This window comes from Borreliella valaisiana VS116 (assembly GCF_000170955.2).
GTDB classification, from domain to species: domain Bacteria; phylum Spirochaetota; class Spirochaetia; order Borreliales; family Borreliaceae; genus Borreliella; species Borreliella valaisiana.
This window is the reverse complement of record NZ_ABCY02000001.1, coordinates 288,189-518,874: the sequence shown is the minus strand read 5'-3', so window position 1 is coordinate 518,874 and position 230,686 is coordinate 288,189. Positions and strand designations below refer to the sequence as shown.

The following is a 230,686-nucleotide window of genomic DNA, read 5'->3' as shown; positions in this document are numbered from 1 at the left end:
ACTTGACTTATTTTATTTTCATAATCCTCATAAATATTTTTAAGATTCAACTCAAGTTGAGATCTAAATTTATCAAAAACATTATCAACCTGCTCCTCATACTTTCCCATCTCTATTCGTATTAACTCTTCAAGTGAATTAATCCTTGAATAAACATTGTCCTTGAAAGAAGAACTCATAGAAGAAATTTCATCGTCCACCAAAATTAATTTACCCTCAAGTTTATCTTGAATTTCCTTAGAACGATCATCAACGTATGTAAAAATATCCTTAAATTTATTTTGCAATTCTTCATTAAGTCTATTTAAAATAAAATCTTCTTTCTCATTAATTTTATTTTTTACACTTTCCATAATAAGTTCTATAGAATCTTCTATTAATTTATATTTATTTTCATAAAAACTAAAAGAACTTTCTATCTCTTTGTTATATTTGCTAATATTAAATTCAACTTTTTCAAGAAAATTGTTAAATTCTAAATCTAATTTCTCGTTTCCCTTAACTAAAATATCCTTTTTTCTCTCTTCAATATTTGTCAAATCTTTTGAATAAAAATCAATCTCTTTATTCAAATTATCCATTTTTAAAACAAGATCCTTAATATTAATATCAAACTTTTCCCAACTAGCAATTTTAATAGATTCGAGATTTTCTTTATTGGTCTTGTCAAATTTTTCTAACACTGAATTCAAATTTGATTCAACCGAATCAATCTGAGTATTAAATCCTTTTAAAGTTTTTGAAAGTTTATCTACTATTTTCCCATCAACTTGCAATCTTTGTATATTCTCTTGAACTTTAAAGGTCATTTCATCAAGATCCTTAAGCATAGAATCATGATAAGCTATCTTTTTTTCAACCTCTGCAAAATCATTGCTTTTGTTTTTAATCTTTTGCTGAACTTCGTCAATCTTTTTTATTATTTCTATACTAGATCTTTGATAAGCTTCCATATCAACAGCAAGATCATTAATTTCTTTTGTTTTATCTTCAATAAAATCTTCAAGATTAACCTTTGCAAGATCAATGAACTTTTTAATTTTATCTAACGCTCTAGAACGTTTATCATATTGCCTATAGACAAACAAAACTATTGAAACCACGAAAAGGTTAACTAAAATAGTTGCAAAATCTATCATAAAATATTTTACCCATATTCTATATATTCAAACGTATATATTCTCTTAAGTCTTTATAATTATAAAAAATAAAATCAATAATCCTTTTGGAATTTATATTCTTTTTTGAAAAAAAAGCTGCTTTCATTGAAACATTTTTAGCACCCAAAATGTCATATTCATAAGAATTCCCTACATACAAAATATTATTACTACTTAAATTCAAATCCTCAATAATTTTTAAAAAAGGTGTTCTATGTGGTTTTAGATATCCAGTATCTTCTGAAGAATAAAGAATATCCCAAAAACTGTCTTGAATTCCCAATAAATTTTTGACACGACCTAAAATAGGAAAGTCCGACATTACACCCAATTTTATTCCCTTAAATTTAAGCCAATAAATTAAATCTTGAACCCCAGGATATGGTTTTAGCTTCTTAAACTTATCACTAAAATTTTGACTGTAATATATTTTATTTAATAAAAAAGCACAACGTTTCTCATCAAGATTTAAATGCTCAGAAAGCATTTTAACCTGAAGAGAAAATAATTCATCCCTATTTGAAGGCGAAAATTGATTGTTTTGTAAAACTCGTATTTTTTTTCTAACCTGTTTAAAAGCTAAAAAAAACTTGACATTAGTAAAAAATTCAAAAAACATTAATTTATTTCTATCCACCTCGGGATACAAGGTGCCATCTAAATCAAATATTACAGCTTTAATCATGATGCTTGATTATTTGCCTTTATAGGTATAGGTACTATCGATAAATTTTCAGGAACCTTAACTCTAACTAAATGAATATAAGATTTTGGATATCTTTTTTGAAGAGACTTAATTGAAGTCTCGGCATTAACCTCATTAACAGAAACTCTAAAAACCCTGTTTTCATCAAGAAATGGAAGAAACGAAACAACATGTTTATGAAGCACCATATTTGATAAATTGCCAACACCCGTGCTAATAGATCCAAAATAAATATATCCAGGCTCATCTAAGGCCAAACTATATAATAAAAACTCTAAATTTTCAATTTTATAGCCACGATTGTCAATATAATCAAAAAACTTAATATTATTAACATCATTTTCTTTAACTTTAGATAAATTTAAATCCACATCAATATTATTTATCCTATAGGCAATATTACGAATCCAATCAAGACCAAAAAAGGGATCCTTATTAAATTCATGACTTTTAGTAAAAACACTACCTCTAACACCAATATGTTTAAGCTTAAGATCATCAATTTTTAAAAGTCGTCCCGTCATTGATTTATAAATCGAATCTGCTACCCATTTAACAAATCCCGAACAATTAAACCCAACAGCATCTTTTTGCAATAACCCAGTTTTTATATGTACCATTTTGCCATGCTCATCCATTGCGCCATCAACAACCTCGGCAATAGGAAAAGATGCAAGAGCCTTTCTTAAACTAATTACCATATTAGAAATATTTTTATAAATATCAAAATATTCAGGAATAAAATACCTAAAATCAATAACCTTAGAAATATAATTTATTATATTTCTAAGAGAAATTACTGCAATGTCTTCAATCTTAAAAGGCAATCTAACGTCTTTATAAATTAAAGTATTTACTAAATAAAAATCAGCACTAGAAGAAAATTTTGCAGACTTTATTCTAATAAATGTATCGCCTCTGTTTATAAAAAATATTTTTATCTGCTCAATACCGTTTTTGCCCACTTTAATTACATAAGACCCTGGAAAAATATAGTCCACATTCTTTTTTTTATTAAAAAAAGAATAGTAAACATACCCAGAAGAAACTGCACTTGAAACTTCAATGTAATAATTTTCTGTAATAAAATGCTTTATTGGACTTATTTTTTTTTGCACATAGCTTGAATTAAAATATTTTGAATACTTAGCCCTTATATCAAAATCATAAAAAAAACTCTCAAGCGCAAAAAGATTTAGACTCTTCATTATTAAGAACAAAAATATATATTTCACTTTAAATCTCTTATTTTCTCCCTCAATTCTACTAAAATTGGAATGTTTTTATATCCAATTTTACGCAAATTATTTACTAAATAATTATAGTAAGAATTTGGGAAATTCTTTACTTTATTTGCAAAAAGAATAAACTTGACAGGATTAACACTAACCTGTGTAATGTATTTTATTTTATGAGAAATATTTAAATGATAATCTTTGATCCACAAATTTAACATTCTATTTAAATCTGGGGTACTGGTTTTAAATTCAAGCTGATCTTTTAACTTCAAAGCTTCTTTAAAAAGAGAATTCAGGCCTATCTTTTTATGAACAGAAATTCTAAATATAGGAGCAAAATTTAAAATAGGAAAAAAAAATTTCACACGACTCTTTAAGGCTTCAAAATAACCTTTAGATTCTCCCACAAGATCCCACTTACTAAACACAATAATAATTCCTTTCCCCTTTTTAGCAACATAGTGGGCAATCTTTTTATCCTGAGAAGTCAATTCTTCTTTAACATCAATCAATAAAAAAACAATATCCACCATGTCGATTACTTTTAATGCCCGATTAACAGAATAATATTCAACAATTTCATTTACTCTTGCCCTTCGCCTTATCCCAGCTGTATCAATAATCTCAAAAACTTTCCCATTACTAGTGAACTTAGTTTTAATAAAATCTCTAGTAGTACCGGGTTGATCTGAAACAATTGAAATTTCATTTCCAGATAAATAATTAATAAGAGTAGATTTACCTGAATTGGGTTTACCTATAATCCCAACCTTAATATCAACTTCATCCTCAACATTAGTCTTACCAACTTCTAACTTTAAAAAATCTCTAAGCTTGGTAATACCTCGGCAATGAACTGCACTAACCAGAAAATAGCGCTTGAACCCCAAATTATGAAATTCATGAGCTAAAATTTCCTTATCTTTAGTATCTACTTTGTTTAAAACCAAAATTACCTTACTACTATATTTCCTAAGTTTTTCAATAATTTGATAATCTTCAGGTAAAATTTCATTAACATCTAAAACCAATAAAATTAAATTAACTTTTTCTAAAGAGCTTAAAACCTTTTGCACAACAATTTTGCTAATCTCATCTCTTAAGATAGTAAACCCACCAGTATCAATTAATTTAAAACTAAAAGATCCAACCTTGCAAACCTCTTCAACTAAATCTCTAGTAACACCGTAAGTACTCTCAGTAATACTTCTTTTTGTATCTAAAATTCGATTAAATAAAGCAGATTTCCCAACATTTGGTCTACCAACAATAAGAACCTTTTTATAACTAAGCAAAGAAAAAACACCTCTTTATTTATTCCGATATTTCCATTATAATATCAAATATTAATATTTATGCCAATTGCACATGAGTGTTTATATTGAAAAGAAAAAAAAGTTCAAACTCAAACAAATCAGATATGCTTTTAATTTTGATTGCTATTATTTTAACAATAATTAGTGCACTATTAATAGTCAAAAATTCGCTTATTATGCATATTTTTAAGGAAAAAAATAATGAGAACGATTTATTTGAATCAAGCCAAACACAAGGCAATAAGTTAATTGAAGCTAAAAAAACCACCAATAAAAATACAAATATAAAAATACTCAAAAATGAAAGTTTTTTAATCCAACCACCAGAAATAAAAAAACTTGAAGAAGAACTCAAGCAAAACCAAAGAAATAACAACCTTAAAAACAAAAAATTTATTAAACTTTATTTTATAAAAGTCACCCCAGAAGGATATTTTTTAAGACAAACTATAAAAAGAGCTATTTATTACGATAAAAATATTCTTGAAGAAACACTAAAATCTTTAATTAAAGGGCCAAATGAATATGAGCTGAAAAATAATTTTTTAAGCTTAATCCCTATAAAAACTAAACTGTTAAACTTAACCCTAAGCGAAGGAATTGCCAAAATAAACTTATCTAAAGAATTTTATGAAAATAGTTTTGGAATTGAAGGAATAATTAATCAAATCGCTCAAATAATTTTAACATGTCTTGAAATTAAAGGCATTACTGGAATAATTTTAACAATAGAAAATAATCCGATAATACTTGAAGAATTAAACTTAAATTTCTCAGGAATATTAAATAAAAAAACTTTGGACAAATATTAAAATTCAATATTTCGAAGCAATTGCATAGAATTTGCAATATTGAAAACACTTGATCTAGCAACTAAAAACATAAATTCTTGATTACCTTTTTTACCTTTGGTTTTTAACTTCAATATATTTTTAACTTGTAATTTATTTTTATAAAACTTTTCAATTACATTTTGCAAAATTATCTTCAAATACTTTTCATTCACAATACCATTAAAATTTTCTATATCCAAATTTAAGCTCTTAAACTCAAACTGGGGCTTGATCAAAACTATAATAAAATTATCAGAAAGTTTGTCTATTAAATTTACACATATACTTATTGATGATCTGAAAGAAACATCAACAACAGCAAAATTAGGCACAATTTTAAATTCTGTAACATCAAAAATATTAGTTCTCTCTAAAACTTTAACTCTTGGATCAATTCTTAATTTATAAGAAAGTTGATTAATGCCCACATCAATTGAATAAACAAAATTGGCACCACACTGTAGCAGACAATCAGTAAAACCACCAGTTGAAGAACCAACATCAACACAAATTTTATTTTTAACTTCGATCTCAAAATCCTTTAGAGCTTCTAAAAGCTTGTAACCTCCCCTTGATACAAATATTTGACAAGTATTCTCAACCAAATCTATCTTACTTGTTTTGTTTATTAACATTTTAGGATTTTTTTCTTTATGAGAATTTACATATACATTGCCAGTTAAAATCAAAACCATTAATTCTTTTCGTGTTTTTTCTGGATACCTTTTACAAAGTATATTTAATAAATTATTTTTGAATTCTTTCAATTTTTAAAGCACGACCTGTCTTTAAATTAGAAGTAATAATAACTCCTTGTAAAATTGTGTCATCTTCGACAACCTCAGCTCTTAAAGGAGTATATTCAAGCAAGCCTTTAAGAGAAATATAGGGATTAAATCCTATTACAGAATTTAATCCCCCTGTCATTCCAACATCACTAATATAAGCTGTACCTTTTGATAATATTCTTTCATCTTTAGTCATAATATGAGTATGAGTGCCAACCACGCCTGTTACAAAACCATTTAAAAAATATCCAAAACTTTCTTTTTCATAATTACTCTCAGCATGAAAATCTACAAAAATGGTTTTAACCTTATTACTTAACATATTAACCAATTTTTTTGCATTATCAAAAGGATTCTTAACAATAAAATTCATATTTAAAACCCCTTGAACATTAATCACAGCAACTTTTTCATCTTTAATAGTTAAAAAACAATAACCATGCCCATCTAACAAATCTGAAAAATTATTTGGCCTTAAAATATACATTTGCTTATTTAGGTAGTCATTTATCTTGTAATTAGAATACACATGATTACCAGTAGTAATAACATTAACACCCGATCTAAAAAGATTATTTGCTATTTCTGGAGTTATTCCAAAGCCATTTGAAGAATTTTCTCCATTAGCAATTACCAAATCTATTCTATATTTGTTTTTAATATTTTTAAGATTAAAAAAAACTTTTTTTAATCCACTCTCGCCTATTATATCCCCAATTATCAAAGTCTTAATAGTGCTATCTTGCATATTCAATAACTCTGGTTTCTCGAATAATTGTAACTTTAATTTTTCCAGGATATCTCATTTCAGTTTCTATTTTTTTAGCAATATCTCTTGCAAGTAAAATTGATTTTTCATCATTAACCAAGGCATTGTCAACAATAATTCTAACTTCACGACCAGCTTGAATCGCATAACATTTTTGAACACCTTCAAAACTATAAGCAATGTCTTCAAGTCTCTTAAGTCTATTTATATAGTTATTTAAACTTTCTCGCCTTGCTCCAGGACGAGATGCCGAGATGGCATCTGCTATTTGAACAACAATAGCCTCAAGACTCTCAGGTTTCACTTCATTATGATGCGCAGCAATAGCATTAACAACAATTTCGCTCTCTCCACAACTTTGAGCAAGCTCAGCACCAGTAATGGCATGTCCCTCGCTATTATCAGAAATACTTTCCATCCCTTTACCAATATCATGCAAAAGACATGCTCTTTTTACAACAATAGGATCTAATTTCATCTCTTTAGCTAAAATTTCCCCTATTATAGCCGTTTCTTTAGAATGACTTAAAACATTTTGTCCATAACTACTTCTAAAATAAAGCCTTCCTAGACCCCTAATAAGTCTTTTATCAAGCCCATGTATATTAAGATCAAAAACTACTTTCTCGCCTTCTTCTTGAATAATGTTATTTATTTCATTGGTAACATTATAGACAACTTCTTCAATCCTAGCGGGATGAATTCTACCATCTGTAACAAGTCTTTCTAAAGTTCTTTTAGCAAGCTCTTTTCTTATTGGATCAAAGCAGGATATAACAACAGCTTCAGGAGTATCATCAATAATGATATCGGCTCCTATTAAAGTCTCAAGAGCTCTAATATTGCGCCCCTCTTTACCTATAATCCTACCTTTCATCTCATCATTAGGCAATTCAACAGAAGCTACTGTAAATTCCGAGCTTACCTCTGTAACAATACGCTGCATAGTAGATACTAAAATATCTTTTGCGACTTTATCTGCTAATAACTGAGCTTCCTGTTCGCTTTTATTAATAATAATTTGAGCATCTCTTTTAGATTCATGCTCAACCTTTTCAATTACAATTTTTCTTGCATCTTCTCTTGTCAGACCAGAAATATTTTCTAATCTTTTAACAAGATCGGCCTCTTTTTCTCTTATTAATTTTTCTTTTTGTTCAAATTCTTTAATTTTAAAATCAACTCTAGACTGCTGTTTATCAAGAGCAGATATTCTCTTATCTAAGGTTTCTTCTCTTTGTAATAATCTTTTTTCTAGATTAACAATCTCATTTTTACGATCTCTTATATCCCTATCTTGCTGGTTTTTTTCTTTAAGCATTTGAGATTTTGCATTAGCAATAATTTGCCTTCTTTCATTTTCTATCTCTAATTGTGATTCTACCCTTACTTTTGTCAGATTTTTTTCTAAATCTAATAAAGACAATCTACCTAAAAAAACTCTTACTAAAAATCCTAATATAAAGCCAGCAAAAATAGAAGAAAAAATAATATATATCATATCATTTAACTCCTATGCTGTTTAAAAGCAATTTAACTTTAATCTTTAAAACAGTGTGCTAAAATTATTAATTATTCAACTTTTAAAGGCTTTTCAACTAATTCTAGGATAGCCATTTCAGCCGCATCTCCATATCTTTTCCCTAATTTAATTATCCTAGTATACCCACCACTCCTTTGTCTAAAAACAGGAGAAATTTTGGTAAACAGCTTATTCAAAATATACTTATCATGTATAAATTTTGACAATTCTCGCCTATTATGCACAGTATCAACTTTTGCCTTTGTAATTAATTTTTCAGCAAATTTTTTAACTTCAAACAATTTTGCCTTAGTAGAAGAAATTTTTTCATGTTTTAAAAAAGAAATTACCATGTTTTTTAAAAGCGCTCTCCTATGACTAGATTTCCTACTTAACCTATTAAAACCCAATTTTGTTTTCATGAAACAACCTAAACTCTCCTTTTATTCAGATATTTTAACATTCTTATTCAACACAGATAAAGCATCTTCTTTAGACATTCCTAAAAACAATCGATAAGAACCAAGTTTTTCGATTATCTCTTCTAAACTTTTTTTTCCAAAATTTCTTGCCTTAGAAAGCTCTTCCGCATTTTTACTAATAAGTTCCCCTAAAGTTCTAACATTTTCTTTGGCTAAACAATTTAAAGATCTGACTGACAAATCCAATTTTTCAATACTCATATCAAGCAAGTTATAACTTTCTGATTTTGATTTTTCAAAAGATATATTAACATTGTCTTCAAAATCTACAAGAGGGAACAAAAACTCTCTTACTATTGATGCAGCCTTTTTTATAGCATCTTTAGCAGAAATAACACCTGTAGTCCAAATTTCCATTACAAGCTTGTCATAATCTGACCTTTGACCAACCCTAGTATCTTCTACAGAATATGAAACTTTCTCTATAGGCGAAAATATAGAATCTAAAGCAATAACATTAACTTCTTCTAAATACTTGGAATTTTGCTCAGAAGAAACATAGCCCCTACCATAATTAATTTGAAATTCAAAATCTAAATTCGCATCATGTGACAAATTAGCTATAACTAAATCTTTATTAAAAACTTCAACCCCATCTCTTTCAAAATGAGAAGCTTTCAAAACACTAGTATCCTTGCCACTAATACTAAAGCTTATTGTCTTTCTTTGCTCTCCTTCTCCAAGTTTCAAATGGATATTTTTAATATTAGCAATGACCTCAAGAGTATCTTCAGAAACTCCAGGAATCAAATCAAATTCACTTGAAACAATCTTTGACGAAGAATCTTTATTGTTAGACTGAACTCTCATAGCAGTAATCGCATACCCTTCAATAGAAGAAAGTAATACACGCCTTAAAGTATTACCTATAGTAACCCCAAAACCTCTTTCAAAAGGATATATCGTAAATTTACCATAAGACCCATCATCTTGGCTTTTCAAAAACTCAATTTTTTCAGGTATAGTGAAATCTTTCAAAAATTTTTCCACAGGCATTCATAACTCCTTCTAGCTAAACTCGTCTGGTTTTTTTCGGTCTGCATCCATTATGAGGAATAGGGGTAATATCTGAAATTGATTTTACAGTCATTCCAGTCGAACCAATAGCTCTTATTGCAGATTCTCTACCAATACCTGGCCCTTTTATATACACATGAACATAATTAATTCCAAAATCTCTCACTTTATTTAAAGCAGATTCTGCTGTTATTTGGGCAGCATATGGAGTAGACTTTTTTGCTCCTTTAAAACCCATTCCACCAGCACTTGCCCAAGCTAAAGCATTTCCCTTTATGTCAGATACAGTAACTATGGTATTATTAAAAGTAGCTTGTATGTAAACGTTTCCTTCTCCGATATTTCTTTTAATTTTTTTTTTACTATTAGTTGATAATTTTGCGCTCAACTTGCCCTCCAAATCTTAAAAACTATTTTATTTGCTAGCTATTTTCTTATTAGCTACAGTCTTTCTTTTTCCTTTTCTAGTTCTTGCATTCGTTTTAGTTCTCTGTCCCCTCAAAGGCAATCCTTTTCTATGTCTAACACCCCTATAACATGCTATATCCATAAGTCTTTTAATAGACATAGCAACCTCACTTCTAAGTTTTCCTTCTACAACATAATCACTCTCAATTACCTTCCTAAGTCGATTAACCTCATCATTATCTAAATCTTTAGCAATTTTACTTGGAGAAATATTTGATCTATTACAAACTTCCAAAGCCCTTGTTCTACCTATACCATAAATAGAAGTAAGCGCTATTTTTAATTGTTTATTATTTGGTAAATCTATTCCCGATATTCTAGCCATCTTATTTCCTCTAATTTTTACTTTTGTCTTTGTTTGTGCTTTAAATTATCACAAATAATTCTTAATACACCTTTTCTTTTAATGACTTTACATTTTTCACAAATTGGCTTTACACTTGCCCTAACTTTCATAGTCAAACACTCCTAAATTTTTTGCAAAAATGCATAATTCTTTTTATTTCTATGAGAAAATCCCTGGGTTTTCAAATAAGCATCAATATGAATTAACGTATCAAGTGCAACTCCTACCATAATAAGCAAAGAAGACCCTCCCATTATCTTAGAAACATCATACGGAAATCTAAAAATATTTTGCACTAAAAATGGAATAATTGCAATAATTGACAAAAAAATAGATCCCGAAAATAAAGTTTTATTCATAATTTCATCTAAATATTTTTCCATCTCATCAGACTTTATCCCAGGAATAGTTCCTCCATTCTTACGAATATTATTACTTATATCTTTAGGGCTTAACTGAATTTTAGAATAAAAATACGTAAATCCGATTATCAAAATTACATTCAAAAAAGTATAATAAAACCCGTTAGGCCTTAAATAAGATAAAACTTGTCTGGCTATAGAAGAAGTTTCTGCGAAACCACTTAAAATTTGTAATGGCAAAGTAATTAAAACAGAAGCAAAAATAACGGGTAAAACACCTGATGGATTTAGCTTGATTGGCAAATAGGAGCTAACCGTACTATTAGAATTTGCCCTAGCATAATGAATAGCAATTCGCATTTGAGCCTTATATTCATATATAATTAAGATAACAACTACAATAAATATGCTTATAACAAGTATCACAAAAACAGGATTAACATTTTGAGAAGGATCCTGCATACTTTGAAATAAGTTAAACAAAGCTGCTTGCAGTCTAACCACTATGCCGGAAAAAATTATCAAAGATGTTCCATTGCCCACACCTCTTTGATTAATCTGCTCTCCAAACCACAAAAGAATAAATGTTCCCGTAGTAACTGTTAAAATAGCAATAAATATATATCTATAAAAGGGAATGGTAACGGCACCCGGAATACCCTTAGCATAAAGACTTGTTGCATATCCTTGAACTACAGCTGCAACTATTGTTAAATATTTTGTATATTTTTTAGTCTTTTGTCTCCCGCCATCACCTTCTTGCATTTTTTTCAAAGAAGGAAAAGAATAAACAAGGAGCTGGACAATAATGGATGCTGAAATATAAGGCCCTATACTAAGCATAAAGATAGAAAAATTACTAAAAGCTCCGCCTGAAAAAAAATCAAAATAATTCGCAATTGAAAAATCTGATTGCGACTTGAAATAACTTTTAAGCGCTACAGAATCTATTCCTGGTATCGGCAAGTACGAACCAACTCTAAAAAGAAAAAGAATAAATAAAGTAAACAAGAACTTATTTCTTAAATCCTTAACAGTAAATAAATTTAAAAACAATTCTTTCATTTTTGTTCCACTTTAAACTAATTTAATAGTACCACCAATTTTCATCACAAGGCTTTCGGCCGATTTAGAAATTTTAGAAACCTCTAAGGAAACTTTTTTTGTAAGATTGCCATTAAACAAAATTTTAATTTTTTTATTTTTTTTTCTTATAAGTTTATTCTCAAGCAAAGTATCATAGTTGACCACTTGTCCATCCTTAAATTTTTTATCTATATCTCCAAGATTAACAATTGTATATTCCAATTTATAATCATTATTAGAGAAACCTTTCCTTGGCAATCTTCTATAAAGAGGGGTCTGACCACCTTCAAATCCAAGTCTTGGCGAAGTATTTCTTGCTTTTTGACCCTTTTGACCTCTCCCAGAAGTTTTACCAAGTCCTGAGCCCGGACCTCTGCCAACAATTTTACGTCGCTTGCTAGCTCCTTTAGGCTTTAATAAGTTAAACATTGCTTACCTCTCTTAATAAAATCATATTAATAGTCTCATTAAGCATGCCTTTAATAGATTCATTTAAAAAATGTACTTTTTTATCGCCTATTTTATTTAAACCTAATGCCTTTAAAACTTTGACCTTTTTATTTAATTTTCCAATAAGACTTCTTACAAGAAAAACTTGCACATTAATATTGTTTTTAGAAATAATTTCCCTATTCTTTTCCATTCTTCTAATAAAACATTTATTTTTAGCTCTAGACCTTGAAGCGTTAAACCTAGCTTTTTTTAGTTGTATTCTTAATTTCCTTTTAATCATATATTAACCCCATAAAGTTTTAAAAGTTTTTCCCCGCATCTCTGCCACTTTTTCAGCATTTAAAACTAAATCAAATGCCTTAAAAGTTGCCTTTACTACATTCATAGAATTATTAGAACCAAGAGATTTACTTAAAATATCATGCACTCCTAAAGCCTCCATTACAGCACGAACAGGGCCTCCCGCAATAACACCAGTACCATGAGTAGCTGGCTTGATCAAAACTTTAGCTTTTTTAAAACAACCAATAACCTCATGTGGTAATGTTCCTTTTCGAATAGGAACAAATCTTAAATTTTTTCTCGCACTTGTTAAACTTTTTTTTATTGCATCGCTAGCATCATTAGCTTTGCCAAAACCCCAACCAACATGTCCTTCCCCATCTCCAACAACCATGAAAGCAGCAAAAGAGAATCTTCTTCCACCCTTAACAACTTTAGTAACTCTGTTGAGTGATATTAATTTTTCTATCTGCTTCCTCTGAACCTGAACATCTACCATAAATACACTCCCTTAAATATTAATACCAAACTCCCTCAAAGAAGTTGCAAAACTTGCAATAAGTCCGTGATATTTATAACCATTTCTGTCAAAAATAAGATTATTTATATTTTTTTCCTTAAGCCTTTTAGCAAGAATTTCTCCAAGTTTTTTCACATCATCAATATTTTTGCTTAAATTAAGACCTTTTTCAATAGTAGAAATACTTGCAACAGTATGCCCCTTACTATCATCTATAACTTGTGCATAAAAATACCTATTAGATTTAAATACGGTAATTCGTGGCCTGTTAATTACCCCACGCCCTATTTTGCTCTTTATTCTTTTTTTACGCCTAAGTTTTCTCTGTTCTGATTCTTTTATTTTTTTCATAACTATTAACCCAAAATTTATTTTTTTACACCAGATTTTCCAACTTTTCTTCTAATAACTTCATTATCATACTTAATGCCCTTTCCTTTATATGGCTCTGGCTTTTTTAAACTTCTAATTTCAGCAGCAACCTGACCAACCTTAAACTTATCTATTCCTTCAACAGAAATTTTAGTATTACCGTCAAGCTTTACACTAATACCATCTGGAATGACATATTCAAACTGAGTTGAATAACCAAGGCTTAAAAAAAGGCTATTGCCTTGTTGCTCTGCCCTATATCCTATGCCATTTATAGTAAGAGACTTAGAAAATCCTTCAGTTACTCCTTTTACCATATTAAAAATCAAACTTCTATAAAGACCGTGGTAAGCTTTTGCTTTTTTATCATTAAAAACTCGATCAACAATAACACTACCATTCTCGACTTTAACTTTAATACTGTCTTTTATATCTTGAACTAATCTTCCCCTAATACCTTCAACTATTACCAAATTATCTTTAACATCAATCTTAACAGTATCTGGAATTTTTATTGGAAGTCTTCCAATACGTGACATATATCCCCCTATTAAATTACCAAACTGAGCAAATCAACTCACCACCGATTTTTTTATCTTTAGCTTCCTTACCGGTAATAACACCTTGAGAAGAAGATATAATTAATATTCCATATCCATTCTTTATTCTTGGCATATTTTTATATGAAGAATAAATTTTTCTACCGGGAGTGGAAATGGCATCTATTTTATTTATAACAGGATTCCTTTTGTTATCATACTTTAACAAAACCCTAATAAAAGCAATTCCTTCTTTTTCTAAAAAACTAAAATCCTTAATATAACCCTCTTCTTTAAGAATGTTTAATATTGATTTATTCATATTAGACATCTTTAAGTCTACAGACCCATGCTTAACTCTACTTGCATTTCTCAATTTAGTTAGCATGTCCCCTACTGAATGAGTAATCGCCATAAACTCCCCTTACCAACTTGCTTTTGAAACGCCAGGAATTAATCCTTCAGACGCATACTTTCTAAAACATATTCGACACATACAAAAATCTCTTAAATATCCTCTTGGACGACCACATAACTTACATCTATTATTCTGCCTTGTTTTATACTTAGGCTTTCTTAAAGCCCTAATAATCATTGATTTTTTAGCCATATACCTTATAAATCCCTTTAATTACTAAACGGCATTCCAAATTTCAAAAGCAAAGCTTTGCTTTCTTTATCATTTGAAGCTGTTGTCACAATTGTAATATTCAAACCAGATATTCTCTCTATTTTATCATAGTCTATCTCAGAAAATATTATTTGCTCCGTTATCCCAAAAGAATAATTTCCATTACCATCAAAAGCATCACCATTAATTCCCCTAAAATCCTTAACCCTTGGCAATGCTAAATGAATAAGCTTATATAAAAATTCATACATTACATTGCCCCTAAGTGTAACTTTAGCGCCTATTTCTTGCCCTTCTCTAATTTTAAACCCGGCTATTGCTTTTTTTGCTTTTGTTTTTACAGCTTTCTGACCAGTGATCTGAGCAAGCTCTAAAACCACAGAATCCAATAACTTCTTATTCCTAACAGCCTCACCAACACCTACAGAAATTACTATTTTTTCAAGCTTGGGAACTTGCATTATAGATTTATATTCAAATTCCTTAATAAGCTCTTTTATAACATTGTCTTTATAATATTTCTTCAATTCAGGAACATAATTCATAAACTCTATATCCTCTGTCCATTTTTTTTAAGATATCTTATTTTTTCATTATTTTCAAATCTAATACCTAATCTTGAAGAAGTTCCTTTGATATATATCATCACATTTGAAATATCTATAGCGGCCTCCTTATCTATTATTTTACCTTTTTCTTGAGGCGTCCTAGCTTTAATGACTTTCTTAACCATATTACAAGATTCAACAATAACTTTATTTTTTTTTCTATTTATACTAGCAATCTTACCTATTCTTCCCTTATCTTTTCCAGAAAGAATTTTTACGCTATCACCTATCTTCAACTTTGTCTTCACAAAACCCCCTTTTGCTATATCACCTCTGAAGCTAATGATACTACCTTCATAAAATTAGCATCTCTAAGTTCTCTTGCAACAGGCCCAAATACCCTTTTGCCTCTAGGGCTTAAATTAGCATCAAGTATCACACAAGCATTATCATCAAACCTAACATAAGTTCCGTTCTTACGTCTTACTTCTTTAGAAGTTCTGACAATTACAGCTTTATGCACATCTCCTTTTTTAACAGAAGAATTAGGAATTGCTTGTTTTACTACAATAGTTATTATATCTCCAATTTTGGCATAACGTCTTTTACTACCACCAAGCACTTTAATACATTGGGCTACCTTACCACCAGTATTATCAGCAATTGTTAAATAAGTTTGCATCTGAATCATAATCAATCTCCTATAGAAAAATCAAAACTATCTTAATTTTTCTAAAACCTCAACAAGAGCCCATCTTTTATCTTTACTAATAGGTCGAACCTCAATAATTTTTACCTTATCGCCAACCTTTGAAACTTCTTTGTCATCATGTGCTTTTACTTTCTTAGTAACCTTTAAATACTTATGATAGATTGGATGCATCTTTCTTTGAATAATTTCTACTACTATAGTCTTAGACATCTTGTCACTAACAACTTTACCAATTAATTCTTTTTTATTTTCTCTTGCCATATATATTTCTAAACCTTTCTAATACCTAATTCATATTCACAAATCATTGTATTAAGCCTTGCAATATCACGCCTAATCTCTCTTTTTTTTAAAGGATTTTCAACATGACCAACAACAGATTTAAATCTTAAATCTAAATATTCTTTCTTTAGTTCCAGCCTTTTGGCTTTCATGTCCTCAAGAGTAAAATTCTTAAAATTTTTCAACATAATTACCTCAAATCTCGCCTTACAACAAACATAGTTTTTACTGGAAGCTTAGAACTTGCAAGTGACATAGCCTCTTGAGCAAGTTCCTCCACAACTCCAGCCATTTCAAACATAACAGTGCCAAGCTTAACAGGAGCATTCCAATGATCAACACCCCCTTTGCCCTTACCCATCCTAGTTTCAGCTGGTTTTTTAGTATAAGGAATATCAGGAAATATTCTTATCCACACTCTTCCGCCTCTTTTTATTTTACGAGTCATTGCAATACGAGCAGCTTCAATTTGGCGAGCAGTAACAAAATTTGTCTCCAAAGAAACAAGTCCATATTCACCAAAAGAAATTTTATTACCCTTTTGAGCCTCTCCAGACAATCTTCCTCTCTGCTTTTTTCTATATTTAACCTTTTTTGGACTTAACATCTAATCATCCTCCAATATTCTGATCGTTAGAATCGACTCTTTCTTTAGAAAAAGGCGAACTAAGTTTATTTAAAAGACTTGCTTCGTCTTTAGACAATCCATCTTTTTTATTTAAACCCCTAGTTTGCTTTTCATTAGGCTTCTCTCTATTATTCAAAATTTTATCAAAATTTTTAACAGTCTCGCCTCTTTCCCTAAAAGGCTTTTTATTTATTACCTGACCAGCATCAGAATTGGTTTGTCTACCCAAAACTTCACCTTTAAATAACCAAACTTTAACTCCAATAATGCCATAAGTAGTTCGAGCCTCAGAAAATCCGTAATCTATATCAGCTCTAAGAGTATGTAAAGGAACCCGACCTTCCTTAACTTCAAAGCTTCTTGCAATCTCAGCCCCACCAAGTCTACCAGCAATCTTAATTTTTAGCCCTTGAGCGCCCTTTAACATAGAAGTAGAAAGAGCTGATTTTAGAACTTTCCTATAAGACACTCTATTTTCTACTTGTTTTGCAATCCCATTAGCAATAATTTGAGCATCAAGCTCTGGTCTTTTAACCTCTTTGATCTTAATACTAATCTTTTTAGAAATTTTTTTAGTTAACAATTGACCAATCTTTTCAAGATTAGAACCTTTAAGTCCTATCACAGAACCGGGCCTTGGAGTAACAATTACTACTGTTACTTTTTGAGGATTATTTCTAATTATTTCTATATCAGAAATATCAAACTTAATCCCTTTGAGAAACTTCATAATTTCTAATCTTATTAAAAAGTCTTCATGAAGAATTGTAGAATACAATTTTTTATCAAAATACCACTTTGATTTCCAATCCTTATTAATTTTTACCCTTAAGCTATATGGATGTACTTTTTGACCCATGCTTTATCCTTTAATATCCTTTTTTTCATCAACCTCAACAAAAATATGACAATTTCTATTAACAAGCCTATCAGCCCTGCCTCTAGCTCTAGGCCAAATCTTTTTACGACGACGTCCATCATCAACCATGACTATTTTAATAAATATCATGTCTTCGGAAAGATTTTTGTTGTGATACATTGCATTTGATGCTGCTGATTTAACAACTTTTTCTAAAAGCTTAGCTCCTTTATTAGGCATAGAACAAAGCACTGCAATAGCGTTAACATAAGATTTCCCTCGTATATTGTCGGCTATTGGCCTAACTTTTTTTGGAGAAGAGGGTAAATTTTTGCCCTTTGCTGTATATCTTCTATTTATCAACATAACTACTTTACTTCCTTCCCTTTTTGTCTGACTTAGCATGTCCTCTAAAAATCCTTGTAGGTGAAAACTCGCCAAGCTTATGCCCCACAAGATCCTCAGTAATATAAATAGGTATAAAAGTCTTTCCATTGTAAACAGATATAGTAAGACTTACCATTTCAGGAATTATTGTTGAAGATCTGGAATAGGTTTTAATAACAACTCTCTTCTCACTTCCAAAAGATGATAAAACTTTTTGATAAAGACTCTTTTCTATAAAGGGTCCCTTTTTAATAGATCTTGCCACTACACTTCTCCTACTTATTTCTTCTTTTAATAATAAATTTATCTGAATATCTCTTTTTCTTGCGAGTCTTATAGCCTTTAGTAGGCTGTCCCCAAGGAGACACGGGATGACGACCTCCAGAAGTTTTTCCTTCACCACCACCATGCGGATGGTCAACAGGATTCATAGCAACACCTCTAACCTTAGGTCTTCTACCAAGCCACCTACTTTTACCAGCTTTCCCTATAGAAACATTGACATAATCTTCATTTCCAATCTCACCAATTGTTGCAATGCATTTTTTAAAAATTAACCTCATTTCACCAGATGATAATTTTACAGTGACATAATTTCCGTCAGAAACAAGTATCATAGCATACCCACCAGCACTTCTTACAAGCTGCCCACCTTTTCCTACATTAAGCTCAATATTGTGAATGGTTCTCCCAATAGGAATGTTTTCAAGGGGTAAAGCATTACCAATTTTAATTGGGGCATTCGGACCACTTTCCAAAATATCTCCAACCTTAATGCCTTTTGGAGAAATAATATACCTTTTTTCTCCGTCTTTATAAACAAGCAAAGCTATATTAGCACTTCTATTTGGATCATATTCAACAGAAGCAACTCGAGCAGGAATGCTAAATTTATCTCTTCTATTAAAATCAATCAACCTATACTTTCTCTTATGCCCACCACCTCTTCTTCTAATAGTAATTCTACCAGAAGAATCTCTGCCTGATTTAAATTTTTTACCTTTTGTTAAAGATTTCAAAGGATCATTACCTTTGCTCAAATCATCAAAAGATAAAGTCGTCTTATAGCGCAAAGAAGAAGTTTTTGGCTTATAAGTCTTAATACCCATATTTATTTTTCTCCAAAACCACTAAAAAATATCTATTTTATCTTCTTTTTTGAGATAAACATATGCCTTCTTCCATGAAGAAGTTTTTCCCTTACCTATAGGGTATCCTTTTCGAGACACCACAATCTTAGCTCTACTTTTAATATTAAGCAAATTACATGATACTGGAGTAACATTAAAAAGTTCTTTTATTGCTGCACCAACCTCTTTTTTATTTGCTCTTTTATTAACCTTAAAAACATAAACATTAATACTTTCTCTTTGAGTATTGGTTTTTTCAGTAAGCATAGGTGAAATTATTATATCATAAGCTTTCATACTTATCCTCAACATCTTTTTTATTTAACGTAAAACTCATTGAGTTTGTTAACAGCAGATTCTAGGGCTATTAGATTTTTTGCATAAAACAAATCAACAACTCTAAGCTTATCAAAAGACAAAACCTTTAAATCTCTTATATTTTTACCAGCTCTTTTGATCATCTGATCATCATTGCCCAAAAGAATAACCACCTTACCATTTAAACTTGCAAAATTCTTTATTATTAAAGCAAGATCTTTTGTTTTTCCCGATTCAATATTAAAATTCTCAATAACTTTAAAATTATTTTCATCAGCAGCACGTAAACTTAATACAGACTTAAATGCAAGCCTTTTTACTTTTTTGGGTAGTCTATAGCTATAATCTCTAGGTTTTGGCCCCAATGCTATACCTCCGCCAATCCAAATTGGATTTCGCTTTGTACCTACTCTAGCTCTACCAGTTCCTTTTTGCTTCCAAGGCTTTTTAGAACTGCCCTTAACCTCTGATCTGGTTTTAGTTGAAGATGTTCCAACCCTAAGATTAGACAGCTCATTTTTTATAGCATTATAAATAGACCCATGACTAATTTCTATATTAAAAACTCTATCATCTAAGTTTATAGTTCTAATCTCTTTACCATCTTTAGAAAAAACTTTTCTTTCCATACTAAATACCTACTTTTTAGATTTCTTAACAACAACAAAAGAACCCTTAGCACCAGGTACAGCTCCTTTTACTAGAATGGCTCTCCTTTCCTCATCAATTAAAACAACTTCAAGATTTTGAATAGTTTGTTGATTTCCACCCATTCTACCAGCCATTTTGGTCCCTTTAAATGTTCTTGCGGGAGTAGTAGCTTGTCCTGTTCCACCAAGATGTCTATGGAATTTTGATCCATGAGAAGATGGCCCACCACTAAAATTATGCCTTTTCATAGCCCCTTGAAAACCTTTACCTTTAGTAGTGCCTGTAACATCTACATACTTAACTGATTTAAAAACATCAACCTTAATCTCATCACCAGCATCATATCCATCAAGCCCCTTAAGCTCTATTACATATTTTTTAGGCTCAATATCTTTTAAACTTTTATATTGACCTTTTATAGGCTTTGAAACTTTAGAACCTTTAAGATCAACAGAACCTGCTATAAGGGCGCTATAACCATCTCTATCAACTGTTTTCTTCCCTATAATATAATTGGGCTGAAACTCTATAACAGTAACAGGAACCACAATACCATTTTTCTGAAATACCTGAGTCATGCCAACTTTTTTTCCAATCAATCCCAACATTAAAACACCTCAAATTCATATACTTAAAATATCATTTACTGTTTAATATCTACCTCAACACCTGCTGGAAGCTCTAATTTCATTAAAGAGTCCATTAAAGCAGAAGTGGGTTCTAAGATATCAATAAGCCTTTTATGAGTTCTCATCTCAAATTGCTCTCTTGACTTTTTATTGACATGAGGAGAACGTAAAACAGTATATTTTTTTATTTTTGTCGGCAAAGGGATTGGGCCCTTAATCTGGGCCTTAGCCTTCTGAACAGCTTTAACAATAGATTCTGCACTTTGATCTAATATTTTAACATCAAAACTAAATAATCTTACGCGTATCTTATCTTTAGCAATCAATTTATTCTCCTAAACTTTAGAGAGTATTAAATTAAATATAATATAAATATATCTCTAAAGCCTTAAACTATTCCAATATCTCAAGAATTCTTCCTGAGGCAACAGTTCTCCCACCTTCTCTAACAGCAAATTCTACATTTTTATCCATAGCTATTGAAGAGATCAGCTCAACAACAATATCAACATTGTCCCCAGGCATAACCATTTCTTTGCCTTCTAAAGCAACAACACCAGTAACATCTGTTGTTCTAAAAAAGAATTGTGGTCTATACCCTGGGAAAAATGGCTTGTGCCTACCGCCTTCTTCTTTAGTTAAACAATAAATTGAAGCTTTAAACTTTTTGTGTGGAGTAATTGTACCTGGAGCTGACAAAACTTGCCCTCTCTCAATATCCTTTTTATCAACTCCTCTCAAAAGAAGACCAACATTATCCCCTGCTTGACCTTGTTCAAGAATTTTTTGGAACATTTCAACACCAGTAACAGTAGTTTTTCTAGTTTCTTTAATACCAACTATTTCAACTTCTTGGCCAACCTTAATAACACCCCTTTCAATACGCCCAGTAGCAACAGTACCTCTTCCTGAAATAGAAAATACATCTTCAACAGCAAGCAAAAATGGTTTGTCAATATCTCTTTCTGGAAGATCAAAATAATTATCCATAGATTCAAGAAGTTCTTTAACACATTTTGTAGATTCAGGATCTTCTGGATTTGACATAGCCCCAAAAGCCGAACCCTTGATTATTGGAGTATCAGATGAAAAGCCGTATTTTTCAACAAGCTCTAAAACTTCAACTTCAACAAGTTCAACAAGCTCAGGATCTGCCAAGTCTAATTTATTCAAAAAAACTATTATTTTCTTTATTCCCATTCTTTGGGCAAGAAGCAAATGCTCTTTTGTTTGGGGCTCAGCACCACTATCAGCAGCAACTAAAAGTATCGCTGCATCCATTTGAGCTGCTCCTGTAATCATATTTTTTATATAATCAGCATGGCCTGGACAATCTACATGAGCATAATGTCTATTAGCTGTTTCGTACTCAATATGCCTAGCATTAATTGTTATTCCCCTTGCTTTCTCTTCGGGTGCATTATCAATATCTTCATACTTTAATGCTTTTGCATCTTTATTTAATTTTGAACAATAAATACTAATAGCCGCTGTTAATGTTGTTTTACCATGATCAACATGCCCTATTGTTCCAACATTCATGTGCGGTTTTGTTCTTTGAAAAACCTCTTTTGCCATGATTAACCTCCTAAATTTCACATTCTAAATAGCTACTTACGTTTAATCTCTTTAAAAAATTTTAACAAATTTACTCTTATTAAAATAAGAAAATAGCTACAAACAATCAAAAAAAAATAAAAAAATCAATTTTTAGAAATTGACCCGCACTGCGTGTTTTTCTAAAAAATTTTAATAGCTTTAAAATTCTACACATTTTATAAAATATAGTCAATATGATTTAACTTTTAAACTCAATTAATCTCAAAACAATGGTAAATAATTTTTGAAATCTAGTAACCATTTAAAATTAATCAAAAATCTTTATTTTATAAAAAGATTAACACTAACCCAATAAAAAAATATAATGAAAATAATGGAAACTAAAAAATTTAAGCTTAAATTATTACCAATATTTACAATTCCTAGCATTTCAATTGTTTTTATGTCTTGCATGAAAACAAGTACAATAAAATCAAAAGAACATGCACAAGAAATTACCTATCTTATTAGCACTATAAAAACTAATAAAAAAGTAGAAATAGTAAACTACAAATCCGACAGCAAAAACAATCTAATAATTACTCTAAAAAACAAAAGTAGCGACAATATAAATGCAAATTCATTGGCAATTTTTAAAGAAGGCAGCAAAACGGGTGAATTAATTAGGGAAAAGCTTAATGGACTTGAGACAAAAACTTTTCATTTAAAAACTAAAATCAATACTAAAAGAAAAAACATACTATATATTTTTGAAAAACAATAACAAATAGTAACAATTTAAAACCAAAATTATTAACATTAATTTAACTTGAAGTAAGCTTTATTACAAATAAACTACTGCACTCAAAAATAGATTACAAAGAATCTAAAATCTATTTTAAAGACCAAAAATATTAAATTTACTTAAAATAAATCAACTATTTCCTTTAGTAAAATATAAATAAATCTCAATTACTATTGTATTTTTTAATTAAAACAGACTTGGTCCAATAACGAGTACAAGTAAAAACAACTAAAATTATAATTGCTAAATAATTTGAAATTATAAAAGCATAACCTAAAGAATCTTCAATTATACCAAAATATTGAAAAATAAAAACTACTGGAATACGAATAAGCCACAACCTAATAAAAACAATAATCATTGCAATTTTTGTCCTACCAGACCCTATAAGTCCTCCAAAAAATACTTGTTGTAGTCCATATCCAAAAGTACCAATAGTTGTTAACAATAAATAATTATTAGCATAATTTAAAACTTCTAAATCATTTGTAAACAACTTCAATATAAACTGTTTATTGGTAATAACAATCGAATTTATTATTAATAAAATTGCTAAAGAAATAAAAAATCCTTTTTTCAAAACTTCGCCCACCCTATTGATTTTCTTAGCACCAAGATTCTGACCAACAATTGAAATAATTCCAGTACCAATTCCCATAGCAGGAAGAAATAAAAAAGAAATAATGGTATTTGTAAGTCCATACGCCGCTAAAAATTTTGGACTAATCTCAATAACAATATAATTAAAAATAAAAAAAGACAACGAAACCATTATTTGCCCAAAAGTTGAAGGCAATCCCAAATTAACAATTTCTTTAATAGATCTTATATCTGGCGCTAAATCTTTCGGATAAATTTTTAATCCACGATTTAGCCTGTAAGTCAAAAATAAATAAAAAACAACTGTCAACAATTTTGAAAATAAAGTAGCCCAAGCAGCCCCAACAATGCCCATATTAAAACTAAATATTAAAATTGGATCAAGAATAAAATTAACAACATTGGCAAATAAAACTATTATCATTGAAAGGATAGTTTCTCCTTGAGCATTTAAAATATATGTAATTGAAATACTTAAAAACATAATAGGTATTCCAAAAATTGTCACATAAAAATAAACTCTTGAAAGTTCTTTAAGCTCGCCTTTTACACCCAATAAATCTAAAAGATGCTCAATAAAAAAAAGAGCACAAATAGTAACAAATAAGGATAAAACAAAGTTTAAAACAATAAGTTGCCCTGCATATCTTGAAAAACGAGAAAAATTTCCTTCTCCTATACACTTTGAAATCAAAGAAATGCTTCCTGTAGCCATACCCATAGCAATAGCCATAATAAAAAAATTTACAGGACCAGCAAGTGAAAGCGCTGACAAAGGCATAGCTCCAAGCTTACCAACATAAAACATATCAGTAAGATCATAAAAAGCTTGAATAATATTGGTTACAACAATAGGAAAACTTATTAAAAAAAGAACCTTGTATAAATTGCCATTTAATATCAATTCCCTAGTCTTACTCTTATCTGTAGACATAAAATTTTATCCTTATCTAAAATATTTTTTTATAAAAAATTTAAACTCAAATTTATCCATCAATAATAAAAAAGTATTTGATTTTTAATTTCAAAAATTAAAAATCAATATATAATCTCACAACAATTAGAGCTAGCATGTTATACATTAAATTGGTCAAGATGCAAATAAAATCTATTAACCTGCTACTCCAAAAATTCATATCCAAAAACAGAAAAATTAAAATCTGATATAAAAAATTTAACAATACTGATGTTAATCATAAATAATCAATAATTTAAAAAATTAAACCATTCTAACGAATTAAAGCAGGGCAATAAACACTTATTTAAAAGAATACTTAATATTATAAAGGCAAAAATTCAAAATCAAAAATACCTCTGCAAATTTTCTCAACCTTTCAATATTATTTTTTATATCAAAATCTTTAAACTATAAAATAGAAAAAATTAAATAACATTAGATAAAAAATTCCAAAACCCTAATAATACTTAAAATTACAGCTGAACTAAATACAATAACAAAAAATGCCAACAATAAAAATTAATTTATATTAAATTAATTTTTAATTCAACCTATCAACACCTTATCTTTATTCTCTATTCTTTTTTAAAAAGATTTTTCATAAACCGCATATAAGATAATAAAGTCCAATACTAAGTTATTGACTTTCAACTTTCTTGATTTTTGCCCCCAAATTAATTAATTTGCTAACTACATCTTCGTATCCTCTTTCAATTTGATAAACATTTTGAATCTCGCTGCTACCTTCTGCAACAAAAGCAGCAATAAGAAGAGCCATTCCTGCCCGCACATCTGGAGAAGATAAAACATTGCCTTTAAGAGGAGATTTACCCGTAACCACTACTCGGTGTGGATCACAAAGTACAATTCTAGCCCCCATTTTTATCAATTTGTCTACAAAAAACATTCTAGATTCAAACATCTTCTCAAAAACAAGAACTGTGCCTTCTACTTGAGTTGCTGTGACTATAATAATGCTCATAAGGTCTGTTGGAAAGGCTGGCCAAGGACCATCATCAATTTTTGGAATGTGTCCGCCAAAATCTAGCTTAACTTTTAATTCTTGTTTATCTCTTACATATAAATTTTCTCTATCATATTCAAAATTAATACCAAGTCTTGAATATATATGCCTAATTAATCTAAAATGCTGGGGATCTGCTTTTTTAATTTCTAACTCGCCCCCTGTTAATGCAGCAAGACTAATCAAAGAACCAACTTGCATAAAATCGGCTCCTATTCTAAATATTGTTCCACTTAATTTTTTTACACCCTTTATTTCTAAAACATTTGAACCAATCCCCAAAATATTAGCACCCATTGAATTAAGCATATTACATAAATCTTGCACGTGTGGTTCGCAAGCAGCATTCATAATGATGGTATTTCCTTCAGCAAGAACTGAGGCCATAATAATATTTTCTGTGGCTGTAACAGAAGCTTCATCTAAAAACATTTCAGCTCCAACAAGCTTATTGGCCTTTAAAACAATTCTTCCATCTTTTTTGCTTAGCTCAGCACCCAGTTTGCAAAGGCCGTAAAAATGAGTATCAAGACGCCTTTTCCCAATCACATCTCCTCCTGGAAGCGCCATATCTATTTTGCCAAATCTTGAAACAAAAGGTCCTAATAAAAGTATTGAAGCCCTAATTAAATCCGTTAGAGAAGAATCAATTTCTGTTTTTACAATATTTAAAACTTTTATTTTTAAAGTATTACCCTCTCTTACAATATCTGCTCCTACATCACTTAAAATATCTAAAACAACTCTCACATCATTAATATTGGGAATATTTTCTAAAATAACATCCTCATCGGTAAGCAAAGAAGCTAAAATACAAGGTAAAGCAGAATTTTTATTACCACTGGCTGTAATTTGACCACCTATCTTAAAACCGCCTTCTACAATATAACTATGCATAACCCATCCTCCTATAATAATATACATAAGAAAACTAATAAAATTAAATAACACAGATAAGATCAATCAAATTTAAATAATACCTAAAAAATTGAATATTAAATAATATCCACATCTTTTAAAATTGATTTATAATCTATATATTCTCTAACAGTTTCTACAGAAAAAGAATGCCCATTCTCATCAATATCGATTAAAACACCGTTAAAACCAATACCTTCCCAAGATTCATCAAATCTTTGATTTAAAAATCCTTTCAAAAATTTATCCGCCTCTAAATTAGGAACATATCCAATAACGCTATCCAAACTGCCCACTCTGCCCAAATCAGTTATAATAGCTGTGTTATCTAAAATTCTCAAATCAGCTGTTAAAATTCTTTTCCCAATCCCAAGACAAGCACTAACTCTTGATTTTAAATAAAAAAACAAAGCATTAACTTCAGCCGTAGTATTTGAATCAAAAAGAACAATAATATTGTCTGTTTGCACTTTGATTCTTTCATAAAAAGAATCAAAACTATAGAAAGGATGATTAAATTTATACTTAGTTATTCCTGTTTGACCTACAATCCTCATTACAGCCAATTTTTTACCATTAATATTATAAATAAAATAAGAATATCCTTTTAATTTTGCGGGACAATTTAAAGGTTTTAAAATAAAATTATACTTATCAAGATCACCAGATAAATCAGGCCTTGCAAAAGCATTTTCTCCTAAGGTTAACACATCAACACCATACTTTTTTAATAAAAAGGCATGCTTCTTGCCAAGACCTCTTAACCCTGTAGTAAAATTATTACCAGATATTACAAAATCAATCCTTTTTTCAACTCTAAAGGATGCTAAAAAAGACTTTATTGCAATAATCCCAGCTTTACCAACAACCTCTCCAGCAATTAAAACCCTTAAAGACACAAAGCTTCTCTTTTTATTGATCTAGTTTAAATAACTTAATAAGTAGACTTCTTACAATAAAAATTGACACAAAATACCCAACCACAACAGCAAAAACAATCATCATTAAAATCAATATAAATTGCAAATAAGGCTTTACGATAATACCAAATTTAACAATTAAAAGAAACTCTAAAAAGAAAACTAAAAACATTATAGATAAGTTCATTAACACGCATAAAATAAAACCAAAAATTTTCATGTATTAAGTGCTTTTTTTTTTATAAAAAAATCATAAACCAAAAATAAAATCATTCCTATAACAACATAACTATCTGCAAAATTAAAAGTAGGCCATCTATCAAGACCAAAAATTCCAAAAAATTTAAAATCTAAAAAATCTACAACTCCAGAAGGTCTAAACAATCTATCAATAATATTCCCCACTCCCCCTGAAAAAATTAATAAAAATGAGGTTCTGGCAATACAATTTTTTTCCCTAACAGAAAGAGAAAAAACAAATATTAAAATGAAAATAGGCATTGCAAGAAAAAAAATTTTTTTCAAACTATAATGGATATTAGAACCCATAGAAAATAAAATGCCTGTGTTTCTTACATGTATTATCCTAAAAAAATTATCAAAAAAGGAAAAATATATTGAACCCAATTTGACATACTTTACAACCAAATACTTAGTAAGTTGATCAAAAAAAATTAAACTAATAATAAATACAAAAATATTGAAATATCGTTTATTTTTAGTGCTCATACAAAAATCCTTATAAATTAGTATTTTTACAAATAAATTCAACCTCTAAATCTTCTTGAATTTTAAAATCTTGCATTAATTTAATTAAACCAAAAGTTTCAGTAAAATAATGACCCGCAAAAATTAAGCTCACTCCACATTCTTCTGCTAAAGAATATATTTGATGAGAAGTATCTCCGGTTATAAACAAATCTATACCATGACATAAAGCTTCTTCAAAAAAAGAGTACCCAGAACCACTAACAATTGCAACCTTATTCACCGATTCTTTAAACTTCTTCGAAAAAAGAATGTGTTTATTTTCCTTTTTAATTTTTTCCAAAATTTCAGAAAAGCTAAAAGAAGAATCAGCAATAACTCCTAGATTAAACCCCCCATAATTTGCAAAAGCAAAAGGATTTTTTAATCCTAAAAAATCTGCAAACACTTTGCTATGTGAATAAATAGAATGAGCATCCATAGGCAAGTGCACCGAATAAAGAGCTAAATTATTTTCAATCAAAAATTTCATCTTATCATACATATTAGAAACAATACGCTCTTTTTTTGACCAAAAAATACCATGATGCGTAATTAAAAAATCATTTCCTTTTGCTTCTTTTAAAACTGAATAGCTAGCATCAACAGCAAAGGCAACTTTGCTAACCTTGGCATCAAGACTTCCTACTTGAAGACCGTTTAAATTTTTATCAACATGCTCATACTTCTTTATATCAAAAATTGAATTAAGCTTAAAAGACAAATCTCTTACATTCAAATCAAATTCTCCAAATCAAAGCATAACTTTGACCTTCCCTTAATCTTCTATAAGAATAAAGATTTTCCAAACAATACGTACAAATTTTTGAATTATAAATATTTAAATTAAAACTAGAAAGCAAGCTCAAATTAAAACTAGCATTATCAAAGTATATTTTACCATCTCTTTTCACAAAAGCAGTATCTAATAAATCTTTACTAAATTTATTACTTACTTCTTTCAAGAAAATTTCAGAAACTTCATAACAACAAGATCTATTATAAGGTCCAAAAACAATTTTTAAATCTTCAAAAGTTGATCCCATTTTTTCAAACATAAACAACATTTTTAAAATAATCAAGTTAAAGCTTCCTTTATATCCACTGTGAATAATTCCTATAAATTTTTTTACTGAATCATAAAAGTATATTGGAAGACAATCTGCAAAGTATGCAACAAGAGCTACATCTAAAGAACTAGATATTAGACCATCTCCTTCTTGAAAATTTATAAAATCATCTTCAACTTTATAAATAATATCTGTATGTAATTGCTTTAAATATTTTATTTTCTTTGACTTGGGAACAAAATTTAAATTATCATTACTAAGTTCTCTTAAATTTAGACTAAAAGGTTTTTTGGTATAAATCATTTTAACATCATCAGCTACTCTAAATTCATAATAAAGTTCATGATCTATTGTTTTCATAATCTAAATTCTTCTCCCAAATAAAGCTTCTTGGCCTTTTCACTGCTTATTATATAATTAACATCACCCTCATCAAGCACTTGCCCCTGATAAACAATATAAGCTCTATCGATTATATCAAAAGCATCTCTTACATTATGATCAGTAATAAGAACACCAATGTTTCTTTCTTTTAAAATTTTTATTATATTCTTTATATCCCCAATCGCAATAGGATCAATACCAGCAAAAGGTTCATCTAAGAGCAAAAAATAGGGATTTACAGCCAAAGCCCTTGCTATCTCTGCACGCCTTCTCTCTCCCCCAGAAAGAGTATAAGCTTTTTGGTTTTGTATTCTTTTTATCTCAAATTCTTTAAGTAAATTCACAAGTTCTATTTTTCGCTCAGCCTTAGATAAATCCTCTCTTCTCTCTAAAGCAACCATAATATTCTCTTCAACTGTAAGTTCTCTAAAAATTGAAGCATCTTGAGGAAGATACACAATTCCTATCCGAGCACGTTCATACATATTAAGAGATGAGATGTTGTAATCATTTATTAAAACTTTGCCCGCATTAGGCCTAATAAAACCTACAATAGTATAAAATGTTGTTGTTTTTCCGGCTCCATTTGGACCAAGAAGCCCCACAACTTCGCCCTTATGAATATCGATCGTGATACCATTAATAGCAAATTTTTCACCATACTTTTTAACAATATTATCTGCTTTTAAAACAACATTATTAACAGAATTAAGATCAAGATTTTCCTTGATCTCTTTTATTTTATTTTTTTTCTTCAGAAACATCATTTTCAACTTGAGTAAACTCTCCCTCAACACTTCCCTCAAGTTTATACCTATTAGTTTTTGTATTAAAAATTATTCTTGAAGCAGAATAATAGTTATCTTTCTGGTAAATTACTGGAACCCCTTCAAGAATCATTTCTTTTTCTTCTTTATTATAAGTCCCATTCTCAGCTCTTGCAAAAGTATCATCCTTATATATTTTAACAGAATATTGCATAATATAAACATTAGCTTTATTACTGCCTTCAACTCTTTCTGCTTTAATAACCATATTATTTTCTAAGTCTTCAAGCTCAACTCCTTTTTGAAGATAAAAATTATCTAATTTTCTATTAAAAAACAAAAACTGAGCTTTAACATGCATCTTATTCTTATAATCTTCATAAAAAACATTACCTCGAGCCTCAAGATAAGAACCATTTTCTCCATAAATTTCAATTTCATCTGCTCTAAGTTTAAAATCTGACGAAATAACCTCTGAATTTCCTTTTAAAACAATTTTTTTATAAAAAGAAGACACTACCCCTTGTGCAAAATCTGACTTAAAGGTAAAACTAGTATTTTTTTCTTCGCCTCCTTTAAGCTTTTCAGATTCAGATTCTATTTGCACTGCTTGAATATTGTTAACAAAAATAATAAAAATCCATATTAAAATTAAATCCTTCAATTCATGATCCCTTCAACCCCAGAATCAAAATAAAAAATATTGCTCTTTATAAAATAAGAAAATCCTTTTCCTTTTATTTTGCTATCATTAAATCTAATTAATACTAGCTCATTTGGAGGAGATTGCAATTTTTTGTCTTTATTCTTCCATAAAAGCCTATTTGAATTAAGCAAATAGTAATTATTTTTATCCTCTATTTTAAATTCTACGGAATCTCTCATATCCAAATCCTTTGTAATATAAGAACCTTCCAAATTATTAAACTTACCTGAAATTTCATTATCTAGCGAATGATATAAAAACCTACCATTCTCTGCCTTATAAATTTTATAGTCATTAAAATAACTAAAACTTAAAGACTCTAAAACAGCTTGCTCTTTATTGTATACAACATCATAATACTTGATTCCTAATATTTGTATTGAAGGAAATTTTTTAGCCACATCAGACCTATTAGAATATTCATCATAATCGAAAGTACAAGCAAAAAACAAAAATAACGAATAAAGCTTAAGTATTCTCATAAACATTTTTTACAAGACTAAAAATTTCTTATTTTAATTAAAAATATATTAAACATAACATTAAAAACCTTATCAAACAAAATTTATTTACATAATCAATTATAATGTAAAGCATGAAAGCAAAATAAAAACACCACTCTTAAAAACAGTCTTTCGTATAAAAATTCTCCTAAAAATGTAAAAAATTCAACAAAAGTACAAAAATTGTTCTTATTTTAGATTGGAATTAAATTGGCAATTTAAAATTTATACCTTTAAAGAAATCAATTTATAAAAATTAACAATAATAATGTTCACATTCATCATCTCTTTTATAGTTTAAAATTTCACTATCTTTAAACCAAATTGGTATTTCACGAATCGCATCGACCTCATTTGCAGATGCATGAATCACATTATAAATTGAAAAACCTTTTTCATTTGAATATCTAAAACTGTGATGAGAAAAATCTCCTCGTATTGTTCCAGGAATAGCTAATTTTGGCTCAGTAGCACCACAAAGCTTTCTAACAACCTCAATGCTTTCAACTCCTTCAACAACAAATGCAAAAACGGGTGAATTTGAAATAAATTCAATTAAAGACTTCCAAACTGCCTCACTATGCCTAAAAGCAATATCATCATACAAATAATGTTTTTTTGCTAAACTCTCATCAACAATAAGCATTTTAGCAGCTACCATTTTTAAACCTACCTTTTCAAATCTTGCAACTACATCACCAATCAAACCCCTCCTAACTCCATCTGGTTTAATAATACATAAAGTTTTTTGCAATAACATTGACATAAAATCCTCCTAGGTTTAGGACATGCATTTAAAAATAATTAAATAAATAAAAATACTTACTCAATACCTAAATCATATCTAATTAATTAAATTTATACGGAATACTATAGATTATAAAGCGCTTAACATTATATTAAAAAATCAAAATATAACTTTTACAAAATTAACAACTACATTCCAAAAGGAAGAACCCCCATAGTTTTTAATTTTATTTCTTCTTTAACCTTTGAAACAGCATCATTTAAAGCAGATTTAACCATTTGCTCAAAAGCATCATTGTCTAAATCATCAAAAAATTCCTTATTAATTGAAACTTTTTTAACATTAAATTCGCCATCCATCTCAATAGTAACAATATCGCTACCCGCTTTACCACAAACAGTAATTTTAGACATTTCCTTTTTAATATTATCAATATTATTCTTAACACTAGACATATTTTTCAAAAAATCTAACGGATTTACTGCCATATTTTTATCCCTCCAAAACTTCACTTGCTCCAAAAATATTTTTTACAGTTTCTAATTTTTCAAAATCCTTTTCAAGGTTTTTAAAATTTTTCTGAAACACAATACTTAAATTGGGAAATTCTTTATAAAATTCAGATCTTATCTCACTTTTATAATTTTGAAGTTCATTATATTCAAATTCACTAAAAACCTTGTAATAAAGAACATTGTCATCAATAACAACTTCTCCTGAATGAACTAAAGTTTGAATATATCTTGAAACAATATAAATAAATTTATCTCTTATATCAATAAAATCATTTGTTTTGCTTGAATCATCATCCTCAATGAAAATCTCATCAATCTCATCAATGCTATCAGTCTTTAAAAGATTTTTATCAATTTTTGTTGACAAATTTTCATCACAACTAGATTCCTCTTTTTCTAAAGATTTTATTTCAGAAAATCCATATTCTAAGCTAGGCTTTTCTGAAATAAAAGTTACACCGTCTTTACTATTCTTATTTACTAAAACATCAAAATTGTTTGAATTTAAAGCTATATTTTCTAACAAATTGTCCTCAAGATTTTGAATTTGTTTTATTAAAATATGATTTGGAATATAGTTTTTAAGTCTTAAAATTTTAATAAAATTAATTTCAAGCTCATACCTTGGATTAACTGAAAATTGCAAATCCCTGTAGGTTTCAAGCAAAACAACAATAATTCTCTCAAGATAATTTAAATCAAACTCAATTAATTTCTTTCTCAAATCCTCAGACTTAATTCCAATAAACTCAAAATTTTTAATACCTATCTTTAAAAATAATGCCTCTCTAAAAAATTCGATTGAATCTAGCAAAAATTGCTCATAAGACACCCCAGCCAAAAAAATAGAATCAAGAACACAAATTAACTCTTTTACATCCTCACTAAGAATGCTAATTGACAATTTCTCCAAAAATTCATCATTAGTTAAGCCCATCTTAGATCTTATTTGATCTAATTTAATGTCAGAATTAGTAAAAGAAACGACCTGATCAAAAAGAGTATAAGCATCTCTTACACTACCACTACTTTTATATGCAATCCATTTTAAAGCCTCATCTTCATATTTAATATGATCCTCAAAACAAACCTTCTTAAGCATATTATAAATCTTTTCTAACGATAAAAGTTTAAAACTAAAATGCTGACATCTGCTTTTTATTGTCTCTGGAAGCTTATGTGACTCTGTAGTAGCAAAAATAAAAACAATATAATTTGGGGGCTCTTCAATTGTTTTTAAAAGAGCATTAAAAGCAGAATTGGAAAGCATATGAACTTCATCAATAATATATATTCTATATTTGGAAATTGCAGGAGGAAACATTATCTCTTCTTTAATTTGTCTAATATCTTGAACCGAAGTATTTGAAGCACCATCAATTTCAACAACATCAAGACTGCTATCATTCTCAATAGATTTACAATTATTACACTCTCCACAAGGCATAACTGTCGGACCATTCTTACAATTTAAACATCTAGCAAAAGCCCTAGCTGATGAAGTTTTACCAACACCTCTTGGCCCTGAAAAGATATAAGCATTTGCTATTTTGTTTTTTTCTATAGAATGCTTTAAAGTCTCAACAACAAAATCTTGCCCTTCAAGAGAGTTGAAATCTCTGGGGCGTTTCTTAAGAGCAGTGCCTCTTGAAGACGCCATTAACTTTTTACCTCCCAATATTTTAATAAGCAAAATGCTATAAACATATACTATATAACATATTTATACTTCAGAACTATTACTTTAAAAGAATTACCAAAGAATTTTATAAAGCATAAAAAACATCTAAAAAAGAAAAGCTTCCTAAGAAAATATAACAAGATTGAAAGTTTCAAAAAGATAAATCCATATCTTAACATAAAGCAAAGCATCACATTTTGGCTCAAAATAAAACCTAAGACTTACGTACTCACCAAAAAAATCGCTTACCGCTGCTACCTTCCAGTCCTGACGGGATTCAGCAACATTTAGTAGTACGGGTCCTAGGAACCGGAGAGAATGGGATTCGAACCCATGATACATTTTACTGTATACACGCTTTCCAAGCGTGCGCCTTAAGCCACTCGGCCATCTCTCCAAACTAACAAATTTTTCGTGTCCAAGAGGACTTGAACCTCCGACCTTAAGAATCGCAATCTAACGCTCTATCCAACTGAGCTATGGACACAAACAATTAATTTTTATTGTAATAAAAATTACTATTTATTACAATAAAAACATTCAATAGAAAATGGAGAAGTTGTGAAAACTAAAATAATAATTTTTCTTTTAATATTATCTATTTTATCATGCTCTAGATCAATCTCTAAGAAAGTTAATTCTGAATTCACAATTAAAACTAAAAATATTAAAGAAAAAGAAATACTAAAAAACAATAATATTCTCAATATAGATGCAAAAATTCCTTTTATGGAAAATACAAACTTTGAATTTGAAAATTTTATAAAAAAATGGAAAAAAGATATCGAAAATAAAATATCAAAAACCGAAAATTCAAAAAATGAATATTTTTATTTTTCCAGCTTTACAGTATTTAAAAATGAAAATATTGGCATTACATCTATCCTATATAAAGAATCCTTCAAAGAAAAAGAATCAAACTCTTTTTTAAAATATTACTCCTTAAACTTAAAAGGAAACAAAAAAATAGAAATTTCAGAAATAATATCAAAAGATCAGCTAGACTCTCTAATAAACGTATTAAAAGAACAGTTAAAACATAAGATTAAAGATTTTAACGTAGAAGATAAACTCAACCCAAATGAATTGGAAAAAAAATTCACAGCAATCTTTCCAAGATATAAATATTACTTTAAAAATAACCAAATTATAATTTTTTACAATCCATTCTTAATTGATTGTAATGACTGCGACAAAATCGAATTTCAATTCCCTATACATGAAAACACAGAAAATGAACACCAACACAAGAAACATTTACACTCTTAATTTTAATGCTTAAAATTAAACACAACAATTACGGAGAGGGTGAGATTCGAACTCACGGTAGGCTTACACCTACAACGGTTTTCAAGACCGTAGCATTAAACCACTCTGCCACCTCTCCAGAGATAAAACAAATTTTAATAAATAAAGTACGCACTGTCAAGATTTAAATAATTACGGAGAGAATGGGATTCGAACCCATGGTCCCCTTTTAAAAGGACAACTTCTTAGCAGGAAGCCCCATTCGGCCACTCTGGCATCTCTCCTACAACATTAATACATATTATCTTAGAGATATTATTATTGTCAACTAAATAAACTGCAAATATTAATAATTCATTCTAAACTCTTTATAAGCTTCTATTAAATTTTGAAAATCCCCAATAGAAATGTCAACTTCAGAATAAATACATTCTTCATTTAAGACCTCTTGAACCATTTTTTCCTCATTATTGCTAAATTTTAATTCAATGCACTCGTCTTTAATTCTCCAAATATATGTATTTACCCTTATATTGTGATCAAAAATAAAAATAGGGTCTCTCAAATTTAAAGAATTGTCAATAAAAAATAAATACTCCAAATACCGATTTACTCTTAAAGATAGTGCAAATTCTTCAAGCAGATTTTCAATTAACATATCCTCGCTAGACTCAAGTAATTTTAAAAATTTTAAATAAGGCTCTGGATTAAGCTCACAAAGTTTTTTCATGTAAAAATAGGCATCCTCAAGATCACGATTTCTAAGAAAGAATAAGGTTGCATACAAATATATCAAATCTAAATTAGAATAATCATTAACCATTCTCTCAATAGACTTTTTAGGAGAAAATTTTAAAAGCTCAATTGTTGCAATATGCATATTATAAATTGTATAAATATTTGAAAAATTCAAAATGGCTTTAACATAAGATGCTGTAGCTTGAGTCATGTTGCCTATTTTATGGAAAATAGTTGCTCTATTGTGCCAAATATACTTAGAATAATAAGAATCTGTTAAAAATTTTTCAGAAAGCCTAATAGCCCTGCTTATTTCTCCAATAGAATAAAAATAATACATTAAATAATTAACAACAAGAGCAAGATTGGCATCAAAAAAAATTTCTTCTACTTTCAAAAAGCTTACTATTTCAAGAGATTTGATATTTTTTAAAATCCAAATATTAAGCTTAACAAGAGAATTGTTTTGTTCCAAATCTCTAGCCTCAAAAAATAATTTCAAAGCCTCATCTTTGTTGCCCAACATTTCAAATAAGACAGCACTATTGTTTAAAGCTTGTATAAAATCAGGTTTTTGCTCTTTAGCTTTCAAAAAACAACTTAACGCAAGTTCATATTCTTTTAAATTAAAATAAAAAACACCCAAATTATAATTTTCAAAAGGACTTAGATCATCTTTATTTTTTTCAACTTTACCATAATCTATAAGCTTAACTAAAAAATTATATTCACTCAAAATAACAGGATAAGTATTTAACACATATGAAAGAGCCTTATAATCCTTTTTTTTAAAATAAATAAGCGCTTTAAGCGAAAGAGAATCAAAATTCTCATCAAAAATATCCAAATTGTCAAGAGAACTTTTAAAGTCACCATTTTTATAAAAATTTAAAGCTTTTTCAAAACTAAAATTATTCATATTTTTTAAAAATCTCCATAGGTCTTACAGAAATTTCCTTTGAAAAAGAAGTTTTATTAACACTCTTATCTAAATTGTAAGCAGCAATACTAATATAATAAAGCCTTCCATCTTCTAGTCCTGTAATCTTAAAAGAAGTTTGATTTCCAACATCAATAGGAGAAGTTAAAACACCGCCGGTTTTTCCATGATAATTACCAGAGGCAACACCAATATAAATATAATACCCTTCAACACTACTATTAATAACAGGAATCCACTCAATAAAAACTTCTCTAGAGCCCGGAATAACTTTTGTTATCACAGGGGGAAATGGAGCTGCTTCAGGAACATAAGTAATCGACATACTATAAAGAGAAGGACTGCTAACAGAATCCCCACTAGGATAAAATTCAACTTTTATTTGAATATATTTTGATATCTTTGAATCTGGAAAATCTTTTTTGGGATCAAAATGAATCCACGCTCCAGTTAAATTTTTCTTAATATTTCCATAGCTATCTGTATCATAAAATACTTTATTATCTAATCTGTAATAATAAACAATCTCTGTATCCTTAGGAACATTAGAATCAACATCAAAGGATAATACTTGAGAATAATATTTAGAAAGCTTAATAGGCTCTGTAATAATATATCCCATATTCTTTGAAAAAAAAGCATTACTAACCTCTTCAAAACTTTTATGTATTTCCAAATTCTCAACCGCACCAGTAAAATAAGTTCCCAAGGTAAAATCAATAAAATTGCCAATACTTAATAAATATCCTGATCCTTCCTTCTTGTCATTTGTTATATATTCTATTGCCTGAGGTTTAGAATCTATTAAATACTCAAGTATGCCATCCCTTTGCCTATATCTTAAAGTATGTAAATGCCATTTCTTTGGAATAAAATCATCATTGCTTTTCATTCTAATTTTAATAGGATTTTTATTGTCTTTTAAAAAGACATTGTTTAAAACCCAAACAAAATTACCCTCATCACTTTCTAATCTAATAGACTGATCTACCCATAAATTATTAATATTTTTATAGCCATCCCAACTAAAAATAATTTCTCCTGTAACAGAAGTTGTTCGATATACCCAAAACTTAATAGTAAAATCAGAAACAGTATTACCTGAAGAAAAGAAAGCTTTCTTTGTCAATGGCTTAAACTTAACAGGATTTTGATTTGAATAAAAAATTAAAGAACCGTTAGAGACATTACGAAATTCATTTGAAACTCTCAAACTTTCTGAACTAACTAAATAGTTTGAAGATGTGTCTTTTAATTTGTTATCCCTTCCAATTTCTAAGCGTAAATCAATATTATTTAAATCCAAAACAGTTTTATATCTATCCAAATAAATACCAAGCAAACCCCTCATATCCCTTTCAAAAGTAATATTGCTAGAATCTTGAATAAATTTAAAATTTTTTTTTGAATCAAGTATTAACTTCAATTCTTGAGATAAAAGAATAGAAAAGCACAAAAAAAATAGCAAGAGCATTAAAATTAATCTCATTTTTGACCTTTTATTTGTTATTATTCATATTTTTAAATACCTCAGAACATAAAACAAACTGTCTTTATGATACAATATTATATCACAAGATGATTTCTAAAATCTAAAAACCGTCTGACATTATGAAAGAGAACCTCGCAAGTTTATTCGAAAAAGTAACACAATTACCAACTACAAGCGGTTGCTATAAAATGTTAAATGAAAACAAAAAAATACTCTATATTGGAAAAGCAAAAAATCTAAGATCAAGAATTAAAAGTTATTTTTTAGAAAAAAATAGTCACAAAATTAAAATACTAATGAAAAATGTAAAATCAATAGAAGTTATTACAACAAACAGCGAATACGAAGCATTGCTTTTAGAATGCAATCTAATCAAAACTCATAAGCCTGATTACAATGTAAAATTAAAAGACGGAAAAGGTTATCCCATGGTAAGAATAACCCATGAAAAATATCCAAGAATTTTCAAAACTAGAAAAATAATTAATGACCAAAGCGAATATTTTGGACCATTTACTAATGTAAAAAAATTAGACCAAGTTCTAGATTTTATTAACAAAACATTTAAAATTAGAAAATGTAAAAAAAAATCCAATGTTCCTTGTTTATATTACCACATGGGACAGTGCCTTGGGGTATGCTACAAAGAAAACCTTGAAAAAGAATATCAAAAAGAATTAGATAAAGCAAAATCCATACTAAGCGGAAATACATCCGAAATATTAAGCCAAATTGACATTAAATTAAAACTTGCCATACAAAAAGAAGATTTTGAAACCGCTATTAAATTGAGAGAAACTAAAAGTTCCTTAATAGAAATTAATCAAGTCCAAATCGTTACAAAAACCAATAATTTAAACATAGACTATGTACATGTTCATCCAGGAGAAAATATAAATACAATAATAGTGTTAAAATACAGAAATGGAAAATTAGTTGAAAGAGACGCAAACTTTGATGAGAGTATATGTAAACAAAATGAATTGATTTTACAATTTTTAACTCAATATTACACATCTATTAATATGGTAGTACCAGACAAAATTCATATTTTTCTCAAAGATATCGACACTAAAAATGTTGAAAAACTAATAAATGAAATTAAAAATACAAAAACAGAAATTATTTACAAAGAAACAGAAGAAATTTTAAAAATAATGGAAATGGCTATATCTAATGCTGAATTATCCTTAAGAGAATATGAAAATAAAAGCAACAAAGCACTTGAGAGTTTGAAAATTTTTCTAGAAATGGACAAACTTCCCAAAATAATTGAAGGATTTGACATTGCTCATCTTAAAGGTCAAGAAACAGTAGCTTCTATGGTTACTTTTAAAATGGGAATTCCTTTTAAAGAAAACTACAAGCTTTACAAGCTAAACTCGCTATTAAAAGGAGAAATTGACGACTTTAAGGCAATAAAGGAAGTAATCTCAAGAAGATATTCAGAAATAATCAATAAAAACTTAGAACTACCAAATTTAATTTTAATTGACGGAGGAAAAGGACAATTAAATGCTGCTTTTTCTATCTTAAAAGGACTAAAAATAGAAAATAAAGTTAAAGTCTGCTCATTGGCAAAAAAACACGAAACAATATTCTTAATAACCAACAAAAAAGGAATAAATCTACCTCAAGGACATCCTGCTCTTAGAATACTACAAAATGTAAGAGATGAAGCACACAGAAAAGCTAACGGATTTAACAAAAAAAGAAGGGAAAACATAACTCTATTGTACACAAAAATACATGGAATTGGAGAAAAAACAGCACAAAAAATATTAAAATCAATTGGAACCTATAAAGATATACTACCTTTAAGTGAAAATGAAATTTCAGAAAAAATAAAAGTAAATATTCAACTTGCAAAAAGAATAAAAGAATTTGCAATAAAAATTCATAATCACGGTAAATAAATTTTAAATTCAATTTAAATTTTACATAACCTATATAAATTAACGATAAAATTACAAAATTTTAAAATAGATTATTATTTATTAATATTTTTTAAAATTAAAACACTATTTGAAATTCCAGGCGATAAAACTAAAAAAAGATCATTAATAAGCTTGTTTCTAACTTGTATATTTAAAACATCTCCCAAAAGCTCTATTTTATAGCCTTCAGAAGAACTCTTGACTACCCTAAAAAAATGAACAATCTCGGTGTAATCAAAATTATTTAACTCTTCAACAACTTCATTTATTAAATTATCAAATATTTTTTTACGCTCTTTTTTTTCTAAATTTTTAATCTTTGAAGATTTTCCTTCAATTTTATTTAATTTAACCAAAAATTTTTCGATCCCGTTTTGAAAGTTAACATTTTTAATAATAACTTCAAATTCAAAGCCATTAGAAATATTTTTTTTACTTATTATTTCATATCTTAGATTATTAAAAAACAAAGGATAAAAAATAAAATCATCTTTTGCCTGAAATTTTAACCCATAAATTTTTGCTCTCAGATCATCATCGTTTGGAATATTCAAATAACCAAAAAATATTTCGGGACTGTTTTGAAAATTTTTAATAGAATCAAGAAACTTTATTAAAACAATTTCTGCCAATCTAGATTCAGATTTACAAGATAAAAAACAAAACAATATAATCCAACTTAATTTTTGCTTCATACATTAAAAATTAAATTTTGGCTCTGTAGAACAATGCATTAAAAAATTATTATTAAGCTTTAAGATTGAAAATATTAAAAAATATGACAAATTTTGATGAATATTTTTAGAATAAATCCTCAAGTATAAATCAAACCTATATAAAATTTTCAAAATAATTTTTATTTCTGCAATAGAATAATTTTTAACCCCTACTCTATAAATTTTATTTAATGAAAAAAAAATTTTATTTTTATTCAATGCACTCTGCAAACTTCCACATGTCTTATAATCTATTTGCACCTTTAATAATCTTTTAAATTGCCAAATAAGACTCATTAAGATACTAAGCAAATCTTCTCCCTGGTCCAAAATAGACTTAATCTTTATCAAAGAATGAGCCATATCCTTTTTTAAAATTGAATTAAATAAAGAAAAAGTATTTTCAAATCTAACAAAACTAATCCAAGAAGTTATATCTTCCTCATCAATGGTGTTGTTCTTAGCAAAAAGCGCAAAAGAATCTATATAAAATTTCAAAATTTTAGTATCTGAATTTAGCATTAAAAGCATTAGATTTATTGCAGAATCTGTAATTTTAATATTAAGACTAAAAAAATTTCTTTTTACAAATGTAAATTTATCATCATCAGAAATCTCATAAAAAACTTTTTTTATAAACTTAAGCTTATTCTTAAAATCAATATTACATGTATTACTGCTAGAAACAAAAATAATAGTTTTATTGTTAGACTTTAAAATTGCATTATATACTAGTTCTAAATCTTTTCCTGCTTTTAAAAGTTCAGCCTCATAGACAATAAAAATTTCCTTTTTTGAAAAAAAAGAATTGGAAAACAACTTCTCAGCAAATTCTACAACCGAGAGTTCTGACAAAAAAATTTTAGTAACTGAAACTTCTGATTTAAAAGCATCCATCTTGATTAATAGTTCTTTTAAATAAGCTTCTTTTAAACCTTGCTCACTACCCAACAATAAATAAACCACTTGCATCAAAGTAAATTATAATCCAAGTGCCAAATATATTATACTTAAGCTAGGAGGAGAATATGAAAGTTGCAATATTTACAGATACGTATATCCCAGAAAAAAATGGAGTGGCAACCTCAATAAAGCAAATTAAAGAAGGATTTGAAAAAAATGGCTATGAAGTTTACATATTTTGTCCAAAATCTAAGAAATCTTTAAACGAAAAAAATGTTTACAGATGTTCATCCATTCAAATAAATAAAAAACTTGATGCTGTAATAGCTTTTCCCAATAAAAGAAAAATATCTAAAATAATACAAAGCTATAAACCAGACATCATTCATACTCACTCCGAGTTTTCTATGGGAAAAATTGGAAAACAAATTGCATTAAAACAAAACATACCAATAGTTCACACAAGCCATACAATGTGGGATCATTATTTGCATTACTTAGGAATTTTTAAACATTTTGTTAAACCAGACAAAATGATACGAAAACATTATAATAAAATAAAATATTTTATTTATCCATCAAGCAAAGCAAAAGAGAGATATTTCCACCTTTCAAATAATGCTAACTATAAAATAATTCCAAATGGGGTTGATAGAAAGCTTTTCATAAAAACTCTAAGCAAAGAAAAAAAAGATGAAATTTTGAAAAAGCATAATATAAAGCAAACAGACAAAATAATCATATTTGTTGGGAGAATAAATAAAGAAAAAAACATAAATTCATTAGTAATGCATTTAAAAGACCTTTTAATACAAAATAAAAATTATAAGCTTATTATTATTGGCAAAGGAAGCGAAGAAAAGGAAATAAAAAATTTTAGCATCAAACATGGACTTGAAAAACAAATATTGCTAATAGGAACAATTCCTTGGGAAGAAATATGCTACTACTACAAAATTTCTGATATTTTTGCCAGTCTGTCAAAAAGCGAGGTATATCCAATGACAGTAATAGAAGCACTAACTGCTGGAATACCTGCTATTTTAATAAATGATTATATATATAAAGACGTAATAAAAGAAGGAATAAACGGCTTTTTAATAAAAAAGTGTGAAAATTTATCTCAGTACATAGACAAAGTAATAAAAGATGATGAAACACTAAAAACATTTAAACAAAATGCAAAAAAATACTCTACTAAATTTTCAAGTCATTTTTTTACAAAAAAAATTGAAAATTATTACTCAGAAATTATTGCAAGAAAAAATCATTAATATAGCTTTTCAAAAGGTATAAAATACATTGGAAACTTAATTTTCATATCCAATAAAACATTTTTAATAGCTTCACCAATAAAATATTGAAAATCCCAAAAAATCTCTGTATTAACAAAAAATCGAACTTGCACAACTATATAACAAGGAGTATATTTTTTGACAATAAGAGTAGGAGAACAAATCTCAACATTAAATTTTTTATTATTAAAAATCACTAAATCCTCTATTTTATCTTTTAATAAACCAATATTTGTATCATGGGGAACTTGAAAAGAAAAAACAACTCTTCTTCTAGGATTTGCCGAAAAATTAACAACGGAATTGGATGTAAGCTTACTGTTTGGAATTTTAATAATTTCTTCGTCAAATGTTTTAAGTGTGGTAAAAAAAATTTGGATATTCTCAACCAAACCCTCAACATCTTCACATTTAATGTGATCTCCACACTTAAAAAATTTAGAATTTAAAACAATAATTCCGCTAACAAAATTAGATAAAATACCCTGAGCAGCAAGCCCAATAGCAATACCTAATGATCCAAATACAGCAATAATAGATGTTATAGGTACTCCAAGATATGGCAATATTATTAAAACAATAACAAAATCTGTTAATATTTTGAAAAAAGATTTTAAAAAGTTAAAAACTGTAGCTTCTAGTTTCTCCTCCAATCTAGACTTTTCCAAAGTCTTAAATAAGATTTTACCCATTTTCTTAACTATTAACTTTAAAAAATACCACAGCGCTATAGCAATCGAAACTTTTAGACCATAACCTAATACACCCTCAATAATATGATTAAAATAATCTTGAAATATAAAAAACTCCTTAAACAAACTAAACTTTCCTTCTAAGCTTCACATAAATTAATTGAATTATAGCACAAAAAACAAGCAAACCTTTCCAACAAAAACTCTAGTAAAAACAAACAACATGTCAATGTTTTAAAGCCACAATAAAGCACGTTTTCATCACGCTTTTCAACAATAAAATGCACATTACAAAAAATATTTGTGGTAGAATGTTTACCAAAGGTTTTTACTAAATTTGATAAAACAAATGAATAAAAAGAAACAAAAAAGTTTATATGAAATCTTAGACTTGTTTTTACTTGTCTTTAAAACAACAACACTTACAATTGGCGGAGGATTAATAATTATATCTGAGCTTAAAAAAATATTTGTTAAAAAAAGAAAAATAATATCTGAGAGCGACTTTAATAAAATACTAGCAACATCAAATGTTATTCCTGGAGTTACAGCGATTAATTTTGTATTCCTAATAGGAAGAAAATTTGGGGGTTTCCCATGTGCACTTTTACTCGTTATTGCCGGTATTTTACCTTCCATGATTGCAATAATACTGGTTTTCCTTTACCTAAAATTAGTACCAAACAACATACATGTTGAAAAATTTCTTGAAGGTGCAAAAATCTCTTCAATTATTATAATGCTAACGGTTGTTTTAAAATTTTCAAAAAAAATGTTGAATAATTCTTTAATAAAATGGACAATATGTTTTCTTGTAATTTTTGCAATTTTTAAATTAAAAATAAGAATATCATATATACTGCTAATTTTCTTTTTAATATACACATTAAAATATATAACAATAAAAAAAATATTAACTAAGTAGAAAAAGGATATCGGTTGATTTTAATAAATTTATTCATTACATTTTTAAAAATCGGATTATTAAATTTCGGAGGCGGCAATGGAATTGCAGCTATAATAAACAATGAAATAATTAATAATAAACAGTGGATAACAAAAGAAGAATTTGTAAATATGATTACAATATCAAGAATAACCCCAGGACCTATTGCCACAAACATAGCAACATACGTTGGAATGAAAACTGCAGGAATATTAGGAGCAATAATTGCCACTGTAGCATTAATAACAGCTCCAATAATAATAATGATAATAATCCTCCTAATTCTCCACAAAATCAATTTTTTAAATTATTGCCTAGAAAATCTAACACCTATTATTGTTGCACTATGGATAATTACAATAATCATTTTGCTTGAAAACACATATTTAAAGATAGAAAACGACAAAACAGAGTTTTTAAAAACCTTAACTATTATAGGAATTAATTTTTTTATTTTATTTTTTTATAATAAAATAAGCCCAGCATTAATAATTATACTTAGCGGATTTTTTTATACATTAATATAAATATGATTAAACAAAAACTAAAATTATCTCAAAATTTAAACTCAATTCAAATACAAACAATGAAAATATTGAGCCTTAATAAAAAAGAATTGACACAGCTTATATTAGAAGAAAGTGAAAATAACGAATGCCTAGAAATAGACTCAAATAAAATATTTTTTGAAACATTGAAAACATATATATTTAAAAAAAAATTTTATAAAGAAGATGGTTTTATAAAAAATCAACACGACATAGCTCTTGAAAAAACACAAACAAATATTTCTTTAAAAGAGCACCTTTTGCTACAATTAAGAATTCAAAGAATAAATGAAGATGAACTTAAAATAGGTGAGATATTAATAAACAATCTAAACAACAAAGGTTTTCATATAATAAACCCTTACGATCTTTTTAAAAAGGAAGAAAAAGAAAAAGTAAAAAAAATAATTGAACTTATTCAGAAATTTGATCCAATTGGAATTTGTGTTCCCAATATAATAGAATCTTTAATTTTGCAAGCAAAGCATCATAAATTAGAAAGTAATATTATTAAAATTCTTGAAAAAGCAGAACTTCTTGAAAAAACTCAAGAAAAGTTAAAAGAAGAACTTAAAATAAGAAGTAAAGAATTTAACAAGGCTTTAGAAATTATCAGACAAAAACTTAACCCCAACCCAACACTAGAATTTAAAGATCCAGACGACACTAATTTCTATGTTGACCCAGATATATTAATAATAAACCACAATAACAAATTTGAAATTAAAATTAAAGAAGTTAATATCTTTAAAAAAGAGCTTAAAAGGACAGCTGCAAATCTCAAAAAACAAAAAAAAGCAAAATGGTTAATCGAATCATTAAGATATAGAGACGAAATACTTGCAAAAATAGGAATAGCTATATATACACTGCAAAAAGAATTTCTAAAAAGGGGTTTTAAAAGCTTAAGGCCAATGAACTTAAGTATTTTGTCAGAAAAAATCAATGTATCAAAATCAACAATATCAAGAGCAATAAAAAATAAATATTTAAAATGTGAATGGGGTACAGTATTAATCAAAGATCTCTTTAGCTCTGTTGGTGGAGCAAGAACAAATGAATTTTCAAAATTAAGCATTAAAATAACAGTAAAAAAGCTGTTAGAAGTAAATGAAAAGATGTCAGATAAAGCAATTTCTGCTATACTGGAATCCAAAGGAATCTCTATTTCTAGAAGAACAGTAAACAAGTATAGAAATGAATTAAAATCTGAAAAAGGAAGAATATATTATGGAACCTAAAATTCAAGCAGTTAATTTTAACTTAAATGAGAATGAAAAAGTCTTTATTCTCAAAAAACTAGAAAAATTTGATACTCATATCAAAAAACATGTAGAAAATTTAAAAATTACAATCAAAAAAGAACGTGAACTTTTTGAATTCGACGCACATGCTCATTTTAATTGGGGAAAAATAATACACATAAGAGAAGATGGTAAAATACTTCTCAACCTTATTGAGAGCTCAATAGAAAAACTTTACAAAACAGCAATTAAAGAAAAAGAGAAAAAAAACAATAAACAAGATAAATAAAAAATGCAAGAAGTAGAAATTGAAATAATAAATAAAGATGGAATACATTCAAGATCAGCAAACATGCTTGCTAAATTTGCAAATAAACACTCTTCGTGCAATATAAAAATAACAACAAAAGATGGCAGAAAAGCTGACACAAAATCCAAAATCGAAATTATCATATTGGGAATAATATACAAAGAAAAAGTAAAAATAACAGTCGCAGGGAAAAAAGAAAAAATGGCAATTAAAAATTTGTTAAGCTTACTAAAATATAATTTTTCAAAAGAGCTTGAAAAATGAATAAAAAAATTTTTTACATAACAGTATTGCTGTACTTACCTAATCTTCTATTTTCATACTCAACAAATTATGACATTGAGGTAAATATGTCATCTTTTGTCATGAGTCTGGCAATCATTGTAATCTCATCTATTTCGTTAGGTAATCTAGTAACTAAAATAGGGATTCCAAAAGTAATAGGACAAATAACAGCAGGAATAATTCTAAGCCCGAATGCCTTTGGAAAAATTAAAATACCTTTATTATTCCCATTAGGGATAACTCCAATTGGAGAAAATTATTTAATAAATGAAAAAATATTTGCAATCTCTACCATAGCTTCAATAATACTACTTTTCACAGCAGGACTTGAAACTGACTTAAAATTGTTTATCAAATTTTTGCCACGCGGAGGAATTATTGGAATAACAGAAGTTGTTGGCACCTTTACAAGTTTTGTACTAATGGCCAGCATAATTTTTAATGTTCCTCTAATAAGTCCAACCTCACTTTTTATTGGAATAATTGGAACTCCAACATCAGCAGGAATTGCAGCAAGCATACTCTCGGCAAAGAAAAAAATGAGTACTTCAGAAGGAGTGACAATAATCTCAACTTCAATTATTGATGATGTACTTTCAATGCTCATGCTTACAAGTGTAATAACTATATCAAGATCTATATCAGATCTTGATATAGCAAGCTCAATCAAAACCATAATTCAAAATATACTAATTTGGCTATGCTTAACTTTCTCTTTAATATATATATCAGAAACACTTTCAAGACTGCTGAAAAAATTAAACAGTGTCACCTTAGCAACTGTAATAACACTCTCTCTAACCTTTACTATTGCAAGTATTTTTCAAAATCTAGGAATGTCTTTTGTAGTTGGTGCTTACGTATTTGGGCTTGCCATGTCAAAAACAGACATTGTATATGTAATTCAAGATAAACTAACAATCTTTGAAAGATTTTTTATCCCAATCTTTTTCACATCAATTGGACTTATGTCAGACATTAATGAAATACTCTCAAAAGAAGTTCTTATTCTAGGATCAGCAATTAGCGCAATAGCAATAATTACTAAAAGTACATTTTGCTTTATTCCAGCACTCTTTTTGGGATTTAACAAACTTGGAGCCTTAAAAATTGCAACCGGAATGGTCCCAAGAGGAGAAGTTTCACTTATTATGGCAAATGTAGCATTATCTTCAGGATTTATTAGCCAAAAAATATTTGGAATTATAATAATAATGGTATTTTTGCCAACAATCATTGCAACACCCATAATAAACTTTTTATTCAAAATAAACAAAAGCGGGCTTAAAAAAGAGCTTACAATAGATCAAAATACACATATCTGTGTATCATTTGAATATGACAACTTAGCCAAAATTCTTATATGGGACTTGAAAAATGAATTAAGAAAAGAAGGTTTTTTCACACAACAAATTAAAAATGATTCTTCACAATATATTAATGCAAGAAAAAACAATATATCTTTCTCAATAAAGCGCGAAGGTAGCAAAATTACATTTGAATGCCCAAACAATCATTTAATTATAATACAAGATCTTTTTAGAGAAACAATCTTAAACCTAGAAAAAATAACCAAAGAAGTTGAAACGGTCTCTTTAAGAGCAAAAAAACTAGATTACTCAATAAATTATGATAAAATCCTTAGCAATATCAAACTAAATAAAAGGTTAAAAAAGGAAAACATTATTCTAGAATTAAAAGCAAGCAATAAAGCTGATGTGCTAAGAGAACTTTTAAGCGTAATAAACATTGAAATTGATAAAGAAAGAATATTTCAAGATTTAATGGAAAGAGAAAAATTAATTACTACTGCACTAAAAGAAGGCTTTGCTATTCCCCATTTAAAAACAAATTTAATCTCAAAAATACATATTGCAATAGGAATAAGCCATGAGGGGATCGACTTTAATGCTCTTGACAAGAATTTAAGCCATGTTTTTATATTAATATTGTGCCCAGCAAAAGATTATGTTAGCTACCCCAGAATTTTAGCATCTGTAGTGGGAAAAGTTGATCTGTACAAAAAAGAAATTTTAAATGCAAAAACAGACAAAGAAATTTATAATATAATAGTGAGTTGAATTATGTTTAAAGTTATCAAATGCAATGAATTGAATGAAAAATTGATAAACAAAAAAGTTGAAATAAATGCTTGGGTAAAAAAAATTAGACACCACGGAAAATTTACCTTTCTAAACATAAGAGACAGATATGAAAAAGCTCAAGTTCTGATAACCAAAGAACACCTTTTAAAAATCGCAGAAAAAATAAAACTTGAATATTGCATTAAAATTCAAGGAATATTGATCAAAAGACCTTCCAACATGATAAACACAAATATGAAAACGGGACATTTTGAAATATTGGCAAAAAACATTGAAATTATCTCAAAGTGTAATGAATTGCCGTTTATGATAGAAGATGACAATAATGCAAGTGAAAACTCAAAACTTGAATATAGATACTTGGATTTAAGAAGAGATTCATTAAAAAATAAGATTATTTTAAGATGTCATGCTACTCATCTTATTAGGAATTTTTTAGTAAAAAGAAAATTTTTAGAACTAGAAACTCCCACTTTTGTAAAATCAACACCAGAAGGCGCAAGAGACTTTGTAATACCATCAAGGATCCATAAAGGATCTTTTTATGCCTTACCCCAATCTCCACAACTTTACAAACAGCTTATAATGATAGCGGGATTTGATAAATACTTTCAAATAGCCCGTTGCTATAGAGACGAAGATTCAAGAGGAGATAGACAACCAGAGTTCACACAACTCGATCTTGAAATGAGCTTTGTCAAAAAAGAAAATATTTTTAAATTAATAGAAAATATGCTTTTTTCAATATTTAAAAATTGCCTTAACATTAACTTACCTAAAAAATTCAAAAAAATAACATACAAAAAGGCAATGAACAAATATGGAAGCGATAAGCCAGATACTAGATTTGAACTTGAATTACAAGATATAAGTCGTAATCTTAAAAATTCAGAATTCAATGAATTCAAAGATACTCTAAAAAACAAAGGATCAATTAAAATTTTAATAGTAAAAGATAAGGCTGATAAATTTTCAAGAGCAAAAATAAACAATTTAGAAGAAATTGCAAAGCTTTACAAAACACGGGGACTTTATTTTACAAAAATTGAAAACAATAAATTTTCTGGAGGAATTGCAAAATTTTTAAAAACAGAAGAACAGCAATTAATAAAAACCTATTCTTTAGAAAATAATGACATAATTTTCTTTACAGCTAATAACAAATGGGAAACTGCTTGCAAAGCAATGGGGCAAATTAGAATAAAAATTGCAAACGATCTTGGATTAATAGATGAAAATAAATTTGAATTTCTATGGGTCTATGACTTTCCACTATTTGAATATGACGAAAATACAAAAACCTATACACCAGCTCACCACATGTTCTCGCTCCCCAAAAAGCGATATATTACCAATTTAGAAAAAAATCCAAACAAAGCCATAGGAGAAATTTACGATCTTGTTTTAAATGGCATAGAACTTGGTTCAGGCTCAATTAGAATACATAATAAAAAACTTCAACAAAGAATTTTTAACATAATAGGATTTCAAAAAGAAAAATCGGAAGATAGATTTGGATTTTTTCTAAAAGCATTAGAATATGGAGCTCCTAATCATGGTGGAATTGCAATTGGTATTGATAGACTAATAATGCTAATGACAAAATCAATTTCAATAAAAGATGTAATACTATTCCCCAAGAATTCTTTTGCAGCAAGCCCTCTTGATAACTCTCCCTCTAAAATCTCAAATGAACAACTCAAAGAACTGGGAATCAATATTGCTGCTGATGACGCTTAAATTAATAATATGGCTTATACAATACACAATTAAAATTATAAAAATAAGCTATCTATATTCCTTAGAATTTTCCAATAGCCCGCTATTCTTTCAAGAAATTAAATCTCAAAACTCAAGTTTAATTTTTCACAAAACAATAAACACTATAAAAAGCACATAAAATAAAGCCAAAATAATATGCTTTTTAAATTTAAAAACAATCTTAATGGATTCCCTTTTAAATTAGAACAGCTCCATAAACACAATATTTAACAATAATTTTAAAAATCAATTAATATTTGGCTCAAGTTCTTTAAAAAAAATCAAAAATAACAAAAAAGATGACTAAAATATTCAATAATTTTTAATTCAATATATAAAATTAACAAAATAATAAAAAAGCCGCTCAAAAAGCAGCTTGCAAATAAAAATTAGTGAATTTCTATTTAATTCCTATTAATATTATTAAGATTTTTGCATGCAATCTTCACACGGTCTTTCATGGAAATTTCGGCTTCTCTTAACCAAACTCTTGGATCATAAAATTTCTTATTTGGAATATCAGCGTCCTTACCATCTCCTAATTGACTTTGCAAACGATTTTCATTTTTTTTGTAATAATTCAAAACACCCTCCCAGGCAGCCCACTGTGTATCCGTATCAATATTCATCTTTACAACCCCATAAGAAAGTGCCTCATTAATCTCATCAATTGTAGATCCAGACCCCCCATGAAAAACATAAGAAACTGGTTTAGCAATATTTGTTCCTGTTTTTGCTATGACATAATCTTGACCATCCCTTAACACTCTTGGAGTAAGCTTAACATTACCCGGTTTATATACTCCATGAACATTTCCAAAAGCTGCTGCAATCTGAAAATTTGGACTAATCTTTAAAAGTTCTGAATACCCATAATAAATATCCTCAGGGGTAGAAAATAATTCATGCAAAGCTCTATCCGAATTGTCAACTCCATCCTCTTCACCACCTGTAATCCCAAGCTCTATTTCTAAAAACATTTCAATTTTTGCCATTCTTTCTAAGAATTTTTTAGAAATTTCAATATTTTCTTTAATAGGTTCTTCTGACAAATCTAACATGTGTGAAGAAAATAGTGGCTTTTTGTGCTGACTATAGTATTTCTCACCATACTCCAAAAGTCCTTCAACCCAAGGAAGCAAATTTTTAGCACAATGATCTGTATGAAGAACAACAGGAACACCATAATGCTCTGCCATCAAATGCACATGCATAGCACCAGAAATAGCTCCAGCTATTGAAACTCCTTGGGGTTTTTCCATCTTCAACCCTTTTCCACAAATAAAAGCAGAACCACTATTAGAAAATTGTATCATAATGGGAGAATTGATTTCTTTTGCTGCCTCCAAAACTGCATTAATAGAATTTGTTCCTATACAATTAATAGAAGGGATAGCAAATCCTTCCTTTTTACATATTTCATATAAAGAATGTAGTTCTTTTCCATAAACTACACCTGGTTTAATTTTGTCTAAAACACCCATTTACAGGCTCCTTTCTATTTATTTTTTCTTTTATCAAATGCCTATAATAAATTATACACCTAAGAAATAGAATTGAATTTAAATAAATAAATAATTAATTATTGAAACAAAAGCAAGCATAAAATTTATTTAAAACCTATCATTCTGCATAAAAAGTTTAAAATCAAACATTCTTAGTAGACTCTTTATACCACTCCGAAAATTCTTTTATTCCCTCTTTAATAGAAATTTTGGCCTCATACCCAACATCATTTTTAAGCTTTAAAATATCACAACAACTTTCCACAACATCTGCTTTTTGCATAGGCATATAATTTTTTAAGGCCTTTTTATCAAAATTTGACTCAAGCTCCCTAATAAAATCTAACAATTTAGTTGCATGTCCAGTTCCTATATTATATATCCTGTAAGGAAAAGAAGATGTTGACGAATTTGGATTTTTAACATCAAAATTACAATCACTCTTAGCCGGATTTTTTAACACTTTGTAAACACCATTTGCAATATCACTAACATATGTAAAATCTCTAGCCATATTACCATTGTTAAAAATATTAATGGACTTGCCATTTTTAATTCCATCTGCAAATAAATATAAAGCCATATCGGGTCTTCCATAGGTTCCGTAAACTGTAAAAAATCTAAGTCCTGTTGTAGGAATATTAAAAGAAGCACTATAAGCATGAGCTATCATTTCATTAGATTTTTTACTAGCTGCATATAAATTTAAAGGATGATCCGTAATAGAATCTTCACTAGACGGAATATTCTCATTTATACCATAAACTGATGACGTAGAAGCATAAACAAAATGTTTTATATTTTCTTTATAAACTCTGCATACGTCTAAAACATTAAAAAACCCAACAATATTTATTGAAACATAGCTATCAGGATTTTCAAGACTATCTCTAATACCCGCTTGAGCAGCCAAATGACAAACATGTGTAAACTTATGCTCTTTAAAAAGTTCGAGTAGTTTATCTTTATTTAGTATATCAAAATAAACAAAAGATAAATTATTATATTTTTCACTCTTAATAATATTATGAGTTTTGATATCTTTATAACAAAAACCTAAAGCCTCTAACCTTTCATGCTTAAATTTGAGCTCATAATAATCATTTAATATGTCCACACCCAAAACTTCATGGCCTTTTTCCACAAGCTTCTTAGCTACATGAAATCCAATAAACCCTGCAATTCCAGTTAAAAAAATCTTCATATTCTAATTCCTCTTTAAAATTCAATACAAACTAACACAATCAATCTATTTTTTAAAACCAAAATCTCTTTTTTGATAACTGCGAGAATTACTGCTACTAAACCTATTGTTTCTGACATAAGACACTCTTATTCTTTTTATATTTCCATCACCCTCGCTTTCAGTTTTTATATCACTATAGCGATTTAAAGTTGTATGAATAATTCTTCTTTCAAAAGGATTCATTGATGGCAACAAAATAGAACGTCTGGTTCTTTTGACTTTATGAAAAGAATTTATTGCTAAATTAATAAATCTAGATTTAAATCGTTCTCTATAATCTCCAATATCCAGTATAACCCTATTAAAAGCACCAGTTTCACCAATAAGCTTAGAAGCATAAACATTTGTCAAAAGCTGTAGAGAATCTAAATTTTTACCTTCTCGTCCAATTAAAATATTTGGACTATCTGTCTCAATAGAGATCTTAATGTGCCCTCCTTCTTTGGACTCTATTGTCAAATTTACAGAATATCCCATTTTAACTAGCATTTCTTTTACAAATTCTAAAATTTTATCACAAATTTCATCCCCAATTTTAATTTCAAAGCCGCCTTTTTTAACTTCTTTTACATGAGGAGAAACCCTTATTTTAATCATTTCTTTCTTAAATAAAAATCCAACCCTTTCTTTATCTAAAATTTCTACATCAAACTCACCTTCTTTTAATTCCAGATCTCTCATTGCTTTCTTTATTGCTTCTTGTTCGGTTTTTCCGTAAAATTCATAGCTCATATTATTCCCCCTTTAAGACAAATGTATCCTTATATAGTATTGTTGCAAAATAGTAAAAATATTTGTTGTAATCCAATATACCAAAAGCCCTGATGGCATATTGTAAAGTATGAAAAAAAACATAATAGGCATTCCAAAATATAAAAACTTCTGCTGCGCCCCAAGATTTTTTAAATCAATATTAGAACTGACAATTGTAGACCCCAATTGAGTAAACATCATAATAAACGGCAAAATTCTAATATCAGTCCAAGAAACAAAATAAAGCTTATATCCAAAATGATATACACTGTCACCAATAGATAAATCATCAATCCATCCTGGAATAAAACTAGCTCCTCTTAATAAAAATAAATTATTTACAAGTGAATAAAGAGCAAAAAATATGGGAAGCTGCAAAATTACAGGAAAACACCCCCCAAGAGGATTAACTCCTTCTTCTTTATAAAGCCTTCCCATCTCTTCATTCAGCTTTTTGGGATCATGCTTAAACTTTACTTGAAGTTCTTTCATTTTAGGTTGAAGCTTAGAAAGCTCCGCAGTAGCTCTAAACCCCTTAAATGTCAAAGGGAAGATAAGTATTCTAACAACAATTGTCAAAAAAATAATTGAAAGCCCCCAATTAGGTATAACGTCATAAAAAACTTGCATTACCATTTGCATAGGAACTTGAATTAAATGCCATAAACTCTTTTCTACTGACATGCCAAAAGCAATATCAGACAAACCAAAGGTATTGTCACCATTCTTATCAAAAATGTCTAGATATCTATTGTCTTTAGGCCCAGCGTAAATAAAAAACTCATCACTAATATTTTTTTTATTTCCAACATTGTTGACAATAAACGACTTGAGGATTTCTTTTTCTTTTCTAAACTCAACTTCCATATTTTCTTTAAAAATCAATACCTCAAAATATTTAGTACTAGAACCAATCCATCTAGGATTATTAATTTTTAGACCGTCTTTACCATATTTAAGCTTATTGTCATAATAAATTATTTGAGATAAATAATTATTATATTGCAGCTTGGCTTTATCGCTCAACCTTTCAATCTCAGAACTAAAAATAATTTTATAAGAATCAATATCAAATAAGTTATAATCCTCAAGATCATTTACAGTAACTTTAAACTTCATTAGATATTCATTCTTTTTAGAGAATATATATCTCTTTATATATTCATAAGTTTTACCGTTATTCTTAAAATAAGCTTTAAATTCATGATTAAAATCATCTATTTTTTTATACAAAAACAAATCTTCTACTAAATAGTCGAAACTAACATCGAAAAAAGTTTCATTTTTATAATCAACATTAATCAAATCTGTAGGATCTTTTTCCAAATTCAAATGATTTTTAAGCTTTAATGAAACCAAATTTCCTCTAAATGTAGAAAAAGTAGCAACATATATCCCTGTTTCTACAACAATATCTTGAGACTTATCAATCAAATTAATGTTATTACTTTTACTTAAAAACATCTCGTCATCATCAAAACTTTTGTTTAAATCAAACTGCACTTCCTTATCAGAAGGCTTAAGATTTAACATTCTAGGGAAAAAAATATCATTAATAAGCATAAAAAGACCTATTAAAAATAAAGACAAATAAACCGTTCTTAAAATTCTTTTACTTTGATTCACTTATGCCCCTCACACCATTAAAACTAAACTTTTCATAAGAGATTCAATACCAAAATAAGTAAAATTCGGCCTGTTATAAGAAACTACAAAAATAATATCTACAGCTTTACCTTCTGATAATTCCAATCTTTTCCTAAAAGCTTCTTTAAAAAGCCTTCTAACACGATTCCTTTTGACAGACCCCCTAAAACCTTTAGAAAAGGTAACAAGAAGCCTAGAATAAATCAAATCATTTGATTTACAAAACATTTTAAGATTAAGATTGCTAAATCTAATCAGATTGCCTTCTTTAAAAATTTTTTGAATTTCTATTTTTGATTTTAGACTAATATTTCTTTTTTTCATCAGAAACAGTTAATTTTATTCTTCCTTTTGCTCTTCGTCTTGCAAGAATAAGTCTTCCACCTTTAGTCTTCATTCTAGCCCTAAATCCAAATTTTCTATTTCTTTTAACACGACTAGGCTGATAAGTTCTTTTCAAAACGCTCCTCCATTAAAAACAATTTCCCGCTACTAAGCTACAAATTGAACACTACCATGGTATAGCATATAAATGCGATTGTCAATAATAATTACTTTACTAAAACCTTTATATCTATTATTTTAATCCCTGTTAATTCTTTTATTGAGTGTATTATCTTTGACTTGTTGATTGATATGCTATACAAAATACTTGAATTACTTACCTCAATAAAAAGAACTTGTTCACTTTTAAAATCTAAAAATTTAACGTCGTCTGATAATGTCTCAAAAATCTGATTCCATTTATTAGCAATCAATAATTTTGAACTTATTTTTTTATTGGCAAACAAATTAGATTCTAAATAATCCTTAAGAACATTCCCTATTTTTTTAAAAGCAGAATCATTCATAGTAATTTTTTATACCTCAACGCAAAAAACAATATTGAATAGACTTTAGAAAAGCTTATTTTAGTATTCAAAAATCACATTAATAATTCACTTTAACCCAAAGACATCGGCATTATCAAGTGAGTAAAATCAAAATTTTCAGGTTCACTCAATTTTAATACATTTCCTGAATTAAATTGTATTTCTATCTTTGAAGTTTCAAAAACACTAATAGCTTCAACAAAATATGAAATATTAATAGCCATAATTTCATCTGACCCATCATACACATAGTTCGGATTTTTAATAAAAAATTCACCTTTTCTCCCAGTAATTAAATCTTCTCCAAGAAGTTTTAATTGAAGCTCAGAGAAAGTTAAAACTAACTTTCTTGACTTGTCAACATATAAATTAACTCTTGCAAGCCTATCTTTTAAAATGCTTAACGAAACCAAAGATTTATTTTTTTGTTCTTTAGGTATAATGCTTTTATAATCAGGATAATTGCCAATAATCAAACTACAAGCTATTTTATAATTATCAAATTCAACATAAAATTTTTTATCCGAAGATTTTATTTTAACTACACCTTCTCCTGACATAAGATGTTTTAAAAAATTAAATATTTTTACAGGAACTATAAAATTAACAGCTTCTTCAATTATGACTTCTGTTTTACAAATAGACATTCTGTGTCCATTAGTAGAAACAAGCAATAATTTAGAATCTTCATCTTTTGTAAAATACACACCATTTAATACATTCTTGGATTCATCAAAATGCGCTGAAAAAGCTATTCGGCTTATTACTTTTTTAAGAGATTTTTGTTTTACTTCGATTTCAAAAGTGTAATCCTCATTAATCATATCATAATTGTAATTCTCTATTTCTTCATATGAAAAAGTAGGTTCTTTCAAGTGGTCTAAGTATTCTTCTTCTTTTTCGTCTTTTAATTCTCCCATAATTTCCAATTTACTGTTATCCTCATTAAAAACTATTTTAATTTTCTTATATAAACTAAATGCTTTTACTGCATCATAAAAATTTGAGGCATTAATTAATACCTTAAAATCTGTCTCTGAAATAATTGGAATTGTACTTTCAAAAAATATATTTCTGTCTGTTGATTTAATTATGAGATTAGATTTTTTCACTTCAATTAACAATGCACTCCAAATATCATTCATATTTCTGTTCAAGATTATTCCCTTTGCTTTTTCTATCTCACTTGTAATTTGATTTGTTTCGCAAATAAAAAATGTGTTATTTAGCATGAAGCCTCCTTTTATATTTTATTACATTTTATCTTTATAAGTTTTTATTTTTGTTTTTTATAGATATATATAGTAGTAATAGTAGTAAGCCCCTGTTTAATTGTTTAATTGCACTTAATGTTTTGTAACATAAAGAATTATCTTGTTAAATTATAGGTTAGTTTTTTGTTGTATTTTTGATAATTACTTGTTTTAATTGTTTAAAAGAATTTTGAATTTTTCAATTAGGTTTAATTTTTTTTTATTTTGTTCATAAGTTCTGTGATTAAATTGTTAATTTCTTTGTCATTATTTCTGTCTCTATCTATTTTATTTATTGAATAAAGCACTGTTGAATGGGTTTTTCCCCCAATAATTTTCCCAATTTCAACTGTTGATAGCTCTGTAAAATTCCTCAAAAGGTACGCATAAATATGTCTAGCTTTTGTTATCTCTGGTTTTTTACTATGTCCCTCAATGTCTTTATGTGCAATTTTTAGCTCTCTTAAGAGTATTTTTTTTATATTTTCAATATTGATTTTATTGTTTGGTTCATTGGTTGTTTCTTTTTCGTAAATTATTATTTCTTTGATTATTTTTTCAACAATATCAATGTCAATTTCTATATTGTCCAAATCTATATATGCTTTTAGTTTTGTTACAGCAGCTTCAAGGTCTCTTACATTTGTTGTAACTTTTTGGGCAACCAAATTTAGTATATTTTTAGGGACCTTTATGCCATCCTCTTCTGCTTTTTTTTCAATAATGGCTACTCTGAGTTCAAAATTGGGTTTTGATATATCAACATTTAGTCCTCTTGTAAATCTGTTTTTTAGTCTATCTGTAAAATTTGTAAGTTCAGAAGGGGGTCGGTCACATGTGAATACTAATTGTTTATTATCTTCATAAAGGGCATTAAATGTGTGGAAAAGCTCTTCTTGTATGCCTTCTTTTTTTTGTAAGTCGTGAATATCGTCTATAAGTAGCATGTCTAAGTATCTATATTTTTTTTTAAATTTTTTTGTTTCATGTGTCTTTATGCTTTCTACAAATTCATTTAAAAAATTTTCAGCAGTAACGTATAATATTTTAAGATTATTATGTAATTCTTCTGTTTTGTTTCCTATGCTTTGAAGCAAATGTGTTTTTCCAAGTCCAACTCCGCCATAAATTAAACACGGATTGTATTTTTTTCCAGGATTTTTTGAGATTGACAAGCTGGCGTTGTATGCAAGCTTATTATTTGGTCCTATGATAAAATTTTCAAATGTATATCTTTTTTTAAGAAAGGGATTTTTAAAATTTGTAGACCCTTCTTCTTTTTTGATATACATTTTTATATGATCTTTGATGCTTTGAATTGGTTCTTTAGAGGAGGGCGTATTTCCTTTGAGCTTGTCGAAATTTGGAAAAATTCCGTTAAAAGTTGTTTTTTCGCTTTCTTGTTTGCTTGAATAGGGTTTAGGTGGTTGATCTGTAAATACAATGACTGTGTTATTATAACCATTTTTTGTAAGGATTTCTTTAATTTTTTTTGTAAATCTTTTTTCTATTTGATTTTTGTGAAATAAATTTGGAGTAGATATTTGAATATTGTCACCTATTGATTCTAAAAAGCACAAATTTTCAAACCAAACATAAAACTCTTCTTCCGAGAGTTCTTTTTTTATTTCTGTTAAAATCAAGCTCCATATATTTTTTGATTTTTCCATTTTTTGTCCTTGTTGGTTTTAGTACTATACTTTTAACATTATATAGTATAATGTTAAACTAGAATTCTATCTAAATTGTTTGTGAGTTTTAAAAAATTTTTGCTACTTTGTATGTAGTAGGTATTATTTTTTTAAATGTAGAATTTATCTATGTCTAGATTTTGATTAAATGAATGGAAGGTTTATGAATTATGTTGCTAGTAACATTCAGGTCTTAAAAGGGCTTGAAGCTGTTAGGAAAAGGCCTGGCATGTATATAGGCTCTGTTTCTGTTAATGGATTGCACCATTTGGTTTATGAGGTGGTTGATAATAGTATTGATGAGGCTTTAGCTGGATTTTGTGATAAAATAGACGTTGTTATCAATTTAGATAATACTATAACTGTAATTGATAATGGGAGGGGAATTCCTACTGATATTCATGAAGAAGAGGGAATTAGTGCTCTTGAACTTGTTTTAACTAAACTACATTCTGGTGGCAAGTTTAATAAAGGCACTTATAAAGTTTCTGGAGGATTGCATGGTGTCGGAATTTCGGTTGTAAATGCCTTGTCTTCGTTTTTAGAGGTCTATATTAATAGAGATGGAAAAATTTTTAGGCAAACTTTTTCAAAGGGTATCCCAACTTCTAAAGTAGAAATTGTAGGAGAATCTTCTATTACGGGAACCAAGGTTAATTTTTTAGCAGATTCTGAAATTTTTGAAACTTTAGATTATAATTTTGATGTTCTTGAAAAAAGGCTTAAAGAGCTTGCTTTTTTAAACGATAAAATATGTATTTCAATTGAAGATAAAAGATTTGGTAGAGAAAAATCTTCAAAATTTTATTTTGAAGGTGGAATAAAATCTTTTGTAGATTATTTAACTAATGACAGTAAAGCTTTCCAGTCAGAATCTTATTATATCGATGGTTTTCTTGATGATGTTATTGTTAATGTAGGGCTTAAATGGACTGAGAGCTATTCTGACAATATTCTTTCTTTTGTTAATAATATTAATACAAGAGAGGGGGGGACCCATGTTATGGGCTTTAGAAGTGGGCTTACTAAGGCTATGAATGAAGCTTTTAAAAATTCAAAAATAAGTAAAAAAGATATTCCAAATCTTACAGGAGATGATTTTAAAGAGGGACTTACAGCTGTTATTTCTGTTAAAGTTCCAGAACCTCAATTTGAAGGTCAAACAAAGAGTAAACTTGGTAATTCTGAGATAAAAAAAATAGTTGAGATTATTGTATATGATCATTTGTTGAAAATTATTAATTTAAATCCTTTAGAGATAGACAATATTCTTGGAAAAGCAATAAAAGCTGCTCGTGCTCGTGAGGCTGCAAGAAAAGCAAGAGAATCAGAAAGAAAAAAAAATGCATTTGAAAGCTTAGCATTGCCTGGGAAATTGGCCGATTGTGCTTCTAAAAATCCCCTGGAAAGAGAGATCTATATTGTAGAAGGCGATTCTGCTGGGGGGAGTGCTAAAATGGGTAGAAATAGATTTTTTCAGGCCATTTTGCCATTATGGGGTAAAATGCTTAATGTTGAGAAAACAAGAGAAGATAAGGTAATTACCAATGATAAGCTTATTCCTATAATTGCATCTCTTGGTGCGGGAGTTGGCAAAACTTTTGATATTAAAAAACTTCGTTATCACAAGGTCATTATTATGGCAGATGCTGATGTTGATGGATCTCATATTAGAACTTTGCTTTTAGCTTTTTTCTTTAGATATATGAGAGATTTAATTGAAAATGGCTATGTATATATAGCGATGCCTCCTCTTTATAAAATAAATTATGACAATCGTATTTATTATTTTTATGAAGAAAAAGAAAAAGAAAAATTCTTAGATTCTATTGAAACCAAGAATCGTAATAGTATTTCCCTTCAAAGATATAAAGGGCTTGGGGAGATGAATCCAACGCAGCTTTGGGAAACGACTATGGATCCTGCTAGAAGAAAAATGAGGTTGATGAATATAGATGATGCTGTTGAGGCTGAAAAAATTTTTGTTACTCTTATGGGAGATTTAGTTGAGCCTAGAAAAGAATTTATTGAACAGAATGCACTTAATGTAATTAATCTTGATGTGTAATTGGAGCGTTAATGGCAGTTGGAGAAAATAAAGAACAAATATTAAATATTAAGATAGAAGATGAAATAAAAACTTCTTATTTGAATTATGCAATGTCAGTTATTGTTTCTAGAGCTCTTCCAGATGTAAGAGATGGTCTTAAGCCAGTTCATAGGAGAATACTTTATTCCATGTATGAAATGGGACTTCGTTCTGATAAAGCTTTTAAAAAAGCCGGAAGAATAGTGGGAGATGTTCTTGGAAAATATCATCCTCATGGAGATCAATCAATTTATGATGCTCTTGTAAGACTTGCCCAAGATTTTTCACTTAGATATCCTGTAATACGTGGACAGGGAAATTTTGGATCTATTGACGGAGATCCTCCTGCTGCTATGCGATATACTGAAGCTAAAATGGAAAGAATAACTGAATATATCGTTAAGGATATAGATAAAGAGACTGTTAATTTTAAGCCTAATTATGATGATTCTTTAACTGAGCCCGAGATTATGCCTTCATCATTTCCATTTCTTTTGGTAAATGGCTCTAGTGGAATTGCTGTTGGAATGGCTACTAATATGGCACCTCACAATTTAAGAGAAATTTGTGATGCTATCGTTTATATGTTGGACAATGAGAATGCTTCTATATTTGATTTGCTCAAGATAGTTAAAGGCCCCGATTTTCCAACTTTTGGTGAGATCGTTTACAATGATAATTTAATTAAAGCATACAAAACTGGTAAGGGAAGTGTTGTTATTAGGGCAAGATATCATATTGAAGAAAGAACAGAAGATAAAAAAGCTATAATTGTTACAGAAATACCTTATACAGTAAATAAATCTGCACTTCTTATGAAAGTTGCGTTTTTGGCAAAAGAAGAAAAGCTAGAAGGACTTTTAGATATAAGGGATGAGTCTGATAGAGAAGGCATTAGAATAGTTCTTGAAGTTAAAAGAGGGTTTGATCCCCATGTTATTATGAATTTACTTTATGAATATACTGAATTTAAAAAGCATTTTAGTATAAATAATTTGGCTCTTGTTAATGGTATCCCCAAACAGTTGAATTTGGAAGAATTATTATTTGAATTTATTGAGCATAGAAAAAATATTATTGAAAGACGTGTTGAGTTTGACTTGAGGAAGGCAAAAGATAAAGCACATGTTCTTGAGGGATTAAATATTGCTTTAAATAATATAGATGAGATTATTAAGATTATTAAATCATCTAAATTAGCAAAAGATGCAAAGGAAAGACTTGTTGCAAATTTTGGCCTTTCGGAGATTCAGGCCAATTCAGTTCTTGATATGAAATTGCAAAAACTTACAGCTCTTGAGATTTTTAAGCTTGAAGATGAGTTTAATGTACTTTTAAGCTTAATAAAAGATTATGAAAATATTCTCTTGAATCCAGCAAGGATTATTAATATTATAAGAGAAGAAACTATAAATTTAGGTTTGAAATTTGGCGATGAACGTCGAACTAAAATAATTTATGATGAGGAGGTTTTAAAAACTAGTATGTCGGATTTAATGCAAAAAGAAAATATTGTTGTTATGCTTACAAAGAAAGGTTTCCTTAAAAGACTTTCACAAAATGAGTATAAATTGCAAGGTACGGGAGGAAAAGGTCTCAGTTCTTTTGATCTTAATGATGGAGATGAGATTGTTATTGCTTTGTGTGTCAATACCCATGATTATTTGTTTATGATTTCAAATGAAGGGAAGCTTTATTTAATTAATGCTTATGAAATAAAAGATTCTTCAAGAGCTTCAAAAGGTCAAAATATTAGTGAGCTTATTAATTTGGGAGATCGGGAAGAAATATTAACTATTAAGAATAGTAAGGATTTTACTGATGATGCTTATTTATTGCTTACAACTGCAAGTGGAAAGATAGCTAGATTTGAATCTACAGATTTTAAAACAGTAAAGTCACGAGGTGTTATTGTTATTAAACTTAATGATAAAGATTTTGTTACAAGTGCAGAGATTGTTTTTAAGGATGAAAAAGTAATTTGTATTTCTAAAAAGGGTAGTGCATTTATATTTAATTCAAGAGATGTTAGGCTTACTAATAGGGGTACCCAGGGTGTTTGTGGAATGAAATTAAAAGAAGGAGATTTGTTTGTTAAAGTTTTGGCAGTTAGAGAAAATCCTTATCTTTTGATTATTTCTGAGAATGGATATGGAAAAAGATTGAGCATTTCTAAAATATCTGAGCTTAAAAGAGGAGCCACTGGTTATACTAGTTATAAAAAATCTGATAAAAAAGCGGGTAGTGTTGTTGATGCTATAGCAGTTTCAGAGAATGATGAAATTTTGCTTGTAAGTAAACGTTCAAAAGCTTTAAGAACAGTAGCTGGAAAAGTATCTGAACAAGGCAAAGATGCTAGAGGAATTCAAGTATTATTTCTTGATAATGATAGTTTGATTTCTGTTTCAAAATTTATTAAATAAAGAATTGGTTTTTCTTATTTAAGAATGTTCCACGTGGAACATTCTTTTTTTTTTATTCTTAAATTGTAATTCAATATTATAAACTGGTAAAATTTTGTGTTGTAGGAGGTTCTGATAATATGGATGGAGTTTTTAAAATGATAGATATTCAACTTTTAGATATTGATAATGATCAGCCAAGAAAATCTGTTAGTCTTGTTGAATTAGAAGAGTTAAGTATTTCGATAAAAGAAAATGGAATTTTACAACCCATAATTGTTTGTAAAGAAAATGAGAGATATAAAATAATAGTAGGAGAAAGAAGGTTTAGGGCCGCTAAACTTATTCAGATGACAAATATTCCTGTTATAGAAGTTGATATTAAAGAATCTTATAGAGATTTTATGCCTTTGGTTGAAAATATTCAAAGAGAAAATTTTACGCCCGTTGAGGAAGCCTATGCCTATAAAAATGTAATGAATAAATATTCTTTAACTCAAAAAGATTTGTCTGAAAAAATTGGCAAAAGTAGAGCCTATATTTCAAATTTGGTTAGGATCTTAGATCTTGATCAAGAAATATTGAATGCAGTGCATAGAAAAGAAATTTCTTTTGGGCATGCGAAAGTTATTTTATCCTTAAAAGATAAACAAGATAGGTATAATCTTTATTTAATGATATTGAAAAAAAAATTTTCTGTAAGAGATGCAGAAAAATATGTTAAAAATTTTTATAAATCTATAGTAAAAAAAAGGGAACTAGAACAAGATCCTTTTTTGAGTAATATAAAAGAATTTTTATTTGATAAAATCCAAACAAAAATAGATATTAAAGGGAATCAAGATAAAGGGAAGATAGAGATAGAGTATTTTACAGCGGGTGATTTAAGAAGGATTGTTTCCTTTTTTGGCCATATTGGATAAATTATTTTTATAATTTAAATATTGTAAAAATATCTTTTCTTAATTTTATGAGGGTTTTTATTTTTAAGTATTTGTCATAATGTATAAATTTTTTAAGCTTATTTTTATATTGTTTGGTTTTCATAAATAAATCTTAAGCTTTAAATGAAGGGCAAGGTTTATATTTTGTTATTTATAGTTAAATTTAAAAGTAAGAAAACAATCTAATATTTGCAAAAAGAATAATAATATATGTAGTATTTATACTTATTAGTGTGGTTGTACATTTAGATAGAATTATTTTTAATATATTTTATCTTTTTCTTTATTTCCAAAATAGAATAAAAAAATAATTTTAGGTTTTCTTGGTTTAATTTGTTAAATTCAATATTTTTAAATTCTTTTATATTTTTTAATATGAAATCCAAAGCTTCTTTTATATCGTTTTCATATTTTTTGTCTTTATTAAGTAATGATTTTCGTGTATGTTTATCCTTTAAATCAAAACTTTTTTTATAAACAATTTTAAATTCTTTTAAAGAATTTATTTTGCCGTTTAGAACTTCGGTTTTTAAAATGGAGGGGCAAGATTTTTTGGATATTTCATATGATAATGATAATGGTAGTTTTTCTATAGTGAGCTGCTTGTCGGAATTTTCGATAAGCAAATTATATCTTGATATTAAAGCGTAAACCTTGTCTTTTTTAAATCCCATACTTTTGAACCACTGATAAAAAAGTCCGTTATATTGATTATTTCCTTTTAATTTATCTTGGGTTTCTTTAAGTATCTTTCCAATTTTTGTATAAGTATTATTAAAGATATTGAAAATTTCATATTGCTTTGTTTTTAAAAAATCAGAAATATCTTTATCTAGTTTAGTGTAGTCAAAATTTTTTCTTTCAATTGAAATAATTTCTTTTTTTTCGATATTTTCTGAATTATTTAAAGATGTTTCTAATTTTTTCCCCATTAGAAACATTAAAGTTTCTAGATTATCAGACATAGTTATTCCTTAATTTTGTTTATTATCTCTTTTGAGAGCTCTAAGAAATCTTTTGCAGCATTACTTTCTTTATCATATTCATATACAGGCATTTTTGCTTCTTGAGATTTTGAAATGGTTATATTTTTCCTTATTTTTGTATTTAAAAGTTTTTCTTTAAATACTTTTTTTAACGAGCTTACATATTTTTCTTTACTTTTGTTTCTTATATCGTATTTGTTTATAAAAACACCTGTAATCTCTAAATTTTTATTTATTTGCTTTACGGTATTTATTGTATCTATTAGTTGATTTATACCTTCAAATGCAAAAAATTCTGTTTCGATTGGTATTAGCAAACAATTGCTTGCAATAAGAGCATTTATAGTCAATATTGAAAGTGTAGGAGGGCAGTCTATAATAATAAAATCATATTTATCTTTTTTATATAGCGTTAATGCATTTTTTAAAAAATTTTCTCTTGAAAGTTCATTTATTAATTCTTTTTCTAGTAAAGCTAATTTAATACTAGATGGAATTATGTCTAATTTGAAATGATTTAAAGGCTTGACCTTTATTTTTTTATTAATAAGTTCATAACTTGAGTTTTCGGCTATATGTTCTGAGATATTTGTGCCGCTAGTAGAGTTTCCTTGTGAATCAATATCTATTAGAAGAATTTTTTTATCAAGCAGGGTCATTGAATAAGAAATATTAATGGCGCTTGTGGTTTTTCCTACGCCTCCTTTTTGATTGATTACAGATATTATTTTCATATAAATTTTCTCTTTTTATTTTGTTTTGTTTTTATATTTTAAAACATAAATGGCAAAAATAATAATACTTAGAGTAGTTTTTAAATATTTGATTATTTGATATGTATATTATTCTTTATGAAACTTGAAAATTTCTTGAATTAAGTCGTTTTTTATAAAAAATTCCGATATTTTTTGTTTGTTTTTTGTTTTAAATTTGATTGAAGTGTTTATTTTGTTTGAAAAGTTTGAATCTGTTATTTCTATTTCAAGTTTATTTTTCATTTTTAATAGGGAATTGTATTGGTTGTAATTTAAATTTAAGTTTAAAATTTCTAATTCCTCTTTTTCCATTATAGACGCATTCTTAATAACTTCTTTGGCAGACTTGTAATATGCTTTGATTAATCCTCCTCTACCAAGCAAAGTGCCTCCAAAATATCGCAATGTGATTATTAATGTATCAGTTAAATTATTATGAATTATGGCATCTAATGTGGGTTTTCCGGCTGTTAAATTAGGTTCTCTGTCATCACTCATTCCATTTAGGAATGAGTTCTTGTTTCCAATTCTAAATCCATAAACCACATGTGTAGCATTTTTAAATTTTATTTTGTATTTTTTAATAGTTTTATTTATATCCTCTTTTTTTTCAATATTAAAAATATATGAAACAAAGATAGATTTTTTTATTTCAATTTTAGAATTAATGTTGTTTTTTGGCACGAATATCATATAGGATAAGTATACTATCTTTTTAGATATTGCAGTATTTATTGTTTATGTATATTATTAATATTGTTTGTTTTTATTATTAATTATTATAAAGCGTGGTCAAGAAAAGGGGTTTTTTAATGATATCAGGCTTGAATCCAACATTAAGGTTATTTAAAGATCATAAAATACTTTATTCTAATATGGAAAGGGGGTTGAAGCCTCTTTTAGAAGTAGATAATTTTATCAATAAGTATATTCAGAATAAAGAAGGACTTGAAATTTATGATAAAGTTGTGGGAAAGGCAGCGGCCATTATTATTTATAATATAGGGCTTCAAAATGTTCAAGCTGGGGTTGTTTCTCAACCCGCAAAGGATTTTTTAGAAAGCAGAGGAATAAAAGTAGCTTATAAAAAATTGGTAGAAAAAATAAATGACAGGGCAGAAAACTTAATTGAAAGTTTAGAAAATCCCGAAGAAGTTTATAAATATATGATTAAAAGGGGTATTATAGTTAATAATTTATAAATTGTGGGAATAATTAAATTATGTTTTAGTTAACCATGTGACTTTGAATATACAGTAATAATTAGGGCGATATTGTATATCAATATCATTAAATTTCCCCAATTTAGGTAGAAATTGTTTTTATCGTAGTTAAAGATCCAAATTCCAGCATAAACACCTAAAAATCCTCCTATAGAAGATGTAAACATAATTAAATTAGGTTCAATTGTATGTTGATTAATTTTGTTTTGATTTTCTTTAACATCAGGTTGTTCGGTAAATTTGCTGTCGATAAAAATCATGGCAAAACCTGCAAGAGTAATACATAGAAAATAAATTATAAATATTTTTCTAATTAATGCAAACATAAATTTTCCCTTTCTTTTAACTTTTTAATCATTAATACTTAATGATATAACTAAATGTAATACAAAAGCAAGTATTTTGATAGCCATATAAAATATGGCCTATAGCTTATTTTTGTGTTTGATGAATAAAGGATTTTAAATTTTTGTCATTAAGAAAGATGCTTTTAATATATTTATTTTTGATTTTTGGAGGAGTAGAGAGAAGTTATGTTATATATTGTTGGTACGCCAATAGGTAATTTAGAAGACATTACTTATAGGGCGGTTAATGTTTTAAAATCGGTAAATGTTATCTTTGCAGAAGATACGAGAGTCACTAGCAAACTTTTGTCGAGATATAAAATTAATAAAAAAATGATTTCTTGTAATGTCGTGACAGAAAATAAGAAGGTAAGCTTACTATTGGATTATTTATCAAAAGGAGATTCAGTCGCTTTTGTTAGCGATGCTGGTACTCCAGGTATTAGTGATCCTGGCAGTTTGTTAGTTGCCGCTGCTTTTAGAGAAGGATACAAAGTTTGTCCAATTCCTGGAGTAAGCTCTTTTAATGCGATTGTCAGCGTTAATCCTTTTAGAGATAAATCAGTGCTTTTTGAGGGATTTTTGCCTAACAAAGGTCTTAAAAGATTTAAAAGAATTGCTGAACTATATAAAAGGGGTGATGCATTTGTGTTGCTTGAATCTAGTCATAGACTTTTGAAATTGCTTGTTGAAATTTCTTCTGTTAGTTTAGATGCGAAGATTCTTGTTGGTCGAGAGATGACAAAAATTTATGAAGAATATCAAATTGGTAAACCCTTAGAATTAAAAAATTATTTCGAATCGAGTAAGGATAAGGTTAAAGGAGAATTTACTATTTTAGTCAGCAGAAACCGTTCATAATAAATATTTTCTATTTAGATATCAAAACTTTATTTATTGCTGGTTTTATTTGATTGATTTATTGTGTTATAATTGAATTTTAATAGGGGTTTTTATGAAAATTTATTTGGCTTCTCCGTTTTTTAACGAAGAGCAAGTTAAACTGAGGGATGAGGTTTTAAAATTTCTTGAAGAGTTCAATTTAGATGTATTTTCTCCAGAGCATCATGCTGCCAAAAAGATGGGATTGCTTGAAAAAGTTGATTATAAGTTTGCAAATGGAGATATAAGAGAGAAAATAAGAGAAATAGATTTAAAAGAGTTAGTTAGTAGTGATATTGTTTTAGCTTTGGTTAATTATGTTGATGCAGGCACGGCTTATGAGAGAGGGTTTGCCTTTGCTAAAAAAATACCAAGCATAGATTTTTTTAAGGATAAACAAGATTCTGATTTTTATAATTTAATGTATAGCGATTGTAATGCGTCTTTTTCTAATTACAAAGATCTTAAAGAAGGAATTTTGACTTTTAAAGAACTGTGGATTAAATTCAAAGGAGATAATGAAAATTTTAGAACTTTCTTTGATTATTTAAAGGCTAAATTAGGAAATAAATTGAAAAAAATTCTTACAACTTTACCTGTTAATGAAAAATGTGGTTGTTAATGCTTATATCAGGCCTGATTAATAAAATTTATTTTTTTGTGTTTTATGTTAATAAAATAATGCAAAAGTATTGACAATATGATTCTCCTTTTGTTAAAGTATTAAATGTTGAAATGATTATTGGAAGATGAGAGAAGGGAAGAGTTAAGTGAGGTTGAAAGCCAATCAAAAGAATAAACAAAACTTGTTAATTTTTTTAAATAAAAAATAAGAATAACGAAGAGTTTGATCCTGGCTTAGAACTAACGCTGGCAGTGCGTCTTAAGCATGCAAGTCAAACGGGATGTAGTAATACATCTAGTGGCGAACGGGTGAGTAACGCGTGGATGATCTACCTATGAGATGGGGATAACTACTAGAAATAGTAGCTAATACCGAATAAGGTCAATTAATTTGTTAATTGATGAAAGGAAGCCTTTAAAGCTTCGCTTGTAGATGAGTCTGCGTCTTATTAGTTAGTTGGTGGGGTAAATGCCTACCAAGGCGATGATAAGTAACCGGCCTGAGAGGGTGAACGGTCACACTGGAACTGAGATACGGTCCAGACTCCTACGGGAGGCAGCAGCTAAGAATCTTCCGCAATGGGCGAAAGCCTGACGGAGCGACACTGCGTGAATGAAGAAGGTCGAAAGATTGTAAAATTCTTTTATAAATGAGGAATAAGCTTTGTAGGAAATGACAAAGTGATGACGTTAATTTATGAATAAGCCCCGGCTAATTACGTGCCAGCAGCCGCGGTAATACGTAAGGGGCGAGCGTTGTTCGGGATTATTGGGCGTAAAGGGTGAGTAGGCGGACATATAAGTCTATGCATAAAATACCACAGCTCAACTGTGGAACTATGTTGGAAACTATATGCCTAGAGTCTGATAGAGGAAGTTAGAATTCCTGGTGTAAGGGTGGAATCTGTTGATATCAGGAAGAATACCGGAGGCGAAGGCGAACTTCTGGGTCAAGACTGACGCTGAGTCACGAAAGCGTAGGGAGCAAACAGGATTAGATACCCTGGTAGTCTACGCTGTAAACGATGCACACTTGGTGTTAACTGAAAGTTAGTACCGAAGCTAACGTGTTAAGTGTGCCGCCTGGGGAGTATGCTCGCAAGAGTGAAACTCAAAGGAATTGACGGGGGCCCGCACAAGCGGTGGAGCATGTGGTTTAATTCGATGATACGCGAGGAACCTTACCAGGGCTTGACATATATAGGATATAGTTAGAGATAATTATTCCCCGTTTGGGGTCTATATACAGGTGCTGCATGGTTGTCGTCAGCTCGTGCTGTGAGGTGTTGGGTTAAGTCCCGCAACGAGCGCAACCCTTGTTATCTGTTACCAGCATGTAATGATGGGGACTCAGATAAGACTGCCGGTGATAAGTCGGAGGAAGGTGAGGATGACGTCAAATCATCATGGCCCTTATGTCCTGGGCTACACACGTGCTACAATGGCCTGTACAAAGCGAAGCGAAACAGTGATGTGAAGCAAAACGCATAAAGCAGGTCTCAGTCCGGATTGAAGTCTGAAACTCGACTTCATGAAGTTGGAATCGCTAGTAATCGTATATCAGAATGATACGGTGAATACGTTCTCGGGCCTTGTACACACCGCCCGTCACACCACCCGAGTTGAGGATACCCGAAGCTATTATTCTAACCCGTAAGGGAGGAAGGTATTTAAGGTATGTTTAGTGAGGGGGGTGAAGTCGTAACAAGGTAGCCGTACTGGAAAGTGCGGCTGGATCACCTCCTTTCTAAGAGAAAGATAAATTAAGGCTAATTCCATTAACTCTTCCCTACTCTTTTCTTTTTGATAAAAGAGTTTTTGAAACTAAGCTTATATTTATAAGCTTCTCTTAAGCTAATAAATTTAGTTTTTTATTACAACGTTAAAAAATTTTATTAAGTTTAGATTGATTGGGGGTTTAGCTCAGTTGGCTAGAGCATCGGCTTTGCAAGCCGAGGGTCAAGGGTTCGAGTCCCTTAGCCTCCATTTTTCATATGATTTAGATTAAGTAATTTGCTGAAGTTAATAATTATTGGAATATAAGATAGGGAAAAAGTTAAGTAAGGCTAGAACTAACGCTGGTAGTGTGCCTTAAGCGTGTAGGTAAACGGATTGTATTAGTTGTTTTAGTTACGAATGGGTTAGTACCTAATAAGTAGTCTATCTATAGTATGGGGATAATTATTAGGAATATTAGCTAATACCGAATAAGTCCAATTAGATTTGTTAATTAATGAAATTAAGCTTTTAAAATATCATCTATATATGATTATGTATCTTATTAGTTGGTTAGTGAGAGTAAATGTATTCTAAGGTGATGATAATTAACCTGTCTGAGAGGGTGAACGTTTGCACTGAAACTGAGATATGGTCTAGATTCCTAAGGGAGTAGTATCTAACAATCTTGTGTAATGGGCGAAGTTCTGACAGAGTAATGTTGCATTAGAATCAAGAAAGAAGTGGGGGAGTAATCAGAATTAGATACTCCGGTGTCTATGCTGTAAACAATGCACATTTGTTTCTAATTACAGGTTAGTTAGTACCGAAGCCAGCATGTTAAGTGTATCGTTGGGGGGAATATATGTGTCTTAATTCGATGATATACTAGGAACCTTACCAAGGCTTGACATATGTAAGGTATAGCTAGAGATAATTATCCTTCGTTTGATTTCGTGGCCTTTGTATTCTAGTTTATAATGGTGTTTTGTGTGAAAAGAAACAGTGATGTGAAGCAAAATGTCATAAAGCAGACCTCAGTCTGAATTAAAGTTTGCAGTTCATCTTAATAAATTTGGAATCGTTAGTGATTGTATATCAAAATGATGTGGTGAATATGTTTTCAAGTTTTCTACACGTATGTCCATCAAACCATTTGAGTTGGGATGTGCGAAGCTATTATTCTGGTCTGTAAGTAAGGTATTTAAAATATGTTTAGTGAGGCGTTAGGTCGTAACAAAGTAGCTTTACTGGAAAGTGTAACTTGATTACCTTCTCTTTAAGGTGAAGACGAATTAAAACCAATTTTATTGACTTTTTTGTATTTTTATTTTGATTAAAAAGTTTTTATATTATTAAATATGTATCTTAAATCCAATACAGCGGCAATTGAGTATTTTTAAAATTGAGATTATGTTGTAATATATTATAAATATGCTTTAATATATAAATCGACCTAATGTTTTTTTATTCTTATTAATTATGACTTAGGACAACTTAACAAATTGGGACCAGGATGAGTTGAACATCCGACCTCAGGTTTATCAGACCTGCGCTCTAACCACCTGAGCTATGATCCCTTAAACATACCAATTCTTTACAAATTTTATTTAAATCTTATTACTTTGTCAATATCTCTTATATCTTTTCAAAATGTAATAGATATTGTATATAGTTTGTATTTTTTATATATTATTAGTGCTAGTTATTTTATATAAGTTTTTTATAAGATTTGTTAATTGATTTTTGGCTATTTAAAGTTTATTATAATTGGTATCAATTTTTTTGATATTAAAATTGCGGTATTTATTGTGTGGTTTTTGTGAGTAAGTCATAAAAACTTTTAAAGCTATGGCATTATTTATTTGTTTAACTTTTTTTGGGAAAGTTGAATAAAGGATAGAATTTTACTTTTGTTTTAGCGGCTTTTAGGATTATTTTAAGGATGTTTTAAAGGTAAAAATATTTTTTTTGAGGTGTAATAAATTTTTTATAAAATGCTTTTTATTTTTACTGTTTAGATATTTTAGATTAGTATTTTTATATAAGCTTATTTAGGCCGTCATATAATTAGATTTAAAATATATGATTTTGTGTAATTTTAATTTTTTTGATTAAAAAGCAAAAAAATTATTAACTAACCAATAATTTTGTTAAAAAATGTATTTATTGAATGATTGAACCATTTTAGTTTATATTCTTATTGCGGATAATATTTTCTTGTATTTTACATGTGTGGTTTGTTAATATTTTTTTATTATTATCTTGTTTTAAAATTGAGTTTATGGATCGAGATTTTTTTTTACAAGATGCTACTACTGTTGCAAGGTTATTGCTTGGTAATTTATTGATCAGAAAGATTAATAAAAAGGAAATAGTTGTTAGAATTGTTGAAACGGAAGCTTATATGGGAATAACAGACAGCGCTTGTCATTCTTATGGAGGAAAGAGAACAAATCGCACAAATGCTATGTATATCATAGGAGGATATTCTTATGTGTATATAATATATGGCATGTACTATATGTTTAACATTGTGACTGCGGATAAAAATAATCCCCAAGCTGTTTTGATTAGAAGTGTAGAACCCATTTCTCCGTTTTTGGAAGGGAAAAGTATTCTTACTAATGGTCCTGGTAAGCTTACAAAATTTTTAAACATTGATTTAACCTTTAATAAAGTTGATCTTATTGGGAATGATGAGCTTTTTTTAAAAAGAGGTTTAAATCTAGATTTTAGTATAGTTTGTTCAAAAAGAATAAATATTGATTATGCACAAGAAAGTGATATAAATAAGCCTTGGAGGTTTTATATTAAAGATAATAAATTTGTTTCAAGACATTGATTTTAGTTTAAATAAAGTTTTTCAAAAATTTTCAAGGAATTTATTATTATTAAATTATTTCATGCTTTAGCAATAATTTATTTAGAATAAATTATTTGTGATATTATATCTTACAAGAGAGATTTGTATATGAATTCTAATTATAAAAGATATAAAATGCTAGTTTTTGACCTTGATGGCACTTTATTGAATAGTAGTCATGAAATTAGTTTTTTAACCCTTGAGGTTCTTTTGACTTTGGAGAAAGATTTTAAAATAATTATTGCAACCGGTAGAAGGTTGAGTGAAGTTAGAAATATTAGGAATCAATTAAAAAAAAATAATATTAATGAGAATTATCTTGTAACGGCAAATGGAGCTGAAGTGTTTTTGCAAGAAAATTTAATTTTTAGACATACAATGAATTATGGCTTGGTAAAAGAAATTCTCAAGATACATACAGGCAATGTTGATGTTAATCTTTATACTTTTGATACTTGGTATTCTAATTCAGATGTTAAAAGTCCCATTATGAAACATTTTATTAGGGATTTAGGTTTAAATGCTATCGTTAGAGATTTGACTAAATTAGACGTTGATTCTGTTTCTAAGATTGTTTATTATTGTGACGATTTGACAACTCTTAATAAACTTAACAATGATATTAGGAATAAAGATTTTCAGGACATAAGGGTGTTTTTTTCTTCTAAGGATTTATTAGAGGTTACTAATATTAATGCTGATAAATATAATGCTATTAAAAATATTGCTTTTCTTGAAAGAATTCCATTGTGTGATGTTATAGCTTTTGGAGATAATAATAATGATTATGAGATGCTCAAAAATCTTGGCAAAGGGGTTTTAATGAAAAATGCCAATGAATTTCTTAAAATTCATTTAGCAAATAATGAAATAACAAGATTTAGTAATAATGAGGATGGTGTTGCTAGGTTTTTAATTGATTTTTTTGGGCTTAATATTAAATATTAATAATTTATATTCGAATTTTTAATGTTTTTAACTTTTTAGCAAAATTTTTTATTTAAAATGTAATTTTTTTACTTATAATATATTTTTGTAAATTTATTTATTAAAATATTGTGATAAGTATTGACATGGATTGAACAAAGATATATATTATTTTATGTTGCATAAACAAATTGGCAAAATAGAGATGGAAGATAAAAATATGGTCAAAGTAATAAGAGTCTATGGTGAATGCCTAGGAGCTTTAAGGCGAAGAAGGTCGTGGTAAGCTGCGAAAAGCTTGGGGGAGAAGCAAACATTTATTGATCCCAAGATTACCGAATGGAGTAATCCAACTAGCAAGATGCTAGTTATCTATTATCTAAATAATAGAGGCGATACCAGGGGAAGTGAACCATCTAAGTACCCTGAGGAAAAGAAATCAAAGAGATTCCCTTAGTAGTGGCGAGCGAAAGGGGAGTAGCCCAAACTTTAAATGTGTCAAGTTGCAGAGCGTTGCATTTATAGGGTTGTAGGACGTTTAGGCTTAGTCTGTGATAAGCAAAAAAGTTACAAAATATTTATATAGAAGAATAATCTGGAAAGTTTAACCAAAGAAGGTGATAGTCCTGTAATTTAAATGTAAATATCTTTTTAAAATGTTCCTGAGTAGGACGAGGCACGAGAAACCTTGTTTGAAGCTGGGGAGACCACTCTCCAAGGCTAAATACTAAAAAGCTACCGATAGAGAAGAGTACCGTGAGGGAAAGGTGAAAAGAACCCCGGGAGGGGAGTGAAATAGAACTGAAACCGTAGACTTACAAGCAGTCAAAGCCGTGATTTATTACGGTGATGGCGTGCCTTTTGCATAATGAACCTGCGAGTTATCATGTCTAGCAAGGTTAAAGCATAGAAGTGCTGGAGCCGAAGCGAAAGCGAGTCTTAAAAGGGCGATTTAGTTAGATGTGGTAGACCCGAAGCCGAGTGATCTATTTATGGCCAGGCTGAAGCTTGGGTAAAACCAAGTGGAGGGCCGAACTCTAGTCTGTTTAAAAAGGCAGAGATGAGCTGTGAATAGGAGTGAAAGGCTAAACAAACTCGGAGATAGCTGGTTCTCCCCGAAATGGATTTAAGTTCAGCCTTATTTTAGTTTAATAGAGGTAGAGCACTAATTGAGCTAGGGCCTGTCAAAGGGTACCAAACTCAGTTAAACTCCGAATGCTATTAAATGATGAATAGGAGTGAGACTATGGGCGATAAGGTTCATAGTCGAGAGGGAAACAACCCAGACCAACAGCTAAGGTCTCAAAAATGTGTTAAGTGGAAAAGGAGGTTTAGGTACGTAAACAGCCAGGAGGTTGGCTTAGAAGCAGCCATACCTTTAAAGAGTGCGTAATAGCTCACTGGTCGAGTACTTAAGCGCCAATAATGTAACGGGGCTAAACACATTACCGAAGCTTTGGATCTTAATGAAAGTTAAGATGGTAGGGGAGCGTTCTGTAAGCCAGAGAAGTTAAGCTGGAAAGCTTGATGGAGGTATCAGAAGTGAGAATGCAGGTATGAGTAACGAAAAAATGGGTGAGATCCCCATTCGCCGAAAGCCTAAGGTTTCCTGGGTAAAGGTCGTCTTCCCAGGGTTAGTCGGCCCCTAAGGCAAAGCTGAAAAGTGTAGTCGATGGGAAACGGGTTAATATTCCCGTACCTCTTATAGTTTCGATGGAGCGACGCATGAGGTTAACTACTGCTAGGCGATGGTTGTCCTAGTTTAAGCATTAAGGTGATGATCTTAATAGGAAAATCCGTTAAGAGAGCTAAGATGTGATGATGAGTGTTATTTAGGTAACATGAAATGTAGGTAGTCAAGGTGCCAAGAAATAGCTTCTAAGGTTAGGCTATAAGGGACCGTACCGCAAACCGACACAGGTAGGTGGGATGAAAATTCTAAGGCGCGCGAGAGAATCCACGTTAAGGAACTCTGCAAAATACGTACGTAACTTCGGGATAAGTACGACCTAAGCAATTAGGTAGCATAAAAATGGTCCAAACGACTGTTTACCAAAAACACAGGTCTCTGCAAATCTGTAAAGAGAAGTATAGGGACTGACACCTGCCCGGTGCTGGAAGGTTAAGAGGAGATGTTAGATTAGTCGAAGCATTGAATTTAAGCCCCAGTAAACGGCGGCCGTAACTATAACGGTCCTAAGGTAGCGAAATTCCTTGTCGGGTAAGTTCCGACCCGCACGAATGGTGTAACGATTTGGACGCTGTCTCAACGTGGAGCTCGGTGAAATTGAAGTATCGGTGAAGATGCCGATTACTTGTGGTTAGACGGAAAGACCCCGTGAACCTTTACTATAGCTTGGTATTGAGATTTGATTAAATATGTGTAGGATAGGTGGGAGACTTTGAAGCTATCTCGTTAGGGATAGTGGAGTCGATCTTGAAATACCACCCTTGTTTAATTAGGTTTCTAACTCATAGAAATATGAGGAGAGTGCCAGGTGGGTAGTTTGACTGGGGCGGTCGCCTCCTAAAGAGTAACGGAGGTGCGCAAAGGTTACCTTAGAGTGGTTGGAAATCACTCTGTAAGTGTAAAGGCATAAGGTAGCTTAACTGTAAGACTGACAAGTCGAACAGATACGAAAGTAGGTCTTAGTGATCTGGCGGTGGCAAGTGGAAGCGCCGTCACTTAACGAATAAAAGGTACTCCGGGGATAACAGGCTTATCCTTCCCAAGAGTTCACATCGACGGAAGGGTTTGGCACCTCGATGTCGGCTCATCGCATCCTAGGGCTGGAGCAGGTCCTAAGGGTATGGCTGTTCGCCATTTAAAGCGGTACGCGAGCTGGGTTCAGAACGTCGTGAGACAGTTTGGTCCCTATCTGCCACAAGCGTTGGATATTTGAGAGGAGCTATCTTTAGTACGAGAGGACCGAGATGGACGAACCTCTAGTGTACCAGTTATTCTGCCAAGGGTAAGTGCTGGGTAGCTACGTTCGGATAGGATAACCGCTGAAAGCATCTAAGTGGGAAGCCTTCCTCAAGATGAGATATCCTTTAAGGGTCCTGGAAGAATACCAGGTTGATAGGTTAGAAGTGTAAGTATAGTAATATATTCAGCTGACTAATACTAATTACCCGTATCTTTGGCCATATTTTTGTCTTTCATATAAAAACCCTGGTGGTTAAAGAAAAGAGGAAACACCTGTTATCATTCCGAACACAGAAGTTAAGCTCTTATTCGCTGATGATACTGCGAGTTCGCGGGAGAGTAAGTTATTGCCAGGGTTTTTATTTTGTAATTTAAACCTTAAATTTATTTTTTATATTTTTTTAATGTTTATGTTTTTGAATGTTTTATTCAAATAATGTAAAAAATAAAATAGATATTGACATGGATTGAACAAAAGATATATATTATTTTATGTTGCATAAACAAATTGGCAAAATAGAGATGGAAGATAAAAATATGGTCAAAGTAATAAGAGTCTATGGTGAATGCCTAGGAGCTTTAAGGCGAAGAAGGTCGTGGTAAGCTGCGAAAAGCTTGGGGGAGAAGCAAACATTTATTGATCCCAAGATTACCGAATGGAGTAATCCAACTAGCAAGATGCTAGTTATCTATTATCTAAATAATAGAGGCGATACCAGGGGAAGTGAACCATCTAAGTACCCTGAGGAAAAGAAATCAAAGAGATTCCCTTAGTAGTGGCGAGCGAAAGGGGAGTAGCCCAAACTTTAAATGTGTCAAGTTGCAGAGCGTTGCATTTATAGGGTTGTAGGACGTTTAGGCTTAGTCTGTGATAAGCAAAAAAGTTACAAAATATTTATATAGAAGAATAATCTGGAAAGTTTAACCAAAGAAGGTGATAGTCCTGTAATTTAAATGTAAATATCTTTTTAAAATGTTCCTGAGTAGGACGAGGCACGAGAAACCTTGTTTGAAGCTGGGGAGACCACTCTCCAAGGCTAAATACTAAAAAGCTACCGATAGAGAAGAGTACCGTGAGGGAAAGGTGAAAAGAACCCCGGGAGGGGAGTGAAATAGAACTGAAACCGTAGACTTACAAGCAGTCAAAGCCGTGATTTATTACGGTGATGGCGTGCCTTTTGCATAATGAACCTGCGAGTTATCATGTCTAGCAAGGTTAAAGCATAGAAGTGCTGGAGCCGAAGCGAAAGCGAGTCTTAAAAGGGCGATTTAGTTAGATGTGGTAGACCCGAAGCCGAGTGATCTATTTATGGCCAGGCTGAAGCTTGGGTAAAACCAAGTGGAGGGCCGAACTCTAGTCTGTTTAAAAAGGCAGAGATGAGCTGTGAATAGGAGTGAAAGGCTAAACAAACTCGGAGATAGCTGGTTCTCCCCGAAATGGATTTAAGTTCAGCCTTATTTTAGTTTAATAGAGGTAGAGCACTAATTGAGCTAGGGCCTGTCAAAGGGTACCAAACTCAGTTAAACTCCGAATGCTATTAAATGATGAATAGGAGTGAGACTATGGGCGATAAGGTTCATAGTCGAGAGGGAAACAACCCAGACCAACAGCTAAGGTCTCAAAAATGTGTTAAGTGGAAAAGGAGGTTTAGGTACGTAAACAGCCAGGAGGTTGGCTTAGAAGCAGCCATACCTTTAAAGAGTGCGTAATAGCTCACTGGTCGAGTACTTAAGCGCCAATAATGTAACGGGGCTAAACACATTACCGAAGCTTTGGATCTTAATGAAAGTTAAGATGGTAGGGGAGCGTTCTGTAAGCCAGAGAAGTTAAGCTGGAAAGCTTGATGGAGGTATCAGAAGTGAGAATGCAGGTATGAGTAACGAAAAAATGGGTGAGATCCCCATTCGCCGAAAACCTAAGGTTTCCTGGGTAAAGGTCGTCTTCCCAGGGTTAGTCGGCCCCTAAGGCAAAGCTGAAAAGTGTAGTCGATGGGAAACGGGTTAATATTCCCGTACCTCTTATAGTTTCGATGGAGTGACGCATGAGGTTAACTACTGCTAGGCGATGGTTGTCCTAGTTTAAGCATTAAGGTGATGATCTTAATAGGAAAATCCGTTAAGAGAGCTAAGATGTGATGATGAGTGTTATTTAGGTAACATGAAATGTAGGTAGTCAAGGTGCCAAGAAACAGCTTCTAAGGTTAGGCTATAAGGGACCGTACCGCAAACCGACACAGGTAGGTGGGATGAAAATTCTAAGGCGCGCGAGAGAATCCACGTTAAGGAACTCTGCAAAATACGTACGTAACTTCGGGATAAGTACGACCTAAGCAATTAGGTAGCATAAAAATGGTCCAAACGACTGTTTACCAAAAACACAGGTCTCTGCAAATCTGTAAAGAGAAGTATAGGGACTGACACCTGCCCGGTGCTGGAAGGTTAAGAGGAGATGTTAGATTAGTCGAAGCATTGAATTTAAGCCCCAGTAAACGGCGGCCGTAACTATAACGGTCCTAAGGTAGCGAAATTCCTTGTCGGGTAAGTTCCGACCCGCACGAATGGTGTAACGATTTGGACGCTGTCTCAACGTGGAGCTCGGTGAAATTGAAGTATCGGTGAAGATGCCGATTACTTGTGGTTAGACGGAAAGACCCCGTGAACCTTTACTATAGCTTGGTATTGAGATTTGATTAAATATGTGTAGGATAGGTGGGAGACTTTGAAGCTATCTCGTTAGGGATAGTGGAGTCGATCTTGAAATACCACCCTTGTTTAATTAGGTTTCTAACTCATAGAAATATGAGGAGAGTGCCAGGTGGGTAGTTTGACTGGGGCGGTCGCCTCCTAAAGAGTAACGGAGGTGCGCAAAGGTTACCTTAGGGTGGTTGGAAATCACTCTGTAAGTGTAAAGGCATAAGGTAGCTTAACTGTAAGACTGACAAGTCGAACAGATACGAAAGTAGGTCTTAGTGATCTGGCGGTGGCAAGTGGAAGCGCCGTCACTTAACGAATAAAAGGTACTCCGGGGATAACAGGCTTATCCTTCCCAAGAGTTCACATCGACGGAAGGGTTTGGCACCTCGATGTCGGCTCATCGCATCCTAGGGCTGGAGCAGGTCCTAAGGGTATGGCTGTTCGCCATTTAAAGCGGTACGCGAGCTGGGTTCAGAACGTCGTGAGACAGTTTGGTCCCTATCTGCCACAAGCGTTGGATATTTGAGAGGAGCTATCTTTAGTACGAGAGGACCGAGATGGACGAACCTCTAGTGTACCAGTTATCCTGCCAAGGGTAAGTGCTGGGTAGCTACGTTCGGATAGGATAACCGCTGAAAGCATCTAAGTGGGAAGCCTTCCTCAAGATGAGATATCCTTTAAGGGTCCTGGAAGAATACCAGGTTGATAGGTTAGAAGTGTAAGTATAGTAATATATTCAGCTGACTAATACTAATTACCCGTATCTTTGGCCATATTTTTGTCTTTCATATAAAAACCCTGGTGGTTAAAGAAAAGAGGAAACACCTGTTATCATTCCGAACACAGAAGTTAAGCTCTTATTCGCTGATGGTACTGCGAGTTCGCGGGAGAGTAAGTTATTGCCAGGGTTTTTATTTTGTACTTTAAACCTTAAATTTATTGTGTATACTTATTTTTACACAATAGTAGTATTGTATTTTAATAAGGAAATTTTAAAATAACATGAAAAAAGCAAACTTTTTAAGTATTAATTTTTTAATTTTGCTTTTGGTTTGCTTTGTCAATGCTAATTTATTTTCTAAGGATATTTTCAAATTTAAGCTTGTAGGCCAATATTTTCCTTTTTATCATAAGAATAATAAAGGAGAATATGAAGGGCTTATTTTTTCTATTTTGGATAAATGGGCAAAAGATAATAATGTTGATATTAGAGTTGAACCTGTTGATAATTTAAATGAAAATAAAATTGAAGACGAAGCAATATATTTAGGATTGACTTATAATTCAAAATTAAATGATTTATTTTATTTTAAAGGTGAGCTTGCTAGGAGTATTGCAATTTTGTGTTATAAAAGCTCTAATAAAAAATATAAAAATACTCATTCAACATTTTTATCCAATTTTAATATAGGAGTTCTTAAAAATACAATATATGAAGATATTTTAAGACTAAGAGGCGCTAACAACATTTTTTTAGTTGATAATGTCCAAGAGTTATTATTAGCTTTAAAAAATGATAAAGTTGATTATATATATGGTGATTGTAAGACTTTGTATTATGTTGCAAAGTTTTTTTTATGTGAAGATCTTGCGATTTTTAGTGGAGATATATTTTATAGTATCAAAAATAGAGTGGCTATTAGTAGAAATGCTCCTGATATAATAAAGAATTTGAATTTAGATTTATTTTCATATTTGATGAAAATGCCCGATGAATATGTTGTTTCTTTTTTAGACAGTACTGCTAAGGGAAATTTTATTGATGTTGGTCTATATAATGATTATCCCCCTTTGAGTTTTATTAATTCAAAGGGAAAGTTGTCTGGCATTTTAATAGATTTATGGAATCTTATTTCAAGACAGCATATCTTTAAACCTATTTTTAAGGGATTTCCTAAAGAGGATATTAAGAAATCATTAGATGGAAAGTCGGTAGGCATTTTTGGAGGAATTATTAGTAATGATAGTGTCTTTGAAAATGTTAATTATGTAGTAAGTAAGCCAATATATCCTCTTAATTTTAAATTTTATTCTAAAGGTTTAAGCAATAATATTGGTCCAATAAATTCTCAGTTTATTGATTTTGATTTTAATAATATTCGATTAAATAAGGATCAAGATATTGTTAATAACTTTATAGATATTGTTAATAATTCATATGGATTTATAGAAAATTCAATAACGACAAAATATTTATTAAAATTAAATGGATATAACGGTAGATTAAAATCTTACGATTCTATTTTTAATAAAAATAGGTTTTTAGTATTAGCTATTGATAACAGGGTTTATAAGGTTATTAAATACATTCTTAATTCCATATTTGATGATATTTCATTTGAATCTTTGCTTCAAATAGATAAAAATTGGCTGGATAAAGAAGAGATTGATAATTCTCGAATGAATAGTTATAAAATCATGAATAAGGTTAAATTTAATGTAGAAGAAAAAATTTGGTTATTAAAAAATAATAAATTAAATCTTGCTGTTAAAAATTGGTATCCAATAGATTATGTTGAAGCAAATAATTATAAAGGAATAAATCAGTTTTTGCTTGATAAGATTAGAATGTTTTCTGGTTTAGAATTTAACATAATTGAAGCATGCAGCAGCCTAGATCTTGAAAAGTTAATCAAATCTGGGAAAATCGATATGTTAAATACTAATGCGATTGACTCAAATTTGGATAATGTTTTCAATATAAAATTAAATTCTCGAATTCCACTTTATATTTTTTCAAATAAAAAAAGGGTACTTCCATCTAGATCTTTAGAGAGGTTTGCTGTACTTGACTTTTTATATAGTAAAAATTTGGCTGCTAAGATTAAATCAAGGCTTATTTTGACAAGTAGTTTTAAAGAAGCCTTACTTCTTCTCTATAAAGGAAAGATAGATGGTATTATTAGCGATGAGTATACAGCTGCTGCTGTTTTCGAAGAATTAAATGTTGTTGATGTTGAAAAACTTCCTACTTTTAGAGATTTGGCTTTTGATTTGAGTCTTGCTATTTATAATCAAGATTATATCTTGAAAGAAATTATTCAAAAAGTTGTTATGCGTTCGAGTGTTGATGGCCAAAGGTATTTAAATGATTGGAAATTTGATATTTATTATAAATCCAAAGGCAGTAGGTTTAAAAATTTTGAATTTTTGGTGTTAACAGTCATTATATTTTATTTTACTTTTTTAGGATTTGTGATAATTTTTTTGTTCAAGTTATCATTTGAGCAAAAAAGAAAATATTCTTTTGTAATGAATGAAAAAAAGATTGCGGAAGCTTCTAATACCGCCAAAACCATTTTTATAGCTAACATCAGCCATGATATTCGTACGCCTATTAATGGAATAATGGCGGCTACTGAGCTTTTAGACACAACTATTCTTACAGATGTTCAGAAAGACTATGTTAGGATGATAAATTATTCATCTGATTCTTTGCTTTCTTTAATTGATGATATACTGTATTTGTCTCAAATAGATGTCAATGAATTACATGTTGAGAGTCAAGAGATTGATTTAGAGAGTGAAATGGAAATGGTTTTAAAAACTTTTCAATCTCAATGTGCAAAGAAAAATATTGATTTATTTTCTTATTCTAAATCTATTTTAAAGAATTATATAAAAGGTGACATTGTAAAAATTAAGCAAGTTCTAATTAATTTAATAGGAAATGCTTTTAAATTTACAGATGATGGTGTTATTGTTTTGAACTATGAAGAAGTATGTAGAACAAGAGCTGATGATAATAGAGTATTGGTTACAATTGAATTTAAGGTAATAGATACGGGTAAAGGAATTAAAAGAGAAAATTTTTCTAAGATATTTGAAATATTTAAACAGGAGGATGATTCTTCTTCAAGGGTTCATGAGGGTGCGGGATTGGGATTATCAATATCTAGAGAGCTTATAAGATTAATGGGTGGTCTTGGCATTTCTGTTGATAGTAAGGTGGGAGAGGGTACAACTTTTTCATTTATGTTACCTTTTTTCTTGGGCGGGGAGCTTAAAAGTAAAAGTTTGTCAATCAATAGATTTCAATCAATAAATAGTAATAATAAAGTCTTGAATGTGCTCTTGAGTCAAAAATCTATTAAAATTTTTGAACACTGTTCGACTTTGTTGGGCTATTCTTCTAATTTGCATTATGTAGCGTCTTTTGAGGATGCTTACAAAGTATTTGAAGAATACTCTTTTTATAATTTTGTTTGTGTAAATGTAAATAACGATAATATTCAAGAGAGTATTCGATTTGCTAATAATATTGAAAGACTAAGTCCTGATGTACAAATTATTTTTTTATTTTATTATTTAGATAATAAAGCTTTAAAAAATTTAAAATATATGTATGTTAAAAAGCCTTTAATGGGGCTTGGTATATCCTCTGTTCTTTCTAGAAAAGAGGATAAAATAGAAATGGATTTTGAAGATTTGGTTCCAATAGATAGTTCTTTTAAGATAAAAGAACCTATTAATGTGTTAATAGCTGAAGACAATCAAGTAAATCAAAAAGTATTGAAAGACATTCTTGTTGTAATAGGTATTAACGAAAATTTTATTGATATTGTAGATGATGGAGTAAAGGCTTTAAAATCTTTAAAAGAGAAAAAATATGCTATCTCTTTTATTGATATACGAATGCCAAGATATGATGGATTTTCAGTGGCTAAAGAAATTAGAAAATTTGAAAAGGCAAAGAATTTAAAGCCATGTATTTTGGTTGCTGTAACAGCGCATGCTTTGCAAGATTATAAAGATAAGTGTTTTGCAAGCGGTATGGATGATTACATATCAAAACCAATACACATAAGTTCAATTAAAATTATATTAAAAAAATATTTACAGTTTGAAGCTAATGATATTTTGGAGAATGAAGATTTAAATCAACTTGTTAAGTTTCCCAACTTGGATGTTAATAGAGCTTTAAAAGAACTAAATCTTTCATATGTATCATATTCTGAATTATGTAGAGGACTTATTGATTTTATTTCTATCAATATTGTTGATTTAGAAAAAGCTTTTGATGAGGAAAATTTGTCTTTAATTAGGGACATATCGCATTCAATATCCGGAGCTCTTTCTAATATGCGTAGCGAATTGTATAAAGATTTTAAAAAGATTGAAACAAGTAAAGATTCAATTTACGAGTTAAAAAAAATGTATTCTTTTGTAAAAGATGATTTATTGCGGCTAATGAGCGACATAAAGGATAAGGTTTTGTTTGAGCCTGAGATTGTTAGTGAGAATAAGCTTTACTTTAAAAACAATGATCAATTTTTAAACCTTCTCAATAAACTTTTAATTGGTATCAAAACCAGAAAGCCAAGAGAATATAAAGAAATTCTTGAGAGCATTGACAAATATGTTTTAGACGATAATATTCAGGTATTATTTAGTAATCTTCGCAAAAGTTTAAGATTATATAGATTCGATGAAAGCTCTAAGATTCTTAAAGAGATTATTGAAATGTTTGGCGATAATAAGAGTATTAGTAGTGGAAATGATAATTAAAGATAAATCTTTTGAAGTAGAGAATCAGAAGCTTTTAATTGTGGATGATTCTCCCACCAATTTAGATTTATTGGTAAATATATTGCAAGATTCTTATGAGGTTGAGGTTGCAACAAATGGACTTGATGCTTTAAGCCAAGTTGAAAAAGATAGCCCCGATCTTATACTTCTTGACATAGGTCTTCCAGATATTAATGGTTATGAGGTATGTAGAAGGTTAAAAAGCGATCCTGATACTAAGGAGATTCCTATAATTTTCATTAGTTCAAGAAGTTCTACAGATGCTCAACTTGAGGGATTTAACGTTGGTGGAGTAGATTATATTTTAAAACCTTTTAATAGCCGAATAATTGACGCTAGAGTGAAGACGCATCTTGAATTAAAACGTTTAAGGGATTATTTTAAAAGCTTATCTAGAATTGATGGGCTTACTCAGATACCAAACAGAAGATTTTTTATGGATAAATTTTCTAAGTCGTGGATGAAGGCTTTAGAAAATAAAGAAGTAATAATTGTTGGAATGTTGGATATTGATAATTTTAAAAATTACAATGATAATTATGGGCACACCAATGGTGATGAGTGTCTTAAATTGATTGCTAAAGCCTTGTATAAGGTTTCTTTAAAGTATAAAATAGATGTTGCTCGGTATGGAGGAGAAGAATTTATTTTTTTTTCTGTTAACAAGAGCCTAAGTGAAATGATTGGCATTATTAAAACAATGATTAATGATATAAAGCGCCTAAGAATAGTTCATGAGCATAGTAGCATTTCTAGTATTGTGACTGTTTCAATAGGGCTTGCTCAAGAAATTCCTATTGACAACAATTTCACCAATATTATAAAGCTTGCTGATAGCAAGCTTTATGAGGCTAAAGTTTCGGGAAGGAATCAGTTTAGATATTAAAAAATTTATATTTATTAGATTTTAGTATTTATAAGTTATAGAGATTCCAATAGAATCGTAGTAGAAATAAGAATTACCCGTTGCTATTCTTTTTGAAATATCAGCCAGTCCAGCGGTGTTATTTGTGTATGTGGGATTTGTAGATAATTTTAATTGAAGAGCAATTGTTAAAGGTTTGATAATTTCAAAATTAGTAATAATAGAAATATTGTGATAAAAAATGTCACTTCCCCAACCTTTGTTTTTCCATGAGCTTATGTTTCTTTCTTTGCCGATTTGTGTTTTTCCTTCATAAAGTAGGCCTATGGTGTTAAGAGTTATTGGCATTTTATAAGCTAAAAGAGCATAAGGCTTTATTAGCATGCCATTTATATTTTTACCGTCGTCTGCTTTATATTTCCAAAGTTGATCTGTGTTTGCATGAGGATTAATTAAGTATGTAAAATCATTGCCAATAACTGTAATAATATGTGTCCATTCCCCTTGAAAAATAGCGTTTAAATCAAATTGGAGTCGTACCCCTGTTATTATTTCTGAATAAAATTCAATAGTATTTGAATATTTTCCATTTCCAATGTGCACACCAATTCCTTTAAATCCAAAAGCTTCCCAACCCATACCAATTTCATTTGATGCATATAAATTTAAAAAAGCAATAGGAGTAAAGCTTAGCATGCTTTTAAATGAGATACTTACAGGAGACAATCCGATATTTAGGTCAACGTCTATGCCATTGTTTTTAAAAAATATAGAATTAGGATTGTTTAAGGCCTTAAAATTTTTATAGTATCCTATGTATGATATTAATTTTATTCCTCCCCAATAATTGGCTGGAATTTTTAAGCTTGGTTCAATATTTTGGAAGTTAGGATGTTTAAAGCTTTGTGAAAAGTTGCTTCCATTTGTTCCCAGTTCGTGGGGAGGATAATAAGCAGATTGAAAATTAAAGTAAAAATATTTATCATTGAATTTTAGGTCCTGTTGATCTTGGGCAAGAATTATTTTTGCTTGCAAAAAAAGCAAGCAAAAGCAAATTTTTTTTAACATTTTTACTTTGAATACCCTTTCCAGTTAATTTTTTTTTAACATTATTTTAATTATTTTTTCCCTGATTTCATCAATTTTAGCATATGCATCAACATTATTAAGTCTAGAGCATTTTGAGTAAAATTCTATTAATGGTTTTGTTTGTAATTCATATTCTTTAAGTCTTGTTTTTAGGCATTCTTCTTTATCATCTTCTCGTTGGTAAAGATCTCCTCCGCAAACATCGCAAATTCCATTGGTTTTTGTGGCTAGGGTATATATATTGAAAATATTATTACAAGATTTGCAAATTCTTCTTCCTGAGAGTCTTTTTATTACCAATTCTTCATTAATTAAAAAGTTTATTATTTTTGCATTTGGCAAAAATTTGTCAAGAGCTTTGGCTTGACAAATATTGCGCGGAAATCCATCTAAAATAAAATTTTTGTTCTTTTCCATAGCTTTAATTTTCTCTTCTACAATTTTGATTGTAATTAAGTCCGGGACCAGTTCTCCCTTTTCAACAATTTTTTTTATTTCTTTTCCAAGAGTTGTAGAATTTAGAATATTTTCTCTAAATAAATCTCCTGTTGAAATGTGATGATATTTAAATTCGTTAGAAATAATTTTTGAAATAGTCCCCTTTCCAGAACCTGGAGGACCTAAAAATACAAGTCCCATATATGTAACTCCTGTGTAGATATTTATTATTTTAAGGGTTTATTTGAAAACATTTAATAAAAATTTAAGTCCTACAATTGTTCCAATTGTAGATCCAAGGTTTACAAAAAGTGCTATTAATAAAATTCTTGTAACTTTGTTTTTGAAATATCCTTTTGTTGTTGATAATTCTTCTTGTAGATTTTCAAAATCCTTGACCTTTGGTTTGTTTATGTAAGCTTCAACAAGTCCTGCTACCATGCCTGTTCCTATGAATGGTATTAAGGAGAATATTGGAGAACCCATAATAGCTGTTAAAATTGTTAAGGGATGGGATTTTAATAAAACGGATGCAATGCCTGAAAAGAGAGAGTTAGATATTACCCAAAGTTTTAAATTTTTGTAAGCAAAATCAAATCCTTTAAAGTAAAAAGAGCTTACTATTAGTAAAATGATTGAAATTGCAATTAAGTAAGATATCATTTTACTTAATGAAAAATGTTTTTTGGGTATTCTGTCAAGTTCTTCAACGTTTATTATTTTTTTATTTTGACTTATTTCTTTTAAGGTTTTCATTATTCCGTTTACATGCCCTGCGCCTACAATGGCAAGAATAGTGCCTTTTCCTTCAAGTATTTTGTTTGTAATAAATTCGTCTCTTTCGTCAATTAAAGCTTTTTTTACTTTAGGTATTTCTTTTGAAAGTTCTTCCATTATTTTTGAAAGAGCATCCTGTTCTTTGAGTTTTTCAATTTCATCTTTTGTAATTTTTGTATCTGTTAGGGAAAAAAGGCTTGAGATTATTTTTGCTTTTTCGAATATTGGAATAGATATCCAGGCTCTTTTTAGAGTTGTTTCAATTTTTCTATCAGCAAGAATTAGTGGAATATTGTGTGTTTTAGCTTTTAAAATAGCTGTTTTCATTTCTTCACCAGGATTTATTCCCTGTTCTTTTGCTAATTTTTTTTGAAAATTGCTAAGAATTATGTTTATTATTAGAAAGAAGGCTTTGCCTTGTTTTAAAGCTTTATCTATATCTAAGTTTCTCCATTTTTCATTTTCATCAGTGTTTAAGATCGAATGGTAGCGAGCTTCATCGAGTTCAACGGCAATATAGTCTGGCTTTAAGATTTCTATTAAATTTGCAGTATCTTCTGAGCTTTTTTTTGACACGTGTGCAGTTCCAAGTATGTATATTGTTTTATTGTGTATATTAAATTTACTTACATGAGAAAAACAGTCTTCTGTTTTGGTGTTTTCTTTTATGTGGTCCAAAAAATATTCCTTATTAAAAAAATTAGCTATCAATTAGTATAGCTTTTAATAATTTTACCATATGGTTTAGTGGAACTATATAGTCTATATTGTTTTCTTTTATTGCTATTTTTGGCATTCCAAAAACCATGGAACTTTCTTTATCTTGTGCAATAGTTAGTCCCCCAGCTTTTTTTATATCGCCAATTTCTCTTGATCCGTCATTTCCCATTCCAGTCATTATTATGGCAATTGCTTTATCTTTTGCAATCTCTGCAATAGATTGAAATAATACTCCAATAGATGGTTTGTGACCATTGATATGCTTGTCATCAAATGTTTGTATTTGGTAGTTACCATCAATTTTTTTAATTCTTGTATGAAATCCTCCTGAGCTTATGTATGCATGTCCTTGCTTTAATATTTCTTTATTGGTAGCTTCTTTTACGTTTATTTTGCAAAGATTATTAAGATTTTTTGCAAATTCTTCTGTAAATCCTTTAGGCATATGTTGAACAATTATTATTGGTGGAAAGCTTTCAGGTATTTCTGGTAATATTGATTTCAAGGCCACGGGTCCTCCTGCGGATACTCCAATAGCTATTATGTCAAATTTTCTCAGTTTAAGTTTTTTTATTTCTTTTTCATTTAATATTTTTTCTTCTGTATTTCCTTCAATTTGAGTTAATGAAAAAATGTCATTTTTGTGATTTAAAAAAAAATTAACTCTTTCATAGTTTTTTGTTTCCGTATTCTTATTGCAGATAATTTTGTTTTTTATATATATAGATCCATGGGCCAAAAGAGAATTGATAATTTGTTCTTTTTTGTTTTCATGTGATTTTTTATTTTTAGATACTAATATAAGATCATCAGCACCCTTTAAAGCAGCAATATTTATTAAATTTTGATTTGAAGATGTTACAACAATTGGTATTGTTTTATTTATATGGTTTTTTTCCTCCAAAAATAAAATATCTTTAATGTTGTTTTCTTCTAAATTCATTAATATTACTTCGGGGTTATGTTTTTTTAGTTTATTTGTTGCGAATTTGCCATTGGAAGCAGTTGCAATGACTTGTAGCTTAGGAGATGAATTAATAAGGTCTGATATAAGTTTTCTCTTTACAGCAAAGTATTCTATGATAAGTACAGAAATTTTTGTTCCCACTGTTACTTTTTCCCTATTTAATTCTTGTTAAATTATAACTTATATTTATTTTTTAATTTAAATTTGTCTTTTTGACAGTTAGTATCTTTTTTTTCATATATTATTGCCCAGGGTGTTTTTAAAAATTTAAAAGGAAGGTTGAGTCCAAAAAGTGATTCTGAGTGTCCTATAAATAAATAGCTGTGTTTAGACATGTTATTGTAAAATTTTTTAAGAACTTTAATTTTTGATTTTTCATCAAAGTATATTAATACATTTCTACAAAAAATAACATCAATTTGTGAAAAATTACTTTCAAAGTTTAGATTATGATAATCAAATCTTATATGATTTTTAATTTCATTTTTAATTTTGTATCCGTTTGAATGAGAATATATATAGTGTCGGTATTCTTTAGGAATGTTTTCACATTTATTTGGTGAGTAATATCCTTCTTTTGCTATCATTAAAGATTTTAAACTTAAATCAGAAGCAATAATAACAAAATCTAGTTCTTTTGGAAGCTTTGATTTGAGTACAAATGCTAATGAATAAGGTTCTTCTCCTGTTGAGCATCCTGCAGACCAGATAATAATTCTATTTTTTTTTTCTATGTTTTTAATCTTAATTAAATTAGGAATTACAAATTTTTCAAAAGTTTGGAAGTGTAGTGAATTTCTAAAAAATTTTGTTAAATTAGTTGTGACTAAATCCAAGAAATATTCTTTTTTTAATTTTTCACTAATTATTAAATTATAAAGTTGTGATGAATTTTCAAGATCAAGTTCTCGTATCGCGTCATTAATTCTGCTTTGAAGAATAAATTTATTTTTTTCATCAAAACGCATTCCACTATTGTTGTATATAAAGTCGCAAAATTTTAAAAATAGTTTATCTTCAATTTCTAGCATTTTTGGGAACCCGCTTAATTATTCTCTTTATAAATAAGTATTGCCTATTTATAATAAATCTCCAGATTAGAATATTTTTTTTGAAAAAAATTGTAAAATTAATATAAATAATTTTATTATAAGATATGGGTTTATAAAAAGGTTTTTGTTTATTTTAATTTGTTTGCAGTAGTAAATGAGGAATTTAATTAGTGTTGGAAAAAATATTTGCAAGTAATGATTTAATATCTACTTAAAAAGATTGAATAATGTTTAATGTATTTAAAAGAACAATTTTTAGAGAAGATATTAAGTATGAAATTTTTAGAAAATTTTTTCATATTTTTAGCTTAATAATTTTGGTTTTTTATGTAATAAATTTTTGGATAGGACTTGTTTCTAATATACTTTTTATGATTTTATACTTAAGCTCTGAAGTTTTTAGAATTACTAAAAAAAAACTAGTTTTCTTTAAAAATATTTCAAACATAATATTAAAATCAAGAAAAATATTGCCCAATAGAGTATCTTTTCCGCCTGTTTTTTTGTTTTTAGGTATATTGATATCATATTGTTTGGTTATGGAGCCTTTTAATTATATTGGAATATTTTCAGTATGTTTTGGCGATGGATTTGCAAGTCTTGCTGGAAAGTTAATCCCTTCTTTTAAGCTTGTAAATGATAAAACGGTTTCTGGTAGCTTTGTTGTATTTTGTACTACTTTTTTTTCATATTATTATTTTTTCCCTTATTTAACAGCAGCTTTAATTCTTGGGATTTTAGCAATGTTGGTAGAGCTTTTTGATGCTGAAAATTATGATAATTTGTTTTTACCACTTATTGTTTCAACTTCGTCCTATTTTTTGACTTTCTTTTTTTTATAGCCAGTAAAAGAAGATTTTTCCCGATTTTTTTAAGTAAATTGGTATACCAATTAAGATTGGAATAAAAGCATAAGGTATTTTTAGTAAATTCAAGTAAATTCCACTTAATATTAAAAGCATTGAAACACAAAGGGAAAAATAGTCAAAGTTTTTTTTTCTTAAAAATGCTACTATAAAGTTTATTAAAATAAGCAACAAAAATGCGTCTATGTAAAATTTTGTACTTTCAATTTTAAGAATGCCATAGTCTTGGCTATTTTCGTACGAATTAATAGGGATTGAATAACTATATATGCAGGCAAATGTCAAAATAATGTAAATTGTGTAATGTATTGATTTTATTTTGAAATCGCATATATATAAACTTAAAAAAAATAAATTTAATAATGAAAAAGTATTTACAAAAAGGATAAATTTTGTAAATAAGTAATAACTTGAATTTAGGTTATTTTTTAAAAAAAAGTCTTCAGAAATCAAAATAGGTTCTAATGTATATGAACTAATAAAGCAATAAAAAAATATAAATTGTATATTATTAGTTCTTTTATAATTAATATATGACCAGAGTGAGCCTATGATTCCAGCAATAAAGATGGCGAATTTATTAACCAGTATTATAAAATTATTATTGTAAATTTCTAAAACATAATTTTGATAATTTTCATTATATTTTATTTTATAAGAGAAAATCAGTATAACTAGTGTTGCTAAAATAAAAATTATAAAGAGAAAGAGATTAATGGAGGCGTTTAACTTTGTAAATATTGATTTCATTAAAACTTCCAAGAGTGGGTGTTTTGTATTTTTTTGATCCTTTTTTTAATTTTTGAATCAAGTTTTTCAAAAAAATCTATCTTTGTTTTTTTTTCAATTGAATCGACGTTAACAACGTAATTTTTCAAATCTGAGTCTTTTGCTTTTTCATTTGGGATAATAAAAGAGATTATGTCATAAAAATTGTTATTATTAATTGCTAGTATTATTTTATAAAAATTTTTAGGTATCAAAATTTTTCTTTTACCAATAAATCCTTTATTTTCTGTTAAAATTCCAGCACTAATGATATATATATATCCTTTTGAGATTGCCCATTCTCTTACTAATTTTTCAAGTTTTAACCAAATTCCAGAATTAAATTCGCTTTTTTGAGGTGACATATTTGATAAAAAATATGTATCTTTCATGGCATTTTCAGAAAAAGACATGTCTGCAGAACTCACTATGTGGCCTCTGTCATAACCGCTTTTAAAGTAATCTTCAAGTTTTGGAAAAATGCCTTTGATGTTAGTGTCTTCAAAGAATTTGGGACTCCTTTTAATTTTTTTTGATTTTAACAAAGTTAATGCTAGTTCTACCATTTCTCTTTTAAGAGGATAAGCAGCCCATTCGGATTGTCTTGCGCTTTCGGCATATCCCAAGGTATAGTGTTTTTTGCTTATTATTTGGGTAGTAAGGTATCCTTTTGGTATTAATTGAGATTCTTTTATTGGAATGGATTTTGTAATGTTAATGTATTTATTTTCTATTATCTCTAAATAGTCATAAATTTTGTGTTTTATTTGCTTTAGGACTTTTGGATTTAAGGAAAAAAATAAAAATCCTGTTAAACATAAAATATAGCAGTAAAGAAAAAATTTTGACCTTTTTTTCATGTTTCTATCCTATTTTCTTCCTTAAAATTATATCTAATAGTGAAATTAAAAGAAATGTTAAATGTATCTAAAAATAAAAAATCAATTTTAAAATCTAATCCCATTAAAGGTATTGCCTTTTTTGTAGAAATTTCAATAAACATATAAGGTTCTAGCACATAAGGCAATTTTTCGTAAAATTGAATGTCTCCTATAAAGTTTGTAGATAGATAAAAACGACCACCTATGCCAATAGTAGAGGAAAAATATTTTGTTTTTTTAATTAAGTTTGCAATGTGCCAGTTTATTCCCCCCCCAATATAAGATTTAAAGTATTGCATGTTTTTGGGGATACTAAGGCTTTCCTTTGTTAATATCATAGCAACGATTAAAAAATCAAAAGTATTATTAGAGAATGTGTAATAAGGTCTAAAAATAATATGTTTTATATTTGAATTTAGGAAAAATCCAAATCCAATTCCAATTCCTGTTGAATATGTGAATCCCCTTTCCGGGCTAAAAAAATTGGAGTTTTGTTTGGATTGATTATTTTTTTCATTAGTACTGTCTTCTTCATTTGCAAGTGCATTTAAATTGGAAATGAAGAGTAATATTAAGAAAATACAAATGTTTGGAGTTTTTTTCATAAACAGATTATTTTAAATAATATAAAAATTGATTTGTCTTTTCAATATTACAGTATGCATTCAAAGGCAATTCTCCTGTTTAGTGTGAAAAATATTTTTTATATTAGGTGTCTGTAGTATGCTGTTTTATTGTATATTATACAATATGTTTAATTGCTAGGAGACTACATTTATGTTTTTTAATTTTTTGAAAAAAGATCTTGTATTTATTTTGCCAGAAGTAAATTCAAAAGAAGATGTAATTGATTTTTTAGTTGAAAAGGTCAATGATAAGGGATATATAGATAGTAAAAGTGAGTTCCTTAAAGGAATTCTTGATAGAGAGAAAATAGGCGATACTTCTTGGGAAAATGGGGTTGCAATTCCTCATTTTATAGGAGATGTTGTTAAAACCAGTTTTATTTCATTACTTTACATTAAAGGTGATGGGGTTAAGTGGTCTGAAGAAAATCCTCCTGTTAATTTAATATTTTTGATTTGCATGTCTAAAAAGCAGCAAGGCAATGAGCATCTTAAGGCGATTGCTTTTATAGCTAAACTTTTTGAAGATGATGCTTTTCAAAACGCTTTAAGCGGAATTGTTACTCCCGATGACATTTATTATTATATGGAGAATGTTCAAAGAAAAGCTAAAGATGAGGTTTTTGGAACTACAAAAGCAGAGAAAATAGTGGCTGTGACTGCTTGTCCTGTTGGAGTTGCTCATACATACATTGCAGCAAAGAAAATTGAAAATGAAGCTAAAAAGCAGGGTTACGATATTAGAGTTGAAACCCAAGGATCTATTGGTATTGAAAATGCCTTAACAGAAGAAGAAATTAGAGATGCAGCTATTGTAATACTTGCTGTTGATAAGGATATTAATGAAAAGAGATTCGAAGGTAAGAGAGTTTATAAAGTTTCAACTGTAAAAGCGATAAACAATACGGAAAATATTATTAAGGAAGCTTTTAATGCCCCAGTATTTTTTTGTAAAAATTCTGGTGAGAGTAGCAGTTCTAAAGGATCAATTGCAACAGGCAAGGGTAGTTTTTATAAATATTTAATGAGTGGGGTATCTCCAATGATTCCTGTTGTTGCAAGTGGGGGAATTTTAATTGCTCTTAGCATTGCTTTTGTTGGGATTGGACCTGATGGTCCTAATTTTTCTGAGCATCCATTTTATAAGCAGATTGCAGATATCGGTTCTGTGGCTTTTGGAATGATGTTGCCCGTGCTTGCTGGTTTTATTTCAATGGCAATTGCTGATAAGCCTGGTCTTGCGCCCGGTCTTGTTGGTGGAGTAATATCTGGAAATGTGAAAGCGGGTTTCTTGGGCGCAATATTTGCAGGATTTCTTGCAGGCTATGTTGCAAGATTTTTGGCAAAAAGATCTGTTCCTGAGTGGTTAAGGCCCGTGATGCCTATATTTGTGATTCCACTAATAAGCACTATTATTGTTGGTTTTTTCATGTTGTATGTTGGTGTTTATGTTGGAGAATTTATGGGTCTGCTTGAGAGTGGACTTAAATCTTTACAGAGCAATTCAGAAACTTTTGGTGTGTTGGGTAAAATTTTCTTAGGTTTAATATTAGGTTCAATGATTACTATTGATATGGGCGGGCCTTTTAATAAGGTAGCATTTCTTTTTGGTGTGGGGTTAATTCCTCAAGTACCAGAAATAATGGGAATGGTGGCAGCAGCAATTCCTGTTCCTCCTATGGCTATGGGGCTTGCAACTTTTTTAGCGCCCAAATTATTTGAAAATGAAGAAAAAGAATCTGGCAAAATAGCCTTTTTAATTTCATTTATTGGTATTAGTGAGGGAGCTATTCCGTTTGCTGCTAGTGATCCTGGAAGGGTAATTCCTTCAATAGTGGTAGGTGGGGCTGTGTCAAGTATTATTGCTGCTTTTTTAGGGGTTGCTAATCATGCTCCACACGGAGGGCCAATAGTGCTTCCCGTTGTTGATAATAAATTTGAGTTTATTATTGCAATTGCTGTTGGAGTTGCAGTTGCAACAGCTTTAGTAATTTTTTTGAAATCTTTAAGATTAAAGGAATCTGAATGAATGAAGATAATATTTTTTTAATGAAAAATAATATTAAAGAATATGATTGGGGAGGGATTAGTTTTATTCCCAATCTTTTGGGCAATGAAATTGATGGAAGGCCTAAGGCTGAGATGTGGCTTGGAGCACACAAGACATTTTCTAGTAAGATTTTATATAGAAATGAATATGTGCTTTTAAGCGATTTTTTAGAAGACCGTAAAGAACTTTTGGGTTATAATGACGAATTTCCTTTTTTATTTAAGGTATTGTCTGCAAATAAACCTTTGTCTATTCAAATTCATCCTTCTAAAGATATTGCCTTAAAAGGGTATGAATTAGAGAACAATAAAGGGATAGCTATTGATGATCCCAAAAGGACATATAAAGACAAAAACCCCAAAATAGAACTTATTTATGCCTTGAGTGATTTTTATGCTCTTAAAGGCTTTTTGCCTTTAGATGAGATTAAAAAAATTTGTGAAATTTTGAAATTAAATTTTGACTTTCAATCACATAAAGACTTTGTAAAGACTATTTTTGACTTACAAACTTATGAACTTGAAAATATTATTGAAAAAATTTTAAAAAATTTAAATCTTATTGATAGTTTTAGGGGTTATTGGTTTAATGAAATTTACAATATTTATGGTGTAGATGTGGGCCTTTTAGTGTTTTTGGGCATGAATATTTTAAAATTAAAACCAGGAGAAGTTGTTTATACAAATAGTCAGGAGGTGCATGCATATCTTAAGGGAGATTGTATTGAACTTATGACCAATTCTGACAATGTTATTAGGGCTGGACTTACTACTAAGTATATTGATAAGGAAGAAATGTTAAGAGTTGGTCAATTTGAGGAAGGAAAGTTATCATTTTTAAATCCCGATTTTCAAAATAGTTTTAATGTATTTAAACTTCCAAATACTAATTTGAAACTAATTCAAAAAAAAATAAATGAAAATATATGTATCAATAGAAATAGTGCAATGATCTTGTTGGTTTTGGATGGATCTGTGAGTATAAATAAGTCCTTAAATCTTAACAAAGGTGAGAGTATTTTTATAGGCAAAAAAGCTGAAAACTTGTTTATTAATGGGGATGGTCAAGCTTTTATTGCTGGTTTTGATTAAAATTAAGCTTGCTTATGTGAGCTTAATTTTGAATTGTTAATTTAATTCTAATTAAATGCAAATTTTATGAATCCAAATCCAAAAAAATTGAATTTAATTCCTTCAAATAAAATGTTTGGTTTTGTTAACAATATTGTTGGTCCTAGTGCAGGGTAAATTTTTAATCCTATGGATAAATTTTTTGCAAAGTTATATTCCATTACAAAGGGAATTCTTACAACAGCACCTATTCTCTCGTAATCAGTTTCTTCTTCTTCATCGGGAGGTATGAGGGGTGCTTTTGACCAGTCTGCGCCTATTCCAATGCCGCCTCCGATTCTCATGTATTGCCCAATTTGCTTTTTAAAGATAATATCTATTCCACCGTTTAGATAATTTTCAAAATTGTTTGATTTAAGGCCAATAAAACCCCCATATCCAAAATCAATATTTACGTAAGGAATTGTAATTATAATGTTTGCAATAGGATTGCCTATTCCAATACCCATTGAAAATAAGTCATAATTTTTTTTTTCTTTTATGCTTTTAAGCTTTGCGATGCAGGTGGTTGAATCTTCTTCCTTGCTGCATCTGACCATATAATTGTCAGATGCAAAAGAAAGGTGTGTTACACCTAATACTAATGTTAAAATATGAATTTTTTTAAAATTTTTTATCATTTACTCTCCACTATATATATATTTTTATAAAGCCCGTGCCTAAGAAATTAAATCTAGCTCCTTCAAATGACATTGGGCTGCCAAATAGTATAGTTGTTCCAATAGTAGCAACAGCTTTAAACCCAATTACAATATTTTTAAGAAAGCTGTATTCTATTACCAAAGGTAGCCTTACTACAATTCCTACTCTATTTTGAAGAGAAGTAGCTTGTTGAATTCCATTTTCTTCTTCTTCTTCTTCTTCAGGTTTTTCATTCGATTTCTCAGGACTTCCTTTTGACCAATCTGCACCTATTCCAATGCCGCCTGAAATCATGGTGTTTTTATGTATTTCATCTTTAAATAAAAGATCTATTCCTCCAACAACATACGGCATGAAATTATTGGGTTTAAGCCCCACAAATCCTCCGTAGCCAAGGTCTATGTCTACATATGGAATAGATATTGTAATATTTGTAAGTGGATATCCAACTCCAAAACCTATGCCAAATAAACTACGTACAGATTCTTCTTTTGTAAGAAGTTTCTCAAAATCAAAGTCATCTTCAGTCATAGCTTTGCTTTTTGATTGGGCAGTTAATAAACCTGTTGTCAATATAAGTATTATTGTTGCTAATAGCATTCTCATTGAAATTCTCCTTTTTTATATCCAATTTTAGATATTGTCTTTACAATATTTTTAATAAAGCATAAAAAATTAAAAATATTGATATTTATTTGCTTATTTTGATAAAAAAACTTTATTATTAAATAAATTTTTATCGTGTTGTTTATCAAAGTTTTGTTTATCAAAAAATTTTTAATCACAAATACAGGTATTATTATACTACTTGACTGTATATTGATGTTAATCTTGTTTATTTGTATAAGATTTTTGAAAATAAATTTTTGCTTTGATTTTTTGGTCTTTAAAAAAAATATAAATTGATGAATTTGCAATAAATAAGCTTTATTGTAATGTTGTGTTTTAAAACGCTTGCAAAAAAATATTATTTGCCGTAAGGCTTTTAAAGCTAATTTTAGGCTATTGATCCTTTTGCTCAAAAATTTATCCCAAAAATTTGAATATTAAGTTTTTAATCTATAAACAAATAATATATCAAAGTTTTGAATTTAAAATGCTGTTTGATATTATTTTAAGTAAGATTAAATTAATTATAAATAAGTTTAGTATATAATTAATTTTTATTAGACTTACACAAAGCTTATGATTAAACTATATATCGTTTTTTTTTATTTTTTTTCTTTTTTATTGGGGTTTTCGGAAAATATTTTTTTTAAAAATTTAGGATTCTCTAATAATGATCAGTATTTTATGTTTGGCGAATATGGATTTGAAAATGGATATTATTATTCTGCTGCATACTTTGTTGATGTTATTAAAAATAATTTTGCAAAATCTGGAGTGCATTCTAAGATTTTTAAAGAGCACATTGAGTATTCAGACAGTTATGATAAAAGTCTTTATGAGCTTTTAAAGATAATTAATTTTAAAGTTAAAGAATTTAAAATTAATCATTTAAGAAGAGGACGAGAAATTTATTTTTATGTTAAGAGTGAAATTCCAGAAACGGATTTTTTAAATTTTATTGATTTTAAAACCGGAAACGAATATCAAGTTTTTGTAAATAAGGATATTAATTCTCAAGAACTTTCTTCTTCTTTTAATATTTTTTTATCTGTTAGATATTGTAATTCAACTCTAGAAAAGCATCTAACTGTTGGAAGAAGGAATTACTATAGAAAGAATGTTATTGATTACAAAATAAGGGAGATTGTTTTGTTCCCAAATGAAGATGGAATTGTTTTTATTTTAGAAAAAATTATGTTAAATTCTTATGGGAATAAGTATAAGCGGTTTATGGTTGAAATTAAAAAATATTGAATATAATTATTTAGTGTTTTAAAGAAATGTAATGCTTTATTAAGGATAATGTATGAGTGATTTTATAGCGTCAAAAGAAGGTGATTATTCTAAGTGGTATCTAGATATAGTTCAGAAAGCAAAACTTGCTGATTACAGTCCTGTAAAAGGGTGCATGGTGATTATGCCTTATGGGTATTCTATTTGGAGTAAAATTCAAAGTATACTTGATAAAAAATTTAAAGAAACGGGACATGAGAATGCATATTTCCCCATGCTTATTCCTTATGGTTTTTTAGAAAAAGAAAAGGATCATATTGATGGATTTTCACCTGAATTTGCTATTATTAAGAATGCTGGCGGAGAGAGCTTGATGGAGCCTTTGGTTTTAAGGCCTACTTCTGAGACAATTATTTGGAATATGTATAGCAAGTGGATTAAGTCTTACAGGGATCTTCCTCTTAAAATTAATCAATGGGCAAATGTTATTCGCTGGGAAAAAAGAACAAGACCTTTTTTACGCACTACCGAATTTTTGTGGCAAGAAGGGCATACTGCACACGCTACTGAAGAGGAGGCGTTAGAAGAAACTTTACTTATTTTAGATGTATATAAAAGATTTATGGAAGACTATTTAGCTATTCCAGTTTTTTGTGGTAAAAAGTCTGAAAAGGAAAAATTTGCGGGGGCTGTTTCTACTTATTCAATTGAGGCGTTAATGCAGGATAAAAAAGCACTTCAAGCTGCTACATCCCACTATTTAGGTTTAAATTTTGCAAAGGCGTTTGATGTAAAATTTCAAGACAAAGATGGCAAAATGAAGCATGTATTTGCTAGTAGTTGGGGGGTTTCTACTAGATTGATTGGTGCTTTGATTATGGTTCATTCTGACGAGAAGGGTTTAATTTTGCCGCCTCGCATTGCCCCAATAGAAATTATTGTTATTCCTATTTTTAAAAAAGAAGATGAGATTAATAAAAAAATTTTGGACTATTCTGATTGTGTTATGCAAATTTTAAAAAAAGCAGAATTTAGGGTTGAAATTGATAAGGACATTAGAAGTTCTCCAGGATTTAGGTTTTCATCTGCTGAGTTTAAAGGAATTCCAATACGTCTTGAAGTAGGAATAAATGATATCCTTTTAAATTCTGTTACTCTTGTAAGAAGAGATAAAGAGAAAAAATTTAAGTATCAAATATCACTTGATTCTCTTGCCAGCAAGGTTAAGGTAGAACTAGATTCTATGCAAAAGGATTTATTTAAAAAGGCATTGAATTTTAGAACCTTAAATACTAAGGAGATTTTTAGAAGCGGAAAGGATAGTTACGAGTTATTCAAAGCCCATGTGAATGATTATTCTGGATTTGTGCTTTCTTGTTGGTGCGGTGGTTTGAATTGCGAAAATATTATTAAAAATGAAACTAAAGCTACAATAAGATGTATTCCTGAGGATTTTAAAGCCAAAGATTTAACAGGCATGACTTGTATTTATTGTGCTTCTAGGGCTAAATATTTTGTTTTATTTGCCAAATCTTATTAATTTGTTTAGTTTTAATTAATTTTTTAGTGATCTTTTAATTCTTTAAGGTTTATTATATGAATTATTGCAATGTTAAAAGCAAAGTCAATTAGTAAGGCTAAAGAGGTTAATATTGGCAGCATTGGTATTATGTTAGAAACATTTAACTCTATTCCTTTTGTATAGGTAGAACAAAGCATTGTAATTATATAAATTAAGCTATTTGGCATATGAGGAAATGCAAGTACAAAAAAAAATGATAAAGCACTCATGTAGCTTATTTCGTATATAGAAATAGGTAAGCTGGAATATGATTTTAAAATTATAAAAAATGATATTACTGAAACGAAAATAGTTCCGAATTTAGAAACAAAATTTATTAGAGGTATGTTTGTAATTATAGATTTTTTTATATTTATTCTTTCATTTTTAATATCTTCTATTAGTATCACGTAAGGGGAATAAGGATCTTTTGTTAGTCCTGAAAATATTATGTTTTGGAATGATACAAATATTCCTTTATATATCATTTTAAAATTTTTTGTTAATTTATAGCTAATTGTTGGCAATATTACTAATAAAATTATAATTGTCCATGCCAGAAAGAATGTTATGCTATTTGCGTAATTTTGATAATTCTTGAAGCTTTTTAAACTTGTAGTGTAGTCTGCTGTTATAAAAATGATTCCTATGTTTAATATATTTGCAATAAATCCATTTGCATGGTAAAAAAGATTGGATGCGCTTAGCATCAATTCTCTAGTTATTCTGCCCTTTTGTTTTGCATAATAAAAACTGGTGCCGATTATTATTGAAATCATATAGATGCTCAGTAGGTTTGGATTATTAGATGTAAATATTTTGAAAATATTTTTTGGAAAAAATGTTTCTAATAAAACTTCTTTTTCAAAAAAATATGTATTTTGTATTGTTTTTTCTAGTATTGGAATTCTTTGTGGAAGATATATTATTGCAGCTGTTATTGCCACAGCAACGCCAGATAAATTAATTAAAAGTCCATAATAAATTGTTTTTCCAAAGAGCTTTTTAAAGTTTTTATTTTCAATAATATTTTCAATTCCTAATGGAATTGAAAATATTAAAAAAGGGATGAGGGACAAATATGATAATCTTATAAAAGCGTGAGATAAAGAGCTGTAAATTTCAAGAGGGAAAAATAAACCCAAAAAGATTCCAATAGGTAGTGTGAAAAAAAAATTAATTTTTACATTCATATGACTTCTCCTTCCAGAGATTTAAGGTGCATTGTGTATAATAAATAGTACTAAATTTTTTTGTAAATATAAACTTTAGAGTTACAATTGTACTTGTGTTGTTATGTTGCTTATAGGTGTTTTTGGGGGTTGTTTGTATAAATATCCTGATTTTGTAGATACAGATTTAGATTCGAGATTGCCAAATATTTTAACTTTAGAGGAGCATGATAAGCAATTTTTTACTAAAGATTTTTATAAAAATCTTATTTCAAGTAGCAAAGAAATTGGTCTTAAGCTTCATAAAGTTTTAGTAGATTATTTAAATCCGCAGTCAGAAGAGGTTGATAGGGTATTAAAATATAATCAAGTGATTAATATTTATTGGTCTTTTCTCAGATCAATTGCAAAAAACATTTCAAAATTGACTATGGAGCAGAAAATTTTATTTAGATTTGCTGCTCTTATTCCAAATGCGCTTGGATCTGAAATTCAGCTATTGATTTCAAAAACTATTTGGGACAATCATTACAATGAGTCTTTTATTTATTTTGATGAGTGGCTTTATGGGGTTAATAGTTTTAAGCTTAGTAGATTGGCAACAGATTTGCCAATGGATAATTTTAAAGAAGAAGATATGGAAAAAATTTTACTTAATAAAAGAGAAAAACTTCTGGCAAATATTGATTTTGCAAAGAGCAGTCTTAAAAGAACTGATAAGATTAGGGAAGAAGCTCTTTATAAGTTAAAAAGTATGTTTGGATTTTTATTTTCAAGTAATAGTCAAAATGATATACCCTATATGTCTGAATACGGAGTGCGAAGTCCTTATGCCAATTCGATTTTAAAGCCTTTGAATTTTGCTGGTGATTATGTTGATGATCTTATTAAATCAAATAGAGATATCAATGTTTTTATCAATAAAATTGAAGATGCTAACAGAGAGCTTTTTGAAATTCAAAATAAAATGAATAATATTGGAATGTCTGTTGAATCAACTATTGCACATGATGAAGTTGAGGTTATCAGAAGTGCCAATAAACTTGCAATAGGGCCAAGAGGCAATCATTTTCCGATTCTTTTGAGAAATAATGTAGTTGCTAACCCCCAATTTTTTGGAAGTAGAGAAAGAATTATGCAGCTTGTTTGGGAAATTGAAGATATTCAGCCCAAACTTTTTCAAAAAGCGTATAGAGGAGATTTGCTTAGAGTGGTTCCTTATTTTATATTAATACCTTCTTATGGTGATAAAGGGATTTGTTGGGAATCAATTGATGTTAAGAATAGAGCAAATGGTAGGGGTAAAATATTGATACCTATGTATGCTAAAAACTTAAGAAAAGCGGTTATTTTAGGTATTGCTGATTTTGTTTGGGAGCTTGCAAAAGAACAAGCTTCTTTTAGGTGGATGGAAACAGGAATTACAGGTCAATATTACGATTATTATGTTAAATTTATTAAAAAAGGAAATGTTAAAAATTTTTTTCTTGAAGATTATTTTCTTTGGATAGAAAAGGAAAGTAAAGGAATTCAAAAGCTTGAAAAAATGGTACGTGGCATAATGTGGAGAAATTTGCCCTTTTCTAAAAATTTAAAAGAGGCACTTGCTAAAAAATCTTTTATATACAAAGATCTTATTGATAAAGATAAAAATATTCAAATATCTGATGGATATTAAATTTATTTTCTATTTTGCTAAAATTTTGACTATTTCTCTGTTTTTCAGCGCCTTAAGTTCTTTTTTGTAATTGTCGTCAATGTAAATTTTTTTCTTTTTCAGAGATTTAATTAATTTTATATTTTCTGTTTCTATTGCGGCTTGCATTGGTGTTTTTCTATTTTTAAGGGTTAAACTTAAATCAGCACCGCTTTCTTTTAAAAATTCAAATGCTTTTTCGTTATTAGTATATATTGCCCAAAATATTGGAGAATGTTCAGTATCATCTATTTGATTAAGGCTTATTCCATAATCTACCAATATTTTTATTATTTCAAATTCATTGTTTATTATTGAAATGGAAATTGGAGATATTTTATGTTTAAAGTTTATTTCTGCTCCAAGATTAAGTGCAATTAAAACCCCTTTTTTATTGTTGAAAAAAACAGATATTATAAAAAGATCATTTTTAATATTTTCTAAATTTTGTAAGGTTTTTTTGTCGTGTATATTTATTGAATTTATAATTTTATTTAAAGTGTCTTTATTGCTTTGATATTCTTTACTATTGAAAACATATAAATTTTTTTGCAATTCTTTTACTATTGAAGTACTTGTATCGATACTTGTTGAATTTAAATTTATTATTATTTGTAATAACAGTAAAAGTATAATGATTTTTTTTCCCATGTTTTGCGAGTTTTGTATTCCTTTAGTAAAGTATCTAATTTTAGATGATTGCTTTTTTAACATGTATTAGATTAACACCTATTATAGGTTATTATAAGATTGTTTTTCAATGTTTTTATGGTTAAAATTGGCAATTGTGAAATGATTTTTGCCTATTTTTTAAATATTAGGTATTTTTATACTAAATTATAAATATAGGTTTTAGTTTTGATGTTTTTGTGTTGGTATTAATATAAAATCTGGTCATATTAAGTTTAAGTTAGTATTTATAAAAATTTTGATAATTTTTATAAATTGGAGTATGTATTTTATTGTGTATAGTTTATGTTTATATTGTAAAATATTCTTATGAACCTGTTGGCTAAAATTGTTCAATTCGTTTTGATTTTGTTTTTATTTACTTCTTGCAAACAAAAACAAAGCGAGATTCAAAATCTTACTCATCTTTTAAAATCTTCTAATAAGAATGGATTAGATAAATTCCTTATTATTGATAGGGTTGTTAATATATATATTGCAAATAAAAATTATGAAAATGCTTTAGAAATTGTAAATAGTGGAATTATTGATGATGAATCTAGAGAATATTATTCTTTGTATCTTTATTTAATGGGTAATATTTATGATTCTATGGGAGAAGATTTTGTAGCTTTTAGTATTTACAGGCATGTTGTTGACAGTTTTGATGATTATGTTTATGAGAACTGTTCGGTGAAAACAAGAGTGGCTAAGAAGATTGTTAATTTAAATATTGATCCAATCGATAAGATCAATTATTACAAATTTATATTAAATATAGGGATTGATGATTTAAGTAATGAGGAAAAGGGTAATTATTTTTATAATCTTGCATTAAGTTTAGAAGATATTCAAGATTATGATGAATCTTATTTTTACTATAAAAAATTTCTTTCAATTCCAAGGTCACATTTAAAAATAGATTCTAGAGACTATTTTAATGTCGTTACAAAAATTAATTACTTTAATAATCCAGAATTTGTTGTTTATAGAAATTTGGGGGATTTAATCCAAGATGTTAAAAATTTTGTTCTTTCTGGGAATACTTCTAAATTACTTAACATAAGAGATAAGAATAACTTTTTTATTCAAAGCTGGGATCAAAAAGGTGGTAAAAGTAATTCCATTAATACTAACAGCTTTTTAACCACGATGATTAGGCTTGGGGGAAGAAGGAAAAACGGAATACAATTTGCAAAGCATCTTGAGGCGGATTCTAGTGATGATATATCTTATCTTGAATCAAGCGGCTGGGATCATATTCGGGAATGGTATTTTGTTTTTAAAAGAATTGTTTATCCTAAAGATCCAGAAATTAATAATGGTTGGACTTGGATAGGTGTATATTTAGGTAAAAAATAATAGGAAGGAGATAATGCATTTTCTTAAGTTTCTTTTTAGTTATTTATTTCTACTTTATTCTAATGTTTCTATAATAAAAGATGAAGTTACCGAGACAAGTGTGCATAGAATAATTGATTGGGATAGAAAGGTTATTTGTTTTGACATTGTTAAGGAAATTAATGAAAATGAATTTAGACCAGTAGGTTTAAATACAGCGTCTAAATTAATATCAACCATTAATGATTTTAAAGATACGTTAATAAGAGAGTCTCTTTTTAAGATAATTATGGACTCTGAAAATACTTTTAAGAATTATTTTGACCTAAATCCCAGCTTAATACTTAAGTTTTCAGGTCCCAATAGTATTTTGAAAAGATCTTATATAAAATATTCAGAAGATTTAAGAAGTCTAACTGTTAGGTATGAGCTAAGTCTTTTCCCTGATTTTATAAATTTATTTTTTTCGCATGAAAAACCCTATAAAGCTTTTTATCCATTAGTAAATTCTGATGTTGATAAAACTGATTATACAGGAATTGTGATTTATGTAGGCGAAGTCTACAATGATGCTTTTGGTTCTAAAAAATTAGAAGACTCTTTTTTTATCAAAATTTATGATGAAAACATTAGACCATATTTTGATAAAAGAATGGTTTCTTCAGAGGCTTTGAAAAAATGGGGAATGCTTGAATATAGTAATGATGTTCTTTATAATAATAAAAATAGAGTTGGATATCGTCCTTTAAAATTAGTTGCCAAAAGTATTTATGGTAAAAACAATACAGACATTATACTTGATGAGTATTCTATTAATAAGTTGTTTTCAAATAGCAATAACATTAAACTTTTACAAGATGGAAAACTTGTTGTAATAAAGTAATAAAATTAAACTTAGTACTTGTTTTTTTCCTAACAATCAATTAAGATAATAAAGAGTTTTATAAGGAATTAGTGCCCTTATAGCTCAGTTGGTAGAGCACCACCATGGTAAGGTGGGGGTCGTCGGTTCAAGTCCGATTGAGGGCTTTTATTGGTAGTTAGGAGTTTTATTGTATGGGTAAAAAGAAGGGTAAAGGAGCTGTTGAGCTTATATCTTTGATTTGTGAAGAAACAGGAATTAGAAATTATACCACTACTAAGAATAGACGTAATAAACAAGAGAAGTTAGAATTGATGAAATATTGTCCAAAATTACGGAAACACACTCTTCATAAGGAAGGAAAAATAAAATAATAATAAATAATAATAGGTCAGTAGTTCCAACGGTAGAACGACAGTCTCCAAAACTGTATGCTGGGGGTTCGAATCCCTCCTGACCTGTTGTTAAAATTAAAGTGAGGCTTTATAAGTGTTTAGGTTTATCAAAGATAGTATTTTGGAGCTTAAGAAGGTAACTTGGCCTAAGTATAATGAAGTTGTTGAAAATGGAAAGCAAGTTTTTTGGTTGGTATTATTTGTTTCAATTTTCTTGGGGATAGTTGATTACCTTATGTTTCTTGTTGTAACTTATGTATTTTAATATAAGAAGGATAAATTATGTCTAGAGCTTGGTATGTAGTTCAAACTTATTCTCAATATGAAAAAAAGATAGAGCAAGACATAAGACTTTTAATAAGTGAAGGTGTTTTTGGTGGTGTAGTATTAGATGTTAAGGCTCCTATTGAAAAAGTAGAAGAGATAAAAAATGGTAAGAAAAGAATAAGAGAGAGAAAAATTTGGCCAGGCTATATTCTTATTGAGCTAGATCTTCCAGAAGTAGGTTGGAAAGATATTGTTGCTAATATTATTAAAGTTCAAGGTGTTATTAGTTTTGTTGGTGTTAACAAGGGGCAAAAGCCTATTCCTATTAATGATGAAGAAGTAAAAAGTGTTTTTATGCTTACTGGTGAGATTAAAGCAAATAAATCTATTTTTATGCTTTATGACTTTGAAGAAGGAGAAAGAGTTAGGATTAAGGGCGGGCCTTTTGATTCCTTTGAAGGGCTTATTAGTTCTATTGATTATGAAAGAAAGAAATTAAAAGTTGCAGTTCAAATTTTTGGAAGGTCAACACCTGTTGAAGTTGATTTTCAACATATAGAGAAGATTTAAAATTTGATACTAATGGGAGCTTTGAAGGCGTTATTACCATAAGGAGATTATATGGCAAAAAAAAAAGCAATTTCTTGGATTAAATTGCAGGTTCCGGCTGCTCAAGCGACTCCAGGAGCCAAAATAGGTCAAGCGCTTGGACCCCACGGAGTTAGTGGTCCTCAGTTTGTAAAGGAATTTAATGAGAGAACCGCAAAGATGGAACCCGGCATTGTGGTTCCTGTTATCATTACTGTTTATAGTGACAAAAGTTTTTCCTTTATTATAAAGTCCCCCCCAGCTTCGATTTTAATTAAAAAAGCTATTGGAATAGAATCAGGGTCTAAGAAATCCAATACAGATAAAGTTGGAACTATATCAAAAGAAAAGTTGATGGAGATAGCAAAAATTAAAATGCCTGATTTAAACGCAAAATCAGAATCTGCAGCGTTTAAAATTATTGCAGGGAGTGCGCGTTCAATGGGCGTTGAGGTGGAAAAATAATGTCAAAAAAGGGTAAAAAATATATTGAAGCTTTTTCCAAAGTAGATAGAAGTAAATTTTATAACATTGAAGATGCAATTTCACTATTGAAAGAAATTAAATTTGTTAAATTCGATGAAACTATAGATATATCTATTAACCTTAATTTAAAAAAGAATCATACTGTTAGAGACACTATAGTTTTGCCAAATCAGTTTATGAAACCAAAAAGAATACTTGTTTTTGCAAAAGGTGATCGAGCAGATGAAGCTAGAGCTTTTGGTGCAACTTATGTTGGAGATGATGATCTTATAAATAAGATTAAAAGTGGCTGGGATGAATTTGATGTTGTTGTTGCAACTCCTGAAATGATGAAGGATGTTGGAAGACTTGGCCCTATTTTAGGGAAAAGAGGTTTAATGCCCAATCCAAAGACTCAAACAGTCACAAATAATCTTAAAGATGCAATCAATAGTCTTAAAAAGGGTCGGACAGAATTTAGAGCAAATAAAAATGGCGTAATAAGCTTTTCTTTTGGTAAATCTTCTATGGACAATGAAAAGATAAAAGAAAATTATGAGGAATTTATCAAGGAAGTTGTTAAAAAAAGACCGAGTGACTTAAAAGGAGCTTTTATAGATAGTATTTATATTTCATCTACTATGGGGCCTTCTATAAAAGTTAATTTTGTTTGGAGGTAACAGTATGAGCAGAAAGATAAATTCTAAAAAGTTGGAAATGTTTGATTTATTGAAAAAGTTTATAGACAATAAGCAAAATCTTTTTTTCTTAGATTACAGAGGTTTGAGTGTGTCTCAGTTGACAAATCTTCGCAATAAAATAGAATGCGAACATGGAGCCTTAAAAGTTGTTAAAAACAATATAATGAAGATGGTTTTGAAAGAAAAGAATATTAATGTTGTGGATTCTTGTTTGGTTGGCCCTACAGTTGTTGTTACTGCATTAGAAGAAGCTAATGTAATAGCAAAAATTTTTTATGATTTTGTAAAAAGCAGTACTTTAAAAGTAAAGGGCGGTTTTATTTTAGGAGAGTTTTATGATGAGGCTAAAGTACAAGCTTATAGCAAACTTCCTACCAAAAAAGAATCTATTTCTTTATTTGCTAGCGTGTTAAAGGCGCCAGTTTCTAGGCTTGCAAGAACATTGAAAGCTTTGGCTGATGTTAAAAATTAACATGACAGTGTTAGTCTTAATTTTTGAGTGCATGCTATCACTGTGGAATAAAAATATATAAGGAGTTAATATGGCACTAAATAAAGAAGATATTTTAACCTGGCTTGAAGGTGCAAAAACTATGGAAGTTGTTGACCTTGTAACGGCTATTGAGGAAAAGTTTGGAGTAACTGCTGCTGTTGCTGTTGGTGGTGGTGGAGCTGCTTCAACAGGCTCAACTGATTCTGAGGAACAAACCGAATTTGATGTAATTCTTATGTCTTTTGGTAATAGCAAAATAAATGTTATAAAAGAAGTTAGAGCTATTACAGGGCTTGGTCTTGGAGAAGCTAAGGCTTTAGTTGAAGCTGCTCCTAAAGCTATTAAAGAGGGTCTTTCTAAGTCAGATGCTGAGGAATTGAAAAAGAAACTTGAGGCAGTTGGCGCAAAAGTTGAAGTTAAATAAAAAATTAAAAATATATCAAAGTTGTTATTCCGCATGTCTTTATGATATGCGGCTTGTTATGTCTTAAAAAAGGAGTCTTTTAATGATAAAAAGAGTTCATCTGGGACAAGGAAGAGCTGAGGAGATTTTAGACTTACCTAACCTGATAGAAATACAATTAAATTCTTATGAAAAATTTTTACAACTTGATAAATTAAAAAATAAAAAACCTTTACTTAATGAAGGCCTCGAGTCTGTTTTTAGAAATATATTTCCCATCAAGAGTGGAAATGGTGATGTTGCTCTTGAGTATGAAAGATACTATATAGAAAACGATGCCCTTGATTTTACAGAAAAAGAATGTAAAAGAAAGGGTCAAAGTTATGAAGCTGTTTTAAAAGTAAGACTAAATTTGCAATTTTTGGCTACTGGGGAAATAAGACAAAAAGATGTATACATGGGAACTATTCCTTTAATGACAGAAAGGGGTACTTTTATTATTAATGGGGCTGAGAGAGTTGTTGTTTCTCAGATTCATAGGTCTCCAGGGGTTGTTTTTTATAAAGAAAAGGATTTATATTCTGCTAGAATAATCCCTTATCGTGGTTCTTGGTTAGAATTTGAAATTGATTCTAAAAAAGATTATCTTTATGTAAAGATAGATAGAAAAAAAAGAATACTCATAACCTTTTTTTTAAGAGCTTTAGGGTTTGATACGAGAGAAAAAATAATAGAAACTTTCTATAATATTAAAAAAATTAAAGTTGAAGATGACACAAAAAGAGATCTTCCAGGTAAATATTTAGCCAAGAGTATTAACATAAGAGAGAATATGTATTATAGAGCAGGAGATAAGATTACTCTACAAGATGTTGAAGATTTTTTACAAAATGGAGTAAATGAAATAGAGCTTGTTGATTTTGATGGCTATAATGATGTTTTTGGAAAGTATTTTGTGAGCTCAAATGTTATTTTAAATTGTCTTGAGAAAGAGGATGCTTTTTTTGCTTTAAAGGATGGTTCTAAAGAGCTTCCAAAAGAATCGGTTATGCTTGCTGTTTATGGTGCACTTTTTCCTGGTGAGCCAATATCTATTGATAATGCTGAAAACGATTTTAAAACTATATTCTTTTCTGAAAGAAGATATGATCTTGGGCGTGTGGGACGATATAAACTTTCTAAAAAATTTGGATTTGACGATTTGAGTACATCGGTTTTAACTATGAATGATATTGTTAACACCATATCTCATCTTTTGAGAATATATGAAGGGCATGATATTCTTGATGATATTGACCATCTAGGAAATAGGAGAGTACGTTCTGTTGGAGAGCTTCTTACCAATATATATAAAGGGGCGATGTCAAGAGTTGAAAAAATTGCTAAAGATAGAATGTCTAACAAGGAAGTTTTTAATCTAAAGCCCCAGGAATTAATAAGCGTTAAACCTATTGTATCTGCTGTTAAGGAATTTTTTGCAACCAGCCAGCTTTCGCAGTTCATGGATCAGGTCAATCCTTTGGCCGAACTTACTCATAAAAGGCGTCTTAATGCTCTTGGACCAGGGGGACTTTCAAGAGATAGAGCAGGATTTGAAGTAAGAGACGTCCATTATACTCATTATGGAAGAATGTGTCCTATTGAAACTCCCGAAGGGCCAAATATTGGACTTATTGTTTCTTTAGCCACTTATTCTAGAGTTAATGATTATGGTTTTTTAGAAACCCCTTATAGAAAGGTTGTTAATGGAGAGGTAACTGACGAATTAGAATATTTATCTGCTATTGACGAAGAAAAAAAGTGTATTGCCCAGGCTAATGCTGCTTTTGATTCTAATGGAAAATATCTTGAAGATCTGGTTTCTGTTAGAATTTCTGGTGATTATACCACAACAAATCCTAAAAATATAGACTATATGGATGTCTCTCCTAGGCAGTTAATTTCAGTATCTTCAGCGTTAATTCCTTTTCTTGAGCACAATGATGCAAATAGGGCGCTTATGGGTTCTAATATGCAAAGACAAGCAGTACCTCTGCTTTTTCCCAAACCTCCGATTGTTGGCACGGGTATGGAAAGTGTTGTTGCAAAGGATTCGGGAGTGGTAATTAAGGCTAAAAGAAGTGGGGAAGTTATTCTTGCAACAAGCAATAAAATAGTTATTAAACCTTTTGAATCAGAGAATGCTAAAGATTTAGATGAATATCAGATTGTTAAGTATGAAAGAACAAATCAAGATACTTGCTTTAACCAATCTGTTTTGGTTAAAGAGGGTCAAAAGGTTGAAAGGGGTGAGATAATAGCTGACGGTCCTGCTACTAGATATGGGGAGCTTGCTCTTGGTAATAATTTATTGCTAGGAGTTATTCCTTGGAATGGATTTAATTATGAGGATGCTATATTAATTTCTGACAGAATTGTAAAGGAAGATCTTTATACATCTATTCATATTAAAGAATTCAGCATAGAAGTAAGAGAAACTAAACTTGGTCCTGAGAAAGTCACAGGAGATATACCGAATGTTAGCGAAAAGATACTAAACAAATTAGATGAAAATGGAATTATACGGATAGGAACTTATGTAAAACCTGGCGATATTCTGGTCGGTAAAGTTACCCCAAAGTCGGAAGGAGACATTACTCCCGAATTTAGACTTTTAACTTCTATTTTTGGAGAAAAAGCAAAAGATGTTAAAAATAATTCATTAAAAGTTCCTCATGGTACCGAAGGTACAGTTATTGATGTTCAAAGAATTACTAAAGAGGATGTTGGCAATCTTTCTCCTGGAGTTGAAGAGATACTTAAAGTTTATGTTGCTAAAAAAAGGAAGCTTAAAGAGGGTGATAAAATGGCTGGTCGACACGGTAATAAGGGTGTTGTTGCAAAAATCCTTCCTGTTGAAGATATGCCTTACCTTGCAGATGGAACTCCTCTTGATATATGTTTAAATCCTTTAGGAGTGCCGTCTAGAATGAATATTGGGCAGTTAATGGAATCGCAATTAGGTCTTGCTGGTAAATATCTTAATGAATCTTATAATGTTCCTGTTTTTGAATCTGCTACAAATGAACAAATTCAAGAAAAATTAAAGAAAGCTGGATTTAATCCAACTTCTAAAGAAATTTTATATGATGGTTACACAGGAGAACCTTTCGAAAATGAAGTAATGGTTGGGGTGATTTATATGCTTAAACTGCACCACCTTGTTGATGATAAAATGCATGCAAGATCAACAGGGCCATATTCTCTTGTTTCTCAACAACCTCTTGGAGGAAAAGCTCAATTTGGTGGGCAAAGACTTGGGGAAATGGAGGTTTGGGCTCTTGAAGCTTATGGTGCGGCTCACACTCTTCAAGAACTTTTAACAGTTAAATCTGATGATATGTCAGGCAGAGTCAAAATATATGAAAATATAGTAAAAGGCATTCCTACTAATGTATCAGGGATTCCCGAGTCTTTTAATGTGCTAATGCAAGAGCTTAGAGGACTTGGACTTGATTTATCAATTTATGATGATAATGGGAATCAGGTTCCTTTGACAGAAAAAGAAGAAGAATTGATTAATAAAAGCTAGGTTTTTGGAGTTTTTATGAAAGAGATAAGAGATTTTGAAAAAATAAAAATTAAAATAGCATCTCCTGACCAAATTAGAAATTGGTCTTACGGAGAAGTTAAAAAGTCTGAGACTATTAATTATAGAACTTTGAGACCCGAAAAGGATGGACTTTTTTGTGAAAGGATTTTTGGTACTACAAAGGAATGGGAATGTTATTGTGGTAAATTCAAGTCAGTTAGATATAAAGGCATTATTTGTGATCGTTGTAATGTGGAAGTTACTCATTTTAAGGTGAGGCGTGAAAGAATGGGGCATATTGAGCTAGCAGCTCCGGTTGCCCATATTTGGTATTACAAATATATACCCTCTAGAATTGGTCTTTTGCTTGACATTACAGCATCTAGTTTAAATTCTATTCTTTATTATGAAAAATATGTAGTAATTGAACCGGGTGATACTGATCTTAAAAAAATGCAGCTTTTAAATGAAGATGAATACATAGAGGCTAGAGAGCGATATGGTATGTCTTTTAATGCTTCGATGGGAGCTGAAGCTATTAAAACTCTTCTTGAAAATCTTGATCTTGATGAGCTTTCATCTAAGCTTAGAGTTCAAATGATAGATAAAGATGATAAAACTGATAAAAAACTCTTAAGACGTCTTGAAATTATTGAAAATTTTAAAATTTCTGGTAATAAGCCAGAATGGATGATTATGGAGGTTCTTCCTGTTATTCCTCCAGAAATTAGGCCGATGGTTCAGCTTGATGGAGGACGCTTTGCAACATCTGATCTTAACGATCTTTATAGAAGAGTTATAAATAGGAATAATCGTTTAAGGAAATTGCTTCTTCTTAATGCGCCAGAGATTATTGTGAGAAACGAAAAAAGAATGCTTCAAGAATCAGTAGACTCTTTATTTGACAATTCTCATAAAAGGAAGGTTGTCAAGGGCTCATCTAGCAGGCCTCTTAAGTCGCTTTCCGATGCGCTAAAAGGTAAGCAAGGAAGATTTAGGCAAAACCTGCTTGGTAAAAGAGTCGATTATTCTGGTCGTTCTGTGATTGTTGTTGGACCTGAGCTAAAGTTACATCAATGCGGATTACCTGCAAAAATGGCTCTTGAGCTGTTTAAGCCTTTTGTTATAAGAAGGTTAATTGAGAGTGAGGCTGTTTTTAATATTAAAAGAGCAAAAAATTTGATTGAACAAGAAGTTGACGAGGTATGGCAAATTTTAGATCTTGTTATCAAAGAGCACCCTATTCTTTTAAATAGGGCACCTACTCTTCACAGACTTGGAATTCAGGCTTTTGAGCCTGTGTTAGTTGAGGGTAAGGCAATAAAATTGCATCCTCTTGTTTGTCATGCATATAATGCTGATTTTGATGGTGATCAAATGGCAGTGCATGTACCTCTTACTCCGTCAGCACAAGCTGAGAGTTGGGCTTTAATGCTTTCAACAAATAATCTTTTAAATCCCGCTAATGGGCACCCTATTGTTTTCCCATCTCAAGATATTGTTTTGGGTTTATATTATTTAACAATGGAAAAAAAGAATGTTGCTGGAGAAGGTAAAAAGTTTTTAAACTTTAACAATGTTATTCTTGCTATAAATAATAGGAGCCTAGATTACAATGCTTCTATTTATGTAAAAATTGATGGTGAATACAAAAAAACTACAGCTGGTAGGGTTATATTTAATGAGGCTTTGCCCAATGGAATTGAATTTGTAAATAAAACTCTTAGTGATTTGGAATTACAAACTTTAATATCAAAAGTTTATGTAGTTCATGGTTCTTCTACTGTAATTGAAATGCTTGATATTATCAAGGAGCTCGGCTTTAGGTATGCCACTAAGTTTGGGTGCACAATTAGTATGAGTGATATTATTGTGCCCGATGAAAAGAGAACTTATGTAGACAGGGCAAATAAAGAGATTGCTAAAATTCAAAATGATTATGCCAAAGGTGTTATTACTGGTGAAGAGCGTTATAATAATGTGGTTTCTGTTTGGTTAAAGACAAATGAAGAACTTACTAATAAGATGATGGAAATTTTGAAGAAAGACAGAGATGGATTTAATGTCATATATATGATGGCAGATTCTGGTGCTAGAGGTAGTAGAAATCAAATAAGGCAACTTGCTGGTATGAGAGGATTGATGGCAAAAACTTCTGGGGATATTATTGAGCTTCCAATTATTTCTAACTTTAAAGAAGGTCTTTCTGTGATAGAGTTTTTTATATCTACAAATGGAGCGAGAAAGGGTCTAGCAGATACTGCTCTTAAGACAGCTGATGCTGGGTATTTAACTCGAAGATTGGTAGACATTGCTCAAGATGTTGTTGTTAGAATAGAAGATTGTGGGACCATAAACGGAATAAAAGTTGAAACTGTAAAAAATGGTGAAGAAATATTAGAATCTTTGAAAGAAAAAGCTGTTGGGAGTTATTCTATTGAAAGAATAAAAAATCCAATTACCGGTGAGATTGTTTTGGATGCAAATGAAGAAATATCAGAAGCTAAAATAGAGTTATTAGAGAAAATCGGTATTGAAAAACTTGTTATTAGATCTGTTTTAACATGTGAAGCTGAACATGGCGTTTGTCAAAAATGTTATGGTAGAGATTTTTCAAAGAACAAACCTGTTAACATTGGTGAAGCTGTAGGAATAATTGCTGCTCAGTCCATAGGTCAACCAGGTACTCAATTGACCATGAGAACTTTTCATATTGGTGGAGTTGCCCAGGCTGGCAGTGAAGATGATAAAATATCTTTAAAGAATGCTTTTATACTTAATGGCATAGAAGGTTTTAATGTTCAGGTTAACAATGGAATTCTTTTCACAAGAAAAGGAACTTTAAAAATAATCAATGTTTTTTATGAGGAAACAATTAAGAACATAAAAGAGATTAAAGTTTTAGATTCCCAAAGAGTAATCAAAGGAATCCCTTTATTTATTAATAAAAAGGGTGTAGAGATTCTCTCTTCTTATATTGGTTATGTTAAATTAAGAGACGATAAATTTTTCATAGTATCAGAAGAGCAAGAGGTTGCCTTGAAAGCTGGCACAAAGCTTGAAATAGAGGTTGGTGATTATGTTGAATCGGGCAAAGTTATTGGTACATTTGACCCATTTGCAGAGCCCATTATTGCAGAGGTTAAAGGTAAAATTAAATTTAAGGATATTATCTTAGGAACAACTCTTAAGGAAGAGATAAATACTGAAACAGGAAATGTTGAGAAAAGAATTACAGATAATGTTTTTGAATCTCTTGATCCTAGAATTTTTATTGTTGATAGTAGTGGTATGGAGGTTGCATCTTATGTATTACCAGGTGATGCTTATCTTCAAGTTGAAGATGGTCAGAATGTTAATATAGGAGATGTTATAGCTAAACTTTCTAAAGGCTCTGAAAAAACTCAGGATATTACAGGGGGATTACCCCGTGTTAATGATCTTTTTGAAACAAGAATCCCTAAGAATTTAACCGAAATGGCTAAAGTAAGTGGAATTGTACAATTTAAATCAATTCAAAAAGGTAAAAGACTTATTAATATTTTAGATGAGTATGGGGTTGAACATAAGCATTATATTCCGGCCGGCAAGCATCTTTTAGTTAGAGATGGGGATGTTGTTAAAGCAGGAGATATGCTTTGTGATGGTAGAATCAATCCTCATGATGTACTTGAAATTTTAGGTGGAATTAGTTTGCAAGAGTTCTTGTTAGCAGAAATTCAAGATGTTTATCGAAAACAGGGTGTTAGTATTAATGACAAACATATTGGTGTGATAATTAAACAAATGATGAAAAAAGTTAAGATTGTAGCGGTTGGTGATACTAATTTTGTTTATGGACAAAAGGTAGATAAGCACACTTTTTATGAGCAAAATAGAAAAGTAATCGAACAGGGTGGTGAGCCAGCAATAGCAAGTCCTATTCTTATAGGAGTAACTAAGACGTCTCTTAATATAGATTCTTTTATTTCTGCAGCTTCTTTCCAGGAAACAACGAAAGTATTAACAGATGCTTCTATTGCTGGTAAAATAGATGATCTTAGAGGATTGAAAGAAAATGTTGTAATTGGGCATTTAATTCCTACTGGAACTGGTATGGGACTTTATAAAAAGATTAAAGTTAGTGAAAATATCGATTCTAAAGTTTAACTTGAAAATAAGTGATATATTTGCTACCATTTTATTAATAATATCGAGAAAAGGAGAGCGTTGATAAATGCCTACAATTAATCAATTAATTAGAAAGCCTAGAAAAAGTCAAACGGAGAAGACCGCATCTCCTGCGCTTCAAAATTGCCCTCAAAGAAGAGGAATTTGTACGCGTGTAATGACCGTAACACCCAAAAAGCCTAATTCAGCTTTAAGAAAAGTAGCACGTGTTAGACTTTCAAATGGGTTTGAAGTAACAGCATATATTCCAGGAATTGGTCATAATTTACAAGAACATTCCGTGGTTTTAATTAGAGGTGGTCGAGTTAAAGATTTACCTGGAGTAAGGTACCATATTGTTCGAGGAGCCAAGGATACTCTTGGTGTTAATAATAGGAAAAAGGGTAGATCTAAGTATGGAACAAAAAAACCTAAAGCTTAACTGGAAGGTGGGTTAATATTAAATATGTCAAGAAAAAATAAAAAAATCAAAAAGAAAATTTTTATTGATACCAGGTATAATTCTAGAATTGTTGCAAAGTTTGCAAACAGGATGATGTATGATGGAAAAAAATCAATAAGCGAGAATATACTTTATAGTTCGATTGATTTGCTTGCTGATAAGCTTGAAGATAGTGATAAAATGGCTGTTTTTTATAAAGCTTTAGATAATATTAAACCGTTGGTAGAAGTAAGAAGTAGACGAGTGGGTGGTGCTACATATCAAGTTCCTGTTGAAGTTAGAGAAGAGAGAAGAGAGGCTTTGGCTATGAAGTGGATTATTTTTGCTGCTAGAAAATCTAGTGGTAAGTCTATGAAGGAGAAGTTGTCAAACGAACTTTTAAATGCATATAATTCTACTGGAGCTGCCTTTAAGAAGAAAGAAGATACTCATAGAATGGCTGAAGCAAATAAAGCTTTTACTCATTATAGATGGTAAAAAGACACCTTAAAAAAAGGTGTCTTTTTTTTGCTTATATATTGTGTATTATTAGGGCTATTTTTTGTATTTATTTTATTAAAGTAAGGAGGGTATTTTTGTGTTAAAAAGAATTTATTATTTATTATATTTATTATTTATTATTTCTTGTTCTGGCTCTGATGATGGTAATTCAGAATCAAAAACAGTTTCGCTTATAGTTGATGGTGCTTTTGATGATAAAGGATTTAATGAAAGTTCTTCTAAGGCGATAAGAAAATTAAAGGCAGATTTTAATATAAATATAATTGAAAAAGCATCTACAGGTAATTCTTATTTGGGAGATATTTCAAATTTAGAAGATGGTAATTCAAATTTGATTTGGGGAATTGGATTTAAATTGTCAGATACTCTTTTGCAAAGAGCTCATGAGAACGTTTCCATTAGTTATGCAATCATAGAAGGGGTTTATAATGAAATTCAAATACCCAAAAATCTTCTTAATATTAGTTTTAGATCCGAAGAGGTGGCTTTTTTAGCAGGATATTTTGCGTCAAAGGCTTCTAAAACAGGTAAGATTGGATTTATTGGAGGAGTGAAAGGAAAAGTTTTGGAATCTTTTATGTATGGATACGAAGCTGGTGCTAAGTATGCAAATTCCAATATTAAAGTGGTCTCTCAATATGTTGGCACATTTGGAGACTTTGGACTTGGTCGTTCAACAGCATCTAATATGTATCGAGATGGGGTTGATATTATATTTGCAGCCGCAGGGCTTTCTGGTATAGGAGTAATTGAGGCTGCAAAAGAATTAGGGCCTGATCATTATATTATTGGAGTCGATCAGGATCAAGCATATCTTGCTCCTAAGAATGTTCTTATTTCTGCTGTAAAGAAAGTTGATTCATTGATGTATAGTTTAACAAAAAAGTATTTAGAAACTGGAGTTTGGGATGGGGGCAAGACCATTTTGTTTGGGCTTAAAGAAGATGGGCTTGGTTTGGTTTTAAATGAAAATTTAAAATCAGAGTATTTTGAGATTTATGAAAAATCATTGAAAATTGGGCAAAGCATAATTAATGGTATAATAAGAGCGCCTTATGACAAGGTATCTTATGATAACTTTGTTTTGCAAATAGAAAATTAACTTGATTTGTATGGGGGACACTTGTTAAAAATGTTTTTAATTTTTGTAATTTAATTTAGATTAATCTTGTAAAAGGGTTTAAATTTGGATACCATGGTGATGTAGGAAAAAATAATTTTTCCTACCACCGTGTTTTTATTAATACTAAAAGTATTATTTGTTTTTTTAAGGTTTATTAGTATTTTATATTTTATAAATAAAGAATACTACTTGTTAGTAAAGTAAAGTTAATATTTTGATTTTAAAAAATTTAAATTTTTTAAGTAAATTTTGTAAGGAGAGGATTAATTTTGTTTAAAAGATTTATTTTTATTGTTTTACCTTTATTAGTATTGGCTTGTTTTAAATCTAATAAAAAGTCTATTAAATCTGATAAAGTTGTTATAGGTGTTTTGGCTAATGGTAGCTTTCATGATAAAGGCTATAATCAAAGTGTTCATGATGGTGTTGTAAAACTTAGAGATGATTTTGGAGTAAAACTTATAACTAAATCTTTAAGGCCTTACCCTATTGAGGGTAAAAGACTTCTTACTGTTGATGAAGCAATGACAGAAGATGCTTATGAAATTCAAAAAAATCCTTTAAATCTTTTTTGGTTGATTGGATACAAATTTTCCGGTTTGTCGGTTAAGCTTTCGTATGAACGTCCAGATATTTATTATGGGATTATAGATGCTTTTGATTATGGTGATATTAAGGTTCCTAAGAATTCTTTGGCCATTAAGTTTAGAAATGAAGAGGCTGCATTTTTAGCTGGATATATTGCTGCTAAGATGAGTAAAAGGGGAAAGATTGGATTTTTAACAGGCCCTGTAAGCGAATATTTAAATGATTTTAAGTTTGGTTTTAAGGCTGGAATTTTTTATGCTAATCCCAAATTAAGATTAGTTTCTAAAAAAGCACCCTCTCTTTTTGATAAAGAGAAAGGCAAAGAAATGGCTCGGTTCATGTACAAAGAGGATAAAGTAGGTGTTATTTTCCCAATAGCCGGTATAACTGGGCTTGGAGTTTTTGACGCTGCTAAGGAACTTGGACCTAAATATTATGTTGTTGGTTTAAATCAAGATCAATCGTATATTGCGCCTCAAAATGTTATTACTTCAATACTTAAGGATATTAGTAAGGTTATTTATTCTGTTTCATCAGATTATATAAAAAACGGAGTTTTTAAGGGTGGAGTTGTTATTGATCGAGGATTAAAAGAAGGAGTAATAGAAATTGTTAAGGATCCTGATGTTTTAAATAATAGACTAGTCGATGAAATTGTTGATCTAGAAAATAAAATAATAAGTGGAGAAATTATTGTTCCTGATAGTGAGTATGCATTTGATTTATTTAAATCAAAGTTATAAACTACTTAGGTATAACTTTATTTGAAAAGGAAAATATTTTATGAGTAAATTGTTGTTATTAATTTTGTTTGAAAGTATTATTTTTTTATCTTGTAGTGGTAAGGGTAGTCTTGAGGGTGGAATTCCTAAGGTTTCTGTAATAATTGATGGAACTTTTGATGATAAATCTTTTAATGAGAGCGCTTTAAATGGTATAAAAAAGGTTAAAGAAGAATTTAAAGTTGAGTTTGTTTTAAAAGAATCTTCATCAAATTCTTATTTATCTGATCTTGAGGGGCTTAAAGATACAGGCTCAAATTTAATTTGGCTTATTGGGTATAGATTTAGCGATGTAGCCAAGGTTGTTTCTTTGCAAAATTCAGAAGTGAAATATGCAATTATTGACCCTGTTTATTCTAATGAGCCTATTCCTGCGAATTTAGTAGGTATGACTTTTAGAGCTCAAGAAGGCGCGTTTTTGACAGGTTATATTGCTTCAAAAGTTTCTAAAACAGGTAAAATTGGGTTTTTAGGGGGAATAAAGAGCGAGATAGTAGATGCTTTCAGGTATGGGTATGAAGCCGGTGCTAAGTATGCCAATAAAGATATAAAAATATTTACTCATTATATTGGTAGTTTTGCCGACCTTGAGGCTAGTAGAAGCATTGCAATTAAAATGTATTCTGATGGGATAGACATTATTCATCATGCTGCAGGTCTTGGAGGGATTGGTGCTATTGAAGTTGCAAAAGAACTTGGTTCTGGGCATTACATTATTGGAGTTGATGAAGATCAATCATATCTTGCTCCTGATAATGTTATTACATCTTCAACTAAAGATGTTGGTAGAGCTTTAAATATTTTTACATCTAACTATTTAAAAACTAATACTTTCGAAGGTGGAAAATTAATAAATTATGGCCTTAAAGAAGGAGTTGTAGGGTTTGTAAGAAATCCCAAGATGATTCCCTTTGAACTTGAAAAAGAAATCGATAGTATTTCTAGTAAAATAATCAATAAAGAAGTTATTGTTCCATATAATAAAGAAAGTTATGAAAAATTTCTTAAAGAATTTATTTGAATAAACAATCAATATATTTTATTTTTTAAGTATAAAAAACACATTGGTTTTGTGTAAATGGTGGGAAATGGAGAAGAGTTCTATATGAGGATTGCAATTTTTATATTCGGCATTTTGTTGATTTCTTGCTTGGGTGAAAATGGAATAAAATCTGGTTCAAATAAAGTTAAGATATCTATGTTGGTAGATGGTATTCTTGATGACAAATCTTTTAATTCTAGCGCTAATAAGGCCTTGTTGCTTTTGAAAAAAGATTTTCCAGAAAGTATTGAAAAAGTTTTTTCTAATGCTGCTTCTGGCGTTTATTCTAGTTATGTTTCAGATCTTGATAATTTAAAAATGAATGGTTCAGATTTGATTTGGCTTGTAGGGTATATGCTTACGGACGTTGCTTTGTCGGTTTCATTAGAGAATCCAAAAATTAGCTACGGAATAATAGATCCTCTTTATAGTGATGATGTCCAGATTCCTAAAAATTTGATTGGTGTTGTTTTTAGAATAGAGCAAGGTGCTTTTTTAGCTGGCTATATTGCAGCTAAAAAAAGTGTTTCTGGTAAAATAGGTTTTATAGGAGGATTGAAGGGCGATATAGTGGATGCATTCCGTTATGGCTATGAGGCTGGTGCAAAGTATGCTAATAAAGGCATAGAGATTGTAAGTGAATACTCCAATTCTTTTTCCGATGTTGATATTGGTAAAATCATGGCTAATAAAATGTATTCTAAAGGAATAGATATAATTCATTTTGCAGCTGGTTTGGCAGGGATTGGTGTTATTGAGGCAGCAAAAGAACTTGGTGATGGTTACTATGTTATTGGATCCGATCAAGATCAGTCTTATCTTGCTCCTAAAAATTTTATTACTTCTGTTATAAAAAATGTTGGTGACGCATTATATTTGATTACTAGCGAATATCTTAAAAATAATAATGCTTGGGAAGGTGGAAAAATTGTTAAAATGGGATTAAGAGATGGTGTTGTTGGGTTGTCTAATGCGAATGAATTTGAATACATAAAAGTTCTTGAAAGTAAAATAATCAATAAAGAGATTGTTGTTCCTTATAATCAGGAAGGATACGAAATTTTTATAAAACAAATATTAAAGTTATAGACTTTTTTAAAAAAAAGATTTTAATTTTCTAGTTTTTAATTTTTTAATTATGCTATATTTATTGTGTTATAATAAATATAAGCAAATTTCTATTGTTTTAGAGGATTTAGCATTGAATAAAAAAATGTTTCCCAAGATTTACTATTATGATCAAGATTTTATTGATATTTATAACAAAAGTTTATCTTGGATTCAAGCCAAGGTTGTTTTACAAAAAATTTCTGATAAGAGCAAAAAAGATAAAAATTATTATTCGGAGAATTGTAATTATATAGATCAGATGCAAGCTTGTATGTCAAGCTTTTTTCTTGTCTATAGTAATGGGGAATATTCATCTACATCTTCGATTGATAAATTTTATCAACTGCAGGAAGAATCTGGTGCAATTAGAGCTAGATATGATAATAACAATGCTATTATTGATCTTGATGAGAATGAAGAGAATATTGGATTTCCTATTTTTGCATGGGCTGAATATAATTTGTATCATAAAACAGGAAATAAAAAGAGAATTTCTGAAGTTTTGCCAATTCTTGATAAGTATTATAAGTGGATAGAAAAAAAATTTTTAAAAGAAAATGGTCTTTATTCAGTTGATGTAAATAAAATTTTTTATAAAAACTCTCCAAGAGTAAATGCACACTATCCTGTAGATTTTAATTCATTGCAACTTCATAGTGCATATTGTATTTCTAAATTAGCAGACATTTTAAATGATAAAAATTTATCACTTGAATACAAAAAACGATTTTTTTCTCTTAAGGTCAAGATTAATTCTTTAATGTGGAGTGAAAAAGATGGATTTTATTATGATCTTGATGTTAATGAGAATATTATTGAAATTAAGACAATAGTAGGGTTTTTCCCAATGCTTTCCGAGATTCCTAGTGAGGACAGAATAGAAAGAATGATTTTTTATTTAAAAAGTACTAAGCATTTTGGGACTCCAAATCCCTTTCCAACGCTTTCTGTTAGTGAGCCGGGTTTTAGTGAAGATGGAAATGGATATTATGGTTCAGTTTATACTTATATGAATTTTTTTGTGATCAAAGGTCTTGAATATTGTGGTCGTGCAAATATTGCAAGAGAATTTACCATAAGGCATTTATATTATATATTAGATACTCTAATGCCGTTTAATAAAATTAAAGGGCACATTTGGGAAGCTTATAAGCCTATGCAAGAAGGGCCTGCATATTTTGATTCTAATAAAAAAACTTATACTGAAAAAAATCTTATTTGCTATCTTGCGCTTTTTAGCATTAGCTTGATGATAGAAAATATTATTGGGCTTACAATTAGTTTGCCCGATAAAACTGTATATTGGAACATACCCACTCTTGAGATTATGGGGATAGAAAGTTTATCTCTTAAAAAGAATCAAACTACAATAATTTGTAATAAAGGGAAAAGGGGTTGGGAAATAAAAATGGAATCTGAAAAACTTTATTATTTTACAATAAATATATTAAATAAAAAAGAGAAAACCCTTCCTATTCCTTCAGGAAGATGTTCTATGTTGTTGGATAAGCTTTGATGAATTGGATTCATTAAATGTCTTGTAAAATTTAAATTTTTGGAGGCCTTTTAATGATAGATATTGATGAATTGAGAATTTTTCTTAAAGAGAAGAGTTATTCTAAAATTAAAGAAGAATTTTTAAAGCACGATTCCTTTGACATTGCTGAGGCTCTTAAAAGACTTAATGGATCTGAATTGATTTTACTCTACAGGTTCTTGCCCAAAAAAATAGCAGTTGAAACTTTTTCTAATTTTGATCAATCTACAAAAAACAAATTAGCAAATTCTTTTACAAATAAAGAAATAAGTGAAATGATTGATGAGTTAAATCTTGATGATGTTATTGATCTTTTAGAAGAGGTTCCTGCAAATGTTGTTCAGAGATTTTTAGCAAGCTCTACAGAAGAGAATAGAGAAATCATTAATAAGTTTTTGTCTTACAGTGATGATTCTGCGGGATCAATTGTAACAATTGAGTATGTTGAACTTAAAGAAGATTTCACTGTTGGTCAGGCTCTTGATTATATTAGACGGGTAGCTAAAACCAAAGAAGATATTTACACTTATTATATTACAGATGATGAAAAGCATTTAAAAGGAGTGATAAAAATTGAGGATTTAATATTAGCCAAAGATGATGTCATTCTGTCATCAATAATGAGAAATAGTGGTTTTTATATTGTGGGGGTCAATGATGAGAAAGAAGATGTTGCACTTCTTTTCCAAAAATATGACATTACCAGTGTTCCTGTTGTTGATAATGAAGGAAGAATGATAGGTGTTATTATTATTGATGATATTTTGGAAGTTATTCAATCTGTAAATACTGAAGATTTTCAAATGATTGCCGCTGTTAAACCTTTAGATACCTCTTATCTTGATACTTCTATTTTGGTTATGACAAAAAATAGGATAATTTGGCTTTTAGTTCTTATGGTATCTTCTACTTTTACAGCTACAATCATTTCAAATTATCAAAATTTAATGTTGTCTTTAGTGGTTTTGGCTAGTTTTATTCCTCTTTTAATGGATACTTCGGGTAATGCTGGTTCTCAGGCATCTGCGTTAATAATTCGTGAGCTTGCTCTTGGTACTATCAAGGTAAAAGATTTTTTTAAGGTTTTTTTAAAGGAAATATGTGTTAGTATTTTAGTGGGGGTAATTCTTGCTGGTGTTAATTTTTTAAGAATTGTATTTTTTGTAGCTCCACAGCATGCTGATAAGCTGAAAATAGCGTTTGTAGTTTCATCTTGCTTAATGGTAAGCTTGACAGTAGCAAAGATATTGGGAGGTCTTTTGCCCATTGTTGCTAAAATTTTCAAGTTGGATCCAGCACTTATGGCAGGTCCTTTAATCACTACTATTGCAGATGCTATTACTTTGATAGCTTATTTCAATATAGCAAAATGGGTTTTGGTTAGTTATGCTATTTAAATTTCATTTAAATGTGTTAATTGTTATTTTTTTATAATAGGATATTTTAATGTATAATTGCATTTTTTGTAAAATAGTAAACAAAGAGCTTTCTAGTTATAAAGTTTATGAGGACGATTTAGTTTTAGCATTTTTGGATATTAATCCGTTAACTTTTGGACATACTCTTGTTATTCCTAAAGAACATAGTGAGGATTTATTGAATATGGATGATAAATTTAACGAGAGAATTTTAAGAGTGTGTAAAAAAATTTCTAATGCTTTAAAAAAAATAAATTCAAGCATTTGTAGTGGAATAAATATTTATTCTTCTTTGGGAGCTGATGCAGGGCAAGAGGTTTTTCATACTCATTTCCATGTAATTCCAAGATTTAAAAATGATGGTTTTGGTTTTAAGAGAGGCAATAAACTTAATCTTGAAGTTGAAAAATTTAAAGAATTATCTATGAAAATAAGTATGAATCTTTAAATTTATTTTGCCAAAAAGGATTCTTTATGAGAAGAAACTTTTTTTTCTTTTTTGTTTTTATGCTTAATGCATTAAAAATTTATTCAGGCATTCCTGGTTATCTTAATGTATACAATGGAGTTGGGGTTGGTGTTGATAATTTTACCCAAGATTTATTCTTCTATGAAAGACTTAGGTATCAGTTTTTCAGTGGACTTGGTGTTAATGTTTCTCAAAATTTCGCATTTGGTGGAGAATTTAATTTAGATATTAAATTTTTGCCAAGCTATACCCCTTACACCAAAGATATTATGTTTATGTTGGATGATCGATCATATTTGAAGCATTCTCTAAGTTATTTCATAGTAAAAGATGTCTCAATATCAATGAGAATGTATGGTAATTATTTCTTTTTGCCTTATACCCCAATGTTTAGTTTAATCTTTTTTACAGGTTTAAAATTTTCATATATTGATGCCAAAATTCGTTTTAGAGGTTCAAATGATTGGGCATTGCTAAATAATGTTGTTTTGGGAGTAGACATTGGAGCTAGAATTAATATAGATTTTATTTTTTTGGAATATACAATTTCTCCAATTTTTTATAACAAACTTTTACTTTTAAATCAAATGCATAAAATAACCCTAGGTTTTATTTTTCAGTTTGACGTAGCAACAAAAAATGATAGCGAGATACTTTCTATTTTGTAAATTTTATTAGTTAGGGATATATCAAATTTTCTTCTTTGATATTGTTTAATATTTGTAAGTATTTAGAAGCTTCGTATTTAGCCATATCAAGGTTATGTTCTTTGTAATTTCCGCATTCTTTATGGCTTGCGCCTGGAATGGGTTCTGAAAAATTTACAATTTCGGAAAAAAGCCATGATATTAAGTCAACAATATCTTTACTTTCATAGTTTCCAAAAATTATTAAGTAAAAACCAGTTCTGCATCCCATGGGACCAAAATATACTATTTTTTCGGCCCAAACTTCATTATTTCTAAGTAAAGTAGCGCCTATATGTTCTATTGTGTGTATTGCTGCATTTTCAATTATTGGTTCGATGTTGGGAGCTTTGATTCTAATGTCCATTGTAGTAAATATTACGTTTTCAAAGGTATCTTTTCTTGAAACATATATGCCGGGGTTTAATTTTGTATGATCTATTGTAAAGCTTGTTATTTTTTTCATTTTTTTAGCACCGCGTGTATTTTTTTTACAAAATCTAATTTTTCCCATTCAAATTCATTTTTTCCAAAATGGCCATAAGTAGAAGTTTTAAGATATATGGGTTGTTTTAGTTTTAATTTTTCAATTATACCGTTAGGAGTTAAATCGAAGTTATTGACAATGAAATTTAATATTTTGTTTTCATATTTGGGATCATTTATTCCTGCAGTTATTTGAATGGATATTGGGTTCTCAATTCCAATTGCATATGCAAGTTGTATTTCAAATTCTTTAGAAATTCCAGCTGCTACCATATTTTTTGCGATATATCTTGCCATGTAAGCAGCCGATCTGTCTACTTTTGTGGCATCTTTCCCACTATATGCTCCTCCTCCATGTCTTGCAAATCCCCCATAGCTATCGGCAATAATTTTTCTTCCTGTAAGGCCCGTGTCTCCGGTAGGTCCTCCAATTACAAAATTTCCAGAAGGATTAATACAATAATTAGTATTTTCATCAATCATCGACTTGTCTTGAATGGTGGGCTTAATAATTTCTTCAATTATTGTTTGTCGTATTAGTTTTTGGGAGATATTTGGATGGTGTTGGTGAGAGACTATAATATTTTTTATTTTTACAGGATTTCTGTTTTTATCGTATTCCATAGTGACTTGAGATTTTGAGTCGGGTCTCAACCATTCTATTGCTCCTGATTTTCTAAGATTGCTGGCTTTTTTTAGAATTGAATTGGCGAGTTCATAAGGAGCGGGTAAAAAATTTTTTGTTTCATCGCAAGCATATCCAAATATTATTCCCTGATCACCTGCTCCAAGGGTATTAGATCCTTTTTTTTCAATTGCGTTTACAATGTCATGCGATTGATTGCCAATGGCGTCTATTACCGTTATTGTTTTATAATCAAGCCCATAATCAATATTTGTATAACCTATATCTTTAATGATATTTTTAGCAATTTCTTTTATATCTATGTGTTTTTTTTCAGGACTATTTATTTCTCCTGCTATTACTACTAAATTTTGTGCAATTATGACTTCGCAAGCTACTTTTGCATTTTTATCTAATTTTAGCATTTCATCAAGGATGGCATCAGAGATTTGATCTGCAATTTTGTCTGGATGTCCTTCAGATACAGCCTCAGAAGTTAAAATTTGGTTAGCTGCTATTATTTTATTCATATTAGCCTAATAAGTTCCTTTGTCATTTTGCTAGAATTTATTGATGATTGTTTTAAAAATGTATTAAAGTCTATATGGTTGTCTTTATTGTTTGGTAAATCGGAAATTGAACGAATTATTATGAATGGTATTTTAAAGATATGTGCCACTTGAGCTATTGCAGCTCCTTCCATATCTACAGCTAAAGCATCTTTGAAATTTTTTTGAATTGTCTCAAGATTTTTTTCATTGTCAACAAATTGATCTCCTGTTAGTGTTAGGCCAATATGGATATTAATGTTTAAAAGCTTGCTGTCAACAATATTGACTATTTTTTTTAATAGTTCTTCATCTGCTTTAAACCTTTGTGGCAAATTAGGGACTTGTCCTATTTTGTGTCCAAACTTGGTTAAGTCAAAGTCATAGTATGCTGTTTCTGAGGATACTACAATATCTGAGATTTTAAGGTTAGAGTTTTCTTTTATTCCACCAGAACTTCCAGAATTTATTATATGAGTGATTTTATACTTAGATATAATTTGATTGCTCCAAGTCGCTGCGTTAACTTTTCCAATTCCTGTAGTTAAGGATATTACATCTTTTCCCAGAATTTTTCCTTTATAATTTTTTGTATTTGCTAAGCAGCCGTTTAATATAACTTCTTCTTTGTCATCAAGCATTTTGTTTATTTCTTCTGCTTCTTCTTGCATGGCTGATATGATTAAAATCATGCTTTTTTCTCCCTTTAAGTGTTTTTATATAATATTCGTTAAAGAATGTTTATTTTTAATTAATTCTATTTCATTTTGATTGAGTATTTTTTTTATTCCTGTGTTTGTGTTTGGTATAGACTGAATGCTAGATTGCTCATTTTTGTCTACAACTTTTCCATCTTTTATTATGTAGTTTATGTATGGGAGATTTGGGTTAGAATCATCTATATCTACTATTTTGGCTATAGAATTGTCATTAAGTTCTACAATAAAGTCTAAAGGGCAAGAAGATATTGCATTGATTATTAACTTTAAAACTCTTTTGTCAAATTTTTTGTCAGCATCTTTAATTAATTCAATAATAGATGCCCCAGAATTAAAAGATTTTTTGTAGGTCTTATCTAAAATGATAGCAGAATAGGCGCTAGCAGCTCCTATTATATTTGATTCTATGCTTATGTTTTCACTTGTCAGGCCTTTAGGATAGCCTGTCCCGTCTAGATTTTCTTTGTGTGTTAAAAGTGTCAAACATATTGATCTTGACAAATTGCTCGTTGAAGCTACTTTATAGCTGATTATAGGATATTTTTTTATTATGCTTAGTTCTTCGTCAGTTAATGTTTCCTTTTTTTCGCTGATTTTTGATGGGATAAATAGAAACCCTATTTTATGTAAAAGCGCAATACTACAAAGTTCTACTGTTTTGTAGTTATTTAGTCCCATTTCATTACCAAGAGCTACTGTTAAGATAGCTGTATTTACTGAATGAATAATGTGATAATTTGCAGAAAGCTTAGGAATTCTAAAATATTTGATAAAAATTTTTTTCTGTTTCTTATAAAATTCTATTACTTTTTTTACAGTAGGTATAATATCTTGGTAATATATTTTTTTATTTCTTTTGCAATTTTCATAAATTTCTTCTAAATTGCTTATTATTACATGGTAACTAGAAATAGCCTCTTCGTCGAATTTTTTGTGTATTTCTTCATATTCTTTTTTAACAGAATCATCACTGAAAAAATTTGTTCTCTCTTTAATGTATGATTTTAATTTCCATTTTTCAATAAGCGCAATGTTTTTGTCTCCAATAAATGCATTCTCAGGCCAAACTAAGAATTCCTTATCTATTAAATATGACGAATTTTTTATATTTTTGATAATGCTTTCAAAATTTTGCATTTATTTCCTTGAAAGTAAGCTCTAATAACCATGTATATCATATTATTTATTAATTGTCTATCTATTAGTATAATATACTTATTATATCTCAATTTTTGAATTAAGCTTCTTTTGAAGAGATTTTTATGGTAGAAAAAATACGCTTAGGCTTTAATATTATATTTCTTGGATTATTTGTTTATTTTCTTGCAATTTTAAGATTTCAAATGGAATTAAGCTTTATTTTGTTTAATTACCAATTTATTGTAATTTATTTTTTACTAGTGATTGTTTTTAATGTTATTTATTCCAAATATTTTTCTCCAAGATTATATTTTATTTTAAATGGGATGGAAGATACATTTACTTTTTTAAAGCTTAAAATGGTTCGTAAAAAGCTTAAAAGTGTTTTTGAAATATCTATTCTTCTTAGGTTTATTTTAATAAAACAAGACAAAAAAAGCCTTGATGAGCTTTATTTTTATTTAAAAGACAATAAATTAAGATATAAGACAATAATAGAGCTTTATTCTGTTCTTATTAGTTTTAGAGAGAAGGAAAAAGCTTTTAGTTTAATTTTAAATTACAAGTTCAGTAGAAACAAGTGGGTAAAATATTGCGAGGCTCTTAGCATGTTGTCATTTGAAGAGCATTTAAAGCTAAAAGAGTTAGTAAATTTTTTAGATAAGTTTTTTTTAAAAAATGATATTTTTACTCTTTATTTTTATTATTTATTACGAAAATCAAAAATATCTTTTGATTTGCTTGAAAGCAAGAAAATTGAGATTAGAAATCGATATTATAAATTTAAAAATAGGATAGATTCTAAGCATACAAGACTACTTGGTTCGAATTTATTTTTTGTTGTTTTTTATTATATTTATGATTTTTCTAAAAAAGATGTTTTTTATTGAAGGAGTTGTTTTTTGAGTATAAGAGTTCGTTATGCGCCTTCTCCAACGGGTTTGCAACATATTGGTGGGATTAGAACAGCTTTGTTTAATTATTTTTTTGCAAAGTCTTGTGGGGGTAAATTTTTACTTAGAATTGAGGATACAGATCAGAGCAGATATTTTCCAGAAGCAGAAAATGATCTTTATTCAAGTCTTAAATGGCTAGGTATTTCTTTTGATGAAGGTCCTATTGTAGGGGGCGATTATGCGCCCTATGTTCAGTCTCAAAGAAGTATAATATATAAACAATATGCTAAATACTTAATTGAATCTGGGCACGCTTATTATTGCTATTGTAGTTCTGAAAGGTTGGAAAGGATTAAGAAAATTCAAAATATTAATAAGATGCCACCCGGATATGATAGGCATTGTAGGAATTTAAGTGATGACGAAGTTGAGAATGCGTTAATTAAAAAAATCAAGCCTGTTGTCAGATTTAAAATTCCTTTAGAAGGGGATACTAGCTTTGATGATGTTTTGCTTGGAAGGATTACATGGTCAAATAAAGACATTAGCCCTGATCCTGTAATTCTTAAATCAGATGGACTTCCGACTTACCATCTTGCGAATGTTGTTGATGATTATTTAATGAAAATTACCCATGTATTAAGAGCTCAAGAATGGGTTTCTTCAGGCCCATTGCATGCGCTTCTTTATAAGGCTCTTAATTGGAAGCCGCCTATTTATTGTCATCTTCCAATGGTTATGGGAAATGATGGTCAAAAATTAAGCAAAAGGCATGGATCAACAGCTTTAAGGCAGTTTATTGAAGATGGGTATCTTCCAGAAGCTATTATTAATTATGTTACATTGCTTGGCTGGTCTTATGATGATAAGAGAGAATTTTTTTCAAAAAATGACCTTGAGCAATTTTTTTCAATTGAAAAGATCAATAAATCTCCTGCAATTTTTGATTATAATAAATTGGATTTTTTCAATAGCTACTATATTAGAGAAAAAAAAGATGAAGATTTATTTAATCTTTTACTTCCTTTTTTCCAAAAAAAAGGGTATGTTTCTAATCCTAGTACTTTACAAGAGAGTCAAAAATTAAAATTATTAATTCCTCTTGTAAAGAGTAGAATTAAAAAGCTAAGTGATGCTTTAAATATGACCAGATTTTTTTATGAAGACATTAAATCTTGGAATTTAGATGAGTTTTTAAGTAGAAAAAAAACGGCTAAAGAGGTTTGCTCTATTTTAGAATTAGTAAAGCCTGTTTTAGAAGGATTTGAAAAAAGATCGTCAGAGGAAAATGATAAAATTTTTTATAATTTTGCTGAGAGTAATGGTTTTAAATTAGGAGAAATTCTTCTTCCTATTAGAATTGCAGTGCTTGGCAGCAAAGTTTCTCCGCCGCTTTTTGATTCTTTAAAATTGTTAGGTAAGTCTAAAGTTTTTGAAAGAATAAAATTGGCACAGGAATTTTTAAGAATAAATGAATAATTATTAAGGATATTTTTATGGTTAGAATGGAAGATATTATTTCTCTTGCAAAAAGAAAAGGGTTTGTGTTTCAGTCTTCAGAGGTTTATGGGGGTCTTTCTGGAGCTTGGGATTATGGTCCTTTGGGAGTTGAACTTAAAAAAAATATAAAAAAAGAGTGGTGGAAGAGCATGGTGTACTTGCATGAAAATATTGTAGGTTTAGACAGTGCTATTTTTATGCGATCTGAAATTTGGAAAGCATCTGGTCATGTTGATGGTTTTTCAGATTCTATGGTTGATTGCAAAGATTGTAAAAGTAGATTTAGAGCTGATTTTATTGATTTGTCAAAAAATTGTCCAAATTGCAAAGTTGGGAATAATTTTACTGCTCCAAGAAGTTTTAATTTAATGTTTAAGACTCATATTGGAGTAGTAGAGGACAGTTCTAGTGAGATTTATTTAAGGCCCGAGACAGCACAAGGAATTTTTGTTAATTTTAGAAATGTTTTGGATTCTTCAAGGCTTAAGATTCCTTTTGGAATTGCTCAGGTAGGTAAAGCGTTTAGAAATGAGATAGTTACTAAAAATTTTATATTTAGAACTTGTGAGTTTGAGCAAATGGAAATGCAGTTTTTTGTTCATCCCAAGCAAATAGATGAATGGTTTTGTTATTGGCAGCAAAATAGAATGAATTTTTTTATAGAAACTCTTAAAATTAGACCCGATAGATTAAGATTCAAAGCTCATGATTCAACACAACTTGCTCATTATGCAAAATCTGCATTTGATATTGAGTATGAATTTCCATTTGGATTTCAAGAAGTAGAAGGTATTCACAATAGGGGTAATTATGATTTAACTCAGCATTCTAAATTTTCCAACAAACCTAAAATATTTGAATATCATGATTTGTTAACAAAAGAGAGATATGTGCCTTATGTTATTGAAACTTCTGCCGGGCTTACAAGGTCTGTTTTAATGACCCTTTGTGATGCTTATTCTGAGGAGAAACTCTCAGATGGAGATAAGCGTATTGTTCTAAGATTACATCCTAAGTTAGCTCCTTATAAAATTGCTATATTTCCTCTTGTTAAAAAAATTGAGCTTATTGAAATTGCCAGAAGGATTTATATGGAGCTTTGTGATGATTTTCATATATTTTACGATGATAATGGAACAATAGGTAAAAGGTATAGACGTCAAGACGAAATAGGAACTCCTTATTGTGTAACAGTAGACTACAACACTGTTGAGGATAAAACAGTTACTATTAGAGAAAGAAATAATATGACCCAGAAGAGAATTTTTATTAATGATTTATATTCGCACATTAAAACAGAGATTTTAAATTACAAAGAGGATTTTAATAAATGAATCTTGCTTTAAATCGTTTACATAAGCGTGGATTTTTAAAGCAATGTACATCTTTAAAAGTATTAAGTGATTTAATGGATAGAGAAAAAATAGTTTTTTATGCGGGAGTTGATGCAACATCTAGTTCTCTTCATATTGGCCATTTAATTCCTTTTTTAGCGATGATGCATCTTAGACAATATGGACACATACCAATTGTTTTAATTGGAGATTCTACAACAAAAATAGGCGATCCTTCTGGAAAAAGCGAAATGAGAAAGATTTTATCTTCAGAAGAGATTAGCAATAATGCTGTGTTAATAAAAAATCAACTTCAAAGAATAACGAAGTTTAGTTCAAAATGTTTTATTCATAATTCAAATTGGTTAGATAATCTCAATTATATTGAATTTTTAAGAGATATTGGCATTCATTTCTCTGTTAATCGCATGTTAAGCTTTGAAACTTATAAAAGAAGGCTAGATTTTGGACTTTCATTTATTGAGTTTAATTATCAGCTTTTGCAGTCTTATGATTATTATATGCTTAATAAGCTTGAAAATTGTAGACTTCAAATTGGTGGTGATGATCAATGGGGGAATATTATCTCAGGTGTTGACTTGATTAGAAGAAAGTTTGGAGCAGAAGCTTTTGGGCTTACGTTTCCATTGATTACAAGAAGTGATGGAAAAAAGATGGGTAAATCAGAAAAAGGTGCTGTTTATCTTGATTCTAATCTTTACAGTATTTATGATTTTTATCAGTATTTTAGAAATACTTCAGATTCTGATGTGAAAACTTTTTTATACCTTTTTACTTTTTTAGAAGAAGATGAAATTGAATTAATTTCAAATTTTAAGGGGAATTCCTTAAATAAAGCCAAAGAGATTTTGGCTTTTGAAATAACTAAAATTGTTCATGGGGAAGCGGAAGCCTTAAAGGTTCAAGAGGCGTCCTTTGCTGCATTTAGGGGCAGTGGAGATAGAAGTAATATTCCGTTTTTTAAATTTAGCTTTTCTAGCTTAGAAGAAGAAGTATTGTTGATTAATTTAATGTTAGATTCAAAAATTGTGCCTAGCAAGTCAGAAGGTAGAAGATTGATTGATTCTGGAGGGGTGTATATCAATGGTAAAAGGGTAGAAAATCAGAACCATTGTCTTACTAGAGTGGATTTTAATAACAATGAAATTGAATTAAGAGTAGGTAAAAAAAAATTTTTAAGAATTATTTTATAGTTGATTTTTGATGTATGACAGAAGAGCTTTAAATTGTTTGTTTTTTAACACGTTTTTGTTTTTCATGGAGTCTAAGCATCTTGTTTTTACAGAAGAGCACATTTTTTACGGGTTGATAAAAAGCGATAAAGTTAAAGAGCTGCTTAGTTTGTGCACAATTGATTTTGATAAACTTAATAAACAGCTAGAAGAATTTTTTAGCAAACTTCCCTTAAGAGACAATTATATCCCAGATTATGTTTCTAGTATGGATTATTTGTATGACGATATAATCGGTGTTCTTTTTTTTTATAAAAAACCTTATAAAATACAAGAAAAAGATTTGTTGTGGGTTCTTGTCAAAAAAAGAAAAAATAGTATTTTAGATGCGTTAGTTAACTCAGGTTTTAATTTGACTATTTTTGACAAACTTATTGAAGTTCATGATTATTTGGCTGCCAATACTAAATCTGATTCAGGTTATGGTAGTGAATTAATTGCAGAATACATTCATAATAATGCCCCAAAAAGTAAAGGAGGCTTTCATATTTTTGAGGACAATCGTGATAAGTTGGATAAAAATAATATTTTCTTAGAAAATAAAGACTCTATTGGTAATTTTTTAACAAACGTTATTGATACTTTGAATGTAAAGTACAATCCTTTAATTGGTAGAAAGCGAGAATTATCTCGGTTAATCCAGGTAATACTTCGAAAACATAAAAGTAATCCTATTTTATTTGGAGAACCTGGTGTTGGTAAAACAGTATTAATCCAAGGTCTTGCCTATAAAATAAAGATAGAGAATGTTCCAGTGGATTTAATAGGGTATGAAATCTATTCTCTTGATATTGGTAGGCTTGTTTCGGGTACTAAATATAGAGGAGATCTTGAGAGTAGAATTAACAGGGTTTTAGATTTTTTAAACTCAAGAAAAAAAGTTATTCTTTTTATTGATGAGATCCATATGATAGTGGGTGCAGGAGCTACATCATTTGGTAGTATGGATATTTCTAATTTATTGAAGCCTATTTTGACTTTGGGAAAAATTAAATTTATTGGAGCTACCACAGAATATGAATATAGAAAATTTTTTTTAAAAGATAAGGCTTTAATTAGAAGGTTTCAGAGCATAGAGCTTAAAGAGCCCAATTTTGACGATACCTATATTATTTTGCAGGAGATTAAAAAAGATTACGAGAGATATCATAATGTAGAATATACAGATGAAGCAATACAAGCTTGTATTGTTATGTCTCAAAAATATATTAAAGATAGATTTCTTCCAGACAAAGCTTTTGATATTTTAGATGAGCTAGGTTCTAAGTTTAAGCTTGAAAACATAAAAAGGACCATAACAAAAGATGATGTTTGTGATCTGATCAAGTCTTTCGTTGGTTCTAATATTTTTAATTTTGAAGAGTATGATAGTGAATTACTAATTAATTTAGAAAATAGAATAAAAAAAGAACTTATTATAGAGGATAGTTTGGTATTTGATTTGATGTTAAATATTAAATTATTAAAATTTAATTTGCTTACCAATAGAAGTACTATTGGTTTATTTGCCTTTATTGGCGCTTCTGGAGCTGGAAAATGCAAATTGACGGATATTTTATCAGAAGAGTTTAAAATTCCGAAATTTAGTCTTAATATGAGTGAATATAGCGATTTTAATGCTCTTGATAGATTGATTGGGCCTGTTTTAAGTAATGAGGGATATTATGAATCTACTAGATTTTTCAAATTTTTGAACAAATCTTCTAATTCTATTATTTTTTTATCAGATTTTGATAAATGTAATAAAAGGGTTTTAGATTTTTTTTTGGAGGGTTTTAAAACAGGCAAACTTTTTGATGGTCTTGGAAAAAAGGTAAGTTTATCAGAAAGTTTAATAGTAATAAGTGTAAATACTGAGGGCAATGAGCTTAATAGCATCGGCTTTAAAAATAAAATAGCAGAAGGAAATGATGTTAATTTTATATTAAAGAAAAGATTTCCCAATGAATTTTTGGATTTAATAGATCATGTGTTTGTATTTAAATCGATTGATGAATTAGATTTTGAAAAAATTATTCTTAATGAACTTAATTCTTTTGCTAAGATATTGAAAGATAGAAAATTCGATATTTTTTTTGAAAAAAGTGTTGTTGATTATATTCGGGAAAAGATTTATGGAAAGGGCTATGGATTAAAAAGTGTTAAAAAGTTTATATTCAAAGAAGTGGGAAAGCTTTTAATAGATGAAATTCTTTTTAAGAAAATTGAAAATTTTGGTAAAATAAAGATCTATTTAGATGAAACAATAAAATATGAGTTTTTATAAGGTTATAGGGAGTAATTATGAAAATATCAGTAATAGGAGCAGGCGCTTGGGGGACAGCTATTGCAAAGTCTTTGGCAGATAAATTTGATTTTAATATTTTTTTATGGTCTTTTGAAGAAGATGTTAAAAATTGTATTAATAATAATAATGTTAATGCCAAATATTTAAAGTCAATTAAATTGCCAAAAAATTTAGTTGCAAGTTCAGATTTGTTTGAAGTTGTATCGATGTCTGATTATATTTTCATTGCAACGCCATCTCTTTTTACTGTTGATATTTTTAAAAAATTGGATCAGTTTTTCCATTCTTTGGAAATAAAGCCAAAATTAGCAATACTTACAAAAGGGTTTATTACTTTTGATGGGAAAACCCAGACAGTTGTTGAAGCTGCTGAGAAAGTCATGAAAGGATATAAAGACGAAATTACTTATATTGTTGGCCCAAGTCATGCTGAAGAAGTTGGACTTGGTGTAATAACAGGACTTGTTGCAGCTAGCAATAACAGAAAAAATGCAGATTTGTTTATTAATTTATTTGCCAAAACCCCAATTTCTTTGTTTTATAGTGACGATGTTTTTGGGGTGCAAATAGCATCAGCCTTAAAAAATGTGTTTGCAATTGCATTTGGAATTTTAGATGCGTATAAATTGAATTATCCTAATTTGATAGGTAATAATACAGAATCATTTTTATTTTCAATGTCTTTAAATAATATTAAGGATATTGCAATTGAGCTTGGGGGAAGAAATATTGAAACGTTTTTATTTTTGTCTGGTTCTGGTGATTTAGATGTTACTTGTAGAAGCATGTTTGGAAGAAATAGACGACTTGGTAATGAAATTGTTAGCAAAAACATTTTAGAAAATTTTTTTAGTATAGATGATTTAATAAATAATATTGAAAAAATTGGATATTTGCCAGAAGGAGTTTTGGCTGCTAAATCAATTTTTTCCCTTTTTAAAGAATTAAATCGAGATCTCAATCCCAATAGCTTGTTAAGTGTTATATATAAAATTTTGAATAAAGAGTTGGGATCCGAATCTGTTATTGAATATATGAGAGATATTAGACAATAAAATAAAGCCTCTGAAGAGGCTTTATTGTTTTTGATCATTCATCATATATAAAATTTTATTATAAACATCTTCGATTATTTCAAAATTCATTACAACTTCTGTAAGTTCATTAGATTTAATAGTTCCTATTATGTTGTCATTTTTTGTTAAATCGTCTCTTTTAACCAAAGAATTGCTGTCTACTAAAATTTTTATTCTTGTTATGTCTTTGTTTATGTTTTTAATATTTTTGATTCCCCCAAAGCATTCTACAATATGCTCTGCTACTTTGATTTTATTTGTTTTTTCTAAATCTACCATAGCAATTTTATTCCTTATAGAAAGCTTTGTATGCTAAGTAAGCATTGTATAAATCAAATTTAGAAGTTATTTCCATTGGAGAATGCATGCTTATAACAGCAGGTCCCATGTCTATTGTTCTTATTCCATAGCTAGCTAAGAATTTAGCAACAGTTCCCCCTCCCCCTTCTTCTACTTTTCCAAGTGTTGCTACTTGCCAGGCTACATTTTTTTTATTTAATAATTGCCTAATATAAGAAACAAGCTCGGCATCAGCATCGCTGGCCATACTTTTTCCACCATGTCCTGTGTATTTCATTATTGGTATACCATATCCAAGTTTAGGAGCATTTTGTTCGTCATGAACTGAGCTAAATAGCGGGTTTATTGCTGCGCAAACATCAGCAGAGATGCTTTTTGAATTCCAAAAGGCTTTTTGGACGTGAAGATTATTATATTCTGATTTTTTAATTTTAAAGATCATGTCAGAAACAAAATATTCAAGATATCTTGAGTCTAGTCCAGTTGAACCTGTTGAACCAATTTCTTCTTTGTCTACAAGGAAGCAAATAGCTGTTTTGTTTGGGGCCTCTTCAAGATCAAATATAGATTCTAGTGAAGTGTAAGCGCATATTTTATCATCTTGTCCGTAAGCACCAATTAAAGCTTTGTCAAATCCGACATCTTTTGCTGTTCCTGCGGGCACTATTTCAATTTCTGATGATACAAAATCTTCTTCTTCTATTTTATATTTTTCTTTTATTAGTTGAAGAGTTGCTAGTTTAACTTTATCTTTTTCTTTTGTTTCGATTGGTAGGCTTCCAATTAAAATTTTTAGATTTTCTCCCTCAACAATTTCATCTGATTTTTTATTCCTTTGTATTTTTCTATCAAGATGAGGCAAAATGTCGGGAATTACAAATACGGGATCATTTTCATTGTCACCAATATTGATTTCAACCTTTTCTCCATTTTTTAAGAATATCACACCTCTTATTGAAAGGGGTATAGATAACCACTGATACTTTTTTATTCCCCCGTAATAGTTGGTTTTAAGAAATGAAAGTTCGTTTTCTTCAGAGATTGGTGAAGGTTTTGCATCAAGCCTTGGTGAATCTGTATGAGAAACAATTAAATTCATTCCATTTTCAATAGGATTTTTGCCAATAATAGCAAAAGCAACAGATTTTTCTCTACAAGTATAAAAAATTTTATCGCCGGGCATTAAATTTTTTTTCTCTTCAGCGTTAAGAAATCCTTTTTTTTTTGCTTTATCTAGGGCATAGGATGTAACTTCTCTTTCTGTTTTAAATTTACTTATAAATTTTTTGTAACCTTCGGAAAAATTGAAAATTTGGTTTTTTTCTTCTTCACTTAAAGATATCCATGGATTTTGGTTTTTCATTAATAAGACCTCCTATTTTTATTTTAACATTTTAATTATTTTTAAAGTGTGTACAAAATAAATTATTTATTGTAAACTTACCTTTAATTTTAATATTATGAATAAATCATAAGGGAGAATTTTTATGTATAAAAATGGTTTTTTAAAAAACTATTTAATGGGGTTGTTATTTTTTTTAATAATTGGGTGTACTTCAAAAGATAGCTCAAATGAATATGTTGAAGAACAAGAAGTGGATAGCTCTTCTAAACTCAATGATGCTTCTAAAATAGATGAACATACTATTGGTCATGTTTTTCATGCTATGGGAGTAGTTCATTCAAAAAATGATCGAAAAAGTTTGGGGGAAAATATAAAGGTTTTTTATTTTTCTGAAAAAGATGGATACTTTGAAACAATACCTTCAAAAGAGGGTGCAAAATTAATAGTTTATCTTTATGATAATATCTATGCAGGAGAAGCTCCAATTAGTATCTCTGGAAAAGAAGCGTTTATTTTTGTCGGAATTACCTCTGATTTTAAAAAGATTATAAATAGTAATTTGCATGGTGCGAAAAGCGACCTTATTGGCACCTTTAGAGATCTTAATATTAAAAATTCAAAATTGGAAGTTACAATTGATGAGAATAATGCAGACGCAAAAACCTTTTTAGAATCTGTTAATTATATTATAGACGGTATTGAAAAAATATCACCTATGATGATGAATTAATTTATATTTTTAATTTTTTAGGCTTTAATTTTTAAATTAAAGCCTATTTTGAAATTAATCTTTCAAGGCCTTTTATTAAAATTTCCGCTGTTTTTACGTTGGTTGCTAGCGGTACATTATGTACGTCGCAAAGTCTAATAAGAGCTGACACATCTGGTTCGTGAGGCTGGCTTGTTAGGGGATCTCTAAAGAAGAATATGGCCAAGATATTTCCTTCAGCTACTTCAGCGCCAATTTGCTGATCTCCCCCCATAGGGCCTGATTTATATTTAATAATTGTAAGATCAGTAGCTTGTTGAATTTTGGACCCTGTTGTTCCTGTTGCAATAAGCTTAAATTTAGATAAGAAGAGATGGTTTAGTTTGACAAAATTTACCAAATCATCCTTTTTTTTGTCATGTGCAATTAATGCTATTTTTTTTTCCATTAATTTTATTCCTTCTCCAATGTAAAATAATTTTTGTTGAAATTTAATGAAACTTAGTCATTAGTATATTTACGATTTTGCCATTTTTAAAAGTTATATTGGTTCTGGTTTGTGCCATAAAAATCCTTGTCCATAGTCTATTTCTAGTTCATTGATTTTTTTTAATATTTCTTCATTATATACAAATTCGGCAATAATTTTTATATTTTTTGTATCTGCTATTTTTTTAATGGATTTTATTATTACAAAGTCTATTTCACTAGAGTTTATTGCTTTTATGAAAGACCCGTCTATTTTAAGTAAGTCTATTGGCAGTGTTTTAATATATGAGAGTGATGTATGTCCGCTTCCAAAATCATCAAGTGCTAGTTTGATGCCAAAACTTTTTAATTCTTGAAAATATTTATTTATTATCTCAAAATTTTCAAGAATTCCAGTTTCTGTTATTTCTAAGCATATATTTTGAAGTGGAATTTGACTTTTTAACAAGGTATCTTTTAAAAAGATTCGAAAGTTTTGAGATTTTAGGGAATAAGGGGATATGTTAATTGAGAAAATGTGAACTCCATTTTTTGATACAAAGCTTTTATATTCTCTTAAAGCCTTTTTAACCACCAATTGGTCAACTTCAGCAGTTAAATTGTATTTATCTATTAAGCTAAAAATTTGGTCGTTTGGAATTGGTTTGCCCATGTGATCAAAAAGTCTTGTCAAAATTTCTATTTTAGGCTTTAAGTTCTTTTTAAGGGGATTGATTTTTTGATAATAAAGAGTAAAAAAATCATTCTTTATTGCTTTGAGTATATATTGAAAGATTTTATTTTGATTTTTTAAAATCACAGTTTCTGGTAGCTCTTCTTTGTATATAATAGGGTCAGATTCTTTGTATTCCGATGATATTTTTGTAGCCATCATTAATTTAGGGATTTTTAATTCTAAATTTTCTCTTAAATTTACTTCTATTATTCCGATATTGAATTCTAATATAATAATATCTTCTTTTTTTAATGCCAACATAATTGTTTTTTTGATTTTTTTAGCAATTGAGATTATCCGGTTTTCACCGCCACTTGTGCATATGATTACTATTAAATTGTTGTGCTTTAGCTTGAAAATATATTCAGAGTATAATGACATTATTTTTGAATACATTATTTTAAGTATTTTTATATTAAGCTTTTCTCTATCCTCTTTGTATTCATATTCTGTTGTTAGGGATAGGTCTAAATTAAGCAAATATATTCGTTTTTTTTTGTAAATATCCATATGATTTACTAATAATTTTTCAATTTCTTTGGCCTTTTGAATTTCGTCTTGCGAATCGATAATTTCTAGGTATTTATAGTTTTCTGTTTCATTAATGTTTGGTATTTCTTTGATTGTTATTAATTTATCAATATTGTTTTGAGCAATTGTGCTAATAAATACATCCACATGTAGTTTTTTATTATTTTTTAAAGTTAAAAGACAATCGGTTATTAATATATTTTTAAATTCGGGAATGGAATTTGTATGATAACTTAAATCTATTTTTTTTAACTTTTCCCAATCTCTAATATCTATGTCGGTTACTTTGATTGTATTTCCAGAAATTTTCATTGGAAGATTAAGATTTTTACTACCTTTTTCATTTATATAAATAATTTCATTTTCGGTGTTTGTGATGATTACTATTTCTTTGATGAGTTCTGATAAATTTAAGAAGAAATCCAGAGTTGTGTTTTTATTGTCGCAAAATAGTTTTTTTTGGTGTATTAAACTTTGTTTATATTCTAATTCGTTTATATCTTTTATTATTTCTATGTGATTAAGTTTTAAATATTCCTTATCGAATTTTTCATTGCTAATTATAATAGAATGGATTTTGTTTATATTTTTTAATTCATTTGCAACGTTTATTGAAAAATCTATTGGTTTTTCATAATTATAAATAATAGCGAATTTAATATTATTTTGTTTTACATATTCACTGTATAAAGCTTTTTCAGATTTTACGATTTGAATTAAGTTAAAAATAGATCTAAGCTTTATAAGATCTCTGACATCAATTTCGTCTTTAGAGATTACAACGGAATTTATATTTTGATAATTATTAATCCCTTTCATTTTTGTTGGCTTGCTTTTATTTTAATTTTTGTATGCCAAGTTAGTATTATATTTTATTTTTTTATCTGCGATTTTTTTAGTGACTATTATCCAGATTAAGCCTGAGAGCATTAGTGCTAGTGAGAGAATTTGTCCCATTGATATGTTTAAAAAAGAAAATTCGGACAGACTTTTAATTGGTTTGTAGTTTATTATAAATCCAAGTTCTCTGTCTGGTTCTCTTAAATATTCAATAAAGAACCTGAAAAAAGCGTAAAGCATTATATATGTACCAAAAATAAATCCATCATATTTTTTGATTTTTCTAAATAAAAACCATAGTAACATAAAAGTTACAGGTCCTTCGAAAAATCCTTCAATAAGTTGAGAAGGTATTCTTGGGAGGTTAATTAGCAGATCATGAGGCAAAATTTCAATTCCCACAGATGATGCAAATTCTTTTACACCCGGAATATTTGTGTCAAATGGTTCTGCATTAGGGAATATTATTCCTCCTTTTATTACTCTTCCATAAAGTTCTGCATTTGCGAAATTAGCAAGTCTTCCAAGTATGTAGCCAGAAGAAAAAGCTATTGCTCCATAGTCTGTTAGTTTTAGAAAATATTTTTGAACATTTGTATTTTTAAGTTTTGTGTTTATTACGATTAGAGGAGCAACTATTGCACCTAAAAACCCACCATGGATAGCCATGCCCCTAAAGCCTGTAAAATTCCAATTTTGATCGAATGGTAAAAAAATTAACCAAGGATGAGAATAATAAATACCTGATTTATCGTAAACCAAGGTAGACGCCAATCTGCCTCCTAAAATTGCTCCAAGTACAAGTGAGAACATAAATGTTTCATAATCTTCTTTTTTGATATCAATTTTGTCTGATTGTATTTGATACCAAATAAACTTATAAGAGATTATTATAATAAAAATGTAAGATAGGCTATACCATGTAATTGGTATGCCTTGAATCACTTCAGGATGTAACCAATTTGGGTAATTTATATAATTTGGCATTAGACCTCCTTAGCCTTTTCAAGCTTTTCAAAAAGCTTTTTTTTAAATAACATATTTTGCTTTCTTAAGGTTTCGATTTCTCTTTTCTGAGATTTTATTATATCAATAATTTCACTACTTTCTATTGTTTTGTTTTTTATCAACGATTCAAGGTATTCAATTTTTCCAATATATTCTTCTTGGGCTTCTCTTAGCACGAAATCATAGCTTTCAATTAAATCTTCTTCGTTTAAAAGTTCAGCATCATTTGTTAAGTCTTCAATTTCAATCAATTTTTTTGCAATTTTTTTTATGCTTTTAGAGGTTGAACTTGTAGGTTTGTATATAGTGATGGGGATTTTGTTGTTTAAAGCTTGATCAACTATTTCATCTTTATAGATTGCTCCAATGCTTTGTAAGTTTATGCTTAAATAGTTTTTTGCCGATTTTATTATTTTTTCTGTTTTTTCAATATCATTGGGAGTTTTGAGCATATTAAATATCATAAAAGGACAAATTGTTTTAAACAATTTGTCAAATTTAGAGTAATTTTCAGGATCTTCGTTTTCGAGTTTTGACAGTAAATTAGGTATATATACCTTTTGAAGATCTATTGAATTTTGTTTTATTGTTGTGAGGATTTCATTTCCTTTTGTTCCTCTTTTAAAAACGCTTGATAAGAGTCTAAATATTATATTTTTAAGAAATAAATATGCATTCATTGTAGCTGTTACCGTTGGTGTTGTTACTATTACTCCTCTTTTTGACATTAAAAAAAAGTCTATGATATTAAAAGCTGTTCCTGCTCCAAGATCAATCACCAAGTAATCATATTTTAAAGATTTTAAATTTCTTATTATAGTTTTTTTTTGAGAAGCAGCTATATTAGCAAGTTCTGGAATGTCAGAATCTCCCGCAATGAAGCTTAGATTTTTAATTCCAGATTCAATAATAATGTCTTGGAAATTAATCTTTGTTTTTAAAAATGTGCCTATACTTTTTTTAGGAATAATGTTTAACATTGAATGCAAATTAGATGCCCCAAGGTCAAGATCGATAAGCAAGACATTTTTCCCTTCATTTGCCAGGCAAATTGCTATGTTTACCGAGAAAAGGGATTTGCCAACTCCTCCCTTACCACTGGCTACAGGAATAATAATCAAGCTTTACTCCACTGTTTTTCTTTTTGCTTTAATCAGTGCTAAAATTACTATATTAAATACTAGATAAACTACTGTAATCCCTAAAAGTATGGACAAAGAGGTTTGATAGACGTACATTTTAAAAGTAAATCCTAAGACAAATAATAATAATGTTAATATTATTTGGAATAATTTAGTTATTACTATAATGCTGTGAAGAATTATAAATTTTTCGTAGATAAAATAATAGAGTGTTAAATTGGCCATGAAAAACTCAGGTGAATATAAAATAAATGTTAGCATAAACTTTATTGAGTAATTGTTAATAAAAATTAATCTATTAATAGCGTGGTATAGTAAGACTAAAACCAAAAGGCTCTCAAGCATTTGTAATATAATAAGGCTTACTCTTTGAAGGCTTTGTTTTTTTTTAGGGTGTGAGTTTAACATAGTTTTAAAATATTATATTATGGAAATAAAATCAAGTTTTAATTTTTGCATTAGGGATGAATAAATGAAAAATAAATTTTTAATATGCGTGTATTTTTTATTGACTTTAGGTATAAGCTCTCTAGTAATTGTTGAATCTATTTTTGCTTTTGATGAATCTAATAGTAATAAGTTATCAAGATCTAATTATGAGCAGATGATGATTCAAGCTTTTGAATTTGTAAAAGAAAATTATGTGGATCCTGTAAACGATGAAGTAATTTTTGAAGGCGCTTTAAAAGGAATATTTCAAGCCTTAGGAGATCCTTATTCTCAATATTTGACAAAAAAGGATTTAGAAGAAATTTCAAAAACAACGGTAGGAGATTATGTTGGTATTGGAATTTCAATAATAAAAAAAATGCATTCTCAAGATAAGCAAGACAAGGCAAAAGATCTTGATACTAATAATGCTTGCGTTGCTATTGTTACTCCTTTTGAGGGAGGTCCGGCTTATAAGGCTGGAATTAAATCTGGAGATTGTATTATCGCTGTTGATGGTAAGAGCGTCTCTTCTATGGAAGTAGATCAAGTTGTTGATCTTTTGAAAGGTAAAGAAGGTACAAAAGTCAAAGTATCTATTCTTAGGGGAAAAAATTTAACATTGGATTTTGAACTTACAAGAGAAAAGATAGAAATACAAACAATCAAGTATGATGTTATTAATTCAGATATTGGCTATATAAGAATAGTGAGCTTCAATCCGCACACTTCCGGAGCTTTTAGCAAAGCTTTAGACAATCTTAAGAATAGAAATATTAAATCTTTAATTTTGGATTTAAGGCTTAATACCGGGGGATATTTTCAGGCAGCTATTAAAATGGCAGATAATATTTTATCTAAAGGAACTATTGTTTCCACAAAATCAAGAAATTCCAGCAAGCCTGTTGATTATAAGGCAAGCTCAAAACAAATTTTGCCTTCAGATATAAAAATTGTTGCTTTAATAGATAAATCATCAGCGTCAGCATCAGAGGTTTTTGTAGGGGCCTTAAAAGATAATAAGAGGGCCTATATTATAGGCGAAAAGTCTTATGGCAAAGGGCTCATTCAGCATGTAGTTCCTTTTTATACTGGTGGATTTAAAATTACAAGTTCAAAGTATTATACTCCATCTGGGAAGAGTATCCATAAAGTTGGGATTGAACCTGATTTGGAAATAAAATCGCCAGATTTTTCTGAAGAGGAAGCATTAATATATAAAGAAATTTTTGATAAAAAGCTAATAGAAAGTTTTTTAAAAGACAAAAAGTCTATTACTGAACAAGAAATTGATTTTTTTGTTGAAAATCTTGTTAAAGAAAATCCAAAATATAAAATTGATAAAGAATTTTTAGGTAAGTATGTGTTTTTTAATTACTATCAAGATAATAATAAGGAGCTTCCAATTTATAATCTACATTATGACAAGGTTTTAAAAGCAGCTTGTGAATATTTATCTAAATTAGGTAATTAAATTGTGAAGCAAATTGTTTTGGATGCTAATTGTTTAGCAGGCGATTTTATTATTGTTAAAGATATGAGAATATATCATCATCTTGTTAATGTAAGACGACTTAAAAAAGGTGATAAGCTGAAAATTCTTTTAAAAGATAAGGAATTAAGAATGTCAGAAATAGTAAAGATTGGTAGTAACTTTATTAAGTTTGCTACCAATAAAATAGATAAAATTGAAAAAAATAATTTTGAGATAAGTATTTTTATTTCTAGTTTAAAGGGTAAAAAAATAGATTCGGTTTTAAGACAGATTGTTGAAATTGGAGTTTCAGAAATTAATATTATTAATGCAGATCGTTCTGTGTCTAAAATAGATATAAGCAATACCTCTGCCAAAACTTTAAGATTTTCAAAAATAATAGATGAGGCCTTAAAGCAAAGCGGTAATAAAATTGTACCTAAAATCAATTTTTATAATAATTTTTTTTATTTACCTTATTCTTTTTGTACTACTAAATATTATGTTGCTCATCAAAGTGGAATGCTTTTAGGCAAAAATGAAAGTTTTGAAAATTTTAGCAAAATTGGAATTATAATAGGTCCTGAAGGATGCTTTTCGGATTCAGAAATTTCCTTTTTCAAGGAGAAAGACTTTAATTTTGTAAGGTTTAACACTCCAATTTTACGAGCGGATACGGCTATTATTTATTCACTTGCTTATTTTAAGGCATTGTTAGAGGATTGTAATGGCTAATTTAAAAGACATATATTCAAAACCAGACAGATTTTATTTTTTAGGTGTGCCTATAGATGTTTTTGATAGTCGCAGCAAGCTTATAAGCAGATTTACGTATCTTACAGGTCATCCTTATCATTCAATAGTAATTTTTATTGGATTTAAAGGTTTTCTAAAGGTTTTAATTTTTAAAAAATTTAGAAATCACATTAAAAATTCTTCTCTTGTTTTTTTAAATTCTAAGATTGTAAGATTTTTTTGTAGGATTTTTAAAAGAGTTAATATTGACTGTTATGATTCAAATACAATTCTTCTCATTTTAATGGAAATACTAGAAAATGCCCATAAAACATGTTATATTATTGATAAGGATAAAGTGATTTCAAAGAAAAAATTTTTAAGATTGAAAGAATCTCATAAAGAAATTAGTTTTATTGGGTATTATGATTTAAAAGCTGTAAAGAGAAATAAAGAAATGTTTTTTGCAAATATTAATAAACTTACTCCTAGTGTAATAATAAGCTTTTGTAATGATAGATATCTTGAAAATTTATTTTATGAAAATAAATTTAGTATTAGGACCAATTTAAGCGTTTTTTTATGAGCTTTTAAATTTCAACCATTTATATTTTATGAGGTAATTATGGCATTTTTGCTAAATCAATCGGTAGTTTATCCAATGCACGGAGTAGGTACAATTAAGGATATTAGAACTAAAGAGTTTAATGGGGAGATTATTGATTATTATGAAATACATTTTCCATTTAGTGATATGATTTTTATGGTTCCTGTTGCTAAGGTTGACGATTTTGGAATTAGAGCTTTGGTTAGTAGGGAAAAGGTAGAAGAAGTTTTTGATGTTATTAAAGAGTTTGAAGGTCAAATAGACTCAAAAAAAATAAAAGATGGCGGTCATGAATTTTATAAAAAAAGCGATATTTTAGATACAGCAAAGTTATATAAATTTTTATATAAAAAATCTACTCAAAAAGAACTTCCTTTTTACGAAAAAAGGATTTTGAATGATTTTGAGTTAATATTGGAGCACGAAATTAGCTTAGCTTTGCAAATTAGCTTTGAAGAAGCTAAGGAAAAGATTAAAAATATTTTGGTCGGTAGTAAAAAGGCTTAAAGTTTTTTCAATTATTGAGGGGGGAGGATTTGCTGTGTTTGATTCTTTAAGATTGATCTTTTTAATAATTTATAGGTTTATTTTAATATTTTGCCTTTTTTCTTTAATGTTTATCTGCACATTTTATTTAAAATATAAGTTTTTGTATTTTAATTTTTCCATTTTTAGTTATAGTCTTTATTACAATGCCTATATTTATTCTTTCCCTTTGTCGCTTGTTGTTACTTTTATGAGGATTCCTTATCCTTTTTATGGAATGGTTTTAAAGCCGTCTAGAGAGACTTTTTATTTTTATTGCACTATCTTTATTCTTATTTTATTGTTTTCTTATTTAGGATTTTTGGTTAGTCATAGTTTTCATTCTTACTATGTTAATGATAATAGAAATAATAATAATTTTATTCTTAAAGATGAGATTGTGCATTTTTTAAATGGTAAAATAATATTTTCTAGCAATAGACCCAAACTTTATGGTTTGAATGGAGTTTTAATCGTTTCAGAGAATGACAAAAAGGATAAAAGTTTTTCTTACCAATCAAATCTTTCCGATTCTAGTAAGGTTGATTTTATTGAGAATAATTTTTTAGAGCAAAAGATTTATAATAACTTTGTTGATTTTATTTTCAAGGATTTAAAAATTTTGAATAATTTTCTACTCTCACTCAATTACTTAAATTTAATTTTTAATATATTGGGAATTGCTTTATTGTTATTTTCGTTTTTTTATATTTTTAATCTTATTTTTTCGAATAGTTTTGCAATATTTCTTTATCCCATCTTTATTATACTTTTTTTAAAAATTTATAATGTTTACTCGATTGAGTTTCCTAAAATTTACAATGTAATAATAGGAAAGAGCATGATATCTGATTTTATTCCTTTTATTTTTTGTGTTTTAACTTTTTTTTCTACCTATTTATTTGGATTTGTTTCAGAATATATTAAAATCAGCAAAGATTTAGATGATAATTTATATAAGGGTAGTTAATTCTTAAAGCTTATGAAAAGAGAAATATATGCATTTTTGAGCAACTTTATTATTTTTCTGTGTTTTTTTCTAGGTTTAATTTTTAGTTATTCTTATTTTTTTGGAGAGAATTTTTTAGAAAAACATAAATTAATAGCAGCTTTTTTTGATTCTATTTTACTTTTTTATAAGTATTTTTATGGATTTTTTATTTTTATTGTTTGTATTTACTTTGCTTTTTTTGTTCAGCAAGAAATAAAGATTTATTTAAAATCGTATAATGGGTATTTATTTTCTCGGCTTTATGCATTTTTACTAGTATTTTTTATTATAGGGATTTTTTTTACTTTTATATTTAATTTAATATTACCTTATATAATTGCCCAGAGAAATGAGTATAAGTTTAGTTACGATAGATATAATCTTCTTGAAAGTGAAGCAAATGAAATATCTCTGAAGATTAAAAACATAGATATAAGTTTGTCTTCAAGTAGATTTTTTTTATCTTCTGATTTGTCAGATTCAATGAAACAAAAGAGAAAGCATCTTGAAAATTTGATTAGAATATATGATAAAATGCGAATTATTTATGTAAATAATGAAGAACTTTTAACAAATTATTATTTAGTGAAATCTGAATATAATAAAATTCCAAACTATGACGTTGATTTGGAAAAGGTTAAAAAAACTTTTTCACTATATCCTTTGAGAAACCTTAAAAAGCAAGATTTTTTAAATATTGTCAATGAATTTATTTCCCAAAATGATTATTATACGGCTAATTACTTTGCTTATATTGCTTATGTTGCAACAAAAGACGATAATTTTGTTGCGCTTTTAAATTTGACTTTAAAGTTTATTAATGAAAATAGAAATTTTGAAAAAGAAAAAATACAGTTAATTTCTGAAGAAAAGCAAAAAAATTTTTTGTATCTTAATACTGAAAAATTTAAATTAGCTTATTATGGTTTTTCGAATCTTAATAAACTATTACCCAATGATACTGAAATTTTGAATTATAAAAATAAATCACTTGAAAAGCTTAGAAAAAGATATCTTTTTTTTGATGAGATTGAAAAATATTTTGAATATTACGGAATAAACGATGTGTTTTTATTGCAATCAGATTCTAATAGAGGTTTTTATGATTATATTTATATGCAAAAAGTTGTCACCTTTAATAATTATTCTAAAATAATAAAAAATTTTGAACTTATTAGATTTAATAAGACAGGAAATATTATATTGCACATTAAAATTCCATTTGCTACTTTGAGAGGTAATTTTGTGTATCAAAATGTTTTGGATAAAGATAATGAAGAGAGTGAGATTACTCTTACTAAAGTCTTTGTGTCTGCAGATAGTTTTGATACAAACGTTTTAGAGGTTGTCAAGATTAATGAAAATGTAGAAAATTTAGCTTTATTTTCAAATTTTACTGAAGTTGGATTTTTTTTAAAAATTCAAAATTTGTCAAGTGCTTTTCGTAAGATCTCTATATTAAATTCGAAATTAATTAATATTTTTTCTTTAAGTTTGGCATTGCTAATTTCTCCTATTTTGCTAGTTTTAATGGGGGCGTTTTTTATCTCTTTGTTTTCTAAAATAGAATTTAATTTCAATTCCAAGGTTATGATTTTTCTAGTCTCATTAATGATAGCTATTTTTTCAGGGATTATTTGTCTTTTTGTGAATTATTTTTTAATGGTCTTCACTTCTCTTCTTATATATGTTTTTAATAGCGTGTATATATCTTTAGCTATTCTTGCTGCTTTATTGTTTTTTCTTATTTTTAAAATAATAATTGTAAATTATAGCGAAAGGCATAATTAATTATTAATTTTTTTTAGATTTTTAATTCTAGAGAAAAACCACTCATTTATTAGTAAGTTTTCTTTTTCAATTGTTTTTTTGCTTAATATATAAGAATGGCTGTTGATTTGAGTTTCATCAATAATAAAAGGAGATATTCCATCGATTGAGTGCTTTATTTTCAAATTTAATTCTTTGTAAGGAGTAAAACCATTAGCAAATCCAAAACATATATTTTGGTATTGATTATTAAATCCAATTAGGGTTTTTTGGGTTTTTTTATCTAAAATCCAGCTGATAAATTTTTTAGTTAAAATAGATGTTTCTAAAATGCCAATAAAATTTGGGCTTGAGATAACAATTTCATCGTTATTGTTGATTAAATATGAAAATTCTATTTGTGTTTTCTCTTGTTGGCTCAAGCTATTGTAGAAGGTTAAATCACTAAATCCCGCTATTAAAGGAGATTTTTTATTAAGCAATATTTTGTTTAGTTTTAGGTAGCCGTATTTATTAAAGAAATCTTTTTGCAAATCCATTTGTTTTGCATTTAAAAATGATGAGAAATATTCTAGCATTTTTAAAATTTTATTTTCATTATAATTTAGTTTACTCTTTTCAAAAGAAAATCTCACATCATTTATTTCAGAAATCACATAAAATAAATTTTCAGAAATATAAGGTGATATAAAGAATTTTCCATCTTTAATGAAATTTTCGTATTCTTCTTTTAAATATTTAGTGTTTATGTATTTTTTAATTTGGTGTGTATTTTTATAGATTAAAATGGGAATGTCAAAGCTTAATGGGATAATTTTGTGGTTAAATTGTTTGAAAATATGTTTTAAGATAGGGTAATCCGGATTATAATTGGTTTTTATGGATTTAAAATGATTAACAATATTTGTATTGCCAATGTTTTTAGAAATAATTATTTGTGCATTTTCTTTTTCTACTGTTTGCAGATCAATGTTATTTCTAAACTTAATTATAAAATTTAGTTTATTTTCAATGTTAAATTGATTTATATAAAATGGTATTGTTTTGTTGTCAGTTAGTACAATTATATTCTTATTTTTTGAACAGCTGGGGCTAATCAATAAAATTGCTATTAGCATTAAATTTTTTATTCTCATAAAATTATTCAAGTTTTTTCTTTTATTTTACAATAAATTATGTATAATTTTTATAGTTAATATTTATTCCCATTTTTAATTAGAAAAATAGAGCACGGGAATTAAAGAGTTTTAGGGGGACGATAAATTTGGGTTTATTTGATTTTATACTTTCTATGTTTAGTATTAATAAAGAACTTACTTCTGAGCAAATAAAGCAAAAAAGGTTAAAAGAAGTTAAAGTTAGTTTAAGCAGAGTAAGTAATTTTTTTAATGCTTCAAAAATTCAAGCTTTACCCCAATTTTCTAGATTTCTTTATAATTTTTATAAAATTTTTTTTCCCTTAAGGCCATTTGCCCAAAGATATAAAAATTCCAATAAAGTTATTCATTTTGTTGTTGAAAGATATTTAAATGAAAATCAGAAAAAATCTTTAGATTATATTTATTCTTTTTCTGCAAGCGATAACATAAATTTTTCTTCAGATCTTCCTAAAAATTTACATAATAATTTATCTTATTTGTTTAAAAACATAACTCAAGAGCAAATTAAATTAATAGATGAAACTTATCAAGCTTTGCATAATTTTTTTGATTTAGTTTTATATCAATACTATTTAGTTCTTAAAAATTTTGATAGCTTGCTTCCAGAAGATGATTTTGTGTATAGGCCTAGATTTAGCTCTATAGGTTGTGGAGTTATTATAGATGATCTTAAAGATTTGTTAGAATGTATATCTTGTGTTAAGAATATTTCTATTTGGAAAAACCTTTATGACATTATTTTAGAAATTTATGGAAATAAAGAGGATTTTCCTATTAAATCTAATGTCTGGATTAAGATTATTTCTTCCATTTTAGATATAAATAAGAGTAAAGAAATTTTGTATCTAATAAGATATGTTAGTGGGGATCCAGATTATTTTCCTATTTCTGTTGGACAAAAACCTAATCCGGTAGCAAAAATATTTTTTAATGATCTTACCAAGCATGTTGCCACTGAAATTGAAAAGATTAAAGTTTTGCAAAAAAATAACAAATCTAAAATATTAGCCGAACAGCTTTTTCCAGGAATATCTTTTTTAAATTTGGATAATTATAATGAAAAAATGAATGAAAAGATTGTATCTAAAATTATGAGCACTTCAGGCTATATTTATTGTGAGCTTTTGGTTTATTTGAGAACATATACTATTCATTTTGTGAAAAAAGATCTTAATGATATTATTAATTTACTTATTATTAAAGGACAATGGAAGCTTATAGAGCTTTCAAGAGAAATGTCTAATGACATGCATGCCTTGATTAATATTTATGCAAATCTTATGGATTTTGATTCTAATTTAGGAGAGCAAGGTGGCTATGGTAATAGAATAAATGCATTGCTACATAGAGCTTCTGTGGGGGATAAATCTTCGGAGAAATTATTGTTAAATATAATAGCAGATGTTAATAAAAGGGCGTTTACTATATCAAGTGAATATTATTCTAAAATTTATTCTATTGAGCAGCGATTGCAAGATTGTCTTTCAGACTATTCAAAGGTTTCTTTAGAAAGAGAGCTGATTTATAATTGGAAAGAACTTGATATGGATCTTGCTAAAAGCTATGGAAACAATTTAAACTTTGGAGGTATAATGAAAAATATTTTAGGTAGTTTAGCTTTATTTTTAAAGTTAATGGATTTATATTTGGAAAAAAAATCATAAGGAGGAGTGTTTAAATGGCTAGAAAGTGCGAAATAACAGGGAAGAAAACTATGTTTGGGAACAATGTTCCAAGAAAGGGTCTTGCTAAGAAAAAAGGTGGTGCTGGGCAACATATTGGAGTAAAAACCAAAAGAACTTTTAAGGTTAATTTAATAAATAAAAAATTTTTTATTCCAAATCTTGGAAGAAGCATTAATATTAAGGTTTCTGCTAATGCATTAAGAAGTATTTCAAAGATGGGACTTGATGCTTTTTTAAAGAAAAACTGCAAAAAAATAGAAAACTTTTTATAAAATTTTAATTTTGATAATTTTATTTTATTAAAATGTTGCTTGATATTAGGTATTCTGGGGAGTTGACTGTTATTTTTGAGTCTGTAAATTCAAAATTTTTAAAAAGGCTTGAAATAGTCATGATTGCGTTTATGTTTTCCGGGAATATTTTTTTTGATTTATAGTTTTCTAGTATTAAATTGAGAGTAGGTGATTTTTCTTCAAGAAAGATGCGCTTTAAATTTTCTTCAAGCTTTAGGGCTTTTTTTATGTTTGTAGATTTTGAAATAAAGTAAGATAGCAAAATAAATGAATTTTCTTCTTTACTTATGAAAGGTTTTAAAAACTCGCAAAATTTTAGTAAATGTTTATTGCAAGTTTTCCCAAAAATTATTGGAATTATTTTTATATTATTCTTTATATTGCTAATAAAATTTAATGTAATTTCGATTTTATGATCGTTTTCGATTAGTTTATCGTCTATATTGATAAAATTTAAATTTTTTAATAATTTAAATATTTTTAGGTTTACTTTAATATTTTTATTAAAAATTTTCCATACATTATGATTGGAGATATTGATTAAAAAATCACTTTTTGCTTCAGAGATTATAAATACATTATTAGTTTGATTTGATATTATTTTTCTAAACAAACATTCATTTTTTAAAAAAAACTCATAGTTTCCATAACTTGTTAAAATGGCTTTGTGAGTTTTTTTTTCTGTCAATTCAAACGATAAGTTGTTTGTATTATTTGAATAAAATATGTTTTCAACCAAGGGGCGTCTGACTTGCTTTATATATTTCGCCCCTTGATTGCATCTTCTACTGTGTTTATTTCCATAAATTCTGTTCCTTTGTCAATATCTCTATTTGGGTTGCCAGAAATAATTATTACAGTATCTTTGTCATTAACAACACCTTGTTCTTTTAGCATTTTAAGAGAGGTTACTACAAATTCAGTAGTTCTTTTAAAGTTATTGTCTACAAGATTAGAATAAACCCCGTAAGATAATGTCAATTCTCTTGCTAGTCTCTCACTATTTGTTGTAATGAATAATGGAACACTTGCTCTGTAAGTTGCCATTATTCTTGCGGTTTTTCCTTTTAGAGAATCTACAATAATTGCTTTTACATCCATGAGCTTTGTGGCATCAATTGCACATTTAATAATATAGTTTCTTGTAATGCTTTTGTCGTAAAAAAGCTCATCTTTATATAAGGTCATTTTTCTGTGTTTCTCAACTTTTTTAGCAATGCTTGTCATCATCTTTACTGCTTCAATTGGATATTTTCCGTAAGCGGTTTCTCCAGATAGCATAATTGCATCTGTACCGTTTAAAATAGCATTAGCGATGTCAGATACTTCTGCTCTAGTAGGTCTTGGATTTTCAATCATTGTATGGAGCATTTGAGTAGCTGTAATCACAGGTATTCCATACTTTATGCAGGTTTGTGTTATTTTGAGTTGAGCAATGGGTACATCTTCTGCAGGAATTTCGACTCCCATATCTCCTCTTGCAACCATTATTCCATAAGATGTTTTTACAATTTCTTCAATATTGTCAATTCCTTCTTGATTTTCGATTTTGGATATAATTTTTACATCAGGATTTCCAGCAGCATTTAAAATTTTTTGGACGTCTTGAACGTCTTTGGAATGCCTTACAAATGAATGAGCGATAAAATCAATATTATATTTTGCTGCAAGCTCAATAAATCCTTTGTCCTTTTCGGTTACTGATTGCAATTTAAGAGAAATGCCAGGAGTGTTGATTGATTTTTTATTTTTAATTTGGCCATCATTTTTAATTTCACAAATTAATCGATCAGGCAATTTGGTAACAACAGTCATTTCAAGCTCACCGTCATCAATTAGCACTTTAGATCCTTGGGGTACTTCTTTAACAAATCCATCATAATTGGTTTGAAAGCTTTTAGGTTCATTAATAGGCGAAGTTGAGATGATTACTTTGTCTCCAGTTTTTACAATAATAGGATTTTCAATATTTGCTGTTCTAACTTCCGGTCCTTTTGTGTCAATCATTAGAGCTATTTTATTGGAAATTTTTCTAACATTGTTTATTACTTTTATTGTATCTTCGTGTGATTGATGAGCAGTATTTAGTCTTATGACATTTACTCCCGCATCGTATAAATCTTTTATGTGTTCTGGTTCGCATCTAAGATCAGATATTGTTGCTACAATTTTTGTTAACTTTGAAATCATAAAATTTTTCCTCCACTCTTATAAATTTTATGCTTTTTATCTTTGAATAACAATATTTTATAAAAAATTCAAAACTTTGCTTTGCTATAAGTAGTGCATAAGTAGTGCTTAGGTTTGATGTTTGATTTTTTTTATTAGATTTTCATCTAGTTTAATATGTAAATTTTTTTCTGCTTTTGGAATTACATGGCCTAGCTTTCCGTTTTTAACTCTTCTTAAATTTTTAACTTGAGTGTAATAAAGATCTGCTTTTCCAGATTTTTTTGCTAATTTTGTATAATTTACGCATAAATTACCAGCAGCCAAAAGGACATTAAGGCAAGGAGTTTTATTTTTTTGACTTTTAATAAAAACATAAGCTCCAGGATAATCTCTTGTATGAAGCCAATAGTCATTTCCCTTAACACAGTGTCTTAAAAGTTCATCGTTTTCTTTTGCGTTTCTTCCAATAATAATTTCAAATTCACAAAAGGTAAAATGCAAACCTATTTTTGGTATCTTTTCTTTTCTTTTAATAACAGTTTCTTCTTGAGTATATTCTTCTTTTGGAATGAAATTTTCGATCTTTAACATTGTTATTTTTGATTGGATTAAATTAAATTTTTCTAGATTTTCTTTTAATTGATTTTGTATGATTTTAAAAGAATTTTTACCTTTTTTATATGTTTTAAAATATTGCAAGGCATTTTCTTTTGGTGACAATGATTGGTTTAATGATATTTTTATTCTTTCTTCTTTATAATTTAAGAGAGTTATTTCTTTAATCCCTTTTTGTATTTTGTTAATATTTAATAAAATCAATTCACCTTTTTCTTTTTCATTTTCAATGTTTTCAATCAGCTTAATTTGTTGTTTTAAAGACTCTATTCTTTTTTCTAAAAAAATCAAATCTTTTTTATATTTTTCAAGAAGCAATTCTTTTATATTGTTTTTTTTAATTTGATTACTGAGCGATTCGTAATAATTTTCAAGAAATTCAGAATAAGATGTGTGTGTGGCATTATTGTATCCTTCTTTTAGACCCAAGATTTTTTTATTAGAAATTTTATTGCTTTCCTGTATTTCTTTAGCTTTTAAAAAGATTTCACCCGATGTTTCTTTTATTTTTGGTCTTCTGTAATATGCATCTAGTATTTTAAAGTTTGAGTTTGTGGCTATTATATTTGGAGAAGATGGCCACAATTTAATAAATAAGATAATTATGTCCTTTTTTAAAATTTCAAGATAAATGATTCTTTCATTTCTCATTTGGAAAGCTTTTAGAATTTTTCCATTTTGAATTTTTGATTTTAAGAAGTCAGAAAATCTTAACTTTAAAGCATTCTTTTTGAAAATTTTTTTTGTTATATGAAATCTAGTAGTGTTTGGATTTAAAGAGATTAATATTTTAAATTTTTTATTTTCAATTTTATTGTAAAGCTCTAAAATCAAACTTTTGTAATCCGGTTGTATTATTTTTTTTATTAAAGAGTTTGTAAAAGGAATTTCTTTAATCAAAGTATTTATTTCAACGTAATTCAAAGACATTATTACTAAATCCTAATTCTTTAAAGGTGTTTATACCCAAGCTTTAAATTTTTATTTTATGTATTAAACTATTACTATTAATAATAGTTTATTTCTATGATATGTAGTATTATGGAAATAAAGTTTATTGGCAATAAATAAAATAGTTTAAATTTAGCTTTGTTAATAGCTTAAGCTTAATAATAATAAGAGTTCATAGAATGATAAAAACAATACTTTTATTGGTTTTATATCCTGTTGCTGCGTTTGCTCAAATATCTGCAAATCAATACTTTGAAGGAATTTATGCTAAGTATCAGAATATAGAAGATATGCAGGCAACAATTAATTTTACTTTAAAGGGATTAAAGCAAACAGGTGTTTTGCTTTATAAGTTTCCAGACAAGTTTATTATTAATCTAGATTCAAATAATCAAGTTTTTGTAAGCGATGGTGAATTTTTGACAGTTTATGTTCCATCCCTTGGGACTTCATTTAATCAACAATTAGTAAAAGGTAGCAGTGGTGGAGGTCTTATGAAAGTTTTAAATAGTGAGTACAGTGTGTCTTATGCTAATTCTCCAAATCCAGAAGATCTTGATTCATCTGAGTCTGGAAAATATATTAAATTAACCTTTTCCAGAAAGCTTTACAAGGGGGCTGCTACTATTAATTCTTTTATTATTGCTTTTGCTCCGGACGGAATAATTAGAAGAATTACTGCTTATCCTACTAGTGGTGGGCGTGAAATAGTTATTGATTTAACTGCTGTGAAGTTTAATGTTGGAATTCTTGATAGCAAATTTAAGTATGATCCTCCAAAATCTTCAAATAAGGTAGATAATTTTTTATATGATATTAAAAAAAATTAAAGGGTTAAATCTATGGAAGAAAATGATTTTATTAAATTTGGGAGTTATTTGAGAAAAGTTAGAAATGGTAAAAATTTGACTCTTGAAATGGTAGCTGATGACATTAAAATTTCTATTAAGTATCTTGAAGCTCTTGAAGATTCTAATATTGAAATTTTTCCAAATGAAGTTTTGGCTGTTGGATTTTTAAGAACTTATAGTGAATATTTAGATATTGATTCTAAATTGATATCAACACTTTTTAAGGATTATAAAAGTAGACTTAATAATAGTTATATTGGGATTAGATCTGAAGATAAAATTTCAAATTTAGGATTTTTAAGCGACAATAAAGTTTCGGATAAAAAATTTATTTTTTTTAGTTTAAAGTCTTTAAGTACGTTTAAAATCTTTTTAGGAATTGTCGGTGTTATTTTACTATTATTTGTGGTTTTTGCTTTTGGAGGAATAGAAGTTTATTTTAAAAAAATCTTTAAGCTTAGTCAGGATGAGAAGATAATTTTAAATGTTCATGAAGTGTCTTTTGATAAAAAAAATTTTTGGAATCTTTCTCTTAAAGAGGGGGATTTTTTATCTTTAACAAATGGCGATAATATTGCAAAGTATAGAGCATCCTTTATTGGTGATGATTTAGTTATTGTTGATGAGTCTGAAAAAAGTAAAAATATTTTTAATCTAGGAGAGTTTAAAGAGATAAATCTTGATGATAATATGAGAGTCAAAATTATTTATGAGAATTATTATTATGATAAGTCGAAAATAGCCAATGTAAGTTTAGAATCTTTTGCTTTAAATGTTAAATATGTATCTGAAACTAATATTGACAATAGATTTAATATTTTAAATTGGCAGTTTGATGTTAAGGGAACTGAAAAGTTGCCAAGTGGTGATTATCTTACCCTATATTCTTCTCAGAAACTTTCAAATATTGATTTAAAAATTGATTTTTTAAATGATACATTTTTTAGATATGCTGATGAAAACAATCTTCATGGCAAGTCTTTTTTTGCGTCCAAAGGGATTCCTATTAATTTATCTTTTGAAAAATCTTTGATACTATTTTTTTCAAGACTTTCTGATGTTAATATTATTCTTAATGACAGAGACATTACTTCTGTTTTAAAAGAGCAGGGAAAAGAAATTTTTGCTGTCCAATTCTTTTGGGTAAAAACACCTTCAGGGTTTGATCTTAAGGTTTCTGAAGTTTATTAGTAATGGTTAAAATAAAAAATTTTTTTTCTAGCTTAAATACTTCTCAAGAAAAAATTGTTTTTAGTAAAAGTAAAAATCCAATTCTTGTTTTAGCAGGGCCCGGGAGTGGTAAAACAAGGGTTATAATTGCAAAAATTGTATATTTAATCAAACATATGAATATAGATCCCAATGAAATTTTGGCTTTAACTTTTACCAATAAAGCTGCAAATGAAATGAATGCCAGAATAAATGATCTTTTAAAATTTGACAAGAAACTTCATATTCAAACTTTTCATTCTTTTGGGTCTTGGCTTTTGAGATTTTACTATAAGGATTTTGACAAAAATTATGATTCAAATTTTACAATTTGGGATACTAATGATGTTGCTAGATTTATCAAACAAATTGATCTTGCTCCAAGTCTTGAAATGGCAAAACATATTGCAGCTTTGATTTTAAAAGACAAAGAAAATTTTTTCTTAGAAAAATTTATTGAATTTAGAGAAAAGGAGCATGAATATATCAAAATTTATGAAGAAGAGAAAGCCAAGAATAATGCTTTTGATTTTTCAGATCTTATTATTAAACCTATTCTAATGCTAAGACAATCTAAATCTCTAAAAGAATATATTCAATCCAAATTTAAAGTTATTTTTGTAGATGAGTATCAAGATACAAATTATTCACAATTTTTATTTTTGAAAGAACTTTATTTAGATGGTATGTATTTTATGGTTGTAGGAGATGAAGATCAGTCAATATATTCTTTTAGAGGAGCTAGAATTGAAAATATTCTTGAATTTGAAAAAACTTTTGGCAATGTTGTTAAATTTTATTTAATGCAAAATTATCGTTCAAATTCAAATATAGTTGATATTGCAAATGAGGTTATCTCAAAAAATAAGAATAGGTACGAGAAACAAATAACAACTAGAAATAGTTCTGATAAAAGAATGAAATTTTTAGTTTTTCAAAGCACATCAGATGAAGCTGAATATTTTTCTAACTTGCTTGTTGATAATGATATTGATACAGCAATACTTTATAGATTTAATTCCCAATCGTTTCATTTTGAAACATCTTTTTTAAAGAAGAATATTCCATACAAAGTTTTAGGATCAATTAAATTTTATGATAGAGAGGAAATAAAGGACATTATTTGTTTGCTTAGACTTTTTATAAACAAGAGAGATAAAATAGCTTTTTTGAGAATGATAAACAAGCCTTCTAGAGGAATTGGAAAAAATACTTTAGAAAAAATAATTAGTACTTTAAACGATGATGATGTTAATTTCAATTTATTTTGTGCGAGTAAAAAGGTTTTGAGTTTGCTTAAAAATAGAGTCAAAGAGTCTCTTTTATTGTTTTTAAATACTTATGATGAGCTTGGTAAGAAACTTTTTGAGGATAATTATATTAATTTATCTGCTTTTATTGAGGATGTTGTAATTAAGTTTGGTATTTTAGATTATTATAAAAAATTTGATAAGGATGAAAAATTAAGGAATATTGATGAGCTTATTAATAGTGGAATTGAATATTCAGGTACGTTTGAAGGTCTTGCTATATTTTTAGAAAATTCTTCACTTTCTCCTTTAATTTCTGGGGATTTTAAGTCCAATATATTTTTGTCTTCAATTCATGGTGTTAAGGGGCTTGAATTTGATAGAGTTGTGATTTCTGGACTTGAAAAAGGTCTTTTGCCAGCTGAAATTGAAGAATTAACAGAAGATAGACTTGAGGAAGAGAGGAGGCTTTTTTATGTTGCAATCACAAGAGCCAAATCAGAACTTATTGTTACTTTAAATTTAAGGCGAGCTTTTAGAGGTTCTTTTAAAAGCACCGCGCCTTCTGTTTTTTTTCAAGATATTGACAAAAACTCTTATGATATTATCTTTATTCCCGAGTATTTAAAAGAGAATTTTAGTAATTTTTTTATTGATAATAAAAGGGATAGTAAATTTAATATTGGAGATTATATAATTTATAATGGAGAAAAGGGGATAGTTGTTGATAGCTGGTATCAAGGTAGCTTACAGTTTGTTAAAATTAGTTTGACAAATGGTAAAAAGGCTATTTTGAGTCCTGAGTATGTTAAAAAAATTATTAAAGTCTAGAGGTTTATTTTGCAAGATATACATTTAGAAAATAGTTTAAAATTAAGTTTATTTACACTTAGCATTGAGAGTGAAGATAAATTTATTTCAAAATTTGAGAAAGTTATTAGATTGGTTAATGAAATTTCAAACTTTGAGGTTCAAGTTAATTTTGATGCTAATAAGAAAAAGATTTCTACATTGCGTGAGGATGAAGTAAGATTTTCTCTTTCTATTGAGTCAATTAAAAAGCTTAGTAATTCGTTTTTAGATGGATATTTTTCATCTCCTAAAATATTGGAATAAGGATAAGGTCTTGGACTTAAGCAATTTAACTTTAACTAAAATTCAAGAATTAGTTTTAACTAAAAAGTGTAAAATTTATGATATTTTACTTGCTTATAAAAATAATTATGAATTAAACAAAGATATCAATGGATATATTGAATTTTTTGATGATTCTTTAGAGATTGCAAAAAGGTATGACGAGCGTTTAAAGAATTGTGAATTAGAAGATTTGCCTTTAATTGGTATGCTTATTGCTGTTAAAGATAATATTTCAATTCAAAATAAATCTTTAACTTGTGCTTCTGAAATTTTAAAAGGCTATGTTTCTCCTTATGATGCTACTGTGGTCAAAAGGCTTAAAAATAAAGGAGCAATTATAATTGGTAGAACCAATATGGATGAATTTGCCATGGGTTCTACTTGTGAATTTTCTTGTTATGGCGCAACTTTAAATCCTTTAAATAAAGAATATGTTGTGGGAGGTAGTTCTGGGGGCTCTGCAGCTGTGGTTTCAGCTTTTCAAGCACCTTTTTCGCTTGGCAGTGATACTGGAGGATCTGTTAGACTTCCCGCATCTTTTTCGGGAATTTTAGGCTTTAAACCTTCTTATGGAGGCCTTTCTCGTTATGGGCTTGCATCTTATGCTTCGTCTTTTGATCAAATAGGATTTTTTTCTCATTCTATTGAAGATATTGCTTTAATCTTAAAGCATACTTGTGGAGCTGACAAAATGGATTCTACTAGTATAGATATCTTTGATGATGATTTTTATCCTTTAAAAATAGAGTCGTTGCAAGGTAAAAATTTAGCTTTAATTAAAGAACTTAGTGAAGATCTAATGGACAAGAATGTTGCAAGTAGTTTTGCCAAGTTTAAACTTGATCTTTTATCAAAAGGTATTAATATAAAAGAAGTTTCAATAGAAGAGATTAATATTGTTTTATCAATTTATTATACAATTTCTCCTGTTGAAGCATCTTCCAATCTTGCTCGTTATACTGGACTTTGTTATGGTAAGAGAATATCAGAAAATTTAAGTCTTAATGATTTTTATTTTAAACATAGGAGTAATTTCTTATCAGAAGAAGTTAAAAGGCGTATTGTTCTTGGAAATTATTTATTGTCAGAAGGGTATGATGCCAAATATTATGCAAAGGCTTGTGAAATTCTTCAAAATTTGATTATTCCCAAATTTAACAAGCTTTTTGAAAGTTGCGATTTTATTATTACTCCAACAAGTTTTGTTAAACCTTTTAGAGTTGGTTTAGATTTTGACGATCCTGTTAAAATGTATTATTCAGATATTTGTACTGTGATTGCAAATCTTATTGGAGCTCCCGCTATTTCATTTCCGTATTCTAAGGATAAGGAAGGATTATCGATTGGAATGCAAATTATTGGGCGTAGCAAGAAGGATTTTGAACTTTTAAGTTTTTCAAAAAATGTGATTAGGGAATTGGGATTGAATGGAATATAAATTAGTTATTGGATTAGAAATTCATATTCAACTAGGTTTAAGAACAAAGGCTTTTTGTGGATGTAAAAATGAGTTTGGAGGAGTTCCTAACTCTCGTATTTGTCCAATTTGTCTTGGGTTACCTGGATCATTGCCAAGTGTAAATGTAGAGCTTATTAATAGTGCAATTTTAGCAGGACATGCCACAAATTCAAATATTAGGCATGTTGTTAAATTTGATAGAAAACATTATTATTATCCAGATTTGCCAAAAGGATATCAAATCTCGCAAAATGATAAGCCAATTTGTGAAGGAGGAAGTTTGCTAATTGAAACCTCTTCTGGGTTAAAAAAGATTAACATTATTAGAATTCATATGGAAGAAGATTCAGGTAAGAGTCTACATTTGTTAGATAGTGAAAATCAAAGTTATATTGATTTTAATCGTTCAGGTGCTCCTTTGCTTGAAATTGTTTCTGCTCCAGATATTAGCAGTGGGGATGAGGCAGTTGCTTTTTTAAATTCTTTAAGGGAAATTTTTAGGTATCTTGATTTGTCGGAATGTAATATGGAAAATGGTTCTTTTAGATGTGACGTAAATGTTAATTTAATTGTTAGAGAGAGTGATGTTGAGTATAAAACTCCTATAGCTGAAATAAAAAATTTAAATTCTTTTAAATCTATTAAAGCTGCTATTGAATATGAAGAATTAAGGCAACAAGAGGAATGGATTCAATTTAGAAAAACTCTTGATAGATATGGTAAGCATACCAGAGGGTTTGATGATAAGAGTGGGATTACAGTGATTCAAAGGGATAAAGAGACAGTATCTGATTATCGTTATTTTCAAGAACCCGATTTACCTTTAATAGAGATTGATGATTTTTATATTGATAATATTAAAAATTTAAAGTTAATTGAACTTCCATTTGATGCAAGAATTAGACTTAAAGACCAATATGGGCTAAGTGATTTTGATGTTATTACTTTAACATCAGATAAGCATCTGCTTAGATATTTTGAAGAATCTGTTATTAATGCAAGTGATCCTAAAAAAGTAGCCAATTGGATATTGTCTGAAGTTTTAAACGTTCTTAATGATAGAGGAATTAGTGTTCTTGAGTTTAATTTGTCCCCAAGCCATATTACAGAGCTTGTTGAATTTATTGTTGCTGGAAAAATAAGTGGCAAAATGGCAAAAAAAGTATTTTCAGAGATGATTACTAGAGAGGTTCCAGCTTCTGTTATTATAAGTGAAAATCAATTAGAACAAGTAAGTGACAAATTTGTTATTAAACAGATTGTGCTTGAAGTTTTGAACGAAAATCCTAAATCAATTGAGCTTTACAAAAAGGGCAAAGATCATGCTATCAAATTTATGATGGGACAAATAATGAAAAAATCTTCAGGGAAAATTAATCCTATACTTGCAAATGAAATTCTTTTACAAAGTTTATCAAATGTATGATTTGTCCTTAATAGATAATTTGCCAGTGATAAAAAGGGCAAGATTTTTTTATCTTTATGATATTAATGGTAAGAGATATTTAGATTTATATTTAAATGGTGGAAAAAATTTTTTAGGCTATAGGCTTCAAGGTTTAAATCGCCTTTTTAAGCAAACTGTGTCAAGGGGCTTAATATCCCCTTATCCTTCTGTTTTTAAAAATCAGTTTGTCAATTTAGTATTTACTTTTTTTAAAGAGGCTGGATCTGTTTATATTTTTAAACTAGAACAAGATGCAAAAGAATTTTTATTATCTTTAACTGGTAAAGATAAATTTTTTATGCCTTGGGAAAAAGAAGAAGGAATATATGAGTTTAAAGTAGGATTTAATAATATTAAATATCCCATGATTTTTAATATTCCTTTGCCCAATTACATGTCTGTTAGTATTGTTGTTATAGATAATCTTTCTAGAAAAATAGAATTTAAAGATAATTTTGATGCTTTAACTTTATCTTTGGCTAGACATACATTAAGCAAGCTTTTATTGTATAAGAAAAATTTCAATGTTGATTTTAATTCTTTTGCGACATCTTTGTTTAGAGTGATTGATAGGTATATGTTTCCTCTTTATGATGCTTGTTATCATGCGGAAATTTTTAATGTATTTCTAAAATATGGGTATTTAATTAGTCCAAATTTTAATATTCCATCTATTGTTCCCTTGAAGTTTTCTAAAGGAGATCTGGATAATTTTAAAAAAATTTGTTTTGATCTTAAAAATAAGTTTATTGATGGACTTGACAGTGATCCTTGCAAATAATACAATGAATGAGATTTATGCATAAAATTATATGTTAGGGTAATGTGCTATTATGAATAAAATAACCAATAATGTTACGATTTGGATCAAGCCAAAAACTGTTGAGAAGAAATGGTATGTAATTGATGCAGCAGATAGAATTTTAGGTAAAGTTGCTGTGGATGCTGTTAAAATTTTAAGAGGTAAGCATAAAGCTTATTATACTCCTCACCAAGATTTAGGTGATAATGTTATTATTATTAATGCTTCTAAGATTAGGCTTACGGGGAAAAAATATCAACAAAAACTTTATTATAGGCACTCAAGATATCCGGGAGGTCTTTATTCTGATACTTTTAGAACATTGTCAGAGAGAAAGCCGTGTGCACCTCTTGAGATTGCTATTAAAGGTATGTTGCCAAAAGGTCCTTTGGGGCGCAATCTTTTTAGAAATTTAAGAGTCTTTCCTGGTTCAGAGCATGCTCTTAAAGCTCAAAATCCTGTAAAATTGGAAGCTAATTTAAGAGGGATAAAATGAAAAAATCAAATTTTAGCAATGTTAATTTATCAATGGGAACCGGTAGAAGAAAATCTTCTGTTGCTAGAGTTTACATCAGAGAGGGTAATGGCAATATTAAAGTAAATAATAGAGACTTTGACTCTTACATCCAACTTGAAAATTTAAGAACAATGGCACTATCGCCTTTAGTTTTGACAAATACACTTGGAAAATATGATCTTTATATTAATGTTTATGGGGGAGGGATTTCAGGTCAATCAGGAGCAATAAGGCACGGCATTTCACGTGCTCTATTTGAACTTGATGAATCTAACAAGATGATTTTGAGATCTAATGGTTTCTTAACAAGAGATTCAAGGAAAGTTGAACGTAAAAAATTTGGGCAGAAAAAAGCTCGAAAAAGTTTTCAATTTTCTAAAAGATAATTTTATTTTTTATAATTTTACATTTTTATTTAAGCAAAAATAAAAAAAAATCCCTTTAAAGGGATTTTTTTTATTTTTGCTTAATGGAATAAAATACGTTTTTACCGTGGTATTCAGCGGTTGTTTCCAATTCTTCTTCTATTCGTATTAGTTGATTATATTTTGCTATTCTGTCTGTTCTTGAGAGTGAACCAGTTTTGATTTGCCCTGTTCCAAGAGCTACGACAAGATCAGCTATTGTAGTATCTTCTGTTTCTCCTGATCTGTGGGATACTATCGCTGTGTATCCTGCTTTTTTGGCCATTTCAACAGCTTCGAATGTTTCTGTTAGTGTTCCGATTTGATTTACCTTAATAAGAATTGAATTAGCAACCCCCATTTCAATTCCCTTTTTAAGAAATGAGGTATTTGTTACAAATAAATCATCTCCAACAAGTTGTATTTTGTTTCCAATTTTGTCTGTAAGTTTTTTCCATCCATCCCAATCTTCTTCGGCCATGCCATCTTCAATTGAAATAATTGGATATTTTTCTACCCATTTTGACCAATATTCAACCATTTGTTCGGAAGTAAGTTCTTCTTTTGTTGACCATTTAAGTACATATTTTTTTGTTTTTGGATCATAAAGCTCAGATGTTGCTGGATCAAGAGCTATTGCTATGTCTTTCCCAGGCTCATAACCCGCTTTTTTTATTGATTCTATAATCATCTCGCAGGCTTCTTCATTTGATTTTAAATTTGGAGCAAATCCCCCTTCATCTCCAACAGAAGTTGCATATCCTTTATCGTTTAAAATGCCTTTTAGTGTATGAAAAACTTCTGCTGCAATTCTTATTGCTTCGCTGAAAGTTTTTGCTCCTACGGGCATTATCATGAACTCCTGAAAATCAACAGAGTTGTCAGAATGTGCACCACCATTAATAATATTACACATGGGTGTAGGCAAAATGTTAGCTTTGTAAGCTCCAAGATATTGATAAGCCTTAAGTCCAAGGTACTTTGCAGCAGCTTTAGCTGTAGCCATTGAAACTGCTAAGATTGCATTAGCGCCTAGCTTTTCTTTTGTAGGGGTGCCATCAAGTTCAAGCATTTTTCTGTCGATTGCAACCTGATTTAAGGCGCTCATACCTTCAAGTTCTGGGGCAATTATGTTTTTTATATTTTCAATTGCTTTTAAAACTCCTTTTCCCATATATACAGATTTATCACCATCTCTAAGCTCAACAGCTTCGTTAATTCCTGTTGATGCACCTGACGGCACGGCAGATCTTCCACAAGTTCCATCTTCCAAAATTACATCAGCTTCAACTGTTGGATTCCCCCTGGAATCAATAATTTGTCTAGCTTTGATTTCATAAATATGAAAACCCATTTTATACTCCTCGTATTATTTACTTTAATGTATGTTTTTAGTATAATGTTAAAAAGTTTAAATGTGTAGTATTCTTCCAAAAGAATTATTATTGTGAGCTTTGTATATAATCTATGAAAGAAAGGTATTTATGTTTATTGGTTTTTGCAGCTTTATGTGTTAATAATCTTTTTTCAGATAGTTATGTAATGTATGATTTTGATTTGAGTTTAAATGAATTTTTGGAAGTTTCAACAAGAAAAGACAATCTTGAGCCCATGGTTGATTCCAATCGTATATTATTATTTTATCCTCCTAATAAGGACATTAGAAAAATTTTTGCTGCCTTTGACTTTGATCAGTATTCTAAGAAATATTTATTCAAAAAAAATGAGTATGGAGTTTTTTTTGTTAAAGTTAATATTCCTCATGGCACAAGTGATGTAAAATATAGGCTTATTGTGGACGGTGTTTGGACTAATGACGAATATAATAAAAATGTGGTTTACAATGAGGATTTAACCCCATTTTCTAAAATTGAGATTGCTAAAGAGAAGTCCAGTTATATTTCTTTGAGGAATCCAATACAATCGTATGACAATAACGAGGTTGAAATTTTTTATATAGGTCGTCCTGGACAAGTAGTTACAATAGCTGGTAGTTTTAATAATTTTAATCCTTTTTTAAATAGGCTTATTGAAAAAGAAGATAATAAGGGAATTTATACTATTAAGCTTAAAAATTTACCTAAGGATAGAATTTATTATTATTTTATTGATTCTGGTAACAAAGTAATAGATAAAAATAATGTTAATAGAATTAATTTATACTTTGTTGAAGGAATTGATAATAAAATAGATTTTGAAGTCTCCTATTTTGACCATAAATAAGCTTTTAAATTGGTTATTTATTCATTTCATCAAAAAGGTATTTAGATACAAAGTGATCTTTTTCTACTTCTTCAAGTTTTGGGTGTACTTGGGTTGATAAATGAATTTTTCTAATGTTTGCTAAAGTTTGTTCGTCTAGTTTTATATTTTTATTTTTTCTTTTTTCAGGGTCGATTTCAGGAATTGATGCTATTAGCATTTTAGTATATGGATGAATTGGGTTTGAAAATAGTGTTTCTCTGGGTGCAAGTTCTAAGATAACTCCTAGGTACATTACAGCGATTTTATCACTCATATATTTTACTACAGCAAGATCGTGAGAAATAAATAAATAAGATAAATTAAATTCTTTTTGTAAGGTTTTTAGTAGATTTAAAATTTGAGCTCTGATTGATACATCAAGTGCAGAAACGGCTTCGTCTAAAAGTAAAAGCTTAGGATTTAAAGCTAGTGCTCTGGCAATTCCTATTCTCTGTCTTTGTCCTCCAGAAAATTCATGAGGATATCTAGCTAACATACTTTTATGTAATCCAACAATATCTGTTAATTCGTTTACCCTTTGCTCTATTTCTTTTTTTGTTTTTGGAAGAATTTTGTTTTCATTGTATATTTCTAGCGGTTCTGCTATTATTTCTTTTATTGTCATTCTTGGATCAAGTGAAGTATGAGGATCTTGGAATACCATTTGCATATCTTTTTTTGTTTTTAAAAGTTCTTTTTTTGAAAGTTTAGTTATATTTTTTTCGTTAAAGTAAATATTTCCAGAAGTTGGTGTGTAAAGCTGCATTATTGAGCGAAGAGTAGTAGATTTGCCGCAGCCAGATTCTCCTACAAGTCCTAGAGTTTTATTTTTTTCAACTTCAAAGCTGATATTGTTTACCGCATTGACTTTTTGTTTGTTTTTCCAAAATAAAAAATCTTCTCCAGTTATGAATGTTTGTGTTAAATTTTCTACTTTAAGAATTATTTCTTTTTTACTGTTCATTTAAAACTCCCCAGTACTGGTTTTTGTGATTTTAATAGGATTTTCTTTTATTGAATAAAGTTTTTTATTTGGATCGTGTTCTAGTGTAAGAATTGATTTTAAAAGTCCAATAGTGTAAGGGTTTTTAGGGTTGTTAAATATTTCCTCCACTGTTCCCTCTTCTACAATTTTTCCTTGATACATAACAGATACTGTATCACAAATTTCAGCAACAACTGCAAGATCATGTGTTATAAATATAGTAGAAGTATTGAATTTTTTAGAGAGGTTTTTGATTAATAATAATATTTGCTCTTGGATTGTAACATCAAGGGCTGTTGTCGGTTCATCTGCTATTAGTAAGGATGGATGACAGCTAAGCGCCATGGCAATCATTACTCTTTGTCTCATTCCTCCTGAAAATTGATGAGGAAAATGTTTTATTCTCTCTTCTGCGTTTACAACACCAACGGTTTTTAACATTTCTATTGCTTTTTCTTTGGCTTCCTTTTTTCCTAATTTTTGATGCAAAATTATTGTTTCTTCAAGTTGAGTTGATATTCTTAAAAATGGGTTGAGCGAAGTCATTGGGTCTTGAAATATCATTGATATTTTATTCCCTCTGATTTTTAAAAGTTCTTTTTCGCTAAGTTTTAGCAAATCTTGATTTTCAAATAGTATTTCTCCACTTTTATATACTGTTGTAAGTTCTGGTAATAATTTTAAAATAGCCATGCTTGTTACGGATTTTCCACTTCCAGATTCTCCAACAATAGCCCTAATTTCTCCTCTTTTTACAGATAGGTTAATATTACTTACGGGATGAATTGTTGTGTGTTTTAATCTGAATTCAATTGATAAATTTTTTATTTCTAATATATTTTCTTGTTCCATTTCAATTTCTCCTTAGATGCTATCTTTTGGATCAAATGCATCCCTTAACCCGTCACCTAAAAAGTTCATAAATAATAGAAATATTGTCATAACTATAGCTGGAATAAAAACTTTCCATGGATATTCAACAAATGTAGCAATTCCATTTTGCACTAATTCTCCCCAGCTTGTCATTGGAGCTGAAATTCCAAGTCCTAAAAAGGACAAAAAAGCTTCAGCCATAATAAAGCTTGGAACTCTTATTGTTGTGAATATAACTATCATTCCAATGCTATTAGGTATTAAGTGTTTTAATATTATTCTTTGATTTGTTGCGCCAAAGGTCTTGGATGCTTGTATAAATTCTGAACTTGATAATGATTGTACTTGGCCTCGCACAACTCTAGCTACTGTTAACCACGATACAAATGCAAGTGCTATGAATAATCCTATTATACTTCTTTCCATTATTGACATTAGTATTATTACAATAAGCAAATAGGGCAACACATAAAGAATTTCGATTGTTTTGGTGATTATTTTATCAGGCAATCCCCCAAAAAATCCTGCTATTGAACCTAGAATAGTTCCTATTATCATAGACAAAAAAGCCCCAATAAATCCTACAGAAAGAGAGATTTGACTGCCCTGTATTAATCTTGCAAGCAAATCTCTTCCAAGATTGTCTGTACCAAGTAAATACACTCTTTTGTGTATTTTTACTTCCTTTTTATCTATCATTTGAACTTCATTTTCTATTTTTATTTTTATGTCTTCTAGTTTTTTTAGTTCTTCTTCATTTATTTCTCTTTTTTCTTTTTTTGCTAATTTTTCAATAAATTTTTTTTCTTTATTGTACCATAGTTCTCCAGCAGCCTGGAAAGATGGTGGTAAATCGGAATGCTCTACTATTTGAGTATGGTATTTATATATTGGCAATATTGGTTGTAGAATAGCAATTAAGATATAAAATCCAATTACAAAAAGACTGCCGAATGCCAGTTTATTTTCTTTGAATCTTGACCAAGCTCTTCTTTCGAGTTTAGAATTACTTTTTTCATTTTGTTTTTCAAGGCTATTCATTTTGATTTTCTCCTATACTCTTGGATCTAACATTTTATATATAATGTCTGATATTAATATAGAAATAAGCAGTATTATTGAATATACTAATAATCCCCCCATTAATACTGGGTAATCTCTGTTTAGTGCGGATTCTGTTATAAACATTCCCATTCCAGCAATTCTAAATATTTTTTCAATAACTACGCTTCCAGAAATTATAGCAGCAAATGCTGGACCTATATAACTTACTACAGGTAGCATTGCTCCCCTTAACATGTGCTTTATAACTATCTTTCTGAAGCTTAGTCCTTTTGCACGTGCAGTTCTTATAAAGTCACTTTGTATTATTTCTAGCATTGAGCCTCTGATTATTCTTGCAAAAATAGCTACATTGGGCATACTAAGAGTTATTATAGGTAGAATTAAATTTGAAAATCCTCCTCTTTCTGTAATCCATCCAGAGGTGTAAAATAAGCCCCATTTAATTGCAAAAAAGTATTGTAAAATTGGTCCTATTACGAATAATGGTATGGAAATTCCTAATATTGCTATTGATGTTATTATATAATCTATATAATTATTTTTATAAATAGCAGCTAATATTCCTATTGGTATTCCTATTGAAAGTGATATAATGAGGGATATTACTCCGAGTGTAAGTGATTTTGGAAATCCTAATTTTATGTATTGATTAACCGTAAGATCTTTCTTTTTTAGAGAAGGTCCTAGATCTCCTTTGAAAACGTTTGAAATATAATAAAAGGCTTGAATATAAAAAGGCTTATCAAGATGATATTTCTCCATTAATCGTGCTTTTACTTGAGGATCAATGGGTTTTTCAGAATCAAATGGACTTCCAGGAGCCATTCTCATTACAAAAAAGCATAAAAAAATTATTGCTAGTAAAGTTGGTATCATTCCTATTATTTTTTTTAAAGTAAACTTTAACATTTTTGCTCCTTTGTAAATAGGTAATTGGCAACATTATATATTAGTCAATTATATCATATAGTATTTATTGTTTTTCAAGCTATAATTGATAATTTTTGATGGAGCAGTGGTTTGTTTGCGTTATAATTAGCAATTTGATTTTCGATAAAATGTATTTTATTTTAATGTACTTTATTTTTTTAAAATTTTTATTTTAAATTTTGTTATGTGATTAGAGAGGATTGTTTTTTTGTTTAAGATTTTAAAGTAAAAAATAATTTTACCTTAAAACATTGTTTGTGTAATTTTGCTTTAAACAAGGCTATACTTTTGAGTGTTATTATATTAGACTTCAATATTATTTTTAATTTATATTGAAGTCTTTTTGAAAAATTAATTAATTGCGTTTTGCATTATTAATTGGTTTTAATTCAGAAAAATAATAAACTTCTGATACATTAGGATTCCACCCAGTCCATTTGTCGTTTCTGAAAAGATAGTGACCAGAATATATGTATATTGGTGCGGCAGGAAAATCTTTTTCAATTATTATCTCTTCTGCTTTTCTGAGTATTTTTTTTCTTTTTATAGGATCTTTTTCAAAATCTGATTCTTTTATGAGTTTATCAAATTCTAAATTTGAATATCTGTACGATGCAAGTTGTGAATTTTCGCTTGTGAATATAGTGAAATATGTGTGTGGATCCAAATATTCCCCAATGCGTCCAATCCTTATTATTTCAAAATTACCCGTATTTCTACTATTGGTAAGAACAGGCCAATTTTCATTAGTAAGCATAATATTTATATTTAAAATTTTTTTCCATTGGTTTTGAATAAATGAAGCAATTTTTTTATGAGTTTCGTTTGTATTATATTTTAGCGTTAGTGTTGGAAATCCTTTCCCATTCGGATAACCAGCTTGTGTTAAAAGCTTTTTAGATTTTTCAGGATCAAATAGAGTTAATTTTTTGCCATAATTGTAATTTTCAAGATTAGGGGTTATTTCTCTTGTGGGAACTGTACCATCATTGAGCACTTTGTAAGTTAAAGTTTCTCTGTCAATAGCTAACGTTAAAGCTTCTCTAACTCTAACATCATTAAGGGGTTTTATTTTTGTATTAAATGAGTATAAATAAATCGCATTACTTTTATGTTGATAATAGTCGTTTTGTAGTTTTATTTCATTTACAATGTCCGGCGGGATGCTGTTAAAAATAGCATCAATTTCGTTGTTTTTGTACATATTGTATACAGTCAGATCGTTGTCAGATGTAATGTAGACAAGCTCTTCAAGCTCTACTTCTTTTGCATTGTAATAGTGTTCGTTTTTTTCAAATATAATTTTTTCATTAGGTAATCTTTTTTTCAATTTAAAAGGACCGCTGGTAACCATGTTTTCAGGGTTTGTCCAATTTCCTTTATATTTTTCAATAACATGAATAGGTACTGGCATGAATGAGTGATGTAAAAGTAATTCAAGAAAATAGGGTTTTGGAGATGTTAGTGTTATTTCCACTGTTTTGCTATCAATTGCTTTAATTCCAAGTTCAGAATCAGATACTTTTCCATCAAAGTACTCTTGTCCATTTTTTATTATTGATTTAAGCATGTCAACATGTGCAGATTCTGTTGCTTTATTTAAAATTCTTAAAAAAGATTTTCTTATTCCTTCAGCAGTAATTGAAACTCCATCACTCCAAACAAGATTATCTCTTAAGTAAAATTGATATGTTTTTTTATCTTTTGAGACTTCCCAATTTTTAGCAAGCCCAGGCTTAAGCTTTCCAGTTTTGGTATTTAATGTTAAGAGTCCTGAGAATACTTGCTCTAAGATCCTTGCTCCTATTGTCTCATCTACCAAGTGTGGATCAAGTGACGAAGGTGCTCCCCCTATGTATACTTTAAATGTTAATTTTTCTTTTTCTGAATTGCTATTGCATGCAATCAAAGACGCGGCAAGCATAAATAGCATTACCATCTTAATTTTTTTACCGATTTTTTCAATTTTATTAAAGTTCATTTTAACCTTTTCCCCAAATTAAAATTATTTATGAGTTTTAAGCTATCTTTTTTTTAGAAGAAAGTCAATAAAAAAATCGTCTATTAATTTATTTTTTATAGACGATTTTTATTTAATTAAGTATTAATTATTTATTTTTTTAATTTTAGTTGAGATAAATCAAATCTTTCTGAAATATTGGTATTCCAGCCTGTCCACTTGTCATTTCTGAAAAGGTAACTATTTCCATATATGTATATTGGTGCTATTGGAAAATCTTTTTCAATAATTATCTCTTCTGCTTGTCTCAAGATGTCTTGTCTTTTTATTGGATCAAGTTCAAGATCAGATTTCTTAATAAGCTCGTTATATTCTGGGTTTGAGTAATTGTGAGATGAGAATTGTGTGTATCCTTGTGTGAATATTCTTAAAAATGTTGAAGGATCAGCATAATCGCCTATCCATCCTGCTCTTGCTATTTCGTAATTTCCATTTGCTTTGGTGTTTAAGTAAGTTGTCCATTCTTCGTTTTCAAGTTCTACATTAATATTTAAATTTTTTTTCCATTGGTTTTGAATAAATTCACAAATTTTTTTATTTGCTTCGTTTGTATTATATTTTAATTTTAAAATAGGAAATCCATTTCCATTAGGGTAACCAGCTTCATCCAGAAGGGTTTTTGCAATTTCAGGATTAAATAATTCTAAATTTTTTGCATAAGAATATGTGCTAAAGTTAGGAGTTGCTCTTCTTGTAGGAGTAGTTCCGTTGTCAAGAACTTTATATGTGAGTGTTTCTCTATCAATAGCAAGAGTTAAAGCTTTTCTAATCTTAACATTGTCAAGTGGTTTGATTTGTGTGTTGAATGCATAAAAGTATACGGCATTAACAGCTGATGAGTAATAATCGCTTCGTAATTTTAGATCTTTAATTAAATCGGGTGGTATGGAGCCAAAGATTGCATCTAATTCTTTATTTTCATACATTTTATATGCTGTTGAGTTATCATTTGTTGTGTAAAATGTAATTTCTTGTACTTCCACTTCGTTTGAGTTGTAGTATTTATCATTTTTTTCGAACACATATTTTTCGTTAGGAATTCTTTCTTTTAATTTAAAAGGACCACTGGTAACCATGTTCTCAGGGCTTGTCCAGCTTTGTCCGTACTTTTCGGTAATGTGAATTGGTATTGGAATAAATGACTGGTGTACTAACATGTCAATAAAATAGGGCTTTGGTGATTCTAGTGTTATTTCTAATGTTTTTTCGTCAATTGCTCTAATTCCAAGTTCAGAGTCAGATACTTGTCCATCAAAATATTTTTGACCATTTTTAATTGCTGATTTAACCATTTCAACATACTTTGATCCGGTTTCTTTATTTAAAATTCTAAGATAAGATTTTCTAATTCCTTCTGCAGTGATTTCAACTCCGTCACTCCAGGTAATTTTTTCTCTTAGAGTAAATGTGTAAACTGTTCCATCAGAAGAAATATCCCAGCTTTTTGCAAGCCCCGGCTTGTTTCCTCCTGTGTTAGGATCTCCTGTAATAAGCCCTCTAAACATTGTGTCTATCATTTTTGATGCGACATTATCATCTGCTAATTGAGGGTCAAGACTGCTTGGTTCTGCCCCCAAGCTTATTTTAAATGATACTCCTTCTTTTTTTTCCGCATCATTACAACAAAGAAAAGTTAGAAAAAATATTATTGAAAATAATGATTTTTGTAATTTCATAAATTTTTATACCTCCGTTTTGAAGTTAACTTTAATTTTATAATTGCCCTTCTGTAGATATTAATTTTAAATCTTAATTTTAAAATTACTTATTTTATTATTTTTTAGTTTTAATATCTTCATATAAATAGCTTTCTGTAATATTTGGCATCCACCCTGTCCATTTATCATTCCTGAAAAGGTAATGAGATTTGGGTATAGATAAGGGTGCCATAGGAAAATCTTTTTCTACTATTATTGCTTCGGCTTCTCTTAGAATATCTTGTCTTTTTATTGGATCAAATTCCAAATTAGATTTTGCTATTAAAGCGTCATACTCTTTGTTAGAATATTTGTATGCTCCGAAAAAATGATTTTCTGTTGTAAGTAAGCTTTCTAAAAATGTTAAAGGATCAAAATAGTCTCCTAACCACCCTAAACTTGAAATTTGGTAATTTCCAGTTTTTCTGCTTCCTAAAAATGTTGTCCATTCTTCGTTCTCGATTTCTATTTTAATGTTTAGGATTTTTTTAAATTGTTCTTGTAAGAATTCTGCTCCTTTTTGGTCTCTCCCTGAGACTTTATATTTTAATGTAGGGAATCCTTTCCCATCTGGATATCCAGCTTCAGCTAAAAGTTTTTTTGCATTCTCAGGATCAAATAATATTAAATTTTTTCCATAAGAATAATCATCAAATTTTGGAGTTAGGTTTCTTGTTGGCTCTGAACTTCCTTTTAAAACTATTTTACATAAAGTTTCTCTATCAATAGCAAGTGAGATGGCTTGTCGAACTTTTGAATTGTCTAGTGGCTTTATGGTTGTATTGAATACTATGTATGCCACTCCATTTTTTAATCCTGAGTAATAATCATCTCTTATTTTAATTTCTTCTAAATTGCTCTTTTCTGCTCCTTGCAGAAAATCGAGTTCACCGTTTATGTACATATTGTAAGCTACATTACCTTCTATTGGATAAAATATCACTTCATCAATTTCTACATTCTTTGCATTATAATATTTTTCATTTTTTTCTATTACGATTTTATCGTTAATTAGTCTTTCTTTGAGTTTGTATGCGCCACTAACAACTATATTTTCGGGATTTGTCCAATTTTCTCCATATTTTTCAACAATATGCATTGGAACTGGTATGTATGCTGAGTTTGTTAGCATATCGGGGAAATAAGACTTTGGAGATGTTAGTGTTATTTCTAGGGTTTTGCTGTCAATAGCTTTTATGCCAAGCTCAGATTCAGATACCGTCTCATCGAAATATTCTTGTGCGTTTTTTATTGTAGATTTTACCAAATTAGCATACAATGCAGCTGTTTTTTTATTTAAAATTCTTAAATAAGATTTTTTTATCTCTTCAGCAGTAATGGCAACTCCATCGCTCCAAACTATATTTTCTCTTAGGTGAAATGTGTAAATAGTTCCGTTCCCAGTAATATTCCAACTTTTTGCAAGTCCCGGTTTATATTTTCCAGTTTGTGAATCTTTTACTACTAGGCCTAAAAATAGGTTTATAATAATATTGCTACCGTAAATGTCTGTTGAAAGCTGAGGATCAAGTGATGATGGTTCGTTTAAATTTGACACTCTAAAAACTATTTTTTCTTTTGCAATACTATTGGTGCAGGCTATTAAAGAAAAAATAGTTAGCATTAAAGCTATTTTTGTGTATTTCATGGGATTTTCCTTTTTCAATATTTTGCATATTTATTGTTTTAATTATTTATTAATATTTTTTAATAAATAATATTTAACTTGTTCTGCTTTTAGGTATTTATGCCTCCTGGTACTTTAATTTATCTTATATTTAAATTTTACTTTAATTCTTACAATAAAAAAAGTCTAATAAATTTAATAGTTTTTAGTGTTATTTTGTCTGTTGTTGTAAGCTAAAATTTTACTTTAATTTGTGTAATAAATAAGGTATAATGGGTGTGAAATGTTTTCAAAAATGTGTGCTTGTTTAATATTGGTTATTTATTGTTAGTTTTATAGAGTTGTTTGTTCGTAATAAATAAAATGATATAACTAATGATTAAGTGGCAAAATAAAATGCTTTTAAAGGTGCTAGTTTTATGTTTGTACAAAATGAAAGTTTTGATAAATATTTTAAAGATATGGAAAGCGACTTTGTAAGTCAATTTAAGTCTGTTGAAAATGTTAATTATTTAGATAAATCTTATCGTAATGCAGATCTTAATAGTAGAAAGTTGGTAGATAGAATGATAGAGCGACTTCTTGAGGATAGATCTACTATTGTTGGTATGCAAAATATTTTAGAACTTTACCAAAAGGTCAAATCCGGTAAGTCTTCAATTATATTGATGGAGCATTACAGTAATTTTGATTTTCCTTGTTTCCAATTTTTACTTTATAAAATGGGTTATCATGAGATTGCAGATCATATTATTCCAATAGCCGGAGTTAAGCTTTTCAGAGATAATCTATTTGTTAAAACTCTTTCTTTGGGATATAATGCAATACTAGTGTATCCACCGCACTCATTTGTTGGGGTTGGTGCAGAGCATGCTAGGCAAAGACGTGTTTTTAATGCTAACTCTATGAAATATATTTATGAAAAGAAAAATAGTGGATACATTATACTCATTTTTCCTACAGCTACTAGATATAGAAAAGGAAGGCCCGAAACAAAAAAAATAATTTTAGAAATTTGTAATTATTTTAAAATTTTTGACTATTATTTAATGATTGGAATAAATGGAAATGTTTTAGAAGTTTCTGAAGATGGAGACATGTCCCATGATGTTTTTAAAAGAGACTCCCTTATATATAATGCTGATAAAGTTATAAGTATTGTTGAGTATAGGGAGAAGATTTTAAACACTTTAAAAGATTGTCATACAGAGGTTACAAAGGAAATTTTGGGGTTAAAAATTGCTGAAGATTTAGAGAATCGATTTAATGCGCTTCATACAGAAGGGTTTGAAGTGTATAAAAAGAACTTTTAATGTGAGCTAGGAATTTGATTGCAATATGCCTGATATAGATAAGATAAAACAGTTTAAAAGAGAAATATTAGATAATCTTTCTAATGAAAGATTATCTAAAGAATCTTTTGGTGTGAGTATGGATGTTAAGCTTCCTGAGCCTGGAGAGAGTATTGTTCCTTGGATAAGTGAAGATCTTGGTTTAGAGGAAGATGATGATGAACTTGATTTAAATTTTATGCTTGATGCTCTTGAGAATGAAGATAAATTGTCTTATTCTGATATTTTTAATGATAATTTACCTTCAAGTAGTTCTGATTTGAGAGTTGATAGGGATTTAGGGCTTTCAACTTTGAATGATGATTTTGATGTTTCTTCAAGTGATTCTTTTGAAAATAACATTGACAAAGTTCTTGATGATAATTCTATTGATTTAGAAGTTGCTTCTAAACTTGATTTTGATAAATTAATTGATTCTTCAGAACTAAGTTCTGAAGAATCAATTAGCAATCAAAGCAATAATGATTCTTTTGTCTCGGGGGATGATGATTTTTTACAATCTAATAAATCTAATGAAGTTAATATTGATGATACTGTAAATGATAAAAGCCAGACAGACGAACAAGCAGAGATGTTTGTTGAAGACAATTTAAATTTAAGTACTGGTGACAATGATTTTGAAAATGTTGCAGATGATTTTAAATTTTTAGAGTATGATCAAAATTCAAATTCTAAACGCTTTGAATTTAAAGTTAATTATCCACTATTTTTAAAACATTTAAATTCCTATCCTAGAAATTTAAGAATTGCAATTGCTGAGGCTTTAACCAAGGAAAATATTTCAAAGTATAAACTTGAGGCTTTAATTGATCTTGTTGAAAAAAATAAAAAAAGGTTGAAATTTATTGCTAAATTTGTAGGGGATATTGTTGGGCGATCTATTAAATTGCCTGTAATTTATTTTAAGGCGGAAGAATTTAGCAAGCTTCAGCAAAAATTGAGCTATAGAGTCTCAAGAGCTTTGTTGCCTTTGATAAAAATAGCTTCTTTTTTTATTGTTTTAGTCTTAGTTTCTTTTTACTTTATAGTAGATGTAGTGTTTTTTTATGTTGCCTCTGAGAGCAAGTATAAAGAGGGTATAGAATCTATATATGCAAATAAAAGAGAGCTTGCAAAAGCTCTCTTTAGAGACGCTTATTACATTAGGCCTGATGATAAATGGTTTATCAATTATGCTAAAGCGTTTGAAGAAATTAGAGATTTTGATAGTGCTGAAGAGAAGTATGAAGAATTGTTTACAATTGAGCCTTTTTCTAAAAATTCTACAAATAGAAGGCGAAAAAAGTTTAATAAGGAAGGATATATTGCATATGCTTTTATGAAAATTAGTCTTGGAGAATACTCTCAAGCTAATTCAATACTTGATGAGGTTATATCTTATGATCTTTATGATTATGATGCTTTAGTATTAAAGGGAGACAATTATTTTAAATGGGCCAAGACAAATCCTAGTTACTATAAAGATAGTATTAATAGCTATACGGTTTTACTTTCTAAATATGGACAAAAAAAGGAAATTTTATTTAAGCTTTTTAATGCTTATATTGAAGCTGGTTTAGATACTGAGTCTGATAATGTCAATAATTTTATTAAGTCAAATGAAATTATAGATGTGGATGAAGTTGTTTACACAAAATATGCTAAAAAATTGGTAGACAAATATATTTCTTTTGTAACCTATAATCAGAGGGCAAATAATCTTGCTATAAACTTAAATTATCTTAATGGGCAAACAAATTTATTGAATAAGGAATTTTCTGATTTCAAAAGAAATGATGGTAGAACTATTTTCAAGCTTGACAATAATGTTAATATGAATTCAGAGATTGAATATGTTCTTAGAAAAATATTAAATAAAAATCCCAATTACGATAAGGCACTTTTTGAAAGTGGGAGATATTCGTATTACATAGGGGATTTTAAGAAGGCTGAAGCTTACTTGCTTAAAGCATTAAATAGTTTTAGGCAGAAAAATTCAATTGAAGATGCTGGAGACAAAATATTGGCTTATAAAATTTTAGCAGATATTTATGAAAAATCTAAAGATTCTCTTAGAGCTAGTAATATTATTGGTTTAGCCTTGAATGATTATTCTTTTTATAAAAAACATAATCTTATAAAAGGTTCTAAGGAAATTTCTTCAATTTATGAAAAGCAAGGTGATATTCTTAGATCTTTAAATGACTTTAAGTCTGCAATATCTTCTTATAAATTGGCAATAAATGAGGGTGTTGATTATCCAGATGTTTACTATAAAGTTGGATTACTTAGTTACAGGGAAAATAATTATGATGATGCATTGAAATATTTATTTAAAGTAGAGAGCATGGCGGGGTTTTCAAGTAGTAACGAAGTTTTGAATTCTATTGCCTTAACTCTTTATAAGATAGGTGATTTTTTAGCTTCTAGAAGCTATTATTTAAGGGTGATGCAAAATTTAGAACTAGAGAAGGCCAATGTTTTGAATTTTAATCCCAAAGAAAATGATTATCATAAAATTCTTTTATTAAAAGAAATTGAGACTTATAATAATCTTGGAGTTGTAGAAGTAATGGCTTCTTTTTCATCCATAAGAGATACTAAACTTTTTAATTCTGGGGTTAGCAATTTAAGTGAATCAGCTAAGATTTTTGATATCTTAAATAGAGATGAAGATATGGTAAAGAGTGTTAAAAAAGATCTTGCTAGTTTGAATCTCAGGAATATTTTTAAGAATAGTTTTTCTAAATCGAATGTTTTGTTTTATGAAAATTTATCCGAAAAACTTTGATTATAGGCCTTATTTATTGGTTTTGAATTATTTATAGGGCGGTTTCCTTATGAAGAAAATTTTTTTATTTCTTTTTATTAGTTTTTATTTGTTTGGATTTGAAGATAATTCTTTGAAAATTGGTATTGATGATGTTTATGTTGAGGCCCATGAAGAGGGATTTCATCTTTTTATTAGAAAAAAACCTTCAATTAAATCAGTAATATTGACAGAGTCTTTTGAAATTCCTGATAAGAAAAAAGATGTGGCTACTTATTCATTTCGTACATTAAGCTATAATAAGGTTAATGGAGATGAAATTAGAATTTTAAATGGAAGAGTTATTAAAAATAAAGAACTTTTGTCATTAACATCTTCCACACCCGTTCCTAATAAGAAGTTTGGAGAAGCTTTTCATATATTGATTCCAAAAAAATTAAAATACGGATTTCCAAATTTTTCAACAAGAAGTGGTGAGATTGATTTAGAAATATTAAAAAACAAAAAAGAGCCCTTTTGGTTTTCTATAAGATCTTTTGAAAAAAAATATAATGATTATTTAGGTAAGTATCAAGACAATGCTTATGAATTACTTTTTAAAGATGATCAAAATCAAGGGAAAATTGAATTTAATGAATTAAGAGATAATTTTACAAAATTTTCAGATGAAGTTGTTATTGCTAAGGATGGCATTGATATTGTTGATAAAATAAAAAAAATTCTAAAAAACTCAGAAGATCCAGTTTATGATTTAGATCTAGTTCTTGTTGTTGATGTTACTGACAGTATGAAGAGTAATATTGAGATTCTAAAAGAGCATTTATTTTCAATAATAGAACCGCAATTGCAAAAATTTAAATCCTATAGAATAGGTCTTGTTTTTTATAAAGACTATCTTGAAGATTTTTTAACCAAAGCTTTTGATTTTAATACTGTTCCTTATTTGAATAATATTCTTAAATATGTTAATGTTGGCGGTGGTGGGGATTATCCAGAAGCTGTGTTTGAGGGGATTGATGCTGCTGTAACTCAGTTTGATTGGCGGGCAGAAAGAAGATTTATTATTGTTATAGGGGATGCGCCTCCCCATGAGTATCCAAGAGGGTCTATTGTTTATAAAGATGTTATCAATTCTGCAAAAGAAAAAGATATTACAATTTATGGAATAATATTTCAGTAAGAATTTTTATTTTTTTAAATTATTATTTTCTATTTTATTTAATATTTTTTTAGCCAAAGGCTTAATCCATTTGGGCATTTCCATTTTATTTTCTATTAGCTCTTCAAATATTTTTTTTGCTTTTTCTGTTTTATTTATTGTGTAATATATGAATGCAATTTCATATTTACCAGTAGCAACTATATTTGGGTTGTGAGCAAAATTTTGAATCATTTTTTCGTATGCTTTTAGCGCAGAGTTGTAATCATTAATATTGATAGCCTTTTGAGCTTCTCTAAGATAAACCCCATAAGGAGTTTCTTTTGTTAACTTTTCTAGGTTAATTGTATAGCATGAAATAAATATTAAGTTTAATAATGTTAGTTTCTTCATTTCCTGTCTCTTTTAGAATGTTTTTATTATTTAGTTTTTATTATTTAATTTTATTAGATATAAAATAAGATAGCAAGGCTTTTAAGCCTTGCTATATGATTGTTTTTGCTTTATTTGGCAGGAATTATTATTTTCCAGTTAGAATGAATCAGATCTGGATTTTGTATTTTTTGTCTGTTAGCAAACCAAATTTTTGGCCATAGATAAGGATCATTGTATAATTTTTTAGAAATGCCCCACAAAGTATTGCCTATTTTTATTACATAAAGTTCACTACTTGCATTGCTTTGATAAGCTTCTAGGTATCTTGCAGATTCTAAAAATAATTCATTGGCAAGTCTAAAGTTTTTGACATGTTTAGCTTCAACTCCTTTTTCCCACAATTTTCTAGATCGCTCAATGAGTTCTAGTGTTTTGAATTGTTTTTGAGATTTAGAGTTTTTTGCTACTTCTACCCTTTCTTCATATGCTAGTACTATTGGAGTTTGAGTTTCTGTTTCTCCAAGAAGATAAATACCCCTATTGATATTTAAAAGGTTTAGATGACTGTTTCTCTCTTTAATAAATGCTCTACCATTCCATGGTGATGGCTTGATAAGCTTATTGTTGCTATAAATTGGTAAGTTAGAAGCTGCTTCAAGCGCTTTTAATTGTTTGTACATTCTCTCATCAGTTTCTTTTAAAGCTTTAGCTTCTTTAGCATTTTTTGCGGCTTGTTGTGCTCTGTTGAATGCTTTGCTATACATGTCAAGGGCATTGTCAAGATCGTAATTTTTATATTTTCTTGTTGCTTCAAAATATAGGTTATTTACTTCATCGATTTCCAGCGGAATCCATACATATGCTTCATTTGCTTCTGCATCATTTAAATACTTTTCAATATTTTCTTTAAGGTAATTTGTTTTTTCTTTTTTTTCTTTTGTTTCTTTTATTATTGTTTTATACCTTTCAAGTACCTTTAGAGCAATTTCATTTCCTTCTTTTACTTTTCTTTGAGAAAAATTTTGTTTCATTGCTTCTTCTAATTTTTCAGCCTCATTAAACTCTTTAGAATAAAAAAGATGTCCCCTCTCTCTTATTAGTTCATTTTTAATGTCTTTTATATCTCTTAATTGAAAATTTTTATTATCTGATTGTGCAATTTTAGCATTTTTACTCTCTCTTACTTCTGGAGTCGTTTTGCATGCAATAAAAGAGATTACAACTACAATGCGTAGCATCAATATTAATTTATTCTTTATATTCATAAATACACCCTTCTTATTAATTTATTCTTTATATTCATAAATACACCCTTTTAATAACTTGGCTTCTATTATCTTTAAAGTAAGAACCTCTAAATATTAACGTTCCTCTTTTGCTATTTTATTATTATAGCAATTATAGTGTGTCAATAAAAACTTAAAAAACTTAATATTTTTAATTCTTAAATTAAATTAAATTATAGTTCTTTTTCATCATTGTTCAAAGTGTAATAAATTTATGTAAAACAAGGTATAATTAAGCTTATAAGTTTTTCAAAGATCAGGAGAACTATATTTTTAGAATATATCATTTTGTCCTTTTGATATTGCTTTCAAGTAGGGCTTTATTTTCTCAAGTAGCAGTTGTAAAAGAAATAGAAGGTAAAGTTGGTGTTGTTAGGAATACATTTCCTGTTAAGTTAGATTTAGATGATGAAATTTTTGAGTACGATTTTATTGAGGTTGGAGAAAATTCAAAGCTCAAAATAAATTTATATGAAATAAACGGTATTTCTGCAGATTTAATTTTTTATTCCAATACAAATAGTTTTGTGTTTTATTCTTCTCTTAAAGATTTGCAAGATGCAAAAATATATTTGTTTAGAGGAAGTGTTGATGCTGTAATTCATAACATTGTTAAAGGATCTTCATTTTCTGTTATTATAAATAATAATTTGTTTAAGGCTGAAAATACTTCAAAATTTTATGTTAACAATGATTATTTTAATAATTATTTTATTAATGTTTACAAGGGTAGCGTAAGGCACATTGATAAAACCGAATATTTAATTTTTCCCAATAATAGTCTTTTGCTTTTTAATGGAAATTCTTTTTTACATAAAGTTAATGAAGGCACTCTAAAGGGTGTTAATCAAAATTTTATAAGGATGGCTAAGGATAATTTTATGTCTTTAAATAAAGGGTTTTTATATTTTTTTATTTTAAAATATACTGAAGATAGTTTCAGATTTAACTCTATGTATAATTATTTAGTAAAAGATTTTAAATTTAATTCTATATATTCAAAATGGAGTTTGGAAGATAAAAATTATAAACTTGGTAACAGGGTTGATATGATAAAAAATATTAATTATTTAAAGGGTAGGATTGGTGTACTGTTTAATAATTTTGTTGATTTGGCCAATAGGTTTTATTTTGTAGATGATGTTTTTAAATATTTTTCTAATTTTTTCGACAAGTCAATAACTGTTCACAGCTCTATTTCAAAATTTTTAAAAGATTACAAATCTAATAAAAATTTTTTAAAAAATAAATTTTTTAAAACAATCCATTCTTTAAAAATGTATTTAAGACGTTCAAATGATGATATTACTAGTAATTTAAATGTTAATGAATTGTATTTATTGCGCCCTAAAGAGTTTTGATTTTTATATATTTAGCTTTTTATGTTAAAGTTATTTGTTAGATAAAATGATATGTTCCTTGAAAAATCAAATAGAAGGAGAAAGTAGCTTATTTGTTTTTATTAGTTATTTTAAACTTATTAATATTGAGCATTATTAAGAAATGAAAAATTTTCAAATTTTATTATATTATTCAATGAAATTTAAAATTTACATTCAGAATTTGCTTAATATTTTGCTATTTAGGTTTTTAATTTTTTTGCCAAAATCTTATAAAAGGGGGAAAAGATGTGTTTTCCAGATATTCGTACAATTTTTTAATTAGTTTTGGCAGATTTGTTTTCATAGCTTATTATTGATCTTTTTTTATTTAACTTTTGTAGCTTTAAGGTAAATTTAATAATAATTAATAAAAGGATGTATTATCTTTATGAGTAAGAATGTGTTTTTTAAAGGGTTTTGGATTTTATTCACGATATTCCATTTATATTTATTTGTTTATTTAATTTTTTTTAAAAAGCGAAAGGTTAATATTTCTAATAAAACAAATATTGCTTTATTTATTCCAGGAATTATTTCAGGATCTCCATCTTATAAAGAAATGTATGATTCTTTGTTTGAATTTAAAAAAAAGCATGAAAATCTTGAAATTAAAGTTTTAGAAGCCGGATTTAATCAAAGCGAGTGGATAGACATGCTTGAAAAATTATTAACCTCAAAAAAATATGATTTTTTAATAACTACAAATAATGCTATGCAAGATATTGTTGACAGTGTTTCAAGTGATTACCCTTATACTAAGTTTCTCATTTTTGATTCTTTGGTCAAAAATACTAACAACCAAGTCTATTCAGTTTCTTATAATGTTGCAGAAGAAGCATATGTTTTAGGATATTATGTAGGTCTATTTTTAAAGGAATTTAATTCTGGCTTTGGGAATGCTGCTCTTATTGCAGGTCAAGATTATCCTATTATGAGAGATTATATTTATTATTATTTTAAAAAAGGTATTCTTGATGTGGGCACGAATTCCGAAGTTTATTATCGAGTTTTGGGCAATTGGCATGATAGCAATTTAGCTAAATTGCTATCAGATTCTTTGATTAAGGATTCGGGTGCTTTGGTAATACTTCCTATTGTAGGACCTGCTGTTAAAGGAGTGCTTTCCTCTATTAGAGAGAATAATATTTTTGCAATTCTTTTTGATAGCGAAGATTATTTAGATAATAAAGAAAATATTATTGGTTCGGGAATTACAAATCAAAAATATTATGTTTCATATGTTTTGGATAAGGCGCTTAAGTCAGAGATTAACTATGGTAATTCTGATATTTTTGGTATAAAACACAAAGGAGTTTTATTTAATATTTCTAATGTTTTTTATTTAGAGCGAACCAGTCAAAAGTTGAAAAGAGATCTTTTAAAAAAAATAGAAGAGGTTAGTGAAAATGGCATAGAAATTAATTTGGAACAAAATTAATGGTAGAGTTTAAAAATATAGTTAAGTATTTTCCAGATATTGATAAGCCTATTTTGGACAGTATTAATTTAAGAATTGGAGAAGTTAAAATTTTAACAGTAGTTGGTAAAAATGGGGAGGGGAAAAGTACTCTAGCTAAGATTATTGCTGGACTTGTTGAATTTGATAGTGGTGAAATATTGGTCAATGGCATTAGGCAGAAAAATTGGAATGTAGATAAAGCTAAAAATAATGGTATTTATCTCGTTTCTCAAGTTCCTAATTTGAAAATGAATTTAAGAGTATGGGAATATTTGAGTATATATTGGTTTGGTTATGCATTTTTCATGCCGATGAATAAGTCTAAGACCTATAAGTATTATAGGTGGCTTATGCAATTTTATAAAATTTCTTTTGATCTAGACAAGAAAATTAAAGATTTAAATATTAAAGAAATTTACTTTTTGCTTATTATTGCTTCTCTTAAAGAGAATGCAAAAATAATTATTTTTGACGAGAGTGCTGCTTATTTTTCTCAAAAAGAAGCTCAAGCTTTTATAAAATTGCTTGTATTGCTTAAGAAATCAGGAATTGCTTCTCTTTTTATTACTCACAGTGAGATAACAGATGCTGTAAAATTTAGTGATGAGTTTATTGTTTTAAAAGATGGAAAATGTTTTAGAACAATAAACAAAGAATCAATTTTGAGCAAACTTGAATCCTCTAGTGATAAATTATTTTTTGCAAATATTAATTTTAATAAATTTGAAAAAGATTCTATTAAATTTAATCTGTTTTTTGAAGATTTTTGGAAGTACGATGTTAGTTTTTCTTTAAATAAAAGGGGTGTTTTAGGAATAATTGGCGAAGAAGCGACAATTAAAACGTGGGAAAAATTATTCTTAGGGGAGCTTATTTTTGTTGGATGCATAAAAATTGATGGCATTAGATATGAACGAGTAAATATTTTTGAGTGTAAAGCAGGATTTTTACCCTTAGGTATTGGCAATTTATTTCCTGATAATAGTAGTATATTGGATAATTTTTTAGCTAAATTTATGAATTTTGAAAATAAAATTTTTATTAGGCAATCTTATATTAATAAGATTAAAGATTTTTTTAAAAAAAAAATGGAATTTTGTAGCGAAGAGAAAATATATAGAATTCTTTATTCTAAATCTTTGGCATTTTCTGGAGGAACTTTGAAGAAGTTTGCTCTTTACAGAGAGATGTATATTGCAAAAAGTTTTTTAATTTGTTTTTCTCCTTTAAGTAATTTAGATCACAAAGCTTATAATGAAATGTCTATTGCTATTCGTAATTATTCAAAAGAAAAGCCAGTTCTTTTGATTACTTCCAATTTAGATGAATTGTTTTTGCTCTCAGATAACATTTTGGCAATGAAAATGGGAGAAGTTTTATTAAACGTATCTAGAGAAAAGATTGGTAAAGAAAAATTAAAGGAATTACTATTTTTATGACCTTGTTTAGAAATAGCTTTATGGCATTAATTTTTTCTTTTTTGATATTAAGTATTAGCTATTTTTTTGGTGATTTTTTTCAATTTTCTTATATTAAGATGATATCTTGGCGCTTTATTTTATTTTTAATCATGTCTACTGGTATTTCCACTTGTGCCAAGAGTAATTCATTAAATCTTGGGAATGAAGGCCAGGTTTATTTTGGAGCATTTTTAGTTTATATATTTTCAAGTTTTTTTGGATTAACCTATTTTAATTTTATATATTTAATATTTTTGAGTTCTTTTTTTGTAGGACTTTTAGGACTTATTCCCTTTTTTATTACTTTTTTCTTTGGATTAAATAGAGCCTTAACAGGTCTTTTAATTTCTTATGGAAATCAAAGGTTGGTAGATGGATTTATTTTGAATATGTTAAAAACAGGTAGTTTTTCTAATCATACAAAAAGAGTTAATAGTTTATTTGCTTTAGATTCATCACTTATTTACTTGTTTTTGTTTGGTGTGTCAATTTGGCTTTTTTATGTTTTTATGCATAAGAAAACTATTTATGGACTTCAGCTTGAAATATTAAGCAATAAGAAAAAGAGAGATATTTTTTTTAATATAAATGAATTTAAATATAAGTTTTTTGCTGTGTTTGGTAGTGCCTTTTTAAATGGTCTTGCTGGATCTATGTTTGTAGTGTTCTTTAAACCTTATTTGGTTTTAGGACTAACCTCAGGACTTGGTTGGAGCAGTTTAATTGTTGCTGTAATTTCAGGATTTAATTATATTTATGTATTATTTTTCAGTCTATTGTTTTCGATATTAATCGAATTTAATAATTTTCTTAATATAAATTATGACTTTAAGTATGAATTTATTGGGCTGTGTCAATCAATTGCAATTTTTCTCTCTTTATTTTTGATTAAAGCTAGGAAAAAGTAGATGTTTGGTGTTTTTGAGCAGGCTCTTGTATTTTCGTATTTAGCACTTGGAGTTCTTTATACAGAAAGAATAGGACTTTTAAATGTGTCTATTGAGGGTATTTCGTATCTTTCAGTATTTTTGACATCTTTTTTTATTTATTTTGGATATGGAATTTTTCTAGCGACTATTTTTGCTCTTTTTATCAGCCTTTTGTTTGGATTTTTTTTATCTTTTATAGTAAAGAAGAATTATGATATTTTCATAGCAGGAATAGGTGTTAATATTTTTTGTTATTTTCTTGTTGATTATTTGATGAAGAGTAATTTTAATTTTATTCCTGGTTTTACTTTAAATTTATCTGGAAATTTTGAAATTATTGTTTTTATTGTTATTTTTTTCATTTTTTTATTTGTTACTGTTTATGTTATAAGTTATTCAAGAATTAGAGCAGTTTTTGAATTTATTTCTTCAGGGAATTATGAAGATATTTTGGGTGAGAAAATAAGTAATCGTTTCAAATCTTTTGCAATTTTTGTATCAATTTTCACAGCAAGTCTTGCCGGTTCATTTATTGCGGTAAATCTTAAAGCTTACTCTTATAATTTGGGATTAAACAATGGCTGGCTTGCTATTTGCATTCTGTATATTGCATTTTCAAATCCTTTATTAATTTTTCCAATTTCTTTTTTGATAGTTTTTTTTGAATATCAATTTTTTCGTACTCAAGAGTATATAAATTCTTATTTTTCTCTTTCTTTTCCATTTTATGTAGCAATAATAATAAATATATTAGTTTCGTTGATTAAGAAAAAAGATAAATCTTAGTTTAAGTTCTACACTTTGTGTTTTGAATTGTTTTTAGGATGCTAATTTGCAGATATAATTCTTTTAATTTCTCCCTATTGAAATAATAAAAGGGTATTTGTTTTATTATTTCTAAATTATTTAAAAAAATGATAAATAAAGTATCGTCATTGATCGCTAATTGGAACGTTAAAGTTAGTATTGTATTAAATGCTGCATTTTCATTGTTTATAAAATGATAAATACTTTTTTTAAAAAGAGCATCAATTGCTATAAATATATTTTCTTTAAACAATTCTTTACTGCTTTGGAAAAATTTAATTATGTAGTCCATTGAATTTTTGACTTCTCCTATTAAAAAGTATGCCCAAGAGATATCTAAAAAGTTTTTTTTATCTTTAAAGTCTATTATTTTTAAGTAATCTTGAGATTTAATAATTGCTTTCTTCCAGTTTTTATTTAAATATTCTAATTCTGAGAGCAAAAGATGAGCATCAACTTGATTTTGATCCATGTTAATTATTTTTTTTAGATTTGCTATAGCTTTGTTATATTTTTTTGATTTTTTTAGCAGCATTGATTTTTGGTAAAGTTTTTCTATTGTGTATTTGTTTGTTTGCTCATTTAGCTTTAATGTTGATTGTGTTATTGTAGGGTAAATATTTGGGATCAAGCCATAAAAAAGTGCGAGTATCATTGTTTTTCTCATTAAATTCCTTCTTTTATTTGTTCGACAATATTTATTAACAGATTTTTATATTTATTTGCTAATGGATATAAATTGAGTTCATTTTTAAACTCGTTTAAGTATTTCAAGGCAATAATAGTTGAGTTTCTTATTGATTTTGATGAATTTATCATCTCTATTAGTTTAAATATTTCTTTTCTTGCTGTAGTGGTTTTAGAATATTTTATTTGATTAAATTTTGAAATAATTTTTGGTTCAAATTTTTTTTCTTGTAAAAAATAAATTATTGGCAAGCTTTTTTTTCCTTCAAATAAATCGTCTCCAAATTCTTTACCATTAATTTTATTTTTGATGTTTTTAATATCGTCTATTATTTGGAAATAAACGCCAAGTTTTAAGAATGTGCTGTAAATTTTTTTAGCTTTGTCTTCATTATTTGTGAGTATTGCAGCTAAAAAGCTAGCCATTCCGAAAAGTGAAGCTGTTTTTAATTCTACTAAAGAAATGTATTCCTTAATACTTGGAATGTACGATTCATTGTGAAATTTAATGTCAATTCCTTGTCCTAGGTGTAGATTTGAAAGAGTTGTAAAAAAATTTTCATAAATTAGTAATTTTTGATTTTCTTTTAAATTTGATCTTTCTATTAATTTTGCAGGTAAAAAATAAATTAAATTACCGGCATTTATGCTGTTATCTATTCCATAGATTAAATGTATTGCTGATGTGCCTCGTCTTTTTAGCGAATTGTCTTCAATATCATCAATAATCAAACTTCCAGAATGGGGAAGTTCAAGCAGCAGGCTTAATTTATATATTAGTTTGTCGTTTTTTTCTTTTAAACCCAATGCGTAAGCCAAAAGAATCATTATCATTGGTCTTATTCGTTTTCCGCCTCTATTGATGATTTCAATTGCTGGTGCTTTAATATAATCAAGGGTTTCCTTTTTTATTTTAAGAGTAAATTTTAAATCTTTATCTTTGAATAAATTTAGAAAATTAGTTGTTGAAAAGACATTATTAATATTTTTTTCAATATTTTTTAAAAATAGTTTATTTTGCATAATAAGAATTATAATGAAAAAGTATAATAAAGTGTATTAAAGGGATTGATGTGTATTGCCTGGATGATGAGTATTCTCAAAAAGCTAAAAGAGAAGGGTATTTGGCAAGGTCTGTGTATAAATTGATAGAAATCAATGAAAAATTTTCTTTATTTTCTTCTGGTAATGTTTTAGATATTGGTGCAGCACCTGGTAGTTTTTCCCAATATGCTTATAAAAAGCTTAAAAAAGGCATTTTAGTATCTGTTGATATTAATGACATTGGTCTTAAATATGTTAATAATTTTTATTTTGTAAAGGGAGATATATTTTTAGAGGATACGGTTTCTAAAATTAATATGTTTGGGCCTTATAGTCTTGTAATTAGCGATGTAGCTCCTAGAACTACTGGAAATAGACTTGTAGATACCAGTAATTCTTTTAATTTAAGTATGAGAATAATAGATTTATCGCTTGAAGTTTTACTTAAAAAAGGAAATTTGCTTATTAAGGTTTTTCAGGGGGGAGATGAGATGCAAATTTTTAAAAGGTTTGAAAAATATTTTAAATTTGTAAAAAAAATTAGGCCCAAAGCTGTAAGGAAAAATTCTTTTGAAATTTATTTTTTAGGTAAAAGTTTTGGCAAGTAGTAATTTAATTAAATTGTTGTAAGTATCAATTTAAAGGTATAAAAATATGTTGAAAAAAGAAATATCTAAAGAGAGGAAGTCACAGCTTCAAGTTGCGGGTTTTAAAATAGGCAAAGAAAGTTATGGGGTGTCAATAGAGCACATTAGAGAAATTATTAAAGTTCCATCAGAAGGAGTTTATGCTATACCAAATGTTCCTGAATATATTATAGGTATTTATAATCTTAGAGGCAGTATTATTCCTTTGGTTAATTTAAATATTAAATTTGGAGTTCCTTCTATTTCAACAACAGAAGAAGATATGCTTTTGACAGGATATCTAATAGTTAAGATTAAAAATAAACTTTTGGGCATTTTTGTTGATAGGGTTCTTAAAGTTATTAGCTTTGATGATTCTAGAATCCAAGAACCTCCTGCTACTTTGCAAACTTTAGATAGAAAATATATATCCGGAGTTGTAAAGCTTGATGAGACTGATAATCTTGAGAGTGAATATTTAGTATTAATTGATATTACAAAAATTTTTGATAAATGTGAATTTGACGATATTCCTTATAAAGATCAATATGAAGAATAAGGTACTTCTTTGCATTAATACTTTAAAGTCAGGAGCTAGTCTTTTAGGCAATGATATTAAAGTTTATTTAGAAACCAAGTATTTTGTTGAGGTGGTGTTAATAGATGTTGGCAGGCCTTTATTTTCTTTTCCAAAAGAAAATTTTCTTTTTTTGGTAACTTTAGGAGGAGATGGAACAGTTCTTTTGGCTGTTAATTTGCTTCTTGAAAGTAAAAATTTTGATATTCCTATTATTTCAATTAATATGGGCAAGGTAGGGTTTTTGGCAGATATTAAGATCGAAGATTTTAAAAAAGTCATAGATAAATTTTTTAACAATTCTTTAGTTATTAATAAAAAATTTTTGCTTCATGCAACAGTTTATCAGCACGGTAAAGATTTAATTTCTAAATATGCTTTAAATGATATTATTATTCGCTCAAGCGTTCTTAATAAAATGATTTATGTAGATCTTAAGGTTAATTCTGAAAGTTTTTTATCATATAAGAGTGATGGGATAATTGTATCTACTCCAACAGGTTCAACAGGGTATTCTTTCTCAGCAGGAGGTCCTATTTTAGAAGCAGATCTTGAGGGGTTTTTACTTACACCTATTTCTCCCCATTCTGTTTATAATCGTTCTTTTGTGTTTTCTAAATTAAGTAAACTTTCTCTTTCTTTTTCAAAGGAATATTTCATAGCAGCAGCATCAATTTTTTTAGATGGAATTAATTTTGGTTCTTTTGGAGTTGATGTTGTTTTTGAATTTAAAATTTCTTCTCAAAGTTTGAATTTTGTTTCATTTTGCACGGATACTTTTGTTAAGAGATTGAAAAATAAATTATTGTAAGTTTAATGCTTTTTCAAGCAGTGTTCTTTAAATAAATATTGTTATTGGCTGTTAATTGAATGCTTGATTTAATCTAATCTTTAATAAGACTAGGGGATTTTGTATGTTTTAAGACTTGATACTTTCAAAAAGTATTTAAAATTTTACATAATTTATTATAAGGATGTTAGTGCTTTGCTTATTGGTAAAGTTAATGTTCCAAGGGTGTTTTTTATAAATTTATAACTTGTTAAAATATTTAATATGTTTGTTATTAAATCAATGTATTGGATAGCTGATAAATCACCTTTGTATGAGTTTTAGGCGGGTGTTTATGGATTTAATTGATAATGAAAATTATAAAAAAATAGTGTACATTAATAATCTTATTTTAAGGACTTTAAATGATATAGCAGCTATAAAAGAGACTAGTGAATTTACATTAAATGCTAAGCTTTCATCTGATCTTATTGATTTTAATTTAAATGTTTTAAGTTATGTTTCGTCTTTAAATTATTTTTATACTAGGCCTAGATTGAAAGTTAATTATTCTATAAAAAAAATTTTGTCTGGATTGATTTCTGATTTTAGTTTAGTTATTAGTCCCATTCTTAGCATCACTCCAAGAGAGTTAATTGAAATGCCCCAGGCTCTTAACTTAAACCCTGAAGAGAGGTTTTTAATTATTAAAAAATTGGGCTATTTAATTGATTTGGCTAAAATTTTTAGCAAAAAAGATTCTAAGACGCTTGTTTTCCTTGAGGATGTATATCTTAAATTTATTATTTTTTCTAAAAATATTATTGACTTTAGAGATTTTTCTAAAAATTTAAAACTTGAGAGTCCTTATTATAAATTTCAATTTGAACATCTTATTAAAGTGTTTGAGCTTTTAGAAGAAGGAGCATTTATTTTAAGAAGTAAATATGAGCTTAGTGGATCTCATGAATTTGGATTGCATTCTCTTGGTTATCTTGAAGCTGGAAGATCTTTAGCCACAATAGCTTCTCAAAAAGAAGTTGCTGAAAAATTTTCAAGGTTTCATGGAGTTTGGTCTTCAAAGTTTAGTTCGGATTTAATTAAGGCAAAATAGATAGATTAAAGTGGGAGAGAATTTATATTGAGTTTCAATTCAGAAGAGGGTGCAGTTAAATTCAAGAAATTAAAAGTTTTTTTGATCTTGAGTTTGTTTTTGTTATTTATAATTTTGATTGATTTTTTTATAAGATCTACTATGAATGTATCTAATTTTTATGATTTTAAGAGTTTTGAAAATAAATCCGGTTATAAAAATATAAATTTAAGCAAGAATGTTTTTGTATCAAATAAGGTTTTAAATCTTAATTTTGGAGAATCTTGTTATTCTCTTTTAAGTGATAACTTAATAAGTTATTCAGATTATTATTATGTGCTTTTAAATTCTAGTCAGGATTATTCTGTTTTTTCTGTTAAAAACAATAAATTTTTATTTAAGCTCAAGTTCAAGGATTTTGTTTTTGTAATAAATAATTTAATTTTTACTTTAAACAACTTGTATAAAACTTTGGAGATTTATGATTCTGGTGGAAATAATATACTAGTGCTCAATTTTTTGTCCTCAATTTTAAGTGTGGATTACAATAATGAAGTTTTAGTTTTAGGGCTTTCTAATGGAGAGGTTAATATATATAAACAAGGCAAGATAATTTATACGGAAAATTTTTTGGAGAGAAAATTTCCAGCATGGTTTGTTAAATTAAGTTTTGATAATAAATATTTAGTTTCAATAAAAGGTAATTCCAAGTATTTTTTAGAAATAATTGATTTAGAGAATAATTATAAAAAAATTTTAGAATTAAGCGATTTAGCTATTAATAGTTTTGAGACTTTTATAAAAATAGATGATTATTATAATTTGTTTATTGAAAGTGAAAATTCACTTGTGGTGATAAATATTAAAAGTGTTAGAATATTTAAAGTTGAAAATAAAAATTCTATTTTAAGAGCATCATATGATTATTTTCAAAATATTTACAGAATATATTTTTATTCTGAGAGTGAAAAAATTATTAATATAAAGACTTATTCTGCAAATTCTTTTAGATTATTTGATAATATTTTTATTAAAGATGAAATAAGCTCTTTTGTTGAATTTGGAAATGGAATTTTGTATTTTAATACTAATAATGATTTAAAATATTTGGGATTGGGACAGTGATTTTAATTGTTTTTATATTTTTCTTTAATATTTTAGATTTATATCCATTTTTGGAATTTAAAAATGATGAAAAGTTTGCTTTAGTTAAAGATTTTGGTGCATTGGATAATAATAAATTGAATATTGGAATAAGATTAAGGCCCTTGAAAAAAACAGTATCTGTTTTTTCAAATAATTATAAAATCTTATATTCAAAAAATAGAGTAGATAGAAATAGTAGTATTTTGATCATTTTTGACAATGATTTAAATTTGAATTTAGGGATTTTAGGGGGTTTTTTTTATAAACTTGGAAAGATTTTTTTAAATGATGAAAAGAGTGTTATTGATTTAGTAGTTAATGATCCTAGTGCTAAAAAGATTATCAATCCTTTGTTTGTTATTAAGAATAAAAACAATGTAGTTGCTGAGACAGTTTATACTTTAGGTAAGGTGTTTTTAAAAGGAAAGGGTGATGATGAGAGATTGGAATTATTAAAAAATACAAATTTAAGTGTTGATTCTGGTCATTACAGTCTTTTATTATATTTTCATACTCAAAAATTAGAATCTTTTGAAAATTCTCTTAAAGGAATTTATTATTTTGAGATCATCTTGAATAATGAAAGTATTTTTCGTTCAGATTTTCAAAATATTTTTTTGATTAATAATACATATATTTTAACTCAAGAGAAAAATTACGGATTAGATATTTTGAATATTAAAAAAGATGGCGGATGCCTTAAAATAAATGATCTTAATTTTGTTAAGGGTAAGAATGAAATTAAAATAAAATATGGCGATGTTTATGGAAATGAAAAAAAAATAATTTATAGGTTTAAATTAAATGAATAATAATGTTTTTCATTTTCCAGTACTTCTTGATGCAATTTGTAAGCTTATAGAAGATTTGCCTGTAAAAAGCGATTCAATATACATTGATTCTACTCTTGGAGAAGGTACTCATGCAAAAGCTATTCTTGAAAAATATGACTTTTTAAGTTTGATTGGAATTGAAAGAGATTTTCAAATTTTACAAAGAGCAAAGCAGTTCCTTCTTATTTTTGAAGATAGAATTACATATTTTAATGATTGGTTTGATAATTTTTTTGCCAATTACCCTTTAAATGCCAAAGCCAATTTTATTTTAGTTGATCTTGGTATTTCTATGTTTCATTACAAGGGCAGTAAAAAAGGATTTTCTTTTCTTGAAGATGAACCTTTAGATATGAGACTTTGTTCTTCTTCTTGCAGCATTAGTGCGGCTGAGATTGTAAACACTTTTAGTAAATATGATCTTGAAGAATTAATTTATGATTTAAGTAATGAACATTATTCTAGAAGAATCTCTAAAGCTATTGTAGAATATCGAAAAATTAAAAAAATACAAACTACAAAAGAGTTACAGTCCATAATAAATAAAGTTTATCCTTTTTCAAAAGCTAAAATAAATCCAGCTACAAAAACTTTTCAAGCGTTAAGAATTTATGTAAATGATGAGCTTACTAGGCTTAAAAGGAGTTTGCCTTTGTGGGTAGAAAATTTAGCTAAAGATGGAATTTTAGCTATTATTACGTTTCATTCAATAGAAGATCGTATTGTAAAAGATTTTTTTAGGAGTTTAAGCTTCGATTTGTATGCTAAGATTTCAAAAAAGCCTATTATTCCAAGTTTCGATGAGATTAAAAAAAATAAACCTTCAAGAAGCGCAAAGCTTAGAGCTGTAAAAAAATTATGAATAGCATAAGTAAAATTGAGTTTGAAGTTTATTGTATTTTAATTTTGATACTAACAGTTATACTGTGTTTTAACATTTACTTAAATTTCAGATATGTTGTAAAGCTTAGAGAATTTTATCATCTAGACAATGAACAGGAAAATATTATTGATGATAATTTAAGATTGCTCACAGTAATATATGAACTTGAAAATATTAATAGAATAGAAAGCTTTTCTTTTTCAGAATTGAATTTGGAAAAGAAGGCTAATGAAGATATAAATATTTTTTCTGAGTAAAAAATTTAGAATGAGGTTTGTGTGCGTATAAAGATTAAAGATATTTTAATCTCTTCTAAAGATGTGAAGTTTGTAGGGAATATAAAAAATATTGAAAAGATAGTATCGTTTTACTCTTTAGATAGTAGAGAAATAAAGAATGATAATATCAATGTTAGTCTTTATTTTGCATATAAGGGAAATAAAGTAGATGGATTTTCTTTTGTTAAGTATTTAATTGATTTGGGTGTTAAATGTTTTGTATGTTCAAGAGATCATGAATCTGAGTGTATTGAATATTTGAATGATAATGAAGAATTAGTATTTTTGCTTACAAGCAATGTAATAAAACTTCTTCAAACTTTAGCATCGTGTTTGATTGAAAGAACAAGCTTTAAAAGAATTGCTATTACAGGCAGTAATGGCAAAACTACAACCAAAGAGATGCTTTATAGTATACTTTCGAAGAAATATAAAACTTACAAAACTTGGGGTAATTTAAATTCTGACATTGGGCTTCCTCTTAGTATTTTAAGGGTAGAAGGTAATGAGGAATATGCTGTTTTTGAAGTTGGAGTTAGTTATGTTGGAGAAATGGATCTTTTATCCCAAATTTTAAAACCGGAAATTGTTATTATTACGAATATAAGCTACGCACATATGCAAGCTTTCAAGGAGCTACAAGTTATTGCTTTTGAAAAGAGCAAAATAATTGGTAGAAACATTGAAATTTTTGTTTTAAATGAAATGAATGATTATTGTGTTTATCTTGAAAAAAAAGCAAAAATCGAAAATCCAAATGTTAAAATTGTTTATTTTGATTTTGAAAATCTTAATATTAAATCATTTTCTTTTCTGGAAGGAAAAATTTTTTATGATTTTATTTACAAAGGGTTTGAATACTCTATTTTATTGCTAGGCAGGCATAATATTTTTAATGCAATAGGGTGTATTAATTTGGCTTTATTTTTAGGAATGGGAGAAAAAGAAATAAGAGAAGGTTTAATTGAAACTGCTTTTCAAAAGGGTAGGGCAGAAATTTTTACACAAAATGGATATTTAATTTTAAATGATTCTTATAATGGGAATATGGGTTCTTTTATGGCCTTAAAAGATATAATTTTGGATCTTAATATCCAAAATAAAAAATTTATAATTCTTGGATCTTTTAAAGAGCTTGGAGAATTTGAATACAAAACTCATAAAGATTTAATTCAAGAAGCTATTTCAATGAATTTTGATAAAATTTTTCTAATTGGTGAAGAATTTTTAGCTGTTAGGGATTCTGAAAATTTAGTTGAAAAGTGTTTATATTATTTTAGTGAGTTTGATAAATTTATTGATTTTTTTTTAAAAAGCTTAGAACCTTCAGTTTTTATTGTAATTAAGGGCTCAAGGTTCAACAGGTTGGAGAGAATTTTAAATTATATTTAGTTGATAATGAGGTTCTTATGTTTTACCTTTTAGGTTTGCGGTTGCTCAAATATATTACCTTTAGAATGGCTTATGCTACAATTTTTGCATTTTTGCTTTCCTTAATTGTAGGCCCCTATATTATTTTAAGGTTAAAAAAATTAAGAGCTGATCAGATTTTAAGAGAAGATGGTCCTAAAAGGCATTTAAGTGAAAAAACAGGAATTCCTACTATGGGGGGCATTCTTATTTTTTTTTCTGTTTTTATCTCTTTAGTGTTTTGGAGCAACATTCTAAATGTTTATTTTTTGATTATGGTTTTTGTTATGCTTGGATTTGCTTTTTTGGGATTTATAGATGATTTTTTGAAAATCAAAAAGAAAACTTCAGATGGACTTAAAGCTCGATTTAAGGTTTATGGGCAAATGATATTTTCTTTTATTTCTGTTGGCATTCTGTATTATTTTGGGGGTGAGCATGTTAGTATAATCTATTTCCCTTTTATTAAATCTTTTCAAATAGATTTGGGTGTATTTTACATTCCTTTTGGCATGTTTATTTTAATTTCTGCTTCTAATTCTTTTAATTTAACAGATGGGCTTGATGGGCTTGCAATTGGATTAAGTATAGTTATAACAGGAGCTTTAATAATAATCGCCTATCTTACAAGCAGGGCTGATTTTGCAGCTTATTTACATATTCCAAATATTAAAGGCTCTGAAGAGCTTGTAATATTTCTTGGAGCTTTGCTTGGGGGTAGTTTTGGATTTTTATGGTTTAATGCCTATCCTGCTAAAATTATGATGGGAGATACGGGTAGTCTGGCTCTGGGCGCCATTCTTGGAATGGCAGCTTTGATTTTAAAAAGTGAAATACTATTTTCAATTCTTGCGGGTGTTTTTATTATTGAAACTATGTCTGTAATTATTCAAGTCATGGTTTACAAAAAGACTAAAAAAAGAGTATTTAAAATGGCCCCCCTTCACCATCATTTTGAAGAACTTGGGTGGTCTGAGATGCAAGTTGTTATTAGATTTTGGATAATAGGATTAATATTTGCTATAATTGCTTTAAGTACGATAAAAATCAGATAATTTATTATGTTTGTAGAGATAAATTCACTTAGGATATGTTATTTACTTGTTTTGCTACTGTTAGTAGCCTATGGCCTTGTAGTTTTTTATACCTCTTCCTTTTTTCTAAGTTTAGAGTTGACAGGTAATCCAAATTTTTTATTTTTTACAAGACTTAATTATCTTTTTTTGAGTTTTATAGTTTTCCTAGTTTTTGAGAGAATTTCTTTAAATTTTTTAAAAAAATCAATATTTCCTGTATTGATTATAACTCTTTTTTTAATTCTGGCAACTTTTTTAGCCCCAAGCATTTCTGGAGCAAAAAGATGGATATTCTTTCAAGGTATTAGTATTCAACCTTCTGAGATTTTTAAAATATCTTTTACTGTTTATCTTTCATCTTATTTGAGTAAGTTTGATCTAAGAAAAAACAATGGTGTTTCATATTGGTTAAAACCAATGTTTATTTTTGCAATTTTTTGGGTGTTAATAATTTTGCAAAATGATTATTCAACAGCTATTTATTTTGCTATTCTTTTTTTTATTGTTTTGTTTGTTTCTAATATGGCATTTAGTTATGTTTTTGCTATTGTGATTACTTTTTTGCCAGTTTCTGCTATATTTTTGATGCTTGAACCTTATAGAGTTTCTAGAATTTTTGCCTTTCTCAATCCTTACGACGATCCTTCTGGCAAAGGTTACCAAATAATAGCATCTCTTAATGCTTTAAAAAGTGGGGGAATTTTTGGCAAAGGTTTGGGAATGGGAGAGGTAAAACTTGGAAAACTGCCAGAGGCTAATTCTGATTTTATTTTTTCAGTTCTTGGAGAGGAATTGGGATTTTTAGGTGTTTTGTTTGCTATAAGCTTATTTTTTTTGTTTTTTTACTTTGGTTATTTTATAGCTATTCATTCTGATAGTAGGTTTAAATTTTTTCTTGCATTTATTTCAAGTCTTGCAATTTTTCTTCAAAGTATAATGAATATTTTAATTGCAATTGGGCTTTTGCCTCCCACCGGGATAAATTTGCCGTTTTTTTCATCTGGAGGATCTTCTATTATTGTTACCATGGCGCTTTCTGGTCTTATTTCAAATGTTGCAAAAAACTTAAGTAATAATTGATTAAATTTTTCTAGTAGTGTAAATCGGGTTAGTTTATGATTTTTGAGAGAAAATTTTTAATTAAGTATATATATTTTTTTACGTCTTTAATTTTTTTTGAAATAATAATTATTATTTTTGTGTCTCCTTATTTTTTGATTAGATATATTATTATTAATAATGATATTTCTTTTTCTAAAGAGGAAATAATCAGAATTTCGGGAATTAAACCTAATACATATTATCATAATGCTAATGTTAGAATATATGAGGAGAATCTTAAAAAAGATTTAAGAATAAAGAATGTTAAAGTTGATCTTAAGTTTCCTAACAAAATTAATATTAAAATAGAGAAAAGGATACCTGTTGCTGTTGCTTTAGAAAACGTAAATGGTAATATTACTTATTATTGTATTGCATCAGATGGTGTAATTTTGGAAAAAAGCAAGTATTTAACCTACGATTTACCTATAATTAGCGGATTAGTTTTGAATGACAATAATGTAGGAGATTTTCTAGAGGATAGAATGCTTAATGTTGTAAGAGGCCTTGATTATCTTAAAATAAATCAAAAATATTTGTATAATTTAATATCAGAGGTCAATTTTTTAAAATTGAATTTTTATGATTATAATGTAATTTTGTATATTAAAAGTATATATAATAAAATATTGATAACAGTTGATATGGATTTAATGGATGTAATGCATAAAGTGTTTCTTGCGGTTGATTTGCTTAAAGGAAAACCTGGCGTTATAGATTTAAGAAGTGGTGATATCATTTTGTTAGGAGAAGGTTAGTGTCTAGGAATTTGATAGTAGGTTTGGATGTTGGAACTTCAAAAATTTGTACGGTTGTTGCTGAGGTAAATTTAAATGATCAATTAGAAATAGTTGGAATAGGCACTAGTATATCAAGGGGAGTTAGGAAGGGAGTTTTAATAAATATTGAAGCGGCTCTTGATTCAATATCTAATTCTATTGAGGCTGCAGAGCTCATCTCAGGATGTGATATTACATCTCTTTCGGTTTCTATGTCTGGAAGTAGTGTTGAAGGAACTAATTCACGTGGTGTTGTTGCAATAAATTCAAAAACAAGAGAGATTAACGAAGAAGATGTTGAAAGGGTGATTGAAGCAGCAAAAGCAATTGTAATTCCAATGGATAGAGAAATTCTTCATGTTATTCCTCAAGAATTTATTGTGGATGGAATACCTCATATAAAAAATCCAATAGACATGATGGGTATTCGTCTTGAAGGGGAGGTGCACATTATTACGGGGTCTAGCTCTTCTAGTCAGAATTTAGTCAGATGTGTAAATCGAGCTGGATTTGCCGTTGATGAGGTTGTTCTTGGAAGCTTAGCTTCATCTTACGCAACTCTTTCTAAAGAAGAGCGTGAGATGGGTGTTTTGTTTATTGATATGGGTAAAGGGACAACGGATATTATTCTTTATATTGACGGCTCCCCTTATTATACGGGAGTGATTCCTATTGGTGTTAATAGGGTGACTCTTGACATTGCGCAGGTTTGGAAGGTTCCTGAGGATGTTGCTGAAAATATTAAAATAACAGCTGGAATTGCTCACCCATCTATTCTTGAGAGTCAAATGGAAACTGTAATTATTCCAAATCTTGGAACTCGACCCCCTCAAGAGAAAAGTAGAAAAGAGTTGTCTGTAATAATTAATTCAAGGCTGAGAGAAATTTTTGAAATGATGCGCGCGGAAATACTTAAACGGGGACTTTATAATAAAATTAATGGTGGGATAGTTTTAACAGGTGGAGGGGCTTTATTCCCAGGTATTTCTAATTTAATAGAAGAAGTATTTAATTATCCCGCAAGAATAGGTTTGCCAATGAGTATTAATGGAATTGGAGAAGAGCATATAGATCCCAAGTTTTCTTCAGCTCTTGGTCTTGTTCTTTATAAGCACGAGCAACAAAAATTCAATAAATTAAAGAAGGTAAGCAGTAAAGTTAAAAGAAAAAATAAAATATCTTCAAAGTTGAAAGGTTGGTTTTTGAAAGAATGGTTTTGACCAATCGTGGAGGAAGCGTTGATGAAAGATTATAATATGATTGATAGCAACACAAGAAGATTTGATTCTACTACAAATCCTACAATTCTTAAAGTGATTGGTGCAGGAGGAGGAGGCAGTAATGCTGTTAATCGTATGATTGAATATGGAGTAAGAGATGTTGAATTTATTGTAGCCAATACTGATCTTCAGGCTCTCCAAACCTCTATTGCTCCCATAAAAATTGCTCTTGGGGCAAAAGTTACAGCAGGACTTGGTGCTGGAGGAAAGCCCGAGATTGGACAAGCTGCAGCGGAGGAAGACATAGATGTTATACGTAATCATCTTTCCGGTGCTGATATGGTGTTTATTACTGCTGGTATGGGGGGTGGAACAGGAACCGGAGCCGCTCCGGTTATTGCGCAAGTCGCAAAAGAGCTTGGTATTTTAACAGTTGGAGTTGTAACAAAGCCTTTTAAGTTTGAAGGTCCTAAGAAGCTGAGACTTGCTGAGCAAGGAATAAATAACCTAAGGAAGTCCGTAGATACATTAATTATTATTCCAAATCAAAAGCTTTTAACTGTTGTTGACAAAAGGACTACCATTAAAGATGCTTTTAAGCGTGCAGATGATGTTTTGAGAATGGGTGTTCAAGGTATTGCGGGACTTATTATTGAGCATGGAGAGGTTAATATTGATTTTGCTGATGTTAAAAGTATTATGCAAGGCCAAGGCGATGCTTTAATGGGGATCGGGTATGGTAAGGGTGAGAACAGAGCTGTTGATGCTGCAACTTCTGCAATTAGCAATCCACTACTTGAAGAAGTTCGTATTGAAGGGTCTAAGGGGCTTCTTGTTAATGTTACTGGTGGAGATGATTTTTCATTGCTTGAACTTGAAGAGATTATGGGAATAATTACTGTTAGTGTTGATGATGAGGCTACTGTAATATATGGTCATGCCATTAATTCAAATCTTGAAGATGAAATTTATGTTACTGTTGTTGCTACAGGTTTTGCATCTAAGAGACAAAAAGAAATATCAAATGTGCCAGAAAATAATACTTTAAGCTCTAAAGAGTTTGATACTTTAATGTCAGGCAATCAAAATATTCCTTCTGGATCTTATGAGCATCAAGATTCTTCTTTTGCAACAAAGTCCAAAAATGTTAATTATTTTGATGATGATATTGATGTTCCAACATTTCTTAGAAATTTAAATAAAAAAAGTAGCGATGATTAGATGAAAATTTTGTCGTTAATAATACTTATTAATTTATTTTTATCTTGTGGTAGCGAATCTAAAGAAAAATTGAATCTTGGGCTTAGATTAAGAGAATTGGAAATTTTAGGCGGCGGATCTGAATCTAAGATTGAAGTCTATAAAGAATTTATTGAAAAAGAAGATAAAAATATTTTAAAGATAGTTAATTCTATTGATAAGAAAGCTAGATTTTTCAATTTGATTGGTCTTGAATTGTTTAAGCTTGGTCAGTATGGACCTGCTATTGAGTATTTTGCTAAAAATTTAGAAATCAACTCTAATAATTATTTATCTCATTTTTACATAGGTGTTGCTTCTTATAATTTAGCTAAAAATTTAAGAGTAAAAGATGAAGTTGAAAAATACATAACTCTTGCTGAAAATTCTTTTTTAAAATCACTTTCAATCAGAGATGATTTTAAAGAATCTCTTTTTGCTATTTCTAATATGTATGTATATGATCTTGACAAACAATTTGAGGCTAAAAATTATTTAAACAAACTTGAAGATATGGGCGAGAATTATTTTGAGTTTTTCATGTTAAGAGGTGCAAATTATTATTCGCTAGGTGATCTTGGTAATGCTATATTGTTTTATGAGAAAGCTAGTAAAAATGCTTCAACTGAAGAGCAAAAAGAAGGTGTTTCTAGGATCATGAGTAATTTGAAGTAATTATTTATGATGAAATTGCTTTATATTGATAATTTGAAATTTTTAAAAAGCAAGGAAAAATTAAAGCTTTTTAATAATTTTGATTTTAATGATATTATTAAATTGACCCAAAAGGACATTGAATCTTATCTTTTAAGATCTTTTAGAAGATCATTTAAGCTACCCAATTTAAAATTAGTAGAATTACAAGAAAAAGTTATTCGAAAGACAAATGCCAAAATCACTACTCTAGGGTCTAAGTTTTATCCTAATAAGCTTAAAAGAATTTATGATCCTCCTTTTGCTATTTACTATAAAGGCAATTTACCAAATTTTTCTTCATTGTCTTGGGCTGTTGTTGGTTCTAGAAAAATTAGCAAAACTCTTGCTGAGAGAACAAGAGAATTTTCTTCACATCTTGCAAAAAATGGTGTAGAGATTATTTCTGGATTTGCGATTGGAGCTGATATTGAGGCTCATATAGCAGCAATAAATGAAAATAGCAGGACATTTGCTGTTATTCCAACAGATATTGATAATATTTATCCTAAGCAAAATCGAAAATATGTTTTCAAGCTTTTAGAGCAAGGTGGAGGAATAATTACTGAGACTTTACCGTTTGACAAAATTCAAAATTATTTTTTTGCTAAAAGAAATAGATTGATCTCAGGCTTATCGGATGCTATTTTTATAACTTATGCGCCCTTAAAATCGGGAGCTTTGATTACGGCTGAACTTGGTCTTGATTTGGGACTTGATATTTATGTTTATGATTTAAATTTTTGTGGTGATGGAGCTATAAAATTGTACGGTTTTGGGGCGCAAGAGATAAAAACCGTTAAGGATCTTTATGCTTTATTGAATATTAAATATGTAGATTCCAATAATATTGAAAACGATTCTAAAGAGTGTTGTAATTGTAAAAATGTATCTGATGTTCTTATTGGAGAACTTTTAAAAGAGGTATATGAATAGGGGGTAATATGGACTTTAAAGGAACCACAGTTATTGCAATAAAAAAAAATGGTAAGACTGTGGTAGCAGCAGATGGACAAGTAACTTTTGGACATACTGTTTTAAAGAGTAATGCTATTAAAATACGAAAATTGCTTAATGGGAGAATTTTGGCAGGATTTGCAGGCTCAACGTCTGATGCAATTACTCTTTTTGAAAAATTTGAAGAAAAAATTAAGGCAAAAGGTGATGGATTGATTGACATTAAAAGAGCAGCTGTTGACCTTGCAAAAGATTGGCGTTCGGACAAAATACTTCATAAGCTTGAGGCTATGATGCTTGTTGCTGATTCTAACAATATTCTTTTGATTTCTGGCACTGGCGATGTTGTTGAACCTGAGGAGGATGTTATTTCAATTGGTAGTGGTGGTAATTATGCGTATTCAGCGGCTCTTGCTTACATGGAGAACAAAAAATTAAGTGCTTTTGAGGTTGCGCGCAGATCTTTAAAAATAGCAGCAAGAGTATGTATATATACTAATTCTAACATTGTGCTTGAGGAGATTGAAAATGAATAAATTAGAGGAGCATTATATAGTTCCCAAAGATGTAGTTGAAGAGCTTGATAAGTACATCATAGGTCAAGACGAAGCTAAAAAATTAGTATCGATTGCTCTTGTTAATAGATATATAAGGTCCAGGCTTCCAAAAGAAATAAAAGATGAGGTAATGCCTAAAAACATTATTATGATTGGGTCAACAGGCATTGGAAAGACTGAGATTGCAAGAAGACTTTCTAAGTTAATTAAAGCTCCTTTTCTTAAAGTTGAAGCTACAAAATATACCGAGGTTGGTTATGTTGGTCGCGATGTTGAATCTATGGTTAGAGATTTGATGAGCATTGCAGTTAATATGGTAAAAGATGAGATGTATAGTACCGTAAGAGAAGATGCTTTAGTAAAAACAGAGGAGAGAATAGTCGATAGTCTTTTTAAAGGATCTGGTAATTCTAAGAATATAGATCCAAATGAAATAAAAGCAGAAGAAAAGGTAAAAGAGAAGCTTAGAAAAAAGCTTAGGGCAGGCGAGCTTGATGATACTACTATTGAAATACAAATTTCTAGTAAAATGCCATTTTCCACAATAGAAATATTTACAGGTGGTAATTTTGAAGAAATTGATATGGGAATTGGCGGTTTATTAGGCAATATATTTGATAGAAAAAAGAAAAGAGAATTGAAGATTAAAAAGGCAAAGGAAATAATTTTAGCAGAAGAGCTTGAGAAATTGGTTGATCATGAGAACATTTCAGATATTGCAAAATCTAAAGTTGAAAATATGGGAATTATTTTTATTGACGAGATCGATAAAATAGCTGCTAAGAATAGGAGTGGGAATGATGTATCTAGAGAGGGCGTTCAAAGAGATATTTTACCAATTATTGAAGGTTCTAAAGTTAATACAAAATATGGAATAGTTGATACTTCTCATATTTTATTTATTGCAGCAGGAGCATTTAATTTAGCTAAACCCTCTGATTTAATACCCGAGCTTCAAGGGAGATTTCCAATTAAGGTTGAGCTTAAGAGTCTAAGCATAGACGATTTAAAAAAAATTTTAAAACAAACAAAAAATTCTTTAATAAAGCAATATGTTGCGATGTTTAAGGTTTATAATTTAGATTTAAAGTTTAGCGAGGAGGCTGTAGATAGAATTGCAGAGCTTACTTTTAATATGAATCTTGAGAATGAAAATCTTGGTGCCAGAAGACTTCACGGTGTTATGGAAAGAGTGCTTGCAGATCTTTTTTTTGAAGTGCCAGGTAGTAAGTTGAAAAAATTTGAAATAAACTTGGACTATGTTAATAAAAAAATACAAATTAACGAACAAAAAGATTTAAATTATTATATAATTTAGTTAAAAGCAATTTTAAACGAGGGGGTTTTAATTTGAATGATTTTGAAAGATCTATAGATTTTTCACATAGGTATTTAGATGTTCTAAGTTTAAGACAAAGCGTTATTTCTGACAATATAGCAAATGTAAATACTCCAAATTTTAAGAGAAGTAAAATTTCTTTTGAGTCAGAGCTGGAAAAGGCTTTTTTAAATAAAAATAGAAATGATCTAAACTTAATCAAATCTAGTGATAAGCATTTGTCTAGACTTAAAAATCCAGAGTATTTAGATATTAAGCCTCATAGACTTCTTGATCATTTTTCAACCATGAATAATAATGGCAATAATGTTGATATTGATTCTGAGATTAAGTCACTTGTACAAAATCAAATGATGTATCATCTTATGACCAATGTTCAGTCGCATTATTTTAAAAGTATAAATATTGTATTAAAATAAATTAATATTTTAAGGAATGTAAAATGGGATTGTTTTCAAGCATTAATGTAGCTTCAACGGGATTGACAGCACAAAGGTTGAGGATAGATGTTATTTCTAATAATATTGCAAATGTTTCTACTTCTAGAACTCCTGATGGTGGACCTTATAGAAGGCAAAGGATTATTTTTGCACCAAGGGTTAATAATCCTTATTGGAAAGGTCCTTTTATTCCAGATTATCTTGATAATGGTATTGGGCAAGGAGTTAGGGTTGCTAGCATTGAAAAAGATAAGTCTCCACTAAAGTTAAAATATGACCCAACCCATCCTGATTCAATAAGTTTTGGAGATAAAAAAGGTTATGTGGAGCTTCCTAATGTCAATTTAGTTGAAGAAATGGTAGATATGATTTCAGCTTCTCGTGCTTATGAGGCAAATTCTACTGTTATTAATAGTAGTAAGTCTATGTTTAGAAGTGCATTAGCTATACTTCAAAGCTAAAGGAGAGATCATTGATGAGAATAGATGCTTTTTTTACAGAGAATAATATTAATTTGGTTAAAAAAAATCCTTTGCATTTTGATGTGAATCTTTTTGGTTCTTCTAAAAGCATTGCCAAAAGCAATGATATTAAAACATTTAAGGATGTTTTAATAAATACGATTACTGATGTCAACAAAAGTCAATTAAATGTTTCTAAAGTTATGGAACAAGCTGTTCTTAAACCTAGTAGTGTTGATGTTCATGATTTTGTAATAGCGATTTCTAAAGCTAATATGAAGTTAAGCATTTTAAAGGCTGTTGTTGAGAGAGGTATGAAGGCTTATCAAGATATAATCAATATTCGTTAAGGAGCCATAAGATTTTGAGCAATTTTTTTACTAATTTTTTTGTTTCAGCAAAAGGAATCTTCAAAAAAGCTAGTACGGTTCAGAAAATAGCCTTAGGATTGATTATTTTTTTTGTTATTCTTGCGTTTGTTTTTTTGATAGGACTTTCTACTAAAAGTCAAAGTATTGCTCTTTTTGGAGTTGAGATTAAAGATCAATATCTCTTAGATAGGATATCGCAAAGACTTGATAGAGAAAATGTTAAATATTTTTTGAGTTCCGATGGAAGAATTTATTTAGATGATGAAAAGCTTGCAAAGAAAATGAGAGCAATTCTTGTAAGAGAAGAGCTTGTGCCTATTCATATGGATCCATGGGCTTTGTTTGATATTGATAGATGGACTATTACTGATTTTGAAAGAAGCATTAATCTTAGAAGATCTATTACAAGAGCTGTTGAGCAGCATATTGTAGCTTTAGATGATGTTGATGCTGTTAGTGTGAATCTTGTTATGCCCGAGAAAGCTCTTTTTAAGGAGGCGCAAGAGCCTGTTAAGGCATCTGTTAGAATTACCCCAAGACCTGGCTCTGATATTATTACTAATAGAAAAAAAGTTGAAGGGCTTGTTAAGCTTATTCAATATGCCATTGAGGGTCTTGAATCTGATAATATTGCTATTGTTGATAATAGTGGAACTATTTTAAATGATTTTTCTAACTTAGATGGAATAGATAGGATAGACTTAGCAGAAAAAGAACGTAAGTTAAAGCTTAAGTATGAAGCTATGCTTAGGGGAGAAATTGACTCTGCATTAAGTAAGGTTTTATCTGTTGATAGATTTATGATAGCAAGAGTAAATGTAAAACTTGACACCTCAAAAGAAACTATAGAGTCTAAAGAGTATGCTCCTATTGAGCTTCAATCTCAAGATCCAAAAGCTTCTTATAACACCAGAAAAGTAAGCGATTCAACTATTATATCTTCTCAGACTCAGAAAAAAGAATATCAGGGGCAAGGATATAGTCCGTGGGGGCCTCCTGGTCAAGAAGGCAATACTCCCCCTGAGTATCAGGATTTAAGCGATATTACTGGTAAATATAATGAGTCTCAAGAGATCAAAAATGTTGCTTTAAATGAAAAAAAATCCACAAGTGAAAAAGAGCCGGCTAGGATCGTAGGTGTTTCTCTTGGTATTTTTGTGGATGGTATTTGGAGCTTTGTTTATGATGAGAAGGGAAATTTCGTAATAGAAAATGGAATGAGAAAAAGAGAATATAAGCCTATGGCATTAGAAGAAATAAAGAATATTGAAGATGTTTTGCAAAGTTCTTTTGAATATAAGCCAGAAAGAGGCGATTCAATAACAGTTAGAAATATATCTTTTGATCGTATGAATGAATTTAGAAAAATAGATGAGAACTATTTTGCAAGTGAAAGGTTTAAATATTTTTTATTTATTGCAAGTATAATATTTTCATTATTAATTTTAGTATTTACAATATTTTTTGCTATTTCTAGAGAACTTGAAAGGCGAAGACGTCTTAGAGAAGAGGAATTGGCAAAGCAAGCACATTTGAGACGTCAACAAGCCTTAATGGATAGTGGGGATGATATTGGCGTTGATGATGTTGTTGGTGGAATTAGGGAAGGTGATGAGCTTCAAAGCAATGCTGAGCTTTTAGCCAGGGAAAAGCCAGAAGATGTTGCCAAGCTTATAAGAACATGGCTTTTGAAAAATGCGTAGAAGGTAGTAATTGATATGGAAGAAAAAAAAGAAAAGGAGATTCTTGATGTTTCTGCTTTAACAGGTAAGCAAAAGGCTGCTATTTTGTTGGTTTCAATAGGTTCTGAAATCTCTTCTAAAGTGTTTAAGTATCTTTCTCAAGAAGAGATAGAGTCTTTGACATTTGAGATAGCAAAGCTTGAGACAATTACTTCTGAGCTTAAAGATAATGTTCTTTTAGAGTTTAAAGAATTAATGATGGCTCAAGAATTTATTCAAAAGGGTGGAATTGATTATGCAAGAGAGCTTCTTGAAAAATCTCTTGGGACTCAAAAAGCAGTTGACATTATTAATAATTTGGGGTCTGCTTTACAGTCTAGGCCTTTTGAATTTGTTAGAAGAGCAGATCCTGCAAATATTTTAAACTTTATTCAACAAGAACATCCTCAAACAATTGCTTTAATACTTTCATATCTTGATCCCCAAAAGGCTTCTTTTATTCTTTCTAGTTTGCCTACAGAGGTACAAACCAATGTTGCAAGAAGAATTGCATTAATGGATAGAACTTCTCCTGAGGTTGTAAGAGAGGTTGAGAGAGTTCTTGAGAAAAAACTAGCTTCTCTTTCTTCAGAAGATTACACATCAGCAGGAGGGGTTGACAATGTTGTTGAGATAATTAATATGGCTGATAGAAAGACAGAAAAGTTTATTATTGAGTCTCTTGAAGAGGAAGATCCAGAGCTTGCGGAAGAAATTAAGAAGAAGATGTTTGTATTTGAAGATATAGTTTTGCTTGATGACAGATCTATACAAAGGGTTTTAAGAGAAATAGATGGTCAAGAATTAGCAAAAGCTTTAAAATCTGTAGATATTCCTGTCCAAGAAAAAATTTTCAAAAACATGTCCAAAAGAGCAGCTTCAATGCTTAAGGAAGATATGGAATTTTTGGGGCCTACTAGGCGAAAAGACGTTGAAGAATCCCAGCAAAAAATTGTTTCTCTTATTAGAAAATTAGAAGAACAGGGAGAAATAGTTATTTCAAGAGGCGGTGAAGAAGATGTGCTTGTCTGATAAAGGAGTTTTGTTTGCCTAAGGTTTTATATAAATCGTCAGAAGTTGATAATTCAGTAAAGTTTGAATTTGTTGAGATAGCAAAGCCTGTTTTTGAATCTTTAGAAATTAAGGAGAAAGAAGGTAAGGTTTACGACATAGACAGTCAAATTACCAATCTTAAAGAAGAGTTGCAATTTCTAAGAGATGAAAAATTACGACTTGAAGAAGAGCTTGCTAAAAGACAAGAACTTGCCAAAGAAGAAGTCCAAATTGAGTCTAAGAGGCTTATTGAAGAAGCTAAGATAAAAGCCAATGAAGTGCTGGAAGCAGCCAAGCAAGAAGCAGATCTTTTACAAAGAGAAGCTATTAATAAGAAGGAATCTATTGAGGCTGAATCTAATGCTGAGATTGAAAGATTGGTAAGAGAGTATGAAGAAAAATTAAAAACAGATCTTGAGATAGCAATAGCTAAGGGTAGGCAAGAGGGATATAGTAAAGGTTATGAAAGCGGTTTTGAAGATTTTGACAAAGTTATGAGGAAATTGCATAGTATAATAGCAACTTTAATTGCCGAAAGAAAAGGTATTCTTGAATCATCGGGTGGCCAGATAGTAAGTCTTGTCATGCAAATTGCAATTAAGGTTATTAAGAAAATTACAGATTCTCAAAAAGACATTGTCTTAGAAAATGTTAATGAAGTGTTGAAAAGGGTAAAAGATAAAACACAGATTACTATTCGTGTAAATCTTGATGATTTAGATATTGTTAGACATAAAAAGAGTGATTTTATTTCTAGGTTTGATGTTATAGAAAACTTAGAAATCATAGAAGATCCCAACATAGGCAAAGGCGGCTGTATAATTGAAACTAATTTTGGAGAGATTGATGCGCGTATTTCTTCTCAGCTTGATAAAATAGAGGAAAAGTTTAAAAATTTTTCATTGTTAAGTTAAATATCCAAAGGAATTTTAGTGAGCAATTTTTTTGAAGATTATTTAAGACAAGTAGATGATATTGAAACTGTATCTTTTGTTGGTAGAGTGCAAAAGATAAAAGGTCTTTTAGTTGAAAGTTTGGGACCTCAGTGTGCCGTTGGAGATTTGTGTTTAATTGATCAAAGAAATAATAAAAAAGTATGTGCTGAGGTTTTGGGATTTAATGGTCCTTATGTTAGTCTTATGGCCTATGAAGGATTTAGTGGGATTGAAGTTGGAAATAAAGTCTATTCTTTAAACAAAGGGCTAGAAATAAATCTCAGTGATGAGCTTTTAGGAAGAGTTATTGATTCTCTTGGTAGGCCTATTGATAATAAAGGGGCATTTTTAAACAATAGATATAAAGAGTTAATTTTTGAAAAAATTAATCCAATTAATAGAAGTATTTTTGAAGAGCAAATATTAACAGGGGTTAAGGTTCTTGACGGATTTTTACCAGTTGCTAAAGGGCAAAGAGTTGGTATTTTTTCTGGTGCTGGTGTTGGTAAGTCTACTTTGCTTGCTATGATTGCAAAAAATTCAAATGCAGATGTGAACGTTATTGCTTTTATTGGGGAAAGGGGTCGAGAGCTTAATGAGTTTATTGAACATGAACTTGGTGAGGAGCGTTTAAAAAAAAGTGTTTTAGTTGTTTCAACTTCTGATGAATCACCCATATCAAGGTATAAGGGAGCTTATGTTGCTACTATGATAGCAGAATACTTTAGGGAGCAAGGCAAAGATGTTGCTTTGCTTTTTGACTCTATTACTAGGTTTGCAAATGCTAAAAGGGAGATGTCTCTTTCCTTAGGAGAACCTCCAGTAGCTAAAGGCTACCCCCCTTCTGTTTTTTTTGAAATCCCAATTTTACTTGAGAGATCAGGGTTTAATGGTAATGGCGGAAGTGTTACTGGGTTTTATACTGTTCTTGTTGAGGGGGATGATTTTACAGAGCCTGTAGTCGATAATATTAAGGCTGTTTTGGATGGTCATATTATTTTAGATAGAGATTTGTTTGATAGAGGGATTTATCCCTCTATAAATGTTCTTAGTTCAACGTCAAGATCTGTTCATAGAATAATGAGTTTAGAAAAACAAAAATTAATAATGAAAGCCAGAAATTTATTATCTGTTTATAAAGATTATGAAGATCTTGTTAGAACTGGGATTTATCTTAAAGGATCCAATAAGGATGTTGATTTTGCAATTTCCAAGTATCCTAAGATTATTGATTTTATTTCTCAAGGAATAAATGAGACATTTGATTTTGAAAATTTAGAAGATGAAATAAGGGAAATATTATTTTGAATGATTTAAACTTTAGAAAACAAAAGCTTAATAGAATATTAACCATTAGAACTTACTATCGAAAGTTAAGTGAGAGAGACTTAATGGATGTAAATAAAAAAATTTCAAAAATAAATCAGTTTTCAGATGAAATTCCCAATATTTTAAAAAGCTTGAATAGTCCCGATGATCTTTTTATAAGAGGTTATATAGACTGTTTAAATTATAAAAAAAAACAAAATTTTAAAATTCTTGAAAAACTTAGAAAAAATTATAATGAGTGTTATGATACTTATGTGAATAAGTATAGGGAAGAAAAAAAGATTAAGATATTAATAAAAACTTTAAATAATTCTATAATTAGAAATAGAGAAAAGAAGGAAAGCTTATTGCTAGATGAGTATGTAAATTATAAAGTTTGTCAAAATCTGAGGATTGAAAGTGAGTAATTTTTTATCGTTTTTTTTTAGGGCATTTTTTTTGTTATGTTTAATTGTTATTTTGTTTTTCTTTGTATTATTCTCTATTGATTTTCTTGGAATGTATAATACTAAGAGATATTTCCCTAAGTTTATAAGAACTAAGTTTTTAGGAGAAACTTCTCTAGTCTTTGATCATAATTCTAATATAATTCTTGATGAAGCTAGACTTATTAAGGAAAGGGAAGCTATTGATATTAAGAATCAGCAGATTGAAAAGCTTAAAGAAGATCTAAAATTAAGAGAAGACAGTTTAAATAAGCTTGAATTTGAGCTTAAGCAAAAGCAGAAAGATTTGGATTTAAAACAAAAGGTAATAGATGACATTATAAATAAATATAATGACGAGGAAGCAAATATTTTACAAACAGCTGTATACTTAATGAATATGCCGCCAGAAGATGCTGTTAAGCGGCTTGAGGATTTAAATCCTGAGCTTGCAATATCTTATATGCGAAAAATTGAAGAGCTTTCTAAAAAAGAAGGTCGTATTTCAATTGTTCCTTATTGGTTGTCTCTTATGGATGCTAAGAAAGCTGCTATATTGATTAGAAAAATGTCTGTTAGTTCATTGGAGTAGTGCTTATATGAGTAATTTATTAAATTTAAGTAAAGCTTATGGCAATAAATTTAATCTCTTGAATACAATTAAAGGATTAAATTCAAATGTTTCTAAAACGGAGTCTAGAGAGAATACGGGTTCTTTTTTTAATATTATGTCTTTTGAATCTAAGAAATTAGCTAAAGCAAAATTTATGATATTTGATTTTTTAAATTTTTTTAAAGATAATGGACTTATTGCTAAAAATTTAAAAAAATCGCCTTTAAATAAATCTTTTTTTTTAAAAAAACTTGATAATGAGGCTTTTGTTTCTGATTTGAAATCCTTGATTGCTAGAATGAATGTTTTTTTAGATTTTGAAGGTTTAAATATTAAAGAAAATTTAACGTTTAATTTTGATAATTTTGATCTTTTAAGTAAAGAAAAATTTTTTGAAAAAATTGAAAGACTTTGTTTGGCTTTTAATGATTTAAGTTCTTTTTTAGGTTTTGATTCTTCAACTGCTTTGATTAATTATAATAGTCATGTCAGTTTGAATGATGAAAAGAAAGAAGAAAATGTTATTAATATTGATGTAAAAAATTTTAAGAAAAACAATGATTATCATAATGATTTTGTTTTTTCAAAGTTTAGCTTAAATACAATTGATGGTCAAAATTTTGTTGGTAGGTATAAGGTTAAAGAAATATCGGACGATTCTTTAAAAGGTTTTGTTGAAGAATTTACCAATTATAATATAAAAAGCTCTAAAGAGGTTGATAGTTTTGATTTTGTCAACAGTTTAAAGCCAGAGTGGAATTTAAAGATTAATAAAAATATTGTGGATAAAGCTAAAATTGTGTTAAAATCGAATAATACAGGAGAGATTAAGTTGGTTTTAAAGCCCAAAGAGCTTGGTAGTATACGAATTAATTTAAACCTTGATTCTAATAATAATTTATTGGGAAAGATCATAGTGGATAATCAAAATGTTAAAATGCTTTTTGACCAAAATATGCATTCATTAAATAAAATGCTTGGTGAGAGTGGTTTTAATGCCAGCTTAAATCTTTTTCTTGCAGGCGAAAATTTAAATTCTTTTTCTAAAAATTTTAAAGATGATTCTAAGGATCAAAATTTTTATTTTGGTTATAATAAATTTTTTCAAATTGAAGAAGAAGTTGAATTTTCTTACGATGTAGATAAGAATATTAATTTGATTGTTTAGAAGGTGAAGTTAAATGAGTAAAATGAATGGTATTGAAAGTGTTTCTAATTTGACTATTAGTAATAAAATTAAAAAAGGATCAGATTTTAAGGTTGACAATGTAGCTAATAAGGTTAACCTTGGTAAGGACGATTTTTTAAAGTTGCTCATTACTCAGCTTAGGTATCAAGATCCTACAAATCCAATGAAGGATAAAGAATTTATTGCTCAAATGGCGCAATTTTCGTCTCTTGAGCAAATGGCCAATATGAGCAAGTCATTTGAAAAACTTTCATCTTCTTTAGAAATAAGAAAAGATTTGGATTTGTTAGGCAAAGTGATTAAATTTCAGCATGGTGATGGGGAGATTGTTAAAGGTCGTGTCACAAACATTAAGACAGGCGCAATACCCCAAATTATGGTTAATGGTAATTATTATGTATATAAAAACATATTATCGGTAGGTTTGGAGGAGTAATTATATGATGAGGTCTTTATATTCTGGTGTTTCTGGACTTCAGAATCATCAAACAAGAATGGATGTTGTTGGTAATAACATTGCTAATGTAAATACAATTGGTTTTAAAAAGGGAAGAGTAAATTTTCAGGATATGATATCGCAGTCTATTTCTGGAGCTTCTCGCCCTACTGATACTCGTGGGGGGACTAATCCTAAGCAAGTTGGGTTAGGCATGAATGTTGCCGCAATTGACACTATTCACACCCAAGGGGCTTTTCAAAGTACTCAAAAAGCATCTGATCTTGGGGTTAGTGGTAATGGATTTTTCATTTTAAAAGAAGGTAAAAATTTGTTTTATACAAGAGCTGGTGCTTTTGATGTGGACTCTGATCGACATCTTGTAAATCCTGCAAATGGAATGCGAATTCAAGGTTGGATGGCAAGAGATTTAGAAGGTGAAAAGGTTATCAATACAGCTTCTGATGTTGAAGATCTAATTATTCCAATTGGAGATAAAGAGGGAGCAAGATCTACCAAAAATGTTACTTTTGCTTGTAACCTTGATAAGAGATTGCCTGTAATTCAAGAAGGTGCAAGTTCGGCAGATATTGCACGTGGAACTTGGGTTGTTAATAAGTCATTGTATGACAGTTTTGGAAATGTTAGTGTTCTTGAACTTAGGGTTGTAAAAGATTTAAATACTCCTAATTTATGGAATGCAACAGTGTTAATAAATGGTGAGCAAAATTCAAATTTTACACTTGGGTTTGACAATGAAGGAGCATTGGCAACTTTAAATGGGCAACCAAGCCAAAAAGGAGATATTCTCCAAATTCCTATAACATTTAATGTTTCAGGAGCAAATGTAGGTGAAGTTGGTGAGCAGCAAACTGTAAATTTGAAATTAGGAACAGTTGGGAGCTACACCGATTCAATCACTCAATTTGCTGATTCTAGTAGCACAAAGGCTATTATTCAAGATGGATATGGCATGGGATATATGGAAAATTATGAAATTGATCAAAATGGTGTCATAGTTGGTATTTATTCAAATGGAATAAGGCGAGATCTTGGCAAGATTGCTCTTGCTTCTTTTATGAATCCCGGAGGACTTGCAAAATCAGGCGATACTAATTTTGTAGAAACAAGCAATTCAGGTCAAGCTAGAATAGGCGAAACTGGGCTTGCTGGACTTGGTGATATTAGATCTGGTGTTTTAGAAATGGCTAATGTTGATCTTGCAGAGCAGTTTACAGATATGATAGTTACTCAAAGAGGATTTCAGGCAAATGCTAAAACTATTACTACTTCTGATCAATTATTGCAAGAACTTGTAAGATTGAAAAATTAAGTCAAGATTGTTTTTTAAAATATGATTTTTGTAACTAAGCTTAATGGTTTTGGATATTATTTAAATCCTTGTCATATTGAAAGTATTGAAGCTAATCCTGATACTACAATTCTTCTTATGAACGGTAAGAAGTTGATTGTAAAAGAAAAAGTTGAAGAGGTGATCAATAGGATTAAGTTGTATAGGAAAGAAGTTGCTTCTTTTGAAAAAATTGTAAGAGAAGGAAATGGGGGCGTTGAATTATGAATTTAGCTAGTATAATTGGGTGGGGAGTTGGATTTGGGGCTATTTTAATTTCCATGGCATTTACTCCCACAGGACTTGGTGTTTTTTGGGATTTAAGTTCTGTTTTTATTACCGTTGTTGGATCTTTTTCTGCTCTTATGGCTTCTTCAGAAGTTATTGCTGTAAAAAAAATTCCAACGTATTTAGGTTTTTTCTTTAGAAGAAATTCTTATGCCAAAATTTCTATTATAAAAATATTAGTAGAGCTTTCAGAAAAGGCTAGAAAAGAAGGTCTTTTGTCTCTTGATGACGAGCTTGAACAAATTAATGATCCATTTTTTAAGTCAGGAATGAGACTCGTTGTTGATGGTGCAGATCCCGAAGTAATTAGAACTATGCTTTATTTAGAGCTTGATCAAATGCAAGAAAGACATAAAGTCGGTTCAGATCTTTTTAAGACTTGGGCAAAGCTTGCCCCTGCTTTTGGTATGACGGGTACTCTTATTGGACTTGTAGCTCTTCTTGGTAATCTAGAGGACAAGTCTGCGCTTGGCTCTTCTATGGCTGTTGCTCTTATTACAACTCTTTATGGAACCATAATGGCAAATTTAATGTTTATTCCTGTCCAACTTAAGTTGGAAAAGATTGATTCTGAGGAAGCTGCAGTAAAGACAATGATAATTGAGGGTGTTTTATCAATCCAGTCCGGAGACAATCCTAGAATTTTAGAGCAAAAATTGATGACTTTTTTAACTCCCAAAGATCGAAGTCATCTTGGTAATAGTATTGGAGGTGAATAATGGCTTTGCGAATTAAAAAGCCTTTAAAATGTGATGAAGGATCTCCAGATTATATGGTGACTTATGGGGACATGGTTACTTTGCTGCTTGTATTTTTTGTTACAATGTTTTCATTAAATGATATTATTTTTCAAGAAAATGTGATAAGGATAATGTCTGCTTCTTTCACGGGTGCAGGATTTTTTAAAGGTGGTAAAACTTTAGATTTTAATAAATTATCTTATTTGAGTAATAGTTTTATGTCTTTACCTTCTACTGTGCGCAATAAACAAGCATCCCAGACTGCTAAAAATAAATCTATGATTGAATTTATTGAGAAAATCCAGTCTAAAAATATTATAGTTAGACAGGAAGAGCGGGGTATTGTGATATCTCTTGCAGCAGATGCATTCTTTGATTCTGCTAGTGCAGATGTTAAGCTTGAAGACAATAGAGATTCTATTCAAAAAATAGCATCTTTTATTGGGGTTTTAAGTTCTAGAGGCTATAATTTTAAAATAGAAGGGCATACAGATAATATTGACACTGATGTAAATGGGCCTTGGAAAAACAATTGGGAGCTTTCTACTGCAAGATCTGTTAATATGCTAGAACATATTTTGAATTATTTAGATCAATCTAATGTTAAAAGCATTGAAAATAAGTTTGAAGTAGCTGGTTTTGGCGGAAGTAGACCTATTGCAACAGACGATACTCCTGAGGGCAGAGCTTATAATAGAAGAATTGATATATTAATTACTACGGATGCATCTTTAAGTTTTCCTAAAGAAATTACGCAGTAATAGTTTTTTAAACTGTAGATAAAAAATTAATAGGAGGAATTTTATTATGCCAAATAATGACGATGAAAATTTAGATGTGGGAGATTCTAATGTTGGTAGAAAAGGTGGTTTGTTACCTGATATTATAATAAAAATTTTGCAGATACTTGCAATAGGAATATTTACTGTTGCAATAATGATAATTGTTTCTTATTTTGTATCTAAAATGGTAGTAAGCCAAAGTGGAGCTCCTAGCGATTTCCCAGTTTTTTCTAATGAATACTTAGGAAAGCCGCCTATGCTTATATGGTATGAAAGTATAGATGAGATTAGGGGTAATACTTTAGATGTTCCTCCAAAAACTTTTGTTGTAAAGCTTGCTTTAGGGTATGCAGAGAATAATGTTAATATTCTTAATGAACTTGGAAGACAAAAAGTGCGCTTAAAAGATATTATTAGAGAATATTTTAGTCAAAGAACTGGTCAAGAAATAAAGAACGAAAGTCAAATAAAAGCAGAAATTAAGGCAAGAATTAATAGTATTCTTAGAAATGGAGAAATAAAAGAAATAGCATTAACCCAAATTGATATTTTTGATATGTAATAATGTAATAAATTTAAAGGAATTTTAAATGGCAAACAATCCAGGAGCTTTATCTCAAGACGATATAGATAGCCTTTTAGAGTCTATCAACTCATCTGAAAGTTTATCGTTAGACGAATCCCTTTCTAATGTTATATCTAGTCCTACAGGCAAAAAGCAAAAAGTTAAGGTATATGACTTTAAAAGACCAGATAAATTTTCAAAAGAACAGGTTAGAACAGTTTCAAGTTTTCATGAGGCATTTGCTAGGTATACTACAACCTCACTTTCTGCTCTTTTAAGGAAAATGGTTCATGTTCATGTGGCTTCAGTTGACCAATTAACTTATGAAGAGTTTATTAGGTCAATACCTAACCCCACAACTTTAGCAATAATAAACATGGATCCACTTAAAGGATCTGCTATTTTTGAAGTTGATCCAACCATAGCATTTGCTATAGTAGATAGGCTTTTTGGGGGAGATGGAGATACGATTAAAGATAAAAGTAGAGATTTAACAGAAATTGAGCAGTCTGTCATGGAAAGTGTTATTATTCGTATACTTGCTAATATGAGAGAGGCTTGGTCTCAAGTAGTTGATCTAAGGCCAAGATTTGGGCATATTGAGGTCAATCCACAGTTTGCTCAAATAGTTCCCCCTACAGAAATGATTATTTTAGTAACTCTTGAGGTTAAAATAGGAAAGGTGGAAGGGCTTATGAATTTTTGTTTGCCTTATATTACTATAGAACCTATTGTTTCAAAATTATCAACAAGATATTGGCATTCTTTGATTGGGGTTGGAACCACTAGTGAAAATCTTGATGCTTTGCGTGAAAAGTTAGAAAATACGGCGATGCCTTTGGTAGCAGAAATAGGGGAAGTTAAACTGAAGGTAAGAGAAATTTTATCGCTTGACAAAGGTGATGTTTTAAATCTTGAATCTTCTCTAATAAATAAAGATTTAACTTTAAAAGTTGGTACTAAAGAAAAGTTTAAATGTAGAATGGGTTTAATGGGCAATAAAATTTCAGTACAAATTACAGAAAAAATTGGAGATATAAAAGGTTTTGATTTATTAAAAGAGCTTACAGAAGAGGTTGAGTGATAGTTATTTTATTTATTATAACTTAAATTATTAAGAGGTTAAATTATGAGTGTAGATGAAAAAAGTGATAATGTAGAAAAGCCGGAAATAAAGGGGGTTAAGCTTCCCGATTTAATTGATACTTTACCAGAAGGAGTTGATCCTAGTAATTTTGGGCTTTTAATGGATGTTTCTATGCAGCTTACTGTAGAACTTGGAAGAACAGAGCGCAAAATAAAGGATATACTTGGAATGTCTGAAGGCACGATTATTACTCTTGATAAACTTGCCGGTGAGCCTGTAGATATTTTAGTAAACGGTAAAATAGTTGCCAGGGGAGAAGTAGTTGTAATTGACGAAAATTTTGGAGTTAGAATTACTGAGATAATTAAAACTAAAAATGAATAATAAGTTTTTATTTTTAGTTTTTTTAGCGTTTTCTAATTTTTTTACATATGCTAATTCACAAAAGCAAGTAAATTTAGTATCTGCTGATTTAGAAAATGAATCTAGCTTGCCAATCTTTGAAGGGGATAAGGCAAATCTTACTAACAATGATAGTACTCAGGCAATTTCTCTTTTTAATATTTCGGATTTGGTTAAGATAGTTTTATTTTTGCTTATTGCTTTTTTTATCTTTTTTTTATTTAAAAAATTGATTTTTTATTCAAAAAAAAGCAAATATGAACAAAATTCTGATTTGATTAAGGAGCTTGTTTTTTACGAGATAGATGTTAAAAACTCAATAAGAATTATAAACATATTAGATAATGTTTATATATTTTTAGTTTCCAGCAATTCTTCTACTTTACTCAAAGAGATTAAATCTGAAGAAGAATTAGAAGATTTAAAACTTAAGCTTAGCAAGATTAATAATTTTTCTAAGAAAGATTCTTTTAAATCAATCTTTAAGAAAATGCTGCTCAAAAAAGAAGAAGTTCCTTTTTCCAGTAATGATTATGTTAAACTTGAGAAGAAAATTGAGACTTCGCTTAAGGATAAACAAGATAGATTAAAAAAATTTTAGAGGGTTTATTTTGAGAAAGTGTTTTAATTTTTTTTTATTTTTTAGTGTAACAAGTTTATCTTTTGCGCAAACAAAATCTTTGCAGGCCACCAAAGGTCTTAATTTTCCGTTTTTAAATTTTGAAAATATTAGTGGTTCAGAGATAGCTTTTTCTTTGCAGCTTTTGATTCTATTAACCATTATTACTCTTTCTCCAGCATTTTTAGTTTTAATGACTTCGTTTTTGAGAATATCCATAGTTTTAGATTTTATTAGACGTGCTTTATCTCTTCAACAATCTCCTCCTACTCAGATAATAATGGGATTGGCTTTGTTTTTAACTATTTTTACTATGTGGCCAACTTTTAATGTTATATATAAACAAGCTTATTTGCCTCTTAAAGAGTCGAAAATAAATTTTGATGAATTTTATAACAAAGGAATTGCGCCTCTTAGAATTTTTATGTATAAACAAATGTCTGATGGGAGCCATGAAGAGATTAGGTTATTTATGAGTATTAGTAATTATGATCGACCAAAAAATTTTAGCGAAGTACCAACACATGTTTTAATTGCAGCTTTTATTTTGCATGAGCTTAAAGTGGCCTTCAAGATGGGAATTTTAATATTTTTACCCTTTATAGTTTTAGACATTATTGTTGCTTCTGTTTTAATGGCTATGGGCATGATAATGTTACCTCCTGTAATGATATCTTTGCCTTTTAAGTTGATTCTTTTTGTAATGGTAGATGGCTGGACTTTAATTACTAGTGGCCTTATTAAAAGTTTTATGTAGGGTATATATGACTGCAGGACACATTCTTTATTTAATTAGAATTTCTATTGAAAACATTATTATCTTATCAGCTCCAATGTTGATTATAGCTCTTATAGTTGGTCTTTTGATTTCAATTTTTCAAGCTATTACTTCAATTCAAGATCAAACTTTAAGTTTTATTCCAAAGATTATTGTTATACTTTTAACTATTGTGATTTTTGGTCCTTGGATTTTAAATAAGCTTATACAATTTACTTATATGATTTTTAATCAATTGCAAAATG

Annotated in this window: 228 protein-coding genes, 8 tRNA genes, 5 rRNA genes, 1 other RNA gene and 1 other annotated feature (2 of these 243 only partly in view); of the genes, 130 read left to right on the top strand and 112 right to left on the bottom strand. The window is 28.9% G+C overall.

Annotated features, from left to right (window positions below; genetic code table 11):
* The 4 genes in view from BVAVS116_RS02555 to der are tightly spaced (at most 19 nt apart) and all read right to left on the bottom strand, a layout consistent with a single transcriptional unit that may run on beyond the window.
* Positions 1 to 1,139, bottom strand: partial view of a SpiroCoCo family coiled-coil protein gene (locus BVAVS116_RS02555; RefSeq protein ID WP_006068710.1) — the 5' end (the start) only. 5,350 nt of this gene lie to the left of the window's left edge; 1,139 of the gene's 6,489 nt are visible here — the first part of the coding sequence; the start codon lies at positions 1,137 to 1,139; its stop codon lies off the left edge, out of view.
* Between the two features lie 19 nt (positions 1,140 to 1,158).
* Positions 1,159 to 1,845, bottom strand: coding sequence for an HAD family hydrolase (locus BVAVS116_RS02550; RefSeq protein ID WP_006068562.1), 687 nt, complete (start codon positions 1,843 to 1,845; stop codon positions 1,159 to 1,161).
* Positions 1,842 to 3,101: a hypothetical protein gene (locus tag BVAVS116_RS02545; RefSeq protein WP_006068789.1), complete on the bottom strand. Its 1,260-nt coding sequence runs from the start codon at positions 3,099 to 3,101 to the stop codon at positions 1,842 to 1,844. The genes BVAVS116_RS02550 and BVAVS116_RS02545 overlap by 4 nt, the downstream gene beginning before the upstream one ends.
* On the bottom strand, positions 3,098 to 4,399 hold the full coding sequence (gene der / locus BVAVS116_RS02540) for a ribosome biogenesis GTPase Der (RefSeq protein WP_006068413.1): 1,302 nt from the start codon (positions 4,397 to 4,399) through the stop codon (positions 3,098 to 3,100). Before der ends, BVAVS116_RS02545 begins: the two co-directional genes overlap by 4 nt.
* Positions 4,400 to 4,485: 86 nt before the next feature.
* Between der and BVAVS116_RS02535 the strand changes: the two genes are divergently transcribed.
* Positions 4,486 to 5,232 (top strand): GerMN domain-containing protein, encoded by a 747-nt coding sequence (locus BVAVS116_RS02535; protein ID WP_006068650.1) that lies wholly within the window; start codon positions 4,486 to 4,488, stop codon positions 5,230 to 5,232.
* On the opposite strand, the gene BVAVS116_RS02530 is transcribed toward BVAVS116_RS02535, so the two are convergent.
* The 31 genes from BVAVS116_RS02530 to tuf form a co-directional block, all read right to left on the bottom strand.
* Positions 5,229 to 6,020: a TlyA family RNA methyltransferase gene (locus tag BVAVS116_RS02530; RefSeq protein WP_006069000.1), complete on the bottom strand. Its 792-nt coding sequence runs from the start codon at positions 6,018 to 6,020 to the stop codon at positions 5,229 to 5,231. The genes BVAVS116_RS02535 and BVAVS116_RS02530 overlap by 4 nt on opposite strands.
* Positions 6,001 to 6,789, bottom strand: a complete 789-nt coding sequence (locus BVAVS116_RS02525; RefSeq protein WP_006068355.1) for a TIGR00282 family metallophosphoesterase — start codon at positions 6,787 to 6,789, stop codon at positions 6,001 to 6,003. The genes BVAVS116_RS02530 and BVAVS116_RS02525 overlap by 20 nt, the downstream gene beginning before the upstream one ends.
* Positions 6,779 to 8,311, bottom strand: a complete 1,533-nt coding sequence (rny, locus tag BVAVS116_RS02520; RefSeq protein ID WP_006068299.1) for a ribonuclease Y — start codon at positions 8,309 to 8,311, stop codon at positions 6,779 to 6,781. Before rny ends, BVAVS116_RS02525 begins: the two co-directional genes overlap by 11 nt.
* A 71-nt stretch (positions 8,312 to 8,382) precedes the next feature.
* Positions 8,383 to 8,754 (bottom strand): 50S ribosomal protein L17, encoded by a 372-nt coding sequence (gene rplQ / locus BVAVS116_RS02515; RefSeq protein ID WP_006068575.1) that lies wholly within the window; start codon positions 8,752 to 8,754, stop codon positions 8,383 to 8,385.
* Positions 8,755 to 8,775: 21 nt separating this feature from the next.
* Positions 8,776 to 9,810 (bottom strand): DNA-directed RNA polymerase subunit alpha, encoded by a 1,035-nt coding sequence (locus tag BVAVS116_RS02510; protein ID WP_006068464.1) that lies wholly within the window; start codon positions 9,808 to 9,810, stop codon positions 8,776 to 8,778.
* Positions 9,811 to 9,826: 16 nt separating this feature from the next.
* On the bottom strand, positions 9,827 to 10,219 hold the full coding sequence (rpsK, locus tag BVAVS116_RS02505; RefSeq protein WP_006068548.1) for a 30S ribosomal protein S11: 393 nt from the start codon (positions 10,217 to 10,219) through the stop codon (positions 9,827 to 9,829).
* A 27-nt stretch (positions 10,220 to 10,246) separates the two neighbouring features.
* Positions 10,247 to 10,624: a 30S ribosomal protein S13 gene (rpsM, locus tag BVAVS116_RS02500; RefSeq protein ID WP_006068213.1), complete on the bottom strand. Its 378-nt coding sequence runs from the start codon at positions 10,622 to 10,624 to the stop codon at positions 10,247 to 10,249.
* 17 nt (positions 10,625 to 10,641) lie between these two features.
* Positions 10,642 to 10,755 carry a 50S ribosomal protein L36 gene (gene rpmJ / locus BVAVS116_RS02495; RefSeq protein WP_004790059.1) on the bottom strand — a complete coding sequence of 38 codons (114 nt, stop codon included), beginning with the start codon at positions 10,753 to 10,755 and terminating at the stop codon, positions 10,642 to 10,644.
* Positions 10,756 to 10,767: 12 nt separating this feature from the next.
* The gene (gene secY / locus BVAVS116_RS02490) at positions 10,768 to 12,072 is read right to left on the bottom strand and encodes a preprotein translocase subunit SecY (protein ID WP_006068527.1); all 1,305 of its coding nucleotides are present in this window, start codon (positions 12,070 to 12,072) and stop codon (positions 10,768 to 10,770) included.
* 12 nt (positions 12,073 to 12,084) lie between these two features.
* The gene (gene rplO, locus BVAVS116_RS02485) at positions 12,085 to 12,522 is read right to left on the bottom strand and encodes a 50S ribosomal protein L15 (protein WP_006068454.1); all 438 of its coding nucleotides are present in this window, start codon (positions 12,520 to 12,522) and stop codon (positions 12,085 to 12,087) included.
* Positions 12,515 to 12,826, bottom strand: a complete 312-nt coding sequence (rpmD, locus tag BVAVS116_RS02480; protein ID WP_006068762.1) for a 50S ribosomal protein L30 — start codon at positions 12,824 to 12,826, stop codon at positions 12,515 to 12,517. The genes rplO and rpmD overlap by 8 nt, the downstream gene beginning before the upstream one ends.
* A 3-nt stretch (positions 12,827 to 12,829) precedes the next feature.
* Positions 12,830 to 13,327 (bottom strand): 30S ribosomal protein S5, encoded by a 498-nt coding sequence (gene rpsE / locus BVAVS116_RS02475; RefSeq protein WP_006068646.1) that lies wholly within the window; start codon positions 13,325 to 13,327, stop codon positions 12,830 to 12,832.
* A gap of 12 nt (positions 13,328 to 13,339) precedes the next feature.
* Complete coding sequence (rplR, locus tag BVAVS116_RS02470; protein ID WP_006068935.1) at positions 13,340 to 13,699, bottom strand: 50S ribosomal protein L18; 360 nt, start codon at positions 13,697 to 13,699, stop codon at positions 13,340 to 13,342.
* Positions 13,700 to 13,716: 17 nt separating this feature from the next.
* Positions 13,717 to 14,259, bottom strand: coding sequence for a 50S ribosomal protein L6 (gene rplF / locus BVAVS116_RS02465; RefSeq protein WP_006068212.1), 543 nt, complete (start codon positions 14,257 to 14,259; stop codon positions 13,717 to 13,719).
* A 16-nt stretch (positions 14,260 to 14,275) separates the two neighbouring features.
* Positions 14,276 to 14,674, bottom strand: coding sequence for a 30S ribosomal protein S8 (gene rpsH, locus BVAVS116_RS02460; protein ID WP_006068307.1), 399 nt, complete (start codon positions 14,672 to 14,674; stop codon positions 14,276 to 14,278).
* A 9-nt stretch (positions 14,675 to 14,683) separates the two neighbouring features.
* Positions 14,684 to 14,869: a type Z 30S ribosomal protein S14 gene (locus BVAVS116_RS02455; protein WP_006068779.1), complete on the bottom strand. Its 186-nt coding sequence runs from the start codon at positions 14,867 to 14,869 to the stop codon at positions 14,684 to 14,686.
* A gap of 17 nt (positions 14,870 to 14,886) precedes the next feature.
* On the bottom strand, positions 14,887 to 15,435 hold the full coding sequence (gene rplE, locus BVAVS116_RS02450) for a 50S ribosomal protein L5 (RefSeq protein WP_006068912.1): 549 nt from the start codon (positions 15,433 to 15,435) through the stop codon (positions 14,887 to 14,889).
* A gap of 5 nt (positions 15,436 to 15,440) precedes the next feature.
* Positions 15,441 to 15,746, bottom strand: coding sequence for a 50S ribosomal protein L24 (rplX, locus tag BVAVS116_RS02445; protein ID WP_006068615.1), 306 nt, complete (start codon positions 15,744 to 15,746; stop codon positions 15,441 to 15,443).
* Between the two features lie 14 nt (positions 15,747 to 15,760).
* The gene (gene rplN / locus BVAVS116_RS02440) at positions 15,761 to 16,129 is read right to left on the bottom strand and encodes a 50S ribosomal protein L14 (protein WP_002655934.1); all 369 of its coding nucleotides are present in this window, start codon (positions 16,127 to 16,129) and stop codon (positions 15,761 to 15,763) included.
* A gap of 27 nt (positions 16,130 to 16,156) precedes the next feature.
* Positions 16,157 to 16,411 (bottom strand): 30S ribosomal protein S17, encoded by a 255-nt coding sequence (rpsQ, locus tag BVAVS116_RS02435; RefSeq protein ID WP_006068960.1) that lies wholly within the window; start codon positions 16,409 to 16,411, stop codon positions 16,157 to 16,159.
* An 8-nt stretch (positions 16,412 to 16,419) separates the two neighbouring features.
* Complete coding sequence (gene rpmC, locus BVAVS116_RS02430) at positions 16,420 to 16,620, bottom strand: 50S ribosomal protein L29 (RefSeq protein ID WP_002557077.1); 201 nt, start codon at positions 16,618 to 16,620, stop codon at positions 16,420 to 16,422.
* Positions 16,621 to 16,622: 2 nt separating this feature from the next.
* A complete protein-coding gene (gene rplP, locus BVAVS116_RS02425) occupies positions 16,623 to 17,039 on the bottom strand; it encodes a 50S ribosomal protein L16 (protein WP_006068222.1) in 417 nt (138 codons plus the stop codon).
* Positions 17,040 to 17,043: 4 nt separating this feature from the next.
* Positions 17,044 to 17,919 (bottom strand): 30S ribosomal protein S3, encoded by an 876-nt coding sequence (gene rpsC, locus BVAVS116_RS02420; RefSeq protein ID WP_006068474.1) that lies wholly within the window; start codon positions 17,917 to 17,919, stop codon positions 17,044 to 17,046.
* Between the two features lie 3 nt (positions 17,920 to 17,922).
* On the bottom strand, positions 17,923 to 18,285 hold the full coding sequence (rplV, locus tag BVAVS116_RS02415) for a 50S ribosomal protein L22 (RefSeq protein WP_006068599.1): 363 nt from the start codon (positions 18,283 to 18,285) through the stop codon (positions 17,923 to 17,925).
* 7 nt (positions 18,286 to 18,292) lie between these two features.
* Positions 18,293 to 18,571, bottom strand: a complete 279-nt coding sequence (rpsS, locus tag BVAVS116_RS02410) for a 30S ribosomal protein S19 (RefSeq protein ID WP_002557073.1) — start codon at positions 18,569 to 18,571, stop codon at positions 18,293 to 18,295.
* Between the two features lie 10 nt (positions 18,572 to 18,581).
* Positions 18,582 to 19,415: a 50S ribosomal protein L2 gene (gene rplB / locus BVAVS116_RS02405; RefSeq protein WP_006068567.1), complete on the bottom strand. Its 834-nt coding sequence runs from the start codon at positions 19,413 to 19,415 to the stop codon at positions 18,582 to 18,584.
* A gap of 21 nt (positions 19,416 to 19,436) precedes the next feature.
* Positions 19,437 to 19,733, bottom strand: coding sequence for a 50S ribosomal protein L23 (gene rplW, locus BVAVS116_RS02400; protein ID WP_006068273.1), 297 nt, complete (start codon positions 19,731 to 19,733; stop codon positions 19,437 to 19,439).
* A gap of 20 nt (positions 19,734 to 19,753) precedes the next feature.
* Complete coding sequence (gene rplD / locus BVAVS116_RS02395) at positions 19,754 to 20,383, bottom strand: 50S ribosomal protein L4 (protein ID WP_006068981.1); 630 nt, start codon at positions 20,381 to 20,383, stop codon at positions 19,754 to 19,756.
* Between the two features lie 9 nt (positions 20,384 to 20,392).
* Complete coding sequence (rplC, locus tag BVAVS116_RS02390) at positions 20,393 to 21,013, bottom strand: 50S ribosomal protein L3 (protein ID WP_006068672.1); 621 nt, start codon at positions 21,011 to 21,013, stop codon at positions 20,393 to 20,395.
* A 35-nt stretch (positions 21,014 to 21,048) separates the two neighbouring features.
* Positions 21,049 to 21,360, bottom strand: a complete 312-nt coding sequence (gene rpsJ / locus BVAVS116_RS02385) for a 30S ribosomal protein S10 (RefSeq protein WP_002557068.1) — start codon at positions 21,358 to 21,360, stop codon at positions 21,049 to 21,051.
* A 67-nt stretch (positions 21,361 to 21,427) separates the two neighbouring features.
* Positions 21,428 to 22,612, bottom strand: a complete 1,185-nt coding sequence (gene tuf / locus BVAVS116_RS02380) for an elongation factor Tu (RefSeq protein WP_006068879.1) — start codon at positions 22,610 to 22,612, stop codon at positions 21,428 to 21,430.
* A gap of 355 nt (positions 22,613 to 22,967) precedes the next feature.
* Here tuf and BVAVS116_RS02375 point away from each other — a divergent pair, with 355 nt between their 5' ends.
* Positions 22,968 to 23,357, top strand: coding sequence for a hypothetical protein (locus BVAVS116_RS02375; protein WP_040351341.1), 390 nt, complete (start codon positions 22,968 to 22,970; stop codon positions 23,355 to 23,357).
* Between the two features lie 184 nt (positions 23,358 to 23,541).
* On the opposite strand, the gene BVAVS116_RS02370 is transcribed toward BVAVS116_RS02375, so the two are convergent.
* From BVAVS116_RS02370 to BVAVS116_RS02295, 16 genes are all read right to left on the bottom strand, one after another.
* Positions 23,542 to 24,912: an MATE family efflux transporter gene (locus tag BVAVS116_RS02370; RefSeq protein WP_006068742.1), complete on the bottom strand. Its 1,371-nt coding sequence runs from the start codon at positions 24,910 to 24,912 to the stop codon at positions 23,542 to 23,544.
* A gap of 661 nt (positions 24,913 to 25,573) precedes the next feature.
* Positions 25,574 to 26,857, bottom strand: a complete 1,284-nt coding sequence (gene murA / locus BVAVS116_RS02365; RefSeq protein ID WP_006068475.1) for a UDP-N-acetylglucosamine 1-carboxyvinyltransferase — start codon at positions 26,855 to 26,857, stop codon at positions 25,574 to 25,576.
* Positions 26,858 to 26,955: 98 nt separating this feature from the next.
* Entirely contained in the window at positions 26,956 to 27,777 is an 822-nt protein-coding gene (locus BVAVS116_RS02360) for a YmdB family metallophosphoesterase (RefSeq protein ID WP_006068430.1), read from the bottom strand.
* Between the two features lie 13 nt (positions 27,778 to 27,790).
* Complete coding sequence (locus tag BVAVS116_RS06860) at positions 27,791 to 27,970, bottom strand: hypothetical protein (RefSeq protein ID WP_006068366.1); 180 nt, start codon at positions 27,968 to 27,970, stop codon at positions 27,791 to 27,793.
* Positions 27,971 to 28,014: 44 nt separating this feature from the next.
* Positions 28,015 to 28,527 (bottom strand): signal peptidase II, encoded by a 513-nt coding sequence (gene lspA / locus BVAVS116_RS02350; protein WP_006068582.1) that lies wholly within the window; start codon positions 28,525 to 28,527, stop codon positions 28,015 to 28,017.
* A 10-nt stretch (positions 28,528 to 28,537) separates the two neighbouring features.
* The gene (locus tag BVAVS116_RS02345; RefSeq protein ID WP_006068693.1) at positions 28,538 to 29,284 is read right to left on the bottom strand and encodes a Nif3-like dinuclear metal center hexameric protein; all 747 of its coding nucleotides are present in this window, start codon (positions 29,282 to 29,284) and stop codon (positions 28,538 to 28,540) included.
* A gap of 1 nt (position 29,285) precedes the next feature.
* A complete protein-coding gene (gene pgeF, locus BVAVS116_RS02340) occupies positions 29,286 to 29,975 on the bottom strand; it encodes a peptidoglycan editing factor PgeF (RefSeq protein WP_006068786.1) in 690 nt (229 codons plus the stop codon).
* Positions 29,972 to 30,763, bottom strand: a complete 792-nt coding sequence (lptB, locus tag BVAVS116_RS02335; protein WP_006068883.1) for an LPS export ABC transporter ATP-binding protein — start codon at positions 30,761 to 30,763, stop codon at positions 29,972 to 29,974. The genes pgeF and lptB overlap by 4 nt, the downstream gene beginning before the upstream one ends.
* The gene (locus BVAVS116_RS02330; RefSeq protein ID WP_006068847.1) at positions 30,741 to 31,430 is read right to left on the bottom strand and encodes an LptA/OstA family protein; all 690 of its coding nucleotides are present in this window, start codon (positions 31,428 to 31,430) and stop codon (positions 30,741 to 30,743) included. Before BVAVS116_RS02330 ends, lptB begins: the two co-directional genes overlap by 23 nt.
* Complete coding sequence (locus tag BVAVS116_RS02325) at positions 31,427 to 31,954, bottom strand: hypothetical protein (RefSeq protein ID WP_040351365.1); 528 nt, start codon at positions 31,952 to 31,954, stop codon at positions 31,427 to 31,429. The genes BVAVS116_RS02330 and BVAVS116_RS02325 overlap by 4 nt, the downstream gene beginning before the upstream one ends.
* 277 nt (positions 31,955 to 32,231) lie before the next feature.
* Positions 32,232 to 32,741: a nucleoside-diphosphate kinase gene (locus BVAVS116_RS02320; protein ID WP_006068348.1), complete on the bottom strand. Its 510-nt coding sequence runs from the start codon at positions 32,739 to 32,741 to the stop codon at positions 32,232 to 32,234.
* 170 nt (positions 32,742 to 32,911) lie between these two features.
* The gene (efbC, locus tag BVAVS116_RS02315) at positions 32,912 to 33,211 is read right to left on the bottom strand and encodes a nucleoid-associated protein EbfC (RefSeq protein ID WP_006068457.1); all 300 of its coding nucleotides are present in this window, start codon (positions 33,209 to 33,211) and stop codon (positions 32,912 to 32,914) included.
* A 4-nt stretch (positions 33,212 to 33,215) separates the two neighbouring features.
* Positions 33,216 to 34,898: a DNA polymerase III subunit gamma/tau gene (gene dnaX / locus BVAVS116_RS02310; protein ID WP_006068753.1), complete on the bottom strand. Its 1,683-nt coding sequence runs from the start codon at positions 34,896 to 34,898 to the stop codon at positions 33,216 to 33,218.
* Between the two features lie 231 nt (positions 34,899 to 35,129).
* Positions 35,130 to 35,226: signal recognition particle sRNA small type (gene ffs, locus BVAVS116_RS06140), an RNA gene on the bottom strand.
* Between the two features lie 3 nt (positions 35,227 to 35,229).
* Positions 35,230 to 35,316 (bottom strand) — tRNA-Ser (locus BVAVS116_RS02300).
* A gap of 16 nt (positions 35,317 to 35,332) precedes the next feature.
* A tRNA-Arg gene (locus tag BVAVS116_RS02295) sits at positions 35,333 to 35,406 on the bottom strand.
* A gap of 74 nt (positions 35,407 to 35,480) precedes the next feature.
* Between BVAVS116_RS02295 and BVAVS116_RS02290 the strand changes: the two genes are divergently transcribed.
* Positions 35,481 to 36,188 (top strand): hypothetical protein, encoded by a 708-nt coding sequence (locus BVAVS116_RS02290; protein ID WP_006068433.1) that lies wholly within the window; start codon positions 35,481 to 35,483, stop codon positions 36,186 to 36,188.
* 31 nt (positions 36,189 to 36,219) lie between these two features.
* Here the strand turns inward: BVAVS116_RS02290 and BVAVS116_RS02285 are convergent.
* From BVAVS116_RS02285 to BVAVS116_RS02270, 4 genes are all read right to left on the bottom strand, one after another.
* A tRNA-Ser gene (locus tag BVAVS116_RS02285) sits at positions 36,220 to 36,306 on the bottom strand.
* Between the two features lie 56 nt (positions 36,307 to 36,362).
* Positions 36,363 to 36,451: transfer RNA gene (locus tag BVAVS116_RS02280), tRNA-Ser, on the bottom strand.
* 62 nt (positions 36,452 to 36,513) lie between these two features.
* On the bottom strand, positions 36,514 to 37,824 hold the full coding sequence (locus BVAVS116_RS02275) for a tetratricopeptide repeat protein (protein WP_006068420.1): 1,311 nt from the start codon (positions 37,822 to 37,824) through the stop codon (positions 36,514 to 36,516).
* Positions 37,817 to 39,334: a fibronectin type III domain-containing protein gene (locus tag BVAVS116_RS02270; RefSeq protein WP_040351339.1), complete on the bottom strand. Its 1,518-nt coding sequence runs from the start codon at positions 39,332 to 39,334 to the stop codon at positions 37,817 to 37,819. Before BVAVS116_RS02270 ends, BVAVS116_RS02275 begins: the two co-directional genes overlap by 8 nt.
* A 122-nt stretch (positions 39,335 to 39,456) precedes the next feature.
* Between BVAVS116_RS02270 and uvrC the strand changes: the two genes are divergently transcribed.
* Entirely contained in the window at positions 39,457 to 41,253 is a 1,797-nt protein-coding gene (uvrC, locus tag BVAVS116_RS02265; RefSeq protein ID WP_006068683.1) for an excinuclease ABC subunit UvrC, read from the top strand.
* 74 nt (positions 41,254 to 41,327) lie between these two features.
* On the opposite strand, the gene BVAVS116_RS02260 is transcribed toward uvrC, so the two are convergent.
* Together BVAVS116_RS02260 and holA are read right to left on the bottom strand one after the other, a co-directional pair.
* Positions 41,328 to 41,969, bottom strand: a complete 642-nt coding sequence (locus BVAVS116_RS02260) for a hypothetical protein (protein WP_040351338.1) — start codon at positions 41,967 to 41,969, stop codon at positions 41,328 to 41,330.
* Positions 41,970 to 41,972: 3 nt separating this feature from the next.
* A complete protein-coding gene (holA, locus tag BVAVS116_RS02255; RefSeq protein ID WP_040351337.1) occupies positions 41,973 to 42,962 on the bottom strand; it encodes a DNA polymerase III subunit delta in 990 nt (329 codons plus the stop codon).
* Positions 42,963 to 43,018: 56 nt separating this feature from the next.
* On the opposite strand from holA, the gene BVAVS116_RS02250 reads away from it, so the two are divergent.
* Positions 43,019 to 44,167 (top strand): glycosyltransferase family 4 protein, encoded by a 1,149-nt coding sequence (locus BVAVS116_RS02250; RefSeq protein WP_006068271.1) that lies wholly within the window; start codon positions 43,019 to 43,021, stop codon positions 44,165 to 44,167.
* On the opposite strand, the gene BVAVS116_RS02245 is transcribed toward BVAVS116_RS02250, so the two are convergent.
* On the bottom strand, positions 44,164 to 45,006 hold the full coding sequence (locus tag BVAVS116_RS02245) for a mechanosensitive ion channel family protein (RefSeq protein WP_006068301.1): 843 nt from the start codon (positions 45,004 to 45,006) through the stop codon (positions 44,164 to 44,166). The two genes, BVAVS116_RS02250 and BVAVS116_RS02245, sit on opposite strands and share 4 nt — an antisense overlap.
* Before the next feature lie 211 nt (positions 45,007 to 45,217).
* On the opposite strand from BVAVS116_RS02245, the gene BVAVS116_RS02240 reads away from it, so the two are divergent.
* From BVAVS116_RS02240 to aspS, 7 genes are read left to right on the top strand one after another with little or no spacing between them, the layout of a single operon-like run.
* Positions 45,218 to 45,805: a chromate transporter gene (locus BVAVS116_RS02240; RefSeq protein WP_006068605.1), complete on the top strand. Its 588-nt coding sequence runs from the start codon at positions 45,218 to 45,220 to the stop codon at positions 45,803 to 45,805.
* Positions 45,806 to 45,819: 14 nt separating this feature from the next.
* On the top strand, positions 45,820 to 46,353 hold the full coding sequence (locus BVAVS116_RS02235) for a chromate transporter (protein ID WP_006068649.1): 534 nt from the start codon (positions 45,820 to 45,822) through the stop codon (positions 46,351 to 46,353).
* Between the two features lie 2 nt (positions 46,354 to 46,355).
* Positions 46,356 to 47,615 carry an RNA polymerase factor sigma-54 gene (gene rpoN, locus BVAVS116_RS02230; protein WP_006068538.1) on the top strand — a complete coding sequence of 420 codons (1,260 nt, stop codon included), beginning with the start codon at positions 46,356 to 46,358 and terminating at the stop codon, positions 47,613 to 47,615.
* Positions 47,605 to 47,907: an HPF/RaiA family ribosome-associated protein gene (locus tag BVAVS116_RS02225; RefSeq protein WP_006068784.1), complete on the top strand. Its 303-nt coding sequence runs from the start codon at positions 47,605 to 47,607 to the stop codon at positions 47,905 to 47,907. Before rpoN ends, BVAVS116_RS02225 begins: the two co-directional genes overlap by 11 nt.
* A 3-nt stretch (positions 47,908 to 47,910) precedes the next feature.
* Entirely contained in the window at positions 47,911 to 48,192 is a 282-nt protein-coding gene (locus BVAVS116_RS02220; protein WP_006068928.1) for an HPr family phosphocarrier protein, read from the top strand.
* Positions 48,189 to 50,294: a cation:proton antiporter domain-containing protein gene (locus tag BVAVS116_RS02215; RefSeq protein ID WP_040351336.1), complete on the top strand. Its 2,106-nt coding sequence runs from the start codon at positions 48,189 to 48,191 to the stop codon at positions 50,292 to 50,294. Before BVAVS116_RS02220 ends, BVAVS116_RS02215 begins: the two co-directional genes overlap by 4 nt.
* 3 nt (positions 50,295 to 50,297) lie before the next feature.
* On the top strand, positions 50,298 to 52,058 hold the full coding sequence (gene aspS, locus BVAVS116_RS02210; RefSeq protein ID WP_006068369.1) for an aspartate--tRNA ligase: 1,761 nt from the start codon (positions 50,298 to 50,300) through the stop codon (positions 52,056 to 52,058).
* A gap of 425 nt (positions 52,059 to 52,483) precedes the next feature.
* On the opposite strand, the gene fbaA is transcribed toward aspS, so the two are convergent.
* From fbaA to dnaA, 9 genes are all read right to left on the bottom strand, one after another.
* The gene (gene fbaA, locus BVAVS116_RS02205) at positions 52,484 to 53,563 is read right to left on the bottom strand and encodes a class II fructose-bisphosphate aldolase (protein WP_006068729.1); all 1,080 of its coding nucleotides are present in this window, start codon (positions 53,561 to 53,563) and stop codon (positions 52,484 to 52,486) included.
* Positions 53,564 to 53,726: 163 nt separating this feature from the next.
* Positions 53,727 to 54,788 (bottom strand): NAD-dependent epimerase, encoded by a 1,062-nt coding sequence (locus tag BVAVS116_RS02200; protein ID WP_006068621.1) that lies wholly within the window; start codon positions 54,786 to 54,788, stop codon positions 53,727 to 53,729.
* A 45-nt stretch (positions 54,789 to 54,833) separates the two neighbouring features.
* The gene (jag, locus tag BVAVS116_RS02195) at positions 54,834 to 55,562 is read right to left on the bottom strand and encodes an RNA-binding cell elongation regulator Jag/EloR (protein ID WP_006068755.1); all 729 of its coding nucleotides are present in this window, start codon (positions 55,560 to 55,562) and stop codon (positions 54,834 to 54,836) included.
* A gap of 12 nt (positions 55,563 to 55,574) precedes the next feature.
* Positions 55,575 to 57,209 (bottom strand): membrane protein insertase YidC, encoded by a 1,635-nt coding sequence (yidC, locus tag BVAVS116_RS02190; RefSeq protein WP_006068813.1) that lies wholly within the window; start codon positions 57,207 to 57,209, stop codon positions 55,575 to 55,577.
* Between the two features lie 9 nt (positions 57,210 to 57,218).
* Positions 57,219 to 57,554: a ribonuclease P protein component gene (gene rnpA / locus BVAVS116_RS02185; RefSeq protein WP_006068362.1), complete on the bottom strand. Its 336-nt coding sequence runs from the start codon at positions 57,552 to 57,554 to the stop codon at positions 57,219 to 57,221.
* Complete coding sequence (gene rpmH / locus BVAVS116_RS02180) at positions 57,535 to 57,690, bottom strand: 50S ribosomal protein L34 (RefSeq protein ID WP_004791483.1); 156 nt, start codon at positions 57,688 to 57,690, stop codon at positions 57,535 to 57,537. The genes rnpA and rpmH overlap by 20 nt, the downstream gene beginning before the upstream one ends.
* 91 nt (positions 57,691 to 57,781) lie before the next feature.
* A complete protein-coding gene (locus BVAVS116_RS02175) occupies positions 57,782 to 58,081 on the bottom strand; it encodes a DciA family protein (protein WP_006068975.1) in 300 nt (99 codons plus the stop codon).
* Positions 58,082 to 58,173: 92 nt separating this feature from the next.
* On the bottom strand, positions 58,174 to 59,334 hold the full coding sequence (dnaN, locus tag BVAVS116_RS02170) for a DNA polymerase III subunit beta (RefSeq protein ID WP_006068851.1): 1,161 nt from the start codon (positions 59,332 to 59,334) through the stop codon (positions 58,174 to 58,176).
* Between the two features lie 230 nt (positions 59,335 to 59,564).
* Complete coding sequence (dnaA, locus tag BVAVS116_RS02165) at positions 59,565 to 61,025, bottom strand: chromosomal replication initiator protein DnaA (RefSeq protein WP_006068351.1); 1,461 nt, start codon at positions 61,023 to 61,025, stop codon at positions 59,565 to 59,567.
* Positions 61,026 to 61,209: 184 nt separating this feature from the next.
* Between dnaA and gyrB the strand changes: the two genes are divergently transcribed.
* The 3 genes from gyrB (at position 61,210) to BVAVS116_RS02150 (ending at position 66,460) form a co-directional block, all read left to right on the top strand.
* Positions 61,210 to 63,114, top strand: coding sequence for a DNA topoisomerase (ATP-hydrolyzing) subunit B (gyrB, locus tag BVAVS116_RS02160; RefSeq protein ID WP_006068467.1), 1,905 nt, complete (start codon positions 61,210 to 61,212; stop codon positions 63,112 to 63,114).
* Between the two features lie 11 nt (positions 63,115 to 63,125).
* The gene (gene gyrA, locus BVAVS116_RS02155) at positions 63,126 to 65,558 is read left to right on the top strand and encodes a DNA topoisomerase (ATP-hydrolyzing) subunit A (RefSeq protein ID WP_006068572.1); all 2,433 of its coding nucleotides are present in this window, start codon (positions 63,126 to 63,128) and stop codon (positions 65,556 to 65,558) included.
* Positions 65,559 to 65,677: 119 nt separating this feature from the next.
* Positions 65,678 to 66,460, top strand: coding sequence for a ParB/RepB/Spo0J family partition protein (locus tag BVAVS116_RS02150; RefSeq protein WP_006068684.1), 783 nt, complete (start codon positions 65,678 to 65,680; stop codon positions 66,458 to 66,460).
* Positions 66,461 to 66,726: 266 nt separating this feature from the next.
* On the opposite strand, the gene BVAVS116_RS02145 is transcribed toward BVAVS116_RS02150, so the two are convergent.
* The 3 genes from BVAVS116_RS02145 to BVAVS116_RS02135 all read right to left on the bottom strand — a co-directional run bounded on the left by BVAVS116_RS02145 (position 66,727) and on the right by BVAVS116_RS02135 (position 68,915).
* Positions 66,727 to 67,446 carry a hypothetical protein gene (locus BVAVS116_RS02145; RefSeq protein WP_006068869.1) on the bottom strand — a complete coding sequence of 240 codons (720 nt, stop codon included), beginning with the start codon at positions 67,444 to 67,446 and terminating at the stop codon, positions 66,727 to 66,729.
* A 2-nt stretch (positions 67,447 to 67,448) separates the two neighbouring features.
* Positions 67,449 to 68,201: a ParA family protein gene (locus BVAVS116_RS02140; RefSeq protein WP_006068958.1), complete on the bottom strand. Its 753-nt coding sequence runs from the start codon at positions 68,199 to 68,201 to the stop codon at positions 67,449 to 67,451.
* Positions 68,202 to 68,309: 108 nt separating this feature from the next.
* The gene (locus tag BVAVS116_RS02135) at positions 68,310 to 68,915 is read right to left on the bottom strand and encodes a YigZ family protein (protein ID WP_040351335.1); all 606 of its coding nucleotides are present in this window, start codon (positions 68,913 to 68,915) and stop codon (positions 68,310 to 68,312) included.
* Positions 68,916 to 69,034: 119 nt separating this feature from the next.
* On the opposite strand from BVAVS116_RS02135, the gene BVAVS116_RS02130 reads away from it, so the two are divergent.
* Positions 69,035 to 69,424: a DUF1893 domain-containing protein gene (locus tag BVAVS116_RS02130; protein ID WP_004789512.1), complete on the top strand. Its 390-nt coding sequence runs from the start codon at positions 69,035 to 69,037 to the stop codon at positions 69,422 to 69,424.
* A gap of 29 nt (positions 69,425 to 69,453) precedes the next feature.
* Here BVAVS116_RS02130 and BVAVS116_RS02125 read toward each other — a convergent pair whose 3' ends face one another.
* Complete coding sequence (locus BVAVS116_RS02125) at positions 69,454 to 69,771, bottom strand: hypothetical protein (protein ID WP_040351334.1); 318 nt, start codon at positions 69,769 to 69,771, stop codon at positions 69,454 to 69,456.
* A 207-nt stretch (positions 69,772 to 69,978) separates the two neighbouring features.
* Between BVAVS116_RS02125 and rsmI the strand changes: the two genes are divergently transcribed.
* The 4 genes from rsmI to BVAVS116_RS02105 all read left to right on the top strand — a co-directional run bounded on the left by rsmI (position 69,979) and on the right by BVAVS116_RS02105 (position 73,284).
* Positions 69,979 to 70,653, top strand: coding sequence for a 16S rRNA (cytidine(1402)-2'-O)-methyltransferase (gene rsmI / locus BVAVS116_RS02120; protein ID WP_006068288.1), 675 nt, complete (start codon positions 69,979 to 69,981; stop codon positions 70,651 to 70,653).
* Between the two features lie 94 nt (positions 70,654 to 70,747).
* On the top strand, positions 70,748 to 71,296 hold the full coding sequence (locus BVAVS116_RS02115) for a nucleoside 2-deoxyribosyltransferase (RefSeq protein ID WP_006068627.1): 549 nt from the start codon (positions 70,748 to 70,750) through the stop codon (positions 71,294 to 71,296).
* A 213-nt stretch (positions 71,297 to 71,509) separates the two neighbouring features.
* A 16S ribosomal RNA gene (locus tag BVAVS116_RS02110) occupies positions 71,510 to 73,045 on the top strand.
* Positions 73,046 to 73,210: 165 nt separating this feature from the next.
* Positions 73,211 to 73,284 (top strand) — tRNA-Ala (locus BVAVS116_RS02105).
* Between the two features lie 59 nt (positions 73,285 to 73,343).
* Positions 73,344 to 74,293: a sequence feature (16S ribosomal RNA rRNA prediction is too short), on the top strand.
* Between the two features lie 227 nt (positions 74,294 to 74,520).
* On the opposite strand, the gene BVAVS116_RS02100 is transcribed toward BVAVS116_RS02105, so the two are convergent.
* A tRNA-Ile gene (locus BVAVS116_RS02100) sits at positions 74,521 to 74,594 on the bottom strand.
* Between the two features lie 704 nt (positions 74,595 to 75,298).
* Here BVAVS116_RS02100 and BVAVS116_RS02095 point away from each other — a divergent pair.
* The 8 genes from BVAVS116_RS02095 (at position 75,299) to BVAVS116_RS02060 (ending at position 88,845) form a co-directional block, all read left to right on the top strand.
* Complete coding sequence (locus tag BVAVS116_RS02095; protein ID WP_006068946.1) at positions 75,299 to 75,859, top strand: DNA-3-methyladenine glycosylase; 561 nt, start codon at positions 75,299 to 75,301, stop codon at positions 75,857 to 75,859.
* 129 nt (positions 75,860 to 75,988) lie between these two features.
* Positions 75,989 to 76,828 (top strand): Cof-type HAD-IIB family hydrolase, encoded by an 840-nt coding sequence (locus tag BVAVS116_RS02090; protein ID WP_006068498.1) that lies wholly within the window; start codon positions 75,989 to 75,991, stop codon positions 76,826 to 76,828.
* A gap of 201 nt (positions 76,829 to 77,029) precedes the next feature.
* Positions 77,030 to 79,958 (top strand): 23S ribosomal RNA (locus BVAVS116_RS02085).
* Positions 79,959 to 79,981: 23 nt separating this feature from the next.
* A 5S ribosomal RNA gene (gene rrf, locus BVAVS116_RS02080) occupies positions 79,982 to 80,092 on the top strand.
* Between the two features lie 183 nt (positions 80,093 to 80,275).
* Positions 80,276 to 83,204 (top strand): 23S ribosomal RNA (locus BVAVS116_RS02075).
* Between the two features lie 23 nt (positions 83,205 to 83,227).
* Positions 83,228 to 83,338 (top strand): 5S ribosomal RNA (rrf, locus tag BVAVS116_RS02070).
* 94 nt (positions 83,339 to 83,432) lie between these two features.
* Positions 83,433 to 87,938 (top strand): ATP-binding protein, encoded by a 4,506-nt coding sequence (locus BVAVS116_RS02065; protein WP_006068256.1) that lies wholly within the window; start codon positions 83,433 to 83,435, stop codon positions 87,936 to 87,938.
* Positions 87,922 to 88,845: a response regulator gene (locus tag BVAVS116_RS02060; RefSeq protein ID WP_095456320.1), complete on the top strand. Its 924-nt coding sequence runs from the start codon at positions 87,922 to 87,924 to the stop codon at positions 88,843 to 88,845. Before BVAVS116_RS02065 ends, BVAVS116_RS02060 begins: the two co-directional genes overlap by 17 nt.
* Positions 88,846 to 88,866: 21 nt before the next feature.
* Here the strand turns inward: BVAVS116_RS02060 and BVAVS116_RS02055 are convergent, their stop codons facing one another.
* Genes BVAVS116_RS02055 through BVAVS116_RS02035 form a run of 5 tightly spaced genes read right to left on the bottom strand, consistent with a single transcriptional unit; the run spans position 88,867 to position 93,846 of the window.
* Positions 88,867 to 89,892 carry a hypothetical protein gene (locus BVAVS116_RS02055; RefSeq protein ID WP_006068859.1) on the bottom strand — a complete coding sequence of 342 codons (1,026 nt, stop codon included), beginning with the start codon at positions 89,890 to 89,892 and terminating at the stop codon, positions 88,867 to 88,869.
* A gap of 24 nt (positions 89,893 to 89,916) precedes the next feature.
* The gene (locus tag BVAVS116_RS02050) at positions 89,917 to 90,552 is read right to left on the bottom strand and encodes an adenylate kinase (protein ID WP_006068657.1); all 636 of its coding nucleotides are present in this window, start codon (positions 90,550 to 90,552) and stop codon (positions 89,917 to 89,919) included.
* Between the two features lie 39 nt (positions 90,553 to 90,591).
* Positions 90,592 to 91,806 carry a TraB family protein gene (locus BVAVS116_RS02045; protein WP_006068425.1) on the bottom strand — a complete coding sequence of 405 codons (1,215 nt, stop codon included), beginning with the start codon at positions 91,804 to 91,806 and terminating at the stop codon, positions 90,592 to 90,594.
* 22 nt (positions 91,807 to 91,828) lie between these two features.
* Entirely contained in the window at positions 91,829 to 92,956 is a 1,128-nt protein-coding gene (gene cheB, locus BVAVS116_RS02040) for a chemotaxis protein CheB (RefSeq protein ID WP_006068773.1), read from the bottom strand.
* A gap of 32 nt (positions 92,957 to 92,988) precedes the next feature.
* A complete protein-coding gene (locus tag BVAVS116_RS02035; protein WP_006068654.1) occupies positions 92,989 to 93,846 on the bottom strand; it encodes a protein-glutamate O-methyltransferase in 858 nt (285 codons plus the stop codon).
* A gap of 248 nt (positions 93,847 to 94,094) precedes the next feature.
* Between BVAVS116_RS02035 and BVAVS116_RS02030 the strand changes: the two genes are divergently transcribed.
* Entirely contained in the window at positions 94,095 to 94,709 is a 615-nt protein-coding gene (locus BVAVS116_RS02030; protein ID WP_006068458.1) for a diacylglycerol/polyprenol kinase family protein, read from the top strand.
* On the opposite strand, the gene BVAVS116_RS02025 is transcribed toward BVAVS116_RS02030, so the two are convergent.
* Genes BVAVS116_RS02025 through BVAVS116_RS02015 form a run of 3 tightly spaced genes read right to left on the bottom strand, consistent with a single transcriptional unit; the run spans position 94,704 to position 96,987 of the window.
* Positions 94,704 to 95,483 carry a hypothetical protein gene (locus BVAVS116_RS02025; RefSeq protein ID WP_006068338.1) on the bottom strand — a complete coding sequence of 260 codons (780 nt, stop codon included), beginning with the start codon at positions 95,481 to 95,483 and terminating at the stop codon, positions 94,704 to 94,706. The genes BVAVS116_RS02030 and BVAVS116_RS02025 overlap by 6 nt on opposite strands.
* Positions 95,483 to 96,361, bottom strand: a complete 879-nt coding sequence (locus BVAVS116_RS02020) for a DNA/RNA non-specific endonuclease (RefSeq protein WP_006068931.1) — start codon at positions 96,359 to 96,361, stop codon at positions 95,483 to 95,485. The genes BVAVS116_RS02025 and BVAVS116_RS02020 overlap by 1 nt, the downstream gene beginning before the upstream one ends.
* Positions 96,358 to 96,987, bottom strand: a complete 630-nt coding sequence (locus BVAVS116_RS02015) for a hypothetical protein (protein ID WP_006068979.1) — start codon at positions 96,985 to 96,987, stop codon at positions 96,358 to 96,360. The genes BVAVS116_RS02020 and BVAVS116_RS02015 overlap by 4 nt, the downstream gene beginning before the upstream one ends.
* A 172-nt stretch (positions 96,988 to 97,159) precedes the next feature.
* On the opposite strand from BVAVS116_RS02015, the gene BVAVS116_RS06210 reads away from it, so the two are divergent.
* Together BVAVS116_RS06210 and manA are read left to right on the top strand one after the other, a co-directional pair.
* Positions 97,160 to 99,037: a fructose-specific PTS transporter subunit EIIC gene (locus tag BVAVS116_RS06210; RefSeq protein ID WP_006068970.1), complete on the top strand. Its 1,878-nt coding sequence runs from the start codon at positions 97,160 to 97,162 to the stop codon at positions 99,035 to 99,037.
* Positions 99,034 to 100,149, top strand: a complete 1,116-nt coding sequence (gene manA / locus BVAVS116_RS02005; protein ID WP_006068660.1) for a mannose-6-phosphate isomerase, class I — start codon at positions 99,034 to 99,036, stop codon at positions 100,147 to 100,149. The genes BVAVS116_RS06210 and manA overlap by 4 nt, the downstream gene beginning before the upstream one ends.
* Before the next feature lie 47 nt (positions 100,150 to 100,196).
* On the opposite strand, the gene BVAVS116_RS02000 is transcribed toward manA, so the two are convergent.
* From BVAVS116_RS02000 to BVAVS116_RS06855, 3 genes are read right to left on the bottom strand one after another with little or no spacing between them, the layout of a single operon-like run.
* A complete protein-coding gene (locus BVAVS116_RS02000) occupies positions 100,197 to 100,808 on the bottom strand; it encodes a DUF3996 domain-containing protein (RefSeq protein WP_006068777.1) in 612 nt (203 codons plus the stop codon).
* A 10-nt stretch (positions 100,809 to 100,818) separates the two neighbouring features.
* Positions 100,819 to 101,436, bottom strand: coding sequence for a DUF3996 domain-containing protein (locus BVAVS116_RS01995; protein ID WP_006068472.1), 618 nt, complete (start codon positions 101,434 to 101,436; stop codon positions 100,819 to 100,821).
* The gene (locus tag BVAVS116_RS06855; protein ID WP_006068403.1) at positions 101,433 to 101,852 is read right to left on the bottom strand and encodes a hypothetical protein; all 420 of its coding nucleotides are present in this window, start codon (positions 101,850 to 101,852) and stop codon (positions 101,433 to 101,435) included. The genes BVAVS116_RS01995 and BVAVS116_RS06855 overlap by 4 nt, the downstream gene beginning before the upstream one ends.
* 163 nt (positions 101,853 to 102,015) lie before the next feature.
* Between BVAVS116_RS06855 and BVAVS116_RS01985 the strand changes: the two genes are divergently transcribed.
* Positions 102,016 to 102,693 carry a DUF2259 domain-containing protein gene (locus BVAVS116_RS01985; protein ID WP_006068734.1) on the top strand — a complete coding sequence of 226 codons (678 nt, stop codon included), beginning with the start codon at positions 102,016 to 102,018 and terminating at the stop codon, positions 102,691 to 102,693.
* Between the two features lie 52 nt (positions 102,694 to 102,745).
* Positions 102,746 to 104,212 (top strand): proline--tRNA ligase, encoded by a 1,467-nt coding sequence (gene proS / locus BVAVS116_RS01980; RefSeq protein WP_006068642.1) that lies wholly within the window; start codon positions 102,746 to 102,748, stop codon positions 104,210 to 104,212.
* A gap of 23 nt (positions 104,213 to 104,235) precedes the next feature.
* On the opposite strand, the gene BVAVS116_RS01975 is transcribed toward proS, so the two are convergent.
* Entirely contained in the window at positions 104,236 to 105,426 is a 1,191-nt protein-coding gene (locus tag BVAVS116_RS01975) for a dicarboxylate/amino acid:cation symporter (RefSeq protein WP_006068876.1), read from the bottom strand.
* Positions 105,427 to 105,529: 103 nt separating this feature from the next.
* On the opposite strand from BVAVS116_RS01975, the gene BVAVS116_RS01970 reads away from it, so the two are divergent.
* Positions 105,530 to 107,083: a hypothetical protein gene (locus BVAVS116_RS01970; protein ID WP_006068824.1), complete on the top strand. Its 1,554-nt coding sequence runs from the start codon at positions 105,530 to 105,532 to the stop codon at positions 107,081 to 107,083.
* Positions 107,084 to 107,092: 9 nt separating this feature from the next.
* Here the strand turns inward: BVAVS116_RS01970 and BVAVS116_RS01965 are convergent, their stop codons facing one another.
* The gene (locus tag BVAVS116_RS01965) at positions 107,093 to 107,752 is read right to left on the bottom strand and encodes an ankyrin repeat domain-containing protein (protein ID WP_051008158.1); all 660 of its coding nucleotides are present in this window, start codon (positions 107,750 to 107,752) and stop codon (positions 107,093 to 107,095) included.
* 348 nt (positions 107,753 to 108,100) lie between these two features.
* On the opposite strand from BVAVS116_RS01965, the gene BVAVS116_RS01960 reads away from it, so the two are divergent.
* The 23 genes from BVAVS116_RS01960 to BVAVS116_RS01850 all read left to right on the top strand — a co-directional run bounded on the left by BVAVS116_RS01960 (position 108,101) and on the right by BVAVS116_RS01850 (position 130,706).
* Positions 108,101 to 109,132, top strand: a complete 1,032-nt coding sequence (locus tag BVAVS116_RS01960; RefSeq protein WP_006068862.1) for a hypothetical protein — start codon at positions 108,101 to 108,103, stop codon at positions 109,130 to 109,132.
* 13 nt (positions 109,133 to 109,145) lie between these two features.
* Positions 109,146 to 109,994 (top strand): hypothetical protein, encoded by an 849-nt coding sequence (locus tag BVAVS116_RS01955; protein ID WP_006068395.1) that lies wholly within the window; start codon positions 109,146 to 109,148, stop codon positions 109,992 to 109,994.
* Between the two features lie 73 nt (positions 109,995 to 110,067).
* Positions 110,068 to 110,140 (top strand) — tRNA-Thr (locus BVAVS116_RS01950).
* 27 nt (positions 110,141 to 110,167) lie between these two features.
* A complete protein-coding gene (gene rpmG / locus BVAVS116_RS01945) occupies positions 110,168 to 110,347 on the top strand; it encodes a 50S ribosomal protein L33 (protein WP_002556991.1) in 180 nt (59 codons plus the stop codon).
* 14 nt (positions 110,348 to 110,361) lie between these two features.
* Positions 110,362 to 110,434: transfer RNA gene (locus BVAVS116_RS01940), tRNA-Trp, on the top strand.
* A gap of 28 nt (positions 110,435 to 110,462) precedes the next feature.
* Positions 110,463 to 110,633 (top strand): preprotein translocase subunit SecE, encoded by a 171-nt coding sequence (gene secE, locus BVAVS116_RS01935; protein WP_011600998.1) that lies wholly within the window; start codon positions 110,463 to 110,465, stop codon positions 110,631 to 110,633.
* Positions 110,634 to 110,650: 17 nt separating this feature from the next.
* The gene (gene nusG, locus BVAVS116_RS01930; protein WP_006068800.1) at positions 110,651 to 111,205 is read left to right on the top strand and encodes a transcription termination/antitermination protein NusG; all 555 of its coding nucleotides are present in this window, start codon (positions 110,651 to 110,653) and stop codon (positions 111,203 to 111,205) included.
* 51 nt (positions 111,206 to 111,256) lie between these two features.
* Entirely contained in the window at positions 111,257 to 111,688 is a 432-nt protein-coding gene (rplK, locus tag BVAVS116_RS01925; protein WP_006068486.1) for a 50S ribosomal protein L11, read from the top strand.
* Positions 111,688 to 112,368, top strand: coding sequence for a 50S ribosomal protein L1 (rplA, locus tag BVAVS116_RS01920; protein ID WP_006068609.1), 681 nt, complete (start codon positions 111,688 to 111,690; stop codon positions 112,366 to 112,368). The genes rplK and rplA overlap by 1 nt, the downstream gene beginning before the upstream one ends.
* 4 nt (positions 112,369 to 112,372) lie before the next feature.
* Positions 112,373 to 112,861 carry a 50S ribosomal protein L10 gene (rplJ, locus tag BVAVS116_RS01915; protein ID WP_006068281.1) on the top strand — a complete coding sequence of 163 codons (489 nt, stop codon included), beginning with the start codon at positions 112,373 to 112,375 and terminating at the stop codon, positions 112,859 to 112,861.
* A gap of 70 nt (positions 112,862 to 112,931) precedes the next feature.
* Positions 112,932 to 113,306: a 50S ribosomal protein L7/L12 gene (gene rplL, locus BVAVS116_RS01910; protein ID WP_006068229.1), complete on the top strand. Its 375-nt coding sequence runs from the start codon at positions 112,932 to 112,934 to the stop codon at positions 113,304 to 113,306.
* Positions 113,307 to 113,388: 82 nt separating this feature from the next.
* Positions 113,389 to 116,856: a DNA-directed RNA polymerase subunit beta gene (rpoB, locus tag BVAVS116_RS01905; protein ID WP_006068482.1), complete on the top strand. Its 3,468-nt coding sequence runs from the start codon at positions 113,389 to 113,391 to the stop codon at positions 116,854 to 116,856.
* Positions 116,857 to 116,871: 15 nt separating this feature from the next.
* The gene (gene rpoC, locus BVAVS116_RS01900; protein WP_006068389.1) at positions 116,872 to 121,005 is read left to right on the top strand and encodes a DNA-directed RNA polymerase subunit beta'; all 4,134 of its coding nucleotides are present in this window, start codon (positions 116,872 to 116,874) and stop codon (positions 121,003 to 121,005) included.
* 67 nt (positions 121,006 to 121,072) lie between these two features.
* Positions 121,073 to 121,447: a 30S ribosomal protein S12 gene (gene rpsL, locus BVAVS116_RS01895; protein WP_002656492.1), complete on the top strand. Its 375-nt coding sequence runs from the start codon at positions 121,073 to 121,075 to the stop codon at positions 121,445 to 121,447.
* Positions 121,448 to 121,471: 24 nt separating this feature from the next.
* Positions 121,472 to 121,945, top strand: a complete 474-nt coding sequence (gene rpsG, locus BVAVS116_RS01890) for a 30S ribosomal protein S7 (protein WP_006069008.1) — start codon at positions 121,472 to 121,474, stop codon at positions 121,943 to 121,945.
* A gap of 100 nt (positions 121,946 to 122,045) precedes the next feature.
* Positions 122,046 to 123,071, top strand: coding sequence for a nucleoside ABC transporter substrate-binding protein BmpD (bmpD, locus tag BVAVS116_RS01885; protein WP_006068274.1), 1,026 nt, complete (start codon positions 122,046 to 122,048; stop codon positions 123,069 to 123,071).
* Between the two features lie 290 nt (positions 123,072 to 123,361).
* Positions 123,362 to 124,423, top strand: a complete 1,062-nt coding sequence (bmpC, locus tag BVAVS116_RS01880) for a nucleoside ABC transporter substrate-binding protein BmpC (protein WP_006068745.1) — start codon at positions 123,362 to 123,364, stop codon at positions 124,421 to 124,423.
* A 40-nt stretch (positions 124,424 to 124,463) separates the two neighbouring features.
* The gene (gene bmpA, locus BVAVS116_RS01875) at positions 124,464 to 125,483 is read left to right on the top strand and encodes a nucleoside ABC transporter substrate-binding protein BmpA (RefSeq protein WP_006068882.1); all 1,020 of its coding nucleotides are present in this window, start codon (positions 124,464 to 124,466) and stop codon (positions 125,481 to 125,483) included.
* An 84-nt stretch (positions 125,484 to 125,567) separates the two neighbouring features.
* Complete coding sequence (bmpB, locus tag BVAVS116_RS01870) at positions 125,568 to 126,593, top strand: nucleoside ABC transporter substrate-binding protein BmpB (RefSeq protein WP_006068509.1); 1,026 nt, start codon at positions 125,568 to 125,570, stop codon at positions 126,591 to 126,593.
* Between the two features lie 112 nt (positions 126,594 to 126,705).
* Entirely contained in the window at positions 126,706 to 128,130 is a 1,425-nt protein-coding gene (locus tag BVAVS116_RS01865) for an MGH1-like glycoside hydrolase domain-containing protein (RefSeq protein ID WP_006068626.1), read from the top strand.
* A gap of 53 nt (positions 128,131 to 128,183) precedes the next feature.
* Positions 128,184 to 129,548 (top strand): magnesium transporter, encoded by a 1,365-nt coding sequence (gene mgtE, locus BVAVS116_RS01860; protein WP_006068603.1) that lies wholly within the window; start codon positions 128,184 to 128,186, stop codon positions 129,546 to 129,548.
* Between the two features lie 49 nt (positions 129,549 to 129,597).
* Positions 129,598 to 130,017 carry an HIT family protein gene (locus BVAVS116_RS01855; RefSeq protein WP_006068974.1) on the top strand — a complete coding sequence of 140 codons (420 nt, stop codon included), beginning with the start codon at positions 129,598 to 129,600 and terminating at the stop codon, positions 130,015 to 130,017.
* A gap of 26 nt (positions 130,018 to 130,043) precedes the next feature.
* A complete protein-coding gene (locus tag BVAVS116_RS01850) occupies positions 130,044 to 130,706 on the top strand; it encodes a hypothetical protein (protein WP_006068417.1) in 663 nt (220 codons plus the stop codon).
* A 10-nt stretch (positions 130,707 to 130,716) separates the two neighbouring features.
* On the opposite strand, the gene BVAVS116_RS01845 is transcribed toward BVAVS116_RS01850, so the two are convergent.
* Genes BVAVS116_RS01845 through pdeB form a run of 4 tightly spaced genes read right to left on the bottom strand, consistent with a single transcriptional unit; the run spans position 130,717 to position 134,239 of the window.
* Positions 130,717 to 131,190: an S-ribosylhomocysteine lyase gene (locus BVAVS116_RS01845; protein ID WP_006068371.1), complete on the bottom strand. Its 474-nt coding sequence runs from the start codon at positions 131,188 to 131,190 to the stop codon at positions 130,717 to 130,719.
* Entirely contained in the window at positions 131,187 to 132,365 is a 1,179-nt protein-coding gene (metK, locus tag BVAVS116_RS01840; RefSeq protein ID WP_006068663.1) for a methionine adenosyltransferase, read from the bottom strand. The genes BVAVS116_RS01845 and metK overlap by 4 nt, the downstream gene beginning before the upstream one ends.
* The gene (locus BVAVS116_RS01835; RefSeq protein WP_006068563.1) at positions 132,362 to 133,075 is read right to left on the bottom strand and encodes a 5'-methylthioadenosine/adenosylhomocysteine nucleosidase; all 714 of its coding nucleotides are present in this window, start codon (positions 133,073 to 133,075) and stop codon (positions 132,362 to 132,364) included. The genes metK and BVAVS116_RS01835 overlap by 4 nt, the downstream gene beginning before the upstream one ends.
* Positions 133,076 to 133,099: 24 nt before the next feature.
* Positions 133,100 to 134,239 carry a cyclic di-GMP phosphodiesterase PdeB gene (gene pdeB, locus BVAVS116_RS01830; RefSeq protein WP_006068850.1) on the bottom strand — a complete coding sequence of 380 codons (1,140 nt, stop codon included), beginning with the start codon at positions 134,237 to 134,239 and terminating at the stop codon, positions 133,100 to 133,102.
* Between the two features lie 125 nt (positions 134,240 to 134,364).
* On the opposite strand from pdeB, the gene BVAVS116_RS01825 reads away from it, so the two are divergent.
* The 6 genes from BVAVS116_RS01825 to BVAVS116_RS01800 are packed head-to-tail and all read left to right on the top strand — an operon-like array spanning position 134,365 to position 142,567.
* Positions 134,365 to 135,132: a hypothetical protein gene (locus BVAVS116_RS01825; protein ID WP_006068759.1), complete on the top strand. Its 768-nt coding sequence runs from the start codon at positions 134,365 to 134,367 to the stop codon at positions 135,130 to 135,132.
* A 12-nt stretch (positions 135,133 to 135,144) separates the two neighbouring features.
* On the top strand, positions 135,145 to 136,617 hold the full coding sequence (gltX, locus tag BVAVS116_RS01820) for a glutamate--tRNA ligase (protein WP_006068287.1): 1,473 nt from the start codon (positions 135,145 to 135,147) through the stop codon (positions 136,615 to 136,617).
* A 17-nt stretch (positions 136,618 to 136,634) separates the two neighbouring features.
* Positions 136,635 to 137,972, top strand: a complete 1,338-nt coding sequence (locus BVAVS116_RS01815; RefSeq protein WP_006068959.1) for a glycine--tRNA ligase — start codon at positions 136,635 to 136,637, stop codon at positions 137,970 to 137,972.
* Entirely contained in the window at positions 137,969 to 139,186 is a 1,218-nt protein-coding gene (gene tyrS, locus BVAVS116_RS01810; protein ID WP_006068680.1) for a tyrosine--tRNA ligase, read from the top strand. The genes BVAVS116_RS01815 and tyrS overlap by 4 nt, the downstream gene beginning before the upstream one ends.
* Positions 139,187 to 139,196: 10 nt before the next feature.
* A complete protein-coding gene (locus BVAVS116_RS01805) occupies positions 139,197 to 141,491 on the top strand; it encodes an AAA family ATPase (protein WP_040351333.1) in 2,295 nt (764 codons plus the stop codon).
* Positions 141,492 to 141,508: 17 nt separating this feature from the next.
* Positions 141,509 to 142,567 carry an NAD(P)H-dependent glycerol-3-phosphate dehydrogenase gene (locus BVAVS116_RS01800; RefSeq protein WP_006068522.1) on the top strand — a complete coding sequence of 353 codons (1,059 nt, stop codon included), beginning with the start codon at positions 141,509 to 141,511 and terminating at the stop codon, positions 142,565 to 142,567.
* A 21-nt stretch (positions 142,568 to 142,588) separates the two neighbouring features.
* Here BVAVS116_RS01800 and BVAVS116_RS01795 read toward each other — a convergent pair whose 3' ends face one another.
* Together BVAVS116_RS01795 and BVAVS116_RS01790 are read right to left on the bottom strand one after the other, a co-directional pair.
* Entirely contained in the window at positions 142,589 to 142,867 is a 279-nt protein-coding gene (locus BVAVS116_RS01795; protein ID WP_006068385.1) for a PTS transporter subunit EIIB, read from the bottom strand.
* Positions 142,868 to 142,874: 7 nt separating this feature from the next.
* Positions 142,875 to 144,251 (bottom strand): aminopeptidase, encoded by a 1,377-nt coding sequence (locus BVAVS116_RS01790; RefSeq protein ID WP_006068891.1) that lies wholly within the window; start codon positions 144,249 to 144,251, stop codon positions 142,875 to 142,877.
* Between the two features lie 124 nt (positions 144,252 to 144,375).
* On the opposite strand from BVAVS116_RS01790, the gene p22 reads away from it, so the two are divergent.
* A complete protein-coding gene (gene p22, locus BVAVS116_RS01785; RefSeq protein ID WP_006068978.1) occupies positions 144,376 to 144,963 on the top strand; it encodes a lipoprotein P22 in 588 nt (195 codons plus the stop codon).
* A gap of 43 nt (positions 144,964 to 145,006) precedes the next feature.
* Here p22 and mgsA read toward each other — a convergent pair whose 3' ends face one another.
* The 5 genes from mgsA to BVAVS116_RS06850 form a co-directional block, all read right to left on the bottom strand.
* Positions 145,007 to 145,390, bottom strand: a complete 384-nt coding sequence (mgsA, locus tag BVAVS116_RS01780; protein ID WP_006068842.1) for a methylglyoxal synthase — start codon at positions 145,388 to 145,390, stop codon at positions 145,007 to 145,009.
* A 93-nt stretch (positions 145,391 to 145,483) separates the two neighbouring features.
* Positions 145,484 to 147,496: an EAL domain-containing protein gene (locus tag BVAVS116_RS01775; RefSeq protein WP_006068938.1), complete on the bottom strand. Its 2,013-nt coding sequence runs from the start codon at positions 147,494 to 147,496 to the stop codon at positions 145,484 to 145,486.
* Positions 147,497 to 147,517: 21 nt separating this feature from the next.
* Positions 147,518 to 148,504 (bottom strand): prolipoprotein diacylglyceryl transferase, encoded by a 987-nt coding sequence (gene lgt, locus BVAVS116_RS01770; RefSeq protein WP_006068633.1) that lies wholly within the window; start codon positions 148,502 to 148,504, stop codon positions 147,518 to 147,520.
* Positions 148,504 to 149,646, bottom strand: coding sequence for a MinD/ParA family protein (locus BVAVS116_RS01765; protein WP_006068799.1), 1,143 nt, complete (start codon positions 149,644 to 149,646; stop codon positions 148,504 to 148,506). The genes lgt and BVAVS116_RS01765 overlap by 1 nt, the downstream gene beginning before the upstream one ends.
* A 3-nt stretch (positions 149,647 to 149,649) precedes the next feature.
* Complete coding sequence (locus BVAVS116_RS06850; RefSeq protein ID WP_006068587.1) at positions 149,650 to 150,075, bottom strand: hypothetical protein; 426 nt, start codon at positions 150,073 to 150,075, stop codon at positions 149,650 to 149,652.
* 64 nt (positions 150,076 to 150,139) lie between these two features.
* Between BVAVS116_RS06850 and BVAVS116_RS01760 the strand changes: the two genes are divergently transcribed.
* Genes BVAVS116_RS01760 through BVAVS116_RS01735 form a run of 6 tightly spaced genes read left to right on the top strand, consistent with a single transcriptional unit; the run spans position 150,140 to position 156,219 of the window.
* On the top strand, positions 150,140 to 151,570 hold the full coding sequence (locus tag BVAVS116_RS01760) for a S41 family peptidase (RefSeq protein ID WP_006068919.1): 1,431 nt from the start codon (positions 150,140 to 150,142) through the stop codon (positions 151,568 to 151,570).
* A gap of 3 nt (positions 151,571 to 151,573) precedes the next feature.
* Positions 151,574 to 152,305, top strand: coding sequence for a 16S rRNA (uracil(1498)-N(3))-methyltransferase (locus BVAVS116_RS01755; RefSeq protein WP_006068592.1), 732 nt, complete (start codon positions 151,574 to 151,576; stop codon positions 152,303 to 152,305).
* Positions 152,298 to 152,891, top strand: coding sequence for a hypothetical protein (locus BVAVS116_RS01750; protein ID WP_006068726.1), 594 nt, complete (start codon positions 152,298 to 152,300; stop codon positions 152,889 to 152,891). Before BVAVS116_RS01755 ends, BVAVS116_RS01750 begins: the two co-directional genes overlap by 8 nt.
* A 39-nt stretch (positions 152,892 to 152,930) precedes the next feature.
* Positions 152,931 to 153,419: a CarD family transcriptional regulator gene (locus tag BVAVS116_RS01745; RefSeq protein ID WP_006068352.1), complete on the top strand. Its 489-nt coding sequence runs from the start codon at positions 152,931 to 152,933 to the stop codon at positions 153,417 to 153,419.
* Between the two features lie 34 nt (positions 153,420 to 153,453).
* Positions 153,454 to 154,407 (top strand): hypothetical protein, encoded by a 954-nt coding sequence (locus BVAVS116_RS01740; RefSeq protein ID WP_006068513.1) that lies wholly within the window; start codon positions 153,454 to 153,456, stop codon positions 154,405 to 154,407.
* A gap of 12 nt (positions 154,408 to 154,419) precedes the next feature.
* Positions 154,420 to 156,219, top strand: a complete 1,800-nt coding sequence (locus BVAVS116_RS01735) for a hypothetical protein (RefSeq protein ID WP_006068228.1) — start codon at positions 154,420 to 154,422, stop codon at positions 156,217 to 156,219.
* On the opposite strand, the gene BVAVS116_RS01730 is transcribed toward BVAVS116_RS01735, so the two are convergent.
* A complete protein-coding gene (locus BVAVS116_RS01730) occupies positions 156,216 to 157,346 on the bottom strand; it encodes a hypothetical protein (protein WP_006068316.1) in 1,131 nt (376 codons plus the stop codon). The genes BVAVS116_RS01735 and BVAVS116_RS01730 overlap by 4 nt on opposite strands.
* Before the next feature lie 110 nt (positions 157,347 to 157,456).
* On the opposite strand from BVAVS116_RS01730, the gene BVAVS116_RS01725 reads away from it, so the two are divergent.
* Together BVAVS116_RS01725 and rpmB are read left to right on the top strand one after the other, a co-directional pair.
* Entirely contained in the window at positions 157,457 to 159,022 is a 1,566-nt protein-coding gene (locus BVAVS116_RS01725; RefSeq protein ID WP_040351332.1) for a hypothetical protein, read from the top strand.
* Positions 159,023 to 159,036: 14 nt separating this feature from the next.
* Positions 159,037 to 159,315: a 50S ribosomal protein L28 gene (gene rpmB, locus BVAVS116_RS01720; RefSeq protein ID WP_006068611.1), complete on the top strand. Its 279-nt coding sequence runs from the start codon at positions 159,037 to 159,039 to the stop codon at positions 159,313 to 159,315.
* Positions 159,316 to 159,334: 19 nt separating this feature from the next.
* Here the strand turns inward: rpmB and amrB are convergent, their stop codons facing one another.
* From amrB to BVAVS116_RS01705, 3 genes are all read right to left on the bottom strand, one after another.
* Positions 159,335 to 160,075 (bottom strand): AmmeMemoRadiSam system protein B, encoded by a 741-nt coding sequence (gene amrB / locus BVAVS116_RS01715; RefSeq protein ID WP_006068725.1) that lies wholly within the window; start codon positions 160,073 to 160,075, stop codon positions 159,335 to 159,337.
* 17 nt (positions 160,076 to 160,092) lie between these two features.
* On the bottom strand, positions 160,093 to 161,526 hold the full coding sequence (gene pyk, locus BVAVS116_RS01710) for a pyruvate kinase (protein ID WP_006068391.1): 1,434 nt from the start codon (positions 161,524 to 161,526) through the stop codon (positions 160,093 to 160,095).
* 108 nt (positions 161,527 to 161,634) lie between these two features.
* A complete protein-coding gene (locus tag BVAVS116_RS01705; protein ID WP_006068234.1) occupies positions 161,635 to 163,053 on the bottom strand; it encodes an NFACT RNA binding domain-containing protein in 1,419 nt (472 codons plus the stop codon).
* Positions 163,054 to 163,253: 200 nt separating this feature from the next.
* Here BVAVS116_RS01705 and BVAVS116_RS01700 point away from each other — a divergent pair, with 200 nt between their 5' ends.
* From BVAVS116_RS01700 to rpsI, 9 genes are read left to right on the top strand one after another with little or no spacing between them, the layout of a single operon-like run.
* On the top strand, positions 163,254 to 163,904 hold the full coding sequence (locus BVAVS116_RS01700) for a LolA family protein (protein ID WP_006068325.1): 651 nt from the start codon (positions 163,254 to 163,256) through the stop codon (positions 163,902 to 163,904).
* Between the two features lie 12 nt (positions 163,905 to 163,916).
* Entirely contained in the window at positions 163,917 to 165,116 is a 1,200-nt protein-coding gene (locus tag BVAVS116_RS01695) for a BB_0345 family helix-turn-helix protein (RefSeq protein WP_006068770.1), read from the top strand.
* 2 nt (positions 165,117 to 165,118) lie between these two features.
* The gene (locus tag BVAVS116_RS01690) at positions 165,119 to 167,215 is read left to right on the top strand and encodes an ATP-dependent helicase (protein WP_006068868.1); all 2,097 of its coding nucleotides are present in this window, start codon (positions 165,119 to 165,121) and stop codon (positions 167,213 to 167,215) included.
* 9 nt (positions 167,216 to 167,224) lie between these two features.
* Positions 167,225 to 167,500, top strand: a complete 276-nt coding sequence (gene gatC, locus BVAVS116_RS01685) for an Asp-tRNA(Asn)/Glu-tRNA(Gln) amidotransferase subunit GatC (protein ID WP_006068579.1) — start codon at positions 167,225 to 167,227, stop codon at positions 167,498 to 167,500.
* A gap of 10 nt (positions 167,501 to 167,510) precedes the next feature.
* Positions 167,511 to 168,959: an Asp-tRNA(Asn)/Glu-tRNA(Gln) amidotransferase subunit GatA gene (gatA, locus tag BVAVS116_RS01680; protein ID WP_006068676.1), complete on the top strand. Its 1,449-nt coding sequence runs from the start codon at positions 167,511 to 167,513 to the stop codon at positions 168,957 to 168,959.
* A complete protein-coding gene (gene gatB, locus BVAVS116_RS01675; RefSeq protein WP_006068718.1) occupies positions 168,949 to 170,406 on the top strand; it encodes an Asp-tRNA(Asn)/Glu-tRNA(Gln) amidotransferase subunit GatB in 1,458 nt (485 codons plus the stop codon). The genes gatA and gatB overlap by 11 nt, the downstream gene beginning before the upstream one ends.
* Positions 170,399 to 171,208 (top strand): hypothetical protein, encoded by an 810-nt coding sequence (locus BVAVS116_RS01670; RefSeq protein WP_006068651.1) that lies wholly within the window; start codon positions 170,399 to 170,401, stop codon positions 171,206 to 171,208. The genes gatB and BVAVS116_RS01670 overlap by 8 nt, the downstream gene beginning before the upstream one ends.
* A gap of 52 nt (positions 171,209 to 171,260) precedes the next feature.
* Entirely contained in the window at positions 171,261 to 171,725 is a 465-nt protein-coding gene (gene rplM, locus BVAVS116_RS01665; protein WP_006068967.1) for a 50S ribosomal protein L13, read from the top strand.
* A complete protein-coding gene (gene rpsI / locus BVAVS116_RS01660) occupies positions 171,722 to 172,132 on the top strand; it encodes a 30S ribosomal protein S9 (RefSeq protein WP_006068816.1) in 411 nt (136 codons plus the stop codon). Before rplM ends, rpsI begins: the two co-directional genes overlap by 4 nt.
* Positions 172,133 to 172,202: 70 nt before the next feature.
* Here the strand turns inward: rpsI and eno are convergent, their stop codons facing one another.
* Positions 172,203 to 173,504, bottom strand: a complete 1,302-nt coding sequence (eno, locus tag BVAVS116_RS01655) for a phosphopyruvate hydratase (RefSeq protein WP_006068943.1) — start codon at positions 173,502 to 173,504, stop codon at positions 172,203 to 172,205.
* Positions 173,505 to 173,641: 137 nt separating this feature from the next.
* Here eno and BVAVS116_RS01650 point away from each other — a divergent pair, with 137 nt between their 5' ends.
* Positions 173,642 to 174,373: a hypothetical protein gene (locus tag BVAVS116_RS01650; protein ID WP_006068805.1), complete on the top strand. Its 732-nt coding sequence runs from the start codon at positions 173,642 to 173,644 to the stop codon at positions 174,371 to 174,373.
* A 13-nt stretch (positions 174,374 to 174,386) separates the two neighbouring features.
* Here BVAVS116_RS01650 and BVAVS116_RS01645 read toward each other — a convergent pair whose 3' ends face one another.
* From BVAVS116_RS01645 to BVAVS116_RS01615, 7 genes are all read right to left on the bottom strand, one after another.
* Complete coding sequence (locus tag BVAVS116_RS01645; protein WP_006068674.1) at positions 174,387 to 175,358, bottom strand: ATP-binding cassette domain-containing protein; 972 nt, start codon at positions 175,356 to 175,358, stop codon at positions 174,387 to 174,389.
* Positions 175,359 to 176,231 carry an ABC transporter ATP-binding protein gene (locus BVAVS116_RS01640; protein ID WP_006068593.1) on the bottom strand — a complete coding sequence of 291 codons (873 nt, stop codon included), beginning with the start codon at positions 176,229 to 176,231 and terminating at the stop codon, positions 175,359 to 175,361.
* A gap of 12 nt (positions 176,232 to 176,243) precedes the next feature.
* A complete protein-coding gene (locus BVAVS116_RS01635; RefSeq protein ID WP_006068480.1) occupies positions 176,244 to 177,293 on the bottom strand; it encodes an ABC transporter permease in 1,050 nt (349 codons plus the stop codon).
* A 12-nt stretch (positions 177,294 to 177,305) separates the two neighbouring features.
* Positions 177,306 to 178,226 carry an ABC transporter permease gene (locus BVAVS116_RS01630; protein WP_006068547.1) on the bottom strand — a complete coding sequence of 307 codons (921 nt, stop codon included), beginning with the start codon at positions 178,224 to 178,226 and terminating at the stop codon, positions 177,306 to 177,308.
* A gap of 376 nt (positions 178,227 to 178,602) precedes the next feature.
* Positions 178,603 to 180,228 carry a peptide ABC transporter substrate-binding protein gene (locus BVAVS116_RS01625; protein WP_006068990.1) on the bottom strand — a complete coding sequence of 542 codons (1,626 nt, stop codon included), beginning with the start codon at positions 180,226 to 180,228 and terminating at the stop codon, positions 178,603 to 178,605.
* Positions 180,229 to 180,359: 131 nt separating this feature from the next.
* Positions 180,360 to 181,943 (bottom strand): peptide ABC transporter substrate-binding protein, encoded by a 1,584-nt coding sequence (locus BVAVS116_RS01620; RefSeq protein ID WP_006068345.1) that lies wholly within the window; start codon positions 181,941 to 181,943, stop codon positions 180,360 to 180,362.
* Between the two features lie 97 nt (positions 181,944 to 182,040).
* Positions 182,041 to 183,612: a peptide ABC transporter substrate-binding protein gene (locus BVAVS116_RS01615; RefSeq protein ID WP_006068617.1), complete on the bottom strand. Its 1,572-nt coding sequence runs from the start codon at positions 183,610 to 183,612 to the stop codon at positions 182,041 to 182,043.
* A 398-nt stretch (positions 183,613 to 184,010) separates the two neighbouring features.
* Between BVAVS116_RS01615 and BVAVS116_RS01610 the strand changes: the two genes are divergently transcribed.
* Genes BVAVS116_RS01610 through BVAVS116_RS01600 form a run of 3 tightly spaced genes read left to right on the top strand, consistent with a single transcriptional unit; the run spans position 184,011 to position 188,872 of the window.
* Complete coding sequence (locus BVAVS116_RS01610) at positions 184,011 to 184,904, top strand: 1-acyl-sn-glycerol-3-phosphate acyltransferase (RefSeq protein ID WP_006068849.1); 894 nt, start codon at positions 184,011 to 184,013, stop codon at positions 184,902 to 184,904.
* Positions 184,905 to 184,929: 25 nt separating this feature from the next.
* Entirely contained in the window at positions 184,930 to 187,713 is a 2,784-nt protein-coding gene (gene flcA, locus BVAVS116_RS01605; RefSeq protein WP_006068916.1) for a periplasmic flagellar collar protein FlcA, read from the top strand.
* 49 nt (positions 187,714 to 187,762) lie between these two features.
* Positions 187,763 to 188,872, top strand: a complete 1,110-nt coding sequence (locus BVAVS116_RS01600) for a VWA domain-containing protein (RefSeq protein ID WP_006068790.1) — start codon at positions 187,763 to 187,765, stop codon at positions 188,870 to 188,872.
* 6 nt (positions 188,873 to 188,878) lie between these two features.
* Here BVAVS116_RS01600 and bamD read toward each other — a convergent pair whose 3' ends face one another.
* Both bamD and BVAVS116_RS01590 read right to left on the bottom strand, forming a co-directional pair.
* Positions 188,879 to 189,244: an outer membrane protein assembly factor BamD gene (gene bamD, locus BVAVS116_RS01595; RefSeq protein ID WP_006068496.1), complete on the bottom strand. Its 366-nt coding sequence runs from the start codon at positions 189,242 to 189,244 to the stop codon at positions 188,879 to 188,881.
* Positions 189,245 to 189,354: 110 nt separating this feature from the next.
* Positions 189,355 to 190,491, bottom strand: coding sequence for a LysM peptidoglycan-binding domain-containing protein (locus BVAVS116_RS01590; protein WP_006068581.1), 1,137 nt, complete (start codon positions 190,489 to 190,491; stop codon positions 189,355 to 189,357).
* A 323-nt stretch (positions 190,492 to 190,814) separates the two neighbouring features.
* Here BVAVS116_RS01590 and BVAVS116_RS01585 point away from each other — a divergent pair, with 323 nt between their 5' ends.
* The 5 genes from BVAVS116_RS01585 to BVAVS116_RS01565 all read left to right on the top strand — a co-directional run bounded on the left by BVAVS116_RS01585 (position 190,815) and on the right by BVAVS116_RS01565 (position 196,528).
* Positions 190,815 to 191,873, top strand: coding sequence for a hypothetical protein (locus BVAVS116_RS01585; RefSeq protein WP_040351362.1), 1,059 nt, complete (start codon positions 190,815 to 190,817; stop codon positions 191,871 to 191,873).
* Between the two features lie 409 nt (positions 191,874 to 192,282).
* Positions 192,283 to 193,332: a BMP family ABC transporter substrate-binding protein gene (locus tag BVAVS116_RS01580; protein WP_006068821.1), complete on the top strand. Its 1,050-nt coding sequence runs from the start codon at positions 192,283 to 192,285 to the stop codon at positions 193,330 to 193,332.
* Positions 193,332 to 194,792 carry an ATP-binding cassette domain-containing protein gene (locus tag BVAVS116_RS01575; protein WP_006068934.1) on the top strand — a complete coding sequence of 487 codons (1,461 nt, stop codon included), beginning with the start codon at positions 193,332 to 193,334 and terminating at the stop codon, positions 194,790 to 194,792. Before BVAVS116_RS01580 ends, BVAVS116_RS01575 begins: the two co-directional genes overlap by 1 nt.
* A complete protein-coding gene (locus tag BVAVS116_RS01570) occupies positions 194,789 to 195,721 on the top strand; it encodes an ABC transporter permease (RefSeq protein WP_006068949.1) in 933 nt (310 codons plus the stop codon). Before BVAVS116_RS01575 ends, BVAVS116_RS01570 begins: the two co-directional genes overlap by 4 nt.
* Entirely contained in the window at positions 195,722 to 196,528 is an 807-nt protein-coding gene (locus tag BVAVS116_RS01565; RefSeq protein WP_006068758.1) for an ABC transporter permease, read from the top strand.
* Between the two features lies 1 nt (position 196,529).
* Here the strand turns inward: BVAVS116_RS01565 and BVAVS116_RS01560 are convergent, their stop codons facing one another.
* Together BVAVS116_RS01560 and BVAVS116_RS01555 are read right to left on the bottom strand one after the other, a co-directional pair.
* Positions 196,530 to 197,216, bottom strand: a complete 687-nt coding sequence (locus BVAVS116_RS01560; RefSeq protein ID WP_006068744.1) for a tetratricopeptide repeat protein — start codon at positions 197,214 to 197,216, stop codon at positions 196,530 to 196,532.
* The gene (locus BVAVS116_RS01555) at positions 197,216 to 198,259 is read right to left on the bottom strand and encodes a polyprenyl synthetase family protein (RefSeq protein WP_006068845.1); all 1,044 of its coding nucleotides are present in this window, start codon (positions 198,257 to 198,259) and stop codon (positions 197,216 to 197,218) included. The genes BVAVS116_RS01560 and BVAVS116_RS01555 overlap by 1 nt, the downstream gene beginning before the upstream one ends.
* 50 nt (positions 198,260 to 198,309) lie before the next feature.
* On the opposite strand from BVAVS116_RS01555, the gene BVAVS116_RS01550 reads away from it, so the two are divergent.
* The 40 genes from BVAVS116_RS01550 to fliQ all read left to right on the top strand — a co-directional run.
* The gene (locus BVAVS116_RS01550) at positions 198,310 to 198,888 is read left to right on the top strand and encodes an SAM-dependent methyltransferase (protein WP_006068963.1); all 579 of its coding nucleotides are present in this window, start codon (positions 198,310 to 198,312) and stop codon (positions 198,886 to 198,888) included.
* A gap of 46 nt (positions 198,889 to 198,934) precedes the next feature.
* On the top strand, positions 198,935 to 199,465 hold the full coding sequence (locus BVAVS116_RS01545; protein WP_006068310.1) for a chemotaxis protein CheW: 531 nt from the start codon (positions 198,935 to 198,937) through the stop codon (positions 199,463 to 199,465).
* Complete coding sequence (locus tag BVAVS116_RS01540; RefSeq protein WP_006068364.1) at positions 199,455 to 200,294, top strand: NAD(+)/NADH kinase; 840 nt, start codon at positions 199,455 to 199,457, stop codon at positions 200,292 to 200,294. The genes BVAVS116_RS01545 and BVAVS116_RS01540 overlap by 11 nt, the downstream gene beginning before the upstream one ends.
* A gap of 99 nt (positions 200,295 to 200,393) precedes the next feature.
* Positions 200,394 to 200,519, top strand: coding sequence for a hypothetical protein (locus BVAVS116_RS06790; RefSeq protein ID WP_006068473.1), 126 nt, complete (start codon positions 200,394 to 200,396; stop codon positions 200,517 to 200,519).
* A gap of 88 nt (positions 200,520 to 200,607) precedes the next feature.
* Positions 200,608 to 201,366 (top strand): hypothetical protein, encoded by a 759-nt coding sequence (locus tag BVAVS116_RS01535; RefSeq protein WP_006068520.1) that lies wholly within the window; start codon positions 200,608 to 200,610, stop codon positions 201,364 to 201,366.
* A gap of 27 nt (positions 201,367 to 201,393) precedes the next feature.
* Positions 201,394 to 202,470 (top strand): hypothetical protein, encoded by a 1,077-nt coding sequence (locus tag BVAVS116_RS01530; protein ID WP_006068673.1) that lies wholly within the window; start codon positions 201,394 to 201,396, stop codon positions 202,468 to 202,470.
* The gene (locus BVAVS116_RS01525; RefSeq protein ID WP_006068671.1) at positions 202,467 to 203,303 is read left to right on the top strand and encodes a hypothetical protein; all 837 of its coding nucleotides are present in this window, start codon (positions 202,467 to 202,469) and stop codon (positions 203,301 to 203,303) included. The genes BVAVS116_RS01530 and BVAVS116_RS01525 overlap by 4 nt, the downstream gene beginning before the upstream one ends.
* Positions 203,296 to 204,186, top strand: coding sequence for a 16S rRNA (cytosine(1402)-N(4))-methyltransferase RsmH (rsmH, locus tag BVAVS116_RS01520; RefSeq protein ID WP_006068462.1), 891 nt, complete (start codon positions 203,296 to 203,298; stop codon positions 204,184 to 204,186). Before BVAVS116_RS01525 ends, rsmH begins: the two co-directional genes overlap by 8 nt.
* Positions 204,183 to 204,464 carry a hypothetical protein gene (locus tag BVAVS116_RS01515; RefSeq protein WP_006068844.1) on the top strand — a complete coding sequence of 94 codons (282 nt, stop codon included), beginning with the start codon at positions 204,183 to 204,185 and terminating at the stop codon, positions 204,462 to 204,464. The genes rsmH and BVAVS116_RS01515 overlap by 4 nt, the downstream gene beginning before the upstream one ends.
* Before the next feature lie 21 nt (positions 204,465 to 204,485).
* Positions 204,486 to 205,877, top strand: a complete 1,392-nt coding sequence (locus BVAVS116_RS01510; RefSeq protein ID WP_006068284.1) for a UDP-N-acetylmuramoyl-tripeptide--D-alanyl-D-alanine ligase — start codon at positions 204,486 to 204,488, stop codon at positions 205,875 to 205,877.
* Between the two features lie 17 nt (positions 205,878 to 205,894).
* On the top strand, positions 205,895 to 206,950 hold the full coding sequence (gene mraY / locus BVAVS116_RS01505) for a phospho-N-acetylmuramoyl-pentapeptide-transferase (RefSeq protein WP_006068629.1): 1,056 nt from the start codon (positions 205,895 to 205,897) through the stop codon (positions 206,948 to 206,950).
* A 6-nt stretch (positions 206,951 to 206,956) separates the two neighbouring features.
* Positions 206,957 to 208,051, top strand: coding sequence for a putative lipid II flippase FtsW (ftsW, locus tag BVAVS116_RS01500; protein ID WP_006068894.1), 1,095 nt, complete (start codon positions 206,957 to 206,959; stop codon positions 208,049 to 208,051).
* Between the two features lie 35 nt (positions 208,052 to 208,086).
* Positions 208,087 to 208,830 (top strand): cell division protein FtsQ/DivIB, encoded by a 744-nt coding sequence (locus BVAVS116_RS01495; RefSeq protein WP_006068398.1) that lies wholly within the window; start codon positions 208,087 to 208,089, stop codon positions 208,828 to 208,830.
* Positions 208,830 to 210,071 (top strand): cell division protein FtsA, encoded by a 1,242-nt coding sequence (ftsA, locus tag BVAVS116_RS01490; protein ID WP_006068679.1) that lies wholly within the window; start codon positions 208,830 to 208,832, stop codon positions 210,069 to 210,071. Before BVAVS116_RS01495 ends, ftsA begins: the two co-directional genes overlap by 1 nt.
* Before the next feature lie 21 nt (positions 210,072 to 210,092).
* Positions 210,093 to 211,292 (top strand): cell division protein FtsZ, encoded by a 1,200-nt coding sequence (gene ftsZ, locus BVAVS116_RS01485; protein WP_006068239.1) that lies wholly within the window; start codon positions 210,093 to 210,095, stop codon positions 211,290 to 211,292.
* Positions 211,293 to 211,985, top strand: coding sequence for a tetratricopeptide repeat protein (locus BVAVS116_RS01480; RefSeq protein WP_006068342.1), 693 nt, complete (start codon positions 211,293 to 211,295; stop codon positions 211,983 to 211,985).
* Positions 211,986 to 211,994: 9 nt separating this feature from the next.
* Entirely contained in the window at positions 211,995 to 212,939 is a 945-nt protein-coding gene (dprA, locus tag BVAVS116_RS01475) for a DNA-processing protein DprA (protein WP_040351330.1), read from the top strand.
* Positions 212,940 to 212,947: 8 nt separating this feature from the next.
* A complete protein-coding gene (hslV, locus tag BVAVS116_RS01470) occupies positions 212,948 to 213,496 on the top strand; it encodes an ATP-dependent protease subunit HslV (RefSeq protein WP_006068858.1) in 549 nt (182 codons plus the stop codon).
* Positions 213,489 to 214,835: an HslU--HslV peptidase ATPase subunit gene (gene hslU / locus BVAVS116_RS01465; protein ID WP_006068763.1), complete on the top strand. Its 1,347-nt coding sequence runs from the start codon at positions 213,489 to 213,491 to the stop codon at positions 214,833 to 214,835. The genes hslV and hslU overlap by 8 nt, the downstream gene beginning before the upstream one ends.
* A gap of 32 nt (positions 214,836 to 214,867) precedes the next feature.
* Positions 214,868 to 215,275 carry a flagellar basal body rod protein FlgB gene (flgB, locus tag BVAVS116_RS01460; protein WP_006068692.1) on the top strand — a complete coding sequence of 136 codons (408 nt, stop codon included), beginning with the start codon at positions 214,868 to 214,870 and terminating at the stop codon, positions 215,273 to 215,275.
* Positions 215,276 to 215,298: 23 nt separating this feature from the next.
* The gene (gene flgC, locus BVAVS116_RS01455) at positions 215,299 to 215,757 is read left to right on the top strand and encodes a flagellar basal body rod protein FlgC (RefSeq protein WP_006068481.1); all 459 of its coding nucleotides are present in this window, start codon (positions 215,299 to 215,301) and stop codon (positions 215,755 to 215,757) included.
* 14 nt (positions 215,758 to 215,771) lie between these two features.
* Positions 215,772 to 216,107, top strand: coding sequence for a flagellar hook-basal body complex protein FliE (fliE, locus tag BVAVS116_RS01450; RefSeq protein WP_006068564.1), 336 nt, complete (start codon positions 215,772 to 215,774; stop codon positions 216,105 to 216,107).
* Positions 216,108 to 216,121: 14 nt separating this feature from the next.
* The gene (gene fliF / locus BVAVS116_RS01445; protein WP_006068427.1) at positions 216,122 to 217,831 is read left to right on the top strand and encodes a flagellar basal-body MS-ring/collar protein FliF; all 1,710 of its coding nucleotides are present in this window, start codon (positions 216,122 to 216,124) and stop codon (positions 217,829 to 217,831) included.
* 15 nt (positions 217,832 to 217,846) lie between these two features.
* Entirely contained in the window at positions 217,847 to 218,881 is a 1,035-nt protein-coding gene (gene fliG / locus BVAVS116_RS01440) for a flagellar motor switch protein FliG (RefSeq protein ID WP_002556889.1), read from the top strand.
* Positions 218,882 to 218,895: 14 nt separating this feature from the next.
* A complete protein-coding gene (gene fliH / locus BVAVS116_RS01435; protein ID WP_006068554.1) occupies positions 218,896 to 219,816 on the top strand; it encodes a flagellar assembly protein FliH in 921 nt (306 codons plus the stop codon).
* An 18-nt stretch (positions 219,817 to 219,834) separates the two neighbouring features.
* On the top strand, positions 219,835 to 221,145 hold the full coding sequence (locus BVAVS116_RS01430) for a FliI/YscN family ATPase (protein WP_006068418.1): 1,311 nt from the start codon (positions 219,835 to 219,837) through the stop codon (positions 221,143 to 221,145).
* Entirely contained in the window at positions 221,142 to 221,573 is a 432-nt protein-coding gene (locus BVAVS116_RS01425) for a flagellar FliJ family protein (protein ID WP_006068888.1), read from the top strand. Before BVAVS116_RS01430 ends, BVAVS116_RS01425 begins: the two co-directional genes overlap by 4 nt.
* The gene (locus tag BVAVS116_RS01420) at positions 221,566 to 222,183 is read left to right on the top strand and encodes a periplasmic-type flagellar collar protein FlbB (RefSeq protein WP_006068503.1); all 618 of its coding nucleotides are present in this window, start codon (positions 221,566 to 221,568) and stop codon (positions 222,181 to 222,183) included. The genes BVAVS116_RS01425 and BVAVS116_RS01420 overlap by 8 nt, the downstream gene beginning before the upstream one ends.
* Positions 222,184 to 222,190: 7 nt before the next feature.
* Complete coding sequence (locus tag BVAVS116_RS01415; protein ID WP_006068250.1) at positions 222,191 to 223,372, top strand: flagellar hook-length control protein FliK; 1,182 nt, start codon at positions 222,191 to 222,193, stop codon at positions 223,370 to 223,372.
* Positions 223,373 to 223,385: 13 nt separating this feature from the next.
* Positions 223,386 to 223,829, top strand: a complete 444-nt coding sequence (gene flgD, locus BVAVS116_RS01410; RefSeq protein WP_006068434.1) for a flagellar hook assembly protein FlgD — start codon at positions 223,386 to 223,388, stop codon at positions 223,827 to 223,829.
* A gap of 4 nt (positions 223,830 to 223,833) precedes the next feature.
* Positions 223,834 to 225,162, top strand: coding sequence for a flagellar hook protein FlgE (gene flgE, locus BVAVS116_RS01405; protein WP_006068907.1), 1,329 nt, complete (start codon positions 223,834 to 223,836; stop codon positions 225,160 to 225,162).
* Between the two features lie 21 nt (positions 225,163 to 225,183).
* Positions 225,184 to 225,408, top strand: coding sequence for a flagellar FlbD family protein (locus BVAVS116_RS01400; protein ID WP_006068923.1), 225 nt, complete (start codon positions 225,184 to 225,186; stop codon positions 225,406 to 225,408).
* Positions 225,405 to 226,187 (top strand): motility protein A, encoded by a 783-nt coding sequence (locus tag BVAVS116_RS01395; protein WP_006068939.1) that lies wholly within the window; start codon positions 225,405 to 225,407, stop codon positions 226,185 to 226,187. The genes BVAVS116_RS01400 and BVAVS116_RS01395 overlap by 4 nt, the downstream gene beginning before the upstream one ends.
* Complete coding sequence (gene motB / locus BVAVS116_RS01390; protein ID WP_006068885.1) at positions 226,187 to 226,969, top strand: flagellar motor protein MotB; 783 nt, start codon at positions 226,187 to 226,189, stop codon at positions 226,967 to 226,969. Before BVAVS116_RS01395 ends, motB begins: the two co-directional genes overlap by 1 nt.
* 46 nt (positions 226,970 to 227,015) lie before the next feature.
* Positions 227,016 to 227,552: a flagellar basal body-associated protein FliL gene (gene fliL / locus BVAVS116_RS01385; RefSeq protein ID WP_006068741.1), complete on the top strand. Its 537-nt coding sequence runs from the start codon at positions 227,016 to 227,018 to the stop codon at positions 227,550 to 227,552.
* A 28-nt stretch (positions 227,553 to 227,580) separates the two neighbouring features.
* On the top strand, positions 227,581 to 228,639 hold the full coding sequence (gene fliM, locus BVAVS116_RS01380) for a flagellar motor switch protein FliM (protein WP_006068597.1): 1,059 nt from the start codon (positions 227,581 to 227,583) through the stop codon (positions 228,637 to 228,639).
* 45 nt (positions 228,640 to 228,684) lie between these two features.
* Positions 228,685 to 229,026 (top strand): flagellar motor switch protein FliN, encoded by a 342-nt coding sequence (fliN, locus tag BVAVS116_RS01375; protein WP_006068512.1) that lies wholly within the window; start codon positions 228,685 to 228,687, stop codon positions 229,024 to 229,026.
* The gene (locus BVAVS116_RS01370; RefSeq protein ID WP_006068449.1) at positions 229,019 to 229,645 is read left to right on the top strand and encodes a flagella biosynthesis regulatory protein FliZ; all 627 of its coding nucleotides are present in this window, start codon (positions 229,019 to 229,021) and stop codon (positions 229,643 to 229,645) included. The genes fliN and BVAVS116_RS01370 overlap by 8 nt, the downstream gene beginning before the upstream one ends.
* A 10-nt stretch (positions 229,646 to 229,655) precedes the next feature.
* Positions 229,656 to 230,420: a flagellar type III secretion system pore protein FliP gene (gene fliP / locus BVAVS116_RS01365; RefSeq protein ID WP_006068347.1), complete on the top strand. Its 765-nt coding sequence runs from the start codon at positions 229,656 to 229,658 to the stop codon at positions 230,418 to 230,420.
* Positions 230,421 to 230,427: 7 nt separating this feature from the next.
* Positions 230,428 to 230,686: the 5' portion of a flagellar biosynthesis protein FliQ gene (fliQ, locus tag BVAVS116_RS01360; RefSeq protein WP_006068297.1), read on the top strand. The gene runs 5 nt beyond the window's last position; the window shows 259 of its 264 coding nt (coding positions 1-259); the start codon lies at positions 230,428 to 230,430; its stop codon lies beyond the right edge, outside the window.

What these genes read in the sequence shown, in the direction of transcription:
- BVAVS116_RS02550 (WP_006068562.1), bottom strand. Translation starts at nt 1,845, where the DNA reads ATGATTAAAGCTGTAATATTTGATTTAGATGGCACCTTGTATCCCGAG.
- BVAVS116_RS02525 (WP_006068355.1), bottom strand. Translation starts at nt 6,789, where the DNA reads ATGCAAGATAGCACTATTAAGACTTTGATAATTGGGGATATAATAGGC.
- rny (WP_006068299.1), bottom strand. Translation starts at nt 8,311, where the DNA reads ATGATATATATTATTTTTTCTTCTATTTTTGCTGGCTTTATATTAGGA.
- rplQ (WP_006068575.1), bottom strand. Translation starts at nt 8,754, where the DNA reads ATGAAAACAAAATTGGGTTTTAATAGGTTAAGTAGGAAATCTAGTCAT.
- BVAVS116_RS02510 (WP_006068464.1), bottom strand. Translation starts at nt 9,810, where the DNA reads ATGCCTGTGGAAAAATTTTTGAAAGATTTCACTATACCTGAAAAAATT.
- rpsM (WP_006068213.1), bottom strand. Translation starts at nt 10,624, where the DNA reads ATGGCTAGAATATCGGGAATAGATTTACCAAATAATAAACAATTAAAA.
- rpmJ (WP_004790059.1), bottom strand. Translation starts at nt 10,755, where the DNA reads ATGAAAGTTAGGGCAAGTGTAAAGCCAATTTGTGAAAAATGTAAAGTC.
- secY (WP_006068527.1), bottom strand. Translation starts at nt 12,072, where the DNA reads ATGAAAGAATTGTTTTTAAATTTATTTACTGTTAAGGATTTAAGAAAT.
- rplO (WP_006068454.1), bottom strand. Translation starts at nt 12,522, where the DNA reads ATGTTTAACTTATTAAAGCCTAAAGGAGCTAGCAAGCGACGTAAAATT.
- rpmD (WP_006068762.1), bottom strand. Translation starts at nt 12,826, where the DNA reads ATGATTAAAAGGAAATTAAGAATACAACTAAAAAAAGCTAGGTTTAAC.
- rpsE (WP_006068646.1), bottom strand. Translation starts at nt 13,327, where the DNA reads ATGGTAGATGTTCAGGTTCAGAGGAAGCAGATAGAAAAATTAATATCA.
- rplR (WP_006068935.1), bottom strand. Translation starts at nt 13,699, where the DNA reads ATGAAAAAAATAAAAGAATCAGAACAGAGAAAACTTAGGCGTAAAAAA.
- rplF (WP_006068212.1), bottom strand. Translation starts at nt 14,259, where the DNA reads ATGTCACGTATTGGAAGACTTCCAATAAAAATTCCAGATACTGTTAAG.
- rpsH (WP_006068307.1), bottom strand. Translation starts at nt 14,674, where the DNA reads ATGGCGATTACTCATTCAGTAGGGGACATGCTAACTAAATTGAGAAAT.
- BVAVS116_RS02455 (WP_006068779.1), bottom strand. Translation starts at nt 14,869, where the DNA reads ATGGCTAAAAAATCAATGATTATTAGGGCTTTAAGAAAGCCTAAGTAT.
- rplE (WP_006068912.1), bottom strand. Translation starts at nt 15,435, where the DNA reads ATGAATTATGTTCCTGAATTGAAGAAATATTATAAAGACAATGTTATA.
- rplN (WP_002655934.1), bottom strand. Translation starts at nt 16,129, where the DNA reads ATGATTCAGATGCAAACTTATTTAACAATTGCTGATAATACTGGTGGT.
- rpsQ (WP_006068960.1), bottom strand. Translation starts at nt 16,411, where the DNA reads ATGGCAAGAGAAAATAAAAAAGAATTAATTGGTAAAGTTGTTAGTGAC.
- rpmC (WP_002557077.1), bottom strand. Translation starts at nt 16,620, where the DNA reads ATGTTGAAAAATTTTAAGAATTTTACTCTTGAGGACATGAAAGCCAAA.
- rplP (WP_006068222.1), bottom strand. Translation starts at nt 17,039, where the DNA reads ATGTTAAGTCCAAAAAAGGTTAAATATAGAAAAAAGCAGAGAGGAAGA.
- rpsC (WP_006068474.1), bottom strand. Translation starts at nt 17,919, where the DNA reads ATGGGTCAAAAAGTACATCCATATAGCTTAAGGGTAAAAATTAATAAG.
- rplV (WP_006068599.1), bottom strand. Translation starts at nt 18,285, where the DNA reads ATGTTGATAAATAGAAGATATACAGCAAAGGGCAAAAATTTACCCTCT.
- rplB (WP_006068567.1), bottom strand. Translation starts at nt 19,415, where the DNA reads ATGGGTATTAAGACTTATAAGCCAAAAACTTCTTCTTTGCGCTATAAG.
- rplW (WP_006068273.1), bottom strand. Translation starts at nt 19,733, where the DNA reads ATGAAAGCTTATGATATAATAATTTCACCTATGCTTACTGAAAAAACC.
- rplD (WP_006068981.1), bottom strand. Translation starts at nt 20,383, where the DNA reads ATGGAAAGAAAAGTTTTTTCTAAAGATGGTAAAGAGATTAGAACTATA.
- rplC (WP_006068672.1), bottom strand. Translation starts at nt 21,013, where the DNA reads ATGTTGGGATTGATTGGAAAAAAAGTTGGCATGACTCAGGTATTTCAG.
- tuf (WP_006068879.1), bottom strand. Translation starts at nt 22,612, where the DNA reads ATGGCAAAAGAGGTTTTTCAAAGAACAAAACCGCACATGAATGTTGGA.
- BVAVS116_RS02375 (WP_040351341.1), top strand. Translation starts at nt 22,968, where the DNA reads ATGGAAACTAAAAAATTTAAGCTTAAATTATTACCAATATTTACAATT.
- BVAVS116_RS02370 (WP_006068742.1), bottom strand. Translation starts at nt 24,912, where the DNA reads ATGTCTACAGATAAGAGTAAGACTAGGGAATTGATATTAAATGGCAAT.
- murA (WP_006068475.1), bottom strand. Translation starts at nt 26,857, where the DNA reads ATGCATAGTTATATTGTAGAAGGCGGTTTTAAGATAGGTGGTCAAATT.
- BVAVS116_RS06860 (WP_006068366.1), bottom strand. Translation starts at nt 27,970, where the DNA reads ATGTTTTTAGTTTTCTTTTTAGAGTTTCTTTTAATTGTTAAATTTGGT.
- lspA (WP_006068582.1), bottom strand. Translation starts at nt 28,527, where the DNA reads ATGAGCACTAAAAATAAACGATATTTCAATATTTTTGTATTTATTATT.
- pgeF (WP_006068786.1), bottom strand. Translation starts at nt 29,975, where the DNA reads ATGAAAACAATAGATCATGAACTTTATTATGAATTTAGAGTAGCTGAT.
- lptB (WP_006068883.1), bottom strand. Translation starts at nt 30,763, where the DNA reads ATGTTTCTGAAGAAAAAAAATAAAATAAAAGAGATCAAGGAAAATCTT.
- BVAVS116_RS02325 (WP_040351365.1), bottom strand. Translation starts at nt 31,954, where the DNA reads ATGAGAATACTTAAGCTTTATTCGTTATTTTTGTTTTTTGCTTGTACT.
- BVAVS116_RS02320 (WP_006068348.1), bottom strand. Translation starts at nt 32,741, where the DNA reads ATGTCAATGTTATTGCAAAAAACTTTATGTATTATTAAACCAGATGGA.
- efbC (WP_006068457.1), bottom strand. Translation starts at nt 33,211, where the DNA reads ATGGCAGTAAATCCGTTAGATTTTTTGAAAAATATGTCTAGTGTTAAG.
- dnaX (WP_006068753.1), bottom strand. Translation starts at nt 34,898, where the DNA reads ATGGCGTCTTCAAGAGGCACTGCTCTTAAGAAACGCCCCAGAGATTTC.
- BVAVS116_RS02275 (WP_006068420.1), bottom strand. Translation starts at nt 37,824, where the DNA reads ATGAATAATTTTAGTTTTGAAAAAGCTTTAAATTTTTATAAAAATGGT.
- BVAVS116_RS02270 (WP_040351339.1), bottom strand. Translation starts at nt 39,334, where the DNA reads ATGAGATTAATTTTAATGCTCTTGCTATTTTTTTTGTGCTTTTCTATT.
- uvrC (WP_006068683.1), top strand. Translation starts at nt 39,457, where the DNA reads ATGAAAGAGAACCTCGCAAGTTTATTCGAAAAAGTAACACAATTACCA.
- BVAVS116_RS02260 (WP_040351338.1), bottom strand. Translation starts at nt 41,969, where the DNA reads ATGAAGCAAAAATTAAGTTGGATTATATTGTTTTGTTTTTTATCTTGT.
- holA (WP_040351337.1), bottom strand. Translation starts at nt 42,962, where the DNA reads ATGCAAGTGGTTTATTTATTGTTGGGTAGTGAGCAAGGTTTAAAAGAA.
- BVAVS116_RS02250 (WP_006068271.1), top strand. Translation starts at nt 43,019, where the DNA reads ATGAAAGTTGCAATATTTACAGATACGTATATCCCAGAAAAAAATGGA.
- rpoN (WP_006068538.1), top strand. Translation starts at nt 46,356, where the DNA reads ATGATTAAACAAAAACTAAAATTATCTCAAAATTTAAACTCAATTCAA.
- BVAVS116_RS02225 (WP_006068784.1), top strand. Translation starts at nt 47,605, where the DNA reads ATGGAACCTAAAATTCAAGCAGTTAATTTTAACTTAAATGAGAATGAA.
- BVAVS116_RS02220 (WP_006068928.1), top strand. Translation starts at nt 47,911, where the DNA reads ATGCAAGAAGTAGAAATTGAAATAATAAATAAAGATGGAATACATTCA.
- BVAVS116_RS02215 (WP_040351336.1), top strand. Translation starts at nt 48,189, where the DNA reads ATGAATAAAAAAATTTTTTACATAACAGTATTGCTGTACTTACCTAAT.
- aspS (WP_006068369.1), top strand. Translation starts at nt 50,298, where the DNA reads ATGTTTAAAGTTATCAAATGCAATGAATTGAATGAAAAATTGATAAAC.
- fbaA (WP_006068729.1), bottom strand. Translation starts at nt 53,563, where the DNA reads ATGGGTGTTTTAGACAAAATTAAACCAGGTGTAGTTTATGGAAAAGAA.
- BVAVS116_RS02200 (WP_006068621.1), bottom strand. Translation starts at nt 54,788, where the DNA reads ATGAAGATTTTTTTAACTGGAATTGCAGGGTTTATTGGATTTCATGTA.
- jag (WP_006068755.1), bottom strand. Translation starts at nt 55,562, where the DNA reads ATGAGCTATGAATTTTACGGAAAAACCGAACAAGAAGCAATAAAGAAA.
- rnpA (WP_006068362.1), bottom strand. Translation starts at nt 57,554, where the DNA reads ATGAAAAAAAGAAATATTAGTCTAAAATCAAAAATAGAAATTCAAAAA.
- BVAVS116_RS02175 (WP_006068975.1), bottom strand. Translation starts at nt 58,081, where the DNA reads ATGAATGATTCTGCTTTTAAAAAAATAGGGAATGTTCTTAAGGATTAT.
- dnaN (WP_006068851.1), bottom strand. Translation starts at nt 59,334, where the DNA reads ATGCTAAATAACACATTTTTTATTTGCGAAACAAATCAAATTACAAGT.
- dnaA (WP_006068351.1), bottom strand. Translation starts at nt 61,025, where the DNA reads ATGGAAAAATCAAAAAATATATGGAGCTTGATTTTAACAGAAATAAAA.
- gyrB (WP_006068467.1), top strand. Translation starts at nt 61,210, where the DNA reads ATGAATTATGTTGCTAGTAACATTCAGGTCTTAAAAGGGCTTGAAGCT.
- gyrA (WP_006068572.1), top strand. Translation starts at nt 63,126, where the DNA reads ATGGCAGTTGGAGAAAATAAAGAACAAATATTAAATATTAAGATAGAA.
- BVAVS116_RS02150 (WP_006068684.1), top strand. Translation starts at nt 65,678, where the DNA reads ATGGATGGAGTTTTTAAAATGATAGATATTCAACTTTTAGATATTGAT.
- BVAVS116_RS02145 (WP_006068869.1), bottom strand. Translation starts at nt 67,446, where the DNA reads ATGTCTGATAATCTAGAAACTTTAATGTTTCTAATGGGGAAAAAATTA.
- BVAVS116_RS02140 (WP_006068958.1), bottom strand. Translation starts at nt 68,201, where the DNA reads ATGAAAATAATATCTGTAATCAATCAAAAAGGAGGCGTAGGAAAAACC.
- BVAVS116_RS02135 (WP_040351335.1), bottom strand. Translation starts at nt 68,915, where the DNA reads ATGATATTCGTGCCAAAAAACAACATTAATTCTAAAATTGAAATAAAA.
- BVAVS116_RS02130 (WP_004789512.1), top strand. Translation starts at nt 69,035, where the DNA reads ATGATATCAGGCTTGAATCCAACATTAAGGTTATTTAAAGATCATAAA.
- BVAVS116_RS02125 (WP_040351334.1), bottom strand. Translation starts at nt 69,771, where the DNA reads ATGTTTGCATTAATTAGAAAAATATTTATAATTTATTTTCTATGTATT.
- rsmI (WP_006068288.1), top strand. Translation starts at nt 69,979, where the DNA reads ATGTTATATATTGTTGGTACGCCAATAGGTAATTTAGAAGACATTACT.
- BVAVS116_RS02115 (WP_006068627.1), top strand. Translation starts at nt 70,748, where the DNA reads ATGAAAATTTATTTGGCTTCTCCGTTTTTTAACGAAGAGCAAGTTAAA.
- BVAVS116_RS02095 (WP_006068946.1), top strand. Translation starts at nt 75,299, where the DNA reads ATGGATCGAGATTTTTTTTTACAAGATGCTACTACTGTTGCAAGGTTA.
- BVAVS116_RS02090 (WP_006068498.1), top strand. Translation starts at nt 75,989, where the DNA reads ATGAATTCTAATTATAAAAGATATAAAATGCTAGTTTTTGACCTTGAT.
- BVAVS116_RS02065 (WP_006068256.1), top strand. Translation starts at nt 83,433, where the DNA reads ATGAAAAAAGCAAACTTTTTAAGTATTAATTTTTTAATTTTGCTTTTG.
- BVAVS116_RS02055 (WP_006068859.1), bottom strand. Translation starts at nt 89,892, where the DNA reads ATGTTAAAAAAAATTTGCTTTTGCTTGCTTTTTTTGCAAGCAAAAATA.
- BVAVS116_RS02050 (WP_006068657.1), bottom strand. Translation starts at nt 90,552, where the DNA reads ATGGGACTTGTATTTTTAGGTCCTCCAGGTTCTGGAAAGGGGACTATT.
- BVAVS116_RS02035 (WP_006068654.1), bottom strand. Translation starts at nt 93,846, where the DNA reads ATGCTAGAAATTGAAGATAAACTATTTTTAAAATTTTGCGACTTTATA.
- BVAVS116_RS02030 (WP_006068458.1), top strand. Translation starts at nt 94,095, where the DNA reads ATGTTTAATGTATTTAAAAGAACAATTTTTAGAGAAGATATTAAGTAT.
- BVAVS116_RS02025 (WP_006068338.1), bottom strand. Translation starts at nt 95,483, where the DNA reads ATGAAATCAATATTTACAAAGTTAAACGCCTCCATTAATCTCTTTCTC.
- BVAVS116_RS02020 (WP_006068931.1), bottom strand. Translation starts at nt 96,361, where the DNA reads ATGAAAAAAAGGTCAAAATTTTTTCTTTACTGCTATATTTTATGTTTA.
- BVAVS116_RS02015 (WP_006068979.1), bottom strand. Translation starts at nt 96,987, where the DNA reads ATGAAAAAAACTCCAAACATTTGTATTTTCTTAATATTACTCTTCATT.
- BVAVS116_RS06210 (WP_006068970.1), top strand. Translation starts at nt 97,160, where the DNA reads ATGTTTTTTAATTTTTTGAAAAAAGATCTTGTATTTATTTTGCCAGAA.
- manA (WP_006068660.1), top strand. Translation starts at nt 99,034, where the DNA reads ATGAATGAAGATAATATTTTTTTAATGAAAAATAATATTAAAGAATAT.
- BVAVS116_RS02000 (WP_006068777.1), bottom strand. Translation starts at nt 100,808, where the DNA reads ATGATAAAAAATTTTAAAAAAATTCATATTTTAACATTAGTATTAGGT.
- BVAVS116_RS01995 (WP_006068472.1), bottom strand. Translation starts at nt 101,436, where the DNA reads ATGAGAATGCTATTAGCAACAATAATACTTATATTGACAACAGGTTTA.
- BVAVS116_RS01985 (WP_006068734.1), top strand. Translation starts at nt 102,016, where the DNA reads ATGATTAAACTATATATCGTTTTTTTTTATTTTTTTTCTTTTTTATTG.
- proS (WP_006068642.1), top strand. Translation starts at nt 102,746, where the DNA reads ATGAGTGATTTTATAGCGTCAAAAGAAGGTGATTATTCTAAGTGGTAT.
- BVAVS116_RS01975 (WP_006068876.1), bottom strand. Translation starts at nt 105,426, where the DNA reads ATGAATGTAAAAATTAATTTTTTTTTCACACTACCTATTGGAATCTTT.
- BVAVS116_RS01970 (WP_006068824.1), top strand. Translation starts at nt 105,530, where the DNA reads ATGTTGCTTATAGGTGTTTTTGGGGGTTGTTTGTATAAATATCCTGAT.
- BVAVS116_RS01965 (WP_051008158.1), bottom strand. Translation starts at nt 107,752, where the DNA reads ATGGGAAAAAAAATCATTATACTTTTACTGTTATTACAAATAATAATA.
- BVAVS116_RS01960 (WP_006068862.1), top strand. Translation starts at nt 108,101, where the DNA reads ATGAACCTGTTGGCTAAAATTGTTCAATTCGTTTTGATTTTGTTTTTA.
- BVAVS116_RS01955 (WP_006068395.1), top strand. Translation starts at nt 109,146, where the DNA reads ATGCATTTTCTTAAGTTTCTTTTTAGTTATTTATTTCTACTTTATTCT.
- rpmG (WP_002556991.1), top strand. Translation starts at nt 110,168, where the DNA reads ATGGGTAAAAAGAAGGGTAAAGGAGCTGTTGAGCTTATATCTTTGATT.
- nusG (WP_006068800.1), top strand. Translation starts at nt 110,651, where the DNA reads ATGTCTAGAGCTTGGTATGTAGTTCAAACTTATTCTCAATATGAAAAA.
- rplK (WP_006068486.1), top strand. Translation starts at nt 111,257, where the DNA reads ATGGCAAAAAAAAAAGCAATTTCTTGGATTAAATTGCAGGTTCCGGCT.
- rplA (WP_006068609.1), top strand. Translation starts at nt 111,688, where the DNA reads ATGTCAAAAAAGGGTAAAAAATATATTGAAGCTTTTTCCAAAGTAGAT.
- rplJ (WP_006068281.1), top strand. Translation starts at nt 112,373, where the DNA reads ATGAGCAGAAAGATAAATTCTAAAAAGTTGGAAATGTTTGATTTATTG.
- rplL (WP_006068229.1), top strand. Translation starts at nt 112,932, where the DNA reads ATGGCACTAAATAAAGAAGATATTTTAACCTGGCTTGAAGGTGCAAAA.
- rpoB (WP_006068482.1), top strand. Translation starts at nt 113,389, where the DNA reads ATGATAAAAAGAGTTCATCTGGGACAAGGAAGAGCTGAGGAGATTTTA.
- rpoC (WP_006068389.1), top strand. Translation starts at nt 116,872, where the DNA reads ATGAAAGAGATAAGAGATTTTGAAAAAATAAAAATTAAAATAGCATCT.
- rpsL (WP_002656492.1), top strand. Translation starts at nt 121,073, where the DNA reads ATGCCTACAATTAATCAATTAATTAGAAAGCCTAGAAAAAGTCAAACG.
- rpsG (WP_006069008.1), top strand. Translation starts at nt 121,472, where the DNA reads ATGTCAAGAAAAAATAAAAAAATCAAAAAGAAAATTTTTATTGATACC.
- bmpA (WP_006068882.1), top strand. Translation starts at nt 124,464, where the DNA reads ATGAGTAAATTGTTGTTATTAATTTTGTTTGAAAGTATTATTTTTTTA.
- bmpB (WP_006068509.1), top strand. Translation starts at nt 125,568, where the DNA reads ATGAGGATTGCAATTTTTATATTCGGCATTTTGTTGATTTCTTGCTTG.
- mgtE (WP_006068603.1), top strand. Translation starts at nt 128,184, where the DNA reads ATGATAGATATTGATGAATTGAGAATTTTTCTTAAAGAGAAGAGTTAT.
- BVAVS116_RS01855 (WP_006068974.1), top strand. Translation starts at nt 129,598, where the DNA reads ATGTATAATTGCATTTTTTGTAAAATAGTAAACAAAGAGCTTTCTAGT.
- BVAVS116_RS01850 (WP_006068417.1), top strand. Translation starts at nt 130,044, where the DNA reads ATGAGAAGAAACTTTTTTTTCTTTTTTGTTTTTATGCTTAATGCATTA.
- BVAVS116_RS01845 (WP_006068371.1), bottom strand. Translation starts at nt 131,190, where the DNA reads ATGAAAAAAATAACAAGCTTTACAATAGATCATACAAAATTAAACCCC.
- metK (WP_006068663.1), bottom strand. Translation starts at nt 132,365, where the DNA reads ATGAATAAAATAATAGCAGCTAACCAAATTTTAACTTCTGAGGCTGTA.
- BVAVS116_RS01835 (WP_006068563.1), bottom strand. Translation starts at nt 133,075, where the DNA reads ATGATTTTAATCATATCAGCCATGCAAGAAGAAGCAGAAGAAATAAAC.
- pdeB (WP_006068850.1), bottom strand. Translation starts at nt 134,239, where the DNA reads ATGCAAAATTTTGAAAGCATTATCAAAAATATAAAAAATTCGTCATAT.
- BVAVS116_RS01825 (WP_006068759.1), top strand. Translation starts at nt 134,365, where the DNA reads ATGGTAGAAAAAATACGCTTAGGCTTTAATATTATATTTCTTGGATTA.
- BVAVS116_RS01815 (WP_006068959.1), top strand. Translation starts at nt 136,635, where the DNA reads ATGGTTAGAATGGAAGATATTATTTCTCTTGCAAAAAGAAAAGGGTTT.
- tyrS (WP_006068680.1), top strand. Translation starts at nt 137,969, where the DNA reads ATGAATCTTGCTTTAAATCGTTTACATAAGCGTGGATTTTTAAAGCAA.
- BVAVS116_RS01805 (WP_040351333.1), top strand. Translation starts at nt 139,197, where the DNA reads ATGTATGACAGAAGAGCTTTAAATTGTTTGTTTTTTAACACGTTTTTG.
- BVAVS116_RS01800 (WP_006068522.1), top strand. Translation starts at nt 141,509, where the DNA reads ATGAAAATATCAGTAATAGGAGCAGGCGCTTGGGGGACAGCTATTGCA.
- BVAVS116_RS01795 (WP_006068385.1), bottom strand. Translation starts at nt 142,867, where the DNA reads ATGGTAGATTTAGAAAAAACAAATAAAATCAAAGTAGCAGAGCATATT.
- BVAVS116_RS01790 (WP_006068891.1), bottom strand. Translation starts at nt 144,251, where the DNA reads ATGAAAAACCAAAATCCATGGATATCTTTAAGTGAAGAAGAAAAAAAC.
- p22 (WP_006068978.1), top strand. Translation starts at nt 144,376, where the DNA reads ATGTATAAAAATGGTTTTTTAAAAAACTATTTAATGGGGTTGTTATTT.
- mgsA (WP_006068842.1), bottom strand. Translation starts at nt 145,390, where the DNA reads ATGGAAAAAAAAATAGCATTAATTGCACATGACAAAAAAAAGGATGAT.
- BVAVS116_RS01775 (WP_006068938.1), bottom strand. Translation starts at nt 147,496, where the DNA reads ATGAAAGGGATTAATAATTATCAAAATATAAATTCCGTTGTAATCTCT.
- lgt (WP_006068633.1), bottom strand. Translation starts at nt 148,504, where the DNA reads ATGCCAAATTATATAAATTACCCAAATTGGTTACATCCTGAAGTGATT.
- BVAVS116_RS06850 (WP_006068587.1), bottom strand. Translation starts at nt 150,075, where the DNA reads ATGTTAAACTCACACCCTAAAAAAAAACAAAGCCTTCAAAGAGTAAGC.
- BVAVS116_RS01760 (WP_006068919.1), top strand. Translation starts at nt 150,140, where the DNA reads ATGAAAAATAAATTTTTAATATGCGTGTATTTTTTATTGACTTTAGGT.
- BVAVS116_RS01750 (WP_006068726.1), top strand. Translation starts at nt 152,298, where the DNA reads ATGGCTAATTTAAAAGACATATATTCAAAACCAGACAGATTTTATTTT.
- BVAVS116_RS01745 (WP_006068352.1), top strand. Translation starts at nt 152,931, where the DNA reads ATGGCATTTTTGCTAAATCAATCGGTAGTTTATCCAATGCACGGAGTA.
- BVAVS116_RS01735 (WP_006068228.1), top strand. Translation starts at nt 154,420, where the DNA reads ATGAAAAGAGAAATATATGCATTTTTGAGCAACTTTATTATTTTTCTG.
- rpmB (WP_006068611.1), top strand. Translation starts at nt 159,037, where the DNA reads ATGGCTAGAAAGTGCGAAATAACAGGGAAGAAAACTATGTTTGGGAAC.
- pyk (WP_006068391.1), bottom strand. Translation starts at nt 161,526, where the DNA reads ATGATTTCAAAGTTAACAAAAATTGTAGCAACAATATCTGATCTTAGA.
- BVAVS116_RS01705 (WP_006068234.1), bottom strand. Translation starts at nt 163,053, where the DNA reads ATGTCTTTGAATTACGTTGAAATAAATACTTTGATTAAAGAAATTCCT.
- BVAVS116_RS01700 (WP_006068325.1), top strand. Translation starts at nt 163,254, where the DNA reads ATGATAAAAACAATACTTTTATTGGTTTTATATCCTGTTGCTGCGTTT.
- BVAVS116_RS01695 (WP_006068770.1), top strand. Translation starts at nt 163,917, where the DNA reads ATGGAAGAAAATGATTTTATTAAATTTGGGAGTTATTTGAGAAAAGTT.
- BVAVS116_RS01690 (WP_006068868.1), top strand. Translation starts at nt 165,119, where the DNA reads ATGGTTAAAATAAAAAATTTTTTTTCTAGCTTAAATACTTCTCAAGAA.
- gatB (WP_006068718.1), top strand. Translation starts at nt 168,949, where the DNA reads ATGGAATATAAATTAGTTATTGGATTAGAAATTCATATTCAACTAGGT.
- BVAVS116_RS01670 (WP_006068651.1), top strand. Translation starts at nt 170,399, where the DNA reads ATGTATGATTTGTCCTTAATAGATAATTTGCCAGTGATAAAAAGGGCA.
- rplM (WP_006068967.1), top strand. Translation starts at nt 171,261, where the DNA reads ATGAATAAAATAACCAATAATGTTACGATTTGGATCAAGCCAAAAACT.
- rpsI (WP_006068816.1), top strand. Translation starts at nt 171,722, where the DNA reads ATGAAAAAATCAAATTTTAGCAATGTTAATTTATCAATGGGAACCGGT.
- eno (WP_006068943.1), bottom strand. Translation starts at nt 173,504, where the DNA reads ATGGGTTTTCATATTTATGAAATCAAAGCTAGACAAATTATTGATTCC.
- BVAVS116_RS01645 (WP_006068674.1), bottom strand. Translation starts at nt 175,358, where the DNA reads ATGAACAGTAAAAAAGAAATAATTCTTAAAGTAGAAAATTTAACACAA.
- BVAVS116_RS01640 (WP_006068593.1), bottom strand. Translation starts at nt 176,231, where the DNA reads ATGGAACAAGAAAATATATTAGAAATAAAAAATTTATCAATTGAATTC.
- BVAVS116_RS01635 (WP_006068480.1), bottom strand. Translation starts at nt 177,293, where the DNA reads ATGAATAGCCTTGAAAAACAAAATGAAAAAAGTAATTCTAAACTCGAA.
- BVAVS116_RS01630 (WP_006068547.1), bottom strand. Translation starts at nt 178,226, where the DNA reads ATGTTAAAGTTTACTTTAAAAAAAATAATAGGAATGATACCAACTTTA.
- BVAVS116_RS01625 (WP_006068990.1), bottom strand. Translation starts at nt 180,228, where the DNA reads ATGAACTTTAATAAAATTGAAAAAATCGGTAAAAAAATTAAGATGGTA.
- BVAVS116_RS01620 (WP_006068345.1), bottom strand. Translation starts at nt 181,943, where the DNA reads ATGAAATTACAAAAATCATTATTTTCAATAATATTTTTTCTAACTTTT.
- BVAVS116_RS01615 (WP_006068617.1), bottom strand. Translation starts at nt 183,612, where the DNA reads ATGAAATACACAAAAATAGCTTTAATGCTAACTATTTTTTCTTTAATA.
- BVAVS116_RS01610 (WP_006068849.1), top strand. Translation starts at nt 184,011, where the DNA reads ATGTTTGTACAAAATGAAAGTTTTGATAAATATTTTAAAGATATGGAA.
- flcA (WP_006068916.1), top strand. Translation starts at nt 184,930, where the DNA reads ATGCCTGATATAGATAAGATAAAACAGTTTAAAAGAGAAATATTAGAT.
- BVAVS116_RS01600 (WP_006068790.1), top strand. Translation starts at nt 187,763, where the DNA reads ATGAAGAAAATTTTTTTATTTCTTTTTATTAGTTTTTATTTGTTTGGA.
- bamD (WP_006068496.1), bottom strand. Translation starts at nt 189,244, where the DNA reads ATGAAGAAACTAACATTATTAAACTTAATATTTATTTCATGCTATACA.
- BVAVS116_RS01590 (WP_006068581.1), bottom strand. Translation starts at nt 190,491, where the DNA reads ATGAATATAAAGAATAAATTAATATTGATGCTACGCATTGTAGTTGTA.
- BVAVS116_RS01580 (WP_006068821.1), top strand. Translation starts at nt 192,283, where the DNA reads ATGAGTAAGAATGTGTTTTTTAAAGGGTTTTGGATTTTATTCACGATA.
- BVAVS116_RS01575 (WP_006068934.1), top strand. Translation starts at nt 193,332, where the DNA reads ATGGTAGAGTTTAAAAATATAGTTAAGTATTTTCCAGATATTGATAAG.
- BVAVS116_RS01570 (WP_006068949.1), top strand. Translation starts at nt 194,789, where the DNA reads ATGACCTTGTTTAGAAATAGCTTTATGGCATTAATTTTTTCTTTTTTG.
- BVAVS116_RS01565 (WP_006068758.1), top strand. Translation starts at nt 195,722, where the DNA reads ATGTTTGGTGTTTTTGAGCAGGCTCTTGTATTTTCGTATTTAGCACTT.
- BVAVS116_RS01560 (WP_006068744.1), bottom strand. Translation starts at nt 197,216, where the DNA reads ATGAGAAAAACAATGATACTCGCACTTTTTTATGGCTTGATCCCAAAT.
- BVAVS116_RS01555 (WP_006068845.1), bottom strand. Translation starts at nt 198,259, where the DNA reads ATGCAAAATAAACTATTTTTAAAAAATATTGAAAAAAATATTAATAAT.
- BVAVS116_RS01545 (WP_006068310.1), top strand. Translation starts at nt 198,935, where the DNA reads ATGTTGAAAAAAGAAATATCTAAAGAGAGGAAGTCACAGCTTCAAGTT.
- BVAVS116_RS01540 (WP_006068364.1), top strand. Translation starts at nt 199,455, where the DNA reads ATGAAGAATAAGGTACTTCTTTGCATTAATACTTTAAAGTCAGGAGCT.
- BVAVS116_RS01535 (WP_006068520.1), top strand. Translation starts at nt 200,608, where the DNA reads ATGGATTTAATTGATAATGAAAATTATAAAAAAATAGTGTACATTAAT.
- rsmH (WP_006068462.1), top strand. Translation starts at nt 203,296, where the DNA reads ATGAATAATAATGTTTTTCATTTTCCAGTACTTCTTGATGCAATTTGT.
- BVAVS116_RS01515 (WP_006068844.1), top strand. Translation starts at nt 204,183, where the DNA reads ATGAATAGCATAAGTAAAATTGAGTTTGAAGTTTATTGTATTTTAATT.
- mraY (WP_006068629.1), top strand. Translation starts at nt 205,895, where the DNA reads ATGTTTTACCTTTTAGGTTTGCGGTTGCTCAAATATATTACCTTTAGA.
- ftsW (WP_006068894.1), top strand. Translation starts at nt 206,957, where the DNA reads ATGTTTGTAGAGATAAATTCACTTAGGATATGTTATTTACTTGTTTTG.
- BVAVS116_RS01495 (WP_006068398.1), top strand. Translation starts at nt 208,087, where the DNA reads ATGATTTTTGAGAGAAAATTTTTAATTAAGTATATATATTTTTTTACG.
- ftsZ (WP_006068239.1), top strand. Translation starts at nt 210,093, where the DNA reads ATGAAAGATTATAATATGATTGATAGCAACACAAGAAGATTTGATTCT.
- BVAVS116_RS01480 (WP_006068342.1), top strand. Translation starts at nt 211,293, where the DNA reads ATGAAAATTTTGTCGTTAATAATACTTATTAATTTATTTTTATCTTGT.
- dprA (WP_040351330.1), top strand. Translation starts at nt 211,995, where the DNA reads ATGAAATTGCTTTATATTGATAATTTGAAATTTTTAAAAAGCAAGGAA.
- hslV (WP_006068858.1), top strand. Translation starts at nt 212,948, where the DNA reads ATGGACTTTAAAGGAACCACAGTTATTGCAATAAAAAAAAATGGTAAG.
- hslU (WP_006068763.1), top strand. Translation starts at nt 213,489, where the DNA reads ATGAATAAATTAGAGGAGCATTATATAGTTCCCAAAGATGTAGTTGAA.
- flgC (WP_006068481.1), top strand. Translation starts at nt 215,299, where the DNA reads ATGGGATTGTTTTCAAGCATTAATGTAGCTTCAACGGGATTGACAGCA.
- fliE (WP_006068564.1), top strand. Translation starts at nt 215,772, where the DNA reads ATGAGAATAGATGCTTTTTTTACAGAGAATAATATTAATTTGGTTAAA.
- fliG (WP_002556889.1), top strand. Translation starts at nt 217,847, where the DNA reads ATGGAAGAAAAAAAAGAAAAGGAGATTCTTGATGTTTCTGCTTTAACA.
- BVAVS116_RS01415 (WP_006068250.1), top strand. Translation starts at nt 222,191, where the DNA reads ATGAGTAATTTATTAAATTTAAGTAAAGCTTATGGCAATAAATTTAAT.
- flgD (WP_006068434.1), top strand. Translation starts at nt 223,386, where the DNA reads ATGAGTAAAATGAATGGTATTGAAAGTGTTTCTAATTTGACTATTAGT.
- flgE (WP_006068907.1), top strand. Translation starts at nt 223,834, where the DNA reads ATGATGAGGTCTTTATATTCTGGTGTTTCTGGACTTCAGAATCATCAA.
- BVAVS116_RS01400 (WP_006068923.1), top strand. Translation starts at nt 225,184, where the DNA reads ATGATTTTTGTAACTAAGCTTAATGGTTTTGGATATTATTTAAATCCT.
- BVAVS116_RS01395 (WP_006068939.1), top strand. Translation starts at nt 225,405, where the DNA reads ATGAATTTAGCTAGTATAATTGGGTGGGGAGTTGGATTTGGGGCTATT.
- motB (WP_006068885.1), top strand. Translation starts at nt 226,187, where the DNA reads ATGGCTTTGCGAATTAAAAAGCCTTTAAAATGTGATGAAGGATCTCCA.
- fliL (WP_006068741.1), top strand. Translation starts at nt 227,016, where the DNA reads ATGCCAAATAATGACGATGAAAATTTAGATGTGGGAGATTCTAATGTT.
- fliM (WP_006068597.1), top strand. Translation starts at nt 227,581, where the DNA reads ATGGCAAACAATCCAGGAGCTTTATCTCAAGACGATATAGATAGCCTT.
- fliN (WP_006068512.1), top strand. Translation starts at nt 228,685, where the DNA reads ATGAGTGTAGATGAAAAAAGTGATAATGTAGAAAAGCCGGAAATAAAG.
- BVAVS116_RS01370 (WP_006068449.1), top strand. Translation starts at nt 229,019, where the DNA reads ATGAATAATAAGTTTTTATTTTTAGTTTTTTTAGCGTTTTCTAATTTT.